188 protein-coding genes, 1 tRNA gene, 1 other RNA gene, 1 pseudogene and 1 riboswitch (1 of these 192 cut by a window edge) are annotated in these 179,279 nt (G+C 63.8%); of the genes and pseudogenes, 86 read left to right on the top strand and 105 right to left on the bottom strand.

Annotated elements, in window-relative coordinates; genetic code table 11:
* The 5 genes from CCA01S_RS02305 to CCA01S_RS02285 form a co-directional block, all read left to right on the top strand.
* The coding region (locus CCA01S_RS02305; protein ID WP_198149887.1) for a DUF4351 domain-containing protein at window positions 1–313 on the top strand (313 nt) is incomplete at its 5' end.
* Window positions 314–398: 85 nt separating this feature from the next.
* Complete coding sequence (gene abiEi, locus CCA01S_RS02300) at window positions 399–1,091, top strand: type IV toxin-antitoxin system AbiEi family antitoxin (RefSeq protein ID WP_180984229.1); 693 nt, start codon at window positions 399–401, stop codon at window positions 1,089–1,091.
* Between the two features lie 52 nt (window positions 1,092–1,143).
* On the top strand, window positions 1,144–2,070 hold the full coding sequence (locus CCA01S_RS02295) for a nucleotidyl transferase AbiEii/AbiGii toxin family protein (protein WP_066453455.1): 927 nt from the start codon (window positions 1,144–1,146) through the stop codon (window positions 2,068–2,070).
* A gap of 356 nt (window positions 2,071–2,426) precedes the next feature.
* Window positions 2,427–3,074: a transglutaminase-like cysteine peptidase gene (locus CCA01S_RS02290; RefSeq protein ID WP_439951495.1), complete on the top strand. Its 648-nt coding sequence runs from the start codon at window positions 2,427–2,429 to the stop codon at window positions 3,072–3,074.
* A 22-nt stretch (window positions 3,075–3,096) separates the two neighbouring features.
* Window positions 3,097–4,998 (top strand): bifunctional diguanylate cyclase/phosphodiesterase, encoded by a 1,902-nt coding sequence (locus tag CCA01S_RS02285; RefSeq protein ID WP_084386358.1) that lies wholly within the window; start codon window positions 3,097–3,099, stop codon window positions 4,996–4,998.
* Between the two features lie 102 nt (window positions 4,999–5,100).
* Here CCA01S_RS02285 and CCA01S_RS02280 read toward each other — a convergent pair whose 3' ends face one another.
* Window positions 5,101–6,489 (bottom strand): YncE family protein, encoded by a 1,389-nt coding sequence (locus CCA01S_RS02280; RefSeq protein ID WP_066453448.1) that lies wholly within the window; start codon window positions 6,487–6,489, stop codon window positions 5,101–5,103.
* A gap of 52 nt (window positions 6,490–6,541) precedes the next feature.
* Window positions 6,542–7,372, bottom strand: a complete 831-nt coding sequence (locus CCA01S_RS02275; RefSeq protein ID WP_066453441.1) for a creatininase family protein — start codon at window positions 7,370–7,372, stop codon at window positions 6,542–6,544.
* Window positions 7,373–7,629: 257 nt separating this feature from the next.
* Here CCA01S_RS02275 and CCA01S_RS02270 point away from each other — a divergent pair.
* A tRNA-Arg gene (locus tag CCA01S_RS02270) sits at window positions 7,630–7,704 on the top strand.
* A gap of 37 nt (window positions 7,705–7,741) precedes the next feature.
* Here CCA01S_RS02270 and CCA01S_RS02265 read toward each other — a convergent pair.
* Complete coding sequence (locus CCA01S_RS02265; protein ID WP_066453437.1) at window positions 7,742–8,233, bottom strand: aminoacyl-tRNA deacylase; 492 nt, start codon at window positions 8,231–8,233, stop codon at window positions 7,742–7,744.
* A gap of 89 nt (window positions 8,234–8,322) precedes the next feature.
* Window positions 8,323–9,258: a site-specific tyrosine recombinase XerD gene (xerD, locus tag CCA01S_RS02260; protein WP_084386356.1), complete on the bottom strand. Its 936-nt coding sequence runs from the start codon at window positions 9,256–9,258 to the stop codon at window positions 8,323–8,325.
* 254 nt (window positions 9,259–9,512) lie between these two features.
* Here xerD and modA point away from each other — a divergent pair, with 254 nt between their 5' ends.
* The 3 genes from modA (at window position 9,513) to CCA01S_RS02245 (ending at window position 11,883) form a co-directional block, all read left to right on the top strand.
* Window positions 9,513–10,262, top strand: a complete 750-nt coding sequence (modA, locus tag CCA01S_RS02255; protein ID WP_066453434.1) for a molybdate ABC transporter substrate-binding protein — start codon at window positions 9,513–9,515, stop codon at window positions 10,260–10,262.
* A 143-nt stretch (window positions 10,263–10,405) separates the two neighbouring features.
* Window positions 10,406–11,089, top strand: coding sequence for a molybdate ABC transporter permease subunit (gene modB / locus CCA01S_RS02250; protein ID WP_066453431.1), 684 nt, complete (start codon window positions 10,406–10,408; stop codon window positions 11,087–11,089).
* Window positions 11,086–11,883: an ABC transporter ATP-binding protein gene (locus tag CCA01S_RS02245; protein ID WP_066453429.1), complete on the top strand. Its 798-nt coding sequence runs from the start codon at window positions 11,086–11,088 to the stop codon at window positions 11,881–11,883. The genes modB and CCA01S_RS02245 overlap by 4 nt, the downstream gene beginning before the upstream one ends.
* 130 nt (window positions 11,884–12,013) lie before the next feature.
* Here CCA01S_RS02245 and CCA01S_RS02240 read toward each other — a convergent pair whose 3' ends face one another.
* Window positions 12,014–12,904, bottom strand: coding sequence for a TOBE domain-containing protein (locus CCA01S_RS02240; RefSeq protein ID WP_084386354.1), 891 nt, complete (start codon window positions 12,902–12,904; stop codon window positions 12,014–12,016).
* Window positions 12,905–13,144: 240 nt separating this feature from the next.
* On the opposite strand from CCA01S_RS02240, the gene mog reads away from it, so the two are divergent.
* The 7 genes from mog to CCA01S_RS02205 all read left to right on the top strand — a co-directional run bounded on the left by mog (window position 13,145) and on the right by CCA01S_RS02205 (window position 19,229).
* Window positions 13,145–13,771: a molybdopterin adenylyltransferase gene (gene mog, locus CCA01S_RS02235; protein ID WP_084386352.1), complete on the top strand. Its 627-nt coding sequence runs from the start codon at window positions 13,145–13,147 to the stop codon at window positions 13,769–13,771.
* A 118-nt stretch (window positions 13,772–13,889) separates the two neighbouring features.
* Window positions 13,890–14,954 carry a class II fructose-bisphosphate aldolase gene (fba, locus tag CCA01S_RS02230; RefSeq protein WP_066453424.1) on the top strand — a complete coding sequence of 355 codons (1,065 nt, stop codon included), beginning with the start codon at window positions 13,890–13,892 and terminating at the stop codon, window positions 14,952–14,954.
* 5 nt (window positions 14,955–14,959) lie between these two features.
* Entirely contained in the window at window positions 14,960–15,847 is an 888-nt protein-coding gene (locus tag CCA01S_RS02225) for a phosphoribosylaminoimidazolesuccinocarboxamide synthase (protein WP_066453422.1), read from the top strand.
* Entirely contained in the window at window positions 15,844–16,392 is a 549-nt protein-coding gene (gene purE / locus CCA01S_RS02220; protein WP_066453419.1) for a 5-(carboxyamino)imidazole ribonucleotide mutase, read from the top strand. Before CCA01S_RS02225 ends, purE begins: the two co-directional genes overlap by 4 nt.
* Window positions 16,389–17,627, top strand: a complete 1,239-nt coding sequence (locus tag CCA01S_RS02215; RefSeq protein WP_084386351.1) for a 5-(carboxyamino)imidazole ribonucleotide synthase — start codon at window positions 16,389–16,391, stop codon at window positions 17,625–17,627. The genes purE and CCA01S_RS02215 overlap by 4 nt, the downstream gene beginning before the upstream one ends.
* Entirely contained in the window at window positions 17,620–18,678 is a 1,059-nt protein-coding gene (locus tag CCA01S_RS02210; RefSeq protein ID WP_066453416.1) for an L-threonylcarbamoyladenylate synthase, read from the top strand. Before CCA01S_RS02215 ends, CCA01S_RS02210 begins: the two co-directional genes overlap by 8 nt.
* 104 nt (window positions 18,679–18,782) lie before the next feature.
* Complete coding sequence (locus CCA01S_RS02205) at window positions 18,783–19,229, top strand: MaoC family dehydratase (RefSeq protein ID WP_066453413.1); 447 nt, start codon at window positions 18,783–18,785, stop codon at window positions 19,227–19,229.
* Window positions 19,230–19,233: 4 nt separating this feature from the next.
* On the opposite strand, the gene purU is transcribed toward CCA01S_RS02205, so the two are convergent.
* The 4 genes from purU to CCA01S_RS02185 are packed head-to-tail and all read right to left on the bottom strand — an operon-like array spanning window position 19,234 to window position 21,919.
* Complete coding sequence (gene purU / locus CCA01S_RS02200) at window positions 19,234–20,082, bottom strand: formyltetrahydrofolate deformylase (RefSeq protein WP_066453410.1); 849 nt, start codon at window positions 20,080–20,082, stop codon at window positions 19,234–19,236.
* Window positions 20,083–20,087: 5 nt separating this feature from the next.
* On the bottom strand, window positions 20,088–20,618 hold the full coding sequence (locus tag CCA01S_RS02195) for a flavin reductase family protein (RefSeq protein ID WP_066453408.1): 531 nt from the start codon (window positions 20,616–20,618) through the stop codon (window positions 20,088–20,090).
* Between the two features lie 8 nt (window positions 20,619–20,626).
* Complete coding sequence (gene pdxH, locus CCA01S_RS02190) at window positions 20,627–21,262, bottom strand: pyridoxamine 5'-phosphate oxidase (RefSeq protein WP_066453407.1); 636 nt, start codon at window positions 21,260–21,262, stop codon at window positions 20,627–20,629.
* 6 nt (window positions 21,263–21,268) lie between these two features.
* On the bottom strand, window positions 21,269–21,919 hold the full coding sequence (locus CCA01S_RS02185) for a gamma-glutamylcyclotransferase (protein ID WP_103035383.1): 651 nt from the start codon (window positions 21,917–21,919) through the stop codon (window positions 21,269–21,271).
* Window positions 21,920–22,175: 256 nt separating this feature from the next.
* On the opposite strand from CCA01S_RS02185, the gene CCA01S_RS02180 reads away from it, so the two are divergent.
* The 4 genes from CCA01S_RS02180 (at window position 22,176) to acs (ending at window position 28,863) form a co-directional block, all read left to right on the top strand.
* Window positions 22,176–23,279 (top strand): tRNA threonylcarbamoyladenosine dehydratase, encoded by a 1,104-nt coding sequence (locus CCA01S_RS02180; RefSeq protein ID WP_084386349.1) that lies wholly within the window; start codon window positions 22,176–22,178, stop codon window positions 23,277–23,279.
* A 172-nt stretch (window positions 23,280–23,451) separates the two neighbouring features.
* On the top strand, window positions 23,452–25,338 hold the full coding sequence (locus CCA01S_RS02175) for a propionate--CoA ligase (protein ID WP_066453404.1): 1,887 nt from the start codon (window positions 23,452–23,454) through the stop codon (window positions 25,336–25,338).
* Between the two features lies 1 nt (window position 25,339).
* Window positions 25,340–26,677 carry an MFS transporter gene (locus CCA01S_RS02170; protein ID WP_232304947.1) on the top strand — a complete coding sequence of 446 codons (1,338 nt, stop codon included), beginning with the start codon at window positions 25,340–25,342 and terminating at the stop codon, window positions 26,675–26,677.
* Window positions 26,678–26,883: 206 nt separating this feature from the next.
* Window positions 26,884–28,863, top strand: coding sequence for an acetate--CoA ligase (gene acs / locus CCA01S_RS02165; protein WP_066453399.1), 1,980 nt, complete (start codon window positions 26,884–26,886; stop codon window positions 28,861–28,863).
* A 127-nt stretch (window positions 28,864–28,990) separates the two neighbouring features.
* On the opposite strand, the gene CCA01S_RS02160 is transcribed toward acs, so the two are convergent.
* Entirely contained in the window at window positions 28,991–29,647 is a 657-nt protein-coding gene (locus tag CCA01S_RS02160; RefSeq protein ID WP_066453397.1) for a MarC family protein, read from the bottom strand.
* A gap of 118 nt (window positions 29,648–29,765) precedes the next feature.
* Window positions 29,766–31,412 (bottom strand): electron transfer flavoprotein-ubiquinone oxidoreductase, encoded by a 1,647-nt coding sequence (locus CCA01S_RS02155; RefSeq protein ID WP_066453396.1) that lies wholly within the window; start codon window positions 31,410–31,412, stop codon window positions 29,766–29,768.
* Between the two features lie 198 nt (window positions 31,413–31,610).
* Here CCA01S_RS02155 and CCA01S_RS02150 point away from each other — a divergent pair, with 198 nt between their 5' ends.
* The 10 genes from CCA01S_RS02150 (at window position 31,611) to ftsB (ending at window position 41,681) form a co-directional block, all read left to right on the top strand.
* Window positions 31,611–32,048: an acyl-CoA thioesterase gene (locus CCA01S_RS02150; RefSeq protein WP_066453393.1), complete on the top strand. Its 438-nt coding sequence runs from the start codon at window positions 31,611–31,613 to the stop codon at window positions 32,046–32,048.
* A gap of 34 nt (window positions 32,049–32,082) precedes the next feature.
* On the top strand, window positions 32,083–32,778 hold the full coding sequence (locus CCA01S_RS02145; protein WP_066453390.1) for a CoA transferase subunit A: 696 nt from the start codon (window positions 32,083–32,085) through the stop codon (window positions 32,776–32,778).
* Between the two features lie 14 nt (window positions 32,779–32,792).
* A complete protein-coding gene (locus tag CCA01S_RS02140; protein WP_066453387.1) occupies window positions 32,793–33,449 on the top strand; it encodes a CoA transferase subunit B in 657 nt (218 codons plus the stop codon).
* A gap of 50 nt (window positions 33,450–33,499) precedes the next feature.
* Entirely contained in the window at window positions 33,500–35,308 is a 1,809-nt protein-coding gene (locus tag CCA01S_RS02135; RefSeq protein WP_373278630.1) for a M24 family metallopeptidase, read from the top strand.
* A 123-nt stretch (window positions 35,309–35,431) separates the two neighbouring features.
* Entirely contained in the window at window positions 35,432–36,007 is a 576-nt protein-coding gene (locus CCA01S_RS02130) for a MarR family winged helix-turn-helix transcriptional regulator (RefSeq protein WP_084386347.1), read from the top strand.
* Window positions 36,008–36,045: 38 nt separating this feature from the next.
* A complete protein-coding gene (locus tag CCA01S_RS02125; protein WP_066453376.1) occupies window positions 36,046–37,272 on the top strand; it encodes an MFS transporter in 1,227 nt (408 codons plus the stop codon).
* Window positions 37,273–37,425: 153 nt separating this feature from the next.
* Complete coding sequence (pyrG, locus tag CCA01S_RS02120; RefSeq protein WP_066453374.1) at window positions 37,426–39,078, top strand: CTP synthase; 1,653 nt, start codon at window positions 37,426–37,428, stop codon at window positions 39,076–39,078.
* A 15-nt stretch (window positions 39,079–39,093) separates the two neighbouring features.
* A complete protein-coding gene (gene kdsA / locus CCA01S_RS02115) occupies window positions 39,094–39,945 on the top strand; it encodes a 3-deoxy-8-phosphooctulonate synthase (protein ID WP_066453373.1) in 852 nt (283 codons plus the stop codon).
* Between the two features lie 152 nt (window positions 39,946–40,097).
* Window positions 40,098–41,384, top strand: a complete 1,287-nt coding sequence (gene eno / locus CCA01S_RS02110; RefSeq protein WP_066453371.1) for a phosphopyruvate hydratase — start codon at window positions 40,098–40,100, stop codon at window positions 41,382–41,384.
* 9 nt (window positions 41,385–41,393) lie between these two features.
* Window positions 41,394–41,681, top strand: a complete 288-nt coding sequence (gene ftsB / locus CCA01S_RS02105; RefSeq protein WP_066453369.1) for a cell division protein FtsB — start codon at window positions 41,394–41,396, stop codon at window positions 41,679–41,681.
* Between the two features lie 45 nt (window positions 41,682–41,726).
* On the opposite strand, the gene CCA01S_RS02100 is transcribed toward ftsB, so the two are convergent.
* From CCA01S_RS02100 to CCA01S_RS02040, 13 genes are all read right to left on the bottom strand, one after another.
* Window positions 41,727–42,692 (bottom strand): hypothetical protein, encoded by a 966-nt coding sequence (locus tag CCA01S_RS02100; protein ID WP_066453366.1) that lies wholly within the window; start codon window positions 42,690–42,692, stop codon window positions 41,727–41,729.
* A gap of 180 nt (window positions 42,693–42,872) precedes the next feature.
* Window positions 42,873–43,835 (bottom strand): Hsp33 family molecular chaperone HslO, encoded by a 963-nt coding sequence (hslO, locus tag CCA01S_RS02095; protein WP_066453364.1) that lies wholly within the window; start codon window positions 43,833–43,835, stop codon window positions 42,873–42,875.
* Between the two features lie 51 nt (window positions 43,836–43,886).
* Complete coding sequence (locus CCA01S_RS02090) at window positions 43,887–44,438, bottom strand: RDD family protein (RefSeq protein ID WP_066453362.1); 552 nt, start codon at window positions 44,436–44,438, stop codon at window positions 43,887–43,889.
* A 186-nt stretch (window positions 44,439–44,624) separates the two neighbouring features.
* Window positions 44,625–44,813 (bottom strand): hypothetical protein, encoded by a 189-nt coding sequence (locus tag CCA01S_RS02085; RefSeq protein ID WP_066453359.1) that lies wholly within the window; start codon window positions 44,811–44,813, stop codon window positions 44,625–44,627.
* Between the two features lie 115 nt (window positions 44,814–44,928).
* Window positions 44,929–46,518 (bottom strand): THUMP domain-containing class I SAM-dependent RNA methyltransferase, encoded by a 1,590-nt coding sequence (locus tag CCA01S_RS02080; RefSeq protein ID WP_066453357.1) that lies wholly within the window; start codon window positions 46,516–46,518, stop codon window positions 44,929–44,931.
* Between the two features lie 4 nt (window positions 46,519–46,522).
* Window positions 46,523–46,939 (bottom strand): CopD family protein, encoded by a 417-nt coding sequence (locus CCA01S_RS02075; RefSeq protein ID WP_066453354.1) that lies wholly within the window; start codon window positions 46,937–46,939, stop codon window positions 46,523–46,525.
* 39 nt (window positions 46,940–46,978) lie between these two features.
* Window positions 46,979–48,247, bottom strand: coding sequence for a glutamate-5-semialdehyde dehydrogenase (locus tag CCA01S_RS02070; RefSeq protein ID WP_066453352.1), 1,269 nt, complete (start codon window positions 48,245–48,247; stop codon window positions 46,979–46,981).
* Window positions 48,248–48,269: 22 nt separating this feature from the next.
* Window positions 48,270–49,319 carry a DNA polymerase III subunit delta gene (holA, locus tag CCA01S_RS02065; protein WP_066453350.1) on the bottom strand — a complete coding sequence of 350 codons (1,050 nt, stop codon included), beginning with the start codon at window positions 49,317–49,319 and terminating at the stop codon, window positions 48,270–48,272.
* Between the two features lie 3 nt (window positions 49,320–49,322).
* Window positions 49,323–49,946 carry an LPS-assembly lipoprotein LptE gene (locus tag CCA01S_RS02060; RefSeq protein ID WP_066453348.1) on the bottom strand — a complete coding sequence of 208 codons (624 nt, stop codon included), beginning with the start codon at window positions 49,944–49,946 and terminating at the stop codon, window positions 49,323–49,325.
* 5 nt (window positions 49,947–49,951) lie between these two features.
* On the bottom strand, window positions 49,952–52,603 hold the full coding sequence (leuS, locus tag CCA01S_RS02055; RefSeq protein WP_066453345.1) for a leucine--tRNA ligase: 2,652 nt from the start codon (window positions 52,601–52,603) through the stop codon (window positions 49,952–49,954).
* A gap of 210 nt (window positions 52,604–52,813) precedes the next feature.
* Window positions 52,814–52,981, bottom strand: a complete 168-nt coding sequence (rpmG, locus tag CCA01S_RS02050) for a 50S ribosomal protein L33 (RefSeq protein WP_003810296.1) — start codon at window positions 52,979–52,981, stop codon at window positions 52,814–52,816.
* A 19-nt stretch (window positions 52,982–53,000) separates the two neighbouring features.
* On the bottom strand, window positions 53,001–53,237 hold the full coding sequence (rpmB, locus tag CCA01S_RS02045; protein ID WP_066453342.1) for a 50S ribosomal protein L28: 237 nt from the start codon (window positions 53,235–53,237) through the stop codon (window positions 53,001–53,003).
* Between the two features lie 64 nt (window positions 53,238–53,301).
* Entirely contained in the window at window positions 53,302–54,489 is a 1,188-nt protein-coding gene (locus CCA01S_RS02040; RefSeq protein WP_066453339.1) for a Bcr/CflA family multidrug efflux MFS transporter, read from the bottom strand.
* 163 nt (window positions 54,490–54,652) lie between these two features.
* Here CCA01S_RS02040 and CCA01S_RS02035 point away from each other — a divergent pair, with 163 nt between their 5' ends.
* The 4 genes from CCA01S_RS02035 to CCA01S_RS02020 all read left to right on the top strand — a co-directional run bounded on the left by CCA01S_RS02035 (window position 54,653) and on the right by CCA01S_RS02020 (window position 59,385).
* Window positions 54,653–55,849, top strand: coding sequence for a class I SAM-dependent methyltransferase (locus CCA01S_RS02035; protein WP_373278632.1), 1,197 nt, complete (start codon window positions 54,653–54,655; stop codon window positions 55,847–55,849).
* A gap of 331 nt (window positions 55,850–56,180) precedes the next feature.
* Window positions 56,181–57,236, top strand: a complete 1,056-nt coding sequence (locus CCA01S_RS02030; protein WP_084386341.1) for an ABC transporter substrate-binding protein — start codon at window positions 56,181–56,183, stop codon at window positions 57,234–57,236.
* Between the two features lie 9 nt (window positions 57,237–57,245).
* Window positions 57,246–58,100, top strand: coding sequence for an ABC transporter permease (locus CCA01S_RS02025; protein WP_066453336.1), 855 nt, complete (start codon window positions 57,246–57,248; stop codon window positions 58,098–58,100).
* Window position 58,101: 1 nt separating this feature from the next.
* The gene (locus CCA01S_RS02020; RefSeq protein ID WP_066453333.1) at window positions 58,102–59,385 is read left to right on the top strand and encodes a quaternary amine ABC transporter ATP-binding protein; all 1,284 of its coding nucleotides are present in this window, start codon (window positions 58,102–58,104) and stop codon (window positions 59,383–59,385) included.
* Window positions 59,386–59,430: 45 nt separating this feature from the next.
* On the opposite strand, the gene CCA01S_RS02015 is transcribed toward CCA01S_RS02020, so the two are convergent.
* The 4 genes from CCA01S_RS02015 to radC form a co-directional block, all read right to left on the bottom strand.
* Window positions 59,431–60,840 (bottom strand): MATE family efflux transporter, encoded by a 1,410-nt coding sequence (locus CCA01S_RS02015; RefSeq protein ID WP_066453330.1) that lies wholly within the window; start codon window positions 60,838–60,840, stop codon window positions 59,431–59,433.
* A complete protein-coding gene (locus CCA01S_RS02010) occupies window positions 60,837–62,585 on the bottom strand; it encodes an ArnT family glycosyltransferase (protein ID WP_066453328.1) in 1,749 nt (582 codons plus the stop codon). The genes CCA01S_RS02015 and CCA01S_RS02010 overlap by 4 nt, the downstream gene beginning before the upstream one ends.
* A 122-nt stretch (window positions 62,586–62,707) precedes the next feature.
* On the bottom strand, window positions 62,708–62,968 hold the full coding sequence (locus tag CCA01S_RS02005) for a type B 50S ribosomal protein L31 (protein WP_066453326.1): 261 nt from the start codon (window positions 62,966–62,968) through the stop codon (window positions 62,708–62,710).
* Between the two features lie 155 nt (window positions 62,969–63,123).
* Window positions 63,124–63,801 (bottom strand): RadC family protein, encoded by a 678-nt coding sequence (gene radC, locus CCA01S_RS02000; RefSeq protein WP_066453318.1) that lies wholly within the window; start codon window positions 63,799–63,801, stop codon window positions 63,124–63,126.
* A gap of 51 nt (window positions 63,802–63,852) precedes the next feature.
* On the opposite strand from radC, the gene CCA01S_RS01995 reads away from it, so the two are divergent.
* From CCA01S_RS01995 to CCA01S_RS01900, 20 genes are all read left to right on the top strand, one after another.
* Window positions 63,853–64,323, top strand: a complete 471-nt coding sequence (locus CCA01S_RS01995; RefSeq protein ID WP_066453316.1) for an FKBP-type peptidyl-prolyl cis-trans isomerase — start codon at window positions 63,853–63,855, stop codon at window positions 64,321–64,323.
* Window positions 64,323–65,318 carry a 4-hydroxy-3-methylbut-2-enyl diphosphate reductase gene (gene ispH, locus CCA01S_RS01990; protein WP_066453314.1) on the top strand — a complete coding sequence of 332 codons (996 nt, stop codon included), beginning with the start codon at window positions 64,323–64,325 and terminating at the stop codon, window positions 65,316–65,318. Before CCA01S_RS01995 ends, ispH begins: the two co-directional genes overlap by 1 nt.
* On the top strand, window positions 65,315–66,193 hold the full coding sequence (locus CCA01S_RS01985) for an NAD(P)-dependent oxidoreductase (protein ID WP_066453312.1): 879 nt from the start codon (window positions 65,315–65,317) through the stop codon (window positions 66,191–66,193). Before ispH ends, CCA01S_RS01985 begins: the two co-directional genes overlap by 4 nt.
* Entirely contained in the window at window positions 66,190–67,620 is a 1,431-nt protein-coding gene (locus CCA01S_RS01980) for a YdgA family protein (protein WP_066453299.1), read from the top strand. The genes CCA01S_RS01985 and CCA01S_RS01980 overlap by 4 nt, the downstream gene beginning before the upstream one ends.
* Window positions 67,621–68,060: 440 nt before the next feature.
* A complete protein-coding gene (locus CCA01S_RS01975) occupies window positions 68,061–69,422 on the top strand; it encodes a substrate-binding protein (RefSeq protein WP_066453295.1) in 1,362 nt (453 codons plus the stop codon).
* 152 nt (window positions 69,423–69,574) lie between these two features.
* The gene (locus CCA01S_RS01970) at window positions 69,575–70,441 is read left to right on the top strand and encodes a branched-chain amino acid ABC transporter permease (RefSeq protein WP_232304946.1); all 867 of its coding nucleotides are present in this window, start codon (window positions 69,575–69,577) and stop codon (window positions 70,439–70,441) included.
* Window positions 70,438–72,327 carry a branched-chain amino acid ABC transporter ATP-binding protein/permease gene (locus CCA01S_RS01965; RefSeq protein ID WP_232304945.1) on the top strand — a complete coding sequence of 630 codons (1,890 nt, stop codon included), beginning with the start codon at window positions 70,438–70,440 and terminating at the stop codon, window positions 72,325–72,327. Before CCA01S_RS01970 ends, CCA01S_RS01965 begins: the two co-directional genes overlap by 4 nt.
* Entirely contained in the window at window positions 72,314–73,018 is a 705-nt protein-coding gene (locus CCA01S_RS01960; RefSeq protein WP_066453289.1) for an ABC transporter ATP-binding protein, read from the top strand. The genes CCA01S_RS01965 and CCA01S_RS01960 overlap by 14 nt, the downstream gene beginning before the upstream one ends.
* Window positions 73,019–73,476: 458 nt before the next feature.
* Window positions 73,477–74,994 (top strand): sugar ABC transporter ATP-binding protein, encoded by a 1,518-nt coding sequence (locus CCA01S_RS01955; RefSeq protein ID WP_146030596.1) that lies wholly within the window; start codon window positions 73,477–73,479, stop codon window positions 74,992–74,994.
* Window positions 74,991–76,007 (top strand): ABC transporter permease, encoded by a 1,017-nt coding sequence (locus CCA01S_RS01950; RefSeq protein WP_084386337.1) that lies wholly within the window; start codon window positions 74,991–74,993, stop codon window positions 76,005–76,007. The genes CCA01S_RS01955 and CCA01S_RS01950 overlap by 4 nt, the downstream gene beginning before the upstream one ends.
* A 2-nt stretch (window positions 76,008–76,009) precedes the next feature.
* Window positions 76,010–77,068 carry an ABC transporter permease gene (locus tag CCA01S_RS01945; RefSeq protein ID WP_066453284.1) on the top strand — a complete coding sequence of 353 codons (1,059 nt, stop codon included), beginning with the start codon at window positions 76,010–76,012 and terminating at the stop codon, window positions 77,066–77,068.
* A 49-nt stretch (window positions 77,069–77,117) separates the two neighbouring features.
* Complete coding sequence (locus CCA01S_RS01940) at window positions 77,118–78,359, top strand: sugar ABC transporter substrate-binding protein (protein WP_198149885.1); 1,242 nt, start codon at window positions 77,118–77,120, stop codon at window positions 78,357–78,359.
* 35 nt (window positions 78,360–78,394) lie between these two features.
* Complete coding sequence (locus CCA01S_RS01935; RefSeq protein WP_066453282.1) at window positions 78,395–78,952, top strand: hypothetical protein; 558 nt, start codon at window positions 78,395–78,397, stop codon at window positions 78,950–78,952.
* 26 nt (window positions 78,953–78,978) lie between these two features.
* Window positions 78,979–79,866 carry an N-acyl homoserine lactonase family protein gene (locus CCA01S_RS01930; RefSeq protein ID WP_066453279.1) on the top strand — a complete coding sequence of 296 codons (888 nt, stop codon included), beginning with the start codon at window positions 78,979–78,981 and terminating at the stop codon, window positions 79,864–79,866.
* A gap of 9 nt (window positions 79,867–79,875) precedes the next feature.
* Window positions 79,876–80,823: a 3-hydroxyacyl-CoA dehydrogenase gene (locus CCA01S_RS01925; RefSeq protein ID WP_066453277.1), complete on the top strand. Its 948-nt coding sequence runs from the start codon at window positions 79,876–79,878 to the stop codon at window positions 80,821–80,823.
* A gap of 57 nt (window positions 80,824–80,880) precedes the next feature.
* A complete protein-coding gene (gene hisD, locus CCA01S_RS01920; RefSeq protein WP_066453275.1) occupies window positions 80,881–82,203 on the top strand; it encodes a histidinol dehydrogenase in 1,323 nt (440 codons plus the stop codon).
* A 35-nt stretch (window positions 82,204–82,238) separates the two neighbouring features.
* Window positions 82,239–82,994: an SDR family NAD(P)-dependent oxidoreductase gene (locus CCA01S_RS01915; RefSeq protein WP_066453273.1), complete on the top strand. Its 756-nt coding sequence runs from the start codon at window positions 82,239–82,241 to the stop codon at window positions 82,992–82,994.
* 79 nt (window positions 82,995–83,073) lie between these two features.
* A complete protein-coding gene (locus CCA01S_RS01910; protein WP_232304944.1) occupies window positions 83,074–84,075 on the top strand; it encodes a LacI family DNA-binding transcriptional regulator in 1,002 nt (333 codons plus the stop codon).
* 204 nt (window positions 84,076–84,279) lie between these two features.
* The gene (ribA, locus tag CCA01S_RS01905) at window positions 84,280–84,927 is read left to right on the top strand and encodes a GTP cyclohydrolase II (protein WP_066453262.1); all 648 of its coding nucleotides are present in this window, start codon (window positions 84,280–84,282) and stop codon (window positions 84,925–84,927) included.
* 267 nt (window positions 84,928–85,194) lie between these two features.
* Window positions 85,195–87,336: a putative bifunctional diguanylate cyclase/phosphodiesterase gene (locus CCA01S_RS01900; RefSeq protein ID WP_084386335.1), complete on the top strand. Its 2,142-nt coding sequence runs from the start codon at window positions 85,195–85,197 to the stop codon at window positions 87,334–87,336.
* 29 nt (window positions 87,337–87,365) lie between these two features.
* Here the strand turns inward: CCA01S_RS01900 and CCA01S_RS01895 are convergent, their stop codons facing one another.
* Window positions 87,366–88,952 carry a glycosyltransferase family 39 protein gene (locus CCA01S_RS01895; protein WP_066453257.1) on the bottom strand — a complete coding sequence of 529 codons (1,587 nt, stop codon included), beginning with the start codon at window positions 88,950–88,952 and terminating at the stop codon, window positions 87,366–87,368.
* Window positions 88,953–89,077: 125 nt separating this feature from the next.
* Between CCA01S_RS01895 and lipA the strand changes: the two genes are divergently transcribed.
* Window positions 89,078–90,064 carry a lipoyl synthase gene (gene lipA / locus CCA01S_RS01890; RefSeq protein ID WP_066453255.1) on the top strand — a complete coding sequence of 329 codons (987 nt, stop codon included), beginning with the start codon at window positions 89,078–89,080 and terminating at the stop codon, window positions 90,062–90,064.
* 67 nt (window positions 90,065–90,131) lie between these two features.
* On the opposite strand, the gene CCA01S_RS01885 is transcribed toward lipA, so the two are convergent.
* Window positions 90,132–91,049 carry a LysR family transcriptional regulator gene (locus tag CCA01S_RS01885; protein WP_066453252.1) on the bottom strand — a complete coding sequence of 306 codons (918 nt, stop codon included), beginning with the start codon at window positions 91,047–91,049 and terminating at the stop codon, window positions 90,132–90,134.
* A gap of 106 nt (window positions 91,050–91,155) precedes the next feature.
* Between CCA01S_RS01885 and CCA01S_RS01880 the strand changes: the two genes are divergently transcribed.
* The gene (locus CCA01S_RS01880; protein WP_066453249.1) at window positions 91,156–92,040 is read left to right on the top strand and encodes a pirin family protein; all 885 of its coding nucleotides are present in this window, start codon (window positions 91,156–91,158) and stop codon (window positions 92,038–92,040) included.
* Window positions 92,041–92,198: 158 nt separating this feature from the next.
* Window positions 92,199–92,774: an NADPH-dependent FMN reductase gene (locus CCA01S_RS01875; protein ID WP_066453247.1), complete on the top strand. Its 576-nt coding sequence runs from the start codon at window positions 92,199–92,201 to the stop codon at window positions 92,772–92,774.
* Window positions 92,775–92,855: 81 nt separating this feature from the next.
* Here the strand turns inward: CCA01S_RS01875 and CCA01S_RS01870 are convergent, their stop codons facing one another.
* Window positions 92,856–93,182: a hypothetical protein gene (locus CCA01S_RS01870; protein WP_084386333.1), complete on the bottom strand. Its 327-nt coding sequence runs from the start codon at window positions 93,180–93,182 to the stop codon at window positions 92,856–92,858.
* A gap of 222 nt (window positions 93,183–93,404) precedes the next feature.
* Window positions 93,405–94,082, bottom strand: coding sequence for a dienelactone hydrolase family protein (locus CCA01S_RS01865; RefSeq protein WP_066453241.1), 678 nt, complete (start codon window positions 94,080–94,082; stop codon window positions 93,405–93,407).
* A gap of 248 nt (window positions 94,083–94,330) precedes the next feature.
* Here CCA01S_RS01865 and ssrA point away from each other — a divergent pair.
* Window positions 94,331–94,695, top strand: a transfer-messenger RNA (tmRNA) gene (gene ssrA, locus CCA01S_RS01860).
* A 103-nt stretch (window positions 94,696–94,798) separates the two neighbouring features.
* Here ssrA and CCA01S_RS01855 read toward each other — a convergent pair.
* The 3 genes from CCA01S_RS01855 to CCA01S_RS01850 form a co-directional block, all read right to left on the bottom strand.
* A complete protein-coding gene (locus CCA01S_RS01855) occupies window positions 94,799–95,899 on the bottom strand; it encodes an Arm DNA-binding domain-containing protein (protein ID WP_501161909.1) in 1,101 nt (366 codons plus the stop codon).
* Window positions 95,830–96,111 carry an excisionase family protein gene (gene xisR, locus CCA01S_RS16400; protein WP_501161908.1) on the bottom strand — a complete coding sequence of 94 codons (282 nt, stop codon included), beginning with the start codon at window positions 96,109–96,111 and terminating at the stop codon, window positions 95,830–95,832. Before xisR ends, CCA01S_RS01855 begins: the two co-directional genes overlap by 70 nt.
* A 102-nt stretch (window positions 96,112–96,213) precedes the next feature.
* A complete protein-coding gene (locus CCA01S_RS01850) occupies window positions 96,214–96,441 on the bottom strand; it encodes a helix-turn-helix transcriptional regulator (protein ID WP_084386331.1) in 228 nt (75 codons plus the stop codon).
* Between the two features lie 897 nt (window positions 96,442–97,338).
* Here CCA01S_RS01850 and CCA01S_RS01845 point away from each other — a divergent pair.
* Window positions 97,339–97,575 carry a transcriptional regulator gene (locus CCA01S_RS01845; RefSeq protein WP_066453235.1) on the top strand — a complete coding sequence of 79 codons (237 nt, stop codon included), beginning with the start codon at window positions 97,339–97,341 and terminating at the stop codon, window positions 97,573–97,575.
* A 456-nt stretch (window positions 97,576–98,031) separates the two neighbouring features.
* Here the strand turns inward: CCA01S_RS01845 and CCA01S_RS01840 are convergent, their stop codons facing one another.
* The 5 genes from CCA01S_RS01840 to CCA01S_RS01820 form a co-directional block, all read right to left on the bottom strand.
* Complete coding sequence (locus CCA01S_RS01840; protein WP_066453232.1) at window positions 98,032–98,505, bottom strand: c-type cytochrome; 474 nt, start codon at window positions 98,503–98,505, stop codon at window positions 98,032–98,034.
* A gap of 14 nt (window positions 98,506–98,519) precedes the next feature.
* Window positions 98,520–99,029 (bottom strand): cupredoxin domain-containing protein, encoded by a 510-nt coding sequence (locus CCA01S_RS01835; protein ID WP_066453480.1) that lies wholly within the window; start codon window positions 99,027–99,029, stop codon window positions 98,520–98,522.
* A 68-nt stretch (window positions 99,030–99,097) separates the two neighbouring features.
* Complete coding sequence (locus tag CCA01S_RS01830) at window positions 99,098–100,231, bottom strand: copper resistance protein B (RefSeq protein WP_066453231.1); 1,134 nt, start codon at window positions 100,229–100,231, stop codon at window positions 99,098–99,100.
* Complete coding sequence (locus CCA01S_RS01825; RefSeq protein WP_066453229.1) at window positions 100,228–102,108, bottom strand: copper resistance system multicopper oxidase; 1,881 nt, start codon at window positions 102,106–102,108, stop codon at window positions 100,228–100,230. Before CCA01S_RS01825 ends, CCA01S_RS01830 begins: the two co-directional genes overlap by 4 nt.
* Window positions 102,109–102,393: 285 nt before the next feature.
* On the bottom strand, window positions 102,394–102,798 hold the full coding sequence (locus tag CCA01S_RS01820) for a hypothetical protein (RefSeq protein ID WP_066453228.1): 405 nt from the start codon (window positions 102,796–102,798) through the stop codon (window positions 102,394–102,396).
* Between the two features lie 574 nt (window positions 102,799–103,372).
* Between CCA01S_RS01820 and CCA01S_RS01810 the strand changes: the two genes are divergently transcribed.
* Window positions 103,373–104,053, top strand: a complete 681-nt coding sequence (locus CCA01S_RS01810; RefSeq protein ID WP_066453224.1) for a heavy metal response regulator transcription factor — start codon at window positions 103,373–103,375, stop codon at window positions 104,051–104,053.
* A gap of 3 nt (window positions 104,054–104,056) precedes the next feature.
* The gene (locus CCA01S_RS01805) at window positions 104,057–105,463 is read left to right on the top strand and encodes a Cu(+)/Ag(+) sensor histidine kinase (protein ID WP_066453215.1); all 1,407 of its coding nucleotides are present in this window, start codon (window positions 104,057–104,059) and stop codon (window positions 105,461–105,463) included.
* A gap of 91 nt (window positions 105,464–105,554) precedes the next feature.
* Here CCA01S_RS01805 and CCA01S_RS01800 read toward each other — a convergent pair whose 3' ends face one another.
* The 9 genes from CCA01S_RS01800 to merR form a co-directional block, all read right to left on the bottom strand.
* The gene (locus tag CCA01S_RS01800) at window positions 105,555–105,983 is read right to left on the bottom strand and encodes a cupin domain-containing protein (RefSeq protein ID WP_066453212.1); all 429 of its coding nucleotides are present in this window, start codon (window positions 105,981–105,983) and stop codon (window positions 105,555–105,557) included.
* Window positions 105,984–106,127: 144 nt separating this feature from the next.
* Window positions 106,128–106,562: a DUF411 domain-containing protein gene (locus CCA01S_RS01795; RefSeq protein WP_066453210.1), complete on the bottom strand. Its 435-nt coding sequence runs from the start codon at window positions 106,560–106,562 to the stop codon at window positions 106,128–106,130.
* A gap of 35 nt (window positions 106,563–106,597) precedes the next feature.
* Window positions 106,598–107,116 (bottom strand): protein-disulfide reductase DsbD family protein, encoded by a 519-nt coding sequence (locus CCA01S_RS01790; RefSeq protein WP_146030597.1) that lies wholly within the window; start codon window positions 107,114–107,116, stop codon window positions 106,598–106,600.
* Complete coding sequence (locus CCA01S_RS01785; RefSeq protein WP_066453204.1) at window positions 107,113–108,300, bottom strand: protein-disulfide reductase DsbD family protein; 1,188 nt, start codon at window positions 108,298–108,300, stop codon at window positions 107,113–107,115. The genes CCA01S_RS01790 and CCA01S_RS01785 overlap by 4 nt, the downstream gene beginning before the upstream one ends.
* 9 nt (window positions 108,301–108,309) lie before the next feature.
* On the bottom strand, window positions 108,310–110,094 hold the full coding sequence (locus CCA01S_RS01780; RefSeq protein WP_066453201.1) for a multicopper oxidase family protein: 1,785 nt from the start codon (window positions 110,092–110,094) through the stop codon (window positions 108,310–108,312).
* 73 nt (window positions 110,095–110,167) lie between these two features.
* Window positions 110,168–110,290, bottom strand: coding sequence for an archaellin/type IV pilin N-terminal domain-containing protein (locus CCA01S_RS16180; RefSeq protein ID WP_258005631.1), 123 nt, complete (start codon window positions 110,288–110,290; stop codon window positions 110,168–110,170).
* Complete coding sequence (locus CCA01S_RS15570) at window positions 110,287–110,697, bottom strand: hypothetical protein (protein ID WP_146030598.1); 411 nt, start codon at window positions 110,695–110,697, stop codon at window positions 110,287–110,289. Before CCA01S_RS15570 ends, CCA01S_RS16180 begins: the two co-directional genes overlap by 4 nt.
* Before the next feature lie 171 nt (window positions 110,698–110,868).
* Complete coding sequence (locus CCA01S_RS01775; RefSeq protein ID WP_066453199.1) at window positions 110,869–111,309, bottom strand: hypothetical protein; 441 nt, start codon at window positions 111,307–111,309, stop codon at window positions 110,869–110,871.
* Between the two features lie 86 nt (window positions 111,310–111,395).
* A complete protein-coding gene (gene merR, locus CCA01S_RS01770) occupies window positions 111,396–111,794 on the bottom strand; it encodes a mercury resistance transcriptional regulator MerR (protein ID WP_066453196.1) in 399 nt (132 codons plus the stop codon).
* A gap of 91 nt (window positions 111,795–111,885) precedes the next feature.
* Between merR and CCA01S_RS15950 the strand changes: the two genes are divergently transcribed.
* The 7 genes from CCA01S_RS15950 to CCA01S_RS01745 all read left to right on the top strand — a co-directional run bounded on the left by CCA01S_RS15950 (window position 111,886) and on the right by CCA01S_RS01745 (window position 118,130).
* Complete coding sequence (locus CCA01S_RS15950; RefSeq protein WP_084386329.1) at window positions 111,886–112,089, top strand: GDCCVxC domain-containing (seleno)protein; 204 nt, start codon at window positions 111,886–111,888, stop codon at window positions 112,087–112,089.
* A gap of 208 nt (window positions 112,090–112,297) precedes the next feature.
* Complete coding sequence (locus CCA01S_RS01765; protein WP_232304943.1) at window positions 112,298–114,247, top strand: heavy metal translocating P-type ATPase; 1,950 nt, start codon at window positions 112,298–112,300, stop codon at window positions 114,245–114,247.
* Window positions 114,195–114,755, top strand: a complete 561-nt coding sequence (locus CCA01S_RS15945) for an HAD-IC family P-type ATPase (protein WP_232304942.1) — start codon at window positions 114,195–114,197, stop codon at window positions 114,753–114,755. Before CCA01S_RS01765 ends, CCA01S_RS15945 begins: the two co-directional genes overlap by 53 nt.
* A gap of 83 nt (window positions 114,756–114,838) precedes the next feature.
* Complete coding sequence (locus tag CCA01S_RS01760; RefSeq protein WP_066453193.1) at window positions 114,839–115,066, top strand: heavy-metal-associated domain-containing protein; 228 nt, start codon at window positions 114,839–114,841, stop codon at window positions 115,064–115,066.
* Window positions 115,067–115,152: 86 nt separating this feature from the next.
* Window positions 115,153–115,707, top strand: coding sequence for a heavy metal-responsive transcriptional regulator (locus CCA01S_RS01755; RefSeq protein WP_232304941.1), 555 nt, complete (start codon window positions 115,153–115,155; stop codon window positions 115,705–115,707).
* Between the two features lie 450 nt (window positions 115,708–116,157).
* Window positions 116,158–116,688 carry a JAB domain-containing protein gene (locus tag CCA01S_RS01750; protein WP_066453183.1) on the top strand — a complete coding sequence of 177 codons (531 nt, stop codon included), beginning with the start codon at window positions 116,158–116,160 and terminating at the stop codon, window positions 116,686–116,688.
* A gap of 635 nt (window positions 116,689–117,323) precedes the next feature.
* Window positions 117,324–118,130: a DUF3560 domain-containing protein gene (locus tag CCA01S_RS01745; RefSeq protein WP_066453180.1), complete on the top strand. Its 807-nt coding sequence runs from the start codon at window positions 117,324–117,326 to the stop codon at window positions 118,128–118,130.
* A gap of 62 nt (window positions 118,131–118,192) precedes the next feature.
* Here the strand turns inward: CCA01S_RS01745 and CCA01S_RS15940 are convergent, their stop codons facing one another.
* Window positions 118,193–118,516, bottom strand: a complete 324-nt coding sequence (locus CCA01S_RS15940) for a hypothetical protein (protein ID WP_232304954.1) — start codon at window positions 118,514–118,516, stop codon at window positions 118,193–118,195.
* Between CCA01S_RS15940 and CCA01S_RS15150 the strand changes: the two genes are divergently transcribed.
* Together CCA01S_RS15150 and CCA01S_RS01735 are read left to right on the top strand one after the other, a co-directional pair.
* On the top strand, window positions 118,415–118,636 hold the full coding sequence (locus tag CCA01S_RS15150) for a TFIIB-type zinc ribbon-containing protein (RefSeq protein ID WP_232304940.1): 222 nt from the start codon (window positions 118,415–118,417) through the stop codon (window positions 118,634–118,636). The genes CCA01S_RS15940 and CCA01S_RS15150 overlap by 102 nt on opposite strands.
* A gap of 276 nt (window positions 118,637–118,912) precedes the next feature.
* Complete coding sequence (locus CCA01S_RS01735) at window positions 118,913–119,617, top strand: TerC family protein (protein ID WP_066453175.1); 705 nt, start codon at window positions 118,913–118,915, stop codon at window positions 119,615–119,617.
* Between the two features lie 516 nt (window positions 119,618–120,133).
* On the opposite strand, the gene mobF is transcribed toward CCA01S_RS01735, so the two are convergent.
* The 3 genes from mobF to CCA01S_RS01720 form a co-directional block, all read right to left on the bottom strand.
* The gene (gene mobF / locus CCA01S_RS01730) at window positions 120,134–123,034 is read right to left on the bottom strand and encodes a MobF family relaxase (protein ID WP_084386325.1); all 2,901 of its coding nucleotides are present in this window, start codon (window positions 123,032–123,034) and stop codon (window positions 120,134–120,136) included.
* 170 nt (window positions 123,035–123,204) lie between these two features.
* The gene (locus CCA01S_RS01725; RefSeq protein ID WP_084386323.1) at window positions 123,205–124,131 is read right to left on the bottom strand and encodes a restriction endonuclease; all 927 of its coding nucleotides are present in this window, start codon (window positions 124,129–124,131) and stop codon (window positions 123,205–123,207) included.
* 113 nt (window positions 124,132–124,244) lie between these two features.
* On the bottom strand, window positions 124,245–125,843 hold the full coding sequence (locus tag CCA01S_RS01720) for a type IV secretion system DNA-binding domain-containing protein (RefSeq protein ID WP_066453169.1): 1,599 nt from the start codon (window positions 125,841–125,843) through the stop codon (window positions 124,245–124,247).
* A 122-nt stretch (window positions 125,844–125,965) separates the two neighbouring features.
* Between CCA01S_RS01720 and CCA01S_RS01715 the strand changes: the two genes are divergently transcribed.
* Window positions 125,966–126,394 (top strand): hypothetical protein, encoded by a 429-nt coding sequence (locus tag CCA01S_RS01715; protein WP_066453166.1) that lies wholly within the window; start codon window positions 125,966–125,968, stop codon window positions 126,392–126,394.
* 60 nt (window positions 126,395–126,454) lie between these two features.
* Here CCA01S_RS01715 and CCA01S_RS01710 read toward each other — a convergent pair whose 3' ends face one another.
* The 4 genes from CCA01S_RS01710 to CCA01S_RS01695 all read right to left on the bottom strand — a co-directional run bounded on the left by CCA01S_RS01710 (window position 126,455) and on the right by CCA01S_RS01695 (window position 129,579).
* A complete protein-coding gene (locus CCA01S_RS01710; protein WP_066453160.1) occupies window positions 126,455–126,901 on the bottom strand; it encodes a hypothetical protein in 447 nt (148 codons plus the stop codon).
* A 132-nt stretch (window positions 126,902–127,033) separates the two neighbouring features.
* Entirely contained in the window at window positions 127,034–127,468 is a 435-nt protein-coding gene (locus tag CCA01S_RS01705; protein ID WP_066453155.1) for a substrate-binding domain-containing protein, read from the bottom strand.
* Between the two features lie 56 nt (window positions 127,469–127,524).
* On the bottom strand, window positions 127,525–128,589 hold the full coding sequence (locus CCA01S_RS01700) for a tartrate dehydrogenase (protein WP_066453153.1): 1,065 nt from the start codon (window positions 128,587–128,589) through the stop codon (window positions 127,525–127,527).
* Window positions 128,590–128,646: 57 nt separating this feature from the next.
* Window positions 128,647–129,579 carry a 2-dehydropantoate 2-reductase gene (locus tag CCA01S_RS01695; RefSeq protein ID WP_066453151.1) on the bottom strand — a complete coding sequence of 311 codons (933 nt, stop codon included), beginning with the start codon at window positions 129,577–129,579 and terminating at the stop codon, window positions 128,647–128,649.
* A gap of 366 nt (window positions 129,580–129,945) precedes the next feature.
* Here CCA01S_RS01695 and CCA01S_RS01690 point away from each other — a divergent pair, with 366 nt between their 5' ends.
* Window positions 129,946–130,692: a GntR family transcriptional regulator gene (locus tag CCA01S_RS01690; RefSeq protein WP_198149883.1), complete on the top strand. Its 747-nt coding sequence runs from the start codon at window positions 129,946–129,948 to the stop codon at window positions 130,690–130,692.
* Window positions 130,693–130,755: 63 nt separating this feature from the next.
* Here CCA01S_RS01690 and speB read toward each other — a convergent pair whose 3' ends face one another.
* The 4 genes from speB to dctP form a co-directional block, all read right to left on the bottom strand.
* The gene (gene speB, locus CCA01S_RS01685; RefSeq protein WP_066453147.1) at window positions 130,756–131,727 is read right to left on the bottom strand and encodes an agmatinase; all 972 of its coding nucleotides are present in this window, start codon (window positions 131,725–131,727) and stop codon (window positions 130,756–130,758) included.
* 60 nt (window positions 131,728–131,787) lie between these two features.
* Window positions 131,788–133,068, bottom strand: coding sequence for a TRAP transporter large permease (locus CCA01S_RS01680; RefSeq protein WP_066453145.1), 1,281 nt, complete (start codon window positions 133,066–133,068; stop codon window positions 131,788–131,790).
* 2 nt (window positions 133,069–133,070) lie between these two features.
* Window positions 133,071–133,664: a TRAP transporter small permease gene (locus tag CCA01S_RS01675; protein ID WP_198149881.1), complete on the bottom strand. Its 594-nt coding sequence runs from the start codon at window positions 133,662–133,664 to the stop codon at window positions 133,071–133,073.
* Between the two features lie 96 nt (window positions 133,665–133,760).
* Window positions 133,761–134,846, bottom strand: a complete 1,086-nt coding sequence (gene dctP / locus CCA01S_RS01670; RefSeq protein ID WP_198149880.1) for a TRAP transporter substrate-binding protein DctP — start codon at window positions 134,844–134,846, stop codon at window positions 133,761–133,763.
* Window positions 134,847–134,918: 72 nt separating this feature from the next.
* Between dctP and CCA01S_RS01665 the strand changes: the two genes are divergently transcribed.
* Window positions 134,919–135,818 (top strand): LysR family transcriptional regulator, encoded by a 900-nt coding sequence (locus CCA01S_RS01665; RefSeq protein WP_066453136.1) that lies wholly within the window; start codon window positions 134,919–134,921, stop codon window positions 135,816–135,818.
* A gap of 41 nt (window positions 135,819–135,859) precedes the next feature.
* Here the strand turns inward: CCA01S_RS01665 and CCA01S_RS01660 are convergent, their stop codons facing one another.
* The 20 genes from CCA01S_RS01660 to CCA01S_RS01570 all read right to left on the bottom strand — a co-directional run bounded on the left by CCA01S_RS01660 (window position 135,860) and on the right by CCA01S_RS01570 (window position 151,719).
* Window positions 135,860–137,149 (bottom strand): NAD(P)/FAD-dependent oxidoreductase, encoded by a 1,290-nt coding sequence (locus CCA01S_RS01660; RefSeq protein WP_066453134.1) that lies wholly within the window; start codon window positions 137,147–137,149, stop codon window positions 135,860–135,862.
* Window positions 137,146–137,685, bottom strand: a complete 540-nt coding sequence (locus CCA01S_RS01655; RefSeq protein WP_232304939.1) for a gamma-glutamyltransferase — start codon at window positions 137,683–137,685, stop codon at window positions 137,146–137,148. Before CCA01S_RS01655 ends, CCA01S_RS01660 begins: the two co-directional genes overlap by 4 nt.
* Window positions 137,652–138,359: a StbB family protein gene (gene stbB, locus CCA01S_RS01650; RefSeq protein WP_232304938.1), complete on the bottom strand. Its 708-nt coding sequence runs from the start codon at window positions 138,357–138,359 to the stop codon at window positions 137,652–137,654. Before stbB ends, CCA01S_RS01655 begins: the two co-directional genes overlap by 34 nt.
* Window positions 138,360–138,363: 4 nt before the next feature.
* A complete protein-coding gene (locus tag CCA01S_RS01645; RefSeq protein WP_066453130.1) occupies window positions 138,364–138,843 on the bottom strand; it encodes a hypothetical protein in 480 nt (159 codons plus the stop codon).
* A gap of 20 nt (window positions 138,844–138,863) precedes the next feature.
* The gene (locus tag CCA01S_RS01640) at window positions 138,864–139,334 is read right to left on the bottom strand and encodes a hypothetical protein (protein ID WP_084386318.1); all 471 of its coding nucleotides are present in this window, start codon (window positions 139,332–139,334) and stop codon (window positions 138,864–138,866) included.
* Between the two features lie 459 nt (window positions 139,335–139,793).
* Window positions 139,794–140,711 (bottom strand): TrfA, encoded by a 918-nt coding sequence (locus CCA01S_RS01635; RefSeq protein WP_066453127.1) that lies wholly within the window; start codon window positions 140,709–140,711, stop codon window positions 139,794–139,796.
* A gap of 125 nt (window positions 140,712–140,836) precedes the next feature.
* Entirely contained in the window at window positions 140,837–141,856 is a 1,020-nt protein-coding gene (virB11, locus tag CCA01S_RS01630; protein WP_066453125.1) for a P-type DNA transfer ATPase VirB11, read from the bottom strand.
* The gene (gene virB10 / locus CCA01S_RS01625) at window positions 141,834–142,991 is read right to left on the bottom strand and encodes a type IV secretion system protein VirB10 (protein WP_066453122.1); all 1,158 of its coding nucleotides are present in this window, start codon (window positions 142,989–142,991) and stop codon (window positions 141,834–141,836) included. The genes virB11 and virB10 overlap by 23 nt, the downstream gene beginning before the upstream one ends.
* Window positions 142,988–143,815, bottom strand: a complete 828-nt coding sequence (gene virB9 / locus CCA01S_RS01620) for a P-type conjugative transfer protein VirB9 (RefSeq protein WP_066453120.1) — start codon at window positions 143,813–143,815, stop codon at window positions 142,988–142,990. Before virB9 ends, virB10 begins: the two co-directional genes overlap by 4 nt.
* Window positions 143,816–143,842: 27 nt before the next feature.
* A complete protein-coding gene (locus CCA01S_RS01615; RefSeq protein WP_066453118.1) occupies window positions 143,843–144,529 on the bottom strand; it encodes a VirB8 family type IV secretion system protein in 687 nt (228 codons plus the stop codon).
* A gap of 3 nt (window positions 144,530–144,532) precedes the next feature.
* Entirely contained in the window at window positions 144,533–144,670 is a 138-nt protein-coding gene (locus tag CCA01S_RS01610; RefSeq protein WP_066453116.1) for a conjugal transfer protein, read from the bottom strand.
* Between the two features lie 105 nt (window positions 144,671–144,775).
* Complete coding sequence (locus CCA01S_RS01605; RefSeq protein ID WP_232304937.1) at window positions 144,776–145,621, bottom strand: TrbL/VirB6 family protein; 846 nt, start codon at window positions 145,619–145,621, stop codon at window positions 144,776–144,778.
* A 117-nt stretch (window positions 145,622–145,738) separates the two neighbouring features.
* The gene (locus CCA01S_RS01600; RefSeq protein WP_066453112.1) at window positions 145,739–146,443 is read right to left on the bottom strand and encodes a TrbJ/VirB5 family protein; all 705 of its coding nucleotides are present in this window, start codon (window positions 146,441–146,443) and stop codon (window positions 145,739–145,741) included.
* A gap of 78 nt (window positions 146,444–146,521) precedes the next feature.
* Window positions 146,522–146,896, bottom strand: a complete 375-nt coding sequence (locus CCA01S_RS01595) for a hypothetical protein (protein ID WP_066453109.1) — start codon at window positions 146,894–146,896, stop codon at window positions 146,522–146,524.
* A gap of 190 nt (window positions 146,897–147,086) precedes the next feature.
* Window positions 147,087–147,638 carry a hypothetical protein gene (locus CCA01S_RS01590; protein WP_066453107.1) on the bottom strand — a complete coding sequence of 184 codons (552 nt, stop codon included), beginning with the start codon at window positions 147,636–147,638 and terminating at the stop codon, window positions 147,087–147,089.
* A gap of 104 nt (window positions 147,639–147,742) precedes the next feature.
* The gene (locus CCA01S_RS01585) at window positions 147,743–150,172 is read right to left on the bottom strand and encodes a VirB4 family type IV secretion/conjugal transfer ATPase (RefSeq protein ID WP_066453104.1); all 2,430 of its coding nucleotides are present in this window, start codon (window positions 150,170–150,172) and stop codon (window positions 147,743–147,745) included.
* Entirely contained in the window at window positions 150,169–150,351 is a 183-nt protein-coding gene (locus CCA01S_RS16355) for a VirB3 family type IV secretion system protein (protein ID WP_373278689.1), read from the bottom strand. The genes CCA01S_RS01585 and CCA01S_RS16355 overlap by 4 nt, the downstream gene beginning before the upstream one ends.
* Window positions 150,352–150,369: 18 nt before the next feature.
* A complete protein-coding gene (locus CCA01S_RS16350) occupies window positions 150,370–150,573 on the bottom strand; it encodes a hypothetical protein (protein ID WP_373278688.1) in 204 nt (67 codons plus the stop codon).
* Window positions 150,574–150,576: 3 nt separating this feature from the next.
* Entirely contained in the window at window positions 150,577–150,897 is a 321-nt protein-coding gene (locus CCA01S_RS01575) for a TrbC/VirB2 family protein (protein WP_084386316.1), read from the bottom strand.
* A 123-nt stretch (window positions 150,898–151,020) separates the two neighbouring features.
* Window positions 151,021–151,719: a lytic transglycosylase domain-containing protein gene (locus tag CCA01S_RS01570; RefSeq protein ID WP_066453101.1), complete on the bottom strand. Its 699-nt coding sequence runs from the start codon at window positions 151,717–151,719 to the stop codon at window positions 151,021–151,023.
* 30 nt (window positions 151,720–151,749) lie between these two features.
* On the opposite strand from CCA01S_RS01570, the gene CCA01S_RS15555 reads away from it, so the two are divergent.
* A complete protein-coding gene (locus CCA01S_RS15555; RefSeq protein ID WP_146030665.1) occupies window positions 151,750–152,064 on the top strand; it encodes a hypothetical protein in 315 nt (104 codons plus the stop codon).
* A gap of 30 nt (window positions 152,065–152,094) precedes the next feature.
* On the opposite strand, the gene CCA01S_RS01565 is transcribed toward CCA01S_RS15555, so the two are convergent.
* The 8 genes and pseudogenes from CCA01S_RS01565 to CCA01S_RS01535 form a co-directional block, all read right to left on the bottom strand.
* Window positions 152,095–152,772 (bottom strand): TrbM/KikA/MpfK family conjugal transfer protein, encoded by a 678-nt coding sequence (locus CCA01S_RS01565; protein ID WP_066453100.1) that lies wholly within the window; start codon window positions 152,770–152,772, stop codon window positions 152,095–152,097.
* Window positions 152,773–152,844: 72 nt separating this feature from the next.
* Window positions 152,845–153,267: a PIN domain-containing protein gene (locus tag CCA01S_RS01560; RefSeq protein ID WP_232304936.1), complete on the bottom strand. Its 423-nt coding sequence runs from the start codon at window positions 153,265–153,267 to the stop codon at window positions 152,845–152,847.
* Window positions 153,264–153,521 (bottom strand): prevent-host-death protein, encoded by a 258-nt coding sequence (locus CCA01S_RS01555; RefSeq protein WP_066453090.1) that lies wholly within the window; start codon window positions 153,519–153,521, stop codon window positions 153,264–153,266. The genes CCA01S_RS01560 and CCA01S_RS01555 overlap by 4 nt, the downstream gene beginning before the upstream one ends.
* Before the next feature lie 122 nt (window positions 153,522–153,643).
* Window positions 153,644–153,838: a hypothetical protein gene (locus tag CCA01S_RS01550; protein ID WP_232304935.1), complete on the bottom strand. Its 195-nt coding sequence runs from the start codon at window positions 153,836–153,838 to the stop codon at window positions 153,644–153,646.
* Window positions 153,839–153,872: 34 nt separating this feature from the next.
* A pseudogene (locus CCA01S_RS16345) lies at window positions 153,873–153,941 on the bottom strand (hypothetical protein); the annotation flags it as partial.
* Window positions 153,942–154,317: 376 nt separating this feature from the next.
* Complete coding sequence (locus CCA01S_RS01545; protein ID WP_066453088.1) at window positions 154,318–155,571, bottom strand: ISL3 family transposase; 1,254 nt, start codon at window positions 155,569–155,571, stop codon at window positions 154,318–154,320.
* 222 nt (window positions 155,572–155,793) lie between these two features.
* Window positions 155,794–156,105, bottom strand: coding sequence for a type II toxin-antitoxin system RelE family toxin (locus tag CCA01S_RS01540; RefSeq protein WP_066453086.1), 312 nt, complete (start codon window positions 156,103–156,105; stop codon window positions 155,794–155,796).
* Window positions 156,105–156,356, bottom strand: a complete 252-nt coding sequence (locus tag CCA01S_RS01535) for a type II toxin-antitoxin system Phd/YefM family antitoxin (RefSeq protein WP_066453083.1) — start codon at window positions 156,354–156,356, stop codon at window positions 156,105–156,107. The genes CCA01S_RS01540 and CCA01S_RS01535 overlap by 1 nt, the downstream gene beginning before the upstream one ends.
* A 224-nt stretch (window positions 156,357–156,580) precedes the next feature.
* Between CCA01S_RS01535 and CCA01S_RS01530 the strand changes: the two genes are divergently transcribed.
* A complete protein-coding gene (locus CCA01S_RS01530) occupies window positions 156,581–157,213 on the top strand; it encodes a hypothetical protein (RefSeq protein ID WP_066453081.1) in 633 nt (210 codons plus the stop codon).
* A 48-nt stretch (window positions 157,214–157,261) separates the two neighbouring features.
* Here the strand turns inward: CCA01S_RS01530 and CCA01S_RS01525 are convergent, their stop codons facing one another.
* The 4 genes from CCA01S_RS01525 to CCA01S_RS15145 form a co-directional block, all read right to left on the bottom strand.
* The gene (locus tag CCA01S_RS01525; protein ID WP_066453078.1) at window positions 157,262–157,558 is read right to left on the bottom strand and encodes a BrnA antitoxin family protein; all 297 of its coding nucleotides are present in this window, start codon (window positions 157,556–157,558) and stop codon (window positions 157,262–157,264) included.
* A gap of 4 nt (window positions 157,559–157,562) precedes the next feature.
* Window positions 157,563–157,721 (bottom strand): hypothetical protein, encoded by a 159-nt coding sequence (locus tag CCA01S_RS16265; protein ID WP_308411243.1) that lies wholly within the window; start codon window positions 157,719–157,721, stop codon window positions 157,563–157,565.
* A 276-nt stretch (window positions 157,722–157,997) separates the two neighbouring features.
* Window positions 157,998–159,122 carry a Fic family protein gene (locus CCA01S_RS01515; RefSeq protein ID WP_066453076.1) on the bottom strand — a complete coding sequence of 375 codons (1,125 nt, stop codon included), beginning with the start codon at window positions 159,120–159,122 and terminating at the stop codon, window positions 157,998–158,000.
* A gap of 115 nt (window positions 159,123–159,237) precedes the next feature.
* Window positions 159,238–159,444, bottom strand: coding sequence for a type II toxin-antitoxin system TacA family antitoxin (locus CCA01S_RS15145; protein ID WP_084386314.1), 207 nt, complete (start codon window positions 159,442–159,444; stop codon window positions 159,238–159,240).
* Between CCA01S_RS15145 and CCA01S_RS15935 the strand changes: the two genes are divergently transcribed.
* The 3 genes from CCA01S_RS15935 (at window position 159,402) to CCA01S_RS01505 (ending at window position 161,163) form a co-directional block, all read left to right on the top strand.
* Window positions 159,402–159,821, top strand: coding sequence for a Wadjet anti-phage system protein JetD domain-containing protein (locus CCA01S_RS15935; protein ID WP_232304934.1), 420 nt, complete (start codon window positions 159,402–159,404; stop codon window positions 159,819–159,821). The two genes, CCA01S_RS15145 and CCA01S_RS15935, sit on opposite strands and share 43 nt — an antisense overlap.
* Window positions 159,709–160,530 (top strand): class I SAM-dependent methyltransferase, encoded by an 822-nt coding sequence (locus CCA01S_RS01510; RefSeq protein WP_066453074.1) that lies wholly within the window; start codon window positions 159,709–159,711, stop codon window positions 160,528–160,530. The genes CCA01S_RS15935 and CCA01S_RS01510 overlap by 113 nt, the downstream gene beginning before the upstream one ends.
* Window positions 160,531–160,653: 123 nt before the next feature.
* A complete protein-coding gene (locus tag CCA01S_RS01505) occupies window positions 160,654–161,163 on the top strand; it encodes a hypothetical protein (protein WP_066453072.1) in 510 nt (169 codons plus the stop codon).
* A 70-nt stretch (window positions 161,164–161,233) separates the two neighbouring features.
* Here CCA01S_RS01505 and CCA01S_RS01500 read toward each other — a convergent pair whose 3' ends face one another.
* From CCA01S_RS01500 to metC, 11 genes are all read right to left on the bottom strand, one after another.
* Window positions 161,234–161,575: a putative PII-like signaling protein gene (locus CCA01S_RS01500; protein ID WP_066453070.1), complete on the bottom strand. Its 342-nt coding sequence runs from the start codon at window positions 161,573–161,575 to the stop codon at window positions 161,234–161,236.
* 312 nt (window positions 161,576–161,887) lie between these two features.
* Window positions 161,888–161,950: riboswitch (Fluoride riboswitch) on the bottom strand.
* A gap of 108 nt (window positions 161,951–162,058) precedes the next feature.
* On the bottom strand, window positions 162,059–162,511 hold the full coding sequence (locus CCA01S_RS01495) for a CYTH domain-containing protein (protein ID WP_066453068.1): 453 nt from the start codon (window positions 162,509–162,511) through the stop codon (window positions 162,059–162,061).
* A gap of 178 nt (window positions 162,512–162,689) precedes the next feature.
* Window positions 162,690–164,237: a MutS-related protein gene (locus CCA01S_RS01490; protein ID WP_066453063.1), complete on the bottom strand. Its 1,548-nt coding sequence runs from the start codon at window positions 164,235–164,237 to the stop codon at window positions 162,690–162,692.
* Complete coding sequence (locus CCA01S_RS01485) at window positions 164,234–165,730, bottom strand: MutS-related protein (protein ID WP_066453061.1); 1,497 nt, start codon at window positions 165,728–165,730, stop codon at window positions 164,234–164,236. Before CCA01S_RS01485 ends, CCA01S_RS01490 begins: the two co-directional genes overlap by 4 nt.
* A 129-nt stretch (window positions 165,731–165,859) precedes the next feature.
* Window positions 165,860–166,444, bottom strand: a complete 585-nt coding sequence (gene thpR / locus CCA01S_RS01480) for an RNA 2',3'-cyclic phosphodiesterase (protein ID WP_066453060.1) — start codon at window positions 166,442–166,444, stop codon at window positions 165,860–165,862.
* Window positions 166,445–166,524: 80 nt separating this feature from the next.
* Window positions 166,525–167,172, bottom strand: a complete 648-nt coding sequence (gene yfcF, locus CCA01S_RS01475) for a glutathione transferase (protein ID WP_066453058.1) — start codon at window positions 167,170–167,172, stop codon at window positions 166,525–166,527.
* 35 nt (window positions 167,173–167,207) lie between these two features.
* Window positions 167,208–167,933 (bottom strand): amino acid ABC transporter ATP-binding protein, encoded by a 726-nt coding sequence (locus CCA01S_RS01470; RefSeq protein ID WP_066453053.1) that lies wholly within the window; start codon window positions 167,931–167,933, stop codon window positions 167,208–167,210.
* A 40-nt stretch (window positions 167,934–167,973) separates the two neighbouring features.
* Window positions 167,974–168,633, bottom strand: coding sequence for an amino acid ABC transporter permease (locus CCA01S_RS01465; protein WP_066453052.1), 660 nt, complete (start codon window positions 168,631–168,633; stop codon window positions 167,974–167,976).
* Window positions 168,634–168,741: 108 nt separating this feature from the next.
* Window positions 168,742–169,542 (bottom strand): transporter substrate-binding domain-containing protein, encoded by an 801-nt coding sequence (locus CCA01S_RS01460; RefSeq protein WP_066453051.1) that lies wholly within the window; start codon window positions 169,540–169,542, stop codon window positions 168,742–168,744.
* A 47-nt stretch (window positions 169,543–169,589) separates the two neighbouring features.
* A complete protein-coding gene (locus tag CCA01S_RS01455; protein ID WP_066453049.1) occupies window positions 169,590–169,955 on the bottom strand; it encodes a carboxymuconolactone decarboxylase family protein in 366 nt (121 codons plus the stop codon).
* 60 nt (window positions 169,956–170,015) lie between these two features.
* Window positions 170,016–171,224 carry a cystathionine beta-lyase gene (gene metC, locus CCA01S_RS01450; protein WP_066453470.1) on the bottom strand — a complete coding sequence of 403 codons (1,209 nt, stop codon included), beginning with the start codon at window positions 171,222–171,224 and terminating at the stop codon, window positions 170,016–170,018.
* A gap of 144 nt (window positions 171,225–171,368) precedes the next feature.
* Here metC and CCA01S_RS01445 point away from each other — a divergent pair, with 144 nt between their 5' ends.
* The 3 genes from CCA01S_RS01445 to CCA01S_RS01435 all read left to right on the top strand — a co-directional run bounded on the left by CCA01S_RS01445 (window position 171,369) and on the right by CCA01S_RS01435 (window position 174,256).
* Window positions 171,369–171,857, top strand: a complete 489-nt coding sequence (locus CCA01S_RS01445) for an Lrp/AsnC family transcriptional regulator (RefSeq protein WP_066453047.1) — start codon at window positions 171,369–171,371, stop codon at window positions 171,855–171,857.
* Between the two features lie 192 nt (window positions 171,858–172,049).
* Window positions 172,050–173,243, top strand: coding sequence for an MFS transporter (locus tag CCA01S_RS01440; protein WP_232304932.1), 1,194 nt, complete (start codon window positions 172,050–172,052; stop codon window positions 173,241–173,243).
* Window positions 173,244–173,503: 260 nt separating this feature from the next.
* Window positions 173,504–174,256 carry a TerC family protein gene (locus CCA01S_RS01435; protein WP_066453044.1) on the top strand — a complete coding sequence of 251 codons (753 nt, stop codon included), beginning with the start codon at window positions 173,504–173,506 and terminating at the stop codon, window positions 174,254–174,256.
* Between the two features lie 57 nt (window positions 174,257–174,313).
* On the opposite strand, the gene CCA01S_RS01430 is transcribed toward CCA01S_RS01435, so the two are convergent.
* On the bottom strand, window positions 174,314–174,613 hold the full coding sequence (locus CCA01S_RS01430; protein ID WP_066453042.1) for a helix-turn-helix domain-containing protein: 300 nt from the start codon (window positions 174,611–174,613) through the stop codon (window positions 174,314–174,316).
* A 178-nt stretch (window positions 174,614–174,791) separates the two neighbouring features.
* On the opposite strand from CCA01S_RS01430, the gene CCA01S_RS01425 reads away from it, so the two are divergent.
* From CCA01S_RS01425 to CCA01S_RS01405, 5 genes are all read left to right on the top strand, one after another.
* Complete coding sequence (locus CCA01S_RS01425) at window positions 174,792–175,574, top strand: 3-hydroxybutyrate dehydrogenase (protein ID WP_066453041.1); 783 nt, start codon at window positions 174,792–174,794, stop codon at window positions 175,572–175,574.
* Between the two features lie 13 nt (window positions 175,575–175,587).
* Window positions 175,588–176,358, top strand: a complete 771-nt coding sequence (gene yaaA / locus CCA01S_RS01420; RefSeq protein ID WP_066453040.1) for a peroxide stress protein YaaA — start codon at window positions 175,588–175,590, stop codon at window positions 176,356–176,358.
* A gap of 100 nt (window positions 176,359–176,458) precedes the next feature.
* Window positions 176,459–177,175, top strand: a complete 717-nt coding sequence (locus CCA01S_RS01415) for a GntR family transcriptional regulator (protein ID WP_084386308.1) — start codon at window positions 176,459–176,461, stop codon at window positions 177,173–177,175.
* Between the two features lie 35 nt (window positions 177,176–177,210).
* Window positions 177,211–178,554, top strand: coding sequence for a malonyl-CoA decarboxylase domain-containing protein (locus CCA01S_RS01410; RefSeq protein WP_373278621.1), 1,344 nt, complete (start codon window positions 177,211–177,213; stop codon window positions 178,552–178,554).
* Window positions 178,555–178,607: 53 nt separating this feature from the next.
* Window positions 178,608–179,279: the 5' portion of an enoyl-CoA hydratase/isomerase family protein gene (locus tag CCA01S_RS01405; protein ID WP_066453037.1), read on the top strand. Its footprint extends 120 nt past the window's final position; the window shows 672 of its 792 coding nt (coding positions 1–672); it begins with the start codon at window positions 178,608–178,610; its stop codon lies off the right edge, out of view.

Raw genomic sequence — 179,279 nt, 5'->3', positions numbered from 1 at the left:
TGTCGTACACTTGTCTCAATGGCTGGGCCGCTGGGGCGAGCTGAAATCGCTGGCGCGCACGAACCCGTTTGTCGTGGTGGTCATGGGACAGGAGCGAAAAATGAGTTACGTATTGGTTGCCGAGCGGCTGGGGATGGAGAAGGGCCGGGCTGAGGGTCAAGCCGAACTGCTCTTGCTTCAAATTGAGCGTCGCTTTGGCCCGGTGGCTAAGGCCGTTACCCAACGCGTTCGTCGCGCCCAGGCAAAAGACCTGGAGGCTTGGTCGCTGAACTTTGTGGATGCCACGACTCTGGACGATGTGTTCAGGGATTGAAATCCGATCAATCGCGAGGGTGCCTTTCAGTTCAGTGGCGTGCCCAATGCCGTTGCGGGATGTGGGGAGAGGCGGTTATCGTTAGATGATTCTTGACATCGGTTATCCATACGCTTATCCTATCTTAACATGGTATTCGTGTATAGATAAATTGACTCAGATCGAACTTATCAAAGCTTTGCAAGCAATGGATGCTCTGGGCATGTATGTGATTCGGCGCCAGAATCTGCGTACGGCTTTTGCTCACGAGTCGGAGAAGACCTTTTCCGAGGGTCTTGCCCGCATGGTTGGCGCGGGGCTTCTTGTGTCCGCTGCGCGGGGGGTGTATGTCCACGAAGCGGCGAAGAGCCGGGACTCCTGGACGATTGAGCATGTGGCTATAGCCTTGCGCCCGGCCGACTTGAGTTACGTGAGCCTTGAGTCCGCGCTCTCGGAGTACGGGGTCATCTCTCAGATTCCTGTGGGACGCATCACTGTCATGACGACAGGGCGCTCGGGAGAATTTATGACGCCTTATGGAACCATTGAGTTCACCCATACAGATCGAGCGCCAGCAGGCTTGCGCAAGGCGATCAACCGAGTTGATGGACGTCCGCTGAGGGTGGCCAAAGTTGAAACAGCATTGAGGGATTTGCGCCGGGTAGGGCGCAATCTACATCTGGTTGATATGGCGGAGTTCGAAGAGGTTCTTGCAGAGTCCATGGACGGCGGACAGGTGGGCGGTGATCAACCTCGAGGGGCCCCTAGTACATACCCGTTCGACCGCCCAAGGCCATGAGCGAGGCCATGGCGCACAAACATCAGCACAACAGACTCGATAGAGAAATGTAATGCGAGAGGCCTTCAATGAACTGGTGTATCTGGCCATGCGCGAGCCGGGTCGTGCGCACATGCGTGCGGTGATCGAAAAAGAGCTGCTGCACTACGACATTCTTTTCGCGTTATCCCAAGGTAAGCTACTCGACAAGTTGACTTTTCAGGGTGGGACATCTTTGCGCTTGTGTCATGGGGCGCCAAGATTCTCAGAGGATCTTGATTTCGCAGGTGGATCGAACTTTGAGCTCAGCGCACTGCGTGATATTAAGGCGTGTCTTGAGGATTACCTGAGCGCCCGTTACGGCTTATTGATTCAGGTGAAAGAGCCCAAGGTTCGACCATTGATCGACGTCCACGAAGGGGGGGGGCCATCTATCGGCATCTCGAAATGGCAAATTAGCATTCAGACCTCACCTGATCGACCGGATATTCCCAGGCAGCGCATCAAGCTCGAAGTGGCAAATGTCCCCGCCTATACCCGCGAGCTCAAAAGCCTGGCCAGAAACTATCAATTCCTGCCAGATGGCTACTCGGACGTGCTCGTTGGCGTGGAGACCATGAACGAGATCATGGCTGACAAGCTCGTGTCGCTGCCAAGTTGTGCGCGGTATGTGCGTCATCGGGATATTTGGGATCTGCGCTGGCTGCAACAGCGTGGCGCGGTTCTTTCGTCAGATATGGTTGCCAATAAGGTCAGTGACTACGGCGAGCCGAACTACCTGGAGCGATTGCGAAAGATGATCGATCGGTTGCCGCAAATCACGCAAAGCGCAGCATTCAAGGATGAAATGAGTCGATTCCTGCCTCAGGATGTGCAAAATCGAACCATCGGCGCGCTGGGCTTTGACGCCTTCTTGGCCAATGAGGTGGGGAATATGTTGGCTGAGGTGGAAATTGCGCTGATGCCCCTCCAATCCCTGGATGACCGATTTCGGATGTAGCCCAACAGTCCTTGGTGCAACCCGTCCAGGTCGCTGTAAACGCACTAGAGGCTCGGGAAATGGGAGGTGGCGGAAAGCCACTCGGACGCTGACCCGCCAACCTCGGGGTCGAGGCCGTTGTGTGGCGAGGCCGTGGCGCCGAAGTAAGCGGCGGTGATCCGGCGAGAGCCGGGCTGGCTGTGGCCATGGGCAGAATAGAATCCTGTCGTCCTCGCCAATAGCCGTGGCGCGGGTGATTTGTTACGCTCGTGCATCCCCAGCCTGGGTTTTCTCGCCGCTATCCCCTTCCTTCGGGGCGGGTTCTGTATCAAAATCAATAAATGTTTGATCGCTGGATACACTCTGCGACAGCTCGTGTGGCGCTGCCTGCGCTCGTGGGGCTGTGTCTGGTGTTGGTCGCCGTGCCAGCGCCGGCTCCGGCGTTTGCCTTCGACCCGTCGGCTTTGCAGGCGTATGCGCGCAAACATTACGGTGCTCGGGCCGAGCGGGCGGTTCTGGCGTGGCAGGCCATGCTTGCGCAGGCCAAGGGCTTGAGCGAACAAGAAAAGCTCAGGGCCGTCAATGATTTCTGGAACTCGGCCCTCATCGGCGGCGAGGACATCACCATCTGGCACACGGTCGATTACTGGGCGACGCCCGTCGAGTCCCTGTCCAAGGGGGCGGGGGATTGCGAAGATTACGTCATCGGCAAGTATTTTTCGCTCATCGATCTTGGTGTGCCGCCCGAAAAACTGCGGCTGGTCTACGTGCGGGCGCAGGTGGGCAACCAGAGCATCGCGCATATGGTGCTGGGCTATTACCCCAGCCCGCAGGCCGAGCCCCTGGTGCTCGACAGCCTGGTCGATCGTATTCAGCTGGCGCATCTGCGGCCCGACCTCACGCCCGTGTTCAGCTTCAATGCGCGGGGCATCTACATGCCGGGTGGCGCGCGCCGTTCGGTGGATCAGATCGGCCGCTGGCGCGACCTGCTGCGCAAGATGCGCGCCGAAGGGTTCCAACCATAACCAGGTTTGAAAAAGGAATGTCATGTCTCTCTTAAGGCAGTTACTACTCAGTGTGACGCTGGCGATTCTGGTGATCCTGGTGGGGGCGACCGTGTTCAGCATTGGCTCGGCGCGCCAGTATCTGGATACGCAGCTGCAGGCGCAAAGCGATTCCACCGCGACGTCGCTCGCCCTGACGCTGTCGCAGCCGTCCAATCAGGATGCCACGGTGCGCGAGCTGCTGGTGTCCGTGCTGTTCGACAGCGGCCAGTTCCGCGTGGTCGAATTTCTCGATCCCACGGGCCGCATCCTCATCCGTCGTGAAATGGGCGACGGGCAGCAGGCGCAAGAAGACGCCCCCGCCTGGTTCAGCCACCTGCTGCCGCTGCAGCGCCACGAAGCGCAGCGCCAGGTGACCAACGGCTGGTCGCAGCTGGGCGTGGTGCGCCTGCAGGCCAACGACGCTTATGCGCGCGATGCCCTGTGGACGAGCACGGTGCGCATCGTGTCGCTCACGGTGGTGGCGGGGGTGCTGTGGGGCCTGTTCGTGATGGTGCTGATGCGCTGGCTGCGCCGCGCCCTGCATGACGACGTCATGGCCCGGGTCCAGGCCCTGGCCGCGCGCGAAGGCGATGGCAGCCTACCCCCGGCGCGCCACGTGGCCATCGCCGAACTGCGGGAAGTCTCCCAGGCGATCGTGCGCACGCACGAGCAGGTGCGGGCGACGGCGGCCGAACGCGAGGCGCAGATCGAGTCGCTCAAGCTGGAACTCAACCAAGATCCAGTCACGGGGCTGGCCAACCGCAAGTATTTCATCAACGAGCTGCGTCGCATGCTCGAACAGCCGGGCAGCGCCGTCGAGAGCAGCGGCCACGTCATGCTGTTCCGGCAGTGCGACCTGGGGGCGGTGAATCAGTCGCAGAACCGGCTGGTGGTCGATCAATGGCTGCGCAACGTGGGGCAGCTGGTGCTCGAGCTGCTGCACGTGCGCGTGAACCCGCAGGCCTGGGTGGCGCGTCTCAATGGTTCCGACTTTGCCTTCATGCTGCCCATGGTGCCCGGCCCGGTGGCCGTACGGGTGGCCAAGGCCGTGGCCGACGTGCTGCAGGCGCAGCGCATCGCGCTGGGCCAGGCGGGCCTGTGCCGCTGGCGCATGGCCTTGACGGACTACGCCTCGGGAGAAAACCTGTCGCAGGTGATGACGCGCCTGGACGAAGCCCTGATGCGGGCCGAAAGCGCTGGCAGCGACCAGGTGGAATATCTACCCGACCAGGAAGCCCGGATTCGCGTGGCGGGGCACGTGGGCGGCGAACAGGCGTGGCGCGATCTGCTGCGCGGGGCGCTGGATGAGGGCTGGTTTTCGCTGTCCCTGCAGGCCGACACTTCAGCCGTGGCCGAGGGTCACGAGCGCATGCAGGGCACGCTGATGCTGCAAGAACCCGGGGCCGCCGAGCCGTTGTCCGGGTATCTGTTCATGCCGCCCGCCGTGCGGCTTGGGGTGTCGGGCGACTGCGATGCCCAGGCCATGGGGCTGGGGCTAAACTGGCTCGCCACCAATCCGGGCGAACTCATCCTGAAGGTGTCGCTGGCCTCCATTCTGCATGAGGGGTTTGCCGAGAACGTCCAGGCGCGCCTTGCGGGGCGCCCCGAACAGGCCGCCCGCCTGCTGGTCGAGCTGGATGCCTATGGGCTGGTGTCGCACCGCGAGCCGATCATGGCCTTTGCCCGGGTGCTGCAGGCGCAGCAAGTGCGCATCGGCTTGCGCCGCTTTGCCGAGCAGCCCGATGCGCTGCTCTATCTGCACGAACTCAAGCCCGACTACGTGCGGGTGTCGGGCGCGCTCATCGCCGCGCAAGCCGACAGCCCGGGTGCGCGCCACCTGCTGACCGCGCTGCGGGAGACGGCGCGGGAGATCGGCGTCAAGGTCGATCTCGAAGCGCGCTGAACCGCGCCCGCCCTGGGGGGCGCCCGGGGCCCGGTGTCCAGCGTCCGATACTTGGCGCCCGGTGGCCAGCGGTCGGCGTCCGGCGCGGGCCTCTTGAGCAGGTCAGCGCAGGTTGCCGGTGTGGCCCAGCGAATAGCGCCCGGGCTGCGGCCAGACGGTCAGGCCGTGGGGTTCGCCGCCCACTTTCACCTGCTTGACCTCGCCGGTCTGCGTGTCGATGCGGTAGACCACGTCGTCGAAGCGCCCCGACAGCCACAGCCACTTGCCGTCCGCGCTGACGTTGCCCATGTCGGGGCTGCCGCCGCCCGGGATCGGCCAGTCGGCCACGATCTTTTCGCTGGCGAAGTCCATCACGGCCACGCTGCCCTTGCCCTTGGGCTTGCCGTGGATGGCGTGGGTGCCGCGGCTGGTGATGTACAGCGATTTGCCATCACGGCTGGGATACAGGCCGTGGGTGCCCAGGCCCACGGGGATGAAGCCGACTTGCTTGAAGGCGTCGCCATCGACGATGAAGACGCCGTCGGCTTCCATGTCGGCGATGTAGAAACGCTTGCCGTCGGGCGAAATGCGCACGTCTTGCGGCATGCCTTTCTTGGGCATCTTCATCTGCCCTGCGTGGTGCGCGCTGTCTTCCCGCATGCGCGTGGCGGGCAGCGGCAGTTTCAGGTAGCCCAGCACGGTGTGGTTCACCATGTCGATCTTGGCCACGCTGCCGTCGAATTCGCAGGTGAACAGGGCGTATTTGCCGTCGATGGAAAAGTCGGCGTGGTTCAGGCCGCCGCAGTCGGGCACGCTGATGGAAAACTGCATGACCATGGTGTGCGGATCGCGGAAGTCCAGCCGCCTGCGGGCTTCAGCCACGACGATGGCTGATTTGCCATCTGGCGTGAAGTACATATTGTAGGGATCATCCACCGGCACCGACGCGCCCGGTTTGCCAGTGGTGGGATCGATCGGAGTGAGGCTGCCGTCGTTGCTGCGCTCGGCGTTGTTGGCCACCCACAGGGTGCGCAAGTCCCACGAGGGCACGACGTGCTGCGGGCTCTTGCCCACCTTGAAGGTATCCACGACCTTGAGGGTCGCCGGGTCTATCACCGAGACATCGTCGCTGCGCAGATTGGGTACGTAGACGCGCGCCAGGTCGTGGGCCAGCGCCGGGCTCAGGTGGCTGGGGCCGATCTCGCTGTAGGCATTGTGCGGGTCGATGACGGGCGGCATGCCAGGCACCGTGGCAATGGCGCCGCCGACTGTGGCGGAGGCCTGCGTGGCGGCGGCCTGCGTGGCGGAGGCCTGGTTCGAGGTGGCCGTTGCTGCCTGGGCGGTGGCCTGGCCTTGATCTGCCTGGCCCTGGGGCGTCGGGCTCTGGGCGGTGGGGGGCTGATCTGCCGCAGCTGACGTCTCAGGCGCCGTCCAGGTGCCAATCACGCCGACGGCCACGGCTGCGGCGCCTGCCGCGACAGCCGCCCAGACGAGCGATTTTTTCAATACCACGATGAACTCCTTGTGCTTGAACAGAGTGGCTTTGGAATGCGGGAAAGGGTGTTCAGTGGCGCGCGGCCGCGTGCTGCTTGACCGCCGTGCGGATGGCGGCCACGGAGGTATCGACGATCAGGCGCACGCCCAGCCGACCCAGCGCCGCACTGGCCCGGGTGGGGTTGCCGTGCACGCCCTGGCTTGGGCCCCATTGGGCGCCGTGCACGAGCAGCGGGCCGCGCACCTGGGCGGGGTCGAGTGCCAGGGACAGCGAGGTATCGGCCAGGCCCGCGTGCGTGCCGATCTCGGCGGCGCTGTAGCCGCGCTGCTTGAGCGCGTCTACGTAAGCGGTCTGGGTGACGCGGTAGTAGTCGAGCAGGGCGTAGGCGCGGCTGCCGGGGGCTTTGGCCCAGGCCTGGTTCAGCCGCGTGGCGACCTTGCTTTCGCTGTGCTGGTAGCCGCCGTGGTCGCCCAGAAAGAAGATGTCGGTGAAGCCGTGCTGCCTGAAGCTGCGAGCGGCGGATTCCAGCACGGATTCAAAGGTGGCTTCGGGCACGGAGATCGTGCCGGCAAAGCGCATGTGCGCGGCGGGCGGGGTGATCGACCCCTCGGGCACGTAGGCGATGGTGGGCGCGACGATGGCGTTGCCCAGCGCCTGGGCGATCTGGCCCGCCAGCAGGTGCGCGCGCGCGTTGTGTTTGCCCAGCGCGATGTTGGGCCCGCTTTGTTCGGTGCCGCCAATGGGGATGAGGAGGGTGGTGGCGCCTGCGGCGATGCGCGCCTTCAGCTCGGGCGAGGTCAGGTCTTCAAGGTAGACGCTGGACGCGGCGCGCGCCTGCGGAGGCAGGGCGGCCCCAAGCGCGCCGAGGGCCAGGCACAGGGTCAGTGCCGCCCGTCGCATCCGCCGTTGTTTGGTGGGGGACGCCAGGGTAGGGTGCGCCAGGATTGAAACGGGTTGCTGCAGTGGGGTCAGACAGGCCATGAGACCGCCCAGGGGTGTACACGGGGGCCGGGCACAGCGCCGTGTGACCGGAGAGCATGATTTATACTACTGCCTGGCGCAGCGCTGTGTGTCTGTCTGCAGCAAACGCGTCAGGTGTTGCGTTCGCGCACCGGTTCTTTGCGCCCGGCCGCTTTGCTGGCCTTGGGCACGCCACGGTCTCCTTAGTTAAATGGATATAACTTTCCCCTCCTAAGGGAAGATTGCTGGTTCGATTCCAGCAGGAGACGCCAGTTTTTTCGTCCCCGCGCCGTCTGGCACGGGGCGTGGTCAGCCCTCGATAGCGACCTGCACGGGCTTGCCGCCCAGTGCGCCCACCAGCACGCTGGATGCGACGCTGATCAGATAACCGCGCCGCCCGCCGTTCAGGTACACCGTGTCGTATTGCAGCAGGGTTTCCTCGACCCAGACCGGCATGTGCTTGCGGGTGGCAAAGGGCGATGTGCCGCCCACCTGGTAGCCTGAATTGCGCTGGGCGGTCTCGGGCGTGCAGGGGCTGATTTTCTTGGCGCCCGTCTGGCGCGCCAGGTTTTTCGTGGATACCTCGCAGTCGCCGTGCATCAGCACCACCAGCGGGTGGCCGTGCTCGTCTTCCATGATGAGCGTTTTGGCTACCTGATGCAGCGGCACGCCCAGCTGATGCGCGGCCTCGCGCGCGCCGCCGTGATCCACGTATTCGTAGGGGTGTTCGCCAAAGGCGATCTTCTGCTGCCGCAACCAGTGCGTGGCGGGGGTCTCCGAGGTGTGCTTGGCTTTGCTCATGGTGATCGTGGTTCGTAGGTGTCGGGCTGGGGCGGCTGCGGTCGGGCGTGTCGTGATCCGTGCTGTATTCAGAGGGATTCGGTACGGTGTCAGGCGCGTGGGTGGTGCTGCGCGTGCAGGGTCTTCAGGCGCTCGCGGGCGACGTGGGTGTAGATCTGGGTAGTGGAGATGTCGGCGTGGCCCAGCAGCATCTGCACCACGCGCAGGTCGGCGCCGTGGTTCAGCAGGTGGGTGGCGAAGGCGTGGCGCAGCACGTGCGGCGACAGCGGCACGTGGATGTCGGCCTGCTGGGCGTATTTGCGGATCAACAGCCAGAAGGCCTGGCGCGTCATGGCCGCGCCGCGGGTGGTGACGAAGATGGCGTCGCACAGCCGCGCTCCCAGGATGGCGGGACGGCTTTCGTGCAAATAGCGCTCGATCCAGTGCAGGGCCTCGGCGCCCAGGGGCACCAGGCGGTCTTTGGCGCCTTTGCCCATCACCACGCGCACAACGCCGTCGCTCAGGCTGGTGTCTTGCACGTTCAGGTTCACCAGTTCGCTCACGCGCAGGCCCGTGGCATACAGGGTTTCCAGCATGGCGCGGTCGCGCAGCCCCAGCGTGCTGGTGGTATCGGGGGCGTCCAGCAGCCGGTCTACCTGGGTTTCCGACAGGGTCTTGGGGAAGCGGGCGGGCTGGCGCGCGCTGTGCAGGCCCAGGCAGGGGTCTTCGTGGCACAGGCCGCGGCGCAGGGCCCAGAGATAAAAACGGCGCAGGGCCGCCAGGCGGCGGTTGGCCGTGCTGGCCTTGGTCTGCTGAAATTGCGTGGCCAGCCACGTCTGGATGTCTTCTTTGCGCGCCGCCTCGGGCGGGCATTGGCTGTTGCGTTGCCGCAGCCAATGACCAAAGGCGCTGAGGTCGCGCCGATAGGCCGCCAGGGTGTTGTCGGCCAGGCCGTCTTCCAGCCACAGGGCATCCAGAAAGGCGTCGATGCTTGGAAATGGAGCGGGCTGCGTGGACATGTCGGCCCTGGAATTCTGCGTCAGCATGCCTGCGATTTTACCCGTCTTGCCACGCCGACACGGGATACCGGCGTCCGGGCCCAGGACAGGCGCCGACACATGGGGACGAATGCCAAAATTTTCTGGCGCAATATACCTATATATATTACGATAGCTGCCTGGTGACCATCGGATGGTCGCCGAACAATCGTCGACCACTCGTCTCCCTGCCGGGCGTGCGCTATACCGCTTGTCGTTTGCTTGCCGTTTTATTGACTGCTTGCCTTTCACAGGAGTCCCCGATGCTGTTTCGCCGCGTGTTTGCGCTCTGCGCCCTTTCGTGCCTGGTGGCGCCCGCCATGGCCGGACAAGTGCTGGTGGCGGGCGCCGCCAGTCTCACTAATGCCTTCAAAGATCTGGCCGCCCAGTACGAGAAGGCGCATCCGGGCACCGAAGTGCTGACGACGTTTGGCGCCTCGGACGTGGTGCTGCGCCAGATCGTCGAAGGGGCGCCGGCGGATGTCTTCGCCTCGGCCGACCAGAAAGCCATGGATAAAGCCGTGCAGGCCAAGGCGGTCGATCCGGCCACCCGGGCCAATTTTGTGCGCAACGAGGTGGTGCTGGTGGTGCCCGCGAACAATCCGCAGGGCATCCAGTCCTTGCGGGATTTCGGCAAGCCGGGCGTGCAGCGTATCGCGCTGGGCAACCCGGATTCCGTCCCCGTGGGGCGCTACACCAAGGCCGCGCTCGAAAAGGCCGGGGCCTGGGATGCGGTCAAGGCGCACGAGATTTTGGGCCAGAACGTGCGCCAGGTGCTTAGCTACGTCGAGCGTGGCGAGGTGGATGCCGGCTTCGTGTTCGCCACGGACGCCGCGATCATGAAAGACAAGGTCAAGGTCGTGCAGACGGTCGATACGCCCACGCCGGTGGTCTACCCGATTGCCCTGGTGACGCGCGCGGGCCGAGCGCCCGAGGCGGCTGGCTTCCTGCAATACGTGCTCTCACCCGAAGGGCAGGCTGTGCTGGCCACGTATGGCTTTGCCCGGCCCTGATGGCCTTTTGCGCCGACAGGCGGCGTACAGGCACATTTTTATGGCTGTTTTGTTGTTGATCATCACCCGCATCCGCATCCGCATCTGTGTCTGCGTTTGCGCCCGTCACATCGCCAGCGCGTGCGCGCCGGGGCTGGTGCGTCATGCCTGAACTCTGGGTGCCTTTGCTGCTGTCCCTGAAAGTGGCCGGCTGGGCCACGGCGCTTGCCACCGTGGGCGGCATTGCCGTGGCCTACGGGCTGTCGCGCTGGTCGTCGCGCTGGTGCGACGTGCTCGACGCCTTGCTCACCTTGCCCATGGTGCTGCCGCCCACGGTCACGGGCTATTACCTGCTGGTGCTCTTGGGTCGCCGGGGCGCGCTGGGGCAGTGGCTGCAGGCGCATGGCATCGAGCTGGTCTTCACCTGGCAGGGGGCGGTGGTGGCGGCGGCGGTCGTGGCGTTTCCCATGGTGCTGAAGGCCGCGCGTGCCGCTTTTCTGGATGTCGATCATCGACTTGAACAGGCTGCTGCGGTGCTGGGCGTGTCGCCCGCCGCCGTGTTCTTTCGCGTCAGCCTGCCGCTGGCGTCGCGCGGCATTCTGGCGGGTGTGCTGCTGGCCTTTGCCCGCGCACTGGGCGAATTTGGCGCCACCCTCATGGTGGCGGGCAATATCCCCGGCAAGACGCAGACCTTGTCCATTGCCATCTACGAGGCCGTGCAGGCGGGCAACGACGACACCGCCAACGTGCTGGTGCTGGTCACATCGCTGACCTGCGTCGTGGTGCTGTGCCTGGCCGCCTGGCTCATGCCGGGTGGCCGCGTGCCGCGCCGGGTGAGGCGTTCATGAGCGTGCGGGTGGACATCCGCTGCCGTGTGGGCGGCGCCGACGGCTTTTTGCTGCAGCCGGTCTGGCAGACCGAGGCACGCCGCGTGGCGCTCTTCGGGCCATCGGGCTCGGGCAAGACCCTGACGATGCAGGCGCTGGCCGGCCTGCTGCGGCCCGAGGCGGGTCACATCCAGGTCGATGGGCGGGTGCTGTTCGACGCCGCCGCCGGGATCGACGTGCCGCCGCGCGAGCGGCGCCTGGCCTATCTGTTCCAGGATTACGCCTTGTTCCCGCATCTCACGGTGCGGCAGAACATCGGCTTTGGCCTGCGCAAGGGGTGGCTCAACTGGCCCGCAGGCCTGCATTGGCTGCATCGAAGCGCGGCACGGAATCGGCCACGTGCGGCGCAGGGCACATCGCCCGATGACGTGGCCGCCTGGGCGGGGCGAGATGCCCGGTCGTTGGGCCGGGCCCGCGCACTGCCCGAGCAGGCCATGCGCTGGGTTCGCGCCTTTCATCTGGCTGGGCTGCTCGACCGCTATCCGTCGCAGTTGTCGGGCGGGCAGCGTCAGCGCGTGGCGCTGGCGCGCGCCTTGTCCACCGATCCCGGCCTGCTGCTGCTGGACGAGCCCCTGTCCGCGCTGGACGTGGGCCTGCGCGCGCAAATGCGCACTGAACTCGCGCAGTTGCAGCGCGACATCGACATCCCGACCGTGCTCATCACGCACGATCCGGCGGATGTGCAGGCGCTGGCCGATCAGGTGTTCGAGATTGCCCAGGGGGTCGTGGTGGGCAGTCGGGACGTGGTTCCCTGAACGTTCGGGCTGTTCTGTGTGCGATCCAGCGTGTTCGCGGCATTCTGCCCGGATCGGGCTGTGCGCCTCCTGCGCCTTCGTGGGCGCCGAGTGTGGACTGCTTGCGCCTGTGGACTGCCTGTGTGATGGTTCAGTCCAGGGTGCCGATGAGCACGTCCCGGGCGTGAAAGCTGGCGCGGGCGAGGGTGCCCGCCACAGGCGTCGCGCCACCTCCCGCATCGCGGGCGGCCAGCCCGGTGACGTGCAGGCGGGGCGTGATCTGCAGCGTGATTTCGTCGCGGGTCGCGTCTTCGACGTGGTCGCTGATGCGGCCCGTCCAGCGGTTTTCCGCTGGGTGGGCGCGAACCCCTGCGGCGGCCGCCCCTGCTGGCTGGGCCCGGGATGCGGCGGTCCGGTTTTGCGGGCTGGTGTCCGGGTCTGGGCTGAGAACCGGGTCAAGGTCGATATGAACCGCCTGGGCCTTGATGAAGGCCAGGGCCTGTCGCCCGACGGACAGCAGCAGCCGCTCGGTGCTGGCGTGGGTGAGTGTGGCGGTCAGCGTCGTGGCGTCGTTCAGACGCAGCTGGACGCGGTCGTTGATGCCGTCGGAGACGATGTCCGTGACGGTGCCCTCGAAGCGGTTGCGCGCCGAGGTTTGCAGCGTCATGCGGTGCAGCAGGTTGAGATTGTGCAGGCTGTCGGGGTCGACGCGCGCGAGGGCGTCCATGAAGCGTTGGTGTTCGGCCTGGGCGGCTTGATACCAGGCCAGCAACTGGCGTGCGCGGTCGGTCAGCGCCGCGCCGCCGCCGCGCCTGCCCCCCGTGACGCGCTCGACCAACAGGTCGCCCGCCGCTGTGTTCATGAGATCCACCGCGTCCCAGGCGGCCTTGTAGCTCAGGCCCACCTTGCGCGCCGCGGCGCTGATCGAGCCTTCGGTGTCGATGGCGGCCAACAGCGCCATGCGGCGCTCGGACCCCCAGGTCTGATCGCCGCTGCGCAGGCTGAGCGTGGTGCTTAATTCTGGACGAGCTGGTGCTTGCATGGGCGGTGGTTTGGTACGGGTGGAAGTCGGCAGGGAGGGCGTGCTGGCGCCATGGTGCCGCCAAACGGCGCTGCCCGCACGCGCGTCGCGCTGTCATCATCATAGCGGGTCGGGCCGATGTGGGGTCGATGCGGGGCCGATGCGGCTGGCAGCGGCGCGGATCGGCCAGGCAGATTCCGGTACGGTCGCGAGCCATCAAATAAAATGGCTGCCATCGTTCGTTTTCACAGGGGTTGTCCCATGTCCGAGCACTTTCCTTTGCAGCGCCAGCACCCCGATCAGCTGATCGTGGGCCTGGTGTCCGTGTCCGACCGGGCCTCGTCCGGCGTCTACCAGGATCAGGGCATCCCCGCGCTCAGCGACTGGTTGCGGCGCACGCTGACGCAGCCGCCACAGATCGTCTCGCGCCTCATTCCGGACGAGCGCGACGGCATTGTCGCGACCTTGCGTGAATTGGTGGACGCGGCGCGTTGCGACCTGGTGCTGACCACGGGCGGCACGGGGCCGGCCCGCCGGGACGTCACGCCCGAAGCGACGCTGGACGTGGCCACGCGCGAGATGCCTGGCTTTGCCGAGCAGATGCGCCAGGTGAGCCTGAAGTTCGTGCCCACGGCCATTTTGTCGCGCCAGGTGGCGGTGATCCGCGAGCTGCCCGACCACGCGGCGCTCATCATCAATCTGCCCGGCCAGCCCAAGGCCATTGCCGAAACCCTGGAAGGTCTGCGCGGGGCCGACGGCGGCGTACAGGTGCCAGGGGTGTTTGCCGCCGTACCGTATTGTCTCGATCTCATCGGCGGCCCCTATGTCGAGACGGATGAAGCCATCGTCAAGGCGTTTCGGCCCAAGTCGGCGTTGCGCCGGCCGTAGGGCGCCGCGCGCAGTACCGGCGCTGCGTGTTTCTGCTGGTCATCAGCAGTAATTCCCATTACGCCTTAAAATCCCGGAATCCGATTTTTCCACTATTTCACCCTTTGGAGGTCCAGCCATGGCCCTGGTTTCCATGCGTCAGCTCCTCGATCACGCAGCCGAACACGGCTACGGGATTCCGGCATTCAACGTCAACAATCTGGAACAAGTCCAGGCCATCATGGAGGCCGCGGCGCAGACGGACAGCCCCGTCATCATGCAGGCCTCCGCGGGCGCCCGCAAGTATGCCGGCGAAGGCTTTCTCAAGTACCTCATTCAGGCCGCGGTCGAATCCTATCCCCACATCCCGGTGGTCATGCACCAGGATCACGGCCAGTCGCCCGACGTCTGCCAGGGGGCCATCAATCTGGGCTTCTCCAGCGTCATGATGGACGGCTCGCTGATGGCCGACGGCAAGACCATCTCTTCCTACGAATACAACCTGGACGTCACCAGGCAGGTGGTGGCCATGGCGCACAAGCTGGGCGTCACCGTCGAAGGTGAACTGGGCTGCCTGGGTTCGCTCGAAACCATGAAGGGCGACAAAGAAGACGGTCACGGCGCCGAGGGCACCATGACGCGCGAACAACTGCTCACCGACCCCGAACAGGCGGCCGACTTCGTCCAGCAGACCCAGCTCGACGCCCTGGCCATTGCCGTGGGCACCAGCCACGGCGCCTACAAGTTCACGCGCAAGCCCACGGGCGACATCCTCTCGGTGCAACGCATCAAGGAAATCCACGCGCGCCTGCCCAACACCCACCTGGTGATGCACGGCAGCTCCAGCGTGCCGCAAGAACTGCTGGCCGAAATCCGCCAGTTTGGCGGCGACATGAAAGAAACCTACGGCGTGCCCGTCGAAGAGCTGCAAGAAGCCATCAAGTTCGGCGTGCGCAAGGTCAACATCGACACCGACATCCGCCTGGCCATGACGGGCGCCATTCGCCGCTTTCTGGCCGAAAACCCCGGCAAGTTCGACCCGCGCGAATACCTCAAGCCTGCCCGCGAAGCGGCCAAGAAAGTCTGCCTGGCGCGCTACGAACAATTCGGCACGGCCGGTCACGCCTCCAAGATCAAAGCCATCCCCCTGTCGGACATGGCGGCCCGCTATGCCGCGGGCGAACTCAAGCAACTGGTGAAATAAACCCGATGAAGGCCTTGCTCCAATCTTCCATTCAGTCGCTGCCCCTGCTGGGGCGCGGCAAGGTCCGCGACATGTACGCCGTGGGCGAAGACAAACTGCTCATCGTCGCCACCGACCGGATCTCGGCCTTCGACGTGATTCTCGACGACCCCATCCCCGGCAAGGGCAAGGTGCTCACGGCGCTCACCGAGTTCTGGCTCGAGCGCCTGGGGCACCTGGTGCCCACGCACGTCACGGGCATTGCCCCCGAAGACGTGGTGGCACCCGACGAGCGCGAACAGGTGGCGGGTCGCGCCATGGTGGTCAAGCGCCTCGACCCCATCCTCGTCGAGGCCGTGGCGCGCGGCTACCTCATCGGCTCGGGCTGGAAAGACTACCAGGCCAGCGGGGCCGTGTGTGGCATCGCCTTGCCGCCCGGCCTGCGTCAGGCCCAGCAGCTGCCCGAGCCCATCTTCACGCCGGCGGCCAAGGCCGAATTCGGCCAGCACGACGAAAACGTCGATTTCAACTACGTCGTGGCGCAAGTGGGGGCCGATCTGGCCGCCGAGATCCGCCGCGTCACGCTGGCGCTCTACACCGAGGCGGCCACCTATGCGCGCAGCCGCGGCATTCTGATTGCCGACACCAAGTTCGAGTTCGGCCTCGATGCCCAAGGCACGCTGCATCTCATGGACGAAGTGCTCACGCCCGATTCGTCCCGCTTCTGGCCCGCCGACAGCCACGCGCTGGGCATCAGCCCGCCGTCCTTCGACAAGCAGTTCGTGCGCGACTGGCTCGAGACGCAAGACTGGAACAAGACGCCGCCCGCGCCGCGCCTGCCCGCCGAGGTCATGGAACGCACCGCCGCCAAGTACCAGGAAGCCCTCGATCGCCTGACCCAGGGGGCGGCATGACGGCTGCGCAGCCTGTCTCCGATCCCGTGTCTGCCGCCGATGCGCGCCCGGTGGCGCCGCAGGTCGGCATCATCATGGGCTCGTCCAGTGACTGGGACGTCATGCGCCATGCCGTGGCAGTCTTTGATGAGTTCGGCATCACCCATGAGGCCCGGGTCGTCTCGGCGCACCGCATGCCGCTCGACATGGTCGAGTACGGCGCCCAGGCCGTGGCGCGCGGCCTGCGGGCCATCGTGGCCGGGGCCGGGGGCGCTGCCCATCTGCCCGGCATGATGGCGGCACTGACGCCGGTGCCCGTCTTTGGCGTGCCCGTGCCCTCACGCTACCTGCGCGGCGAAGATTCCCTGTTGTCGATCGTGCAGATGCCGCGCGGCGTGCCTGTGGCCACCTTCGCCATCGGCGAATCCGGGGCGGCCAATGCGGCCTTGCACGTGGTCGCCAACCTTGCCATGAACGACCCCGCGCTGCTGCGCCGCCTGCAAGAATACCGCACCCGGCAAACCGAGGCCGCGCGCGCCATGGTGGTGCCGCCGGAGGCCGCATGAGCCATCCTGCAAACCACGGCGCGCAGCAGGCGGCATCCCGGGGCCAGGCCGTCGAGGCCACCGTCGTGCGCCTGCCGCTGGCGCCCGCCGCGCCCGGTTCCTGGCTGGGTGTGCTGGGCGGCGGCCAGCTGGGCCGCATGTTCTGTCACACCGCCCAGGCCCTGGGCTATCACGTGGCCGTGCTCGATCCCGCCGAGTCCAGCCCGGCGGGCATGGTGGCCGACCGTCACCTGCGCGCGGCGTACGACGACCCCCGGGCACTGGATGCGCTCGCGCAGCTGTGCGTGGCCGTCACCACCGAATTTGAAAACGTCCCGGCCGACAGCCTGCGCCGCCTGGCGGCGGCCGGCTGCCTGACGACGCCCGCGGGTGATTCTGTGGCCATCGCGCAAGACCGCTTGGCCGAAAAGTCGTATCTGCAGGCCTCGGGCGTGCCGGTGGCCGCCCATGCCGCCGTGCGGGTGCTGGCCGACCTGGACGCCTGTGACGAGACGCTGTTTCCGGGGGTGCTCAAGACCAACCGCCTGGGCTACGATGGCAAGGGCCAGGCGCGCGTGGCTTCGCGCGCCGAGGCGCGCACGGCGTTCGAATCCCTTCAGGGGGTGCCCTGCATTCTCGAAGCCCTGCAGCCGCTGGCATACGAAATTTCCGTGATCGTGGCGCGCGGGCTGGACGGCCAGACCGTCACCTATCCACCCTCGCGCAATGCGCATCTCAACGGCATCCTGGCCCTGTCGGTGGTGGACGGTTCGGTGCCCGCCAGCGTGGCCGACGTGGCGCGCCAGCACGCCTTGCAGGTGGCCGAGCACCTCGATTACCACGGCGTGCTGTGCGTCGAATTCTTCGTGCTGCGCGACGGCCGGGTGCTGGCCAACGAGATGGCGCCTCGGCCGCACAACAGTGGCCACTATACGCAAGACGGCTGCCTGGTCAGCCAGTTCGAACAGCAGGCCCGCGTCATGGCGCGCCTGCCGCTGGGCGACAGCGACACCCTGTGTCCCGCCGCCATGCTCAATCTGCTGGGCGACCTCTGGTTCGACGCGCAAGGCCGACGGCGCGAGCCCGACTGGGCCGGTGTGCTGGCGGTGCCGGGCACGCGCCTGCACCTGTATGCCAAGGCCGACGCGCGCCCCGCCCGCAAGATGGGCCATGTCAACGTGCTGGCCCCGACGGCCGCCGAGCTGCATGCGCGCATTGCCCAGGTCAATGCCGTGCTGGGGCTGCCCGATGCCTAGGCTGGATCAGGGCCTCATCATCGAGGCCGCGCACCGTCTGGCCCAGGGCCGTCTGGTGGCCTTCCCCACGGAAACCGTGTACGGCCTGGGGGCCGACGCCGAAAACCCGCGGGCGGTGGCCCAAATCTACGCGGCCAAGAAACGCCCGGCCAACCATCCCGTGATCGTGCACCTGGCCCCGGATACCGATCCCGCGTACTGGGCCGCCACGGTGCCGCACCAGGCGCGCCAGCTGATGGCGGCCTTCTGGCCCGGGCCGCTTACGCTCATCCTGCCGCGCGCCGCGCATATTCCCGCCGCCGTCAGCGGCGGCCAGGACAGCATTGGCCTGCGCTGCCCCTCGCATCCGGTGGCGCAGAGCCTGCTGCACGTCTTTGCCGCGCTCAAGCCGCATGGCTGCGGCGGGGTGGCGGCCCCGTCGGCCAATCAGTTCGGCCACGTGTCGCCCACCCGGGCGGAACACGTGCGCGCCGAATTTCCCGATCTGGACACGCAGTCCCTGATGATTCTCGAAGGGGGTGAGTCGCAGGTGGGCATCGAATCCACCATTCTCGACCTGTCGCGCCTGGATCAGGGGATGGGGCCCGCTTTGCTGCGCCCAGGGCGGATCACCGTCTTGCAGCTGGCCGAGGTGCTGGGCAGCCTGCCAGCCCAGCCCGATGCCGCGGCGCCCCGGGTGTCGGGCTCGCTCAAGGCGCACTATGCCCCGCATACGCCGGTGGCGTTGCTGAGCGGTGATGTTGCGCAGCTGCTCAGCCAGGCGCAGGACGCCGTGCTGGCCTGCGAGGCGCGGCAAGACGGCCGTCACGCGGCGCCGGTGCGCCTGGCCGTGGTGGTGCTCGATGCCGCGCCCGGCCCCGCGCCGCGCGGGGTGGACTGGATCGTCCTGCCCGCCAACCCGGCTACCTATGCCCGGCGCCTGTACGCCGTGCTGCGCGAGCTGGATGCCGCCGCCTATGACCGCATCCTGCTGCAGCGGCCTCCCCAGGGGCCCGAGTGGCAGGGGGTCAACGATCGCATCAGTCGGGCCGCCGCCGCGTTCACGATCTGAGTCTGAGCAGCGACGCGCGGGGGGCGGCGACCGCCGTCTCCGGTTAAACTGGCCCATTGTCGTGCTGCGGGGCGCAGGCCCCCGGGACTGTTCTGGATACTGTCATGAAATTCAAGGAATTCGAACCTGGCCTGGTCATCCGTCATGGCCCCGTGGTGGTCGACGAAGCCGAGATGCTGGCCTTTGCCAAGGCGTATGATCCGCAGTGGTTTCACGTGGATGCCCAGCGTGCGCAAGACAGCCGCTGGGGCGGCCTGATCGCCAGTGGCTGGATGACCTGCGGCCTGGCGATGCGCATGGCCGTCGAGGCCGCGCTGCACGACTCCGAGTCGTTCGGCTCGCCCGGGCTCGAGCGCCTGCGCTGGATACTCCCGGTGCATGCGGGCGATCAGCTGCGCCTCGAAGCCACCGTCGATTCCAAGCGGGTGTCGTCTTCGCGCGAAGACCTGGGCATCATGCGCTGGACGTGGCGCCTGTTCAACCAGGATCAGCAGCAGGTATTCGAGGTGGAAGTCACCAGCCTGTTCGAGCTCGAACTGCCCGCCGCCTGAACCTCTATTTGAACACCACCGTGCGTCGGCCATTGAGCAGAATGCGGTGTTCCACGTGCCAGCGCACCGCGCGCGACAACACCACCGATTCCACGTCGCTGCCGATGCGCGTCAGGTCCCGGGGGCCCATGGCGTGATCCACGCGCTCGATGTCCTGCTCGATGATGGGGCCCTCGTCCAGATCCTGGGTCACATAATGGGCCGTGGCGCCGATGATCTTCACGCCGCGCGCGTGGGCCTGGTAGTAGGGCCGCGCACCCTTGAAGCTGGGCAGGAAGCTGTGGTGGATGTTGATGGCCCGGCCTTCCAGCGCGCCGCAGAGCTCGCTGGACAAAATCTGCATATAGCGCGCCAGCACGACGAGATCCACACTCGCCTGCTCGACCAGCGCCAGAATCTGCCGCTCTTGCGCCGCCTTGGTCTCGGGGGTGACGGGCAGGTGGTGAAAGGGCAGGCCGTGCGACTGCACCAGCGGCTGAAAATCCGTGTGATTGGAGACGACTCCCGCCACCTCGGCGGGCATCTGGCCGCTGCCGATGCGAAACAGCAGGTCGTTCAGGCAGTGCCCCTGGCGGCTGACCAGGATCAGCAGCCTGGCCTTGCGGCGCGGGTCGTGCAACTGGTATTGCATGCCGAAGCGCTCGGCCACGCCAGCGAAGTCGTGCTGCAGGGCCTCGACCGTGGCTTCCTGCGGTAAAGAAAAGTGCACGCGCAGGAAGAACTGCTGCGTGTCCAGGTCGCCGAACTGCTGGGCGTGGATGATGTTGCCGTGGTGCGTCAGCAGCCAGCTGCTGACCGTGTGGACGATGCCCATGCGGTCGGGGCAGGAAAGCGTCAGGATGTAGTCGTGCATCGAACTTAGTTGCGTGAGAGGGGTTCGCTGGCCTGGGTGAGCTCAAAGTCGCCCGCGTGGTAGATGAGCGGCGAGAGCAGCTGGCGGCTGCAGTGCTCGACTTGACCCACGAAAATGAAGTGGTCGCCCGCGCGATGCTGCTGCGTGTTGTGGCATTCGAACCACGCCGCGCAGCGGCTGTCGGCCAGCATCAAGGTGCCGTTGGGCGCGCGTTCGAGCGCCTGACCTGCGAAGCGCTGGGCCTGGGGGCCTTTGGCGAAGTGGCGGGCCAGGTCGATCTGGCTGGCTGACAGCACGTGGATGACGTAGCGCTCCAGCCGCAAAAAGGCGTCCAGCGAGGCCGCCGCCTGGGTGAGTGACCACAGTACCATCGGCGGTTCGAGCGAGACGGAGCTGAACGAGCTGATGGTCAGGCCGATGGGCGCGCCGCTGTCCGGGTGTTCGGCGGTCACGATGGTGACCCCCGTGGGAAAGCGGCCCAGTGCCGAGCGGAAATACAGCGACGGAAAATCGGCGGGAGTCGGGGGGGAGACCATGGCGCGCGTCAGGGGGCCAGGCGGCCGATGGCCCAGGTTCCGTCCGCGGCCCGGGTGTAGACCAGCCGGTCGTGCAGCCGGGATGGGCGCCCTTGCCAGAATTCGACCCGTCGGGCCTGGACGCGGTAGCCGCCCCAGTGCGGCGGGCGTGCCGGATGTTCGCCCAGTTCTTGCGCCAGGGATTGCGCGCGCGCCGCCAGCGCTTCATGGCTGATGGGCTGGCTTTGCGGCGAGGCCCAGGCGCCGATGCGCGAGCCCAGGGGGCGACTGTCGTAGTAGGCGTCCGATTCTTGGGCGGATACCTGCGCGACCGGCCCTTCGATGCGCACCTGGCGTTCGAGTTCGGGCCAAAAGAACAACAGGCTGGCGTGCGGGTTGGTGTCGAGTTCGCAGCCCTTACGCGACTGGTAGTTGGTATAGAAGACGAAGCCTTGGGCATCGAAGCCCTTGAGCAGCACGATGCGCGCCGAGGGGTGGCCCGCGGTGTCGGCGGTGGCCAGCGTCATGGCCGTGGGTTCATGCACGTCGCTGTGCAGCGCCTGCTCGAACCATTGCCCGAATTGCGCGTAGGGGTCTGCCGCGACGGCGTTTTCCAGCAGTTCGTATTTCTGGTAAGTCTGGCGGATATCGGCGATGGACGTCATGTCGGCTCACAAAGGGGGGGATTCGGTGTGCTGCAGGGCGCGGGCGATGGCGCGCAGCTGGTGGTCGATGATGCCGACGGCTTCCAGGGCCTGCGCGGTCTGCAGGACGTAGTCGGTGCAGGCGCCGTAGCGTCCGTGGCCCTGGCGGATGATGCGCACGGTGTGATCCAGCGGCAGATTGGGGACATAGCAGGCGTCCGCGCGGTTCATCGTGAACACCAGCCCGCGCACCACGCCTTGCGGGGTGCGGCACTTGAGCCAGCGCGGGATGTAGGCGGCGCTGGGCATTTCGCGTTTCCACAGCGCGCGCATGATGTCCGGCACCTGCGCGCCCGCGATGCGGAACACGCGTCCGGCGCACGAGCCGCCCACGTCCAGGCCGAAGACCAGGCCGGGCTGTTCGGGGGTGCCGCGGTTGACGCGCGACCACAGGCACAGGGCCCGGTGATAGCCGTGTACGCGGGCGTCGCGCGCTTCGAGGAAGGTGAATTCGGGCCGCCAGATGAGCGAGCCGTAGCCGAAAATCCAGAGGTCGGACTGGCCGTCCCAGTGCTGCAGCGCGCGCCCGATCGAGGCTTCGTGCCAGGCGGCGTCCCGCAGCGAGAACGCCTCGGGTGCGGGCGGCTGATGCGGAAGACGGGAGGCGGGCGCGTTCACGGGGCAATAGAAATCGGGCTGAGAATACTTCTATTGTAGTGGAGGCGCCGCAAGGGCGTCGGCCGCCCGCGGGCGCGGCAGGGGCATCGGCTAGCGCGGCAGTGAACCCTTACCCGCTCGGTCGCCGACGGCGTCACCGGGGTCAACGAGCCTGTGCGGGCGTGGCAAAATGGTGGAGTGTCGGCGGTGTTTATGGTGCCGGTGGTGTCCCTGCCGGCGTGCCACGCGCGTCTGTTTTCCTGCTTTCCTGTCCTGTATGTCCAATCTGACTTCTTCCATTGACCCGGCTTGTGCCGCCCGTTCTTCCTTGACGCGGCCCGAAGCGTCAAAGCCTGCGCCGGCCGGGCCGGGGGCCGGGCTGCCCACCGCGCTGGATGCCGACCTTGAGCGCCGCTTCGGCGGCATCGACCGCCTGTACGGGGCGGGGGCCTGGCACGTCCTGGCGCGGCTGCGGGTGGTGGTGGCGGGCATCGGCGGGGTCGGCTCCTGGTGCGCCGAGGCGCTGGCGCGCTCGGGCGTGGGGGCCATCACGCTGGTGGACATGGATCACATCGCCGAATCCAACGTCAACCGCCAGGCGCATGCCTTGGGCAGCACGCTGGGGCAGGCCAAGATCAGCGCCATGGCGGCGCGCGTGCGCGACATCAACCCGGCCTGCCAAGTGCACGAAATCGACGATTTCGTCAGTGCCGAGAACATCGCCGACATTCTGCGCACCGCCGCAGGCCGTGACGCGGACGGTGGCACGGGTTTGGGCGTGAGTGCGGACGTGGGTGCGGGTGATACTGGCGTGGGTGACGCGGACGGGCCGTCCGGCCCCATTTTGCTGGATTGCACCGATCAGGTGCCTGCCAAGATCGCCATGATTCTCACGGCGCGCGCGCAGGGCTGGCCGGTGCTGGTGTGTGGCGGCGCGGGCGGCAAGACCGATGCGCTCACGCTGCGCGCCGGTGACCTGTCGGTGGCGACGCACGACGCCCTGCTGGCGCGCATCCGCCAGCAGCTGCGCCAGCGCCATGGCTATCCCAAGGGGGGCGCGGCGGGCGGCAGGCCCAGGCACCGTGTGCCGCGCATGGGAGTGCCCTGCCTGTGGCTCGACCAGCCCGTCATCCTGCCCAGCGCCTGGGCCGATCCCGCGGCGGCCTGCGCGCTCGCGTCCGAGCCGGGGACGGCAGCCCCCGGGGCGCCAGCGGCCTCGGCATCCAAGGCGGGCTCGGCAGTCCCCGCAGCCCCACAGGGGCTGTCGTGCGCAGGCTACGGCTCTATCGTCACGGTGACGGCGGCGATGGGCCTGACCGCCGCCAACTGGGCCATCCAGCAGGCCTTGGTACGTGCGCGCCAGCGTGCGCCGCTTGCCTGATCTGTCAGTGTCACGTCAGCGACAGCGCTTAGCGTCAACGCTGGTGTAGCATGAGCGCACCATGCAGTCGAGCCGGCCCCGCTGTACGCGGAGCGCCATCATTCAAGAACCGCCCATGCGGCGCGCGCCTGCCAGGGGGCCGTCGCACAAGGACGACACAGGAGACAAGGCCATGCAGAAAATCCGCGAGTTTCATCGCCAGTCGGTGCAGGACAAAGAAACCTTCTGGGCGCGTGAGGCCCAGCGCATCCACTGGGAAACTCCCTTTACCCAGGTGCTGGATTATTCCCGTCCGCCGTTTGCCCGCTGGTTCGTGGGGGGGCGCACCAACCTGTGCTACAACGCGGTCGATCGCTGGCTCGACACCCAGGCCGATCAGCCCGCCCTCATTTGGGTATCCACCGAAGTCGATCAGGAAATCACCTACACGCGCGCCGATCTGGCGCGCGAAGTCAATGCGGCGGCCGCCATCTTGCAAAGCCTGGGCGTCGTGCAGGGCGACCGCGTGCTCATCTACCTGCCCATGATCCCCCAGGCCGCCTTTTTCATGCTGGCCTGCGCGCGCATCGGCGCCATCCACTCGGTGGTCTTCGGCGGTTTTGCCGCGCATAACCTGGCGCAGCGCATCGACGATGCCCAGCCCAAGGTCATCGTTTCCACCGATGCCGGCGCGCGCGGGGGGCGGCCCATTGCCTACAAGCCGCTGCTCGACCAGGCCATCCAGCAGGCTGCGCATGTGCCCGAGCACGTGGTGCTCGTCGATCGCGGCCTGGTGCCCATGACGCTCACGGCGGGGCGCGACCTCGATTACGCCACCTTGCGCGCGCGCCACCTCGACGTGCGGGTGCCGGTGGTCTGGCTCGAATCCAACACGCCCAGTTATGTGCTGTACACCTCGGGCACCACCGGCAACCCCAAGGGGGTGCAGCGGGACGTGGGCGGCTATGCCGTGGCCCTGTGTGCCTCCATGGAATACATCTTCGGCGGCAAGCCGGGCGATGTGTATTTTTCCAGCAGCGACGTGGGCTGGGTGGTGGGCCACTCGTACGTGGTGTATGGGCCGCTGCTCAATGGACAGACCACGGTCATGTACGAAGGCACGCCCATTCGCCCGGATGCCGCCATTCTCTGGCGCATCGTCGAAACCTATGGCGTCAATGCCCTGTTTTCGGCCCCCACGGCCATTCGCGTGCTCAAAAAGCACGATCCGGCGCTGCTGCGGCGCCACGATCTCTCCAGCCTCGAGCGCATCTACCTGGCGGGCGAGCCCCTGGACGAACTCACCGGCCAATGGCTCTCCGAGGCCTTGGGCAAGCCGGTCATCGACAACTACTGGCAGACGGAAACCGGCTGGCCCATTCTCTCGGCCCAGCCCGGAGTCGAGGAAGTGCCCGTGCGCTTCGGCAGCCCCACGGCGCCAGTGTACGGCTACGACGTGCGCGTGGTCAACGAGGCCACGGGACAAGACTGCGGGCCCAATCAAAAGGGCGTGGTGGCCGTCGAGCCGCCGCTGCCGCCGGGCGCCATGGCCACCATCTGGCGCAACGACGAGCGCTTCGTCAAGACGTATTTCCAGTCCTTCCCCGGGCGGCTGACCTACTCCACGTCCGACTGGGGGCTGGTGGACGATGACGGCTATTGGTACATCCTCGGGCGCACCGACGACGTCATCAACGTGGCGGGCCACCGCCTGGGTACGCGCGAGATCGAAGAATCGGTCAACACGCACCCGGCGGTGGCCGAGTCGGCGGTGGTGGGGGTGGCCGACCCGATCAAGGGGCAGCAGGCCGTGGCCTTTGCCGTTTTGCGCGACCCCGCCGTGCTCGATGCGGCGGATGCCCGGGATCGTCTCGAACGCGAGATCAAGCAGGTGATCGAACAGCGCAACGGCGCGGTGGCCCGGCCCTCGCGCATCCTGTTCGTCAACAACCTGCCCAAGACGCGTTCGGGCAAGGTGCTGCGACGCGCCATCGTGGCCTTGTGCGAAGGCCGAGATCCGGGCGATCTCACCACGATCGAAGACCCGGGGGCCCTCGACCAGATCCGTTCGGTGCTGTAGCGTGGCGGACGCGGGCAAGCAGGCGTCGGGCAGCGCCCTGAACCCGGGCGTGCGCCGTCGCGAGGTCTGGTCCTGGGCGATGTACGACTTCGCCAATTCCAGCTACACCACGGTGGTGCTCACCACGGTCTTCAACGCTTATTTCGTCGGTGTGGTGGCCGCCGGGCGCGCCTGGGGCACCCTGGCGCTGACCGCCGCGCTGTCGCTGTCGTACCTGGTGGTGATGCTGGCCATGCCCTGGCTGGGGGCCCGTGCCGATGCGCGCGCCGGGCACCGGCGGCTGCTCTTCAGCAGCACCGTGGGCTGCGTGCTGGCCACGGCCGCCCTGGCGAGCGTGGGCCCGGGCGTGATCGCCTGGGGCCTGCTGTGCCTGGCGCTGTCCAATGCTTTTTACTGCGTGGGCGAGTCCACGGTGGCCTCGTTTCTGCCCGGCCTGGCGCGTCCCGAGGCCATGGGGCGGGTCTCGGGCTGGGGCTGGAGCTTCGGCTACTGCGGCGGCATGCTGGCCCTGGGCCTGTCGCTGTGGCTGGTCAGCACAGCCGAATCCCAGGGGCTGGATGCGGCCCGCTACGTGCCACGCGTCATGCTGTTCACGGCGCTGTTTTTTGCTCTGGCCGCCGTGCCGTCCTTTCTCTGGCTGCGCGAGCCCACCGGGGTGCCGACGGCCCAACCGGCGCCACGCGCCCTGTGGGCTCAGCTGCGCCACGCCTGGCGCGAGACCCGGCAGGATTTTCCCGACTTTCGCCGCTTGCTCATGTGTATTGCCAGTTATCAGGCGGGCATCACCGTGGTCATCACGCTGTCGGCGGTCTACGCCACCGAGGTCATGGGCTTTGGCATGCGCGAGACCATGCTGCTGGTGTTCCTGGTCAACATCGGCGCGGCGGCGGGGGCCTTCGGCTTTGGCTATCTGCAAGACCGCATCGGCCACAAGCGGGCGCTCGCGCTTACCTTGCTGGGCTGGGTGCTGATGGTGCTGCTGGCGGCCTTTGCGCGCTCGCTGGCCGTTTTCTGGTCGGCGGCGGCGCTGGCGGGGTTGTGCATGGGCACCAGCCAAAGCGCGGGGCGCGCCATGGTGGGCGTGCTGGCGCCAGCCCATCGGCCCGCCGAATTTTTCGCCCTGTGGACCTTTGCCGTGCAGCTGGCCGCAGTGGTGGGGCCGCTCACCTATGGCGCCCTGGTGTGGCTTACGCGCGGCGACCACCGCCTGGCGCTGTTGGCAACAGGGCTGTTTTTCGTGCTGGGCCTGGTGCTGCTGGCGCGGCTCGATTTCGTCCGAGGTCAGCGTGCCCGCGAGCGCCACGTAGCCGCCGCGCCGATGTCGTCCGGCGGCGTGTGATGGGTGGACGGACGGATGAGGCAGGCCGCTGTGGGCCCCGTGTGGTCAGGCCAATCGGCTCGATCCAGGGTAAATGCCTTGGGGTTTGCCCTGATGCGGCGCCCGTCTGATGCATTTGTCAGTGTCGAGTAAGACTTGGGCAGTACGGTGGCGGACGACACAATTCAAACATGATGTGAACCACATCAATCAAAAGGAGCGAGCCAATGCCTACGGAGATTGAATCGATTCTGGTGGAAAACCGCGTATTTCCGCCTCCGGCAGAGCTGGTCAAACAGGCCAACGTATCGGGGATGGAAGGCTATCAGGCGCTGTGCGACGAAGCCAAGCGCGATCCGGATGCCTTCTGGGCCCGCCTGGCCAACGAAAACCTGGTGTGGGACAAGCCCTTCACCCAGGTGCTCGACGAATCAAACAAGCCCTTCTACAAGTTTTACCCCGATGGCGAAATCAACGTCTCGGCGAACTGTCTGGACAAGCACCTGGGCACCCCGGCGGAAAACCGCGTGGCCATCATCTTCGAGGCCGACGATGGCAAGGTTACCAAGGTGACCTATAAAGAACTGCACGCCCGCGTGTCGCAGTTTGCCAATGCGCTCAAGGCGCAGGGCTTCAAGAAGGGCGAGCGCGCCATCATCTACCTGCCCATGTCCATCGAGGCCGTGGTGGCGATGCAGGCCTGCGCGCGCCTGGGCATCATCCATTCGGTGGTGTTCGGTGGCTTCTCGGCCAAGAGCATCCACGAGCGCGCCGTGGACGTCGGCGCCGTGCTGGTCATCACCGCCGATGCGCAGATTCGCGGCGGCAAGGTCATCGCCCTGAAAGACGCCGTGGACGAAGCCCTGGCCATGGGCGGCTGCGAGGCCGTGCGCAAGGTCATCACCTACAAGCGGGCCGGTTCCGCCGTGCAGTGGCACGAGGGGCGCGACCTCTGGTGGCACGACGTCATCCAGGGGCAGTCCAGTGACTGCCCACCCGTGGCGGTCGAGGCCGATCACCCGCTGTTCATCTTGTACACGTCGGGTTCCACCGGCAAGCCCAAGGGCGTGCAGCACTCCAGCGCGGGCTTTTTGCTCTGGTCGCTCATGACCATGAAATGGACGTTTGACGCCAAGCCCGACGACGTGTTCTGGTGCACCGCCGACGTGGGCTGGGTCACCGGCCACTCGTACGTCACCTACGGGCCGCTCGCCGCGGGCGTCACGCAAGTGGTGTTCGAAGGCGTGCCCACGTACCCGGACGCGGGCCGTTTCTGGAAGATGATCCAGGAACACAAAGTCTCGGTATTCTATACGGCGCCGACGGCCATCCGTTCGCTCACCAAGGCCTCCGAGGCCGACCCCAAGGTGCACCCCAAGTCGTTCGACCTCAGCTCCTTGCGCATCATCGGTTCGGTGGGCGAGCCCATCAACCCCGAGGCCTGGGTCTGGTACTACAACAATGTCGGCGGCCAGCGCTGCCCGGTGATCGACACCTGGTGGCAGACCGAAACCGGTGCGCACATGATCACCCCGCTGCCGGGCGTCACGCCGCTCAAGCCGGGTTCGTGCACGCTGCCGCTGCCGGGCATCGATGCCGCCATCGTCGATGAGACCGGCGAAGAGGTCGAGCGCGGCAAGGGCGGCTTCCTGGTGGTGCGCCGCCCGTGGCCGTCGATGATCCGCACGATCTGGGGCGATCCGGAGCGTTTCAAGAAAACCTACTTCCCCGAAGAGCTCAAGGGCTACTACCTGGCGGGCGACGGCGCGCAGCGCGACAAGGACGGCTATTTCTGGATCATGGGCCGCATCGACGACGTGCTCAACGTCTCGGGCCACCGCCTGGGCACCATGGAAGTCGAATCCGCCCTGGTGGCACACGAGCTGGTGGCCGAGGCCGCCGTGGTGGGCCGCCCCGACGACACGACGGGTGAAGCCGTGGTGGCCTTCGTGGTGCTCAATGGCGTCATGCCGGTGGGCGACGACGCCGTCAAGGTGGCCAAGCAGCTGCGCGACTGGGTGGCCAAGGAAATCGGCCCCATTGCCAAGCCGCGTGAAATTCGCTTCGGTGAAAACCTGCCCAAGACCCGCTCGGGCAAGATCATGCGCCGCCTGCTGCGCGTGGTCGCCAAGGGCGAACCGGTCACCCAGGACGTCTCCACGCTGGAAAATCCTGGCATCCTGGATCAGCTGGCCCAGGTGCGGTAACGAGTGTTGAACGACGCCTTGTGATCCAGGGCGGCGGACACAGCCAAAAGGGGCGGGGGAATCCTCCGCCCCTTTTTCAATGAGGCCTTTCCGAGGCTCGCGCGCTGGGCCGCGTGATGCGGAACGGTCAGTGCGCCAGCCCTGGCAGCAGGGCGCGGATGCCCGCAAACAGCATTTCGATGGCGATCGAGGCCAGGATGATGCCCATGATGCGGGCCATGATGACGCGCATCTTGGTGGACAGCAGCCGACCGATCGAGGCGGCAAAGTACAGCACCACGAACAGGGCCGCCAGCACGGCCAGCAACACGACGCCGAAGCTGAGCATGCGGGCCGAATGGCGCGCCTGGGCGCTGTAGATGATGAGGGTGGTGATGGTGCCCGGCCCGATGATCATGGGAAACGTCAGGGGATAGAAGGCGGGGTTGTCGTCCGTGCCTTCGGCCACGGCGGCAGCCGTGTTGGCCGATTTTTCCTGCGTGGCCCGTTCGTGCGAGGTGATGGGCTGGCCATTGAGCATGGACATGGCGATGCCGATCAGCACCGCGCCGCCGGCCACCCGGAAGGCGTCCAGGCTGACCCCGAAAAAGCCGATGATGTGGCTGCCCGCCAGGGCGATGACGACGCACATGACGGCCGTATAGCCGATGATGGCCACGGCCAGGCTGCGTTGTTCGGCCACGGTTTTTTGCGCGGTCAGGGCCAGAAACAGCGGCAGCGTGATGAACGGGTTCATGATCGCGAACAGCGCGCCCAGAAACTTCGTGGCAAAAACGACATCCATGGTCTGACGGCTCCTGCCGATAGAAAAGCCCGGTAGCTGCAAGAAGCATTACCGGGCTGCGTGCGTATGAAAGGGGTGTGGGGCTGGCGCCGGGCCAAGGGCGGCCGCCCCGCGTATTTTACATGCCGTTGTACACCGGCCCTTCGCCGCCCTGGGGCGTGACCCAGACGATGTTCTGCGTGGGGTCTTTGATGTCGCACGTCTTGCAGTGAATGCAGTTTTGCGCGTTGATCTGCAGGCGGTCTTCGCCGGTTTCGGTCTTGACGTATTCGTAGACCCCGGCGGGACAGAAGCGCGCCTCGGGCCCGCCAAACTTGGCCAGGTTGACCTTGACCGGCACGGATTCGTCTTTCAGCGTCAGGTGGCAGGGCTCGTTTTCTTCGTGGTTGGTGTTGGAGATGAACACCGAACTCAGGCGGTCGAAGGTAAGCTTGCCGTCGGGCTTGGGGTAGTCGATGCGCGCGCACTGGGCGGCGGGCTGCAGACAGGCGTGATCGGGCTTGGTGCGGTGGATCGTCCAGGGGATGTTGCCCTTGAGCAGCCATTGTTCGATGCCGGTCATGAGCGTGCCCACCGTGCGGCCCTTCTTGAACCACTGCTTGAAGTTGCGCGACTTGTTGAGCTCGGTGTGCAGCCACGAACGCTCGAAGGCGGCGGGATAGGCGGTGAGTTCGTCGTGGCTGCGCCCGGCGGCCAGGGCGTCGAACGCGGCCTCGGCGGCCAGGGCGCCGGTCTTGATGGCCGAGTGGCTGCCCTTGATGCGCGAGGCGTTGAGCACGCCCGCTTCACAGCCCACCAACACGCCGCCGGGAAAGCTCATCTTGGGTAGCGACAGCAGGCCGCCCGCGGTGAGCGAGCGCGCGCCGTAGGCCACGCGCTTGCCGCCCTCGAAGGTGCCACGGATGGCCGGGTGCGTCTTGTAGCGCTGGAATTCTTCGAAGGGCGAGAGCCAGGGGTTGGCGTAGTCCAGCCCCACCACCAGGCCCACGGCCACGAGGTTGTCTTGCAGGTGGTACAGGAACGAGCCACCATAGGTGTCGGAATCGAGCGGCCAGCCCGCCGTGTGCATCACCGTGCCGGGGCGTGCCTGGGCGGGGTCGATTTCCCACAGTTCTTTGACGCCGATGGCGTAGCTTTGCGGGTCGCGCCCGGCGTCCAGGCGGTATTTTTCGATGAGTTCGCGCCCCAGGTGGCCGCGCGAGCCCTCGGCGAAGATGGTGTAGCGGGCGAGCAGTTCCATGCCCGGCTGGTAGGCGTCGGTGTGGCTGCCGTCGCGCGCCACGCCCATGTCGCCCGTGAGCACACCGCGCACGGCGCCGGCCTCGGTGTACAGCAGGTGGGCGGCGGCAAAGCCCGGGAAGACGTCCACGCCCAGGGCCTCGGCCTGTTCGCCCAGCCAGCGGGTGACGTGGCCCAGGCGCACGATGTAATTGCCGTGATTCTTGAAGCAGTCGGGCATCAGCCAGTGCGGCGTGCTGCGCGCGCCGGATTCCGACAGGAACAGGAAGCGGTCTTCTTGCACGGTGAGTTCGAGCGGCGCGCCTTTTTCTTTCCAGTCGGGGATGAGCTCGTTGATGGCGCGTGGGTCCATCACACAGCCCGACAGGATGTGCGCGCCGATCTCGGCGGCTTTTTCCAGCACACAGACGCTGACTTCCTGGCCGCGTTCGGCGGCCAGTTGTTTCAGGCGGATGGCCGCCGACAGGCCCGCAGGCCCCCCCCCGACGACGACGACGTCGTACTCCATGGATTCACGTTCAGTCATGATTGGATGGCTCCCGTTTTTCGTGATTGGTGCGCAGGGGTTAACCCTGATTGGTGTCTCATCCCTGGATGATCGTGGGCGCCGGGACAGTGTCTTCGGGCAAGCTGGACGAGGCATTGGTTGCGGGCCATTGTATTGCAGATCGGTATACTGCACTTTTGGTTTCCCAACCGTCCCGCCTTTGCCAGGAGCCTGTCCATGTCTACGGAACCCCTTGATATTCAAACACCTTCAGGGACGTTTGAAATTGAGATGCCGGTGCGCTGGGGCGATATGGATGCCATCCGCCACGTCAATAACGTGGCCTATTTCCGCTACTTTGAAGAGGGCCGTGTACGTTTGTTTTCCGCCATGGGCCTGGATGGCGCCCAGGGCCGCTACGGCGTGCTGGCCCATGCCTCGTGTGATTTTCTCAAACCGCTGTTGTATCCTGCCAATGTCGTCGTCGGCATGAAGCTGGTGCGCATCGGGCGCAGCAGCATCGAGCTCGACTGCTGGATTGCGGACGCCCGGGATCGCCAGGCCTTGCATGCGCGGGGCCGCAACGTCCTGGTGTGCGCCGATGGCACCACCGGCCGCCCGGTTCCCTGGTCCGAGTCCGACCGGCAGGCGCTGCTGCGCTGCTTTTCAGCTTGACCCGGTGTTCTTATCGTCTCGAAGGAAACGTCGTATGGATAAAGTCTTTGAAAGCGCCACTGCCGCCTTGCGCGACATCGTGGCGGACAATCAGATGATTGCGGTGGGCGGTTTTGGCCTGTGCGGGATACCCGAGGCCCTGATTGCCGCGCTGCGCGACTCCGGGGTGCATGGCCTCACCTGCATCAGCAATAACGCCGGGGTCGATGGCTTTGGCCTGGGGCAGCTGCTCAGCACGCGCCAGATCAAGAAGATGATCGCCTCGTACGTGGGCGAAAACAAAGAATTCGAACGCCAGTTTCTGGCCAAAGAACTCGAACTCGAATTCACGCCCCAGGGCACGCTGGCCGAAAAACTGCGGGCGGGTGGCGCTGGCATCCCGGCCTTTTTCACGCCCACCGGGGTGGGCACCGTGGTGGCCGAAGGCAAGGAAACCCGTGAATTCGATGGCCGCACCTACCTGATGGAACGCTCCCTTACGCCGGACATTTCCCTCGTCAAGGCCTGGAAGGCCGACCGCAGCGGCAATCTGGTGTTTCGCCGCACGGCGCGCAACTTCAACCCCAACGTCGCGATGGCGGGCAAGATCACGGTGGTCGAAGTCGAGGAAATCGTGCCCACCGGCGCCTTCGATCCCGACGAAATCCATCTGCCGGGCATTTTCGTGCACCGCATCGTGCTCAATGCGCATCCGGAAAAACGCATCGAACAACGCACCGTTCGTCAATAAGGGGGTAGAAGATCATGGCTTGGGATCGTGAACAGATGGCTGCGCGTGCGGCCAAAGAACTGAAAGACGGCTACTACGTCAATCTGGGCATCGGCCTGCCCACCAAGGTGGCCAACTACGTGCCCGAGGGCATGGAGGTCTGGCTGCAGTCCGAAAACGGGCTGCTGGGCATCGGGCCGTTTCCCACCGACGACGAGGTGGACGCCGACCTCATCAATGCGGGCAAGCAGACCGTCACCACCCTGCCGGGCTCGTCCATCTTCGCCTCGGCCGATTCCTTCGGCATGATTCGTGGCGGCAAGATCAACCTGGCTATTTTGGGGGCCATGCAGGTTTCCGAAAAAGGCGATCTCGCCAACTGGATGATTCCGGGCAAGATGATCAAGGGCATGGGCGGCGCCATGGATCTCGTCGCCGGGGTGCGCAAGGTGGTGGTGCTCATGGAACACACGGCCAAATCCAAGGATGGCAGCAAAGAATCGCTCAAGCTGCTGCCCGAGTGCACCCTGCCGCTCACGGGGGTGGGGGTGGTCGATCTCATCATCACCGACCTGGGCGTGATGGAAGTCACCGAGCACGGCCTGCGGCTCACCGAGCTGGCCCCTGGCGTCACCGTGGATGAAATCCGCGCCAAGACCTCGGCCAAGCTGGATACCTCGGCCGTGGGGTAATGTAAAGATGTAAGTCGTCAAGAGCATCAAGAATCAAGAAGGAAATCATCGTGAACCCGCTGTCCTCTCTGGATACCCCGGCACAACGGCTTGCGGCCCTGCGGGGGCAGCTGGCCCTCTCGGGCGTTCAGGCCTGCCTCATCCCCACCGCCGATCCGCACCTGTCCGAATACCTGCCCGAACACTGGATGGCGCGCGCCTGGCTGTCGGGCTTCGACGGCTCGGCGGGCAGCCTGCTGGTCACCGCCGATTTTGCCGGGCTCTGGACGGACAGCCGCTACTGGGTGCAGGCCGAGGCCCAGTTGCAGGGCTCGGGCATCGCGCTCATGCGCGCCGGGGCGCACGACGTGCCCGACATGCTGGGCTGGGCAAGCGAACACCTCAAGCCGGGCGCGCGCGTGGCCGTGGATGGTCGGGTGCTCGACCGTGCCGCGGCCTTGCGTTGGCAGGCGGGGCTGGAGGCCGCCGGTGTTGCGCTGGTGCTCGACCAAGACCCGGTGGACGCCATCTGGGCCGAGCGCCCGGGCCTGCCGACCGCCCCGGTGTTCGAGCACCTGCCGCCGCACGCCTGCCGCACGCGTGCCGACAACCTCGCCGCGGTACGCGCCGCCATGCTGGCGCACGGGGCGCAGCACCACCTGTTGTCTTCGCTCGACGACATCTGCTGGCTGCTCAATCTGCGCGGCTCGGACGTCGATTACAACCCGGTGTTTCTTGCGCACGCGCTGCTCGACGCGCAGCAGCTGCGCCTTTACGTGGCCCCGGGCAAGGTGCCCGACGCGCTGGCCACGCGGCTGGCCGCCGATGGCGTCGTCTTGCGCGATTACGCGGGGCTTGCCGCCGATCTGGCCGGGCTGCCTGCGGGCACCGGCCTGCTGGTCGATCCGGCCCGCGTCACGGCGGGCACGCTGGCGCACGCGCCGCAGGTGCGCCTCATCGAGGCCATCAATCCCTCGCAGCTGTGCAAGTCGGTCAAGAATGCCGCCGAGGCCGACAACATCCGCGCCGCCATGGCGCAAGATGGCGCGGCCCTGTGCGAATTTTTCGCCTGGTTCGAGGCCGCCCAGGCGGCGGGCGAACGCATCACCGAAATCGACGTCGATACGCACCTGTCGGCGGCGCGCGCCCGGCGTCCAGGTTTCGTCAGCCTCAGCTTTGCCACCATCGCGGGCTTCAATGCCAATGGCGCGATGCCGCATTACCGCGCCACGGACACCCACCACGCGGTGGTGCGGGGCGACGGCCTGCTGCTCATCGACTCGGGCGGCCAGTACCTGGGCGGCACCACCGACATCACGCGGGTGGTGCCGGTGGGCACGCCCTCGGCGGCCCAGCGGGCGGATTACACCGCCGTCCTGCAGGCGCACATCGCCCTGGCGCGCGCCCAGTTTCCCGAAGACACGCCCTCGTCCGTGCTGGATGCCCTCGCACGCACGCCGCTGTGGCGCCGCGGGCTGGATTACGGCCATGGCACGGGCCACGGCGTGGGCTATTTCCTCAATGTGCACGAAGGCCCGCAGTCCATCTCGGTGCGTGCCCAGGGGCGCGCTCACCAAGATATGAAGGCGGGCATGCTCACCTCCAACGAGCCCGGCCTGTATCGCGACGGGCAGTGGGGCATCCGCATCGAAAACCTGGTGCTGGCGGTGCCTGCGCTGCAAACGGCGTTTGGCACCTTCCTGGCCTTTGAAACCGTCACGCTGTGCCCCATCGACACCCGTTGCGTGGTGCGCGAACTGCTGTCCGCCGACGAGCTCGACTGGCTCAATGGCTATCACGAGCAGGTGCGCGCCGGCCTGTTGCCGCTGGTGGACAGCGCGGCCCGCGACTGGCTGCTGGCGCGCACCGAGCCCCTGTAAGCGGCTCCTTGTCGGCAAAAACGGCGTCCTGCGGGGCGCCGTTTTCATTGATCGGGCCGCAGGCTTGCATTCCGGGAGGCTGCGTTTTTATAATTACATAGCTATACTATGTAATTGATTCGCATGAAACCTGACCACCATCCGTTTGCGCCTCCGCTTGCAAGCGGCGCTGCCCCCGCACGGGCGACGCATGCCCAGTCGGCCGCGCCCCGTTCCGCTGCCGCGCCGCATGGGGCTGCCGACAGCCCCGTGGGGGCGCAGTTGCTCGATCGCATTGTGCGGCTCAACCGCTGGGTGGCACATCACACCACCTGGGCCGTGCCCCTGGCACAAGCCCGGGTGCTGTCGCAGCTCAGCGACCTCGGGCCCAGTCGCATCGGCGACCTGGCCCGGGCCGAGCACTGCAGCCAGCCCACTCTGACCACGCTGGTACAGCGCCTGCAAGAGCAAGCCCTGGTCGAGCGTACGCCCGACCCCGACGACGCCCGTGCCACGCGCATTTCGCTCACGCCCGCCGGGCGGCGGGCCCTGGCCCGGCTGCGCCACGAGCGCGCGCAGGTGATCGATTCCCTGATCCAGGCGCTCGACCCGGCACAGCGCCACGGGCTGCAAGATGCCCTGCGGGCGCTGTCGGGCCTGCTCGATGCGGCCTATCGCCAGGCGTCCAGCCAGGCGAACCAGACGAGCCAGGTCAACTAGATAAACCAGACATTCACTTTCAACATTCTCTGTCCATCATGAACCTTCTGCACCAACCCAAGGCTGTGCTTGCCGTGGCCTTTGCCTGCGTCATTGCCTTCATGGGCATTGGCCTGGTCGATCCGATCCTCAAGCCGATTGCCGATTCATTGGGGGCCACGCCTTCGCAAACCTCGCTGCTCTTTACCAGCTACATGGCCATCATGGGCCTGGCCATGCTCATCACCAGCGCGGTCTCCAGCCGCCTGGGGGTCAAGCGCACGCTGCTGCTGGGGCTGGCCGTCATCATCGTCGGGGCCGGGCTGGCGGGCATGTCCGGTTCGGTCATGGAGATCGTCGGCTACCGCGCCATCTGGGGGCTGGGCAATGCCTTGTTCGTGGCCACGGCGCTGGCGGCCATCGTCAGCGCCTCAAAAGGGTCGGTACGCGATGCCATCATTTTTTACGAGGCGGCGCTGGGCGTGGGCATCGCCGCGGGCCCGCTGATCGGCGGGGTGCTGGGGGCGATCTCCTGGCGCGGGCCGTTTTTCGGCGTGTCCGTGCTGATGGCGCTGGCCTTCGTGGTCACGGTGCTGCTGCTGCCTGCCGCCGCGACGGTGGCGCGGCCCAGCTCGCTACGCGACCCCTTCCGGGCGCTCAAGCATCCCGGCCTGCTGGGGGTGGCCGTCACGGCGCTGCTGTACAACTTCGGCTTTTTCACGCTGCTGGCCTATACGCCGTTTCCGCTGGACATGAGCGCCCAGCAGGTGGGCCTGGTGTTCTTCGGCTGGGGCGTGATGCTGGCCTTCGCCTCGGTGGTGCTGGCCCCGCGTCTGCAGGTGAATTTTGGCACCCTGCCGTCCATCGTCATCGCCCTCACGGGCTTTGCCGCGGTGCTGGTGATGATGGCGCTCTGGACGGATAACAAAACCGTGCTGGTGGTGGGCGTCGTGGTGGCAGGCCTGTTCCTGGGCATCAACAACACACTGGTCACCGAAACGGTGATGAAGGCCGCCCCCGTCGAACGCGGCGTGGCCTCGGCCGCCTACAGCTTCGTGCGCTTTAGCGGTGGCGCCGTCGCCCCCTGGCTGGCGGGCTACCTGGGCGAGACCGTCAACGACCACGTCCCTTACTGGGTGGGCGCCGCCGCCGTGCTGGCAGGCGTGGCCGTGCTGCTTGCCAGCCGCCGTCACCTGCGCCATGTGGATGGCTCGCATGCTTTGCCTGTCGAGCCGACCGAGGCGACTCAGGCGCCCGCCGCGAAGCCCGTGCTGGCAGATGCATGAGGTGGCTGGCTTGCGCAGGTGCATTTTCTGCATGGATAGCCGGGTCGGTACGGGCGGGTTCGGCTGGGCATCCAGGCCTCCCGGGGCCTGGGGCTAAGTGGTTATAATCTCGATTTCCCGCTCCTGCCCGTCCACACCGGGCAAGTATCCGACATGACCAAATACGTATTCGTCACAGGGGGGGTCGTCTCCTCTCTGGGCAAAGGCATTGCTGCGGCTTCGCTGGCCGCCATCCTGGAATCCCGCGGCTTGCGGGTCACCATGCTCAAGCTCGATCCCTACATCAATGTCGATCCGGGCACCATGAGCCCCTTCCAGCATGGCGAGGTCTTCGTCACCGAAGACGGCGCCGAGACCGACCTCGATCTGGGCCACTACGAACGCTTCGTCTCTGCCAAGATGCACCGGGTGAACAACTTCACCACCGGCAAAATCTACGAATCCGTGTTGCGCAAAGAGCGCCGGGGCGACTACCTGGGCAAGACCGTCCAGGTCATCCCGCACATCACCAACGAAATCCAGGATTTCATCGCGCGCGGCGCCAAGGCGGCCTACGATGGCCAGGCCGATATCGCCATGGTCGAAATCGGCGGCACGGTGGGCGACATCGAATCGCTGCCCTTTCTTGAAGCCGTGCGCCAGATGAGCCTGCGCCTGGGGCGCAACCAGTGCGCGTTCGTACACCTCACGCTGGTGCCCTTCATCGCCTCGGCGGGCGAACTCAAGACCAAGCCCACGCAGCACTCGGTGCAAAAGCTGCGCGAAATCGGCATCTATCCCAATGCGCTGCTGTGCCGCGCCGACCGCGAAGTGCCCGACGAAGAGCGCGCCAAGATTTCGCTCTTCTCCAACGTGCCGCTGGACGCCGTCATCTCGGTCTGGGATGCCGATTCCATCTATAAAATCCCCTCGATGCTGCACCAGCAGGGGCTCGACAGCCTGGTGTGCGACGCGCTCGCCATCACGCCGCCACCCGCCGATCTCACCGTCTGGGATCGCCTGGTGCACGATCTCGAAAACCCCAGCCATTCGGTCACCATCGGCATGGTGGGCAAGTACGTCGATCTCACCGAATCGTACAAATCGCTGTCCGAGGCGCTCATCCACGCGGGCATCCACACGCATTCGCGGGTCGATATCGTGTATATCGATTCCGAAGAAATCGAAACCCAGGGCACGGGCTGCCTGGCCGGGCTCGACGCGGTACTGGTGCCGGGCGGCTTTGGCAAGCGCGGCACCGAAGGCAAGATCAAGGCTATCCAGTATGCCCGCGAGCACGGCATCCCTTACCTGGGCATCTGCCTGGGCATGCAGCTGGCCGTCATCGAGTTCGCGCGCCACGTGGCCGGGCTGGGCGGCGCCAACAGCACCGAGTTCGACCCCTCCACGCCGCACCCGGTCGTGGCGCTCATCACCGAGTGGCAAGACCGCGAAGGCCGCACCGAACACCGCGACAGCTCGTCCGATCTGGGCGGCACCATGCGCAAGGGCGCCCAGCGCTGTCCGGTCAAGCCCGGCACGAAGGCCTTCGAGGTCTACGGCCCCGAAGTCAACGAGCGCCACCGCCATCGCTACGAAGTCAACAATGTCTACGTCAACCGCCTCGAAGAGGCCGGGTTGGTGATCAGCGCGCGCACACCCACCGAAAACCTGCCGGAAATCATGGAGATTCCCGGCCATCCCTGGTTCATGGGCGTGCAGTTCCACCCGGAATTCACCTCCACGCCGCGCGAGGGCCATCCGCTGTTCAGCAGCTACATCCAGGCGGCGCTGGCCTATCAGCGGCGTCAAACCAGCAAGGCGTAAGCCCCGGGGGTCATCATGCAACTGTGTCATTTTCAGGTCGGCCTCGATCAGCCGCTGTTTCTCATCGCCGGCCCCTGCGTCATCGAGTCGCGCGAGCTGGCCTTTGAAACCGCCGGCGTGCTGCAGGAAATGACGCGGGCGCTGGGTATCCCCTTCATCTACAAAAGCTCGTTCGACAAGGCCAACCGCAGCTCGGGGGCCTCGTTTCGCGGGCCGGGCATGGACGAGGGCCTGAAGATCCTCGACGACGTGCGCAAGCAGCTGGGCGTGCCGGTGCTCACCGACGTGCACGAAACCGGCCAGGCGCGCGAAGTGGCGGCGGTCGTCGATGTCTTGCAGACGCCCGCCTTTCTGTGCCGCCAGACCGATTTCATCCAGGCCTGCGCCGCCACGCTCAAGCCCGTCAACATCAAGAAGGGCCAATTTCTGGCGCCCGAAGACATGAAACAGGTGGTCGGCAAGGCGCGCGCGGCGGCCATCGAGGCCGGGGGCGACGGGCAGAACATCCTGGTGTGCGAACGCGGCGCTTCGTTTGGCTACCACAATCTGGTGTCCGACATGCGCTCGCTGGCCATCATGCGCGACACGCACTGCCCGGTGGTGTTCGACGCCACGCACTCGGTGCAGCTGCCTGGCGGCCAGGGCACCCGATCGGGCGGACAGCGCGAGTTCGTGCCGGTGCTGGCGCGCGCCGCCGTGGCCGTGGGCGTGGCCGGGGTGTTCATGGAAACCCATCCCGATCCCGCCAAAGCCTTGTCCGATGGCCCCAATGCCGTGCCGCTGGGCAAGATGCGGGCCTTGCTCGAATCGCTGGTGGCGCTCGACCGCTGCGTCAAGCAGGGCGGGGCGCTGTCGCTGGCGCTTTGATGCCAGGTTTGTGCAGTGAATACTTTCTGTCAGGGCCAAAGCGCCCCCCGTGGCCGGTTTCCGAAGTAGACTGACTCTCTTCAGCTGATCCATCCCGCTACAATGGCGGGGTTTTCTTTGAATCACCACTACACAGGCAGGACTGTCAGACCATGAGTGCAATTGTAGACATCATCGGGCGCGAAATTCTCGACTCGCGCGGCAACCCCACCGTGGAATGCGACGTGCTGCTCGAATCGGGCGCCATGGGCCGCGCGGCCGTGCCTTCGGGGGCCTCCACCGGCTCGCGCGAAGCCATCGAGCTGCGCGATGGTGACAAGTCGCGCTACCTGGGCAAGGGCGTGCTGCGTGCGGTCGAACACGTCAATACCGAAATCTCTGAAGCCCTGCTGGGGCTCGACGCGCAAGAGCAGTCGTTCATCGACCGCACCCTCATCGATCTGGACGGCACCGAAGACAAAAGCCGCCTGGGCGCCAACGCCATCCTGGCCGTCAGCATGGCTGTGGCCAAGGCCGCCGCCGAAGACGCCGGGCTGTCGTTGTACCGCTATTTTGGCGGCAGCGGCCCCATGCAGATGCCGGTGCCCATGATGAACGTCATCAATGGCGGGGCGCACGCCAACAACACGCTCGACCTGCAAGAATTCATGATCCTGCCCGTGGGCGCCAGCAGCTTCCGCGAGGCCCTGCGCATGGGCGCCGAAGTCTTCCATGCCCTGAAAAAAATCATTGCCGGGCAAGGCATGTCCACCGCGGTGGGTGACGAGGGCGGTTTCGCCCCCAACGTGGCCAACCACGAGGCCGCCATCGAACTCATCCTGAAAGCCATCGCCGAAGCCGGCTACGAGGCGGGCTCGCAAATCGTGCTGGGGCTCGATTGCGCCAGCTCCGAGTTCTACCGCGACGGCAAGTACCACCTGGCGGGCGAGGGCGGCATTGCGCTCAGCTCGCAAGACTTCGCCAATCTGCTCGCGTCGTGGTGCGACAAGTACCCCATCGTCACCATCGAAGACGGCATGGCCGAAGACGACTGGGAAGGCTGGCGCATCCTCACCGAACAGCTGGGCCGCAAGGTGCAGCTGGTGGGCGACGATCTGTTCGTCACCAACACCAAGATCCTGAAAAAAGGTATCGAACAGGGCGTTGCCAACTCGGTTCTCATCAAGATCAACCAGATCGGCACGCTCACCGAAACCTTCGCCGCCATCGAAATGGCCAAGCGCGCAGGCTACACGGCGGTCATTTCGCACCGCTCGGGCGAAACCGAAGACTCCACCATCGCCGACATCGCCGTGGCCACCAACGTCATGCAGATCAAGACCGGTTCGCTGTCGCGCTCCGACCGCATGGCCAAGTACAACCAGCTGCTGCGCATCGAAGAAGAGCTGGGCGAAGTGGCTTCTTACCCGGGCGTGTCGGCCTTCTACAGCCTGCGCTGACGGCCGTCCATGCGCCTGCTCAGCCTGGTCTTGCTGGTGCTGACGCTGGCCACCCAGTACCCCCTGTGGTGGGGCAAGGGCGGCTGGCTTCGGCTGCGCGACCTGCAAGAGCAGGTGCAGACCGAAACCGACGACAACCAGGCGCTCATGGCGCGCAACAACGCGCTGCAGGCCGAAGTGCAAGATCTGAAAACCGGCATCTCGGCGGTTGAAGAGCGGGCGCGCGGCGAACTCAACATGATCCGCGAAGGCGAGTACTTCGTACAAATCCTGCCGCACCAGGCCGAGAATCGGTAAGGGTTGGTGCCCAGCGCTGCGTAGCCCTGGGTGCCTGACGCCGGTTCATGGGGCCGGTGTGCAGATGTCCCCCTCCATGTCGGCGCCGAAAGGCGGTGCTTCCGACGTGTCTCCCAATGTCTCCGACGGCGTGCCCGAAGCGGCACCCGGTTCGGCGTGCCCGTCGGCGGGCAGGCCGGGGCCTGGCGCCCAGGGCTCATCGGCGGGTGGGAGTGGGGCCGCGGGTAGTCCTGTCACCGGCGGAAGGCCCGATCCGGGAGCAGTCCCCGGCGTGGCCGAGGCGTCCGCGGGCGCCTCGGCGTAGACCACGCGGCCATCGGCCAGCGGCGCCCACGCCGCCGGAGACGAATGCATCGCCAGGCTGACGTGGCGTTCAAAGGGCAGGTAGCCCGCCTGCAGGATGCGCCGCCGCAAGGGATCCTGGCTGAACGCCGCCAGCGCCTGGACGAGTCGGCCTGTGCCGGGCACGAACGGGCGCTGCGGCCAGGTGAGCACCATGGACAGCGTATTGGCCTCGCGGATGGTGGTGTGCGAGCGCGGGCCGCGCCCCTGTGCCCATCCTTGGGCCTCGCGGCGGGCCTGCTGCAGCGCCTGGTAATCGTTGCGGATGAGGGCTTGTGCCGGGTATTGGCGCGGGCCGACGGCATCGGGATCGGCGTGATCCAGGAAGCTGTCGGGGGTAGGCTGCAGGATGCGGATCTGCCAGGGGACGGGCAGCGCTTGTCGGCGGACGAGCAGGGCGCGCCGCAGCGCCAGCGGGTCTGGATAGACCATGCGCAGACCGTGCTCAAAGGCGCGGGCGATGGCCTCCGGCTGGGCCTGGCGGGTGGCCCCGACGCGGGCGGCTTCCACCAGCGCCAGGCCCAGCGTCTGGCGCAGACCCATCCAGTGCGCCATCTCGGCCCCGCCCAGGCCCAGCGTCAGGACGGGCACGAGCACGACCAGGAACCCGGCCATGCCCGCGCCGCGTTGATGCGTCCCGATGCCGGAAGGAGAAAAAGAGATCGCCATGGCGGCAGTATGCGGGCCGCCGCCTGGGGTGGATAGAAGGGAAAATCCGCTGTGACCCGCATGTCGCACCTTGTGCCGTGAGCGGGCCGTGATGCCTCGGCGCATGGCGAGGCGAGGGGCGTGTGCGGTATGCGGCGCGCGGGTCGGGCGGCGCGCGGGTCGGGTCTGGGCCCGCGCGACTCAGTGTACGGAACGGGAACCGGGCGCGGGCATCATGTCGTCGGGGTCGATGAACAGGGTGGCGCAGTCTACCGCGTCGAAATCGTAGGGTTTGCCGCAAAAATTGCAGGCGATGTGTACGTGGCCCTGCTCTTCCAGGATGGACTCGACTTCGGGGCGGCCCAGGCTGCGCAGCATGTTGGCCACCCGCTCGCGGGTGCAGGGGCAGTGCCAGCGGATGTCCTGTTCGGGAAACGCCAGCAGGTCGTCTTCCCAGAAGAGCTTGTGGATGAGCGCGTCGGGGTTGCCGCTGGCCAGGAGTTCGGGGGCCTTGATCGTGGCGGCCAGGGCCTGGCAGTGTTCCCAGGTGGCTTGCGCCGAGTCGCTGTCTTGCGGGGTGCCGGTGGCGTCCGGCTCGCCGGGCATGCGCTGCAGCAGCAGGCCGCCGCAGGCGTCCGCGTCGGCGGCCAGCCACAGACGGGTGTCGAGCTGCTCGGAATGCTTCATGTAGTGTTCCAGCACGGCGGCTACGGTCTCGCCTTCCAGCGGTACGATCCCTTGGTACGTGCTGGCGCCCGCCTGTTCCGCGGCGGGGTCGAGCAGCACGGTAAAGCGCCCCAGGCCGTCCGGGTTCATGAGCTGCTGCAACGTCGAGTTCTCGGGAATGGGCATTTCGTCGCGCAAGTGCGCCGTGGCGCGCAGGCCCAGCGCCGCCGTGCATTCGACCATGATGAGGCGCACGGGGCCGTTGCCTTGCAGCTGCAGCACCACAGAGCCGTCGAACTTGATGTTGCCCGCCAGCAGCACGCTGGCGGCGGCAAGTTCGCCCAGCAGGCGGATCACGACGGGGGGCAGATCCTGGTGCGCCAGACCGGTCTGCCAGGCGTGGCTGAGGTGCAGGGCCTGGATGCGCGTACTTTTGTCGGTGGTCAGGAATTTCTTCAGCGTGTCGGTCGGAAGCGTGCTTTTCAGGATGTCGGTCATGGCGTGTGGCGGCCCGCGAGCCGCTGGAAGAAGAGGATGGGGCCGGGCGCGTCAGGCGGCGGGGGTGGGCTGCTTCGGTTTGCCGCGCGGCCCGAGGTCGTGCAGCTCGGTGCCCAGCAGCCGGTCGTGCAGAAACTGCCCCTGGGGGTCGAACCACGTCCAGATGAAGAGCGAGAACGGCGCCGTCACGATGAGCATGTCGAGCGCCGGCCACCCGCTTGCCTGCGCCAGCGCCCCGATCAGCAGTGCCGTCAGCAACGGCAGCGGCCACAGCAGGATGTAGCGCACCAGCATGCGCGAGCCGCGCAGCGGCTGCCCACCGCGATCCGTGAGGCGGATGTTCCAGGTTTTCATGGGCAGGGTCTGGCCGCCGCGTCGCCAGCAAGCCAGAAAATAGACGCCGATGGCGAGAAACAGAAAGCCTTGCCGGGTGTGACGCAGCATCAGGCCGCTGCGGCTTTGCGTCAGCGTGTCGAACAGATAGCTGGCCAGGAACACGACGCCAAACAGCAGTACGCCTTCGTACATCATGCAGGCAAAGCGGCGCAGGCGCGACGGGGCGAGCGGAGGGCCGATGGGGCGGGGGGGCGTGGTGTCTGGCATGGAAGGCGCAAGTGTGGCAAACCCCACATTATCCCATGCGCGCGCCAGAACGCGCGGTCAGGGCCTGCCTGCGCGCGGCGCGACAGGCTGACCTGCGGTGGGCCGACCCGGCGGCAAGCGGGCAAAACAAAAGCCGCCCTGATCGAACAGGACGGCTTTGTGCTGAACCCGAATCGGTCTGGGCGATCAGTGCGCGGTGCGCACCGTGTGGTGCACGCGGGATTCAGGGGCTTTGAAGAAGCTGGCGAGTTTCTGGAACAGTTGCTTCAAAGCGCGATCCAATGCGTATTCCTGCTGCGCCTCGATGGCTTCGGCCAACAGTTGGCGTTCCAGGGAGTCGGTCAGACGGATATCGGAATTGTGCAGCGCTTTCATGGCAAGCCTCTTTGCTTGAAAATGAGCGTTTCGCTCGGGTTAACCCTATTATAGGGTTTTCCCTAGTCTGAAAGCAAGCGGCTTGTGTGCGTTGCAGCAAAGTGTGGCGAAAACCCTATTGCCCCCGGTAGCTGGCCGACACCAGCTCGAACTGGAACAGGCGGCAGTCGAGGGCGCCGTTGTGCAGGGGATGGCGGCGCTTGGCCTTCAGGCGCAGCTGTTTGGGCAGATCGAGATCGCTGGTGATGATGTTCAGCTGCCAGCCGCCGAAGTGCCGTTTCAGCTGGCTGGCCCATTCCGGCCACAGGCTGGCCTCGCTTTCGCTCAGGCGCTCGCCGTAAGGCGGGTTGGTCACGATCCAGCCCGTCTCGGCTGGCGGCGGCATCTGGCGCACGTCGCAGGTCTCGAAGTGGATGGTATCCGGGCTCAGGTGCGCGCGCTCGGCGTTGGCGCGAGCGGCCTCGATGACGCCGGCTTGCAGGTCGCTGCCCACCAGCGGCTGCTCCAGACGCGGCAGGATGTGGCTGCGCGCGTCGTCCTTCAGGTCGCGCCAGAGGCGCGCATCGTGCGGGCGCAGACGCTCGAAGCCGAAGGGGCGCCAGATGCCGGGCGGCACGCCCAGGGCGATCCAGGCGGCCTCGATGAGGATAGTGCCGCTGCCGCAGAACGGGTCGAGCAGCGGGGCGTCGGGAGCCCAGCCCGACAGCGCCAGCAGGCCGGCGGCCAGGTTCTCGCGCAGGGGGGCTTCGCCCTTGTCCAGCCGCCAGCCGCGCTTGAAGAGCGACTCGCCCGAGACGTCCAGGTAGAGGGTGGCCCGGCGCTCGTCCAGGAACAGGTGCACGCGGGCGTCGGGCCGCACGGTGTCGATGCTGGGGCGCGCGCCCTCGCGCTCGCGCAGGCGGTCGCAGATGCCGTCCTTGGCGCGCAGGTTGCAGTATTGCAGGCTTTGCATGGGGCTGTGGATGGCCGAGGTGTCCACGCGTAGCGAGTGCTCGGGGCCAAACCAGCGTTCCCATTCGGTCTGGCGGGCGAGTTCCAGGATGTCGTCTTCGGTGTGCACCGGGGCCTGCGCCACGCGCACCAGGATGCGGGTGGCCAGCCGCGAATACAGGTTGGCGCGCAGCACGCCCGTCCAGTCGGCCTGGAAGTGGCAGCCCGCCCGGCCCGCGGCCACGCCCTCGTAGCCCAGGGCGTCCAGTTCGAGCGACAGGGCTTCTTCCAGCCCGTGCGGGCAGGGGGCGAAGACGTGAAAGGTTTCGGCAATGCGCGGCCGACGCGGCGCGCGCGCGCGGTGTTCGATGCGCGGATGTTCCGACGCTTCGCCGGGCTCGCGGGCCGGCGTGGTGTCCATGTGGCGGGGCGTGCGCCGCGCCGCGCCGTCATGCCGCTCGCTCGTTGGGCCGCGCCTGGCTGGCCGATCTGTGCGGTCGCCGCCGCGTGCCGCGCGGGGGCGTTCGTCGCGGGCGCGGGGGCGTTCGGCGCGCTCGAACCGCGCGCCGCCGGGGTGTTCCGGGCGCGCTGTGCGCGGCTTTGGGGCCGTCTCGGTTTCTTCGCCGCGGGCGGTCTGCGCCCGTTCGTTCAGGGCGGCGGCCCGGGCGCGCGCGCCCGAGCGCTTGCGCGGCTCGCCTTCGCGAGCGGCGGCGGGGGCTGCGCTGGCGGTTTTTTTCTTCAGGCTCAGCGTCTTGCGGGCAGGGGTATCGGTCATGGATTCAGAAAGGTTTGACGACCACCAGGATCAGGATGATCAACAGCAGCAGCACCGGGATCTCGTTGAACCAGCGGAAGTAGCGGTGCGTGTGGTGATTGGTGTCCGCCGTGAACGTGCGCAGGTGCTGACGGCAAGCCAGGTGAAAGAGGGCGAGCGCCAGGACGAACAGCAGCTTGGCGTGCAGCCAGCCCTGGCCTGCGCCAACGCCGTAGCCCAGCCACAGCACCAGGCCAAAGACCAGCGCCAGCACGCCCAGCGGCGTCATGAAGCGGTACAGGCGGTGCGCCATGCCCAGCAGCGTGGCCCGAGTGGCCGCGTCTTGTGTCTGCGCCAGGTTGACGTAGATGCGGGGCAGATAAAACAGCCCGGCAAACCACGACACCACGAAGAGGATATGAAAGGTCTTGACCCACAGCATGGCTGGTGTTCCGTTTACCTGGTTGATGTACTCGGGATGTCAGCCGCGCAGCTGGCCTTCGCCGGTGAGCACCCATTTCTGGATGGTGAGGCCTTCGAGCCCCACGGGGCCGCGTGCGTGCAGGCGGTTGGTGGAGATGCCGATCTCGGCACCCAGGCCGTATTCGAAGCCGTCGGCAAAGCAGGTGGGCAGGTTGACGTAGACCGAGCTGGAATCCACCTCGCGCTGGAAGCGCTGGGCGGCGGCCAGGTCTTGCGTGAGGATGGATTCGGTGTGCTCGGAGCTGTAGCGGGCGATGTGATCCATGGCCTGGTCGATGGAATCGACCACCCGGACGGCCAGGATGGGCGCCAGGAATTCGGTCGCCCAGTCTGCGTCGGTGGCGGGCACGGCGCCGGGCAACAGCGCCGTGGCGCGCGGGCAGGCGCGCAGTTCGACCCCTAGCGCGGCCAGGCGTTGGCCCACCACCGGCAGCCACTGGGCCGCCACGTCCTGGTGCACCAACAAGGTTTCCATGGCGCCGCAGATGCCGCAGCGGTAGGTCTTGGCGTTGATGACGATCTCGGTGGCCTGATCCAGCTGCGCCGCCCGATCGACGTAGATGTGGCAGTTGCCTTCCAGGTGCTTGATGAGCGGTACGCGGGCCTCGCGCGAGAGCCGCTGGATGAGCCCCTTGCCGCCGCGTGGGATGATGACGTCGATGTAGTCGGTGAGCGTCACCATCTCGCCCACGGCGGCGCGGTCGGTGGTGTCCACCACCTGGACGGCTGCTGGCGGCAACCCGGCGGCTTTCAGGCCTGCCTGGATGATGGTGCCCAGGGCCTGGTTGGAATGAAAGGCTTCGCTGCCGCCGCGCAAAATGGTGGCGTTGCCCGATTTCAGGCACAGCGCCGCCGCGTCGATCGTCACGTTGGGGCGGGATTCGTAGATGATGCCAATGACCCCCAACGGCACCCGCATGCGCGCCACCCGCATGCCGTTGGGCCGCACCGTGGTCTCGCTCAGGCCGCCGATGGGATCCGGCATGGCGGCGATCTGGGCCAGGCCCGCGGCCATGGTGTCCAGCGCCTTGTCGGACAGGCGCAGGCGATCCATCAGTGGCGCTGCGAGACCGTTTTGCGCCGCTGCCTGCAAGTCGCGGTCGTTTTCGGCCTGCAGCCAGGCGCGCTGCGCGCGCAGCGCGTCGGCCATGGCCAGCAGGGCGGCGGACTTGGCCTGGCCCGAGGCCACCCGCATCTGGCGCGCGGCCTGGCGGGCCTGGCGGCCCAGGGTCTGCAGGGGGGTGGAAACAGTAGCGGAGGATGTCATGGCAAGCCTGGGGGTGAAAGGGTCAGGGACGGCGGCTGCCCGCGACGGCGATGCGCAGCACGAGCCGGGCGAGCTCGTCCCAGGGGTCTTGCAGCCGACCATCGGTCGGGATGCCTTTGATGAGGCAGTCGATCTCGAAGGCGTGGCGCAGGGCTGGCGCCCAGGCGCGCGCCGGGACGCGCTGCAGGGCCTGGCGCACGAGCCGTTCGCGTGCGCCAAAGACGCGCTGCGCGCGCAAGGCGGTGTCGAGCCCGGCCCCGGCCTGGCTCAGGCGTGCGAGCACGCGCACTTCTTCGCCCACGGCCCAGAGCACCAGCACCAGGTTCTCGCCCTCGGCCCGCAAGCCGGCCAGCACCGTGAGTGCCCGGCTGGCCTGGCCCGCCAGCATGGCGTCGCGCAGGTCGTAGAGATTGTAGCGGGCCACGTTGAGCACGGCCGCCTGCATTTGTTCGAGCGACAAGGCGCCCGCCGGGTAGAGCAGGGCGAGCTTCTGGATTTCCTGGTGGGCCGCCAGCAGATTGCCTTCGACCTTCTCGCACAGCCAGGCCAGGGTTTCGGCGTCGGCCTGGTGCTGCTGGCGCGCCAGGCGCCCCGCCACCCAGGCGGGCAGTGCCGTGCGCGCGATGGTGGGCACGTCCAGCCAGACGGTGTGGCTTCTGAGCGCCTGGGCCCACTTGGTCTGCTGGGTGGCCCGGTCGAGCAGGGGCAGGCGGATGAGGATGCGCACGTCGGGCACCGAGCCGTCGGCGCTCATGGTGGCCAGCGCCTGCAGGGCCTCGGCCCCGGCCTTGCCGGGCTTGCCCGTGGGCAGGCTGATCTCCAGCATGCGCAGATCGCCAAAGAGCGAGGTGTTGCGCGCCGTCGCCAAGGCGACTGACCAGTCGCTGCGGGCATCCATCACCAGGTGGCTGCGTTCGCCGCAGCCCTGGCGCGTGGCGGCGGCGCGCCAGGCATCGGCCACTTCGGTGACGAGCAGGATTTCGTCGCCCGCCAGCACTGTGCAGGGGGGCAGCTCGCGCCCGGACGCGAACTGAGCAATGAGCTGATCGGCGTCTGGAGCGCGTGCGACCATGGCTCAGTAGGGCCGGGTGCCTGGTGCGGCGGGTGTATCGCGCTGGCCCGAGCGCCGGATGGCGTCGCTGGGGATTTGCACCAGCGGGCGTTCGTCCGCGTTGCGGTAGGCCGCCTGCACGTCGGGCGCGCTCATGCGGCGCAGGATCTGGTCGATCATGCTGTTGCGCATGTCTTTGAAGGTGCGTGTGATTTCGCTTTCCTTGGCCTGCACGATGCGGTCGTTGTAGGGCAGCTCGCGCACGCTGCGCAACGTGGTGGGCGCCAGCAGCAGGTGCCCCTGCTTGTCGAGCAGCTCGAAGCTGAAGTTGAGGTCGAGTTCGTATTCTTCGACCCGGCCCTCGGCGTCGATGGACAGCTGGCGCAGGTTCTGGTCTTCGGAAATCTGGTGCAGGTAGACGTCGGCCTGCTGGCGCTGCTGCGTAAAGCGCGTGTCGGGCGAGTTGGCCAGCACGGTGCGCTTGAGACGGGCGCCGAACTCGGAGTCGAGGTCGATGTTGGTGTAGATGCTGTGGAAGGGCAGCGGGGTGGCCCCCTTCAGGTGGAAGCCGCAGGCGCCCAGCGCCAGCAGGCAGGCCAGGGCCAGCCCGAGGCGGGCGCGGTGGGCAAGGGCTTGGGCAAAGGCCATCGCAATCATCCGACCACGTTGACCAGGCGGCCCGGCACCACGATGACGCGCTTGGGCGCGCGCCCTTCGAGGAAGCGGCCAACTGCTTCGTGCGCGCGCGCCAGGGCTTCGATGGCGGGCTTGTCGGCGGCCTGTGGCACACAGAGCTGGCCGCGTACCTTGCCGTTGACCTGCAGCACGAGTTCGACGGTCTCGGCGCGCAGGGCGGCTTCGTCCACCTGGGGCCAGGCGGCATCGAGCAGGTCGCCCAGGTGGTTGGCGTAACCCAGCTCGCGCCAGAGGCGCCAGGTGATATGTGGCACCACCGGGTAGAGCACGCGCAGCAGCACCGACGTAGTCTCGCTGAGGGCGGCGCCATCGACGCCCGCCTGGGCAGCGGCTTCGAGCGTGTTGAGCATCTTCATGGTGGTGGAGACCACCGTGTTGTACTGGATGCGCTGGTAGTCGTAGTCGGCCTGCCGGAGCAGGCCGTGGATGGTGCGCCGCAGGCTGGCGCTGGCTTCGTCCAGGGCGTCCCAGGTGGCGGGCAGGGCCTGGTGCGCGCGCAGCGTGTCTTGCTGGGCCGCGCAGAAGGCCCACAGCCGCCGCAGGAAGCGGTGCGCGCCCTCGACCCCGGAATCGGACCATTCGAGGGTCTGTTCTGGGGGGCTGGCGAACATGACGAACAGGCGGGCGGTGTCGGCGCCCAGGCCGTCGATGAGCGATTGCGGATCGACGCCGTTGTTCTTGGATTTGGACATCGTGCCGATGCCGCCGTAGTCGATGGTGGAGCCGTCGGACTTCAGCCGCGCGCCGACGATGCTGCCCTTGGCGTCGGTGATGTTTTCCACCTGCTCGGGCCAGAAGTATTCGATGCCGCCGCGTTCGTTCTTGCGCGAGTAGATGTGGTTGAGCACCATGCCCTGGCACAGCAGCTTGGTGAAGGGTTCGGAGAACTTCACCATGCCCAGGTCGCGCATGACGCGCGTCCAGAAGCGCGCGTACAGCAGGTGCAGCACGGCGTGCTCGATGCCGCCGATGTATTGATCCATCGGCATCCAGTAGTCGTTGCGCGCGTCGACCATGGCCTGGTCGTTGCCCGGCGAGGTGTAGCGCATGAAGTACCAGGACGAATCGATGAAGGTGTCCATGGTGTCGGTTTCGCGCCGCGCCGCCTTGCCGCACGACGGGCAGTGGCACGACAGGAATGCTTCGTTCTTGGCCAGCGGATTGCCCGTGCCGTCCGGGACGAGGTCGTCGGGCAGCACCACGGGCAGGTCTTTTTCGGGCACCGGCACCGGGCCGCAGTCCGGGCAGTGGATGATGGGAATGGGGGTGCCCCAGTAGCGCTGGCGCGAGATGCCCCAGTCGCGCAGCCGCCAGGTGGTGCGCAGCTCGCCCTGGCCCATGGCCGCGAGGTCGGCGGCCACCGCCTGGATGGCCTGCGCGGTGCTCAGACCGTCGTATTTGCCCGAGTTGACCGTGTGCCCCGCTTGCTTGTCGCCGTACCAGTCTTGCCAGGCGTCATCGGACCAGGCCTGGTCTTTGGCGGCAATGACCTGGCGGATGGGCAGGCCGTACTTGCGGGCAAAGGCGAAGTCGCGCTCGTCGTGCGCGGGCACGCCCATGACGGCGCCGTCGCCGTAGCTCATGAGCACGTAGTTGCCCACCCACACCGGCACGGGCTGGCCCGTGAGCGGGTGGGTGACGGACAGCCCCGTGGGCAGGCCTTCTTTTTCGCGTGTGGCGAGTTCGGCCTCGGTGGTGCCGCCCTGGCGGCAGGCTTCGATGAAGGCGGCCAGTTTGGGGTCGTGGCGCGCGGCCTGGGTGGCCAGCGGGTGTTCGGGAGCCACGGCGCAGAAGGTGACACCCATGATGGTGTCGGCGCGCGTGGTGAAGACGTACAGCAGGCCGTCCTGGATGAGCGCGCCCGTTTCATCGCGGATGTCGTGCTTGAAGGCGAAGCGCACGCCTTCGCTGCGCCCGATCCAGTTTTCCTGCATCAGGCGCACGCGCTCGGGCCAGCCCGGCAGGCTGTCTTCCAGCGTGTCGAGCAGTTCGCCCGCGTAGTCGGTGATGCGCAGGTAATAGCCGGGGATCTCGCGCTTTTCGACCAGGGCGCCCGAGCGCCAGCCGCGTCCGTCGATGACCTGCTCGTTGGCCAGCACGGTCTGGTCGGCCGGGTCCCAGTTGACGACCTGGGTCTTGCGGTAGGCGATGCCTTTTTCCAGCATCTTGAGGAACAGCCATTGGTTCCACTTGTAGTAGGCGGGGTCGCAGGCGCACATTTCGCGCGACCAGTCGATGGCCAGCCCCATCGCCTGCATCTGCTTTTTCATGTAGGCGATGTTGTCGTACGTCCATTTGGCGGGCGGCACGTGCGACTTCATGGCGGCGTTTTCCGCCGGCATGCCGAAGGCATCCCAGCCCATGGGCATGAGCACGTTGTAGCCACGCATGCGCAGCTGACGCGTCATCATGTCGTTGATGGTGTAGTTGCGCACGTGACCCATGTGCAGTTTGCCGCTGGGGTAGGGCAACATCGAGCAGGCGTAGAACTTGGGCTTGGGCGAGCCGTCCTTGCCCACGGCGTGTTCAGTGACGCGATAGACGTCGCCTGCGCGCCAGTGCGTCTGGGCGTCGGATTCGACCTGATTCGGGATGTAGCGTTCCTGCATGGATCTGTCTGGGTAATTGATGGATGTGTGCCAAGCCAGACATTATAGGATGCAATGGCGGGCGATTAAGAAACGCCGGGCCGAAGGCGGCTGTTCTTGCGGCCTGGGCGGGCGCATGAGCATGCGGTGCGGGCCGCCCACATGAAAAATCCCCGCTCGGGGGCGGGGATTTCAAGAAACCGGTGAGACGGCCGGGAGAGGCACCCCGGATTACTTCAGCTTGGTTTCTTTGTAGTCAACGTGCTTGCGGGCGACCGGATCGAACTTCTTGATCAGCATCTTCTCGGGCATGTTGCGTTTGTTTTTGGTGGTCGTGTAGAAGTGACCCGTACCAGCCGTGGATTCGAGCTTGATTTTCTCGCGGATACCTTTTGCCATGATGTGCTCCTAGGGCCGATCAGGCCAGTTCGCCGCGGGCACGCAGGTCGGCCAGGACGGAATCGATGCCGTTCTTGTCGATGGTGCGCAGGGCTTTCGTGGACACGCGAAGACGCACCCAGCGGTTTTCGGATTCAACCCAGAACCGGCGCGATTGCAGGTTGGGCAGGAAACGACGCTTGGTTTTGTTGTTCGCGTGCGAGACGTTGTTGCCCACCATTGGGCCTTTGCCGGTTACTTGGCATACGCGTGCCATGGTCTCACCTCTGTGTGTCTGTATCAGGAAAGCCTAAGATTCTATACTGAAAAGCCCAGGCAGATCAAGCGGCCTGTGCCTTCGCGGCCGAGTGGGCCATGCCCACGCGGCTGGACAGCCACGATAACACGGCGCAGGCGGCCAGCACCGCCGTGAGCGGCAGCGGGGTGTCCGTGTGCCACAGGCTGACCGCCCAGCCGGCCAGGGCGCCGCAGAACATCTGCAGCGAACCCATCAGCGCCGAGGCGGTGCCCAGTCGCGGGCCTTGTTCGGCCAGGGCCAGGGCGGCCGAATTGGGGCCGACGAAGCCCTGGCTGGCCATGAAGCCCATGAGGCACAGCATGAGCAGCGGCAGGTTGATCCAGCCCAGCAAGGTCAGCAGCAGGGCGCCGACGGTCATCAGCACCAGCGTCACCTGCGCGCGCGCCAGCAGCCGGATGGGGCGGTGGCGATTCAGCAGCCGGGCACTCAGCTGCGCGGCCAGGATGAGCGAGGCGGCGTTCAGGCCGAACAGCAGGCCGAACCAGCGCGGGTCGATGCCGTAGATGCTGATGAAGACCTGGGGCGAGCCCGAAATGTAGGCGAACATGCCCGCCGAGCCCAGGCCCCCGGCCAGGGCGTAGCCCATGAAGCCCTTGTGCGCCAGCAGCAGGCGGAAGTTGCCGAGGATGGTGGTCACGGCCAGTGGCGTGCGGCGCGCGGGTTCGAGCGATTCGCGCATGCGCAGGGCCACGGCCAGCCACAGGCCGACGCCGGCCAGCACCATCAGGTAGAACACCGTGCGCCAGGTGCCCAGCGTGACCGCCTGGCCGCCCAGCAGCGGCGCGAGGATGGGCATGACGCCCATCACCAGCATGAGCAGCGACAGCGCCTTGGCGGCCTCTTGCGTATCGAGGTGGTCGCGGATGACGGCGCGCGGCACCACCATGCCGGCGGCCCCGCCGAAGGCCTGCACCACGCGCCACAACAGCAGCTGGTCGATGCTGGTGCTGAGCGCGCAGCCGAGCGAGGCCACCACGAAGAGGGCCAGCCCCACGAGCAGGGGTGGCTTGCGCCCGTAGCGGTCGGCCAGCGGGCCGTAGAGCAGCTGCGCCAGGGCCAGCCCCAGCAGGTAGCTGGCCAGCGTGCGCTCGACCAGCCCCTGGGGCACCCGCAGGTCGCGCGCCATGGCGCCGAAGGCGGGCAGGTACATGTCGATGGCCAGCGGCCCCATGGCGGCGAGCGCGCCCATGAGGACGAGCCAGGCGGGCATGAGGGTGGGGATTTTACGAGGCATGAAGAATGGAAATGGCGCTTGAAGACGGGGAGATTGGCGCTACTATAACAAGGTCTATCGTGAACTCAGGGAGGCTCTGTTGACTGCCATCGCATCCATCATTGAGAACAAACTCGGATCACTCTCCATTCCCGTATCAATGCAGCTGCCCGGGGGCGAAAGAATCGGCCCCACCGACGCGCAGCTGCATTTTGATATCCAGGATGCCTCGGTGCTCAGCCATTTCGCCAGCGGCGAGGTCGGTGCTCTGGGCGAAGATTACGTCGAAGGCAAATTCAATTTCGATGGCTCGATGCGCGACCTGATGCGCCTGGCCTCGGGTATCCTGCCCGGTTCGCCAGTCGATGCCGCGCAATTGGGCTGGCTCACCAGCCTGGCGCGGCGCCTGGTATCGGTGTGGCGCCATTCGGTTGATCGCGACGCGCGCCAGATTGAATTCCACTACGACCTGTCCGACGAGTTCTACGCCCTGTGGCTCGACCCCCGCCGGGTCTATTCCTGCGCCTATTACCGCGAGCCCGACATGACGGTCGCCCAGGCCCAGGAAGCCAAGCTCGATCACATCTGCCGCAAGCTGGCGCTCAAGTCGGGCGAACGCCTTCTCGATGTGGGTGGCGGCTGGGGCGGGCTCATGCTGTGGGCCGCCGAGCACTACGACATCGACGTCACCGGCATCACGCTCTCGCACAATCAGCATGCCTACGTCAACCAGCTTATCGAAGAAAAAGGCCTGGGGGGGCGGGTGCGCATGCAGCTGCTCGACTACCGCAAGCTCGACGAGTCGCGGCCCTACGACAAGATTTCCTCGGTCGGCATGTTCGAGCACGTGGGGCGCGCCCAGTTGGTGGGCTACTTCAGCAAGCTGCGCCGCCTGGTGCGACCGGGCGGCCTCATCATGAATCACGGCATTACGGCGGGCGGCATCCGCAACACCGAACTGGGCGCGGGCATGGGCGACTTCATCGAGAAGTTCATCTTCCCCGGCGGCGAACTCTCGCACGTACACTACGTGCTGCAGTCCATGGCCCAGGCCGGGCTCGAAGACCTCGACGTCGAGAATATCCGCCCGCATTACGCACGCACGCTGTGGGCCTGGAGCGATGCGCTCGAGGCCCGCCTGCCCGAGGCGCGCGCCATTCTCAATACGCCGCAGGGCGAACGTTCTCTGCGGGCCTACCGCATGTATCTGGCAGGCTGCGCCATGGGCTTCGAACACGGCTGGATCGCCCTGCATCAGATTCTCGCGCAGCCCCAGCCCGCGGGGCGTTCCGACGAGCTGGACTACCCGCCCGATCAGGCCTATCCGTGGCGGCGCGATTATATCTACTCCCGGTAAAACAGCCGGAAGACGGGGGTCGCCAGCCCGGGTTTTGCGCCTGGCTGGCGGCTGAAAGCCCGGCCGCTGAATTCTGCCTGAAAATAAAACGATTTCAATTTCTGTCATTTTGCATGTAAAATAGCAATTCTGCAGTCATCTTAAATTCAATTCTGATTGCGGCGAACGCCTAACCCTGGGTGCTTCGCCTTTATCTGTCCCAGGTGCCACGCACCTTGCAGTGCCGGTATGTATTGGCGGTCTTCACCGTCTTCCGCACACCCTCCCCTAAGCTATGGCGTCCGACGTGTCGTTTTGCGTCCGGCGTCTCCGTAACCCAAAGGAGGCTTCAATGTCCATTTCCCTCTCCGCGCCGCGCAAAGCGGCATCCCATCCTTTCCTGACTCGCTCCGTACTGGGCCTGGCGTTTGCCGCCACCCTGGGCGGCCTGTCCCTGGCGCCCGCCGCGGCCCAGGCAGCCTCCGCACCGCAGTGCGAACTCGACCGTCCCATGCGCTTTGGCGGCATGAACTGGGAATCCAACCTGGTGCTGGTCGAAGTCGAACGCTTCATCGTCAAGCATGGCTACGGCTGCCAGTCCGAGGTGCTGCCCACCGAGACCCTGCCGGCCCTGGCGGCCCTGCAGCGCGGCGACCTCGACATCAACAGCGAGATTTGGCTCAACAGTACGCTCGAGCCCTGGACCAAGGCCGAGGCATCGGGCAAGGTGAAGCGGATCGGCGACATCTACATGGGCGGCGAGGCCTGGTTCATTCCCAAGTACACGGCCGAGCGCCTGCCCGAACTCAAAAAGGCGTCCGACCTGCCCAAGTACTGGAAAGACTTCAAAGACCCCGAAGAACCCTCCAAGGGGCGCTTTTACGGCTGCCCCGCGGGCTGGGGCTGCGAGGTCGTGAGCACCAACCTGTTCAAGGCGTTGGGGCTGGAAAAGACGTTCACCCTGTTCTCGCCGGGCACCGGGGCCACGCAAAAGGCCGCCCTGACGGCCGCCTACCAGCGCAAGGAAAATGTCGTCTTCTATTACTGGTATCCGACGCCGCTGGTGGGCTCGATGGATCTCGTCAAGCTCGAACTGCCGCCCTACGATGCCGCCAAGCAGAAGTGCCTGACCGACCCCAACTGCGAAAATCCCCAGGCGTCCGATTACCCGGAAAACCCCGTCTTCACCGCGGTGACGACGCAGTTCACCGAGAAGGCGCCCAAGCTGACCGCGTTTCTCTCCAAGGTGAAGGTGCCGCTGGACGTCATGAACCAGACCATGGCCTACATGGAGAAAAACGAAGCCGAGCCCGAGCCCACCGCGGTGTGGTTTCTGAAGAACCACGCGGACATCTGGAGCGCCTGGCTGCCGGCCGACGTGGCTGAACGGGTCAAGGCGGCCCTGTAAGGAGGCCGCATGTTTCCTGAACTGATTTCAGCGCGGGAACTGCAACGGCCCATTGATGCTTTCGTCAATGGGCTGGTCATGCAGTATTCCGACGTATTGCGGGCCATCACGCGGCCCTTGCTCGACCTCTTGATCTGGTCGGACAACCTGCTGCGCCAGTCGCCCTGGTGGACGATCGTGCTGGCGGTCATGGCGATTGCCTGGCTGGGCAGCCGCAAGTGGCGCTTCAGCCTCGTCATGGGGGCGCTGCTGTGCTCGCTGGGGGCCATCGGCCTCTGGGAAGCCTCGATGCAGACGCTTTCCCTCATGCTGGTGGCGGTGGTGTTTTCCGTGCTCATCGGCATCCCGGTGGGCATTGCCATGGCCAGTTTCCGCTGGGTGCGCACCGTCATGCTGCCGGTGCTCGACGTCATGCAGACCATGCCCAGCTTCGTTTACCTGATCCCGGTCGTCATGCTGTTCAACCTGGGCAAGCTGGCGGCCTTGTTCGCCACGGTGATCTACGCCGTGCCGCCCGTCATCCGTCTCACCGACCTGGGCATCCGCCTGGTGGACGCCGAGGTGCTCGAAGCATCGCGCTCGTTTGGCGCGAGCCGCACGCGCCAGCTGTTTGGCGTGCAGCTGCCCCTGGCCATGCCCAACATCATGGCCGGCATCAACCAGACCACGATGATGGCCCTGGCCATGGTGGTGATCGCCTCGATGATCGGCGTGCGCGGCCTGGGCTACGAGGTCTTGCAGGGCATCAACCGCCTGCAGGTGGGCCGTGGCCTGCTGGCGGGCCTGGGCATCGTGGTGCTGGCCATCATCTTCGACCGCATCACGCAGCAGTTTGGCCGCCGCCAATCCGAACGGAGGGCCTGAGATGAACAAGATCGAAGTTCGCAACATCTACAAGATCTTCGGCACGCGCCCCGAGCGCTGGCTGAAGGCCGCGCAAGAAGGCATGTCCAAAGAAGCGCTGCTCGAGCGCAGCGGCCATACCCTGGGTCTGCGCGACATCAGCCTGTCGATCAAAGAGGGCGACATCCACGTCATCATGGGCCTGTCGGGCTCGGGCAAATCCACCCTCATCCGCCACTTCAACCGCCTCATCGAGCCCAGCGCCGGGCAGATTCTGGTCGATGGTATCGACGTCATGGGCCTCAAGCCCAAGGCGCTCGAACGCTTCCGGCAGCAGAAGATGAGCATGGTTTTCCAGCGTTTTGGCCTGCTGCCGCACCGCACGGTGCTGGACAACGCGGCCTACGGGCTGGCCGTGCAGGGCGTGCGCCGCGCCGCGCGCAACGAGCGTGCGCGCCACTGGCTCGAACAGGTGGGGCTGTCAGGGTTCGAGGCGCAATATCCGCATCAGCTCTCGGGCGGCATGCAGCAGCGCGTGGGGCTGGCGCGCGCCCTGGCCACCGATGCCGAAATCCTGCTCATGGACGAGGCCTTTTCGGCGCTCGACCCGCTCATCCGTCACGAAATGCAGGATCAGCTGCTGGCCCTGCAGGCCAAGCTGAACAAGACCATCGTCTTCATCACCCACGATCTGGACGAAGCCCTGCGCCTGGGCAACCGCATCGCCATCTTGAAGGACGGCGAGCTGGTGCAAGAGGGCACGCCCGAAGACATTCTGCTGTCGCCCGCCAACGACTACATCGAATCTTTCCTGCAGGACGTCAACCGGGGCAAGGTGCTCAATGCCTCGCATGCCGTCACCGAACGGCCGCTGACGCTCACCATGCGCTCCCATCCGGCGCATGCGGTCGATCGACTGCTGGCGCGCGACTACGATTATGCCGCCGTGCTCGACGGCAAGCGGCTGGCCGGGGTGCTCATGCGTGCGGATGCGCAGCGTGCCGCGCGCGAGGGTGCGCGCGACATCAGCCGCTACCTCAGCGACATGGCCTCGGTGCCTGCGTCCGCCGGGCTCGACGAGGTGCTGGCGCAGCTGCTGCGTACGCCCGAGCCCGTGGCCGTCACGGGCGCGCAGGGCGAATTCGTGGGGCTGCTGTCGCGCAGCAAGGTGGTCGAACTGGTCACGCCCGGCGCGGGCACCAGCGCGCCAAGCGAGGCCGAAGCAGTGGCTGCGGATGCGCCCGGCAGCGTGTCCGTGGCAGTGCCCGAGGGCGAGCCTTCGGCGGCACCCAAGCAGGTGGCCTGAGACGCAGGGGCTGCCGCGGCCAGTGGCGCCCGGGGCCTGTCCGCATCAACCAGGCTGCGCGGTGCGTCCCTGGCTGCGCAGCACGTGTCCGTACCAGGCAAGAAGCAGAACCGCCGTCAGAGCGAGCCCGGCCATGGCCATGATCCACATCGTCGCGGCGCCGACGGGCGCGCCGGGCATGAACCACCTGGCCGCCGGGCGCAGCGCGCCCGCGGCGGGCCCGTAGCCGAACCACCAGCCGCCGATCAGCCCCAGCCCCAACAGCGCCGCGATCTGCAGGACGAGCGGCACGAGGGCGATCTTGTAGGCCCGCAAGATGTAGGCGCTGACGCAGTGCAGCGCGTCCCAGAAGTGGAACCAGGGGGCGATCTGCAGCAGCGTGAGGGCGATGGCGGCCACGTGCGGCTCGTCGGTGTAGGCGCGCACGATCGCGTGCTGCCCACCCAGCAGCAGCGCGTTGGTGAGCAGCGCCCCGGCGGCCACCAGGGCGATGCCGTGCAGCCCGATGCGGCGCGCCGCGCGCAACTGCTGGCCGCCGACGGCCTGGGCCGTGAGCGAGGCCGTGGACAAGCCCAGCGACATGGGCAACATGTAGCACAGGGCAATCACGTTGGCCAGAATCTGCTGGGCGCCACTGGCGTACAGGCCGTCGCGAGCGATGAGCAGCGCCATGAAGCTGAAGGCGCAGACCTCGATCAGGTACGAGCCCCCCATGGGCAGCCCCAGGCGCAGCAGTTCTTTCTGGTCGGCCCAGCGTGGGCGGCCCACCCGCGGGCGCAGCGCCTGAAAGGCGGGCTGGCGGCGGATCATCCAGAGCCCCGCGGCAAGCATCATCCAGTCCACCACCAGCGTGGCGATGCCCGCGCCGACGGCCCCCATGGGGTCGAGCCCCAGGCCGCCGAAGATGAACCAGGTGTTGAACAGCAGCTTGAAGGCGATGCTGCCCAGGTTGATGAGCATGACGCCGCGCGTCTGCGAAATGGCCGTGGCCATGGCGTAGATGGTGCGAAACAGCAGGGCCGAGGGCAGGGCCAGCGCCAGGGCGAGCAGATAGCCCGCGATGCGTTCGCGCACGGCGGGCTCGATCGTGCCGGACAGCGCCAGCCAGACATCCGGGTACAGCAGGGTGACGCCGCCCAGCACGGAGAGCGCCAAGGCCAGCCAGATGCCTTGCCCCCAGGCCTGCCCGGCGGCGTCCAGGCGCTGGGCGCCGAAGTGCTGGGCGATGATGGGGATGAGCGCGTGGACGACCCCCATGAGGCCGACGAACACGGTGATGTAGATCGAGGCGCCCAGGGCCATGGCCTGCAGGTCGATGGCGTCGGTGTGGCCGACCATGGCGGTGTCGAGGACGGCGAAGATCATGCCGGCCCAGGCGCTCACCAGAATGGGCCAGGCTTGCTGAAGGATGGTGCGCCAGGGCGCGCGCGGCGCCGTGGCCGGGCCAGTGTTCATGACGCCGGGGTGATGCGCACGAGCCGGAATTTCTCGTGCCGGTCGGGGCCGCGCTTGCCTTCCCAGAGCACGCTTACGCCTGGACGCAGGGGCGTGTCGGCGTCGTGGGTGCTGAGCTGCTGCAACACCAGCGGGCACTGGCCGTCAAAGGACAGCTCGATCTGGTTGAAGACCAGGAACGAGGCGCGCTGGCCGCTGCCGAGGTTTTGCGTGCGCACGCATTCGCCGGGGCGCTGGTCGCGCGCCAGGGCGTGCGCCAGCGAGGCCGAGACGTCGCGGTAGCTGCGCACGTAGTCGAGGGCGGGCATCCAGAGCGTGGCCAGCAGCAGCCAGGTGGTGAGCAGGCCGCCCGCCGATAGGGCCGTGCCGCGCCACAGGCCGGCGGGGTGGCTGCGCAGGCGCCAGCGCACCAGGGCCACCCAGGCGAGCGAGCCCAGCAGGGCGATCGTGGTGGCGGGCCAGGCGACGTGCGCGTCGAAGCCGCGCGTCTGGCGCGCGATGTTGGCGGCGATCTGGGCGGGCCAGCCGGTTTGCAGGGCGATCCAGCCCAGCCACACGGTGGCGGCGGTCAGCGAGAAGCACATGACCGCGAACCAGTCGAGCGTGTTGACCACGCCGCGACGCAGTGTAGGCAGCGCGAAGGCGGCCAGGACGGCGCAGGGCACGGCCAGCGTGCTGTATTCGGGCTCGAAGGGGTCGGCGCTGGCCAGCAGCACCAGCAGGGCGCCCAGGGCAAAACTGAGCGGGATGTGGATGTGCGGCGCGCCGAACCAGCCGCGCCAGCGCCACAGGGCCAGCAGCGCCAGGGGCCAGGTGGGCCACAGAAACCAGGGCAGGTCGCGCAGGATGCTGAGCCAGGCGCGCGTGCTGGGCCAGCCAAACGCGCGCTCGGTCCAGAGCAGCCAGCTCTGCGCCCAGTACGGCCCGAAGGTGCGCGCCGGAATCCACCACAGCAGCATGATGCTGGCGGCAATCAGCGCACTGATGACGACCCACTTGCGCTCGGCGGCCAGCGGCCCCCTGGGGATGATGGCGATCAGGGTGCCCAGCATCAGCGGCAGGCTGCCGGGCCAGCCGCGGGCGAGAAAGGCGCCGCCGATGGCCAGGCCCAGGGTGATGGCCCCCGAGATCGGATGGTCGAGCATGCGCGCCACGGCGTACAGGGCCAAAGCCTGGCAGGCGATGAGGGCCGGGACTTCGGAGGTTTCGTGCATGCGCCAGGTGATGCCCACGGTGGCCACGATGAGCAGCAGCGCGGCGTCGGCCAGCATGCGGCCGTAGTCGCGTTCGCTTGGTTCGCCGCCGAAGGGCAGCGCCAGGGGCTGCGCTTCGCTGCGCCGCCCCAGCAGGTAGGTGCCGTACCACAGGGCGCTGGTGAGCAGCGCGAACCACAGGATGTTGGGCACCCGCGAGGCGATGATGGCGGCGTTCAGCGGGCTGAAGAGCAGTTCGAGCAGCGGGCGCAGGGCCCAGATGAAGAAGCCGCCCACCCAGGTGACGAGCGGCCCGTCCTGGGCCTGCGCCAGGTGGCCCACCTGCGGCAGCAGCCAGGCGTGATCCTGGCCCGAGAGGGCCGTGAGCATGGTGGCCAGCCCGGTGACGTCGTCGGTTTTCCAGGGGTCGCGGTAGAACAGCCCCGCCAGGATGTACACCAGCCCCACGACCAGCAGGAACAGGCGCGGGAGCTTGGCGGCCGCCGTGGCTGTCAGCCGGGCCGGCGTGGATCGCAGATCGTCGGAATACACAGGAGGAGGCGGGCGCGAGACGGGGTAATCCCCTATGTTAAATGAAAAAGGCAGCCGCTCGGCTGCCTTTTGCGAAGGTGCCCGCCCGCGGTTGCGCGGCAGGCCACCGGGGCGCGGAACCCTTACTTCTTGATGGTGCCGGCGGTGCGGGCAAAACGCGCGCGGAATTTCTCGACGCGGCCCGTCTCGACGATGCGCGTTTGTGCGCCGGTGTAGAAGGGGTGCGATTCGGAGGTCACGTCGCACTTGAAGAGCGGGTAGCTCTTGCCGTCGATCTCGGTGGTTTCACGCGAGGTGAGGGCCGAGCGCGAGATGAACTTGTTGCCGGTTTGCAGGTCGAGGAACACGACCTCGCGGTATTCGGGGTGGATGCCGTCTTTCATGATGAAGTCCGTTGAGTGTTGGGGTCGCCAGCCAGCCGGATGATGTATGGGTGCCACCAGGGCGCATACGCCATCAAAGACCTGGCAACGTATCCAGGGTTAGCCGCTCATTCTAGCACGCGCGCCTGTTGCGTGCCTGTCCTTGGCCCGGCGCGCTACACCTGTCCGCGTTCGGCCAGCGAGGTGACCTCGGTGGCCCCCACGATCAGGTGATCCAGCAGGCGGATGTCCACCAGGGCCAGCGCCTGCTTGAGCTGGCGGGTGAGGGCGATGTCGGCGCTGCTGGGCTCGGCCAGGCCCGAGGGGTGGTTGTGCGCCAGGATCAGGGCGGCGGCGTGGTGGCCCAGCGCCGCCTTGACGACTTCGCGCGGATAGACCGAGGCGTGCGACAGGGTGCCGCGCGCAAGCTCCACGCAGTCGATGAGCCGCAGCTGGGTGTCGAGAAACAGCGCGATGCAGTGCTCCACTCGCAGGTGCGCCAGGCGCATGGCGCAGAACTGCTTGACGCGTTCGGGCTGGCTCAGGGCGCGACCGTTGCGCAAGGGCTCTTCCAGCGCCCGACGGCCCAGCTCCTGTACCGCCAGCAGCTCGCAGGTCTTGGCCGCCCCCAGGCCGGGAAAGGCCAGCAGCGCCTCGCTTTCCGCCGACAGCAGGCGGCGCAGGCCGCCGAAATGCTCGATCAGCGCGTGGCCCATGTCGGTGGCGCTATGCCCCCGTCTGCCGGTGCGCAGCAGCACGGCCAGCAGCTCCGCCGAGGTGAGGGCATGCACGCCATGCCTGAGCAGGCGCTCGCGAGGACGCTCGCATGAGGGGAATTGGCGCTCTTGTGGCATGTTAGGCTCTAAAATAAGAAGGTTTGAACGATTTTTGACTGGTGAACCATTTTGACCGCTTCCGCTGCCGTCGCCCACGTGCGCCCTGACTCTTATGTCACGCTGCACTACCGCATAGAACCGCTCACGGGGCCCGCCGCCGGCACGGCCTTCGTGGATACCTTCCTCGATCGGCCCGCCACCTTGCAGATGGGTATCGGCCAGTGGGCCCCCGGCCTTGAATCCCTGCTGCTCGACCAGGCGGAAGGCGCGCACTTCACGCGCGACGTCCCGGCCGTCCAGGCCTATGGCGAGCGCAACCCCGAACTGCTGCGCTGGATTTCCCATGACGAAATGGTGCGCAACGCCCCGCCCGACACCGTCTTCGAGGCCGGCGACATGATCGAATTCGTGGCGCCCAACGGCGGGCGCTACTCGGGCGTGCTCAAGACCTTGCAGGGCGACTCCGCCCTGTTCGATTTCAACCATCCGCTGGCGGGCATCGACCTGCAGGTGGAAATCCGCATCCTGGGGGTGTTGTGATGGCCCTCCATCCGGCGGATGCCGCCCCGCCTGCCGAGCAGCTCGACGCGTCGCCCGAGGTCGTGCTGGCCCAGCCCCGCGGGTTTTGCGCCGGGGTTGACCGCGCCATCGAGATCGTCGAGCGCGCACTGGAAATCCATGGTGCCCCCATCTACGTGCGGCACGAAATCGTGCACAACCGCTACGTGGTCGAAGACCTCAAGGCCAAGGGCGCCATCTTCATCGACGAGCTCGAAGACGCCCCGGCGGGCGCCATCGTCATCTTCTCGGCCCACGGGGTGTCGCGCGCGGTGCGCGGCGAGGCGCAAGAACGCCAGCAGCGCATCTTCGACGCGACCTGTCCGCTGGTCACCAAGGTACACGTCGAAGTGGCCCGCATGCGCAAAGAAGGCCGCGAAGTCATCATGATCGGCCACAAGGGCCACCCCGAAGTCGAAGGCACGCTGGGCCAGGCCGACGACGGCATGTACCTGGTCGAGACGGTCGAAGACGTGCAGGCGCTGCAGGTGCGCAATCCGCAGATGCTTGCCTTCGTCACGCAAACCACCTTGTCGATCGACGACGCAGCGCAGGTGGCCGCCGCCTTGCGCGCGCGCTTTCCCGGCATCGCCGAGCCCAAGAAAAGCGACATCTGCTACGCCACGCAAAATCGCCAGGACGCCGTGCGCATCATGGCGCCGCAGTGCGATCTGGTGCTGGTGGTGGGCAGTCCCAACAGCTCCAATTCCAACCGCCTGCGCGAGGTCGCCGAGCGCAAGGGGGTCACGGCCTACCTGCTCGACCACCCCGACATGATCCGCCCCGAATGGCTGGCCAAGGCCAGGCGGGTGGGCGTCACGGCGGGCGCCTCGGCACCCGAGGCGCTGGTGCAGCAGGTGCTCGATCGCCTGCGCGAACTGGGGGTGCGTTCGGTGCGGCCTCTCGACGGCGTGCGCGAACAGGTGTCCTTCCCCCTCCCGCGCGAACTCTCACGCAAAATCCACGAAGAATCATGAAAATTGGTTTTTGCGGCCTGGGCCGCATGGGCGTGCCCATGGTGCGCTGCCTGCTGCGAGCGGGCCACGAAGTGCATGTCTGGAACCGTTCCACCGGCCCCGCGCAGGCACTCGCCGCCGAAGGCGCGCAGGTGTGCGCCAGCCCGCGCGCGCTGGCCGATGCCTGTCCCTGGGTGGCGCTGTGCGTGTTCGATGCAGCGGCGGTCGAAGCCGTGGTTTTTGGCACCGACGGCCTGGCGGCCTCGCGCGGCTTGCAGGTGCTGATCGACCATTCCTCCATTCCGCCCGGGCACACGCGCGCGTTTGCGCGGCGCCTGGCCGACACCCAGGGCGCCCAGTGGCTGGACGCCCCGGTGTCGGGCGGGACAGGCGGCGCCGCGGCGGGCACTCTGGCTGTGATGGTCGGTGGCGATGCCGCCGTGTGCGAGCAGGTCACGCCCGTGCTGCGGGCCTACGCGCAGCGCGTCACCTACATGGGCCCCAGCGGCGCCGGGCAGGTCACCAAGCTGTGCAACCAGACCATCGTGGCAACCACTATCGCCGCCATTGCCGAAGCCGTCGCCCTGGCGCAGGATGCCGGCGTGGATGCCGCGCGCCTGGCCGAGGCGCTGGCGGGCGGCTGGGCGGATTCCACGCTGCTGCAGCTGTTCGTGCCTCGCATGACACAAGAACCGCCCGCGGCGCAGGCGACGCTCGACACCATGCTCAAAGACCTCGATACCGTGGCCGCGCTGGCGCGCAGCCAGGGCACGGCGATTCCGGTGGCCGCGGCGGCCGGGCAGCATTATCGGCTTGCCAGCCGTCAGGGCCATGGCGCGGACGACGTCTCCCAGCTCATCCGGGTCTTTGACCCCGCCCCCGGGAGACGGGCATGAGCCGCGCCCCGCTGCGGCGCACGCTGGGCGCCGTGGCCGTGCTGGCGCTGGCCTATACCGGGGCCTCCTGGTATGCCGGCACCCTGGCGCAGCGCTCGATCGAAGCCTGGGTGGCGCAGGCCAACCAGGATATCCAGTCCGAATGGGCCGGGCCAGGGGCCGCGCCCGCCGTGCAGGTGCTCAGTTACGCGCGCGGCGTGTTTTCCGCCCAGGTGCGCTATGCCTTCCACTTTCAAGACGAGCACGGCAAAGACCAGACCCTGACGTTTGCCGACGCCCTGCGGCACGGGCCGTGGCCCTGGGCCGCCGTGCGCGCGGGTATCTGGCGGCCCCTGGCCGCCTACAGCCAGGTGCAGCCGCAGCCCGGCGGGCTCTGGCAGCCCTGGTTCGATGCCCTGGGGGGCAAGACGCCCTGGCAGGCGGATTCCCAGGTGGGTTTCGACGGCCACGTCGTGTCGCTGTGGCGCTTTGCCCCCGTGCGCACGGCGGACGGCCAGCTGGACTTCAGCGGCGGCTCGCTGGCGGTGGATTATGTTGCACAGACCCGCCAGGCCCACGTGACGGGCGCGGCGGCCGCTTTGACGATCCAGGATGCCGCGACCGGCGGGCGCCTGGCCTTGCAGGGCCTGGCGCTGGACAGCCAGACGACGCGCAGCGGCGACACCGACCTGCAGTCGCGCCAGCGCCTGAGCCTGAAGCAGGCCCGCGTGCAGACGCCCGCGGCGGGCGAGCTCGTGTTCGACGATCCGGCCCTGAGCATTGCCGCCGCGCGCACAGGCAGCCTGCTGGACAGCCGCGTGCAATACGACCTGGGGCAGGTGCGGGCAGGCACGCAGGCCCTGGGCTCCCTGCAGCTCAAGGCGTCCGCCCAGCAGGTGGACGTGGCCGCCTTGCAGCCCCTGCTGCTTGCCTGGCAGCGGATTCAGGCGCGGCGCGGCGGCGCCGATGACCAGCCATTGTCCGCCGCCGACGAGCAGCTGCTGCGCGAGCGGGTGCTGCCGGTGCTGGCCTCTGCGCCCGTGGTGTCGCTCGATGCCTTGACCTGGACGAACGCCCAGGGCAAGACCCGGCTCGACGCCCGGGCACAGTTTCGGCCGGTGGCCGACGCCGTGCCACAGACCCTGGGGGCCGTCATCGAGCGCGGCATTGCCCAGTTGTCGGCGGGGGCCAGCCTGTCCAAGCCCATGCTGCTGCAGCTGGTGCGCCAGAGCCAGGGGGGCGGCAATCCGGACATGGCCGTGGCCTTGTTCAGCATGATCTTCGACCAGTACACGGCGCGTCTCGCGCGCGCGGGCCTGGTGCGGCGGCAGGGCGACGACGTCACCACCAGCCTGCGCTATGCCGATGGCAGCTTGACGGTCAATGACGCCGCCATGACGCCTGCCGATTTTCTCGCCCGCGCGGGGGCCGGGCTGGGCATGGAATAGCCCCCGGGATTGTTTGCCACTTGAATCAACAGGCCCCGACAGGGCCTGTTTCTTTTGTGCGCCGCAATATATCGCAGTATTGAGTCTTGAATAAGACCTGCGGATTTCCCTTAAGAACAAACCCTAGTTTTATTGCATTGCATCAATTGCGTCCTGTTTTTTATTTCTTTTCATATCAATTGCTTGTGCGGTTTTCCTGCATCGGTTCTGACCTGTGTATTTTTCCTGTCATCGGATCCGCCTCCGCAATTGAAACCTCACGTAAGTTTTGCGTAAGTTTCAAATTTCCTAATGGCACTACGCGCAAAAGTGGTCACGCGCCTTTTCGTCACACAAAAATAAAGCTGCTTCCAGAACAAAAATAAATCGCGGGTCTGACACGTAGTATCTCGTCCGGATGCCTCTGGCGCCCGGGGCCATTCAAATCAGGAGACAAAGCAATGAAAGATAAGAAATCGCTGGATCAAGCCTTGCAGACGCAGGTCAAGCGCCGTTCCGTGCTCAAGGCCGGTGCCGCTGGCGTGGCGGGCAGCCTGTTGCTGCCCGCCACGGCGCGCCTGGCCATGGCCGAAGACAAGAAGCCGCTGGGCGCCTGGCCTGCCGGGTCTGACGGTGATACCGTCTTTCTGGGGATGACTGTCGATCTGACGGGCCCGTATTCCGCACAAGGCGCCGAGCAAAAGCGCGGCTACGAACTGGCTGCCGAGCAGATCAACGCCGGGGCGCCGCAGCTGCAAAAAATTTCGCCCCTGCTCAAGAAGGGCGTGCGCGGCAAGACCCTGAAAGTGGGCTACGCCGATGCCGAAACCAAGCCCAATACCGGGGTGCAGGCGGCTACGCGCTTCATCCACGACGAAAAGGCCCTGATGATCGCGGGCAGCACCAGCAGCGCCGTGGCCATCGCCCTGGAAAAGGTCTGCAACCGTGAACACACGCCGTACTTCACGGCCATCTCCGGTTCCAATGAAACCACCGGGGTCGATTGCCAGCGCTACGGCTTCCGGGTGGGCTATTTCGCCTACATGACCTGCAAGGCCATCGCTCCCATCGCCGCCAAAGAACTGGGCAAGAACCGCAAGGCCGCCTATCTCACGCCGGACTACACCTACGGCCACACCACCACTCAATCGATGAAAGAATTCACCGAGAAAGAAGGCTGGACGACCGTCACCAACCAGGTGCACCCGCTGGGCGCCAAAGATTACAGCTCGTACCTCATCAACATCGCCAACACCGATGCCGACGTGCTGGTGTGCGTGGCCTACGGGGCCGACGCGGCCAACGCCATCAAGCAGGCCAAGCAGTTCGGCCTGCTCGACAAGATGAAGGTCGTGGTGCCGTACTGCTCGGCCTTCCTCGAAAAAGAAGTGGGCGCCGACCTCATGGCCGGGGTGCTGGTGGGCCAGGGCTTCTGGTGGACGATGCAGGATCAGAACCCCATTGCCAAAGACTTCGTCGAGGCCTACGAAAAGAAATTCGGCGGCAAGCCGCGCGATTCCGCGCTCTATGCCTATCTGGCCATGGTGCTGTGGGCCGATGCCGTCGAGCGGGCGGGCAGCTTCTATCCTGTGGACGTCGTCAAGGCGCTCGAAGCGGGCGAGGTGCGCGACACCCCGGTGGGCAAGCTCAGTTTCCGTGCCGAAGACCACCAGGCCGACTGCAACTTCCCCATTCTGCGCGGCAAGAAGAAGGCCGACATGAAAAACGCCGACGACTTCTACGACATCGTCGAGGTGGTCAACGGCAAGGACGTGCTGCCGCCGCTGGGTCTGCTGGGCTGCAAGCTGGGGGACTACATCTGATTCCCCGCGGTGCGCCGCTCGTCCGCCTCGCGGGGGCGGGCTGAACGGCGCACCGGCGCTACGAGGTCTCCCTGGTCGTCTTCGCCTTCGCGGGCGGGGGCGGCCAGGGCCACGATCAAGGGACACTCACAGGAGGCAACTCGATGCCGAGCATGTCTTTGTTTTTATCGCAGCTCTTCAACGGCCTGGCCACCGGCCTGTTGCTGGCGCTCATCAGTACCGGCCTGACGATCATCTACGGCACGCTCGGTGTCATCAATTTTGCCCATGGCGCGCTCTTCGTCGTCGGGGGCTATGCGGGATACACGGTCTACAGCCTGACCGATTCATTCGTGCTGGCCGTGGCCGGAGGCTCGGCGGTGGCGCTGGCCTGTGGCCTGGTCATGGAACGCGGCTTGATGCGCAAATACTACAGCCGCCCGCCCGAAGACCAGATTCTGGTCACCTTCGGCATCAGCATCGTGCTGGTCGAAATCGTGCGCGGCCTGTACGGCGGCGTCAGCCTGTCGGTTACGCCCCCCAGCTGGGGCATGGGCATTGCCCATATCGGTTCACTCATCTATCCGCTGTATCGCCTCGAAACCTTGGGCATTGCGGCGGCCACCTTGCTCCTTCTGTATTTCGTGCTGTATCGCACCAGCCTGGGGCTCATCGTGCGTGCGGGGATTGAAGATGCTCAGATGGTCAATGCACTGGGAATCAACGTCAAGCGTACCTTTTTGCTGGTGTTCGGCATCGGTGCCATGGCAGCGGGTTTTGCCGGCGTCATTAATTCTCCGATTGTGGCGCTGACGCCCGACATGGGTTTTCGCTACCTGGTCGATTCTTTCGTGGTGGTGGTGATCGGCGGAGTGGGCTCTTTCCCCGGCGCAGTCGTGGGCGGCATCATTGCCGGTGAAATCCTCAGCCTGACCGCCATGGTCAATCCGCAGTATTCCGACGTCATGCTGTTCGTGGCCATGGCGCTGGTGCTCATCTTCCGCCCGCAGGGCCTCATGGGACAGGAGGGACGGGAATGAATTCGGTTCAAACAAGCACAGTGGACGAGGCGCGCACGGCCGCGCAGGTCGGCACTGCCGCCCAAGGAGGTCGCATGATGCGCAGACAGCTTCCGGAAATGCTGGTGGGCTTGGGCCTGCTGGCCGCGCCCTTCGTCCTGCCCGCCATCGGCATGAGCCCAGACCTGCTCACGCGCATTCTCATCTGGGGGCTTTTTGGCCTGGGCTTCGACCTGTTGTTCGGCTATACCGGCCTGTTGTCCTTCGGCCAGGCGGCGTTCTACGGCACGGGCGGGTTCGTTACGGCCTATCTGCTCACCGACGGCATCGTCGCCAACATGCTGGTGGCGCTGCTCGTCGGCACGGTGGTGGCCGCGGTGGCGGGGCTGGTGATCGGCTATCTCACCCTGCGGCGCACGGGCATCTACTTCGCCATGAGCACGCTGGCCTTCGGCGAGATGTTCTACTTTCTCGAAAACTCCTCGTTCAAGCAGTACACCGGGGGGGAAAACGGCATCGCCGGGGTGCCGCCACCCGAGATTTCTCTGGGCGCTTTCAGCGTGCACATCTCCAGCGGCTGGCCCATGTACTGGTTCGTGGCGGTCATCTTCTTCCTTGGCTATCTGGTGGCCCGCCGCATCGTGCGCTCGCCCTTTGGCGCCGTGCTCAAGGCCATCCAGGGCAATCCCAAGCGGGCCACGGCGCTGGGCCACTCCATCCAGACCTACAAGCTCATGGTGTTCGTCGTGGCGGCCGCCTATGGCGGCCTGGCCGGGGGGCTGCTGGGGGTGTTCCAGTCGTACATGCCGCCCGATGCCTTTGCACTCGACACTTCGGCGCAGCTGGTCATCCAGACCGTGATGGGCGGGGCCGGCACGCTGCTCGGGCCGCTGCTGGGCGCCACGATCTGGCTGTACCTGTACGAAGGCCTGCAGCAGGTGGGCAGCCTGGGGCCCTACTGGAAACTCATCCTGGGCATTGTCTTCGTCGTGCTGGTGACGGTGTTCCGCCATGGCGTGGCCGGGGCGCTGCTTGACTTCTTCCGTCGTCGTCGCCAGGGCCTGCCCGCGGATGTCGATCATGGGGTCAGCCGCCAGGTGGCCAAGAGCCTGGACATCGTCGCGCCACTCAAATCCAGCCGCCCGGGTGCGCCGGTGCTTGAGGCGCGCGGCGTCAGCAAGCACTACGGCGGCCTGAAAGCCAACACCGACATCGACTTCACCCTGCGCGAGGGCGAGCTGCATGGCGTCATCGGGCCCAACGGGGCGGGCAAGTCCACTTTCTTCGCCATGCTGGCGGGCGAGCTGCCCACCACCTCGGGCAAGGTGTTCTTCCGCGGGCAGGAAATCACCGGCATCGGCGTTACTTCGGTGTGCCAGCTGGGGATGAGCAAGAGCTACCAGATCAACCAGCTCTTCGAGCACCTCACCGTGCGCCAGAACGTGATGATCCCGGTGCTGGCGCGCATGCGGGGGCGCTATCGCAACGACATGCTGCGCGGGCTGCATTCCGACCATCTCGACGCGCAGGTGAACGCGGCCATCGCCATGGTCGATCTCACGGCGCATGCCGATACCCGGGTGTCGGACATGTCCTACGGTGAAAAGCGCCGTCTCGAAATCGGCCTGGCGCTGGCCACCGGAGCCAATGTGCTGCTCTTTGACGAGCCGCTGGCGGGCCTGGGGCCCGAAGAACGGGTGCTGGTGGTGTCGCTGCTCAAGTCCATCCGCCAGGGCCGCAGCATGGTCATTGTGGAACACGACATGGACGCCATGTTTGAACTGGCCGAGCGCATCACGGTGCTGTATGAGGGCCGCAAGTTGACCGAGGGCACGCCCGATGAAATTCGGCACGACCCGGCGGTTCAGACAGCCTATCTGGGAGGGATGGACGATGAGTCTGCTTGAAGTCGACAAGATCAACAGCTATTACGGAGATTCCCACATCCTCTTCGACGTGTCCATGCACATCGAAGAGCACGAAGTGGTGGCCCTGCTGGGGCGCAACGGCGCGGGCAAGAGCACGACGCTCAAGTCGCTCATGGGGATGGTCGAGGTGAAGTCGGGCACCATCCGTCACCGGGGGGTGGAAATCCAGCAGCTGCCGCCGTACGGGCGGGCGGCGCTGGGCATCCAGCTGGTGCCCGAAGAGCGGCGCGTGTTTGGTTCCATTTCGGTGCAGGAAAACCTGCAGCTGGCCGCCATGACCGCCGAGAAGCCGCGCACGCTCGACGAAATCTACACGACCTTCCCGCGCCTGGCCGAGCGCAAGCGCAACCGCGGCAAGCAGCTGTCGGGGGGCGAACAGCAAATGCTGGCCATCGCCCGGGCGATGATCCGCAACGCCGACATCATCCTGCTCGACGAACCTTTCGAGGGCCTGGCGCCCATCATCGTGCGCGACCTGATGACGGTCTGCCGCCAGCTGGCCGATGCCGGGCAGACCATCGTCATCGTCGAACAGAACGTACGCGCGGCCCTGTCGCTGGCCGACCGCGCCTACATCGTCAACAACGGCCATGTGGTGTACGAGGGTACGCCCCAGGACTTGCACGAAAACGGCGAGATCATCGAGCGTTATCTCGGGGTCAAGGCGTAGTCGCTGCAGTCCGTCAGGGCGTTTGGGGCTCCACCGCGTGTGGGGCCTTTTTTTATGTGCGCCCGGCGTGGGCTGGACGTGCGTACTCAAGGCCGCTGGGGTGCCACACTTTGGCAGATATCCACATCGACTGGCTGAACTACCGGATTGCTGTGTTCCGGCCCTCGGCTTGTGCGCAGGGCGATCCACCAGTATCGCGTGCAGATCCAGGGTTCATGGCGGGTATTCGGTTGAGATTGGCGCTGATCGTCTCATGTCGGGGCGCTTTATAAATAAAAATTAATCAGACAGTACGCCAACAGATCAGTGCGTCAGACTGAACTAAAGTCAAATTTCTGGGATCTTTTTAAGGGTTTTCCATAGTGTGATCGATATTGCAAGCGCTTGCAAAGCTGACTAAAGTAGTACTCATCAAGGCGGGTAGATGCTTCCGTACTCTTTAGGGTTCCGTGATTGCGATGACAGATCTTGACACTACCAAACTGCCGACACCACGCATGGTTGTGCATGGGGTTCGCAAGTCTTACGGTGCGACCACAGCGCTTGCTGAAGCCAATATTGAATTGCTGGCGGGTGAGGTGCATGCACTTCTGGGCGAGAACGGCGCAGGAAAGTCCACGTTGGTTCGAATACTCAGCGGTATCGAATCGCCCGATGCAGGGACGATGCTTCTGGATGGCGTTTCTTATCACCCCAAAACGATCAGAGATGCACAGGCGAATGCCATTGCGACGGCTTTCCAGGAATTGAGCATTCTTCCCAACCTCACGGTTGCTGAAAACCTTTTGTTGCCCACGCTGCCCACGACGTGGCTCAGTGGTGTGGATAAAACGAATATCAATACCACCGCTGCTCAGTGGCTGGCCGAATACGGCTTACAACATATCAATCCGAAAGCGACAACGGGGCAGTTGTCGCTGGCTGAGCGGCAACGGCTTGAAATACTGAAGGCCTTGCTGCGGGGCCGGAAGCTCATCATCCTTGATGAACCAACCGCGGCATTGCCGGATACCGATTGGCTGTTTACCCAGCTGCAGCGGGCGACAGAGAATGGCACGTCAGTGCTATATATTTCGCACCGGCTTCATGAAATCCGGGAAATCTGTGATCGTGCCACCATTTTCAGAAATGGTCGTTATATCTCTGATGTGGCTCTGGAGAATGCCTCTGATGGCGACATATTTGCCCTCATGGCGGGGCGTGCATCCGCTCGCCAGACAGAGCCATCAACTTTGAGTGCTATGGCCGGGCAAGTTCGGCTGGGTGCTGAAAGGGTGTGTGGCGGCCGAGTGAAAGAAGTCAGTTTCGAGCTTCGCGCAGGAGAAATCCTGGGTGTTGCCGCGCTTGATGGCCAGGGGCAACGTGATCTGTTTCATTTGATATGCGGAGAAGCCCGGATTCAGTCCGGTCAACTCACGTTGGATGGGCGCCCATTCCGGCCGCACTCGCCACTTGCCGCGCTGCGCACAGGAAGTGGTGTGGCCTATCTGCCTGAAGAGCGCAAGGTTGAAGGCATATTCCCCTCCATGTCCACAGCCAGCAATGTCACGCTGTCGATGATTTTCCGGTTTCTCAGGCAGCCTTTTGTCACATTGGCTTCCGAGGTGGCCGCTTCGGGGGCTTATAGCGCCGATGTGGACATGCAGCCACGTTATCTTCGGATGCCCATTTCAGTCCTTTCGGGAGGAAACCAGCAGAAGGCACTGCTTGCCAGGGTGTTCGCTACCAAGGCACGCACGTTGCTTTTGTTTGATCCCACACGGGGCGTGGATGTCGGCACCAAGGAGATTCTGTACAAGGCAATCAGGAAGTTCGTTGCCGGTGGTGGCGCCGTGCTGCTTTATTCCTCGGAATTGAGCGAGCTTTCCGCTTTGACGGATCGCTGTCTGGTTCTGTATCAAGGAACAAACAGCGCGGAATTCGTTCGAGGTGAAATACATGAGCATTTGCTCGTACGCGCGATGAGTGGATTATGATCGCCGAAAATATGCCCGCGGGCGGTTTCAATCCGCCATCGCTCCTCACCACGAGGAAAAATCCAATGAAATCACGCTTGCCACGTGGGATTCAGGACACGTATCTGGTGACGGCCATATTGGTCGTCCTTCTGGCTGTTTATTGGTGGCTGCAGCCCAAGGCGTTCGGCGTATGGCCGATTGCGGGGTTGATGGCCGCGATTGCGCCGCTTGCACTGGCGGCGGCTGGCGAGGCGGTGGTGGTCATCAACCGGGGGTTCGATCTTTCTTTGGCTGGCGTGATCTCTATCGTCAACGTGATCGCAGTGACTCTGCCTTTTGATGGAATCTCCGGCGCTTTACTTCTTCTCGTGGTTTCCATGGCGGTGGGCGCCGCAGTCGGCTACATCAATGGGGTGCTGGTTACCTACCTCAAACTGCAATCTCTGGCGGCGACGTTAGCTGTCATGATCATCCTGGGTGGAATTGCCTTTTCCATTCTGGAAGCACCGGGTGGCAGCGTGAATGACTGGGTAGTGGACAATCTGACCGGGAATATCTTCATGTTTCCCCAGGCATTGCTGGTGCTGCTGCTTGTCTGGTGCGGCTGGGTTCGACTTCGGCGCTCTGCTTTTGGGATAAATCTATACGCAATCGGGGCTGACGAACGTGCGGCGCAGCTCTCTGGCATCAATGTGCGTCGGACGAGAATATATGCCTATATCGTGGCAGGCGTCTTTTACTCGTTTGCCGGAATCATGCTCAGTGCGCAGACTGGAACGGGCAGCCCAATTGCCGGTGACCCCTTGCTGTTGATGAGTTTCGCTGCGGTCGTTCTTGGCGGTGTGTCTCTTTTCGGTGGCACCGGAAGCATCTTCAGCGCCATGGTTGGGGCGGCAATTCTTGTGGTCCTCATCAAAGTCTTGTTTGTCATTGGAATATCTTCCTTTTATACGGCAATCGTCCAGGGTGTGGTGATCATTGTAGTCGTCGCGGTCAATTCCATGATGGGAAGAAGGAAAAAGGAGGAGTGAGCATGCCATCAACTGCAGCCAAAGAACGGCCTGTTTCTGGTGTGGCCACTGACGCTTTCGATATCTCCCCCCATGTGTCTGTCCAGCCTGACACGAGATCCGGCGGCGAAGGGAAGTTCAAATGGGTAAACAGCACCGTGTTGTTGCTGGTTGCCTGTGCCGTGGTGAGCCTCGCATCCCGCTTCGTGGCGCCCGGCCTTGGCACGTGGAGCCAGCTCGATACGGTCATCACTATCAGCATCTTTGCCGTGCTGGCAGCTTATGGGGAAGGGTTGGTGGTGCTGACTGGCGGACTGGATCTGTCGGTTGCCAGCGTTATTACATTGGGAGGCGTGCTGGGCGCGCAGCTGCTTTCGATGAATGTCCCGGATTGGATGGCCTTGATCCTGGTTTTGCTTGTCTGCGGGCTGGTTGGCTTGTGCTCGGGTATCGGCGTCGCAATCGCGAGAATACCGGCGTTTATCATGACCCTCGCTGTTGGCTTGATATTGAGCGGTGTGATTTTGGGCGTGACGAAAGGTACTCCTGGGAACCACGCGCCAGAAATATTCGTCTGGATCATGAAAGCACGCGTGCCGTATTTCGGCATGCACGTGGCCGTACTCGCGCTTGTGGCATTCGCCATGGTTGGATGGTGGCTGCAGCAGTATTCAAAGATGGGCCGCTATTGGTATGCCGTTGGCAATAGTGACCGTGCTGCACACCTTGCCGGCGTGCCGGTTTTCACCGGACGCGTGCTTCCTTATGTCATTGCCGCCATCTGTTACGGTCTCGCCGGCTTGTGTTTGACGGCCTATTCCAACGGTGCCGCTCTCGACATGGGCAGCTCTTATTTGCTGCCTGCCATTGCCGCTGTAGTGATCGGGGGAGCTTCCATCCTGGGGGGCACGGGACACGCGCTGTCCACCATCATTGCCGCCGTTCTTCTGACGCTCATTGGAACCACTGTGCAGGCCATCAATGGAGGCATTGCGGCACGCACCATATTGAACGGGGTAATTATTCTGGCCGCGTTACTGCTCTTGACGATGCGCTCTCATCACAGGAGGAATGCGAAGTAATAAGCAGTTGACACTACACACTGAGGCTATCTTGCCAAGGAGACTTATCATGATGTCAAGGAAACTTTTAAAAGCTGTTTTAGGAGGCGCCGTTCTGGGTTCCGCCGCCGTGATCTCCGCGCTTCCCTCGACGGCTACGGCAAAAACTGCCGACGGTAAATATCTGATATATCTGAGTTTGTCCTATTCTGGAAATAATTGGCAGGATGAGGCTGCGAACATTGTCAAGGCGCTGGCGGCAACACCCCCCTACGACAAGACGGTCGAACTGAAAGAAGTCATCTCGGGAGTCGATCCGCAGGCACAAATCTCCGCCTATGAGAGCATGATTCAAGCGGGGGCCGATGCCATCATCAGCTGGCCCATCGGGCCAACCGCGCTCAATCGTGTGATCAGGCAGGGGTGCAAGCAGGGCGTGAAGTTCTTCATGTACGACGGGACCGTCACGGAACCATGTGCGTACAACATCAGCTACATCACTTCAGGGCCTGGAGAGAATACGGCCCAGTATCTGGTGAATGTGCTTGACGGCAAGGGAAAGATTTTCATGGCTCGCGGTGTTCCCGGAAATTCGGTCGATGAACGGCATTACCGTGGTGCCAAATACATTTTCGATCAGTATCCCGGAATCAAGGTGGTCGATACCTATTACGGGCGCTGGGATAACGCGGTCAATCAGAAGGAAACGGCAGCCGCATTGGCAGCCCACCCCGACGTGGACGGCATATGGTCCGAGGATGGCGAGTTTGGCGCGTTGCAGGCCATGATCGATGCCAAGCGCATCGTCCCGCTCGTTGGCGGGACAACGAACGGGTTCCGGTTGGCGCTCTTGAATCCAGATCTCGTCAAGAAGGGGCTGAAAGGTGCGACTTCCTATTCGGCACCTGCGCAGTCCGGTTATACGTTCAAATTGATGATGCAGATCCTGACTGGGAAAACCAAATTGGCACCTGGTAACTACCAGTACCCGTTGCCGTGGGCAAATCAGGACGAGTTGAAGATGTGCAAGGGCGGTGATTTCGTCGATGGCTGCAATACCTTGCCGGAAGGCGTGGTGCCCAATGGCTTTATTGATGCGTCGCTGGATAGCACCTTCCTGCCTGAAATCAATGTGCAAGCGGTCTTGACTGGAAAACCGGTTCCTGGGAAGACGATTCAGCCCTTGCCGGAACCTTTGCTCGGCAAGGCGCCGAACATGCCCGGATTGAATTGCGATAAATGTAAAGCTGAACCTGCCGCGGATATGTACAAGCTGACAGAGGTGAAGCCGACCGTGGCGCCAGGCAAGTAACGATGGGCGATTATTAACCACTCCAGGAGCGACGCATGATTCTCACGAATAAGGATGAGAGATTGACGCAGGAGGTCATTGGTGCCGGGCAAGTCATGCGCCGGGCTCCGGCCGGTGAGGATAGCCATTTGGCGCACCTCGCTGATAGCGCTGCGGGTATCGAGACTGAGTTGAAGCATGCGTTTTACGAGTTGCGTGGTCTTGTGGGTGAGGTCGGCGGACTGTTGATCCTTGTCCTGGGGACTCGGCAAACGTGCCTCTTTCGCGAACCAACCGCATTGGCGAGATGCACGAAGCGTTGTCACGAGATACAGAACTCTCTCCAGCGCTGCAGCTCCCGCGGCACGGGTCTCTTGGCTGTCAAGGTACGGCACCTGTTGAAGGCGAACGAATTGTGCCGCGGGCTCATCGAATGGGTTTCAAGCCAGTCGTCCGCGTCTTCTGCTTCGTTTTTATACCGGCCGCCTGTCTATGCGTCGTTGGCGGCGGCTCATGCGGCAATAAAAGAGGCGCAGTGGGCTGAGTTGGGGATGGAAATGGTTGATTTTGCGGATGCGTGCTGCGCTCACGGGGGGCACACCCATACGGTGTAGCGAATTTATTCTCATGGGAGACTGTAATGGCGGATTATTCGATCTGGGTTTGTGAATATGCCTATGTAAAGAAATATCATAAAAGCGGCGTCATATATGGGGCGCATAATCAAGGATATGTAAAGTTGCCATACTGTTATGTCGTCATCAAGGGGCGTGACCATGTGGCGATGGTAGATGTCGGCTTCAATCAGAAAGACTATGGCGCAACGTTGGCGACCCGATTTGGTGTTGAAAACTGGCATTCGCCCGCTCAGGTGATGGCGCCGCTCGGGATAAAACCGGATGACGTTGATTCGTGCTTTATCACGCACGCTCACTTTGACCACTTTGGCAATGTCGAAGCATTCCCCAAGGCGACGTTCTACGTTCAGCAGCGCGAAATCTCGAAGTGGGTGTGGGTCATGTCGCTTCCTGAACGGATGCGCTGGATGATGGGGGCGGTGGATAGCGGCGATATCGTTCGTGGCGTTGCGCTTGCCCAGCAAAACCGTCTGGTGACGGTGGACGGCGACATGGACGATGTGCTTCCAGGTATTGATCTGCGTGCTGCATTCGACACGCATACCTATGGCTCCATGTGGGTTGCGGTGCGCAATGATGGCAATGCGGAATCGAATGACAAGTGGGTGTTGGCGGGGGATCTCGTATACATGTTCGAGAACCTGAACGGGGTGGACGACGGCTCTGGCGCAAGTGGCGTTTATACCCCGGTGGGCCTGGCGGTAGGCAGCCAAACCAATCTGGTATTGGCCACCGAGGCCATGATGAAGGCGGTCAATTATGAGAGCCATCGGGTCATACCTATTCATGAGGAACGTCTGAAAGATACTTTCCCTTCACGCATCACATCCGATGGCTTGCGTATTACAGAAATATGCCTTGCCGATGGTGATGAGTCCAGGGTGGGGTAGTCGGAGAACATGATGAATGTGGAGAAAACAGCAGCAATCGTAGGTGTTGGCTTGATTGGTAGTGCGTGGTCGGTGGCGTTTGCACGTGCCGGGTGGCGGGTGCAAATGTACGACGAGCGGGCCGCAGCTTGTGAGGCGTATGGCGCCTGGGCTGACGCCACCTGGGACGCCATGGTGGCGCACAAGCTGGTGACTGCCGCCGACGCGCGCGCGGCCCGTCAACGTGTGACGCTGTGCAGCACCCTGCCGGATGCCCTGGATGGTGCCTGCTATGTGCAGGAATCGGCCGCGGAGACCGTTGAAGTGAAGACATCGCTGTTTTCGCAGCTGGACGGCCTCATCGGCAAGGATACGATCATCGGGTCATCTTCGTCGGGGATCCCCGGCTCGGCATTCACGGAGGAATGCAAGCATCGTGGGCGGATGTTGATCTGTCATCCCGTCAATCCGCCCCACTTGATACCGCTGGTCGAACTGGTGCCTACCCCCTGGACTGATCCAGAGGTGGTTGAGAAGGCGCGGGGGATCATGACGGCCATCGGCCAGACTCCCATCCTGGTGCGGAAGGAAATTGGCGGGTTCGTGCTCAACCGGCTGCAGGGCGCATTACTGAATGAAGCATGGGCGCTATATGAAGACGGGGTGGCCAGCCTGGATGACATAGACGCGACGGTTCGGGACGGCCTGGGTCTGCGATGGGAATTCATGGGGCCTTTTGAGACCATCGATTTGAACGCTCCTGGTGGTATCAGCGACTACGCAAGCCGCTTCCGCCGGATGTATTCAGAGATGAACAATGGCCGCAAGAAGGGGCCGTGGCCCGATGATGTCATCAAAAGAGCGGATGAAGATCGCGCTGCGCTTCTTTCGCGCAGCCAGCTGAAGCCCCGTTCTGAATGGAGAGACGGCTATCTCATGGATCTGGTGGCCTTCCGGAAAGGCATGAAACGCGATTGATGTCTTCGCTGTTGATGATGTGGTTATTGAAAATTGAATTTAAAGTAAGGTGTAGAAATGGCAATCAAATATCTTAAAACTGGCAAATCGGCAAATGAACGCAGGAGCGACGATAGAAAAGTGGAGCAGGCTGTCGCGGGGATTATTGCCGACATTGAAGCAAGGGGCGACGAAGCGGTGCATGAATTGTCGAAAAAGTTCGACGACTTCGATCGTCCTTCGTTCCGGCTTACCGACGGTGAAATCCAGGATCTGATGTCTCAGGTGACCCACCAGCAGAGAACCGATATCGAGTTTGCACAGACCCAGATACGAAATTTTGCTCAGCATCAGAAGGACGCGCTGCTCGACATCGAGGTTGAAACGCTGCCGGGCGTCATTCTCGGGCATCGCAACATCCCGGTCGCATCGGTCGGTTGCTACGTGCCTGGCGGGAAATTCCCGATGGTGGGTTCGGCGCATATGTCCGTTGTGACCGCGTCGGTGGCCGGTGTCAAACGGATCGCTGCGGCCACGCCTCCCTTCAAGGGAAAACCCAACCCGGCCGTGATTGCAGCCATGCACCTTGGGGGGGCGACAGAGATTTACTGCCTCGGAGGGGTGCAGGCTGTGGCCAGTTTTGCAATCGGTACTAAATCGATTGCCCCGGTGGACATGCTCGTGGGCCCAGGCAACGCTTATGTCGCCGAGGCGAAGCGTCAGTTGTTCGGCCATACCGGAATCGACCTTCTCGCAGGGCCGACCGAGACGATGGTCATTGCCGACGATACCGTCGATGGGGAACTGTGCGCCACGGATCTGCTTGGCCAGGCCGAGCATGGCTACAACTCGCCGGCCACGCTCATTACCAACAGCGAAAAACTTGCAAGAGAGACCATGAAAGAGGTGGAGAGGCTGCTGACCATTCTGCCTACAGCCGCCACCGCCTCTGTCTCTTGGCGGGATTACGGCACCGTCGTGCTGTGCGATACGCACGAAGAAATGCTGCAAGTGGCCAACGACAATCCGTCGGAACACGTCCAGGTCATGACGGATCGGGATGATTGGTATTTGGCGCATATGCAGAATTATGGGGCACTGTTTCTGGGGCCTCGCACTAACGTGGCGTATGGCGACAAATGCATTGGTACGAACCATACGCTGCCCACCAAAGGGTCGGGTCGCTACACGGGCGGCCTCTGGGTCGGGAAATTCATAAAAACCCATAGCTACCAGAAAATCCTCACCGACGAGGCGAGCGTGCTGGTCGGCGAATATGGATCCCGGCTGTGCATGCTCGAAGGGTTTGTGGGCCACGCCGAACAGTGCAATATCAGGTTGCGCCGCTATGGCCATAAAGATGTGCCCTATGGCAGTGCGTATGGTGTGCGAGAGAGCTAGCCGTTTGCGAGCCCGAGAGGCACGGAGATCATGCCATGACAGAATTGACGGGTGACCTGCAAGGAAAGCGGGCCTTGGTAACGGGGGCCGGCCGGGGGCTCGGGCGGGCAATTGCGCTCGGGCTGGCCGCCCATGGGATGGACGTGCTTGCCTGCGCCCGCACGAGCGGCGAACTGGACTCTTTGTCGGATGAAATTCGTGCACAGGGCGGCCGATGTGAGGTGCACGTGAGTGATGTGACCGACACATCGGCTTTCTCGAGACTGGTGAATACCCTGCCGCGGCTGGATGTGTTGGTCAATAACGCTGGCACCAACTATCCAGAAGCGTTCACTGACGTATCGGAGGCTCATTTCGATACGATCATGCAACTGAACGTGAAAGCGGCATTTTTTGCGACGCAGGCGGTGGCAGGCAAGATGATCAGAGAAGGCGTCAAGGGCTCGATTGTCAATATTTCGTCGCAAATGGGGAAGACAGGCGCGCCCAACCGCAGCGTGTACTGCGCTTCGAAGTGGGCGCTGGAAGGCATGACCAAGTGTGTTGCGGTCGAATTGGGGGCTTATGGAATCAGAATAAACACTATTTGCCCAACATTCATCGAGACTCCAATGACGAAGCCTTTTCTGGAGAAAAAGGAATTCAAGGATCAAGTATTGAGCAAAATCGCGCTGGGAAGAGTGGGGGAGGCGCGGGAAGTGGTGAGTGCCGTCATTTTTGCGGCAAGTGATGCCTCCAGCCTGATGACGGGAAGCAGCCTGGTAATCGATGGGGGGTGGACTGCGTGGTAATCTATGGCGTCCCAGAGGATCGTCGCTAATGCCCCGCCACAAAGCTCCATCTTCCGTCAAGCCAACAAGGCAACCCACGTTGACTGACGTTGCGGCCTTGGCTGGTGTCAGCACGTCCGCCGTAAGCCGCACATTCACGCCTGGGACGAGCGTAGCCAAGTCGACGCGGGCACTCGTACTGAGCGCGGCGAAAAAGCTTGGTTATCGCCCCAATGCGATTGCCCGGACGCTCTCGACCCGCCGTTCGCACATGATCGGCGTGGTTGTGTGTTATTTGCACAACCAGTTTTATCCCAATGTCATTGAATTGCTGTCGCAGCTTTTACAAGCACGTGGCTACCATATACTGCTGTTCGTCGGCAATGATCGCGGACCGGGAGATAACGCAACCGATGCGCTCATCCACGATATTTTGCAATATCAGGTCGATGGCATCCTGCTTGCCAGTACGACGCTTTCGTCGCTGGTGGCAGCACATTGCCAGGCGGCCCATATCCCGATTGTTCTCTTCAACCGTGTTGCGTCGGTGCAGAGCGCTACTACCGTGGAATCGGACAACTTCCAGGGAGGGCAGCTGGCGGCACGTTTGCTGTTTGAGCGAGGCGCCCGCCGTATCGGTTTTATTGGTGGCGTGGTCGATTCATCCACCTCAAGAGATCGGGAAGCAGGTTTCCTGAGCGGCCTGTCGGCGCTTGGGCTGCCTTTGTTTGCAACGGCATACGGCGACTACGATTTTGATACGGCCAAGGCCGTGGCCATCGACATGTTTCGCCGTCCAGACCCTCCCGATGCGGTATTCGTTGCAAACGACCACATGGCGTTCGCGGTGATGGATGCACTGCGCGGCACCCTGGGGCTGCGTGTGCCTGAAGATGTCCAGGTCGTGGGATTCGACAACGTGCCCCAATCGGGGTGGGGCGGCTATGAACTCACGACGATCGAGCAGGACGCAGAGCGGATGACGCATGCGGCTGTCGAGGCGCTGCTCAACCACATCGAGGCGGGTGCCAGCAGCCCTGCACAGCGTATTGTTACGCCCGTGCGCGTCGTCGAACGATCCAGCACCCGGCCAGCGGTGTGACAGGGCGGCCTTGTGGCGAACAGGCCCGATAGCGTGTGCATAGGCATTGAAGCACTGTCGGCTGGCTGGGCGAAAACGCCTTCGAGCTTGGGCGTGGCGCTGCTAATCTTGTTAATCTATAGTTTTTCCAGGGCGTTCGGGCGGCCTGCCAACTTCATGCGGCAGCACGTCGGCCCTCGTCATTCTTTTCTCTGATTCTGCCTCATGCCCGCCTCTTCTGGTGCCCCCCCGGCTGCCGACCACGATCTGCTGCAGTACGTTGCTTCCGCGCAGCTGCCCACGCCCTGGGCGATTTTTCACATTCATGCCTTCGCCGAGCCCGCCTCGGGCAAAGAGCACGTTGCACTCACCCTGGGCGACGTGGGCACCGACGCCCCGGTGCTCGCGCGCATCCACTCCGAATGCCTCACGGGCGATGCGCTGTTCAGCCAGCGCTGTGACTGCGGCGCGCAGCTTGAGGCAGCCATGCAGCGCATTGCCGAAGAAGGGCGCGGCATCATCCTGTACCTGCGCCAGGAAGGGCGCGGCATCGGGCTGCTGAACAAGATTCGTGCCTACCAGCTGCAAGACCAGGGGGCCGATACCGTCGAGGCCAACGAGCGCCTGGGTTTTCCCGCCGACATGCGCCGCTACGACCTGTGCCGTCCGATGCTGGCGCATTTCGGCATCCGCCGCGTGCGTCTGATGACCAACAATCCGCGTAAAGAGCGGGTGCTGGGCGAACTGGGCATCGAGGTGGTCGAGCACATCCCGCTGCAGGTCAACCGCAACCCGTACAACGAGCAGTACCTGCGCACCAAGGCGCGCAAGCTGGGGCACCAGTTCAAAGAGTATTTCGGCGAGGCGCCCTGAAGCCCCCGCGCCGCGGGCGCGGCGCAGGAAGCCGCCGTGACAGGGCAGCCGCTGCGAGGATGGTGGTGGCGCGGGTAGTGGCCACCGCATGAGCGTACGGGCCCATATGCTTATGCGCCCAGGTTCTGAGAGGCCGATTCCACCACACGCTCATGGATATTACGGATAGTGAAAATCCTGACGTCGTGTTAAAAGATCGGGTGTTGCAGGTCTTCGGTTTCCCAATACGGTCATGCCCCCTTCCTCGCCTCTACCACGGCCTGTGTGATGGTTCTCTCATCAGTCCCCGCTCAGTTGAATGGTAGTCGGCCCGCAGGCCGCGAGGCGGCAATCCTGCTGGCGCCGGGTTCGTCCGATCGCTCGCACATCCTGGCCCTGCTGCGCCTGGGCGATTTTTCCCAAGATGCCTTTCTGGCCACCGACACCGATGGCGCCATCGTCTACATGAACCGCAGTGCCGAGCGCCTGTTCGGTTACCGCCGAGGGGCGGCAATCGGCCTGCCCGTGGGCCGCTTGCTGCCCGACGTGCACGAGGTCAATGCGCGTCTGGATGAAGAAGGCGCACGCAGCACCCTGCTGTGGCGCGGGTGCGGTCAGCACCGGCAGTCCGGGCCGCTGGCGCTGGCGGGGGCCGCCACGCACATCCCTTCACCCTCGGGGCGCAGTCACCTGTACGTCATGCGGCAGCGCCGCGCGGGTCTGGGCGACGGCGATCGCGACCGCCAGGCCGAGCTTGCCTCGCTGGTGTATCGCAATACCAGCGAAGGCATGCTGGTGCTCGATTCCAAGGGGGTGATTCTCGACGTCAACCCGGCGTTCGTCAGCCTGCGTGGACGGGCCGAGGCCGACGTCGTGGGCCAGCACGTGCGCTGTCTCAATTCACCTTGCCACGACCGCGAGTTCTATCGCGCCGTGTGGCGCACCGTCCTGGAAACCGGCAGCTGGCAGGGCGAACACTGGGGGCAGCACGCCAATGGCGAGCTCTATCCCGAATGGCTCAGCATCAATACCTCGTTCACCGAAGACGGCGAAGTGCACCGCCGGGTGATGATCTTCTCCAACATCGCCGAGATCAAACAGGCCGAGGCCATCATCTGGAAGCAGGCCAATTTCGACCGCCTCACCGATCTGCCCAACCGGCAGATGTTCCACGACCGCCTCGAACAAAGCATCCGCAAGGCCCGTCGCTCGGGCGGGCGCATCGGCCTGCTGTTCCTGGATCTCGACCGCTTCAAAGAAATCAACGACACCCTGGGCCACGCCATGGGCGACGAGCTTCTGAAAGAAGCCGCCCGCCGCCTGAGCGCCTGCGTGCGCCAGAGCGACACCGTGGCCCGGCTGGGGGGGGATGAATTCACCGTGCTGCTCGACGACGTGCGCGAGCCGCGCGACATCGAGCGCCTGACGCGCGCCATCCTGCGCTCGCTGGCCGAGCCATTCCACCTGGGGGTCGAGACGGTTTTCGTGTCCACCAGCATCGGCGTCACGTTTTTTCCGGACGACGCCACCGATGCCGAAACGCTGCTCAACAATGCCGACCAGGCCATGTATTCGGCCAAGGCCGACGGGCGCAACCGCAGCCGCTACTTCACCGTCTCGATGCAAGAGCGCGCGCAGACCCGCATGCGCCTGGTCAACGACCTGCACCTGGCGCTCGACCAGCACCAGTTCACCCTGGATTACCAGCCCATCGTCGATCTCGTCAGCGGCCAGGTCATCAAGGCCGAGACCCTGCTGCGCTGGCACCATCCGCTGCGCGGCCTGGTGCCGCCCACCGAATTCATCCCGCTGGCTGAAGAAACCGGCATCATCCGCCCGCTGGGCGACTGGGTCTTTTGCGAAGCCACGCGCCAGGCCGCCGAATGGCGCCAGCGTTTTCGGCAGGACATCCAGGTCAGCGTCAATATTTCACCGGCCCAGCTGCGCCAGGAAGGGCTGGATTTCGCGTTCTGGGGTTCGCACCTCAATACTCTGGGCCTGCCGCCGCAGCAGGTCATCGTCGAGATCACCGAGGGGCTGCTGATCGATTCGGGCGACGACCGCATCCGCCATCAGCTCGAAGCCTTCCGCGAAACCGGCGTGCAGGTGGCCCTCGACGATTTCGGCACGGGCTATTCCTCGTTGTCCTATCTGCGCAAATTTGGCATCGACTTTCTCAAGATCGACCAGTCCTTCGTGGCCAACCTGCATCGCGGCAGCGCCGATCACGCCTTGTGCGAAGCCATCATATTGCTGGCCCACAAGCTGGGCCTGCGCGTGGTGGCCGAGGGCATCGAGACGGCGCGGCAGTACCGGCTGCTGGCCGACGCTGGCTGCGATTACGGCCAGGGCTATCTGTTCTCGCGCCCGCTCGACCCCCGGGCCTTCGAGATACTGCTGGGGGCCGAGGCCGACCTGCGGCCCATCTGAAACGCTGCGGCCGCGCCCCGGGCCGCAGGTCAGCGGGAGCGCTGCTTTTCCAGGCAGTCCGGGCCAGCGGGCAGCACGGCCCAGTGCAGATCGATCATGCGCCCTTTGGGGCCAGACCAGGGGACTTCATCCACACCTTTCCAGGGGGCGGCGTCGTACAGCGCCCGGGTGGCCGCCGCAGGCGCCGCGCGGCCCTGTGCGCTGAAAGCCACCAGTGCGCCGCATTGCAAGGCCGTGCCGGGGGCGAACCAGGGGGATTGCTCGTCGCTGGCGTCGATGTAGACGCGCGTGTTGGGGCCGACGTGTACGGCGATGTTGCCGCCCAGCCAGGTGTTGGAGACCACCACCCGCAAGGGGCGCCCGGGCTGATGGGCCTGCCAGTGCCGCAGGGCCAGGGTGGCCAGGGCGGGGCCGGGGTAGGTCGAGCGCGCCGCCTTGCCGGTGAGTTCAGCCAGGGGGCCGCGCGCGGCGGCGTAGCCCAGCGCCATGACGAGGTGCAGGCTGGCCACCAGGATGAGGATGCGGCGCAGCTGCACGGCCTGCGGGCCGCGCAGCCACCCCAGGCCGAAAAAGCCGAAGAGCACGAAGAAGGTGCTGGCCCAGGAGGCTTCCAGGCGCGAGCCCAGCAGGGCCGAGATGAGCACCGTGGAAAGAAAGGGGGCGAGCCCCACCCAGAGCAGGAACTGACGGTCTGGCACGCTGAAGTCGTGCCAGTAGTGCGAGGCGGCGTGCGTCACGTCGAAGGTCTCGTCATTGGCCGCGTAGCCGGGGGCGCGGTCGCCCGCCCGGTGGCGCCAGAGCGCCCAGAGGGCCAGGGCCAGCACCATCGGGGCCAGGCGCCCGGCCTGATCCAGCGCGAAGGACAGCAGATCGGCCAGCGCCGCCAGGCGCCCGCCCGCCGCCAGCGATTTGTCGGCGTAGAACAGTGGTTCGAAGTGATGCTGATCCAGCCACCACAGGTGCGGGCTGATGACGAGCAGAAAGGCCAGCGTGGCCCATAGCAGGCCCAGCCAGGTGGTGCGGCTGCGCCAGGCGCCGCTGCGCAGCAGGTAGAGGAAGAAGGCGGCAAACTGGATGAGCGCGCTGTACTTGGTCAACAGGGCCAGGCCGCTGACGATGCCCAGCCAGACCCAGTCGCGCACGCGCTGATGGCGGATAGCCCGATAGAACAGCCAGGTGGCCGCCGTGATCGACCACAGCTGCGCCGTATTGTGGTTGTAGATGGTGCCGCGCAGGGCAAAGTAGGCGGTGACCGACACCAGCAGCGTGGCGATGAAGGCCCGGTGTGGCGTGGTGATTTCACGCCCGAGGCGCCAGACGAACCACAGGCCCAGCGCGGAAAAAAGCTGACCCATGAAGAAGGGCAGCCAGATCGGGCGCCCCAGCACTTCGGTGGCGAAGTGCATGAACCACGAGGGCAGGGGCGGGTGCTTGGTGTAGCCCAGCTCAAGGCTGGCGGCCCAGACCAGTTCTTCCATGCCGTCGAGGTCGGGGGCCGCGTGGCTGATGGCGCACAGCACCGTCCACAGGGTGACCATCAGCAGCAGGCACAGCAGCACCAGGGCATTGCCCGGCGGGCGTGCGAGCAGCGGGATTTTCGGGGGCGGGGGCAGCATGGCCGCCAGTATACAAAGTATGGGGTGTCGATAGGCGCTCTTTGGCGGGCCGCATGTTACTCTATCGCCGCAGCTGTGCGCCGGGGCCGACGCACGTCCCTCTGACATCCTGCACAGGTTTCCTCATGACGACTGAAGTCCCCATCATCCGCGCCCGATCCGGGTCGAAATTCACCAGCCCGCAAGGCACGCGCGCCATCAAGGACGGCATGAAGCCCAGCGATCTCAGCGCCGTGCCCGACTCCGCCCCCAAGCCCGCCTGGCTGCGGGTGCGCGTGCCCTCGGGCGAGCGCTACAAAGAAGTGCGCGACATCGTCGAGACGCACAAGCTCAATACGGTGTGCGCCGAATCCAAGTGCCCCAATATCGCCGAATGCTGGGGCCGGGGCACGGCCACCCTGATGCTGATGGGCTCGGTCTGCACGCGCGCCTGCAAATTCTGTGCCGTCAGCACCGGCAACCCGCACGGCTGGCTGGATCACAACGAACCGGCCAGCGTGGCCGACGCCGTGGTGCTGATGCAACTGAAATACGTGGTGCTTACCTCGGTCGATCGCGATGACCTCATCGACGGCGGGGCGGGGCACTATGCGGCCTGTATCCGTGCCATCCACGAACGTTCGCCGCAAACCGCCGTCGAAGCCCTCACGCCCGACTTCCAGGGCAGCCAGGCCAGCATCCGCACCATTCTCGATGCGGGGCTCACCACCTTTGCGCAGAACATCGAAACGGTCGAACGCCTCACCCACGACGTGCGCGACATCCGTGCGGGCTACCGTCAGACGCTCGACGTGCTGGCCTACGCCAAAGAATACGCGCCGCATACGCTCACCAAGACCAGCATGATGCTGGGCCTGGGCGAGACCGACGAAGAAATCGAACAGGCGATGGATGACATCCGCGCCGCCAAGGTCGATATCCTGACGTTTGGTCAGTACATGCGGCCCACGGCCAACCACTTGCCGGTGCGCCGCTTCGTCACGCCCGAACAGTTCCGTGCCTACCGCGACCTGGGCCTGTCCAAGGGCTTTCGCGAAGTCGTGTCGGGCGCCCTGGTGCGCTCCAGCTACCGGGCCGAGCAGGTTTTGCAGAAAGAAAACGTGGGCCTTTAAAAAGGCGCGGGTTTTCGATCCTGGGGCTTCCGGCCACCGGTCGGGGCCGTCGCGGCCCGCTTGCCGATCAGCCGCCCGGCGCCGCCGATTCCACCGACAGGCCCGATTGCCGAATCAGCCGCTCCAGGGCGTCCGCCATCTCGCGGCAGGCGGGGCCAGGAAAGTCGGGCCGCGCAAAAATGCGGTACAGCATGGCGTAGCGGTGACGCCCTTCGCGCAGCGGCAGCGGCACGAGGCGGCCATCGGCCAGCTCGGCGCGGATGCGCAGCTCGGGATACCAGGCAAAGCCCAGCCCCGCGCACGCGGCGTGAATCGAACTGGTCGGGTGGCTGAACGTCCAACGTTGTTCGGCGTCCAGCCAGCCCGCGCTTTGTCGCCGTGTACCCGAATCGCGGATCACCAACTGCCGGTGCTGGCGCAGGTCGCTCCATTCGAGCGCGCGCCCAAGAGCGTGCAGCGGATGCGCGGGCGCGGCCACCGCCACGAAGCGGATCTGCAGCAGCGGCTCGCCGCTGAAGCCTTGCGGGATGCGGGGCGTGATCACCAGATCGGCCTCGCGGCGCAGCAGCGCGTCGTCCGTGCCGCTGAGCACGGTCTCCAGCACTTCGATGCGCGTCGTGGCGCAGTCGGGGCTGAGCGCTTCCAGTGCCTGGAGCAAGAGCCAGTCGGGAAACAGGGCATCGACGGCCAGCCGCAGCAGAGGCTCGCGCCCCTTGGCCAGCTGGCGCGCGGCGGAATCCAGCCCTTGGGCGTGCTCGATCAGCAGCCGCGCCCGCTGCAGCAGCACCTGTCCCGCCGGAGACGGCACCGCGCGCCGCCCTTCCTGGCGGAACACGCGTACACCCAGTTGCTCTTCCAGCTTCTGGATGGCGTAGCTGATGGCCGACTGGCTTTTGCCCAGGGCTTCGGCGGCCTGGGCGTAGCCGCCACAATCGACCACGGCCAGCAAGGCCTGCCAGTAGGCAATCGGGATGATGTCGTTCATGGTGGTGTGATCATATCTAATTTTTAGATCAAACAGCGCTATTTTTGCCATTGTTCATCTAATTATATGATTCATAATGGAGGCCATCTGAAGAACGGAGCTGATCATGTCAACGCGAACCATCACCCGCATTTTGCCGGCCCAGGCCACCCAGGATGGCGCAGGCGTGCGCCTGCTGCGCGCTCTCGGCTACCAGCCGCAAGTGCGCATGGATCCTTTCCTGATGCTGGATGCGTTTTCCTCGGACAATCCTGACGACTATATCGCCGGGTTTCCGCCGCACCCGCATCGCGGCTTTGAGACCATCACCTATATCGTGGACGGGCACATGCGCCACCGCGACCACCTGGGCAACGAGGGCGACCTCAAGGCGGGCGGCGTGCAGTGGATGACCGCCGGGCGTGGCATCATCCACGAAGAAATGCCGCAACAGGAAAACGGCCTGCTGCGCGGCTTCCAGATCTGGCTCAACCTGCCTGCCGCCGAAAAGATGCAGCCCGCGCACTACCGCGACATCCCGGCGGCGGAGATCCGCACGGCCGAGCTGCCCGAAGGCGGCTTCATCAAGCTGATCGCCGGCACCATCCCCTGGGCCACGTGCCCGCTCAAGGGGCCGGGGCAGGGTGCCCGGCCTTCGGCCACGCAGCCGCTCATCGCCGACATCTGCGTCATGGCGGGGCAGTCGGTCGAAATTCCGGTGCCCGCCACGCATCAGGTGCTGCTGTATGTGTTTGAAGGGCAGTTCGATGCGGGCAGTCAGGTGGCGCCTGCGGGCCATAGCGTCTGGTTTGGCCCGCAGGGCGAGGTGGTGCGCATTGCGCCGCCCGCCGGGGCAGCCGATGGCGTGCGCGTGTTGCTGCTGGCGGGCAAGCCCCTGAACGAACCCATCACCCAGTACGGGCCGTTCGTCATGAACACCACGGGCGAAATCGAGCAGGCCTTGCGTGACTACCGCGACGGCGTGCTGGCCGACCCCGCCGTGTCGGCCTGAGCCCCGTTTGCCTGAGTTCTGCCGGGCACCGCCCGGACGGCCCAGGCCGCGACCATCGCCCGGAGCCAGGTTTCGTCCGGTTCCGGGGGCTGAAATGACCTTATTTTTGTTTCCCCGCCTTGCGGCGGGGGGTATCCCTTTGTTTTTCAGGAGTTCTCATGTCTATTCGTGTTCTCGCCATCGGCGGCAGCTTGCGTCAAGGTTCTTTCAATCACCTGCTCTTGCGGCAGGCCCAGCGCCAGGCCCCCGAGGGGATGGTGATCGATATCGCCGATCTGTCGGACATCCCCCTGTATAACGGCGATGTGCAGGCGCAAGGGTTTCCCGCAGCCGTGCAGCGCGTGGCCGCGCAGGTTGCGCAGGCCGACGCCTTGCTGATCGCCACGCCCGAATACAACTACTCGATCTCCGGCGTGCTGAAGAACGCCATCGACTGGCTGTCGCGCGTGCCGGGCACGCCGTTTCAGGGCAAGCCGGTCGCCATCACCAGCGCGTCCATGAGCGGCCTGGGCGGCGCGCGGGCCCAATACCATCTGCGCCAGGTGCTGGTCTATCTGGACGTGCACCCCCTGAACAAGCCCGAGCTGTTCATTTCGGCGGCACACGAGAAATTCAACGCCCAGGGCGAACTGACGGATGCCGCCAGCCGCGCCGGGCTGGATGCCCTGCTGGCCGCGCTGGCGGCGCGCGCCGCGCAGCTGCAGCTGCGTGAACCGGTGGCCGAGGCCGCCTGAGCACCGGGGCGCGGCACCCGCAAACGGCTCGGGCCTGCCCTTGTGCAAGTGGCAGGCCCGGGCGGCCGTTCTCAGCTGGGCTCAGTCGTCCCAGCCGCGGCCCCGGTAGTAGCGGCCTGGCGCCCCGTATTTCTTCCAGTGCTTGCGCTCGTGGCGATCGTAGTGGCCGCGGTCGTTCCAGCCCTGGCGGTAGCCCGGGCCAGGCACGTACACCGGCTGGGGCACGACGACGACCGGTGGGCGGTGATAGTGGCGCGGCGGTGGCGGCGGGTAGTAGTAGCCTGGGCCGCCGACGATGATGCCGGGGATGCCGATGGAGATGCCGACGTCCACATTGCCTGCCTGGGCCGCCGGGCCCGCAGCCAGTGCCCCGGTCAGCAGCGCGATCGCGATGATGCTTTTTTTCATGAGTTCCTCGTCAGAACGCCTGATCTTGTGCCCGGGCGAGCGGCGGTGCGGTGATCGCCGCCGCTCGCCCGGGCGCCGTGTGCAGGCTGCCGTGTGCAGCGTGTTTCCGCACGTGTGGCTCTGATTGTGGCGAAGTCGGTGCCGCTAAGGGTGCACGCTCTGCGAAGAGTGGCATCAAAACGCAACATGTTCGGGATTTGTTGCGTCAATCGGTACAAATGCTCACGCCTGTTGCCCGTGCTGTCTGAAAAACGCCAGGGTGCGATCCCAGGCCAGCGCGGCGGATTCGGGGTGATAGGTGGGGGTGGCATCCCGGCCAAACGAGTGCCCCGCACCTGGGTAGACATGGATGTCTACCTTGGGTTGCGCCGCGCGAATCTGCTCGACATCCGACAACGGGATGGAGCCGTCCGAGCCGCCGAAGTGCATCTGCACCGGGATGCGGGCAGTGTCGTGGCAATGTTTGGCAATGCCGCCGCCATGCCAGCAGACAGCGGCCGTGAAAGTGTCGCTGAGACACGCCATGCGCCAGGACAGATACCCGCCCCAGCAATATCCGGTGAGCAGCTTGACGTGCTGCCCCGACAGCGCCGCGGCCGCCGCCTCGATGTCCAGGCGCGCGATTTCGTCGTGGATGGCGCGCTTGTAGCCCAGCCCGCGCTGGATGTCCTCGGGGCTGTAGCCCAGTTGCAGGCCTTGCTCGGGGGTCGTCTGGCGATCGAACAACGAGGGGCTGATGGCCCGGTAGCCTTGGGCCGCGTAGCGATCCACCATGGATCGGATATAGGGGTTGATGCCGAAGATTTCAGGCAGGACGACGACGCCCGCCGCCGCGTCTTCGGGGCCGTTGACGTAGGCGGCGAACGAGTGACCGTCGCTGGCTGTCAGGGTGATGTCCATGAGTGTGCTCCGTGCTGTTTGAGAAAGGCAGCGCCGAACGCTGCATCTGGACGATCGTACTGCAATGCTCAGGCCAGCCCTAGTCCGCGGGGCGTGACGGGCAGGGTGGGCCGCTGGCACGCCGAAGCCGCTGCTGGAGCCGTCGTGTGCGACGGGAGAGCCCTTCGTGGCGGCACTGTTGTCGATTGTGTCCATGGGTGGCGTTTTAATTTCATTATCCGAAAAATATCGGTATAATCAGAGTTGTAGGGGTCGATTTGGCTTCGACGTGGGTCACAAAACAAGATAGTGCATACCGAGCACCAGTTCGCTCGTAAATCCACTGGAAAACTTTAAACGCCAACGACGAGCGTTTCGCTCTGGCCGCTTAAGCGGTGAGCCGCTGCACTGATTCGCCCTTGGGTCAGGTGGGGTAAAACCCACAGCAGCGTCATCTACAAGGGATCGGGTTCGATCAGGTCACTGGGTCGGGTCTTAAACTAGTGTGAATCGCCGCGGAAGGGCCTGTTGTCCGGCATGATCCAAGGTTAAAACTCAAAGTAGGCCAACTAAGTATGTAGAGCTACTTGCAGAGGGCTTGCGGACGGGGGTTCAATTCCCCCCGGCTCCACCAGTTTTCTTTTTAAAATCAATAACTTGCAATTCTGGCGTGTCATTATTTCGGGGTCATTTGGGGTGGTTTCAGCCTCAGAATGACACGATAAATGACACGCTTTTTATTTGGCCACAGCAAATTTTTCCTCGGCTCTGCTGCCCGCCTGGTCGTCGGCGGACGGCATCCATTTCCCATAGACCCGGATGATCATGGCCCAGTTGCTGTGGCCCATCTGTCGTGCCACCCACATGGGGTGTTCGCCAGCCGACAGCATCATGGATGCATAGGTGTGGCGTGTCTGATAGGGACGCCGGTATCGTACCTGGGCCAGGCGCAACAGCCTCACCCAGTACTTCCGGATTTCCTGATCACCACTCCATCGTGTTCCCTTCACGGGATGGACGAAGACGGGGCCACTGGCCAAGCGTGTGTGCGCTTTCTGAGCCTGCAAAGCGGCACGCGCGGGGCCCAGCATCTTGACCTCGCGCCGACCGGCACGGGTTTTGGTGTCCTCAATCGTTCCTTTCGCTGCTTGTGTCAGGGCTTTATCGACGATGACGACGCCACGGTGGAAGTCAATGTCGTCCCAGGTCAAGGCGACCAGTTCGCTGGTGCGCAGGCCTGACCACAGCGCAAATTGCACCTGATTGGCCATGGGCGGCAGGCATTTCTCAATGATGGCTCGCTGCTCTGCTGGTGTGAAAGGATCGACCGTGTCACGCTTGATCGGTGGCTGGGTCTTTCGGTATGTATATCGTGTCAGCGGGTTGTCGTCCAACAGCTCGTCTTCAACGGCATCGGACAAGGCCTTGCGCAGCACGCTCTGGATGTTTGCCAGACGTTTGTTGCTTGCGTCCATCTCATCCATCCAGTCGCGGAGATCACGGCGTTTGATGTCAGCCAGCTTGATCTGACCCAGACGCGGGATCAGCTGGTAATCCACGATCTTTCGGTAGCCCTCATAGGTGGACGCCTTGAGATGCTTCTCCTGCCCACGCAGCCAGTCGGTCAGATACTTTTCTGTCGTGAGCACTTGGCCCGGAAGGTCGGCAAATCGGGCGGCATTGGAGCTGTCAGGGAAGGTGGCGGCGTAGTCAAAGGTGCCCGCCTCGATGGCCACCAGAATGGCTGCGCGGTGGCGTTCCGCACGTTTCAGATTAGCGGGCGTGGGCTTGAGCCGAATCTTTTCCCTGCACCGGCGGCCCCGGTACTGGAACGTGATTTGAATACTGCTTTCCGAGGCGGCGGCAACACCCCTTCCGTCCCTACCCATGCGTCGTAACCCTCCGTGTCGATCAGAATCCGCCCGTCGGGTGCCTTGACCCATTCGTGGCCCTCACGCCAAACGCCGTCGCGCAGCTTCGTTCGGATGGCGTTTTCTGTATAGCCTGAGAGCTTGGCAAATTGAATGATTGTGATGTAGCGAATGGTCATCTTACTGCCTCGGGTATAAGCCGCCAGTCTCTCAGCGAAATGACTGGCTGGTGCCTGTTTCAGATAAGTGATGTGCAGCTCGTGCGATGTGGGTGGGTTCAGTCAGGCGAGCCCTTTGCTGCGCTCAATCAAAGCATGCACGCTGGCCGCCGTGATGCGACTGGATCGGCTGCCGATCTTGATCAGTTCCAGCTGGCCCTCGTTGACCAGCCGGTAGATGGTGGAGCGAGAGACGCCCAGTTTGTTCTCTGCAACGCAGATACGGTAGAGCAGCGGGCTGCTCGTGGGAGGTTGCGCTGCGTGGATGGTCAGAGTGCTTGCCATTGTCATGCGTCGATCCTTCGAGGTGGCCGGGTGAAAACAGTCAGGCCGATGTCATCAAATGGTTGGTGCCGCTTGGGTAGGCGCCCGGTGGACGTCTGCCAAAGCGGGCTCGCCGGAGCCCTGGGGCCGACCCGCCAAGATGCCGCGATGGGGGTCGGGTGCTTTGATCGCCCCCGGCAGGGCTAGGTGCTGGTCCGGTAGTCCGGGTCACCTGGGTGCTGGGTGCTGCAGTCTTTTCTGCCGTCGTCGTGAAATTACGTCGCCATTTCTGATGGTGGGCATTCTGATGAACGCTCCGGGCGCTTCCGCTCGGGGAAGTCCCCGCAACCTGCAGCCATCCGCGCCCCACGCGAGGGGCCGGCTGCAGATCGCAGATTTCATCGGTTTTGCTTCAACTCCGATGCTTTACAGGTTGCTGCGCAATCGCGTGCCGCGTGATCGGGCAGGGCGCAGTATTCATCGCTTGTGGTTTGTTAAAGAGCGATTCTGCTTGGAGCAGATGGCTAGATTCTTACCAACAGCATAAGTCTTGTCAATAGGCAATTTGTTGGTTGTCTTTACAATCAATTCAAGGCTCTACTGAGGTGTAAACGAGCTTAGCTGATCCCCCTATGCGTGAGCGCTACGCGTGAAGGGCAATTTGTTTGGGCTTGTGACCACTGGCGTGTGGTCGGCCGATCTTGTAATCTGCCTCACGTCCTATGGGTGGGACACCGCGTCATGGTTCAGGTTGGTTCAGCTTGTTTCATACGCGCAGTGTGGTTATATGACCTGCGGTTACAAGTTCGCGTGTGAGTGCTGAACTTTACCGTCATGGCTCGGTACAAACGGGTATCTCTCGTCGCCTCGATATAACGGATTTATCTTATAGAATCCATGTAGCTAACATGGTTATGGAAGCATATGCCCGATTTTCAGCCTGTCCGTGAAGCCTGTGCCGTGATGGGCGGGATGACCAAGCTCGCCAACAAATTGGGCGTGCCGGTGCCTGTCGTCAGCGGCTGGGCGGCCGGCAGTCGCCCAGTGCCGATCATTCGCTGCGTCGAGATCGAGGAGCTGACCGGCGGAGAGGTCACTCGGAAGCAGCTACGTCCGGACGACTGGTGGCAGATCTGGCCGGAGTTGCGGGGAGAGGGGTGACGAGTGACGAGTGACTTATCTCTTGTACTCGCACTTGCGTGACTGAGATTGTCGAGCGGATATCGCGCGTGATGAACCAGGTGAATACGGCGGCGCCCAGTGCGAAATACACGAGGTAGCCTGCCAGCTGGTCGGCCAGGCGCTGTACTGGTGCGCGTGAACGTTCGGCTTGCTCTACCGCCTCGATGATCTTGCCGAAGCTCGTATGCGGCCAATGTGCTCGGCGCAGATCTCAAGCGCACCAGACTAGTTGATTGATCCTGCGAAAACTGAATCATCCCGGGAATCGCGGAGGCTGTTTGGTTAAAGTGAAACTGCCTCATCAAGCCATGCTGACTCGAAGGGCCTGCAGGTGGTGGTGCGTGGTGTGTCGTTACAGTTCCTGCTGAAGGCTCCGAGCTGGCCTCGGCCTGCTTTGCTGACGGAGCAGAGCCAAGTGGCGACATGGTCAACGGCTTATTTCCGTTGTTGCAGATCGACTTCCTTCTGCAACTGCAATACCTTGGAGGGCCATGTGCTTTTGATGTACGCGAGTACGGCTGTGATTTCCTCATCGGATAGAGACTTGCTAAACGCTGGCATATCGCTCTCATATCCTGGAGGTGCTGTCCTTCCTGGAACTAGGCCGTTTTTGACGATGTCGGTCAAGATCGCGTCGGGATGGTGCCAGGTGTGACCTGTCTTGTCGTGCGGTGGCGCAGGTAGCCTGCCGTTAGGCAGGCGTTCGCGCCAGTTGGGTTGCCCTTGAAGTGATGCACCGTGGCAGGCCGCGCAATTATTCGCGTAGATGGCCTTACCCTGCACGACAAGTGCCCGGTTGGTTGGTTCGATGAATATGGGGCCAGACGGCTGCGTCAGGCTGTATAGCGCAGCGACGGCACCGATTGCGACGGTACCGATCGCCCCAAGGATCAGTATTTTCTTTGGCATCTCTGTATAGCGAATTAGCTGACCTTCACCTTGCCGACCATTCCCGCCTCCATGTGGCCGGGAATGAGGCAAGCGAAGTCAACGGTGCCGGCCTGATCGAACTGCCATACCAGTCCGCCGCGTTTGCCCGGGCCAAGGGTAATCATATTAGGCTCGGCATGCTGCATGCCCGGCATTTTTTGCATCTGAGCTGCGTGCGCTTTCAGCTTTGCTATGGAACCGATCACCATCTCGTGAGCAATTTTCCCCTTGTTCTTGATAAAGAAGCGAACGGTCTCCCCAGCTTTGACTTGAATATCGCTTGGCGTAAACCGCATGGAGTCATCCATCGTGAGCTCGATCGTACGGGTGACTTTGGCAGAATCGCCAGGCTGGCCAACGGGTGAGGCTGCTTTAGTCATGGTGGACATGTCGTGACCCGGCATGCCGTGTTCTGGCGCTGCGTGCCCGCCGGTGTGATTGCCGGCCGCCAGCGAAAGTGCGGGCAGTATGCTCAGGGCGAGGATGGATAAGGTTTTTTTCATCATGGATACTCTCTCGGAGTGGGTTGGGTGAGGCGACTGGTTTAAGCCGCCTATGTAAAAACGCAAAATCAGAAGCGGAAACTCAAGCCGGCCACGAACCGGGTTTCCTGCTTGGGCTCGCCTTCCGCCCGTGCATAGTCCGCTGTTTTCCCGAACTTTCCAGACCACTCGACGCCGACATAGGGAACAAACTGGCGCGTGACTTCGTATTTCAGGCGCAAGCCCGCTGTTCCGTCGCTCACGCCACTACCGATACCCCTGCGCTCGTCGTCCTTGCCGTAGATGTTGGCTTCCACACTCGGCTGAAGGTAGAGTTTCTGGGTCAGCAAGATGTCGTAGCTGGTCTTTAGCCACAGTGCGGTGCGCCCGCTCGGGCCGACATAGGCGGTGGCATCCACGTCAAACCAATAGGGTGCAAGCCCCTTGAAGCCAAACGCCAGCCATTGCCGGTTCGGCTCCCCTTGCCCGTAGTCAAAGCGAACCCCTAGTTCCGTATCCCAGAAAGTGGCAATCGCATGGTGCCAGAGCAGTTGCGTCTTGGATTCTCGCAGCTTGCCGCTTGCGACCTCGCCTTCGGCCTTCAGCGCTGCCCGGTTATAGGTGCCGCCATACCAGGCTTCGCCTTCATAGGCTGCCCACTCGTTGCCTCGGGCTCTGACGTACTCCAGCCGGTCGAAGGTGACTGAGCCGAAGTTGTGCATATCCGACATGACCAGTGCCTCGGAGGGTGGCAGCGCGTATTTGCCTGCATTACGCACGTAACCGTCAGAGTAGCCATTGGGATCGCGGGCATCGGGCGGTGCCGAGCCACCTTGCATCTGCATAGCGCCGTGATCCATGCCTCCACCGCCCTGGCTCATCGAACCCATGTTGTGGGCAGCTGCTGGCACATTGGAAGGGGAGGCGTCGTGCGTCATACCCTGCATGGCAGGCATCGTCTTGTCTGGGCTGGTTTGCTTCTGAGATGGTTTGGTCGCGCCGTGATCTTTCGCTTGCGCCGTACCTGCCTCATGGTCCATGTTGGACATGTCCATCGAACTATGGTCCATGGTGGACATGTCCATCGAACCGTGATCCATGGATGCCTGCGCATAGGCAAACATGGGTATGACACCGATAGTAACAACTGCTGCGGCGAGGAGTTTTTTCTTCAAGCTGTGGTTCATGATGTAGGTGCTCGATGGGCTGATTGCGCGCTTCATGCCACCACCACTTCGCGGAACATTCCCGCATCCATGTGCAGCATCAGGTGGCAGTGCCATGCCCAGCGTCCCAGCGCGTCGGCGGTGACCAAAAAGCTGATGCGCTGCGCTGGTTGTACGGGAATCGTGTGGCGTCGGGCCTGGAACTGCCCGTCGGGCGCTTCCAGCTCACTCCACATGCCGTGCAGGTGCATGGGGTGTGTCATCATGGTGTCGTTGTGCAGGATGACTCTGACCCGCTCGCCGTAACGGAAGTGAACTGGGGTCGATTTTCCGTACTCCACCCCGTCAAATGACCAGGCGTAGCGTTCCATGTTCCCGGTTAGATGGAGCTCGACCTCACGCTCAGCACCGCGCGGGTCCAGCGGACCGTCCACGGTGTGCAGGTCAGACAGCGTAAGCACCCGCCTCCCGTTATTGCGTAGCCCGATTCCGGGATCGTCCAGATTGGTGCGTGGCATATCCACGTGCATGTCGGTACTTGCGCCGTATTCGGTCCTCGCGTGGCGGACCTGCGTGCTTGCACCTGCCGCAGGCATTGCGCTATGGTCCATACCAGCCATACTCGCCATGCCTGCATGATTCATGCCTTGCATGCCAGGCATGCTCCCATGATTCATCCCGGCCATATTGCCGCCCATTGTGGCCATCCCGTCATGGTTCATACCGCTCATGGAAGGTTGACCTGCTGCCCCGTGGTTCATCCCCGCCATGCCCCCGCCCATCGCACCCATCATGTCGGCCATGGTGAGCCATTCCGCGGGATCGAGCGCAGGCACTGGCGCCTTGAGGCCAGCCTGTGTGGCGAGCGTTCCACGTGCGTATCCGGTGCGATCCATGGCCTGCGCAAAAACGGTATATGCATCGTCCTTGGGCTGCACCAGCACGTCGTAAGTCTCGCCGGGGCCGAAGCGGAACTCGTCGACCGTCACTGGCTCCACATTCACACCATCGGCCTGCACCACAGTCAGGCCAAGGCCCGGGATGCGCACATCATAGAATGTGTTGGCCGCACCGTTGATAAAGCGTAGCCGCACCCGCTCTCCGGGTCGAAAGAGCCCCGTCCAGTTGCCCGCAGGCGTTGTGCCGTTCATCAGATAGGTCAGCACGTTCGCGGACAGGTCGGCCAGGTCCGTGGGACTCATGCGCATCTCGTTCCACATCTTGCGCTTGCCCACCGCAGCCTTCAGGCTCGTGTAGGACACGTCACGAAAGAAGTCCACGGCGGTGGGTTGGTTGTAGTTGTAGTAGTCGCCTTGAGTTTTGAGATTGGCGAGCACCCGCATCGGATCTGTGTCGGTCCAATCTGAAAGTTGGACGACGTACTCGCGATCTGCGCGGATCGGGTCGGCTTGCGCGGGATCGATGATGATTGCCCCATAGACGCCCGTTGCCTCCTGCATGCCCGAGTGCGAGTGATACCAGTACGTGCCGCTTTGCTGCACCTCGAACCGATAGGTGAAGGTCGCGCCAGGCGGGATCCCCGCAAAGCTGATGCCCGGCACGCCATCCATTTGAAAAGGCAGGATGATCCCGTGCCAATGAATCGATGTAGCTTCCTTCAGGCGGTTCCGCACGCGAATGGTCACTGTGTCACCCTCGCGCCAGCGCAGCGTGGGCGCCGGTAGCGATCCATTGATTGTGGTGGCGGTACGCGGACGTCCAGTGAAGTTCACCGGCGACTCGCTGATTTCCAGGTTAAATTCGGTGCCTTTGAGTATCGGTGCCGAACCACTGCTCGTCCCATTCGAGCGCAGCGCGGCTGCCCGGGTGAGAGGTGACAGGCCCAGCAACACACCTCCCGCCACAAGTCCCTGGACAAAGCGGCGGCGAGGCAGAGTGGGGAAAGGGACGGCAAGCGTAGGTGGACGTTTCACGCGAGAGAATCCTGTAGTGAATTATTGAACTAACCGTGTTCATCGGTTGGATTGATTCAGTTGAATTCAATCTGTCCAAGCACGGCGTCCCACACTTTACGCAGGGGCGGTTGTCGGTGAGATGACGGCCGGATTACATTTTCGTAATCTGAGAAGTTTTAGTCCCTGGGCCGATTCAAACAGATGGAAGGAGAGCCCGCACAGGTGGCGGACAACCTGCCCCATAAGTCCACTTTTTCCTGGCCGGAGTTCGCTCTTTGAGATGGTGTGGGGCCGTCTCCGCGCTCAGGAGTACCAGCGCAGAAACGCTGCGCTCGAAAGTGCCACGATTGCGAGGCCTGTCAGCACTCCCCAGATGCGTATTGCGCGCGAACCTGCACGAATTATCCCGTCGCGAAGCGAGAAGATAATAAGCGCGCAAGCGCCTATGGCAGAGATGATCTTGATGGCGAGTGCCACCATTGCGACGCCGTGGAGAGCGGGAAGCTGTCCGTAAAAGTGCAGACTTACAAGCCCGAATGATAGGCCGCTTATAATCTGGACGGACCAGCCGGCAAGCGCAAACCATAGGGTGTTGCGTAGCAGCAGGCGTCCGGAGACGATCGGATAGAGAGGGCTGGCAAGAACAAGTACCGCGCCGAAGTTGTGCGCCACTTGGGTGAGCGCGTAAAGGAGATCTTGCCCGTTCATCGCGTCTACCCGATGTGCACATTCACGCAGGCCTTCGCCCCCGTCTGGATGTGGGCTCGGTTGGCTACATCGACGCAGACCGTGTGCTTGCCTGCCGGGAGGTCCAGTCCTTGAAGGGTGAAGCTTCCCTGCAGTTGACGCGTTTGCCCGACCTGCTCGCCATCCACATAGACGTGCAAATGATCGACTTCTGGGCCCGGTGACGCGCGGTAGCTAAACGAATCGGAGCCCCCCGCACTCAGCGTCACCGCGGGTGGGATGCTTGCCGCAGTGCCTGTTGAGGCGGCAGTGGGCGGGGTCAGCAGCGCCAGGGCTGATGAGAACAGGGGAACGAGGAGGGTTGAGGCTTTGATAGGCATCGTATCGATTCCATTGTTCAGGTTTGACGTGCTGATTTTACAAACGGCAGGTATCCATCCCTGGCATAACCAATATAAGAACAGGGCATTACAAATTTGTAATCAAGCGGTCATGCGAATGACAGCAGCGTTGCGCTAAGGTTTCACACTGGGCGATGTCTCTGGCGAAGGGGATCGCGTCACGGCAAAGGCTGGTAGTTTTGAGGAGTTGCCCCATGAAGCTGCTCGTGGTTGAAGACGAGACCAAGACAGGGGATTACCTAAAGCAGGGGTTGACCGAGTCGGGATTCGTCGTGGATCTGGTGCGCTCGGGTCTGGATGGCCACCATTTCGCGCTGACGGGGTCTTACGATCTCATCATCCTGGACGTGATGCTGCCAGATGTGGACGGCTGGCGGATTATCCAGGCGCTGCGCGATGCAAAATCTTTCACGCCGGTGCTCTTTCTCACCGCGCGGGATAGCGTGGAGGATCGGGTCAAGGGGCTGGAGCTTGGTGCTGACGATTACCTGGTGAAGCCCTTCGCGTTTTCCGAGCTTCTTGCCCGGGTACGTACTTTGCTGCGGCGAAGCGCTGTCCTGGTCCTGGATCACTTGCAGGTCGCGGATCTCGTCCTCGATATCCCCCGGCGCCGGGCTGAGCGCCAAAACGTGCGCATCAACTTGACGAACAGGGAATTCGCGCTGCTGGAACTCTTGGTGCGCCGGCAGGGCGAGGTCTTACCCCGTTCGTTGATCGCCTCTCAGGTGTGGGACATGAATTTCGACAGCGATACCAACGTCATTGATGTGGCAGTGCGCCGGCTACGGGCGAAGATCGATGATGACTTCGAGCCCAAACTTATTCACACGGTGCGCGGCATGGGCTATATGCTGGACGTGAATCAGACGGATTAATTGATGAGGCGGAGACCCGCGTCCCTGGTATTGCGGCTGACGGCCTACATTGGAACCGTCATCACAGTTATCCTGCTTACCTTTGGCTGGATCATCGAACGATCGATCAATGCTCACTTCGTCCAGCAGGACGTCGACGAGCTCCAGGCGGTTGCACAGGCGCTAGAACATACCCTCTCGACCCTCCCACCCCATTTGGAGTCAGCGGAACTGAGGACACGGTTTGCCAGTGCTGTCTCGGGCCACCATAACGCTCAATATCGCATTGCATGGGATGGCGGCACCCAGGTGTACGCAGCGCCAGGCCCCGACCTCGGACTCTTTGCCCGCACCGTCGCACCCGTTCGCAAGATCACGATCGACACCGTTAGCTTATGGCAAGAGCATGGCCAGACGCTACGTGGTGCTGTGCTGCAATTCACTTCCAATGCGCTGCCCGGATCAGGTAGGCTCACGATCGCTGTGGCCACCGATGTCGACTTTCATGTGCATTACCTCGAGAGCATGCGCAACTACCTGCGTCTCGTCACAACGGTTGCCTGTCTGATTGCCATTCTCGCTATTTGGTTCGCGGTGTACCAGGGCCATGCGCCGCTGCGGCGCATCAGCCGTGAAATGCGGAAAATCGGGTCTGATCAGCTGCAGATAAGGCTGACACCGGACGCAGTTCCCACGGAGTTGGTAGAACTTGCCACCTCCTTTAACGGGATGCTGGATCGGCTTGAAGGGGTTTTTCACCGTTTATCGGAGTTTTCGGGGGACATTGCGCACGAGCTGCGCACGCCGATCACCAACTTGAAGACCCAGACTGAAGTGGCGCTTTCTCAGGCGCGTAGCGCCGAGCAGTACCGTGAGGTCCTATATTCCAATCTGGAAGAGTACGAGCGCATGGCGAAGATGGTGGGCGATATGTTGTTTCTGGCACAGACGGACAATCATCTGCTCAAGCCTGAACTAGTGAAAATCGACCTACAAGCCGAAGTGCGTATTCTCTTCGACTATTTCGGTGCTTGGGCCGAAGAGCGCGAGGTGAGTTTGGACATTATTGGCGAGCCAGTCTGCATACTCGGAGATAGACTCATGATGCGCCGGGCATTGAGCAACCTTTTATCGAATGCGATTCGTTATGTACCAGCACAGCATCGTGTCGTCGTTACGCTCCTGGCCTCAGCTCAGGATGCCCGTGTGCGAGTGCAGAACCCGGGGCCAGCCATACCGGCCGAGCATATTGCCCACATATTCGACCGGTTCTATCGACCCGATGCTTCTCGGCGGCGTAGCGGGGAGGGTGCCGGCCTTGGCTTGGCCATCGTTAAATCAATTGTTGAAGCGCACGGTGGACATGTCAGTGCGAGCTCGACATCTGACGCAACAACGTTTGAAATTTCAATTCCGCTAGTGCCGTGCTGACTCTCTTTGCGTCGCCCTCGGTTTCAAGCTCGACCTTATGGTGAGGTCAAGCTTGAGACCGGAAGCGGCCTGCGATTGAAAGCCGCTGTATTTATTTATCGAATGTGGTCAGAGCACCGTGTTTTGAATTGACCACGAAAACGGCCAATAGCTTGGCGGGTTCGGTTTTGCTGGCGTTCTCGCTCACGACATGATGTGCCCCTGGGTTCTCATACCAGGTCTGGCCTGCTTCATAGACATGCACCGGTTCGCCTTCAACCTGGCTGCGGATCGAACCCGATACCACATAGGCCATGATGAACGCCGCTTTTGCATGCCAGTGGGGCGGCGATTTTTCCCCAGGCTTATAGTTCACCTCGACTGCAATCAGGGATTTGCCAGGGATATTCGTAATCGCGTGATTGAAGACCTCAGCCACGCCATTGGCTGCGGCGTCGGCTGCGACGGCAGACAACGGAGTAGTACCTAACGCGATTGCGAGACCAAGTGATGCGATGGCTGCATATTTTTTCGGATTCATAGTGGCTCCACTAATTTGTGCGAATTGCACGGTAATTGCGTTTTTTTGTGTATGTTGCTACTTGGCTTTCCCGAGGGCGCGATCAGTCCTGATCATCATAGGCGGGTTGCGGCGGCGTTTTCGTACCCGCATGAGGCAATGGGCTCAGAAGGTAGCGAAGACCTTGGGTGTCGGCCCTGTGCCGAGCGTATAGACGTTTAGGGGCCCAGCGGCGGTGCCTGGCATGCCGGGAGCTCCTACGGGCATCCCCGGTATGGAGAGACCTTTGACGGGGAGGTGGTCAGCCAGCATCTGCTTGATGTACTTGGCGGGCACCAGACCTTCCACCACGTACCCCTCTACCAGCGCAGTGTGACAACCCGCCAGGTTGGTCGGTATGTGGTACTCCTCCTTGATTGAAGCAAGGGCTGGCGTATTGATGGTCTCCACCGTAAATCCGTTGGCTTCAAGATGCTGGGCCCATCGATCACAACAGCCACAATTGGGGCTTTTGTACATTTTGACCGGAATGCCGGCAGCTATCGCCGAGAGCGGGAAACCCAGGGCGAGTGCAAGAATCAATGTTTTGAAGTGACGCATGGAATACTCCTGTAGAGGGGATTGCGCTAAAAGGTTCAAATCTGACTACCGGTGGCGACGATCGTCGCAGGCGCAAGGCAGATGCCTTGCGTGTTGCAGGCCTGGACGCGCACTAGCACACGGTCGCCTGGCGCATCGCCCAGGTTTTTCGCAGGGATGGCCGTGCCGTCTTCGTAGACCAGGATGTCTGTGCTTTCGATCGTGATGCCGCTGCTCTTGCCGGGTGGGTAGGTCGCTTGCGCCGCACGTTGCGAGCCGTTATGTTCGATCATGACCGTCGAGGCGATCAGGTTCTCAAGCGAGGCGGGGTTGGCGTTGACGTGCCAGTCCTTGCCGATATGCAGGGTGACGATGCCATCTTCTCCAGTCCTAGTGAGAGAGGCGGTCACATGCGTCGATGAATCCATGAAACCGCTGCTGGGTGCTGTTGCATAATCAGCAGCGGACCCGGTGGGTGGTGCAAAGATCTGGCGCCAACCGAAGAGCACGCCCACTGTTGCAAGAATGAGGCCCCCCCCTACGATTGCCGCTCTGCGTTTGCTGCTACGTTTCATTCAAGATCCTCCTGAGGTCCTACTGCTTTCAATGCCTTCACCAGACTTGCGCTCGTGAACAGGCCGGAAAAACTCTGCACTTTGTGCCCCTCTCGATCAAGCACAGCGAGAAACGGCAGACCCACGCCACCATAGGAAGCGAGCAGGTGCTCGAGCACCGGATCGGGGTGCGTCAGGTCTGCCTGGAACGCAACGACACCCGAGCGGGCAACAGCCCGAACTACAGTGCTGTCCTGGTAGGTGGTTTTCTCGAGCACCTTGCAATTGATACACCACTGCGCCGTGAATTCCACGATGGCAGGGCGCCCGAGCGTGGGCAGTGCGGAAACATCGGCTGCCCGTAGCGGTTGCCAGGCGATTCTGTGACCGGGGGACTTCTCGGGGCCTGCCCCGGCGTAGGCGGAGGCCAGGGCGATGACGCTCACGAATAGCGCCACCGCGCGTGAGCCGCGATCTGCTGCACGCCAGAAGCGGTAGGCCGCCCAGGCGAGCACCCCTGCGAACAAGGCAGTCCAGAGAGGCGCCACCCACGAAGCTGGGAGGACGCTTTGAAGGTAGAAAAGCGCCGCTGCGAGCAGCAGCCACCCGAAGCTCTGGCGGATGGCTTCCGTCCAGGCGCCGGCATGGGGCAGGCGTTTAAGGAGCCCGGGGCGAAGGAGCAGCACGACGTAGGGGAGTGCGAGCCCGAGGCCGATCGACACGAAGAGGGCAACGATGTGGGCCGTTGGCTGGGCGAGCGCAAACACCAGGACGCCGCCCAAGAGAGGACCCGTGCAGGGCGTCGAAAGTAGCGCTGAAATGAGGCCGGAGAAAAAGGGTTCAAGGAATTTCCCCCCGCGTAAAGTGGCGACGGCGTTTGGGACAGGCAGGCCGCGCCCGAGGAAGTTCATCGCGGCAAACGCCGTCAACACAGTACCGAGAACAATCAGCAGGGCGCGCGATTGAAACAGCACTCCCCATTGCCACTGCAACAGCGCGGTGGCGGTACCGAGTGCGGCGAAGAACAGCACCGATCCCGCCGTAAAGAGCGCGGCGGATGCGATGCGCACCTTCAGGCGGTCACCTGTGGCATTCAGGACTGCGCGGACTTTCAGCGGGACGGCAGGCAGCACGCAGGGCGTCAGATTCAAGAGTAGCCCTGCGCCTATGGCGAGCAGAATTTGGGTGAAAAGCCAGGAAGACATTTCAGAACCTCACGCGGGCGTTTGCGCCGGCTGAACCTCGTAATCGCGCATGAGGCCCATGGCCGCGTGCTCCAGCATGTGGCACTGGTAGGCATAGCTTCCGGTGAAGTCTGCAAAACGCATGAGGAGCTTCACGCGCTCGTTGGGCATCAGGAGCACGGTGTCTTCCCAGCCGTCATCGACGCACCCTTCGACCACGCCCGCACCTTGCGGGCTGTTGCGCCGCTCCAGCACCTGGAACTGCAGGCCGTGCAGGTGAATGGCGTGCGCCATCATCATGTTGTTGACGAACTCCCAGACCTCGGTCGTGCCGAGTTTCACCATTTCGTCGGGTGCGACCTCGTTCATCTGGAAGCTGCGGCCATTGAAGCCCCACCGCATGTGGCCCATGGTGACCCGGAAGGTCCGGGGGTTGTCACGGTTCACCGCATCTTCGGCCCGCAGCCGTGTGAGTGTGGAAAGGTGCTGCGGCAGCCCGAGTATTTCGTCTGCCTTTTGTGTCACAGCAACCTTGAGAATCGCAAAGCGTGCGCCATCGGCCAAGGATGAGCCACTCATCATGCGGCTCATCATTTGCCCCATCATGCCGCCACCCATCATGTCGTTGCCCATCGTGCTTTCCATCATGCCCGCCATGCCATCGAAGGCGAGGCTCATGAGTGTGAGCTGTGTGCCCACCGCGTCCTTGCTGAAGTCCGCCCACAACTCGATGCGCTGGCCGGGGGTGAGCATTACATAGTCTTTCTGTACGGGGCGTTCAAGCAGGCCGCCACCGGTGGCGATCACCGTCAGCGGCCGGCCGTCTTCCCAGCCAAGCTTGTAGGTGCGGGCGTTCGAAGCGTTGAGCACGCGCAGGCGGTAGGCGTGCGTGGCGACTTTGAGCGTAGCATCGGGCTGGCCATTGACCAGGATAGTGTCGCCAAAGAACCCCATCATGCGGGTCATCATGCCGCTCATGCCGCCCGACATCATGCCCTGGCCACCCATCATTCCTTCCATCATGCCGCCACCCATCATGCCATCGCGCGTCCCGTCCCCTGACATCATGCCCGAACCGCCCATCATGCCCTGGTCACCCATCATGCCGCTCCCCATTCCAGACGCCTGGGGTGAGGAGTCGTGCGTGGGTGCAGCCTCGGGGCCCGTACCAGGCAGGTAGTGCAGGTGGTTGTTGTCTCCAAAAGTGCGGTCTTGGATGACGAGCGACAAGTCGTATTCACCGCGGGGCAACGCCAGAGCCTGTTCTTCATCGTCCGTCACGAGCAGGAGCCCGGCAAGTCCGAAGTACACCTGCTCGGGCGTGTGGCCGGCGGCCATCGCGTGATACCAGTAGGTGCCTGCGCGGTCGCGCACCTCGAATTCATAGCGGTAGCGCGCGCTTGGCTTCACTTCGTAGCGCGGCAGCCCCATCATGTCGGCTGGCACATGCAGCCCGTGCCAGTTGACGATGCTGGGCTGGTCGGTGTGGTTCACGAAGTCGACGCGCAGCTTCTGGCCGCGTCGCACGCGCAGGGTGGGCCCGAGGTACCCGCCGGGGGATGCATGCACGCTTGCCGGGTCGCCTTTTACCACGCGCGCCTGGTAGGTCCACACGGGCGTTGCGGGCCCCGAGCGCAGTGCAACGCTTTGAGGGCTGGCCGTCAACTCCAGCGCAACGTCGGGCTCGAAGGCTTTGCCCCCTTCTTTCGTGAGGGACGTGGCTTGGACCAGCGGCAAGCCGGTGAAGAGTGCCGCAGCGCTTGTGCCGGCATAACCCAGGAAGGTGCGGCGGTTGATGAAGTGATGTGTTGCCATGATGACCTCTGTATCGATGCCTGTCGCTGCTGGGCGGTACGGGGAGTTCGGGCGTACCGGCCGTTTGCAGTGCCTATTTCTTGAACAGATATTTGATGAGTACGGCGATCAAAAGGACGAGGAGGACCAGCACCAGCAACCCGCCGATACCCATCAACCCCATCATGCCTCCGCACGTCACGCTGCTGCCCATCATCGATTCGCTCCGGGTTCGGCCAGGGCAGTTGGAGTTTTCATGGGCGCATGATCCTGCTCCAAAGCTCGCGCCGGTGAGAATTCTATTTGCGGTGCCTGGAGTGCAGTTTGATCGGGGCTGGCGGGCTCAGCCGTCCGCTCCGGCTGAGTGCCGGCGCACGATGCGCCGTTCGAGTCCGTGTGCTTCATCATCTTCATGCACAGGCCCATCATGAGTGCGCAGGGCAGCACTGCGAGAAGTGTGGAGAGCGCTCCAAGGGTTGCCAGTCGGTCCCAGCCTGCTGTCAGGCCGACCGCCACAAGGGCGCCAGATGCGGCACCCAGCCAAAACTTGTGGCGAACTGCCCAATCGTTGAAGGCAAATCGTTGGGGTGTGTCGAAGATAGTTGTCGAAGATGTTTTCATCATGTGTTCCTCTTGTGATCTGGATATCCAGGAGTGGCTGGCGAAACAAGCCCTCAGGATCAATTCCCTAGTTGCAGCCCACGCGTGGACGGGCGCAGCCGGTTAAGCGGCACGCGTGCGGCAGGGGGGTAGACCATGAGTGACCGCTTGCCGATTAGGTGTCGCGGCGGATTGTCAGATCAGGAAACGACAGTCGCGGATAGACAGCGGCGGCGAGATGGCCCTGAACAGGCCAGGGGAAGGCCGCATCAATGGCGTTGAGGCGAAGGTGTCAGAAGAAGCGGGAAGAAGGTCGGTACGCTGCGAGCTTGCAGCGTGCAGGGAGGCCTTGAGTTTGTGAACAAGGGGCACGTTGCTGCTGACACACGCCTGTGCTATGCACAGGTTCGGATGTGCCGCATCCATGTGCATGCAGTCCGCGTACCCCGTCTGCACACTGGTTGTGGACCCAACGTCACCCATGAGCGTCTGCGAACACCCGTACGCCGCCGAAGCCAACTGCATGAACAGCAGGCTCAACATTGCCACCAAGGCAACGAGGAGGCGTTTCGTAAAAATTGTTCTCATAAGCATGAAGGCAAGCCCTTTGGAGTCGAGTTCGTACAGGCAAGCCATCCTGACTCCAACCCTGTTACTTTAAACCTTTCCATTGTGGAAAGGTCAACAAGCACCTGCGAGTCCTGCGCTCGTCCCGGCGGCTGTCACTCTTCCGTCAGCGCGTCGATAATCGGACACTTGGCTCCGCCATCTCCGGTGTCGCACTGCCGTACCAGGTCGCCCAGCACTCGCCGCATGGCGGCGAGGTCCGCTATCTTTTGCTCGATCGACGCGAGCTTGTGAGCGGCAAGTGCGCGCGTGTCGTGGCAAACGCAGGCTGCGTCCAGCGCGAGCAGTGTGCCAATCTCCGATAGCGTGAACCCCAGCACCTGCGCCCGTCTGATGAAACGCACCCGCCTGGCCTGTTCAGCCGGGTAACGCCGCTGGCCGCCGGGTGGTTTTGGAGGTGCGTCCAGCAGGCCGCGCCGCTGGTAGTAGCGGATCGTCTCCACGTTCACCCCGGCCGCTTTTGCCAGCTTGCCGATTGTCAGTGCCGCCATCATCCGTTTCTCCCTCGCTTGACCTCGTACCGAGGTACGGGATTTAGAGTAGCACTCAGGTACCCATCCACAGTACAGAGGAAGTGATTTCATCATGAGCGAAGTAATTCTCGAATCTGTCCTCACCTGTCCGCATTGCGGCCATCGCCAGCGGGAAACCATGCCGACCGATGCATGCCTCTTCTTCTACCAGTGCAGTCGGTGCGAGGCGTTGCTGCGGCCCAAGCCGGGCGACTGCTGTGTATTTTGCTCTTGGGGGGATGTACCTTGTCCGTCCATCCAGGCTGTCCGAGAGTAGGCACTGGTCTCACACTACCTCATTTGGGACTTGTTACACCGCCTTCTCTTGACTTTGGAGTTAGCTCAAAGGTCCATCATTGAGCCGTTACAGCCTAGAACGTCGGCGGCCCGCCTGCCGATTGGGCCAAAAGAATTGGCAGTTGGGCTGCGTCGCGTACAGGCTTCGGGTGTTATCGAAGACGCCCAGCAATCAGTGAGGTACCGTCATGAATCTCGCAACGACCGTTGAATCCCCCCCGCGCTTCTGGAGCGAGGAGCCGTCCAATCTACCCGGCCGGCGGCGCATCCGCGCGCGCATCGGTGGGCTGCACTGCTCGCTGTGCACCGGCACAATCGAAAAGGCGCTGGGCAAGCGACCGGGCGTCGAAAAGGTCGCGGTCAGCCTGACCCATGAACAGGCGTTGATCGAGTACGACCCTGGCGTGGCACGCGCTGAGGACTTGCTCCAGACGCTGAAGGATATCGGCTATACGGTCTCCGATCCGCGCAAGTTGCGTCCATATGATGAAGAAGAGCGTGCGCTGGTGCGCGAGCGCGGGCGCTTCCTGACCGCCCTGGTGGCCAGCGTTGCCTCAATGGGCCTGGTTGGCTACCCGGTCGATAGCGCGTGGTTCCCACTGTGTGTGTTTTCTCTCGTGAGCTTAGTGGCCTTTGCCTTCGTCGTGTTGCGCGGCTATGGACCGAAACGGGCGATGGCCGGCACGAGTCTGCTCGCCGTGTTCGCCGTTGGTATCTATTATTTCAAACTGCGGGGCACGTTCGGCGTCACGGTTCCGTGGCTCACCGGCACGCTCGCGTTGGTGCTCGTCTTCGGGGTGGGCCAACACATTGTGCGCATGGCCGCCATGGCGCTGCGGCGCGGCATCCTCAACCAGCACGTGCTGGTTGAGTTCGGGGCATTCGCGGGGCTGGCCGGAGGGGCGATCGGTTTGGTATTGCACCCCGCCGGGTATCCGACGGAAGCGTTTTTCGCGGTGACCGTAATGGTGCTCAGCTATCACATCTTTTCCGAGTGGTTATCGTTGATCGTCAAGACGCGCAGTTCTCAGGCGGTCAAAAAGCTTCTGGACCTTGAGCCTGATGTTGCCTATCTCGTCAAGGACGGCCTGGAACAAGAGGTGCCGCTCGAACAGGTACGCGTCGGCGACCTGGTGCGCATCCGCCCGGGAGGGCGTGTGCCGATCGACGGACAGGTTGAGTCGGGCGGATCGGACGTGGATGAATCACTGGTAACTGGCGAGCCGCTACCCGTCGAGAAGCGCGCCGGAGACCGGGTGGTGAGTGGCGCGCTGAACGGCCACGGCACACTGCTGGTGCGCGTCAGTGTGGTGGGCGAAGAAAGTTTTCTCAGGCAGGTGGTACGCAGTGTCGAAGACGCCCGCGCCCTCAAACCGGGCTTGCTGCATCTCGTGGACCGCGTATTGCGCGTGTACACACCGATCGTGCTGTTCACCGCGGCTGGCGCGGCGCTCTTCTGGCTACTTGGCCCGCTTCTCGTCGGGTCTTCCCCCGATCTGAGGCGGGCGGTGTTTGCCGGTCTGAGCGTGCTGGTCATGGGCTATCCCTGCGCCGTGGGCATTTCGGCACCGCTGTCCATTGTCCGCGGCGCGGGCGAAGCGGCCGAGCGCGGCGTACTGATGCGCACCGGTGAAGCGTTTCAAGCCTTGCGGCGCGTGAACCGTGTGGTGTTTGACAAGACCGGCACGCTGACCGAGGGCCGCCCCGCCTTGCGCGAGATCATCGCGGTGGCGTGTGCTGAAGAGGACTTGCTTGCATTTGCGGGAGCCGTCGAAGCCTTCTCCGAGCACCCGCTCGCGCGGGCCGTGGTGGAAGAAGCGTTTAAACGCCATATCGTGCTGCCCGAGGTGGAAGGGTTCGAGGCCGTCGCGGGTCACGGCGTTCGGGCACGCCTCGGGGAGACGAGGTTGATGGTCGGCAGCCCGGTGTTTCTCGCAGCTGAAGGTGTGGAGCTCGCGGCCCACACTCCACACATCGATGAACTCGAAGCGAGCGGACTGACAGTCATCGGTCTTGCGCGGGACGGCGTGCTGCTCGGCCTGCTGGCGCTTGGCGACGCGCTGCGGCCCGACGCCGCGGAATACCGTGCGCCGCCTGCACGCGCTGGGCATCCGCACCAGCTTGATCACCGGCGATAACCAGCAGGCGGCCCGTCATTTTGCCCGTGCCGCCGGCATCGAAGAAGTGCATGCGCGCGTGCTGCCCGCCGGAAAAGCCGACTTGATCCGGCAACTGCAGCAGGGTGCACGCGTGGCCATGGTCGGTGACGGCATCAACGATGCGCCGGCTCTGATGCAAGCTGACGTCGGCATCGCCTTCGGCAGTGGTGCCGACATTGCGATCGAATCAGCCGACGTGATCGTCCTGAACCAGCGGCTCGGTGCTGTACTGGAGGCCTATGCGGTCAGCCGCAACAGCTACCGGAAGATTGTGCAGAACGTCTCGCTTGCCTTCCTGTTCAATGGCATCGGAATTCCGGCGGCCGCCACGGGCCTGATTTATCCGATATGGGGCATGGTTGCTATGGCCGCGAGCGTGACGGCAATTTTCATCAACTCCCTGTGGGGCCGCGGCGACTATTTCTTCGAGGCGATCCGGGCGGTCGGGCGCGTACCTCAAATGCCATCCAGAGCGACCGCGTCGTGAGAGAAAGACGTGCCTTCTTGGCCTGTTTCCGGTTCAGGATTCTCCTCGATCAACAACCAAGTCATTCATGAAAGGTCTTAGCCATGTTCAAGTCCGTCACATTCGAAGTCATCGGCGATCAACGCCTCAACTGTGAGAAATGCGAACAGCGCGTCGCGCGACTGCTCACACCTGTGCAGGGTGTGCGGCAGGTCCGCGCACAGGCGCTCGACCAACGTATCGAGGTGCTGTTTGACACGGCAACGGTAGAACCGGCTGCACTCGCGGAATGCCTGGGTGAAGCCGGTTACGAGACCAAGATCGTCAGTTGAACCTCCGGTCCGCGCAGTTGAGACGGGCCGGATAGCGCCGCGAACCGGCTGGAACCCTAAGCCAAACACTCATCGGAGGAGAGTTCGTGCAATCACCAAACAAGCCAAGCCAAGGACACCGCGCTGGCGTCGGCAAGGCACCTCAAAACGAAAATCGTGCGCCAGGGCGTAGGCACCAGACCGACTCGCTCGATGAGGTGGCTCGGGACCGTACCTGGTTGACGATCGGGAAGCTCGCGAAACTTGCAGAGGTCAGCACCGACACGCTCCGCTTCTACGAGGATGAAAGCCTATTGATACCAGCAAAAAAGACGGAAGCGGGCTATCGACTGTATGGCGACGACGCGGTGCGCCGGCTGGACTTCATCAAACACGCCCAGCACTGCGGCATGACGCTGTCGGAAATACGCCAGTTACTTGAGCTCAGGGCCGATAACAGCTCGTGCTGCAGCGATGTACGCAGCCTGGCGATCCGAAAGAAATTGCAGCTCGAACACAAGATTAGGACGATGCAAGCGATGTCGCAGGCGTTGGGCGAACTGATTGATGTCTGTAAGGCCGAGGACCAGCCGTTGGATGACTGTCCCATTCTGGCAGCGCTGGAGTCCAGCATCGCAAAGCAAAATCATGACTCATACTAAATTCGAACTACTGCCGTGGCCTTCCTACAGAGACGCAGGGCGGGCTGCAGGAACCAGATCACAGCGCATTAAGTCAGACCGTCCTCTGTCCGGTGGCGGCGCTCAGCCGCGCGGCCGGTAGCCGCAAGTCCATCTCCACGGCGCAGGCAGCCATTGCCCTGATTTCGCCGCCTAAAACGCCGACTGTATCACTGCATCCCTTCCTGCAAGGGGTGCGCTTCGCCGGGTACTCACCCGGTCCCTTCGTTTCTCTTCGTTCTCCTTCGGGCTGCGGCTTGCGTGCCCGCCCCTTTCCGGTCGTCCCTTCGTGATCCAGCGCGGCAAGGCGACGAACTCACGGCAACGGTGGCACTCCGGGCCAGATGTAGGTCTGCGGACACCGCAAAACCTACGAAAGGCTCGGAATCTTCGGCCCCGGTAGCCGGTTAACCCCGAAAGGAGAAAGCACCCATGAACACGAACAGCACCGCCGCGCTGAGCTATGACAACATGAACGACGCACACCCCCTGTATGTGCGCAGCCCCAGCGGGCGCTATAAGCCTGCCACCGACAGCCAGATTCTGGCGGCAGGCCGCGAAGCCGCCGTCAGCCTGATTTCCATCGACAATGCACTGGGTAACCCCCAGCGGGTGAGGTCATTCTTTCAGTCCAAGCTGGCCGGGCTGGGGCACGAATGCGCCGCGTTTCTGTATCTGGATGCGCAGCTGCGGCCTATCCGCTACATCGAACAGGCCATGGGGACGCTGAGCCAGGCGAACATCTACCCGCGCGAGATCGTGAAGACATCGCTACGGTTGAACGCCGCCGCGCTCTTCATGGCACATAACCACCCATCGGGGATCGCAGAACCCAGCGCTGCCGACATCCACCTGACACGGCAACTGAAACAGGCGCTGGCCCTGATCGACGTTCGGATACTGGACCATATCGTGGTGAGTGCGACAGAGACCACGTCGCTGGCCGAACGCGGGCAAGTGTAGGAGGAACCAGGGCAGGGCGGGGGATCCGCCCCGCCTGGCAGCAGGCGGGGACGTGAGCATGATCGGCCGATCATGAAGCGGGATTGGCCGGCCCCTGCCGTGCGCCTGGGGTCGCATGGCAGGGGCCGGAGGAACAGCGCAACCCTGCAAGCAACAAGGCCGACCGGGCCAAGGGAGCCCCGGTCGGCCTTGTCCTCTGGTGCCGCTGGCAAGGGCCACTGCGGGAATGCGGGCCATGGCCCAGTCAGAGCCCCGAGGATGCGGGGCTAGGGGCGCTCGCCGCGCAGCTGCCGTGTGGGGTCATCGCCTGGATCGGGCCGTCATCTCGTCTTCCGTGATTTCCTCCGCCTGAAACGCCGACGTGTACCACTTTCGCTTCTCGCTGCAAGGGGTGCGCGCTGCCAGGTACTCACCCGGTCCCTGCGCCTGCGGCTACGCGCTGCGGCTTGCGTGCCTGCCCCTTTCCGTTCGGCGCTGCGTGGTCCAGATCGGCACGGCGACGGAACTCACTGAAGACGGCGGCAAGACCGGAAAACCAGCGTCAACCCCACACGGCGGATTGACGTTCCGGCTCAAGAATCTTCGGGTCCGGTCAGCTGAAAAAGCAGTTCAACCCTTGTTTTGGAGATCAGACCATGAACACCTATGAAGCCAAGCAGGCAGCGCGCAAGGCCCGCTATGAAGAACGCGCCGAGCAGGCACATGCACAATCCGATGCGGTTGCATCCCAGGCCAGCCGCATGGCGGACGTCATCCCCATGGGCCAGCCCATCCTGGTGGGGCACCATTCGGAACGATCCGGCCGCCGGTACCGCGAACGCATCAACCGAGGCTTTGAAAAGTCCTTCGAGCTGCAGAAGAAGGCCGAACACTACGCCAGCAAGGCCGCATCGGTGGGCAAAGGCGGGATTTCCAGCGACGACCCGGCCGCCACCGAGAAACTGCAGGCAAAGCTGGCCAGCCTGCAGGCCATTCAGGAAACCATGAAGGCGATCAATGCTATCTTGCGCCGCCATGCCAAGGCGGGGGCCGATGTGCAGGTGGCCACCCTGGTGGAATCTGGCCTGACCTACGCAGAACGCGCCCGGGAGCTCGTGACTCCGGACTATATGAACCGCATCGGCTTTGCCCCGTTCCAGCTGCAGAACAACAACGCCAATATCCACCGCATCATGGCCCGCATCAAGGAATTGCAGCGTGCCGCCGAGCGCACCGAAACTGAGCAGACGGGGGACGGCTACACCTACCGCGAGGATCCACAGGAAAACCGCGCCATGTTCCTGTTTGATGGCAAACCAGCCAAGGACACCCGCGACGTGCTGAAGCGTTGTGGCTTTCGCTGGAGCCCGACACGCAGCGCCTGGGTGCGCCAGCTGACTGGCAATGCCCAATGGGCCGCCAAGGACGTGATCCGCCACCTGGACGCACTGAACCAGGCCTGACCGATTTATCTGCCCTGGGTCGGATTCTCCGGCCTGGGCATCTGTATTTGGAACCCTGACAGTTATTTCGTTGCAGGCACGGAGAGCTTGATATCCCAGTGACCGTGCTCCAAATCGACGCCGGTCACGATGCCAAGCTTTGTGGCATCGACGGTGTGATCGAGGATTTCGTTTAGCGCCTCGCGTGGCATGGAACTAAGCCGCTGCCTGATGGTCACAAACAGTTCATTCCACACGGAGATTGGCCCATGAAATGCCCTGTATGTCTGGACACGGATCTCGCCATGTCCTCGCGTCAGAACATCGAAATCGACTACTGCCCAAAGTGTCGCGGCGTCTGGCTGGATCGCGGAGAGCTCGACAAATTGATCGAACGCAGCACCCAAGAGGCCGCCCAGGCACAAGCGCCGGTACCTCAGTCACGACCACAGCAACATCATGATGACTCACGCCGGTACGATAGCCGACGCAAGCACAAGTCATTCTGGCACGAGATTTTCGACTGATTCGTTTATAATTTCGCCGCAACAAGGGGAGTAGCTTACTTCCGTGGCGTCGTCAGTACGGTCACCTGCCGCGTGCAGGAACCCGGCGCCCGGGCAGCAACGTGCTGCAAGCAAGACCTTGCCTGTCAGGGCAAGGCACGTCTACTTTCTGCGACTGGCCTGGCCCCACGGGGTTCAGGCCTTTTGTTTTTGTGCGCCAAGGCGCCAAAAGCGCATCATCTGGCCGGAGGCTCCAGGCGAAGACAGGTTCCGAACCACCTGCATCCGGAGAAACGAATGCTCGAATTCCTTCAAACGCTCAGCTGGGCCGCCGTCTTTCAGATCATCATGATCGACATCCTGCTCGGGGGCGATAACGCCGTCGTCATCGCGCTGGCCTGCCGTAACCTGCAACCGAAGCAGCGCCTGCAAGGCATCATCTGGGGGACGGCGGGCGCGATTGGCCTGCGCGTTGTGCTCATTGCTTTTGCGCTGACGCTCCTCACCATCCCTTTCCTGAAGGTAGCAGGTGCTTTGCTGCTGCTCTGGATCGGCGTGAAGCTGATGCTTCCCGACTCGGAGGAACACAGCAAGGTCGCAGGTGGCGCGTCGATCCTGGCCGCTGTGAAGACCATCCTCATTGCCGACGTGGTGATGAGCCTGGATAACGTCATTGCGATTGCAGGTGCTGCACAGAATGCACATGCGGATCACCAGATCGGGCTGGTAGTCTTCGGCCTGCTCGCAAGCGTCCCCATCATCGTCTGGGGCAGCACCCTGGTGCTCAGGCTCATCGATCGCTTTCCCCTGGTTGTCACCTTCGGTGCCGCGCTGCTGGGCTGGATCGCGGGCGGCATGCTGGTGACCGATGTGGTCGTCGTGAAGTGGCTGGGCGAGGTCGGCTTGCCCGTGAAGCTTGCTGCCGAAGTCGTGGGCGCTTTGCTGGTGGTGGGATTCGGCCTCTACCTGAAGGGTCGCCGGGGTACTTTGATCGAGGGCTGAACCCTTGATGTGTGCAGGGCCTTGCATCGTGGCTTGCCTGATGTGGGTGCCTGGCCCCGTTCCCAGGCTTTGCCTGGGGCCCTGTGCTGTGACGCTGCCTGCCCGGTTTCCGGTCAGGCTGGGCCGTTCCGTCCCCAAAGTCGCTGCGCTCCTTTGTGGCCTTAAACGTCCCACACACGACGCACCCCTTGCGGGGTGGGGAAAAGCTTTGTGGATCAATGGTTTGCTGGAAACGTGCCGGCCTTGGTGATGTAGGACAGATAGAGCACTGGAATGGCGCAAGCCATTGATCCAGCGGGGACAACGGCGGCCACGACTGTGGCCGAATGGTGCGTAGACATTCCGATAAGGGCAAACAATTTCATTTTGGAGGCACGTTGGATGCGCTACGGATACAGGCAAGATACAGTCGTGAGACATTGGGGTGGCGGGCGTAGGGCAAGCCGGTGACGTGCCCCATACAGTTTGAAGCCGTTTAGCAGGCGCCCACTCTGCAGCTTTACTGCAGAGTGGGCGTCAACTGATCTCCATTGAGGATTCTGCCCGCCGTTCCGGTACCACATCGGGTCGGTGCAGGTGTGGTGCTGGGCTTTCGACGTGCGCCTGGGTCAGGTCATGCGCCAGCCCCTTGATCCCCAGCCGATCCACCCGTTCCGGCAGCTTGTCGGCATCATCCGTGAACACCACGACCTCATGGCGCTCGCGCGAGATGCTGACGTAGTAGGTATCCTGGGCCGTGGTACGGCTGAAACTTTCCGCGTTGTACAGTACCCGGTCGCAGGTCAGGCCCTGGGCGCTGTGCGCCGTGGTAGTGTAGGCGTAGTCCAGGTGCAGCGACTGGTCAGTCGGCAGGGTGATGCTTCTGTTGCCAGTTTCGATGGTGACGGTGCTGGCCTCGATGCCGACAACCCGCGCCAGCTGGCCGTTGACCAGGTCATGCTGGGCATCGTTGCGGGTGATGCGCACTTGGTCGCCCACGGATAGCTCGGATTCGTTCAGGTGATAGACCGAGAGCTTGCCCATGGTGCGGGGGATGAGTTCAATGGGTACCGGCCCTGGCGAACCTGTGTTCACCGCCTGCACCGTGATGCGATCATGGTGGGGGATGCCAGTCACCCGATACAGTTCCCCGCGCTTCAGGCCGCATTGGTAGTCACGTTCCGGTACGACGATATCGCCCACGGTGTAATACCGGGCGACACTGCGTTCGGCCCGTGTGGTGTCGTGGCGCGACAGCAGCTGGCAGCGTTGGCCCTGGCCCTCTAGGCCGCGCAGGGCGTGGATGCGGGCATTGATCGCCTGGCGGGAGGTGTTGGTACCAGTCACGACGATGGTGCTGGCCTGCTGATCGGCAGGCAGCTTCACATAGGCCTGGGCGATGGCCTCATACCGGGCCGAGCTGTCGCGGGTCTTCTGACCGTGTTCATCGACAGCGAATTGATCCGGGATCGTCAGCACCCGATCCAGCAAGGGCAGGGACCGACTGGCCTGGCCACTGGCGGCCAGCTGCACGGCCTGGCGCAGCCGCTCGGAACGCTGACGCTGGATGTCGCCCATGAGTACGGTCTTCATGCCGTGTTCCTGCAGCATGGCAAAGGCGCGGCCCGCCTCGATGGCTTTGGTCTGGGCCGTGTCGCCCAGCAGCACCACCTTCGCGCCGGTGGGCTGGATGAGCGCCAGGAGCCTGTCCATCTGGCGCACGGGCACGACCCCGGCTTCGTCGATTACCACCACGGTCTGTGGGCCCAGCTGGCTGGTGAAGGCCCGCTTGTCGCGGGCGGCCAGTACCGAGGCCACGGTATTGGCGGGCACGCCATCCTTGCGCAGATTGCGAACCATGCCGCCATAGGGGGCGAGCGCCACCAGGCTGTGGCCCTTCTGCTGCAGGATGGTCTGGGCGTTTTGCAGCGCGAAAGACTTGCCGGTCCCGGCTAAGCCCTGGATGCCGCTGATCTGGTCGGTGTCGCTGGCAATCAGCATCACGGCTTCGCGCTGGCCTGGGGTCAGGCGCTCATCCAGCCCAGCCTCGGCCATGGCGCTGGTGATGGGAGCCTGCCAGGCACGGCGGCCGTTTGCTTCGGCCGCCAGAATGCGGGATTCTGCCTCATAGGCCTTGCGTGTGGCGTAGCGGGGGCTTTCCATCAAGAGCCGCCCTTGGGTGATCGCCTGATCGACCAGCTGCAAGGCTGCATCCTGCGAGGCCCCGCGCAGGCGAACGACTTCGGCCGCCCAACCGTCGCGGGTCATGGGTGTGGCTTTCATGTCCTGGGTGCTGCAATAGTGTGGGGCTTCCTGGATCAGTGTCCCTGCCTGTACCCGGGCCTGAATGGCCGACTGGATGGTGGTGACGTCCGTATGACCGCCCGCGTGGCGCACGGCACTTTGCAGCAGATCGGCCAAGGGCACGACGGATTCGCGCTCGGCCAGGTGCTGGATTGCCCATGACAGCGATGCCTGGGCTACCAGATTGGAGGCATTGCTGGCTTCCTGCTGTGGCTGCACGCTTGTCTGCAGGCCAGCCTGGTCAAACCGCATGCCGATGGCTTGAGCCGACGCCTGCCACTCATGTTGCAGCTCGGCCCGGCTGTAGGCCTGGGTCTTCTGCTGCCGGTGGGCGAGGGTGATACCCTGGCGAAGGGCGTGCGGAGCCTGGTCGCGGCTGGTACCGCGTGCTGTGAGCTCTGCCGTGATCCCTGCGCTGCGCTTGCTGAAGAATTCAATCTGCTCCCGGCTGATATGGGCAAGCTCGATATGGTTTTTCTCGTGGCGCACGGCATAGCCCAGCGCCCGGACATTGCGCTCCAGCGTCGCCTGATAGATGGAGTCGGTGACCCGCAGCAGCTGGAAGATCTGTTCATTGGATAACGCCACCCACTGGCCGTCGGCCCGCTGCGTCAGGTTCATGAGCAACGCGTGGACGTGCAGATGCGGGTCCGGTGCCGCGTCTTCCGTAGGCCGGGCTGTTTCGTGGCGAAACTTGGCGATGATGAGATTGCCCGTGTGCTCCACCCGTGACTTACCGCTTTCCTTCCTGCGGCCCATGGCCAAGTGCTGTTCGACGTAGGCCAGGGCCGTGGCCACGGCGTCATCGTTCGCCTGGATCAGGCGCTCGTCGCCGCCGATCAGCGCCTGCAGCGTGATGCTTTTGGGCGCACCAAAGGTCAGATCCAGCGCGGCGCGGGCCTTGGCATCCTTGCGCACGGATTGACTGGCTGTGATGCCATGGCCAAAATCACCTTGCAGCATGGCTTTGAAGCGGACGGGGTCGATGGCACCGACTGCGCCCAGGCGCCGGGCACCATCGCCTTGCCAGGTGGCGGCACTGCCGTCGCGGCTGTAGTAATCGTCGGCCTGGTCGGCATAGTAGTGGGTCGCAAGGGCCGCACGGGCCCGATAGATCTGGCTGTGCGAGATCATGGGTGCTCCGGGAAGTGGGGGTGGTAAAAGATCAGCCAGCAGGCGCGAAAGGCGCGCCGGTGCTGGCTGTTGGGGAAAATGGCAGGGGGATTACACAGGGTTTTCCACAGGAAATGTGGACGGATGATGGCGGCCCTTAGCGGATGTTTTTCAAGTGCTATTCTGGGTTATCAACGATGCGTAGGGATAACCAACTGGCCCTGAGTATCGAAGGCGAACTCCCGTAGTTTCTCGTCAGTTAGAATTCTCACTGGCGCACCTGTTTCATCAAGCACTACAAGCCGATAAGTGCTGTTGTCAGTGATTTCGAACGATTCCGTATGGCTTGCATATGGAATTTCATATTCAAGCCCACAGATGGAGGCGAGAATTCCATTGGCCCTGATGTAATGGCCGGGCAACCAGTAACAACCTCGACTCACTTCATCTTCCCCAATGTTGCCGTAGCCGCCCGACGTGAGTTCAAAAATCGAGGTGATTTTGCCTCCGTTTGAGTCGAAGAAATCTTCAAGAACCTCAGAGATTTCAGCCGTTTTCTTATCGTCCGAAATGAGCGAAAGTAAGCTAGCACGTCCTTGTGCTGACCAATGAACTGTCCAGATTGCTTTGTGTAGCTCTGCAATGTGATATGTGCCTGTAACGCGAATAGTCTTGACAAAGCCTTGTTCGTCAAGATGCGTGCTCTCTCTGAGGCCCCTAAGAAGGATTTCCTTGCCGTTCATGGCCTTAGCCGCCTGGGCATACTGTCGCGCAGGTTTCGTATAATCTGTAGCGGACCAGAAGACCCCTTTGTCCACACTCGGAAGGTCTAAGAGCGCGCCTGCAAGCTTTTGTAAATCGGGGCGGCCGACCTTCCCTCCACGGTCTGAGTAGTCCTTCGCTTCACCCATCGTTTTTTTCTCTGCGCATTGGTGAAGGACATCTATCTGATAGCGACTACCGGAGTGCGCACCCCTGAGAGACGTATCGTGTGTGATACTGCCATCCTCTGTAGTAACGTAAGTAGCGATTGCCGCTAGGCGTTCAAAAGCAGCCCCCGCTTTTGTTGGTACCGATCCGAAAACTGCCTGGTAAAGTTCATCAATTGGCGAAGCCATTTTTCACTCTGCGGTAGGGACACGTTGCTTGAATGTTATCAAGTAACTCCAATGATTGCGGATAGCTGCTCTGTGTGATTCTGTGGCCAGATCGCCTTTTTGGCCTATTGCTGTCATTTTCCATCCTGGAATGACATAGCGACCTCGCCAAACTGCTGAATCGGCATCCTCACCCTCGCCACCGACAAATCCCCAGCCAGTGCCACATACCCCTCCAGCACCGGCAGTGCCTGGATCTGCGCCGCCGTCACCACGTCCTCAACCGTCCGATCCATGTTATCCGACGTGTTCCGATGATCCACGCTGCGGCTGACGCTGTATTTTGGCCGCTCGACCTCGTGTTTGCCAAGGCTTTCGCTCATGTCGCGGGCGGTCTGCGGGTCGGTACGGGATCCGCCCAACACGACCAGGTTGCGGAAACTCGCCCGGATGGTGGTGGCCATCGTCCTGCCGTACAGGTGTTCCAGCTGGGATGTGCTTTGCAGGCCAGCCACGATGCGCAGCCCATTTTTGCGGCCTTTGGTGAGCCCCGCTTCCAGTGACGGCAGCGCCTCCAGGCTGGCCAGCTCGTCGATGAAAAGCCACCAGCGCCTGTCGGTGCCTTCGGGCATAGACAGAATCGACGTGATGAAGACATCAGCCCAGGAGGACACGAGGGGCCGCATGGAGCTCATCATGTCTTCGCGCCAGTTGATGTACAGATTCCCGCCGTCCGGCCTGTCCAGCCAGTCACGGATGGAGAAGGGGCCAGGTTTCATGCTGGTGTGTTCCGACAGCTTGTTGGACAGCACAAACCGGGCCGACGAGAGGGCCTTGCTGGCTTCGCTGGAGCCGACAAACAGGGATTCTGCCAGGGTGCCGTCCAGGAATTGCTTCAGCACCTTCGGGTCCTCGATGGTGCACAGCCGGAACAGATCCATGATGTTGGCCTCAGGGCCTTGCAGCTGGTGCAGCTTCTTTGCGGTTTCGCGCAGCAGCAGCCGCCCGAAATCATTCCATTCCTCGGCGTTCTTGTCCTGGCTCATGGGCACTAGAGAATGCGCCAGGCGCTTCCAGTCGTAGTCGGCACGGACTTCGTTGAAGAAGGACCAGCCCTCACTTCTGGCATCGTAGGGGTTGAGGATCACGTCGCCGGGTTGCCAGAATTTACTCAGCAGATCGCCGTTCGGGTCGATGACGATCATGCGGTCGTTGTGCATGGATGGTTGGCCGGGCAAGTGGTGCTGATGACTGCGGGATCGTGCCAGCACAGACGCCGCCATATTGCGCAGCAGCACCGATTTGCCGGACCCCGTGGCGCCGCTCACCAGTAGATGCAGGTTTTCGTTTGCAGTAGGCATGGGGATGCCTGCCACGTCGATCTGCTGTTTGCCAGGTTCTGTGCAGAGCTTTGCCAGATGTTTGGCCGTAGTCATCCGGGTGCCGCGCACGAAATGCTTGTAGGCGGCCCCCTCGAAGCCTTCCGTTTTCGCAGTGCGGCCGATAAAGAGGATCAAGGCCAGGGCCAGCACCAGGCCCACGCCCAGCGCCCCGTAGAGCAGGGGATAGCCGGGGGTGAGTTTCACGAAATGCCAGGCCATCTGGCGATTCCAGTCGCGCCAGGCGATGCCGCTGCCATAGGTGGCTGCCGTCATCCAGGCCCCGATGGGAAAGAGCGCCAGGGAGAAGGCGGCAATGCGCCGCCGAGTGATGGGGGAGATCAGGGTAGACAAAAGGCATGTCCTTAATTTAGAAGTTTGTTGGAATGCGTTTTTTCACTTTTTTATGCGTAAACATGCTTGACAACAAGTTTTGGTCTGATAGCATAGAAGAGTAATTAAAAGGAGTAAAACGTATGAATACGCAAATTTCGATTCCTGTTTCTACCTCGTTGTTTCTGGAGTTAGCGGAGTTCTTAGAGGCAAAGAAGGACGGTCGGGACCCGGTGCAGGTGGTCTCGGACGCTATTGATTACTGGATGGCAAATGCGGACTCGAAGCCGGAGCTTCTGCACCAGAGTGCTACACATGGGTTTCAGTGGAAAAGCTTGTTTTTGCCTAGTGGTACTGAGATCCGCATGCAATACAAGGGGCAGTACCACTACGCTGCTGTTGATGGCGATCAGGTTATGTTTGATGGAAAACCAACTACACCGGGCTCACTTGCAAACAAAATTACTGGGACCAGCAGAAATGCCTGGCGAGATTTATGGATCAAGCGTCCGGGGGATACGACTTGGAGCTTGGCCGATGATTGCCGTGCGGAAGGGCAGCCGTCTGAGTAAGTTGATAAGAATGCGGCGGTGCGCTGGGAGGCGAGGGTAGACATGGTTGCCTTCGTGGAGTCAGGGGATCAGCCACTGGCCCAGCGCCAGGCCAGCCAGCAGCCCGCCCAGCACACCAGAGGCACCGCCAATGACCACGGCGATGAGTGCCATGCGTCGGGCGGCTCGGTGCGTGATGCGGGCACACCGGGCTGCCTCCTGGGCCAGGTGATCCAATCGGGTGCTGGTCGCATCCAGCATGGCCTGGATGGCTTGTTGGTGCTGCTGGTGGATGGGCTTGGCGGTGGCCTCCAGTGTGGTCGTGAGATGCCGGGCCAGTTGCTGGGGCAGGACCTGCTGGGTGTCGACCACGGTCTGGATCTGCTGTTGGGCAGCATCCAGGCTTGTGCTGACGGTTTCCAGCCGATCCACGAGGCTGGCGACTTCGCCCAGCACCTCGTGGTACAGCAAGTCGAGCTTGGTGCGGGCGTGGCCCGGGGCCGGGCCTGGGGTCTGGAGCGTGTCCATGGCGGGATCAGGCAAAGAGCGCCGCAAAGGCTGCATTCATCTGCCGATCCACAGGCTGGGCCAGGGCGCGCAAGGCGTGCCGGTTGCTCAGCTGGGAAATCCGCGCATGGTCGCTGCGGTTTAAAGGGATGATTACCGCGTGACCGCCTCGGCCACGCCCAGGGCCTCGAATACTTGACGCATATGGATGCCCGCCGTCGCCCGGCGGGTGTCGGGCAGATAGAGGTGGTCAATACTCAGCAAGGCATCGGCGAACCGGCCGGGGTCCTGGGTGGCCGCCACCAGGGCGGCGCCGGGGGCGCCCGCGCGCGCCGCGATCGAGGTCGGTACCCGCCCCACGGTCTGTATGGACGCCGCGTCCACATAGCCTTCGCCCACCAGGGCGCCCAGCGCCCGGCGTGAGGTCAGCAGCACGTCGGCTGCGCTGCCGGAGCGCAGCAGGTCCGACAGCCGCCCGACCGGGCCGAACTCGACCTGGATGGGGACGGCCGCCAGCCGCGGGCGGATCTGGTTGAGCAGCGATTGGCAGGCGCCGGCGCAGAGGATATGGAGCGTTTCCGGGGGCATGGTCGATTCAGGGTGACTCGATTGGCAGTGGGTGGGCGGGTGTCCCGCGGGGTCCCTTACGGGGCGAGGGCCTGCAGCAGGTAATCCGTGACCTCTGTGGTGGCCGCCTTGCCGCCCATGTCGGGCGTCTTCGGACCGCTGCGCACCACGGCCCGGATGGCGTCGAAGACATCGGCCGAGGCCTGTGCCTCGCCCAGATGCGCCAGCATCATCGAGCCGGACCAGATCTGCCCGATCGGGTTTGCAATGCCCTTGCCGGCGATGTCGGGCGCCGAGCCGTGCACGGGTTCGAACATCGACGGATGTGCCCGCTCCGGGTTGATGTTGCCGCCCGGGGCGATGGCAATGGTGCCCGTGCACGCCGGGCCCAGGTCGGACAGGATGTCGCCGAACAGGTTGGAGGCGACGACGACGTCGAACCGCCCCGGGTCGCGCACGAATTGCGCGCACAGGTTGTCGATGTGGTATTGGTCGGCTTTGACGTCGGGGTACTGGGCGGCGATGTCGCGGAAGCGTTCGTCCCAATAGGGCATGGCAAAGGCAATGCCGTTGGATTTCGTGGCGCTCGTGACGTGCTTGCGCCGTTCGCGCGCGCGCTGGAACGCGTAGTGGAGGATGCGGTCGACGCCCTTGCGCGTGAAGACGCTTTGCTGGGTCACCCGTTCTTCGGGCGAGCCCATGCCCACCCGCTCACCGATGCTGGAATATTCCCCTTCGGTGTTTTCGCGCACGATCAGCATGTCGATGTCCCCGGGCTGCGCGTTGCGCAAGGGGGACTGGACGCCGGGCAGCAGCTGGACCGGGCGCAGGTTGACGTATTGCTGGAACTGCTGGCGGATCGGGATGAGCAGCCCCCACAGCGACACGTGGTCGGGCACGCCCGGGTAGCCCACGGCGCCCAGGTAGATCGCATCCATGGCGCGCAGGCGGTCCAGCCCGTCCTTGGGCATCATGTGGCCGTGCTGGCGATAGTATTCGCAGGACCACGGCAGTTCGGTCCAATCGAACGAGAAGCCGTATTTCCGGCCGACGGCCTCCAGGACCCGCACGCCTTCCGGAACGACCTCGCGACCAATGCCGTCACCGGCGATCAAGGCGATGCTATAGCGTTTTTCATTCATGACTTACCCTTAAAGGCACCTACTCTTGCAAAGTATCGCATCGGCCAACCGCCAGTCTCAGAACCGTCCCGCCTGCCGGCGCACTTCGTAGGTCTGCAGGTTCATGTGGATGAGTTCATGGAGCGTGGGCTCCATGTGGTGCTTGTTCACCAGGGCAAGCATGTGCCCGAGGATGTGGTCCCCCTCGCAGCGGTTGTGCCGCTCGACGTCGCGCAGCAGCGAGGGCACGTACGGCAATTGCTGGTCGTGGAACAGGTCCCGGTATTCCTTCAGGAAGCTTTCCGGGATGGGGTGGCCTTCGGCCTTGGCGACGGCCGCGTTGCTTTCGAGAAAGTGGATGAGCAGTTCCGTGCCGCCGGGCACGCGGGCGATTTCCCCGACACTGGCGCGCATCAGGCTGGCGATGCCCGCCACGGTGGCCAGGTGCACGAACTTTTCCCACATCTTCTGCTGGATGTCGGGCACGGCCGATGCCTTGACGGAATCGGCGGGGAAGAGCGCCTGCAGCCGGGTGACGCGTTCGCTGATGCGGCCGTCCTGTTCGCCAAAGGTGATGGCGCACCAGTCGTTCAGGTGATGCACGATGCCTTCCGCATCCACCATGGAGACGATCTTCGCGAGGCCTCCCAGAACATGGGTCTTGCCGAAGACGTCATTGAGGTGCTGCAGGTGGCGCACGCCATTCAGCAGCGGCAGCACGGCGGTCTTGGCGCCCACTGCCGGCCGGATGGTCTCGATGGCGGAATCCAGGTCGTAGGCCTTGCAGCTGAGGATGATGACATCCCATGGGGTGCCGGCCACCTCGTGTTCCAGGGCTGTCTTCACCGGGCCGCTGTAATCGCCGAACTTGCTTCGGATGCGCAAGCCGTGGGCCGCCAGCAGTTCCTGGCGGTGCTTGCGCACGAGAAAAGTGACATCGGCTCCAGCCTGCGCGAGGCGTCCGCCGAAGTACCCACCCAGGCCCCCTGCGCCGAGAACCAGAATCTTCATGACTGCTCCTGATGAAATGAGAAAAAATCTTGCCGGCCTGGCAGCGCGCGTTCGTGGTGGCTGCGCCGTCAGCCCTTGGCGTATTCGTTGCGGCTCGTATCCGATGTGGCTCGTATCCGTTGCGGCTTTGACCGGGTGAGCGATACAATCGCCTTGATGTTTATTTTTGCCATATCGCACTGACATGTCAACAAAGAATTTCATTTCGTTATGTAAGCGGATCCGATCCGGTATGATGGAAGGCGCCGAGCCGTCCGCAGGCGGGGCCGCCCAGGTTTGTACGAACCGGATTTCGTTATATGATGCGGCCTCGGAAGGCGATCACGCTGGGTGGCCGGCTGGCAGAGCACGGAGCGGCGACACAACATGACCATGAATCAGCTGGATACCATCATGCGTTCGAAGGGCGACGAGGAACCGACGGGCACGAGTGCCTTCGATTCATTTCAGAAAGATCGGGCATCGCTGGCGGATCAGGCCTACGATGCGATCATCGATCTGATCCTTTCGTATCAGTTGCGCCTGGGCGAGCGGACGTCGGTCTCGTTATTGGCGGAAAGGCTTTCGCTGGGACGAACCCCGGTCAAGGAAGCCATTGCCCGGCTGGAATCGGAAGGCCTGTTGTCCGTGGCCGGGCGCAGCGGCACCACCGTCAACGACATCGACGCCCGGACGGCCAGGCAGCTGTTTGCCCTGCGCCGCACGCTCGAGGACTTTGCCGTCGATGAAGCGGTGCGCAACGTGACGGACGAGGATCTGCGCCACATCGAAGGCCTGCTCGCCGAGCTGAAATGGTCCGGACAGGAATCGGGCAGCCTGCGCCGCGACCTGGCGCGCTACGTGCGCAGCAATGTCCGGTTTCATGCGGCCATCGTGGCCTGCGCGCGCAATCCGACGCTGGATCGGCTGTACGCCCAGGTGCAGTTGCAGGCCCAGATCATCGCCTACCTGTATCGCATGGGCTCGAGTTCGACGAACAGCGCCATGAACGACAGGTACCTGGAACACGAGGCCATTTTCAAAGCCTTGCGGGATCGCGATGCGCAGAAGCTGAAGAAGCTGCTGGAAAGCCACTCGGCCTCGACTGAGACCATGGTGCTCGGGCTGCTCTGACGAAATCCGGGATCCCGGGGCACACCCGGCCGGCTGCGCCGCCCGGGTGTGCCATCCGGATGCTTATTTCGCAGCCTGGTTCCGGTTCAGGTTGTGCGCGATCAGGCCCATGATGTCGAAGACGAGCGTCGCCGCTGCCAGCGACGTGACTTCCGCATTGTCATAGGCCGGAGCCACTTCGACCACGTCGGCGCCGACGAAATTCAGGCCCGCCAGGCCGCGCAGCAGCTGCAGGATTTCGCGCGAATGCATGCCGCCGCATTCCGGCGTTCCGGTGCCGGGCGCATAGGCCGGGTCCAGCACATCGATGTCGATCGACAGGTAGACCGGGGTGTCGCCGAGGCGGTCGCGCACGCGCTGGATCGCCGCAGGCACGCCTTCCCGGTCCAGATCGGTGCAGCGGATGATCTGGAAGCCGAATTCGTGATCCCGCAGGAAATCGTCCTGATCGTAGACGGGGCCGCGGATGCCGATGTGCATGGACTTGTTTTCGATCAGCAGCCCGTCTTCGAAGGCGCGCCGGAAGGGGCTGCCGTGGTTCAGCGGTTCGCCGAAGTACGAACCCCAGGTATCCAGGTGGGCGTCGAAGTGCAGCAGGGCAACGGGGCCGTGGACTTTGGTCGTGGCGCGCAGCATCGGCAGGGCGATCGTGTGATCCCCGCCGATTGCGATCACCGCCTTGTCCTTGCCGACCAGCTTGCTGGCGCCCGCTTCGATCTGCTCGACGGCCTGCTGGTTGTTGTAGGGTGTGCAGGCGATGTCGCCGGCATCCACGAACTGCAGTTCCTTGACGGGCGTGCAGTCGAGTTCGGTGTGATAGCCGGGACGCAGCAGGCGCGAGGCTTCGCGGATCGAAGAGGGCCCGAAGCGCGCGCCGGGCCGGTACGAGGTGCCGCCGTCGAAGGGGACGCCGACGATCGCGACGTCATAATCGGGCACCGATTCGATCTGGGGCAGCCTGACGAAGGTGCCCAGGCCGGCATAACGGGGCACTTTCGTCGCTTCGACGGGGCCGATCGGGGTGTGTGCAACCATGGTTCAACTCCTGTAGGAAATGGGTGGGTGGATGGCTTCGGCCATCGGGGGCGTTGTGTGTCAGTGGAATGCCAGGTCCCGCAACCCGAGCGCAATGGGCGGGAACACCATCGTCAGGACGGTGACGAACAAAAGGATCAGGATGAAGATCGGCACGCCGCGCGCCACCGCTAGGAAGGGGCGGCGGAAGACGGCGACCGCCGTGAACAGGTTGGCGCCGAAGGGCGGCGTGGCGGCGCCGATGGCGACCTGCATGGTCACGATGACGCCCACCAGGACGGGGTCGAGCCTGGCGGCTGCAATCAGGGGGGCAAAGATCGGCACCAGGATCAGCATGACGACGATGGAATCGACGAACATGCAGCCGATGAAAAAGGCGACGTTGATCGCAACCAGGACCTTGACCGGCCCGGCACCGTCCAGTCCAACGGCGGCGATGATCGCCTGGGGCACCTGGGCATAGGAAATCGTCCAGGAGAAGGCGGCGCCGGCGGCGATCAGGATGAAGACGATCGAAGTCATGACGCCGGTCGACAGGGCGACCATCCATAGATCCCTGACGTGGATGGACCGGAAGATCAGCAGTTCCAGGATGGTGGCGTAGAGCACGCAGATGGCGGCGGCTTCGGTGGGGCTGAAGACTCCGCCGTAGATGCCGCCCACGATGATCGCCGGGAACCCCAGCGGCCACAGCGCGCGGTACAGCGCCTGCCCCCGTTCGGCCCAGGTGGCGCGCGGCAGGACCGGAATGTTCTGCCTGCGTGCGATATGCCAGCACCACGCGGAAAACAACGCGACGATCACCAGGCCCGGCCCGATCCCGGCGATGAACAGTTCGGAAATGGACGTTCCCGAGAGCACGCCATAGACGATCATGCCGATGGAGGGCGGGATGAGGTAGGCCAGATCCGCGGCATTCACGATCAGGCCCATCGTGAAGTCGTCCCGGTAGCCGGCCTTGAGCATGCGGGGCCGCATGGGGCCGCCGATGGCCACGACGGTGGCCTGGGTGGAACCGCACACGGCGCCAAACAGGGCACAGGCCGAAGTCACCGATATGGCCAGGCCGCCGCGCAGGTGGCCCATGAAGCGCATCACCAGGTCGATCAGGCGATCTGCCGAACGGCCTTTGGTGATGATGTCGGCCGCGAAGATGAACATGGGGACGGCCACCAGGGCCGAGGGCTTGACGCCGCCGATCATCTGCTGCACGACTTGCTGCAGGCTGAGGTCGGGCAGGTAGATGAAGAAGGCGAGCAGCGTGGCACCCAGAAGCGGCATCATCATCGGGTAGCCGGCGAGCAGCAGCACGCACATCACGATGAGCATCATCATCGACATGGTCAGCCCTCCGCCTGCAGTTCGTCCGGACGGGCCGCGTGCGCCGTACCCTGCTGGTTGAGCAGTTCGGTGAGTTCCGGATCTTCGTACTCATCCGTTTCGCAGTAGGAAATCCATACCCCGCTTCTGCGCGTGAGATTGGCCCAGGCGGCATACAGGTACTGCAGTCCGGTGAGCGTGAGCCCGATCACCACGCTGACATAGGTGGTCCACAGGGGCAGCTGCATGGCGGGCGTCATTCGGCCGCGCGCGGCGACCTTGGCGACATAGTCCCACGCCTGCCAGGCGAGGAAGAACATGGCGGCTGCGGTCGTCAGCGCGATGAACACCATCAGCCAGCGCCGCGGGCGTTCCGCGACCATGTCGTAGAGCGCGGACATGCGGATGTGGCGGCCGTTGCGCGTGATGTATCCGAGACCCATGAAGGTGACCGTCACCATCAGGATTTCGTTCAGTTCCTCTGAAAAATAAAGGCTGTGGGAAAACACGTAGCGGCCCAGGACGTTCGCCACCGTGTTGGCGGCCATGATCATCATGGATAGTCCGATGATCGCCGCTTCGATCCAGTTGATGGCCTGGTCGAGCCGCAGCAGCATGGGCTGCTGCGACGGGGAGGATGTCTGCATGAATGTCGGCTCCTGCCTGAATCAGATGGATCGCCCGCGGCGCAGGGACGCGCCGCGGGCATTTCCTCAGTTGCCGATCTCGGCCACCAGCGATTGCAGCAGCTCGGAACCCTGTTTCCCGACGAGGCCGGACACCGCCGCCTGGGTCTTCGCCGATCGCTGGCGGAAGACGGCACGTTCGTCGGCGGTGAGTTCGATCATCTTGACCTGCGGCTTGGCCTTCTGGATCGCTGCCCAGCGTTCTTCGTTGAACCGCTTGACGATGGCGGGCATTTCGGCCTTCACTTCCGCGAGCGTTTCGTCCACCAGCTGCTTGCGATTGGCCGGCAGCGCCTGGTACCAGTCTTCGCTGGCCATGACGGCCGTGACCAGATTCAGTTCGCCAAAATTGATCAGGTAGTCCGTCACTTCGTAGAACTTCATTTCCTCGATGGCCGGGATCGGGTTGACCTGCGCATCGATCTGGCCCAGCTGCAATGCACCATAGACTTCACCAAAGGAGATCGGCGTCGGGCTGGCGCCCAGGTCTTCGTAGGCTTTCAGGAGCAGGGGTGAAACCATCACGCGAACCTTCAGGTTGGACAGGTCCGCGGGGGTGCGCACGATCTTGCGCGTCGTCCAGTACATGGGGCCTTCACTGTAGAGGGCGCCCAGCTTCAGGCCTTTTGCGGCAAAGAACTTGGCGAGGCCCTGGTTCAGCGTGGGGCTGTCGGCGAGGATCCTGTCGGCCTGCTGGCTGTCCGAAGGCATGACGTAGGGCAGCAGCAGGATCTGGCTTTCCGGGACCAGGGTGCCCAGGTTGCCCACCGACAGGTTCGAAAACTGGATCACGCCATCGGCGGTCTGTTCGGCCACTTCCGTCGGAGTGCCAAGCGCACCGAGCGGATAGACGCTGACGGTGACTTCCCCGTTGGTCTTGGATTCGACGTGTTTCTTGAAGGCCTGCGCATAGGAATCCATGATGGAGCCGGGGATTTCCTCGATTGCGAACTTCCAGTTTTCGGCGAGCGCGGTGCCCGACAGCAGCAGGCTGGCGAACCCCGCGAGCAGGGCCTTCTTGAAGATCGAAGTGTTCATGGTGTTGTCTCCTGAGTTTCTGGCTGTTTGCCAGATGATTTGGCTGCTTGTTTGGATGAAGCCTTTTGCAGTCAATGCTAGACAGCGTATGACTTTTGTTCTATCTTGAGTTCATGAAGTTAACTTCCATGTTTTCCGGAGTAATCGATGCGCCAGGTTCAGGATACGGATCTCAAGACCCTGCGCACCTTCATCACGGTCGTCAAAAGCGGCGGCTTCACGGCGGCGCAATCGGTCCTGGGCCTTGGCGTGTCGGCGATCAGCGAATCCATGAGCAGTCTCGAAGCGCGCCTGGGGGTGCGCCTGTGCGACCGGGGCAGGGCCGGGTTCCGGCTGACGGAAGACGGAAAGGCCGTGTTTGCGGCCACACAGCGCCTGCTCTCCAGCGTGGAGGAATTTCGCCTGGACGTGTCTTCGCTGACGCAGATCCTGAAGGGCGAACTGCGGCTGGGGCTGATCGACAACATGCTGTCGAATCCCGTGTCGCCGCTTACCCGCGCGCTGCGGAACTTCTGCTGTCGATCCGACCAGCTGCGCATCCATATCGACATCGACCTGCCCTATGCCCTGGAACAGGGTGTGCTGGAAGGGCGGCTGCACCTGGCGGTGGCGCCTTCATCGCAACGCATCCGGGGGCTGGGCTACGAGCCGCTCATGCGCGAAGAACAGGGGCTGTACTGCGGCATGAATCATCCGCTGTTCAGCGTGGATGAAATACGGGCGGAACAGCTGCAGGAATACCGCGTCATTTCGCGCAGATACCTGCATGGCCAGGATCTGAAGCTGACCGGGGCCAGCGCGGCCGCGGCGGTGGCGGACAATGCCGAGGCCCGGCTGATGCTGCTCCTGACCGGGGAATACATTGGTTTCCTTCCCTGCCATTTTGCACAGGCGTGGGTGCAGGCAGGGGAACTGCGGCACATCCTGCCCGGGGAATTGAAATACGATGTCCCCTTCTATCTGATCAGCCGCACCGGCGATGCGCATTCGCGCGTCCTGTCGGTTTTCGTCCAGGACGTGCTGGGCTGCCTCGCTGATGCCGGGTGACGCCCCGGTGGATCCGACAGGAAGGCGGCTTTCGGGAAGCTTCAGGAAATGGCGTCCAGCAGGCGGTACCACATGATCCCGGCCATCATGTAGAAATGCTGGAGCTCGTGAAAGGGGATGGTCTTGATCGGCGTCACAGGAAACGCGATCTGTGCGTTTCCCTCGGTCGCCAGGAATGAAGCGATCAATTTCCCCATGGCCGTGGCCATCGCGACGCCCCTTCCGTTGTAGCCAAGCGCGATGACCAGTCCGGGTTCCGGTACGTGCACATGAGGCATGAAGTCCGCCGTGATCGCGATGCGCCCCTGCCATCGGTATTCATAATCAGTCCCCTTCAGGCCCGGGAACATCAGTTCCAGGGCTTTTTCCACGTGGGCCCATTGAGACGTGTCGGTGGGCGTGCGGGTCGGACCCCGGCCGCCCAGCACCAAGCGGCCGTCGCGGTCTCGCCGGCAGTAGATCAGCAGCCTGCGTGAATCCGAAGTCACCTCACCGCCCTGGAGTATCCTGCGCGCATCCCCCCGCAAAGGGGGCGTGGCGACCAGGAAGCTCTGCGCGCCCAGTATGGTTTTGTGCAGGCCCGGCCATATGTCGTCAGTGTAGGCATTGGTTGCAATCAGCACCTTCGGGGCCTTTACCGTAGGCCCGTTGCAGGTATGCGCATACCATTGCCCGTCCCGTTTTTCCAGCCGCTCCACCCGGGCCTGGCCGAAAATCCGGGCGCCTTTGGATCGCGCGGCCCGTGCAAGCCCAAATGCGTAGGCCAGCGGCTGGACACTTCCCGCTCGACGATCGATCCATCCGCCGGCAGAGGGCCCGGAGCCGATCCTCTGCTCGACTTCGGCCTTGCTGAGCAAGGCGACGTCGGCCCCCCGTTGCGCCCACTCCTCACAGCGCTTGCGGACCAGCCGCAAGACGCTTTCCGAGGGGGCGCTCTGTATCCACCCCTGGCGAACCGGATCGCACTGGATGTCGTATTTTTGAATCAGGTCGAACACGACATCGGCGGCTTCCCCGGCGAAACGGGCGACTTCTTCGCCGAGCGCGCCCAGCCTCCGGATCAATTCACCGGGATCGTGCTTCAGCCCAGGGATCACTTGCCCGCCATTCCTGCCGGAAGCGCCCCAGCCGGGCTGTTCGGCTTCGAGCACGACGGTGCTGATTCCCTTTTCGGCAAGATGCAGGGCGGTCGACAAGCCCGTATAGCCTGCGCCGACGATGACGACCTCCGCATCGCAGGGCCCATCGAGTGTTGCGCTGGTGAAATTTTCCGTCGATGTGGCCTTCCACAGGGAAGGTGGCCATGGCTTTTCGGTGTAAGGATCGCTCATTTCACTGCCCACGCGTAGGCTTCGCTGAACGGGTCCGCCGCAGCATGCGATTGCCCTTCCCGGTTCAGGGCCAGATTCGGACGGGCAAGCTCGTATCCGTAGCCCTGATGCTGTTCGCCGACCGTGGCGATGGGTCCCAGGCCCTTTTCCAGGCCGGGCATCAGGTCCCGCAGCCTTTCAGAGATGAGCAGGGTACTGCCGCTGGCATCGATGCGGGGCGCCTGGAGCGCTTCGGCGGGGGACATGTCGCGCTCGACGAGATTGATGATGACCTGGACGACCGCGTCGATGATGCGCCTGCCGCCCGGTGCGCCCAGGGCCGCGTAGGGCTTGCCGTCGCGGGTCATCAGCACCGGCCCCATGTTGGCCAGCGGCCGTTTGCCGCCGGCGATGCTGTTGGCCGCGCCCGGCACCGCGTTGAACCATCCCATCGCGGCATCCAGCAGGAATCCCGTCCGCGGGCACACCACTTTCGCGCCGCAATGGTTGGCCGCGGTATGGGTCAGGGAAGCGCACATCCCGTCCTTGTCGACCACGGAGATATGTGTCGTGCCGCTGGGGTTTTCGGTGGCCCCTGCGGGTTTCCAGGATATGCGCATCCCTGTGCCGCGGATGTCGTGGCCTTCAAGAGTGCCCGGTAGTCTGTCTGGTCGGCCAGCACGTCAGCCAGCGTGGTGCGCAGATCGGCCAGCAGCTCGAAGACTTCGTTTTCGTAGATGGCGGCCTTGGGGTTGGCCAGCACTTCGCCAGTCTTCGCGGCATAGGCCAGGATCGAGGGGAACTCATCCTCGACGCTGGATTCCACCCGGTTGAACAGGATGCGCACGCGCTCAGGATCCACACCCAGCTCGGCCAGGGCGGCCACGGTCTTGATGGTTTCGCGCTGGGCCTTGCCGGTGTTGATGACGGGCAGCACAAAGCAGCTCATTTCCTCGTGGGCCCCTTCGTAGCGCATCATGTGGTTCAGAAAATCCTCGATGTTGCTGGCCCCCACGTCCACGATGGCATCGTCACGGGTCAGCAGTTCTCGAAAGAGCCTGCCGAAGTGTTCGCCGCGCAGTTGATCGACTTCCAGGCCCAGGTCCGCGCCGGTTTCGTTGGTGGACTCCACGGCAAAGATCTGGGCGCCGTTCATGCGGGGCGCGAGCAGGTGCGAGGCGACAACGGTCTTGCCGACCGATCCGGTGTAGTTCAGGACTGCGACTTTCATGGCTTCATTCCTTGTCGTGTTGGGTTTCGGTGTCTTGCGATGCCTTGGCGCGGTTGGCCAGGCCTTCGCGGCGCAGGGCATCGAGGTCGATGCGCATGTCGCGGATCTTGCGTAGATCCCCCGGGGTCTGGATGCGGCTGGGTCGCCCCTGGATGGCGTCCAGCGGTGGGGTGGGTTTGGCGGCGGGTGTCGTGTCGGGCTCGACTGCCAGCGTGATGGTTGCCTGGCTTGTCTCTTCAGCAGCCAGCCGCCTGGCTTTGCGCCAGCGGCGCAGTGTGGTGATGTAGGTGTTGTGCCGCACCGGTAGGCCTGCTGCGGCCAGATCCTCCATGATGGCGGCGTGTGGCACGCCTGCAGCCACCTGGGGCTCGATAAGCGGGTAGAGCGCCCGCAGTTTCGCGGCCTGGCGCAGGCGCGGATCCAGGCTTTCCAGCACGGCACGATAACGGGCGATGGGATCGGGTTTGAGCGGGGTGTCAGTCATGAAATGCCTTGGGTGAGGATTCAGTGATGCAGGGCCGGCAGCACGGCGGCTTGCTTGCCGTCCAGCCAGGCCAGGCCTGCGGCGTGAGCTTCGTCGTAGGCGCATTGGTCGTCGGCAAAGCGCACGGACTGGCCACGGGCGGGAAAGTGCCCGCAGCCGACTTCCTGGTTGTGATCGAGCAGGCGCAGCAGGTAGCCTTCGCCGTCGCCTTCGCGCGGCACGATCTCGAACGAAAAGCGCAGCCGGGCCTGGGCCAGCTCCATCTGGAACTGCCGTGCAACCGTCGGGATGCGGGCGGCCCAGTCGCCGCCGATCCGGTCCAGGGCATCGGCGATGTTGTAGCCGCGTTCCTGCAGCCAGTCGCCGCGATCCAGCACCAGGGCGGCGGTCAGTGCTTCGCCCAGGCTCAGTGCGCCGATGCCTTCACGGGCAGCGCGGCGGGCAATGGCGAGCATCCGGGTATCGAGATTTGCATGTGGGTTCTGGGACATGAGAACTCCTTGGCCCTGCGGGTTCAGGGCGGTGATGGGGGAATGGATGGGGTGTGGCCCGAGCGGGCAGGTGTCGATCCCTTGCTGACCGATGCAGCCGTGCAAACGGCTGCGCTGCGTGGCAGGCTGAGAGGATCTGGGGATGAGGCGATCAGGCTGGATGGCAGACGGATTTATCCACAGGTCTTGCTGGTAGAAATAAGGTAGAAGAAAGGTAGAAGGCGTTTCGATGGCTGGAAAGCCCCTATCCATGCGGGTTTCCAAAATCTCGGCGCGATGTTATGCCGATAAGGCGCGATGCTATGCCGATAAGCCGCGATGTTATGCCGATGCAGGCGCGATCTTATGCCGATGCTCAAAGACACTTATCCACAAGCGAAAATCGGTCGTTTATTGATCAATTTTTGACCTGTTCGGCCTCGTCTGAATCGTCAGGCGCGATGTTATGACGATGGATTTTCAGCGATCCAGACGGGTCCAGACCGCTTGCTCATGGCCTCGGGTAGCGGCCTCGATTCGGGGCTCTGCGATCACTTCCAGGGCCGCCAGTTCAGCCAGGCTGCGCTCCAATGTGGTGCGAAAATCCCGCAGGCGGCCGGTGTACTGGGCGCGTTCCTTCAGGATCTCTAGGCTGTATTTTTGCTGCGTATCGGCCGATGTGCCGATCAGGCGCTGCAGGCTTTTGGACAGGTCGTGGCGCATCTGCAGGCGCTTGGGCCAGTCCACCAGGGCGTATTCCCGATTGCTGAAGATCTGCGCCCAGCGGGGATCGGCATAGATGGTGTAGCTGCCGCTGCGTTCGTCGTAATCGAAACCGCCGATCATGGCCAGTACGCGGGCCGATGGGTGGTTGCCGTAGCTGTACTTGACCGTGCCGTTCTTGCGCCGAGCCTCGATGCACAGGGTAAAACGCGCCAGATCCTTCATGCCTTCGTGCAGCCATTCATAGGCGCTGCCCCCGGTGGGTCTGCCCATGCCGCGCAGGAAATCCGCGCGGTTAATGGTGGGGGCCTCACTCAGCAAGGCGGTGGTCTGCAGGTACATGGCGTGCATCCAGATGTCGGCGTGATCCTCGGTCAGTTGCTTGCCCGACCCCTTGAGCAGAATGTTCGTGCCCTGCAGAAAGACGGTGTCATCGTGCAGTGCTCGCCAGCCCCGGCGCACGGGCGCGAAGATGGCGCTGCGGGCGATGTAGTTCGGAATGGCGCGGGCCGTCTCATTGATGCCAGGCACGATGAAGGGGGCCGGGGTGTGGGCCTCCTTTTCAGCAGCGGCGGCCAGGGCTTGTTGGGCCTTTTGCTGGGCGCGTTGCATGGCGGCCGACAGACGCAGCAGATTGCTGTCGTTGTGAAAGGGCAGGCGCGTGGATGTGGTCATAAAAATACTCCAGACAGGCCCGAACAAGGCCTGCCTGGTCGTGTGCAGCGCCTCACACGGGTACAGGGGGGTATGGCCAGCAGACGGAGCTGCAGGCCGTGGATGGATGAGAGGGACGGGTTGGCCTACCCAGGCCCAAGCCGTCGCGGCTCGAACCACAGTTCCTTCAGCCGGAACCGCTCGAAATACAGCACGATGTCCACGGTCTGGCGCAGGAAGGCCTGGATGGTGGCCAAGTCCAGATTGCCACCCGTGGGCGATTGCTTGATGAGCACGGCCAGGCGGTCGAAGGTATCGGCGGCGCCGTTGGCGTGGGTGGTCGTGACCGACCCCGGATGGCCAGTATTCAGCGCCGCCAGGTAATCCCAGGTCTCGGGGCCGCGCAGCTCGGCCAGAAAGATCCGGTCCGGCGACAGGCGCATGCAGGCAGCCAGGCTGTCGGTGGCCGAGACCCGGCCCCGCGTGCCGCCATACATGAGATGGATACGGTTTCGGTGGCGAGGCAGGATGAGCTCATGCACGTCCTCGATGGTGATGAGCCGTTCATCGACGGGTACGCGGTCGATGAGCGAGCGGGCAAAGGTGGTCTTGCCCGACCCCGTGGCCCCGGCCACGACCAGGTTCTTGCGCGCCAGAATGGCCGCGTGCAGGAAGGCGGGGATGTCGCCAGCGGATTTGAGCGCCATGAGCTGCTGGTCCGTCGCAGACAGGCCACCCGCTTCGCGTTGCGCCGCGGTATCCTCGACCGCATCGAATGCCCCCTGCGCCTGCAGTTCATCCAGTGTGAAGGCCGCCTGAGTGTGCTTGCGGATGTTGATGGCCATCGTCCCATCCAGGCAGGCTGGGGGCTGCACGATCTGGCCGCGCTCGCCACCCGGTAGCAGTACCGACAGGATGGGGCCCTTGGCCATGTGGTTGTAGGCCGCGAGGGCCGTGGCCAGGGCTTCCAGGTGCGGGTAGGTCAGCATCTCGCAGTCATGCAGCACCCAGGCACCACGGATGCGGGTGTAGATCTCGCCCGCCCGCACGATGGCAATCTCGGTGGCTGCGGTATCGGCCAGGTGGGCGGCCAATGGCCGCAAAAAGGTCTTGACCGCAATCGCCCGGTCAAAGGGCAGCGGCTCAGGGGATGGGTTCAAGGTCATAGACTTGGCTGAAGTCCAGGTCACGCGCGACCATGATGCCGATGCGCGTGCCCTGGTTCTTGTAGAGGGTTGGTGGAATATCGAGCGACTTTTCCAGGATCTTTGCGACGACTTCCTGACCGCCTTCACGGGTGTTGTCAAAGCGGATGTTGTTGCTGCCGGACTGCCCCTGGTTGGCCGCCCAGCTGCCGAAGTCACCGATGAGCGACAGCAGAATGGCGTTGCCAAAACGCTGCCAGAAGTGGTTGTCGATATGGCCATCCAGCCCCGCTTCGCCCAGGGGGCCGGTGCCGGGTGACCCGAGGTTCACAATCACGCCTGCAGGCGTCTCCAGCCGGTTCCAGGTGACAAAGGCGCGGGCCTGGCCCTGTACGATGCCGCCGGACTGATGGCCCGTGAACTTGGTTCCGGCATCGATCAGCTTCACCTTGCCGTTGGCGCTCATCACGTCGTGTGTGGCCAGACACGTCAAAAGCCCTGCCTGGGTGCTCACGAGTTTGGTTTGCAGCGTGCAGTCGATCATGGTGCCCTGGGTGAGCAGGAAATTGCGGTTGCCCAGTTGCCCCGCGACTGAAGGAGCGAGCTCCAGCGGCCGCAGCTTGTCTGCCAGCGGCCCGGCATCGGCCAATGGCCCACTGGGCCCCGTGGGGTGGTTGGCTGCAGCGCCGCCATCGGCAGCGCCGGCATTCAGGGGGCTGGCGAGCCTGCGCTGGGCCACTTCATCCACAGGCGGTGGTGCGGCAGGCATGGGTGGCGGCACATAGTAGGTGTGGCTTGGCTCTGCGGCTGGTGGTGGTGCTTCTGGCTTGATTGCAGGGGCCGGGCGTTCGACCTTGGGAGCCGTCAGGCGGTTGGTGATGCCGCTTTGATCAGCCTCCAGGCCGGTGGCGCTGGTCTTCTCCGTATCGCGGCTCCAGGCCTTCACCAGTACGCCAGCGGCAACCGCAAAGGCCACGAGGATGGTGAGCCACAGAAAAGCCCGGGCACCGCGCGGGGTGCTGCGGCCGGTCGTGCCCAGGTCGAGAGGCTCGCGACCCAGCTTCGAGTGATCGCGGCCAGGATTGTCCTGTTTGCCTGCTTTGTCAGGGTGGGTGGCCGCATCGTTCAGCGGCCCGCCGTATGGTTCATGATTCATGGGATATTCCTTGCTGGGGCTTGCTTCACCCGACGCTGCACAACAGGCGATGTCGTCCCGGTATGGGCCGGTGGCGGCGTTGCGCCATAGGTCTCGTTGTGGATGGCCAACACCAGATCGCCCAGGCGCAGATGCCACAGGGCAGATGTCCGGTGCAGCACCAGGGTGCGGTCGTCGGCCATATGGAAGTTGGTGATGACTTCCTGACCGTCGGGTGTCACGCGGTAGACCGCCGGGATGTCCGCACCAGGCGCGAACTGCAGCCAGGTCTGGCGGCCATCGTCCCAGGCATGGACTGGGGCAATCGTGGCATCGCCACTGCGGGTGTAGGCCAGCCAGTTCACGCGAGTGAGGGCCGCCTGCAGGGATCGCTCGATGGCGGCTTGTTGGGCGGCCTCATCACGTTTTCGAGACTCGACTTCTGGATACTGGATGACCAGCTTGTAGAGGGCCGGAGCACTGCGGCTATCGCTGTACGACAGCCGGAAGCTGTAATCGCGCTGGTTGGTCACCACGATGAGATTGGTATTGGCATCCTCGGCCGTGGGCTTGAAGAACAGGTGATTGTCCTTGTAGGTGAAGGCATAGGCGCTGCTGTCGCCAAAGACGTGATAGATGTAGCGTTCGTCTGGGGCCAGCACGATGTGGGTGGCCACACCGATCACGGCATCAAGCTGGATCACGTCGGCCGCGTTGTAGTTCACATAGCGCACGCGATGATCCAGACGCGAGGATCTGGGGGTTTCCAGGGCCAGGGCGGGCGCTGAAAACGTCAGGCACAGCATCAGGGCCAGCGCCTGACGGCTGGGTAGGTGGTCAAACATGGGATTTCCTTCTGATGCAGTGGGGCATCAACGCGAGAGATCGGCGGCCAGGTCGTAGCGCGTCACCTGAAAGCCCAGCGGATTGCGCCGCGCCACGGCTTCGGTGAGCGGGACATCGACGTACTGGTAGGCCATGGTGGCAATCAGGTGCCGCACCTTGGTGGTGTCGCCGGTAGTCACGTCGCGTTCTGTCTTGGAAAAGCGCACGATGGCGGCCTGGTTGGCCCCGAGCGTGATGGAATGCACCTGCACATCCACCGTGCCTTGGGTGCCCAGGCGGGTGGTGACGGCCTCCGGGCCCTCGAAGCGCTTGCCGTAGGCCGTCTGGATGGGCGGCGACGAGAGCAGGGCGCAGGTATCGAATTGCTCCTGAATGGTCTGCCAGCTGTAGCCTTCGCAGCTCAGCACATAGCTGTTCAGGAAATACTTGGCGATGCGCTGGCCGTAGTCCTCCAGCGGCTGGCCCAGGCGGCTGACGTGCTCGATGCTGCCGGTGGCGTCGTCCACGCGCACCACATACATTTCGGGTGGCTGCTTCAGGGGCGTGAGGCCCAGCACCGCGCCGACGGCCACCAAGGCCAGGATGCCCGCGGCGAGTGCCACCTGCCAGGCCCGTTTGCGACTGGTCACCAGTTCGCCCAGATGGTCGCGCTCTAGGCCTCGGGAGCGCTCCAGGTAGGCGGCGATGTCTTCGGATTTGAGGGTGTCGGCCATGGCTCAGGCTCCGTCAAACGAGGGTGGCGTGGCGTTCACCGGCACGCGGGGAGAATCGGCGGGCTGCGGGGGCTGGGGCGCGTGAAAGGCGCAGCCAGCCAGCAGCCCTGTGAGTGCCAGGGCGGCGATGAGGGATTTCATGGGAAATGGGCTCCTGGCCTGCCGGACGAGCGTGTCGGGCAGGCAGATGAGAGAAGGGGAATGCCGACTGCTGGGTCTGAGAAGGCCAGAGGGTCGGCAGATGGATTACTTGGCGCGGGGGCGCAACATGCTGCGCAGGCGCAGCACCGAGAAGGCTCCGTGGGCGGCTGCGCCGATGCCCAGACGGGCACCGAAGCCGTTGGACAGCCCTGCAGCCAGGCCGGGCAGCATGATCATGATGACCAGGCTGGCGATGCCGACCAGCATCTGGGCCCCAAAGAGCGACAAGATGTCCTGATCACCGGCATTGATCTGGCTTGCAATCATGCGAATCAGCTGAATGTTCATTTGCAGCATCAGGCCAAAGATGAGGCCTGCCAGCAAGGCCAGGAACACGAAGTTCAGAGCCTGGGAGACCCAGCTGTTGAAAAGCGGCTTGGTGGGCTCGAACAAGGTCGCCGCAATGAAGATGGGCCCTGCAGCCACGACGAGCGCCATGCCCACCTTGCAGACCACAATGATGACCATCACGATGCTACCCAGGACTGCGGCGTTAATGCGTACCAGAGTGGCCAGAATGCTGACAAGTATCTTCCATGTGGAAGGAAGAAAGCCCAGCACCGCTCCATCTTCATCGGCACCCAGCATGATGTTCGAGGTCTTGCTGCTTTCGTTCTGGAGCTTGTCCACTTCCTGAGCCACATTGTCTGTGCCCATCGCCAGCTCGGTCACGTCGTCTGGCAGGGCGATCATGGCTTTGGCAATGTCGTTCTGGTACAGCCCACCGGCACCAAAGAACAAGGAAATGATGACGACCAGGATGGCTTTGCGAAAGAACTCCGTGACGGTCATGCCGCCCTGGCCGTGCATCAGGGCGAAAGCGTAGACCACGAACTGCAGCGTGAGGCCCACGACAATGACCGGCATCAAGGCCTCGAATAAAGCTTGCATGGGACTGTTGACCGCATCACTCAGAACATTCTCGGTCTGGGTCATGACCCATTGCGCAATTTCGCTGGGTGCCGTGGGTGGGCTGATAGGGGGAGTCAGGCCAGACATGATGTTGCCTTACTCGGTTGCGCCAGTGGCATCACCAGCTTTGTTGGCATTTCCGAACCAGCCACCGTAGACGTGTTCGGCACGAGCCTGCAGCAGATTGCGTTCGGCTTCCAGCTGCTGGGAGGCAAGCTGGATCCGGGTTTGCTCGGCCTGGATGTTGGCCTGTTCGATCTGGATGCGCGCCTGCAGTTCTGCAATTTCCTTGGGGTTGGTGGTCTGATTGATCTTGTCCTGCAGGGCATCCACATTGGCCAAGCGTCGGGTCATCGAATCGTAGGCACGTTGGCTCATGGCCTTGGACGTGGCCTCGATGTTCAGCGCCCGTTTGGACAGTGCCTGGCGATCCTCCTGAAAATTCACTGGGCCCATTACTTGGTCCGTGATGCGGTTTACATCTCCGTCCAGGCTGGAGCCGCCAGAGCGATCCAGCAGATCCTGGGCATTGGCGGGCAGGGCCGCACGCAGTTGATGGCGGATGTCGGGGTTGCCGACCACGTCGCCATAGCCGCTCGATTGGGTGAAGGCGGCCAGCTGGCTTTTGGCGGTGGCCAGCTGTTCGGTCAGGTTCTTCAGTTGGTCTCGTGCGGTGAGCAGCTGTTCCTGCAGCTGAGCGATGGTGGCCGCGTCGATGGTGGGGATGCCACTGGCGTGGACAGGGGTCATAAAAGCAGCGGACAGGGCGATGCCCGCCGCAAGCAACTTGCAGCGTGTCATGGAGGACTCCGGAAAAAGGTGCGCAGGGCCGATTACAGTCGGCCTGCAGGGTGCGCGAAATAAAGCTGCGCGGGTGAATCAGCTTTTGTTGATGACGCTTTGGTATTGCGCTTCGGTAATGCGGTGGGCCTTGGTGCGGCCCGACACGATGGCGTCTTCCTTTTCGTCGTAGGCCAGGTGAAGCGTGTCGGCTACGACCAGCACGTTTTCAGAGTCTTTGATGACAGCAGGAACCGTGCGGGTTCGGTATCCCACGTTTCCGACGATGCTCCATGCCGTCTCCTTGAAGAGAAAGCTGTCGCCGTTGCGTGTGATGTGAATAAGTGCAGGGTGATTGCCTTTGTCTGATTTCCAATACCCGATGAACTTCTCTCCATCCGGCTCCGTCTTGCAGCCGGCCAGGAGAGTCAGCAGGGTGGCGCCGGTAGCGGCAATGAAATGTCGTCGGTTCATGGGGTGTCCTGTGGTGATGGGTTGTTGGGGGTCGCCTGGTGCCGTTTGAAGGCGGCCCAAGTATCAGCCACGCTGCAGGCGGGCCCAGCTTTTGTAAGCCAGGTCGCGCGCTCCGTCGGTTTCAGGATGTTCCACCAGGCCATGCCCATGGCTTCGTCTGCGGTGGGTGGCCGGTCAAGGTTTGCAGGGGTCACAGACATAGGTCGGGGCCCTCCTGTTCATGCGTCGGTGCCTGCAGCTGCAGAGGGTGATCGAAGCGCACACCGATGAGATCAGCAATCCGCTGGATGTCGGCCGGTTCTGGCCGATGGCCATTCACTTCGTGGATGTGCAGGCTGTAATACTTGTGTACACCTTGCTCGAAATACTCCTGGTCCTCGCGCGGGGTGCTGGACGAAAACCAAAGATAGGGCGTGTGGCGGGGATCGGAGGCCGAAGGCAGGTCCAGGCCGTAGTCCTGGCCGATGCGCTGCAGCCCGTTCGCATCGACGGCTTCGCGCTCGATTTCAGCGGTGCCTTCGCTGAATTGGCCTGCCTCCCGGTCTTCAGGCGTCCAGCGTTCGACATAGATCGAAATCAGGAAGCGTTCTTCGGGAGGATCGAGTTCCGATTCAGGGCCGACCAGGCCCAGGCGGTCGTAAAAGGCGGGGTCGTGGTGATGATCCTGCCGGGCTTGCTCCAGGTCTTGGCGGCGCGTTTCGTCCGCGCGCAGCCGCTCCAGAGCATGGGATTCATGCTGCATGGTGTGGTTTCCTTGTGTGGGACCCGCGGTGCTGTCATCCTCGTGGCGTCACGAAAATGGCCCGGGCGGTTTTGTGATGGCGGCCTGACTTGGGCCTGGATTGCCTAACGGTGAGTCCGTCGAACGGCCGCAAGATAGACTGGCAGCCAGGCGGCGGGATCCGGCCCCGCCTGGACCACCGCCTGTTCTGCAATCTCGGCCATGTCGGGGCTGCCGGAGAAGACCAGCAGCTCGTCTTCGCAACCGGATAAGTCCAGCTGCGCCACGGTGACACTCGCCCCTTGCTTGACCAGGAATTTGCGGCTGGCTTCGCCCAGGCTTTGCAGCAGGGCGAATTCCGCAGGTGTGAGCCCGAAGCCTTCGATGTAATCGCGGGCGCGGGCCTTGGGGTTGGGCAAGAGGATGAGCGTTGCGGTCTGCTGCACGAGTGACGGCCCTACGGGGTTTCCAGTGATGGCCCCCGGTTCCTGGGTGGCAAAGGCCAGCACACCGTTCTTTTTGCGAATCGTGCGGCTCGCGTCCTGCATGGACTCCTGAAAATGCGCGTCCTTCAAGGGATGCTGGCACTCGTCATACAGATTGATGATGCGCCGACCGTCGTGCAGGGCGTCGATTCGATGCTTCAGATACAGGGTGGCGGCCCCGCGCACGTCATCATCGTCCAAGAGTTCCGTCAGATCAAAGCCAAAGATCGCAGGCTTGCCGCTCGCGGCCTCCAGATCCAGGTGATCACCGGGATTGTCGAACACCCAGCCATATTCCCCGCCCTGGCACCAGGGCGCGAGCCGCGCATGGATAGTGCTGTGCGACTCGTCCTCGCTGTAGGGGTTGGGTAGCAGCGTGTTCAGGGTTGAAAGCGTGCGGGCTGGCCGGTCGATGAGCGTCACCAGCTGCTGCACGGCCTGGGTGATGTCGGCCCGCTGACGGGTGCTGACTGCTTCGCCCCGGCGTTCGGCCAGATACACGACCAGGCGCACCATGAAGGCGACATTGCCCTTGGTGGGCTCCATCTGAAACGGGTTCCAGCCGGTGGCTTCGCCCAGGCGGATGTTGAAGTAGCGCCCGCCCAGCGCCATGATGAGCACCTGCATGCCCTGGTCCTTGTCCCAGACCACGCAAGTCGCGCCAAACTTCTGGGCTTGCGTGAGGAGCATGCCTTGCAGCACGGTTTTGCCGGTGCCGGTCATGCCGATGATCATGGTGTTGCCAGGCCGCCGCTTGCCCGTCTCGTCCAGGTCTTCGGTGGAAGCGTGAAAGTTGAAGAAAAAGGGCGATCCGGTCTGGGTCTTGAGCATCGTGACTGCGGGCCCCCAGGGGTTGCCCGCAGGCTTGCCGGTGAGCTGGTTGTGCAGACTGGAAAAGCACAGGAAGTTGAGCGAGGTGACCGGCACTGGCCGGGGTCGCCAGTGCCAGTTACCCGGCAGCTGCGCCCAGAACCCCGCTTCCAGAGCCCGATCCAGTGGTCGGAAACCGACCGCGTCTTCGGCCAGCGCTGTAGCCGTCTGGGCGAGCGCCTGGCGCACGCCTTCGGCCGTGTCGCCGTAGATCAGGATCGTGGCGTGGTGATCCCCCAGCCCGAGCCGCGCGGAGGTCAGGTCATCCATCACGTCCAAGAGCTGTGCCACTTGGCTGGCCGAATCGTCACCCGAATCGACCAGCAGCTTATGGTGCTTCTTCACAAGCTTTTTGGCTGCAGCCCCCGTGTGGCTGCCCCAGGACTGGGTCAGCACGAATTCATGGGGCAAGCCAAGCAAGCGGTCCAGATGGCCGGGTTTGGTGGCTTCGGGATAGTCGCGCAATTCCATCATGCCAAAGATCCGCGAGCCCGCGACTGTGCGCAGTTCGCCGAGCTCCCCGTGCCGCCCGAAAATCGGCCGTGCATGAGGCAGGGTCTCGCGCAGGCGCTCCCGGCTGATCGCTATAGGCCGATGCAGTCCTGAGAGCAGGAAGCCCAGGAATTCAGCCGTTTCGCTAAAGGCCAAGCCATTGCGGTCCACGATGCACAGCACCTGGGGGTCGTAGCGGTACAGGCCCGCCGTGAGCGCCCGCAAGGTGCTGGTCAGCCGTTCGATGGATTCCGCCTGCCAGTGCGCCAGGCGCTGCCGGTCGGCCTTCTCCAGGCTCGCAAAAGTGCCCAGCACCGGGTCTTCGACCGGATGGATGAGCACGGTCAGGTACAGGTCGTTCACCATGAGGCCCGAGGTATCGAACGTGGCCCGATAGGCCGCATCGAACCGGGTGGCAAAGGGCTGCGCAAAGGTGCTCTCCGGGTATTCCGTCACGCGCCTGCGGATGATGTGCGAATACAGACCCAGCGAACCCATGGGCAGGCCGCGCAGCACGTTGTGCAGGGCTTCGATCCAATCCTTCAGTTCGCCTTGCGCGTAGGCGTCTGGGGCACGGCCTGCCACTTTGATGACTGCCAGGTATTCATGGTTGTCGCACGCGATGATGTGGTCTGTGACGTGGTGGGAATAGGGCAGGTAGCGGGAAACCAGCCGTTCATCGACGGCGAGAGCTGCAGCTGCTGTCATGGGTGATTCCTTCGGTGAATGAGGCTGCGCCAGGGGCGTTGTCGGTGATAGCCCTGGGTGGCGTAGCTGGATCCGCGCCAGAAGCGCTGGTTGCGGTTCATGCGCCGGGTCTTGAACTCCAGCCACAGAACGTCGAGTGCCTTGTCGTCGTCGCGGGTGAGAATGGTCAGAGCGGGCATCACCACAAAGAGCAACCCCTACCAGGCGAGACCTGCCGTCATGGCTATGACCGCGATGCAGACAAAGGCCCCGAGCATGAGCGTCGTGGGAATGCCCATGAAGGTCGCCTTGCGCCCCAGGCCCTTGAACACGGGGTAGGTGTTGGGATTCTGGTGGGTGGCCGGTGTCTGAGCGGTGGCATCCTGGTGGCCCGGTCGTGTGCTGTTGGTGTGTGCCGCCATGGCTTACTTCCAGAGCAGCACGACCAGTTCCGCAGCGGAGCCCGCGAGCAGCACGCCGATGCCCCAGCGGATGGCGTCGTCCTTCCTCATGACTTCGGCGGAATACAGCACGAAGATAATGACGCCAATGATGACGGCGGCAATCGGCAGGATCACGTCCAGATTGTCCTTCAAGGTCTGCAGCGTCGTCTGGGCGCGTGAAAGGCCGCCCATGGACTGAGCCAATGCACCCTGATGGACCCCAGCCAGTATCCAGAATGTCGCCAGGGTGCGGGCGAATCGTCCTTGAAGTGTCTTGATCTTGATGTGGTTCAGTATCTGCATGGTATGGCTCCTGCCCCAGGCGCGGTGGTGCGCTGGGGTGATGAGAAAAGGAAATGGGAAGTGACCGGGTCAGGTCTGACGCGGGCTTGATGGCCTGGTCAGCGGTTTGGGGCTGGGGCTGAATCAGCGGGCAGGCTGCGTGAAGCCGTCGGCTGCGGGATGGGCTGTGAAACCGTCTGGCGTGCCCTGCTGGCCTGCGTCAGGGGATCTGTCTTGCGGCTTGGGTGAACGATCCGGAATTTCCGGATCGTTGCCCGCCGTCTTAGCGGCTGGATGTGATGCGGCGGTGCCCGTTTCTGCAGCGGCTGCTGGATCCACTGATGGGCTGCCGGGGTGAGTCACAGGCTTAAGGGCCGGAACCTGGATCCCGGCCTGTGCCAGCACCTTGCCCACATAGCCATTGGCAAAACCCCGGTGAAAATTGCCCGTGTTGTAGCAGGACAGCGCCGCCCGCAGGGCTTGCTGCTGATCCCGATGGCTGTTGAGCGCCCTGGCATAGCAATCGGATAGCACCGTCTGGGCGGCCGCCAGATTCCGGCAGGGATCGAAGACCGTGGTACTGGTGAGCCCCAGCCAGTCCCAGTTGCGCACATTGATCTGGCCCAGGCCCGCATCAAAGTCGATGCCCTGGGCGATCAGCTTTTCAGCGGCCCGGCTGGCCGCTTCCAGATCGTGCGGTTGCTGGGGCAGAGCCTTGCCCTTGCGGTTCACGCCAATGGCGTATTGCCGCGCACCAGATTCATGTCGGATCAGGGCTTCCAGGGTGACAGGGTGGATATTAGGGGCACAGGCCAGGGCAAGAGTGACAAAACTTATACTCATGACATAATCAGTTTCTTTTGTGAAAAGGCGATGAAATCTATGGTGTGGTTATTTACTGGGGTGATGGGAATTTGGGTCATCGTCGCCTGGCTGGCATGTGCCATTTTTTCCGGGTATGTCGCCAGTGAAAAAAATCGCTGTGGTTTCTGCTGGTTTGTCTGGGGGGCTCTGTTTGGACCTATTGCATTGATCACTACTGTAGGTTTGCCAGAGCTGGCGGAGGCAGACAAAAAAAGGCGCAAGGAGATCGAGAGGCCTGAATGGATAGATAGCGTGCCGCTGGTTGATGATCCTGATCAGGCCTATTACCCGAAATACATTGGTAAAGATAAAGGTGTGAAGTAGGGCAGGGGGGAGATTTTTGGGATCCTCCGCTCAGAGACCAGCCCGCTGCCTGGGGTCAGACATCGAGAAGTTCCAGCCCTGGGCCCACTGTCCGCCGTGCTCTGCATCCCAGCGGGCCTGGGCGGCCTCGTAGTCCTCGGCCTTGACCCAGTGCCCGCCCATCGTGGGTCGGCCCACGTAGCGCACGGACAGCTCATAGGTCCAATCGTGATCGTTGTAGGCCACGCACCAGGTCGGCAGCTGGGTCAGTGTCACCGTCTTCAGCGTGTGGACTTCGTAGACGGGCTCCTGATTGCCGGTCGCCGCATCGTAGCGATAGCCGCGCTTGCGCCATTTGTAGGCGGTGTCCGCATAACTGCGGTTCAAGTAGTCGGCATCGCATTTGCCAGCGCCGTGCGAGATGGCCTCCACCCGTTCCGGCATGCCAGGATCGGCTGCGGCTGGGCACTGGCCCAGAAAGGACCGGCGGGCAGCAACGGTGGCACCCCAGTCCAGGCCATGGCGGTTGAATCGCTTGATGCCGAAATAGTGCTCCAGCGATGGGCTGCATTCACCAGGCCGCAGGCTGGAAGACAGGCACAGCGTGGCTTCGCAGGCCAGGCGCGGGATGCCGGTCAACAGATCGGTAGAGTCGGCAGCATGGGCAATAGGAGCCAGAGCGTAGGCGAACGCCAGCGCCCCAGCCCGCAGGGCGGGAAGGGTTTGCATGGGGGATGTCTCCGGGAAAGGGGGAAGAGGGAAGAGGTCAGACCACAGATGGGTCAGGACAGAAAGAGAGGGTCAGGACAGGTAAATTGCAACCCTGTCGCTGGTCCAGGTTGCGACGCCAGCACCGAAGAAATCAGCATCTTCAGTCCATATTGGGCAGTTCAGGGCCATGGCGCATGCCAGGATAGGCCAGTCGTTGGCATCCCGCGTGGCGATGCGGTCAAGTGCCTGGTCCCTGTAAGGTGCATAAATTTCTGCTGTCAGCGGACGGACGACGGCTTCAAGCCTATCCAGGACTTCCATCAATGGCCCGTCTGGCATCCCGCGCTTTTGAAGCAGTGCAGGCAGGTAGGTTCTTGCATCCGCGTATGCCACATCGGGCGCAAAGAATTGGGCGGCCGTGGCGTGATCCAGAATCAATTGGCGCACCCGTGTGCCCAGGATGGCGCGAATCAGAATATTGGCGTCCAGAACAATCGTTCTTGCCTGCATCATCGCGATCCTTTTCGGCGTGCCTTTTTGTAGTCGGCGATGATGTCGTCGGCGGCCACTTTGTGCTCGGCCAGCATGGTCTCCAGGGCCTCGCTGGCTTGCCTCAATGCTTCTAACTCCGCAGCATCCTGGCTGCGTGTCGGGATGAAGTAACCGACCGTTTGCCCATGGCGGGTGACGGCGATGGGGTTGCCTGATGAAATGAGTTCAGCCAAGTCCGTCCGGAATTCCCTAATGCCTACCTTGGTCGCTTCCATGATGGAGTCCTCCTACATCATTTGTGAATCTGTGTGTACACATTTTATCGACTCAAGCTTGCTTTGTATAGTGAGGAAGGAGGGAGTGGGAGCAGATGATGGGGCCACCGATGTCGGCCTTGTCAGGATGGCCCGATCAGGCGTTTCTCGGCGATTGCTATTTGTTCAGGCTTGGCCATGGCCCGCACCAGGTGAACCGTCTCGACAGCAGCCATGCGCGTATCCCGCAACTGGCCCAGGTCGGCCACGATCTGGCGCAACAGCGTCAGTTCCTCCTGCAGGGAGGGTGTCGTCAGCCTCCAGGCGGCGACGGACATAGTTGGACAGCGACAGCCCGGACAGGGCTGCTGCTTCGCCCAGGCGCGCAGCATGCGACGGAGTCACCCGGATGCGGATGACCTCGGAGAGGGGTTCGTTCATGAGGATTCCTTGCGAGAGCGGCTATCCAGCGACTAAAGAATGTGGTCGTGAATGTACGGCGTCAGCGTAGTGTTTCGGCCAGAATGACACGATTACGCCACGCTGTGCCTGAAAAGCCGCATAAATACAGTAAAGAACGGGGGTTCAATTCCCCCGACTCCACCAGCTTTCAAGGCCCGGAAGATCTCCGGGTGTGGAGTTGAGCATAAGTTGGCACTATTGCCAGCTTATGCTTTATTTCACGAAGTGCCGCATTATGCTTTATCGCAAAAGTGTGGTAGGAAACCAGAGTTGGGTTTCATGCAAAAGGGGTGCTTCCCGAAAGAAGCACCCCTTTTTTTGGGCTCTCTCACGTTCTGTGTGGAAAAGATGCCCATCAACCAGTATGCTGCAGTGCAGCGGTGTAGGGGTTTGAAGGAAGATGCCTGAGCTTGCCAGCGATCAGATAGCACATGGCAATAAAGTGGCTGGTGGTGGCGTAGCCACGGGCCCGAGCCTTGGCTGCCTGTACCAGGCTGTTGACGGCCTCCACATAGCCCGTGTGTCGGTGGGCGGCACCAAAGGCGTGCAGAACACCCGCCCAGTGCGCCTTGATCGTGGCAGCCAGACGCTTCATAGGTTCAAGCCTGCAGCGCCTGGCCCAACTCATCCAGCGGCTCAGCTCGCTGGCCGCCTGATCGGTGGCAGGTCTGCGACGGTAGATGTCACGCAAGGCCTCCTTGACCCGCCAGGCCCTGGCGGTCTGCAGTCGCATGGCGTTGAGCCTTCGGGCCTGAGCACCCTGATCCTGATTCCAGTGCCGCGTGTCCTTGAGCCAGATCCAGCGCGTACGGCGCAGATGCGGCTCATAGGTGGCTTCCTCCCGGCGCACCTCATCGACTGCAGCATTGGCGAGCTGGATCACATGGAAGCGATCAAATGCAATCGCAGCGTTTGGCAGATACAGGGCGGCACCTTTCTTGAAGCCCCCCGACATATCCATGCAGATGAGTTCGATAGCATCCGGATCCCCGCCATGTGCTCGAAGGTCGCTGGCCGCGCGGGCCAGCGTCTGTGCACCACGGCCGGGCGTTGCAAAGAGCAGCCTGCGTTCGGCCAGATCATGCACCAGCGTCACATAGTCATGGCCTCTGCGACAGGCCGTCTCATCGATGCCAAGCTCGCGGACCCCAGCGTGGGATTCCCGCGCACGAGCGCGGGTGGTATGGGCGTCGATCAGGCGCCACAGCGCGTTCTGAGAACATCCCAAGGTCTTCGCGCAGACCGCCACCGGCATCTCACGCGCAAGCGCCAGCGCCAAGGCTTCAAACATCAGCGTGAAGTGGCTGCCAGGCCGCGCCCAGGGAACGCCGACCTGCGTGGTCTTGCTGCAGTTCGTGCAGGCTATCCGTGGTGCATCACAATGCACGAAGGCCTCGAACTGAAAGAAGTGCAAGTGCTGCCAGGTGCGTGCGCGGTGGTCATGCACGGGTTGGTCCTTGGCGCCACATACTGGACACTGCCCCACATTGCTGCTGTAGATGATGAACATGTCGATACGGCTTTGCTCGGGCTTGAGCTCCACCCGTTCGACTTCCCACGGTGGCGTAAGACCCAGGGCTTGCGTGAAGACGGCTTCGGCTCCAGACATGGCTGCTCCTTCTCTTTTGCGTTGCAGCACATTCTCCTGCCAAAGCTCCCATCAGGTACAGACCTTTCCACACGAAACGGAAGAGAGCCTTTTTTTGCGTGGGTGTGAGGGCCCATGTCGGGCGCAAAACCGGTCGCTGCGTGGATTTGGTTCACGATCCGGCCTTTTGTTCATCGGAAATATCCAATGTAGCCAACCGGAGTTTATCCGCACCCCGGCTTTTTAGGAAAGGTGCCGACCTTCCTCCCAAGCTGCAGCCGCCGCTTCATAGATGCCGCCGTCTCGGCGGCCAACCGCAAGTACGACTATGTCTGGCGGGCTCTCGCCATCACGGACCAGATAGACCAGCCGGTAACCGACACCACGCAGCTTGATTTTGTAGCAATCGACGAGCGGCGCGCGCAGTTCAGCGCCCGGCACCCGTGGCGTCTCCAATCGCTTTTTCAGCGCCGTCTTGAAATGCGCCTTGATTGAACCGTCGAGGTCTGCCCAGTCCTCAAGTGCCTCGGGCACGAACCGCAGGTCGTGCGCCATCACAGGTCATCAAGGTTGACTTTGACCGAACGGTCTACCGACTTCAGGCGAGACTCCACCAGCGTTGACAGCTGGTGCTCGTCGTACAGCTCGGCCATCTGAGCCATCAGTTCCGGCGAGACTGTGTAGAACGCGGGACGGTTATGATTTAGCACCGCGACCGGCTGGCCCTGCGCTTCTTCAACCACCTTCCCGGGGTTTTGCTTGAACTCCGAGATGCTGACCGTCAGCAAACTATGGATATTTTCCATATCGACCCTCCAAATAGGGCTAAATTTAGACCTATTTTACCCCGCTTCGGGCCTGTGCGCTGCCCCAACCCGAGGGTGAAGCTCGCCAAGGCCAGGCGGATGGCACAGGCGGCGCAAGATGGCCTGCTGGAAGGCGTAGACCTTGATGCGAAAAAGCAGGTTGACAAGCTGACTATGCACCTGATGGCAAATGCCACGTTTGAAGGCAGGCGGATTGCCGTGAATTGGCCGTCAGTCTCTTTCCCTGCGGCGGGTTTTCATCCTTGTCCTTCGCGCACTCTGCGGCTGAACAGCGCAATGCTGAGGATGATGCCAGGCCGCTGCAAATCCTGTACATCGGTGACTATGACCCGGCAGGCGTCCTGATCGACGTGTCGCTGGAGCGTGAGCTACGCCGCCGTCTGCGTGGCGATATTGAGCTGAAATTCACGCGCATCGGCATCAATCCCGACCAGATTGAAACCTACGACCTTCCCGAGAAACCGCGCAAGGCGGGCGACAAGCGATCCCTGCAGGTAAAGCGCACGGTGGAGGCTGAGGCCATGCCCGCGCACGTCTTGCGCACCCTGTTGTGCGGTGCTATCGAGGGCCTGTTGCCTGCCGGTGCCCTGGAGGTGGCAAAGGTGGCTGAGGCATCCGAGCGGGATTATCTGCGCCGTCTCGCCACGGTGCTGGATGAAAGGGGTGAGCGATGGCGGGAAACTTTTATCCAGCCCGATAAAACCGGGGCAACTGATATTAGAGGCGATGCCGTCCGAGCTGATCGCCCGCGACCGCTAGCTTTTGTGGCGCAACGAACAGGGGCGCAAGGTGCCCTATCGGGCCGGTATGCCGTCTCGCAAGGCGTCGAGTACTGACCCGAGCACCCAAGACCCTACGGCCTTGTTCAGCACATCGGCCTTGTGCTAGCCTGAGTGCCTTACATTCATCACGTGGTGGACACGCAGCCACTCTCGCAGCGCGTCATTGGCGCGGGTTTGCCACCCTCGGCCGGTGGCGCGTAGCCCTTCCAGGACGTCCGGATCAAACCGGATGGTGGTGGGAACCTTATGGACGGCAGCAGTGGAGCCGGCGGGCCGACCACGGCGCCGGGCCTGAATTTCCTCAGGTGAGTGTACGCGGGCATGCTCGCCGGCCTTTGCCTGCCGGACGGACTCCAGCAGGTCACGCTCAAATTGGCTCAGTTCGTTGGTCTTGGGCATGGTGTCACTCCACGAGTTTTCGCAGTTCCTTCAGGAACGCTTGAGAAAGATTGTCGGTGGTTGACTTGGGATACACGATCAGCAGGCTGATCGTTCCATCGGCCAGCGTCGTGTAGTAGATGACTCGCACGCCGCCGCGCTTACCACTACTGGCACGGCCCATCGAACCTTGCGCAGTGGCGTAGCGCCAGGGATAACGTCTCCGGCTTCCGGGTTCTGCGCAATCCAGTCGATGAATGCCTCGCGCTCGTCGTCACCCCAGACCGAGGCTGCGTATCGCCGGAACATCGGGGTTTCGATGACGGTAAGCATGAATTGATTGTACTAACGATAAATTGAGAAAGCAAGAATTGATTGTTAATACAATCAACCGATATCAAGGCTCGCTTCGGCGGGCCTTTTTAATGGTGCGCAAGAAATGGCAGATGACATGGTCGGCCTACCCTGGCGGGTCTTTCAGCTCGTAGCTGGTGCTGCGGCCCCTTGCGTCTGATTTCCGCAGGACGCCACGGGCCAGCAGTTCAGTGATGTCTCGTAGCGCGGTGTCCGGCGAACACTTGGCGATCGCCGCCCATTTGCTGCTGGTAAGCTTGCCCTCGAAGCCATCAAGTAGCCGGTTGACCAGCTTCACCTGCCGCTCGTTCAGCGGTGTTGTCGCCCAGTGCTGCCAGAACCGCGTCTTGGCCAGCACGGCGTCGGCCGTGTGCTGCGCCTGATGGACGGCGCGATGCAGGGTTTCTAAAAACCAGGCGAGCCACTCGGTGACATCGAGTGATTGCTTCTGGGTGCGCTCCAGGACGTCATAGTAGGCCTTGCGCTCTCGCTGGATCTGCGCCGACAGGCTGTAGAAACGCTGGGGGCTGCCATCGGCGCGGGCCAGGAACAGGTCGCCGACGGCGCGTGCGATACGGCCGTTGCCGTCATCGAATGGGTGCAACGTGACGAACCACAAGTGCGCAAGCCCGGCCTTGATCAGCGGCGGCGCGCTCGACGCGCTATTGGCCCAGTTGATGAAGCGGTCGGTCTCGAATTGAAGTCGATCGGCCGGCGGCGCTTCGAAATGCACGTGTTGGCGCCCCATCGGGCCAGAGACCACCTGCATGGGGCCTGTGGCATCGTCACGCCAGCCGCCCACATTGATCCGGACAAGGCCCGAGTAGCCAGTGGGGAAGAGTGCTGCGTGCCACCCGAACAAGCGATCCCGGGTGACCGGAGCATTGCAGTTGGCAGTAGCGTCGAGCACCATGTCGACCACGCCCTCGACGTGACGGTCTACCGGGGCCAGTGCACCGATGTCGACGCCGAGGCGACGGGCGACGGAGGAGCGCACAGACTCGATGTTGAGCTGTTCGCCCTCGATCTCGCTGGTCTTGATGACGTCCTCGGTCAGCACCGACAGGCTGGCTTGGTCGCGCAGAGCCATTCCGACATCGGCCAGTCGTCCCATCAGCAGACCCTGGGCGCGGCTGACGTCGGTCAACGACTGGGCCAGGGCAGCCAGGCCATAGCGCCAACTTGGCCAGTCGCTGGCCTGCCAGATATAGGTGTAATTACCGCTTTTCATGCGGAGATTATGGGCCGCATTCTCCGTAAGTACAAGTTATCCGCCGCATATTATGCGGTGATAGAGGTGTTTTTTTGCCGCACCGCTACTGGTAGCGGTTGCGGTGCGGACAAGTTCATGGATTGGCCCAGACGGGGTGGCGAGAAAACAGATCAGGCAAACCCGGGTTGTCAGACTCTGGCCGATCCAGTATGTCCAGAATCGCCTGGTACTGGCTTCCTGATACCAGGATCAACCGCTGATCGCGCAAGGCCTGCTCGACGGCTTGATAGGCAGTATTTGGATACCCATGGATTTGCCATTCTGCATCGGGCTCGTTCATATATTCCAGGGTTGCAATCCGTGCTCATGGACGAGGGCACCCGCGCCCTGGCGCAGGGGGGCAACGGTGGGCCGTACCCGGCCAATTTGATGATAACGCGGCGGGCACGCGTCCGATGGGGTGGGGGCACTCGCGCCCGATACCCCCCAAAAAACCGCTGGCGGGGCTGGTATGCCAGGCGCATGATTGAACGTACGGAGTATGGATCCGGGTGCGACCGGGCGATGGACAGGCCCGCCGCGCAATCCATCGAAGGAGACAACCATGCTGACCGGAACCTCCGGCCTGGATTACCAGGCCATCAAGCAGCGCCAGCACGCCGTGTGGGCTTCAGGCGACTATGCGGTCATTGGCACCACGCTGCAAATCGTGGGTGAAAACCTGTGCGAGGCCGTGGATTTGCGCGCGGGCAGCCGCGTGCTCGACGTGGCCGCCGGCAATGGCAATGCCACGCTGGCCGCTGCGCGACGCTTTGCCGACGTCACCTCGACCGACTATGTGTCCGAGTGGCTGGAGCAGGGCAGGCTGCGGGCCGCGGCAGAGCGCCTGCCCGTCGCGTTTCAAGAGGCGGATGTCGAGGCGCTGCCTTTTGCCGATGGCAGCTACGACGTCGTGCTCTCCACGTTTGGCGTCATGTTCGCTCCCAATCAGGAACAGGCCGCCGCCGAACTGGCCCGCGTGGTGGTGCCTGGTGGGCGCATCGGCCTGGCAAACTGGACGCCCGGCGGATTCATCGGCAGGCTGCTCAAGCTCGTCGCCCAGTATGCGACCCCTGTGCCGGGGCTCAAGCCATCCACCCGCTGGGGTACGGCCGAAGGCCTGCAGGCGCTGTTCGCTGGTCACGCGCTACAGCTTCAAGCGCGCAATTTCATGTTTCGCTACCGCTCGCCAGAGCACTGGCTGGAGGTCTTCGAGGCCTGCTATGGCCCGACCCACAAAGTGCTTGCCTCGCTCGCCCCCGAGCGGCAGCAGGCGCTGGCACAAGAGATTCTCGAGTTGCTGCGTGGCGCCAATCAAAGCGGCGATGCTTCGCTCGTCGTGCCCGGAGAATACCTGGAAGTCGTCGTCACCACGAAGGCGGCCTGAATCCAGATTCGCGCCAGTACGCAGGGCTGGCGCCCCTTGCTGAAAACCGGTGGTTTGCTGCTGCTCGCCACAGGCTGCTCGCGGTGCTAGCATCGAAACCGCTGGAATAACCAGGAGAGCAACATGGGTAAACATGGAACAGCCGCCCTCTGGGTGGCGGTCGCTGGCCTCGTGGGGGCTGTGTCCGCGGCTGTCGCAGCGGATGCATCGGCGCAGGACGCCGCGATTTTCCAGGCGGCCGGCCTGAAGCAGGTCAAAGGCCACTGGGAAAGCGGCTGCAATGACGGTAATGACGACCCGAAAGGCATTTACGATCCAGCCACGATCACCGACCGCAAAGACATCAACGGCGATGGCCGCCCGGACGTCATCATCACCGAGGGCGGGGTGTTCTGTTATGGCAATACCGGGCAGGCGTTCTGGATCGTGACGCAGAAACCGGATGGCAGCTGGAAGCAGATGATCAACGCGATCGGCATCCCCGACTTGCGCAAGACCAAGGGTGTCGATGGCTGGCCCGACATCCTCATTGGCGGGCCAGGCATGTGCTTTCCGCTCGTGCGCTGGAACGGAAAAGCCTACAAGCTCATTGGCCATAGCGACGGCAACAAGCCCTGCCGCCCATTCGCTTAGTGTTTAGCTCTGGATCTCCTGTAGATATGCGTTGCCCGATTGGTCGCGTGGCGCCTCGCTGGCCGGGTGCTCAGGGGTGCTGCTCGTCGGGCCCGGATTCGTCGAGGTGGCCGAAGTCGATGGTGCGGCGCACGCAGAATACGTGCATCCGTTCGGCCTCCAGGGCCTGGAGCAGCTCGTTGGCCCGGTGGGCACCCAGCACGAACAGCAGTTCTTCGGGCTCGTCGACCAACTCGAAGAAGTGCGCCGCGTGCGCCCGCCCATCCCGGCCGATGCTCTCGGTGTCGACCCGGCGCGTGTATCGGTGGATATTGTGCTGCCTGGCGATTTCGATGACTGCGTCGAGTGTGGGTTTGCCTTTGTGGCGCTGCGAGCGTGGCGCCATAAAGAGGATTTCATAGCCTTTTTTCATTTTCGTTTCCTAAGTGGTGAGCGAAACTTGGAATGCGCATGGTCTCAGGCGACGAAGGCCGGCTTGAATAGCGGATCGTACGGTTTTCGAATATGGATGACGTCCAAGCCGGGTGCGCCCCGGCAGGCGGGCAAAGCCGCCGTCTGATACGGATTGAGGGCAACTGAGCGTTGCCGTGAGAGGCTGTCTGGAGCCCATGACGATCCTTGAGCGTTTCGTGCCGAAGAACCACCAGAGAGCTTGTGTGACGCAGTGATGCCCCCGGTGGCCACCATACCCGAAACCGGCCCGTACAGGCGAAACAGGTCTTGGGTATTGCCAGACATCATCAGCCGTATGACGGCGGTTCAGGAGGATGTCATCTCCGGGTGCTGCAGCCGCAGAATACACGACGCGGATATCGGTGACAAGTGCCGTTCGTGTTTGCCGCCTGAAGAAGCCTGGGGCTTGCCCTGGGGGCGTCCGGGCAGTCTCTCCAGAGAGTCATCTCGAGCCTTTGAGCCCGAATTCCGCCAGCCAGGCGTTGGAATAGGTGATGTCCTCGCTTACGTCGGGCCCCACCCAGTCGGGAAGTTCCAGCTTTCCGGGATCCTCGTTTGCCGAGAATTCCACTTCCGCGGTGATCAGGCCCTTCAGTTGGCCCTCGTCGTCGAGGATGCGCACGCGCGGCATGACTTTCGGCCCGCCGTCCCTGGTGTACAGGATTTCCTGTAGCGTGGCGTAGTCCTCCGCGGGCACCTGTGTCGTCAACAATGTGCCGAGGGAGCCCTCGCTGAAGCAGACACGAAACTCGTAGTTTCCGCCATCGGGCTTGAACGCGTAGCGCAGCGCTTCCGGCGCGAGATAAGCCTGTGCGAAATGGGTGTGGCGGACATCGTGTCCGGACAGGAAACTGGCGTCCGATACCAGGAATTTACGTTCGATTTCTTTGTGCATGATCGCTCACTGCGGGCGCCCGTGCTCCGGCCTGGGCAGGTGCCACGAACATCGTGGGGATGACGTCTGGGCCATCTTTTAATCCTCGCGTGCTGTGTCGTGATTCCGGTGCAGGTGGCGCCATTGTGCCACCTGCCGGGATGGAACTGATGAAAAAACGGGATTGCAGCCAGTTGTTTCAGGACGCAGGACGCGTCGGCCCATGTGGTCGATAGACCGTGGGGGTAGCCGATTTTTCGAAGATGCGCGCATAAAGATCCCGTCCGTATGCCGTCCTGGGCGGTTCGCCGGGGCGGATGCGGTGGCTGCGCGTACCGTCTTCGGCGCGTTCGGCCGCAAGAAACAGGATGTTGTCGTGCGCGGGGGTCGCAAAGTGCAGCGGCAGCTCGTAGAAGTGGGTCACGAATACCACCTTGACGCGCTTTTCGAGCAGGACTTCGATGATCTCGGCGGCGATGTCGGCGCCTTCGTGCTCGTTGGTGGCGGCAAATGATTCGTTGAACAGCATCATCCCGCCGGGCGTGATGTGATCCACGATGGCGTCCATGCGTACGAGCTCTTCGTCGAATTTGCCGCTTTCCATGTGAGTGTCCTCTTCGCGCTTGTAGTGCGTGAACAGGCCGCTGCAGGGGTCTGCCGCGAGGGTTTTCGCGGGTGCGTACAACCCTGCCTGCAGCAGGAGCTGCGCGACTCCCATGCTGCGCAGAAAGGTCGATTTGCCGCCCTGGTTGGCACCCGTGACGAAAATGAGATCGATGCCGCGCGCCGCCACGTCATTGCCCGAGACGGCGGCCTGCTTGGTCAGGCACAGGCAGGGGTCGTAGAGATCCTCTGCTTCGTAGGAATGCCCCGCGCTGGCGGAAGGCTCGGGGTAGCACATGGTCATGCCGTGCGCTTGCAGCGCGTCCTTGAGGTTGAGCGCTCCTTGGTAGAACGCGAGCTCGATGCGCAGCTGGCTGAAGAATGCGAGCACCTGCCGGGCCGCCTGGCCAACTGCCTGGGCGGCGACGTCCAGCGCCCGGTTGCGCACCGCTTCCAGGGCGTTGCCGCCGGCCTCGTCGCGCGGGGCGATGTCAAACGCGTGGATTTCCGGCTGGTGCATGAGCCAGTGGTTCCAGAAACCGCGCCGCTCCTGGGGCACCCTGTGCAGCACCCAGTCAAAGCTCTTGTTGCCGTCTCCCAACTGGGCGCTTGCATACGTGCCGTATTTGAAGCGCAGTTCCTCCAGGTGCCGGGCGATTTCGGCCAGGTAGGCGTCGTCCAGTTGTGTGTGCAGTGCTTCGAAAAGCTCGACGAACGCAAGCGACTGGAAACCCGCCTGCCGCTGCGCGTCGGCAATCTGGCGCAGCGCCCGCAGCCGTTCGTGGCAGCGGGTCAGAACCCCGATGCCTTCCGACAGCGTGCCGGATGCGCTGTTGTGGAACCAGAAGTGCATCTGCTTGCGCTCTTCCTCCAGCGTATCGACGGCGAGCTTGTAGAGCATATCGATCGCGGGCCGGTGCTGCTCGCAATCGCGCAGCGCTTGCTGGCGCCGGACGATTTCCTTGGCACTGGCCAGGCTTTGCAGGATGGCGGAGCGGGCCACGTCGCGCAGGAATTCGTCGCCGTCCGCCATGGCGTCGAAGAGCGTGTCAAGTTCCAGATCCTGGGTCAGGGTGTCGGCTTGCGCCGGCAGCGTGGCCTGCGGGTCGAAGTCCCGGTCTTCGTGCATGAGCAAGACTTTCATATCCGTGCCTCCAGATCTTTGCGTGTGAGATGGTGCTTGGCCGCAAGGGCGTGTGCGTATGCCTTGCCGTCCGGCGGCTGGCGCAGGACGCATTCGCCCAGGTAACGCGCGTCGTCGGTCGTGGTGGAGCTGAAGACCTCGTTCATGATGACGACGCTGTGCACATCCGAGTGCGTGATGATGGCGTGCATGCGCACCAGGTCGTCTTCGAGCTTGCCGTGCAGGTTGTGGATGTCCTCGGCCCGTTCGAAATGTGTGTAGAGGGTGTTCCACCAGAGCAGCACGGCCGAGCGTGCCGACACCGGCACCCCCAGGCGCGCCAAGTGGTGCAGTTGACCGAAGGTGCGCGCCAGCGTGGTCTTGCCGCCTTGGTTTGGCCCCGAGATCAGCAGCAGGCGCTCGGGTGGGTCGAGTCTGAAGTCGTTGCTGACGGTGCGCTTTGCGTTGGCTGCCAGGTGATGGGCCAGCACCAGGTCGCAGGCCTCGCTGGCGGCGATCGGCTCGCCGGGCTGTGCGAAGGAGGGATAGCAAAAGGGTTGGCCCGCAACCTGCAGCGGTGCGATGTAGTGCCGGTATGCCAGGAAGAAGTGAAGCTCGCGCGCCACGCGCACGACGACTTCGTCGGCATACTCCGCGTAGCGCCGCACGTAGCTGTCGATGCGTGTGAACAGTGCCGGGAAGAGCATGGCAAGTTGCGTGAGGATGCGTTCTTCCACGGCGTTGAGCCAGGGTTCTTCCGCCAGCCTCCAGCGCCCCACGGGTTTCGACGGTGCCGCTGTGGCCTGCGCCACGCGCCCGCTCTGAAACCGTTCGAACATCCGGGCGATTTCCGCGCCGTAATCGGGTTCGTCTTGGTGGCGGCTCACTTCCACGTGCAGGCTCTGGATCAGCACATCGTAGCGGACGGTTCCCAGTGCTTCGAGCAGGGCCGTCGTTTCAGCTTCTAGGGCCAGCAGCGCATCGCCGCGGATGTAGGTGTCCAGATAGTCGGCCAGGCTCCGGAAGCCGACGGACGCGGGTTGCGCGGCCCGCAGCGCCCCGGCGAACGCCCGCACGGCTTCGCAGTAGATCTTTTGCGCGTCAAGCAGCCGACGGCTGGCCTCGTGCGGGTGGTGCGCCTTGCCCATGCGCCCGCGCTGCTCGGCGGCTTGTTCAAGCCCTTGCAGAAAGGACTCCACCGCCTGCTGTATGGGCGGTTTTTCGAGATCGCGGAAGATGGCGTGCCGATGTGTGATGGTCTCGACGCGCGGTGCGGCCGTATAAAGCAGCGGCAGCAGGTCGTAGGCGTCATCGTCTCCGGCCAGCGTCTTGGCCAGCTGATCGAGATTCAGGTCGACAAAATAGGCGGGGGGCTTTTGCTCGTGCGGCCCCCCATCTGGTATGGCGGGGAAAAGCAGGCTGACATATGCCGTGCTGGTGCCGTCGTGGCCGGCGCTGGCGGTGTCTGCGGCGCGCAAGGCGGTGGCAGTGGTGATGCCGAGAGTGTGGTTCATGGCTTCTGGCTCCGTAAGCGGATCATCCAGGAGTCATTGGCTTCGTACCTGAGAAGCGGTCTTTGGCGAACCCCACCGCCGAACCTACACGTGAATCATACTGTGCCGTAGTGTGCGGGGCAACACCGATCACAGCCCTTTTTGGCCGAGGCGTGCCTCAGCCAGCACCTCATAGTACGACCCCGTCTCGCGCGGGGTGGAGGCCACCAGCACCAGCCGCCTGGCGTGCCAGACGATAGGGCATGGTGTTGGCAGCGGGCCGAGGTCGGTGGTGTCCGCCTTGCGCAGCAGGGATACGTGAGGTCGGAAGGTTTCGTCGGGCGCCGGAAAGCCGTGCCGCGCCAGCCCTTGCCAGAGCGTGCGGTGCAAGGTGTCGAGCCAGGGCAGGGTGGCCGACGGCCCGGCCCAGACGATGCGCGGCCCGCGAAAACGCCCGAACCGATCCAGCGTGACCGTGCCCCCCGGCGCCGGGCAGGTACGCACCAGTTCGGCCAGCTCGGGGATGCGCTGCGCATCGACCGAACCCAGGAAGGCCAGGGTCAGGTGCAGGGTGTCGGGGCGCATGATGCGCCCGCCGCAGGCGTCGTGCGCGTGGCGAGCCCAGGGGCCCAGGGCTGCCACGATGTCGGCATCCGGCCATAGGGCAAAGAAGAGGCGGCGCGTCTGTGGCGTGGCGAGCCGTTGTGCCGCCGGGCGTGTCGGGAGGGTGTTCATGTGCATTTCTCAAGTTGCAGTGTATTCTCGAAACCCATGCCCATGCCGACCCCCTGTCGGCGGCGATCCCCCCGGGCCGCTTATGCGGCGGCGGTGGCGGGCGTGCGATCCAGCGCCACCCAGCGTTGCACCGAGGGGCGGCTCCATTGGTGGCGCACGTATTCCACCAGGCGGGCGGGCATCGGGTCGCCCACGGCCACCATGCGGTTGAGCATCAGCGACAGATCCAGGTCGGCGATGCTCCAGTGCTCGAAGAGGTTGACGCTGCCGGCGGGCAGCAGCTGTTCGGCCGCCGCGATCAGCTTGTCGGCGGCCTGGCGCGCGGGGGCGCTGAGCGCGGGCAGGGCGTGCGCGGGCTTGGCAAAGAGATTGCCCGACGAGCGTTCTTCGCGGATGGCGCCCAGGTCGGTGCGCAGCCAGGCCTGCACCTGCCGGGCACGGGCGCGTTGCAGGCGATCCTTGGGATAGAGGGCCGTCCCCTGGAAGGTGTCGTCGATGTATTCGGCGATGGCCGACGATTCCGACAAGGCAAAGCCGTCGTGCACCAGGGTGGGCACCTTGCCGGTCATGGACAGGCCCAGGTAGTCGGGCCGGTGCTGGGCACCGTGATCCAGGTCAACCTTGATCAGCTCGACATCCACGCCTTTTTCGGCCAGGGCCACATAGGCCGACATGGCATAGGGGCTGCCAAAACCGTGATCCGTATACAGAACTGCTGTGTTCGACATGCTGGTCTCCGGAAAGGAGGTGAGGGAAGGGAAAATCAGTGCAGAATCTTTTTCAGGAAATCTTGCGCGCGTGCCGATTTGGGCGCTTCGAAGAACTCGTCCTTGGTGGTGTCTTCGACGATGCTGCCGGTATCCATGAAAATCACCCGGCTGGCGACCTTTTTGGCAAAGCCCATTTCGTGCGTGACACACACCATGGTCATGCCTTCCTGGGCCAGTTCCGTCATCACGTCCAGCACCTCATTGACCATCTCCGGGTCGAGCGCCGAGGTGGGCTCGTCAAACAGCATCACCACCGGATCCATCGACAGCGAGCGGGCGATGGCCACGCGCTGCTGCTGGCCGCCCGAGAGCTGGGCGGGGTATTTCTGTGCGTGTGCCCTCAGGCCCACGCGTTCCAGCAGCTTCATGCCCTTGTCTTCGGCTTCGGCCTTCTTGCGCTTGAGCACGCGGATCTGCGCCAGGGTAAGGTTGTCGAGGATCGACAGGTGGGGAAACAGCTCGAAGTGCTGGAACACCATGCCTACCCGCATGCACAGCTGCGAATGGCGCACCTCGGGGCAGCCGACTTTCATGCCGTCCACCAGAATCTGGCCTTGCTGGAAGGGTTCCAGGCCGTTGACCGTCTTGATGAGCGTGGACTTGCCCGAGCCCGAGGGCCCGCACACCACCACGACCTGGCCTTTCTCCACCTGGGTGGTGCAGCCGTCCAGAACTTTGAATTGACCGTACCACTTGGAGACGTTTTCGAGAGCAATCATGATGCACTCCTATCCATAATCAGTGAAGAATGACCGGGTGTCAGCGCGTCAGCGGCTGCGCCAGGCGGGTTTCGACGCGGCGCTGGCCCCAGGACAGCGCCGTGCTCAGCACCCAGTAGATGAGGGCCACGGCGATGTACAGCGGCAGCGGCTGGAACGTGGTGGCGATAACTTCCTGCGCTGAGCGCAGCAGTTCGGTGACGGTGATGACGGACACCAGCGAGGTGTCCTTGATGAGGCTGATGAGGGTGTTGCCCAGGCTGGGCACCGCCAAGCGCAGCGCCTGCGGGCAGACAACGAAGCGCAGGGTTTCCAGGTAGCTCAGACCCAGGCTGTGGGCGGCGGCCCACTGGCCGCGGTTGATGCCCATGATCGCCCCGCGCATGCTTTCAGCCAGGTAGGCGCCCGCGTTGGCGGTCAGCGCCAGAATGCCGGCGGTGGTCGGATCCAGCGAGATGCCGATGCCCGGCAGCCCGTAGTAGATCAGGAAAATCTGCACCAGCAGCGGCGTGCCGCGCATCAGGCTGACGTAGCCGCGCGCCGTGCGGTTGAGCACGGGGTTGCTGCTGATGCCCATGATGGCGACCACGATGCCGAGCATCAGGCCCAGCACCATGGACGCGAGGGCGAATTGAATGGTCAGGACGACCCCCTGAAGCAAGAGGGGTGAGGCGTGCATGATGAGATCGACGGCTTGCATGGTCGGCTCCCTAGGTAGATCGGGCGGTGAAGGGGGCGGGGTTCGGCGATGGAACCCCTGCCCGCTTCGGGAGTGGCGGAGAATGTGCGGTGGCGCGGTGGCCCGCGATCAGGGTTGCGGCGCTTCGGTCACGTCGGCGCCGAACCATTTCTTCGACAGCGTCTTCAGGGTGCCGTCGCTGCGCATCGTCTGGAAGGCGGCGTCGATGGCCTTGGCGAACGCGGGGTTGCCCTTGCGGAAAGGGATGCCCATCTTGGTCGATTCGCCCGGCAGCAGGGCGCCCTGGCGCAGCGGCAGGTTGGATTGCCGGATGAGGTAGGGCAGCAGCAGGCGGTCGTTTACCCCCGCGTCCAGGCGTCCGCCCGCCAGATCGCTGAGAAACTCGACGGCGCCGGGGTAGGTCTTGACGATGGCTCCCGGGATGGCTTTCACCATGGGCACGTAGTTGCTGCCCAGCACGACGGCCACTTTCTTGTCCTTGAAGGCGGCGGGCGAGCTGTAGTCCGTCTGGTCGTCCTTGCGCTGGATCACCTGGGCGGCGGAATAGATGTAGGGGACGCTGAAGTCCAGCGCCTTTTCGCGGTCGGGCGTGATGGACACCTGGTTGGCGATGACGTCGAACTTGCCCGCCTGCAGGCCGGCGATGATGCCGCTCCATTCGGTCGTGACGAACTGGGGCTTGGCGCCCAGCTGGTGGGCCACCGCCGTGATCACGTCCACGTCGAAGCCCGTGAGCTTGCCCGCGCTGTCGCGGTAGCCAAAGGGCGGGTAGGTGCCTTCCAGGCCCACGACCAAGGTGCCGCTGGCCTTGACCTTGTCGAGCAGATCCTGGGCCTGGACGGCGGGGGCCGTGACGCTCAGCGCGGCGGCCAGCAGCGCACCGTTCAGAATCAGTGAATGCAGTTTCATGGTTTGTCTCCGAGGGTTTTTGTGTGTGTCGTGCAAAAAGGGGGGCGTCAGGCCGGGGCGGTTTCCCGTGCGGGCAGAAACTCGCGGAAGGCCGAGACGGCATGAGAGGCATACATCAGCGACGGGCCGCCGCCCATGTAGACGTTGACGCCCAGCACTTCCAGGATTTCCTGCTCGTCCACGCCCATTTTGGCCAGCGTCTGGGTGTGAAAGCCGATGCAGTCGTCGCAGCGCGTGGCCACGGCGATGGCCAGGGCGATCAGCTCTTTGAAGCGGGCGTCGAGCGCGCCGGGGGCGAGGGCGGCCTTGCCCAGGGCGCCGAAGTGCTGCATCAGCTCGGGCTGGCTTTGCCGCAAGGGGGCCAGGTGGCTGCGCACGTCCTGGATCAGGCTGGTGTAGGTGTGTGGCTTCATGAACGGCTTCCTGCAAAAGGGGCCGGGGCGCGCCCCGGCGGTGTGGCGGCTGGGTGAGAATCAGGCCAGGCGGGCGAAGCCCGTTTTCAGATCGGCGATCAGGTCGTCGGGCGATTCCAGACCGATGTGCAGGCGCACGAGCGGGCCTTGGTAGGGCCACTGCGAGGCGTTGCGCGTGGGCATGTCCACTTGCGGCATGATCATGCTTTCGAAGCCGCCCCAGGAAAAGCCCAGATGAAAGAGTGCCAGGCTGTCGACGAAGTCGCGCAGGGCCTGCGGTGCGCAGGGCTTGAGCACCAGCCCCATCAGGCCCGAGGCGCCGGTGAAATCGCGCTTCCAGATTTCGTGGCCCGGCGCCCCCGGCAGGGCGGGGTAGAGCACCTGCTCGACTTCGGGCTGCGCGGCCAGCCACTGGGCCACTTCAAGCGCGTTGCGCTGGTGGCGTTCGAGGCGCACCGACAGCGTGCGCAGGCCGCGCAGCGCGAGATAGATGTCGTCCGGGCCGGCGTTCAGGCCGTGGGCGTAGACGTGGTTGCGCACTTCTTGCCAGGTGTCCTGGGTCGTGGTGATCGAGCCCAGCAGCGCATCCGAATGGCCGGTGATGTACTTGGTGCAGGCCTGCACCGAGACGTCCACGCCGTGCTCGAAGGGCTTGAAGTACAGCGGCGAGGCCCAGGTGTTGTCAAGCACTACACGGGCGCCGTGCCGGTGGGCGCACTCGGCGATGGCGGGGATGTCCTGCATTTCGAAGGTTTGCGAGCCCGGCGATTCGACGTAGACGACGCGTGTGTTGGGCTGGATCAGGGCTTCGATGCCAGCGCCGATCTGCGGGTCATAGAACGTGGTCGTGATGCCGTAGCGCGACAAAATGGCGGTGGCGTAGTGGCGCGTAGGGCCATAGACGCTGTCGCTCATCAGCACGTGGTCGCCCGCCTTCACGAAGGCCGACAGCGCCGCGATGCAGGCGCCCAGCCCCGATGATGCGAGCAGTGTGCGGTAGCCGCCTTCCAGGTAGGCGATCGATTCCTGCAGGGCGAACGTGGTGGGCGTGCCCTTGCGGCCGTACCACATCACGCCGGTCTCATCGTGGTCGATGGCTTCCTGGCGCGCGTCCATGTCCTGCATGTTGTCGAAGACGATGGTCGAGGCGCGGCACACCGGGGGGTTCACCGTGCCGCCGTATTCCTTGGGCGAGCGGGTGCCGTGCGACAGAAAGGTTTCGACGGCCTGGTCGGCGTGCGCCGGCGCCTTTTCCAGTGAGTGGAGCATATCGCGTGTCAGGGGGGCGTTCATGTTTGGATTTCCTGGGTGGATGATGGGAGACAGTCTAGATTTTCCAGACCGAAAAATGCTTCCATTCTTTCTATCCCTTGGCGGATCAATTAGAATGATTTTCTAAAACCAAGGGTTTGTATGGATAAATTTGATTGCCGCATCCTTGAAATCCTGCAAAATGATGCATCAGCCAGCTTGGCTGACCTGGCCGCCCGGGTGGGTCTGTCCACCACGCCTTGCTGGCGCCGCATCCAGCGCCTGAAAGAAGACGGTGTCATCCAGGCGCAGGTCGCCCTGTGCGACCCGGTCAGCCTGGGCCTGGGGCTGACGGCCTTCGTCACGGTCAAGGCGGCCCGCCACGACGACGGCTGGACGACCCGCTTTCTCGACGGCGTGGCGGGCATTCCCGAAATCCTCGAGGTCTACCGCATGGCGGGCGAGGTCGATTACCTGCTCAAGGTGGTCGTGGCCGACATCGCCGGGTACGACCGCGTATACAAGCGGCTCATCAAGGTGGCCGAGTTGGTGGACGTCAGCTCCGGCTTCGTCATGGAGGTCGTGCGCCACACCACGGCCCTGCCGCTCGAACAGATCTACAAGCCTGTCAAAGGGGGCGCCAAGGGGTAGGCCAGGCGCCGGGATGGTCGAGACACCCGCGGGCGGCCAAGCCGTGGTGGCCAGCGGGTGGGCCAGGCGGTGGGCGCGAAAGCCGTCGGCACGCGGGCCTATAATGCGGAATGCCCTGTAGAGCGATCCCCCGGCTTGCTCTGCAGCCTCTTGCGTCGGCGTCTGCGCTGTCGTCTCTCCCAGTCTGCTTCCGTGTCCGATTCTTCTCCCGACGAGCGCGATCATCCCAGCCGCCTGCTGAGACTCACCATGGCTTTGGTGGGGGTGTTTGCCTTCATCCAGGTGTATTCGGTGCAGTCCATCCTGCCGCAGCTGCAGCACGATCTGAACGCCTCCATCGTCCAGATCGGCAATTCGGTGGGGGTCACCGTCCTGGCCGTGGCGCTCATGTCGCCTTTCGTCGGCATGCTCTCCGATGCCTTCGGGCGCAAGTGGCTCATCGTCGGCTCGGTCTTCGCCCTGGCGCTGCCGACGGCCTTGATCCCGCTGGTGCAGACGGTGCATGGCCTGCTGGTGCTGCGCTTTTTGCAGGGGCTGGCCGTGCCGGGGGTGTCGGTGGTGGCCATCGCCTACATCGGCGAAGAATTTCGCGGCGCGGCCATGATCCGGGTCGTCACCCTGTATGTCACCGGCAGCGTGCTGGGCGGCTTTTCCGGGCGCTTTATCCTGGGGCATCTCACCGAATACATGCCCTGGCGCGCGGCCTTCGGGGTCATGGCGGTGCTCAATCTCGTCGGCGCCTTCGTGGTCTGGCGCGGTCTGCCCGCCTCGCGCCGCTTCGTCGCCAATGCCCGCTTCACCTCGGGTCTGGCCACCTTGCGCCTGCTGGTGTGCAACCCCTATCTGCAGGCGGCCTGCGCGTTGGGCTTCACCGTGCTGTTCGCCCTCATCGGCCTGTTCACCTTCGTCAACCTGCATCTGGCGGCGGCACCCTATCACTTCAGCCCCGGCCAGCTCGCCAATATCTTTGCCGTCTATCTGCTGGGCGTGGTCGTCACCCCGCTTGCGGGGCGCATCATCCCCCGCATCGGTGTGCGGCGCACGATCCTGTCGGCGCTGGTGCTTTCGGCCCTGGGGGTGCTGCTCACCCTGCTGCAGCCGTCCTGGGTCATCGTCATTGCCCTGGCCATTGCCGCCTGCGGGGTCTTCATCATCCAGTCGGCGGTGATGAGCTTCATCGCCTACCGCATCACCGAAGGGCGATCCCTCGCCAGCGGCCTGTATTACTCGGCGTATTACTGCGGCGGCTTCACCGGCGCCTGGGTGTGCGGCCTGGCCTACACCTGGGGCGCCTGGCCGGGCACGGTACTGGCCTTGGCGCTGGCCCAAGCCTTGGGCTGGCTGATCGCCTGGCGTTTCATCCCCGGGCCGCCAAAGGCTGGCTGAGACAGAGAAGCCAGCGCCGCGGTGGGCATTTTTCCCGCTGGGTGGGGGCCTGCCCGCAAGTCGTCTATAATCAGCCGATCAAGGGGAGTAGCTCACTTTCCGCTGCATCGTCAAGACGGCGCCTGTCACAGGCTCCCGGTGCGCGGGCAATCATCCGGTTGCGAGCAAGACCTTGCCGTACAAGGGCAAGGTGCGTCTCTCACTTTCGTGACATGGCCTGGCCCGCGTGGGTTTCAGGCCATTTTTCATGAGGGGCGTTCATGCTCGAATTTTTCCAGACTCTCAGTTGGACGGCGGTCTTCCAGATCGTGCTGATCGACATCCTGCTGGGCGGCGACAACGCGGTGGTGATCGCGCTGGCCTGCCGCAACCTGCACGACAGGCGCCGCCTGCAGGGCATTCTCTGGGGCACGGCGGGGGCGATCGTCCTGCGAGTCGTGCTCATCGCCTTTGCCATGACGCTGCTGGCCATCCCGTTTCTCAAAGTGGCGGGGGCCGTGCTGCTGCTCTGGATCGGCATCAAGCTGCTGCTGCCCGATACGGGGCATCACGACCAGGTGGCGGGCGGGGCCTCTGTGTGGGCCGCGGTCAAGACCATCGTCGTGGCTGACCTGGTCATGAGCCTGGACAACGTCATCGCCATTGCGGGGGCGGCGCAAAACGCCCATGTGGATCACCAGCTGGGCCTGGTGATCTTCGGTCTGTTGATCAGCGTGCCCATCATCGTCTGGGGCAGCACGCTGGTGCTCAAGCTCATCGACCGCTTTCCGCTGGTGGTCACGCTGGGGGCGGGGCTGCTGGGCTGGATTGCCGGTGGCATGTTGGTCACGGACGTCTACGTGACGCGTTGGCTGGGCAGCGAGGCGGGCGTGGTCAAGGTCGTGGCCGAAGTGGCGGGTGCCCTGCTGGTGATGGGCGCAGGCAAATGGCTGGCGCACCGCAAGCTGGCCGCGCTGGCGCGCCGTGTTGCGTCCGGGCCCGCAGCGCAGCCCCAAGGGCCCGCCAAATCGTAAGACACGCGCAAGACAGTGGTGGGCGGGATATCGCTTGGGCTTAAAACCTGCCTGGGCTCAAAGCACCTTGTCGTAGCCCACCATGCCGCCTTCGTCTTCCATCTGCGCCACGCGCGAGGCATCGACGGCGCCGAACTTCAGGCGCACACCGATGCCGCCGTCGCTTTCGCAAATGAAAACGGCACCCAGGTCTTCGAGCGCTTTTTGCAAGGTGTCGAGCTGGGCGCTGGTGGGTTCGTGCTGCCTGCGCTCGAATTGGGTGATGAGCTCTTTGCCGAGGCCCGAGAGATCAGCGAGGCGTTCTCGCGTCAGATCAACGAGCGCTCGGGCTGCATGGCATTGCGGTCCGGTCATCATGGATGGCTCCTGAAACGACACTGTGACACGTCCATCATAGGCTGCTTTGGCACCCGTCCCAAGCATACGCCTGGGCCTGTCATGGGTATCCATGCCGTGTGTGCCGCCAGGCAGCATTCAGATGGGCGCGTTACACTGACTTAGTCGATTTTCACACCCATTCTGAAGGAGTTGTCTCATGCTCAAGGGAAAAAAAGCAGTCGTGACGGGTTCGACCAGCGGCATCGGCCTGGCCATTGCGCAAGAACTGGCCCGTCAGGGGGCCGACCTGGTCATCAATGGCTTTGGCGACGCCCAGGCCATCGAGCGTGAACGGGCCGGGTTGGAAAAAGACTTCGGCATCAAGGCCGTCTATCTGAATGCGGATCTGATGAACGCCCAGGCGGCGCGCGACTTCATCACCCAGTCGGTTCAGGCGCTGGGTGGCATCGACATCCTGGTCAACAATGCCGGCATCCAGCACACCGACCTCATCGAAGACTTCCCCATCGACAAATGGAACGCCATCATCGCGCTCAACCTGTCGGCGGTGTTCCATTGCACGGCGGCGGCGCTGCCCACCATGAAGCAGCAGAAGTTCGGACGCATCATCAACATCGCCTCGGCACACGGCCTGGTGGCGTCGGTCAACAAATCGGCCTACGTGGCCGCCAAGCATGGGGTCGTCGGGCTGACCAAGGTCACGGCGCTCGAAAACGCTGGCACCGGGGTTACCTGCAATGCCATCTGCCCGGGCTGGGTGCGTACGCCCCTGGTCGAAAAGCAGATTCAGGCGCTGGCCGAACAGAAAAAAGTCGGCGTCGAAGACGCCGCGCGCGAACTGCTCGCCGAAAAGCAGCCCTCGCTGCAGTTCGTCACCCCGCAGCAGCTGGGCGAGGCCGCCGTGTTCATCGCCTCCGATGCGGCGGCGCAGATGACCGGCACCACCTTGTCCATCGACGGCGGCTGGACGGCGCGCTGACGCGGGGGGTTTCATGCTGATGGTACTGTCTCCGGCGAAGAAGCTGGATTACGATTCGCCGGTGCGCACCACCTTGCAGTCTCAGCCGGTTTTTCCGGCACAGACGCACGAGCTGGTGGGGGTCATGCAGACGCTGTCGGCGGCCGATCTGGCCGCGCTCATGCGCCTGTCGGACGCCCTCAGCCGCCTCAACGCCGCGCGCTACCAGGCCTGGGTCGATGCCCCCGACGCCCGCCATGCGCGCCAGGCGGCGCTGGCTTTCAATGGCGACGTCTACGAAGGCCTGCGCGCCGCCGAGCTTTCCGACGCGCAGCTGGCCTGGGCGCAGGATCGCCTGGCCATTCTCAGCGGCCTGTATGGCGTGTTGCGCCTGCTCGACCTCATCCAGCCCTACCGCCTCGAAATGGGCACGCGGCTGAAGACGGCCCGCGGTCACACCTTGTACGAATTCTGGGGCGACCAGATTGCGCGTGAGCTCGCCGCCCGGCTCGATGTCGCGGGCGGTGAGCGTGTCCTGCTCAATCTGGCCTCGCAAGAATATTTCAAGTCGGTTGATGTGTCCGCCCTGGGGGCGCGCATCGTCGAATGCGTCTTCCAAGAGGCCAAGCAGGGCCTCTGGAAAGTCGTCAGCTTTCACGCCAAGCGGGCCCGGGGGCTCATGGCACGCCACGTCATCGAGCACACGATCGACCGCGTGGCCGACCTGCAAGGCTTCGACGCCGAAGGCTATGCCTACGCGCCCGATGCTTCCACTGCCGATCGGCTGGTGTTTCGGCGCGGGTAATCCGCATCAGGGATAACCTGCGTTGCTTGTGACGAAGCCCTCTTTTACGCTGGCCATAATTATGAATTATTAATTTCCTGCTCTCCCCCAGGAGGCCCGCATGGCCGTCAGGATCGTCCAGAAGATGCTCTACCAAGAGGTGGCCGAACGTCTGCGCGGCATGATCCAGGCGGGTGAGCTGCAGGCGGGCGAATGGATCAACGAACCGCGCCTGACGGCGGTGCTGGGCATCTCGCGCACGCCGCTGCGCGAAGCGCTGAAAGTGCTGGTCACAGAAGGCCTGCTGCGGCTCGAGCCGCGTCGGGGCTGCTTCGTCAACGAACTCTCGGCCGAAGACCTCGACGACATCTTTCCGCTCATGGCCTTGCTCGAAGGGCGTTGCGCCTTCGAGGCGGCGCGCAAGATCACCGTGCTGGACATCCAGCGCCTTGACGTGCTGCACCGCGACTTGCGGCGTTTCGCCGAGCAAGGCGCGGTGGACGACTACTACGCCGCCAATGCCAAGATCCACGTGGCCATCCAGGCGCTGGCCGCCAACCGCTGGCTGTCCGACCTCATCGACAATCTGCGCCAGGTGCTCAGTCTGTCGCGTCATCGCAGTCTCACCTATCCGGGGCGGGTTCAAGAATCCTGCGCCGAGCACCTGGCCATTTTCGCGGCCTTGAAGGCGCACGATTCCGAACAGGCCGAGGCCATCACGCGCCAGCACCTGATGCGCCAGCTCGACGCGTTGCGCGCGCTGGCGCGCCAGGCCGAACATGCCCCGGCACATCAGCCGCCCGCGCCGGGCGGGGCCGCGGCAGGAGACGCACCATGAAGAGACTGAATCTGCATGTCCGGCTGATGGGGCCGATGGGCGAGCCCGAGACCAGTACCGCTGCCGGCACCACCGCCACGCCGCCCAAGGCCGATACCGCCGCTGCTGGCGCCACCGCCGCGCCGCCCGCGACCCCAGAATCCAGCCCCTCGCGCACGGCCAGTCTGCTCAAGCGCCTGGGGCGCTGGCTCGAGCGTGACCACTTGCCCGATCTGGGCGACTTGCGCTCGCTCTACGAAGCCTCGCCCACCGATCACGCCGCCAGCAAGCTGGCCCGGCAGTGGGCCGACCGCTACCAGGCCGCCGACGCCGACGAGCGCCGTTCCCTGCTGGCGGGGCTGGTGCGGGCGGGGGCCGAATGCGCCCCGGCGCACGAACTCAACAGCCGCCTGTTTCGCCGCCTGTATGCGCAAAGCGACCGCCTGGGCCTGATGGTCGAACTGCGCGCCGACATGCTGCGCTGGCGCAATCAGGTGGCAGGCCTTGCGGTGCTCGAGCAAGAACTCGCCGGGCTGCTGTCCAACTGGTTCGACGTCGGCATGCTCGAACTGCGCCACATCAACTGGGATTCCCCGGCGTCCCTGCTGGAAAAACTCATCCAGTACGAGGCCGTGCACGAAATCCGCTCGTGGGACGACATGCGCCGCCGGGTGGCGGCGGATCGCCGCTGCTACGCGTTCTTTCATCCGCGCATGACCGAAGTGCCGCTCATTTTCGTCGAAGTGGCCTTTGCCGAGCAGATGGCCGCCAATGTCCAGGCGCTCATCGATCCGGCCCGCCCGGTGGACGACATCGGCAAGGCGCGCTGGGCCATTTTCTATTCCATTTCCAATACCCAGCGTGGCTTGCGCGGCATCAGTTTCGGCAATTTTCTGCTCAGGCGGGTGATCGAAGAGCTGCTCACCGAGCTGCCCCGGCTCAAGTTCTTTGCCACGCTGTCGCCCATCCCCGGCTTTGCCGAATGGCTGGGCAAGTGCGGCGGCGCCGACATCCAGGATTGCATGGCTGACAAGGCCGCTCGCCAGGCGCTGGCGCAAGACCCCCGGGCCGGGGCGCAATGGGTCGAGCGTCTGCGCGCGGCGGCCACTGCGCAGGCCGACGAACCCGACGAGGTCGGCAAGACGGGCCTGCGCCTGGCGGCGCACTATCTGCGGCAGATGCGGGGTGGCCAGCCGCTTGATCCCGTGGCCCGCTTTCACCTGGGCAACGGCGCGCGCATCGAGCGCCTGAACTGGGCCGCCGACCGCTCCGCCAAGGGGCTGGAGCAATCCTGCGGCTTGATGGTCAATTATCAGTACGAGCTCGACCAGCTCGACGAAAACCGCGCGCGCCTGGCTGCGGGCAAGCCGCGCCTGTCCCGGGGGGTGCAATGGCTGTAGCTGCTTCATCTAAGGGGGTGCCCACCGGTTTGCATGGTTCATCCGGGCCACATGTGGCTGCCGACGTCGGCCAGGTGCGCCTGGCGCGGGCGGGGGCGGTCGCCACGGTGCTGCTCGATCACCCTGGGCGCATGAATGCCATCACCGTGTCCATGTGGCAAGCGCTGGCGCGCGTTTTTCAGCAGCTGTCGGCGGATGCCGCCGTGCGCTGCGTGGTCGTGCGCGGCGCGGGCGGGCATTTTGCCGCTGGGGCGGACATCCGCGAGTTTCCGCATGTGCGCGCCGATGCGGCGGGGGTGGCGGCCTACCACCGCCAAGTGCTCGCGCCCGCCTTGCGGGCCGTGGCCCAGTGCCCGCACCCGGTGCTGGCCGTGATCGAAGGCGTCTGCGTGGGCGGCGGGCTCGAGATAGCCAGCTGCTGCGACCTGCGCCTGGCGCAGCGCGGCGCCCGCTTTGGCGCACCCATCAATCGCCTGGGTTTCCCCATGGCGCCCGATGAACTGCATGGCCTGCTGCGCCTGGCGGGCCGCGCGGTGGCGCTCGAACTGCTGCTCGAAGGGCGGGTGTTCGATGCCGACGAAGCCCTGGCCAAGGGCCTGCTCACTCGCGTGGTCGAGCCCGAAGCCCTGGAAGCCGAGTGCGCCGAGATGGTGGCGCGGCTGTGCGCCGGGGCACCGCAGGCGGCCCGGCTGAATAAATGGATGATCGCGCGGCTGACCGCGGAC

Origin of the sequence: Castellaniella caeni NBRC 101664 (genome assembly GCF_001592225.1) — a bacterium.
Taxonomy (GTDB): domain Bacteria; phylum Pseudomonadota; class Gammaproteobacteria; order Burkholderiales; family Burkholderiaceae_B; genus Castellaniella; species Castellaniella caeni.
This window is presented reverse-complemented; position numbering and strand designations above follow the sequence as displayed.

Bases quoted from the DNA above. Each gene is read 5' to 3' on its own strand.
- abiEi (WP_180984229.1), top strand. From the start codon at position 399: ATGATTCTTGACATCGGTTATCCATACGCTTATCCTATCTTAACATGG.
- CCA01S_RS02295 (WP_066453455.1), top strand. From the start codon at position 1,144: ATGCGAGAGGCCTTCAATGAACTGGTGTATCTGGCCATGCGCGAGCCG.
- CCA01S_RS02285 (WP_084386358.1), top strand. From the start codon at position 3,097: ATGTCTCTCTTAAGGCAGTTACTACTCAGTGTGACGCTGGCGATTCTG.
- CCA01S_RS02275 (WP_066453441.1), bottom strand. From the start codon at position 7,372: ATGCGACGGGCGGCACTGACCCTGTGCCTGGCCCTCGGCGCGCTTGGG.
- CCA01S_RS02265 (WP_066453437.1), bottom strand. From the start codon at position 8,233: ATGAGCAAAGCCAAGCACACCTCGGAGACCCCCGCCACGCACTGGTTG.
- xerD (WP_084386356.1), bottom strand. From the start codon at position 9,258: ATGCTGACGCAGAATTCCAGGGCCGACATGTCCACGCAGCCCGCTCCA.
- modA (WP_066453434.1), top strand. From the start codon at position 9,513: ATGCTGTTTCGCCGCGTGTTTGCGCTCTGCGCCCTTTCGTGCCTGGTG.
- modB (WP_066453431.1), top strand. From the start codon at position 10,406: ATGCCTGAACTCTGGGTGCCTTTGCTGCTGTCCCTGAAAGTGGCCGGC.
- CCA01S_RS02245 (WP_066453429.1), top strand. From the start codon at position 11,086: ATGAGCGTGCGGGTGGACATCCGCTGCCGTGTGGGCGGCGCCGACGGC.
- CCA01S_RS02240 (WP_084386354.1), bottom strand. From the start codon at position 12,904: ATGCAAGCACCAGCTCGTCCAGAATTAAGCACCACGCTCAGCCTGCGC.
- mog (WP_084386352.1), top strand. From the start codon at position 13,145: ATGTCCGAGCACTTTCCTTTGCAGCGCCAGCACCCCGATCAGCTGATC.
- fba (WP_066453424.1), top strand. From the start codon at position 13,890: ATGGCCCTGGTTTCCATGCGTCAGCTCCTCGATCACGCAGCCGAACAC.
- CCA01S_RS02225 (WP_066453422.1), top strand. From the start codon at position 14,960: ATGAAGGCCTTGCTCCAATCTTCCATTCAGTCGCTGCCCCTGCTGGGG.
- purE (WP_066453419.1), top strand. From the start codon at position 15,844: ATGACGGCTGCGCAGCCTGTCTCCGATCCCGTGTCTGCCGCCGATGCG.
- CCA01S_RS02215 (WP_084386351.1), top strand. From the start codon at position 16,389: ATGAGCCATCCTGCAAACCACGGCGCGCAGCAGGCGGCATCCCGGGGC.
- CCA01S_RS02210 (WP_066453416.1), top strand. From the start codon at position 17,620: ATGCCTAGGCTGGATCAGGGCCTCATCATCGAGGCCGCGCACCGTCTG.
- CCA01S_RS02205 (WP_066453413.1), top strand. From the start codon at position 18,783: ATGAAATTCAAGGAATTCGAACCTGGCCTGGTCATCCGTCATGGCCCC.
- purU (WP_066453410.1), bottom strand. From the start codon at position 20,082: ATGCACGACTACATCCTGACGCTTTCCTGCCCCGACCGCATGGGCATC.
- CCA01S_RS02195 (WP_066453408.1), bottom strand. From the start codon at position 20,618: ATGGTCTCCCCCCCGACTCCCGCCGATTTTCCGTCGCTGTATTTCCGC.
- pdxH (WP_066453407.1), bottom strand. From the start codon at position 21,262: ATGACGTCCATCGCCGATATCCGCCAGACTTACCAGAAATACGAACTG.
- CCA01S_RS02180 (WP_084386349.1), top strand. From the start codon at position 22,176: ATGTCCAATCTGACTTCTTCCATTGACCCGGCTTGTGCCGCCCGTTCT.
- CCA01S_RS02175 (WP_066453404.1), top strand. From the start codon at position 23,452: ATGCAGAAAATCCGCGAGTTTCATCGCCAGTCGGTGCAGGACAAAGAA.
- acs (WP_066453399.1), top strand. From the start codon at position 26,884: ATGCCTACGGAGATTGAATCGATTCTGGTGGAAAACCGCGTATTTCCG.
- CCA01S_RS02160 (WP_066453397.1), bottom strand. From the start codon at position 29,647: ATGGATGTCGTTTTTGCCACGAAGTTTCTGGGCGCGCTGTTCGCGATC.
- CCA01S_RS02155 (WP_066453396.1), bottom strand. From the start codon at position 31,412: ATGACTGAACGTGAATCCATGGAGTACGACGTCGTCGTCGTCGGGGGG.
- CCA01S_RS02150 (WP_066453393.1), top strand. From the start codon at position 31,611: ATGTCTACGGAACCCCTTGATATTCAAACACCTTCAGGGACGTTTGAA.
- CCA01S_RS02145 (WP_066453390.1), top strand. From the start codon at position 32,083: ATGGATAAAGTCTTTGAAAGCGCCACTGCCGCCTTGCGCGACATCGTG.
- CCA01S_RS02140 (WP_066453387.1), top strand. From the start codon at position 32,793: ATGGCTTGGGATCGTGAACAGATGGCTGCGCGTGCGGCCAAAGAACTG.
- CCA01S_RS02130 (WP_084386347.1), top strand. From the start codon at position 35,432: ATGAAACCTGACCACCATCCGTTTGCGCCTCCGCTTGCAAGCGGCGCT.
- CCA01S_RS02125 (WP_066453376.1), top strand. From the start codon at position 36,046: ATGAACCTTCTGCACCAACCCAAGGCTGTGCTTGCCGTGGCCTTTGCC.
- pyrG (WP_066453374.1), top strand. From the start codon at position 37,426: ATGACCAAATACGTATTCGTCACAGGGGGGGTCGTCTCCTCTCTGGGC.
- kdsA (WP_066453373.1), top strand. From the start codon at position 39,094: ATGCAACTGTGTCATTTTCAGGTCGGCCTCGATCAGCCGCTGTTTCTC.
- eno (WP_066453371.1), top strand. From the start codon at position 40,098: ATGAGTGCAATTGTAGACATCATCGGGCGCGAAATTCTCGACTCGCGC.
- ftsB (WP_066453369.1), top strand. From the start codon at position 41,394: ATGCGCCTGCTCAGCCTGGTCTTGCTGGTGCTGACGCTGGCCACCCAG.
- CCA01S_RS02100 (WP_066453366.1), bottom strand. From the start codon at position 42,692: ATGGCGATCTCTTTTTCTCCTTCCGGCATCGGGACGCATCAACGCGGC.
- hslO (WP_066453364.1), bottom strand. From the start codon at position 43,835: ATGACCGACATCCTGAAAAGCACGCTTCCGACCGACACGCTGAAGAAA.
- CCA01S_RS02090 (WP_066453362.1), bottom strand. From the start codon at position 44,438: ATGCCAGACACCACGCCCCCCCGCCCCATCGGCCCTCCGCTCGCCCCG.
- CCA01S_RS02085 (WP_066453359.1), bottom strand. From the start codon at position 44,813: ATGAAAGCGCTGCACAATTCCGATATCCGTCTGACCGACTCCCTGGAA.
- CCA01S_RS02080 (WP_066453357.1), bottom strand. From the start codon at position 46,518: ATGACCGATACCCCTGCCCGCAAGACGCTGAGCCTGAAGAAAAAAACC.
- CCA01S_RS02075 (WP_066453354.1), bottom strand. From the start codon at position 46,939: ATGCTGTGGGTCAAGACCTTTCATATCCTCTTCGTGGTGTCGTGGTTT.
- CCA01S_RS02070 (WP_066453352.1), bottom strand. From the start codon at position 48,247: ATGACATCCTCCGCTACTGTTTCCACCCCCCTGCAGACCCTGGGCCGC.
- holA (WP_066453350.1), bottom strand. From the start codon at position 49,319: ATGGTCGCACGCGCTCCAGACGCCGATCAGCTCATTGCTCAGTTCGCG.
- CCA01S_RS02060 (WP_066453348.1), bottom strand. From the start codon at position 49,946: ATGGCCTTTGCCCAAGCCCTTGCCCACCGCGCCCGCCTCGGGCTGGCC.
- leuS (WP_066453345.1), bottom strand. From the start codon at position 52,603: ATGCAGGAACGCTACATCCCGAATCAGGTCGAATCCGACGCCCAGACG.
- rpmG (WP_003810296.1), bottom strand. From the start codon at position 52,981: ATGGCAAAAGGTATCCGCGAGAAAATCAAGCTCGAATCCACGGCTGGT.
- rpmB (WP_066453342.1), bottom strand. From the start codon at position 53,237: ATGGCACGCGTATGCCAAGTAACCGGCAAAGGCCCAATGGTGGGCAAC.
- CCA01S_RS02040 (WP_066453339.1), bottom strand. From the start codon at position 54,489: ATGCCCGCCTGGCTCGTCCTCATGGGCGCGCTCGCCGCCATGGGGCCG.
- CCA01S_RS02035 (WP_373278632.1), top strand. From the start codon at position 54,653: ATGCAGCTGCCCGGGGGCGAAAGAATCGGCCCCACCGACGCGCAGCTG.
- CCA01S_RS02030 (WP_084386341.1), top strand. From the start codon at position 56,181: ATGTCCATTTCCCTCTCCGCGCCGCGCAAAGCGGCATCCCATCCTTTC.
- CCA01S_RS02025 (WP_066453336.1), top strand. From the start codon at position 57,246: ATGTTTCCTGAACTGATTTCAGCGCGGGAACTGCAACGGCCCATTGAT.
- CCA01S_RS02020 (WP_066453333.1), top strand. From the start codon at position 58,102: ATGAACAAGATCGAAGTTCGCAACATCTACAAGATCTTCGGCACGCGC.
- CCA01S_RS02015 (WP_066453330.1), bottom strand. From the start codon at position 60,840: ATGAACACTGGCCCGGCCACGGCGCCGCGCGCGCCCTGGCGCACCATC.
- CCA01S_RS02005 (WP_066453326.1), bottom strand. From the start codon at position 62,968: ATGAAAGACGGCATCCACCCCGAATACCGCGAGGTCGTGTTCCTCGAC.
- radC (WP_066453318.1), bottom strand. From the start codon at position 63,801: ATGCCACAAGAGCGCCAATTCCCCTCATGCGAGCGTCCTCGCGAGCGC.
- ispH (WP_066453314.1), top strand. From the start codon at position 64,323: ATGGCCCTCCATCCGGCGGATGCCGCCCCGCCTGCCGAGCAGCTCGAC.
- CCA01S_RS01985 (WP_066453312.1), top strand. From the start codon at position 65,315: ATGAAAATTGGTTTTTGCGGCCTGGGCCGCATGGGCGTGCCCATGGTG.
- CCA01S_RS01980 (WP_066453299.1), top strand. From the start codon at position 66,190: ATGAGCCGCGCCCCGCTGCGGCGCACGCTGGGCGCCGTGGCCGTGCTG.
- CCA01S_RS01975 (WP_066453295.1), top strand. From the start codon at position 68,061: ATGAAAGATAAGAAATCGCTGGATCAAGCCTTGCAGACGCAGGTCAAG.
- CCA01S_RS01970 (WP_232304946.1), top strand. From the start codon at position 69,575: ATGTCTTTGTTTTTATCGCAGCTCTTCAACGGCCTGGCCACCGGCCTG.
- CCA01S_RS01965 (WP_232304945.1), top strand. From the start codon at position 70,438: ATGAATTCGGTTCAAACAAGCACAGTGGACGAGGCGCGCACGGCCGCG.
- CCA01S_RS01960 (WP_066453289.1), top strand. From the start codon at position 72,314: ATGAGTCTGCTTGAAGTCGACAAGATCAACAGCTATTACGGAGATTCC.
- CCA01S_RS01955 (WP_146030596.1), top strand. From the start codon at position 73,477: ATGACAGATCTTGACACTACCAAACTGCCGACACCACGCATGGTTGTG.
- CCA01S_RS01950 (WP_084386337.1), top strand. From the start codon at position 74,991: ATGATCGCCGAAAATATGCCCGCGGGCGGTTTCAATCCGCCATCGCTC.
- CCA01S_RS01945 (WP_066453284.1), top strand. From the start codon at position 76,010: ATGCCATCAACTGCAGCCAAAGAACGGCCTGTTTCTGGTGTGGCCACT.
- CCA01S_RS01940 (WP_198149885.1), top strand. From the start codon at position 77,118: ATGATGTCAAGGAAACTTTTAAAAGCTGTTTTAGGAGGCGCCGTTCTG.
- CCA01S_RS01935 (WP_066453282.1), top strand. From the start codon at position 78,395: ATGATTCTCACGAATAAGGATGAGAGATTGACGCAGGAGGTCATTGGT.
- CCA01S_RS01930 (WP_066453279.1), top strand. From the start codon at position 78,979: ATGGCGGATTATTCGATCTGGGTTTGTGAATATGCCTATGTAAAGAAA.
- CCA01S_RS01925 (WP_066453277.1), top strand. From the start codon at position 79,876: ATGATGAATGTGGAGAAAACAGCAGCAATCGTAGGTGTTGGCTTGATT.
- hisD (WP_066453275.1), top strand. From the start codon at position 80,881: ATGGCAATCAAATATCTTAAAACTGGCAAATCGGCAAATGAACGCAGG.
- CCA01S_RS01915 (WP_066453273.1), top strand. From the start codon at position 82,239: ATGACAGAATTGACGGGTGACCTGCAAGGAAAGCGGGCCTTGGTAACG.
- ribA (WP_066453262.1), top strand. From the start codon at position 84,280: ATGCCCGCCTCTTCTGGTGCCCCCCCGGCTGCCGACCACGATCTGCTG.
- CCA01S_RS01900 (WP_084386335.1), top strand. From the start codon at position 85,195: ATGGTTCTCTCATCAGTCCCCGCTCAGTTGAATGGTAGTCGGCCCGCA.
- CCA01S_RS01895 (WP_066453257.1), bottom strand. From the start codon at position 88,952: ATGCTGCCCCCGCCCCCGAAAATCCCGCTGCTCGCACGCCCGCCGGGC.
- lipA (WP_066453255.1), top strand. From the start codon at position 89,078: ATGACGACTGAAGTCCCCATCATCCGCGCCCGATCCGGGTCGAAATTC.
- CCA01S_RS01885 (WP_066453252.1), bottom strand. From the start codon at position 91,049: ATGAACGACATCATCCCGATTGCCTACTGGCAGGCCTTGCTGGCCGTG.
- CCA01S_RS01880 (WP_066453249.1), top strand. From the start codon at position 91,156: ATGTCAACGCGAACCATCACCCGCATTTTGCCGGCCCAGGCCACCCAG.
- CCA01S_RS01875 (WP_066453247.1), top strand. From the start codon at position 92,199: ATGTCTATTCGTGTTCTCGCCATCGGCGGCAGCTTGCGTCAAGGTTCT.
- CCA01S_RS01870 (WP_084386333.1), bottom strand. From the start codon at position 93,182: ATGAAAAAAAGCATCATCGCGATCGCGCTGCTGACCGGGGCACTGGCT.
- CCA01S_RS01865 (WP_066453241.1), bottom strand. From the start codon at position 94,082: ATGGACATCACCCTGACAGCCAGCGACGGTCACTCGTTCGCCGCCTAC.
- xisR (WP_501161908.1), bottom strand. From the start codon at position 96,111: ATGACCATTCGCTACATCACAATCATTCAATTTGCCAAGCTCTCAGGC.
- CCA01S_RS01850 (WP_084386331.1), bottom strand. From the start codon at position 96,441: ATGACAATGGCAAGCACTCTGACCATCCACGCAGCGCAACCTCCCACG.
- CCA01S_RS01845 (WP_066453235.1), top strand. From the start codon at position 97,339: ATGCCCGATTTTCAGCCTGTCCGTGAAGCCTGTGCCGTGATGGGCGGG.
- CCA01S_RS01840 (WP_066453232.1), bottom strand. From the start codon at position 98,505: ATGCCAAAGAAAATACTGATCCTTGGGGCGATCGGTACCGTCGCAATC.
- CCA01S_RS01835 (WP_066453480.1), bottom strand. From the start codon at position 99,029: ATGAAAAAAACCTTATCCATCCTCGCCCTGAGCATACTGCCCGCACTT.
- CCA01S_RS01830 (WP_066453231.1), bottom strand. From the start codon at position 100,231: ATGAAGCGCGCAATCAGCCCATCGAGCACCTACATCATGAACCACAGC.
- CCA01S_RS01820 (WP_066453228.1), bottom strand. From the start codon at position 102,798: ATGAACGGGCAAGATCTCCTTTACGCGCTCACCCAAGTGGCGCACAAC.
- CCA01S_RS01810 (WP_066453224.1), top strand. From the start codon at position 103,373: ATGAAGCTGCTCGTGGTTGAAGACGAGACCAAGACAGGGGATTACCTA.
- CCA01S_RS01805 (WP_066453215.1), top strand. From the start codon at position 104,057: ATGAGGCGGAGACCCGCGTCCCTGGTATTGCGGCTGACGGCCTACATT.
- CCA01S_RS01800 (WP_066453212.1), bottom strand. From the start codon at position 105,983: ATGAATCCGAAAAAATATGCAGCCATCGCATCACTTGGTCTCGCAATC.
- CCA01S_RS01795 (WP_066453210.1), bottom strand. From the start codon at position 106,562: ATGCGTCACTTCAAAACATTGATTCTTGCACTCGCCCTGGGTTTCCCG.
- CCA01S_RS01790 (WP_146030597.1), bottom strand. From the start codon at position 107,116: ATGAAACGTAGCAGCAAACGCAGAGCGGCAATCGTAGGGGGGGGCCTC.
- CCA01S_RS01785 (WP_066453204.1), bottom strand. From the start codon at position 108,300: ATGTCTTCCTGGCTTTTCACCCAAATTCTGCTCGCCATAGGCGCAGGG.
- CCA01S_RS01780 (WP_066453201.1), bottom strand. From the start codon at position 110,094: ATGGCAACACATCACTTCATCAACCGCCGCACCTTCCTGGGTTATGCC.
- CCA01S_RS16180 (WP_258005631.1), bottom strand. From the start codon at position 110,290: ATGATGGGCAGCAGCGTGACGTGCGGAGGCATGATGGGGTTGATGGGT.
- CCA01S_RS15570 (WP_146030598.1), bottom strand. From the start codon at position 110,697: ATGATGAAAACATCTTCGACAACTATCTTCGACACACCCCAACGATTT.
- CCA01S_RS01775 (WP_066453199.1), bottom strand. From the start codon at position 111,309: ATGGCTTGCCTGTACGAACTCGACTCCAAAGGGCTTGCCTTCATGCTT.
- merR (WP_066453196.1), bottom strand. From the start codon at position 111,794: ATGATGGCGGCACTGACAATCGGCAAGCTGGCAAAAGCGGCCGGGGTG.
- CCA01S_RS15950 (WP_084386329.1), top strand. From the start codon at position 111,886: ATGAGCGAAGTAATTCTCGAATCTGTCCTCACCTGTCCGCATTGCGGC.
- CCA01S_RS01765 (WP_232304943.1), top strand. From the start codon at position 112,298: ATGAATCTCGCAACGACCGTTGAATCCCCCCCGCGCTTCTGGAGCGAG.
- CCA01S_RS01760 (WP_066453193.1), top strand. From the start codon at position 114,839: ATGTTCAAGTCCGTCACATTCGAAGTCATCGGCGATCAACGCCTCAAC.
- CCA01S_RS01750 (WP_066453183.1), top strand. From the start codon at position 116,158: ATGAACACGAACAGCACCGCCGCGCTGAGCTATGACAACATGAACGAC.
- CCA01S_RS01745 (WP_066453180.1), top strand. From the start codon at position 117,324: ATGAACACCTATGAAGCCAAGCAGGCAGCGCGCAAGGCCCGCTATGAA.
- CCA01S_RS15150 (WP_232304940.1), top strand. From the start codon at position 118,415: ATGTCCTCGCGTCAGAACATCGAAATCGACTACTGCCCAAAGTGTCGC.
- CCA01S_RS01735 (WP_066453175.1), top strand. From the start codon at position 118,913: ATGCTCGAATTCCTTCAAACGCTCAGCTGGGCCGCCGTCTTTCAGATC.
- mobF (WP_084386325.1), bottom strand. From the start codon at position 123,034: ATGATCTCGCACAGCCAGATCTATCGGGCCCGTGCGGCCCTTGCGACC.
- CCA01S_RS01725 (WP_084386323.1), bottom strand. From the start codon at position 124,131: ATGGCTTCGCCAATTGATGAACTTTACCAGGCAGTTTTCGGATCGGTA.
- CCA01S_RS01715 (WP_066453166.1), top strand. From the start codon at position 125,966: ATGAATACGCAAATTTCGATTCCTGTTTCTACCTCGTTGTTTCTGGAG.
- CCA01S_RS01710 (WP_066453160.1), bottom strand. From the start codon at position 126,901: ATGGACACGCTCCAGACCCCAGGCCCGGCCCCGGGCCACGCCCGCACC.
- CCA01S_RS01705 (WP_066453155.1), bottom strand. From the start codon at position 127,468: ATGCCCCCGGAAACGCTCCATATCCTCTGCGCCGGCGCCTGCCAATCG.
- CCA01S_RS01700 (WP_066453153.1), bottom strand. From the start codon at position 128,589: ATGAATGAAAAACGCTATAGCATCGCCTTGATCGCCGGTGACGGCATT.
- CCA01S_RS01695 (WP_066453151.1), bottom strand. From the start codon at position 129,579: ATGAAGATTCTGGTTCTCGGCGCAGGGGGCCTGGGTGGGTACTTCGGC.
- CCA01S_RS01690 (WP_198149883.1), top strand. From the start codon at position 129,946: ATGACCATGAATCAGCTGGATACCATCATGCGTTCGAAGGGCGACGAG.
- speB (WP_066453147.1), bottom strand. From the start codon at position 131,727: ATGGTTGCACACACCCCGATCGGCCCCGTCGAAGCGACGAAAGTGCCC.
- CCA01S_RS01680 (WP_066453145.1), bottom strand. From the start codon at position 133,068: ATGTCGATGATGATGCTCATCGTGATGTGCGTGCTGCTGCTCGCCGGC.
- CCA01S_RS01675 (WP_198149881.1), bottom strand. From the start codon at position 133,664: ATGCTGCTGCGGCTCGACCAGGCCATCAACTGGATCGAAGCGGCGATC.
- CCA01S_RS01665 (WP_066453136.1), top strand. From the start codon at position 134,919: ATGCGCCAGGTTCAGGATACGGATCTCAAGACCCTGCGCACCTTCATC.
- CCA01S_RS01660 (WP_066453134.1), bottom strand. From the start codon at position 137,149: ATGAGCGATCCTTACACCGAAAAGCCATGGCCACCTTCCCTGTGGAAG.
- stbB (WP_232304938.1), bottom strand. From the start codon at position 138,359: ATGAAAGTCGCAGTCCTGAACTACACCGGATCGGTCGGCAAGACCGTT.
- CCA01S_RS01645 (WP_066453130.1), bottom strand. From the start codon at position 138,843: ATGACTGACACCCCGCTCAAACCCGATCCCATCGCCCGTTATCGTGCC.
- CCA01S_RS01640 (WP_084386318.1), bottom strand. From the start codon at position 139,334: ATGTCCCAGAACCCACATGCAAATCTCGATACCCGGATGCTCGCCATT.
- CCA01S_RS01635 (WP_066453127.1), bottom strand. From the start codon at position 140,711: ATGACCACATCCACGCGCCTGCCCTTTCACAACGACAGCAATCTGCTG.
- virB11 (WP_066453125.1), bottom strand. From the start codon at position 141,856: ATGACCTTGAACCCATCCCCTGAGCCGCTGCCCTTTGACCGGGCGATT.
- virB10 (WP_066453122.1), bottom strand. From the start codon at position 142,991: ATGAATCATGAACCATACGGCGGGCCGCTGAACGATGCGGCCACCCAC.
- virB9 (WP_066453120.1), bottom strand. From the start codon at position 143,815: ATGTTTGACCACCTACCCAGCCGTCAGGCGCTGGCCCTGATGCTGTGC.
- CCA01S_RS01615 (WP_066453118.1), bottom strand. From the start codon at position 144,529: ATGGCCGACACCCTCAAATCCGAAGACATCGCCGCCTACCTGGAGCGC.
- CCA01S_RS01610 (WP_066453116.1), bottom strand. From the start codon at position 144,670: ATGAAATCCCTCATCGCCGCCCTGGCACTCACAGGGCTGCTGGCTGGC.
- CCA01S_RS01605 (WP_232304937.1), bottom strand. From the start codon at position 145,621: ATGCAAGCTTTATTCGAGGCCTTGATGCCGGTCATTGTCGTGGGCCTC.
- CCA01S_RS01600 (WP_066453112.1), bottom strand. From the start codon at position 146,443: ATGACACGCTGCAAGTTGCTTGCGGCGGGCATCGCCCTGTCCGCTGCT.
- CCA01S_RS01595 (WP_066453109.1), bottom strand. From the start codon at position 146,896: ATGAACCGACGACATTTCATTGCCGCTACCGGCGCCACCCTGCTGACT.
- CCA01S_RS01590 (WP_066453107.1), bottom strand. From the start codon at position 147,638: ATGCAGCATGAATCCCATGCTCTGGAGCGGCTGCGCGCGGACGAAACG.
- CCA01S_RS01585 (WP_066453104.1), bottom strand. From the start codon at position 150,172: ATGACAGCAGCTGCAGCTCTCGCCGTCGATGAACGGCTGGTTTCCCGC.
- CCA01S_RS16355 (WP_373278689.1), bottom strand. From the start codon at position 150,351: ATGCCCGCTCTGACCATTCTCACCCGCGACGACGACAAGGCACTCGAC.
- CCA01S_RS16350 (WP_373278688.1), bottom strand. From the start codon at position 150,573: ATGGCGGCACACACCAACAGCACACGACCGGGCCACCAGGATGCCACC.
- CCA01S_RS01575 (WP_084386316.1), bottom strand. From the start codon at position 150,897: ATGCAGATACTGAACCACATCAAGATCAAGACACTTCAAGGACGATTC.
- CCA01S_RS01570 (WP_066453101.1), bottom strand. From the start codon at position 151,719: ATGAGTATAAGTTTTGTCACTCTTGCCCTGGCCTGTGCCCCTAATATC.
- CCA01S_RS15555 (WP_146030665.1), top strand. From the start codon at position 151,750: ATGAAATCTATGGTGTGGTTATTTACTGGGGTGATGGGAATTTGGGTC.
- CCA01S_RS01565 (WP_066453100.1), bottom strand. From the start codon at position 152,772: ATGCAAACCCTTCCCGCCCTGCGGGCTGGGGCGCTGGCGTTCGCCTAC.
- CCA01S_RS01560 (WP_232304936.1), bottom strand. From the start codon at position 153,267: ATGATGCAGGCAAGAACGATTGTTCTGGACGCCAATATTCTGATTCGC.
- CCA01S_RS01555 (WP_066453090.1), bottom strand. From the start codon at position 153,521: ATGGAAGCGACCAAGGTAGGCATTAGGGAATTCCGGACGGACTTGGCT.
- CCA01S_RS01550 (WP_232304935.1), bottom strand. From the start codon at position 153,838: ATGTCCGTCGCCGCCTGGAGGCTGACGACACCCTCCCTGCAGGAGGAA.
- CCA01S_RS01545 (WP_066453088.1), bottom strand. From the start codon at position 155,571: ATGTCTGGAGCCGAAGCCGTCTTCACGCAAGCCCTGGGTCTTACGCCA.
- CCA01S_RS01540 (WP_066453086.1), bottom strand. From the start codon at position 156,105: ATGGCGCACGACCTGCGGTTCGTGCCCGAGGCACTTGAGGACTGGGCA.
- CCA01S_RS01535 (WP_066453083.1), bottom strand. From the start codon at position 156,356: ATGGAAAATATCCATAGTTTGCTGACGGTCAGCATCTCGGAGTTCAAG.
- CCA01S_RS01525 (WP_066453078.1), bottom strand. From the start codon at position 157,558: ATGCCCAAGACCAACGAACTGAGCCAATTTGAGCGTGACCTGCTGGAG.
- CCA01S_RS16265 (WP_308411243.1), bottom strand. From the start codon at position 157,721: ATGGGCCGTGCCAGTAGTGGTAAGCGCGGCGGCGTGCGAGTCATCTAC.
- CCA01S_RS01515 (WP_066453076.1), bottom strand. From the start codon at position 159,122: ATGAAAAGCGGTAATTACACCTATATCTGGCAGGCCAGCGACTGGCCA.
- CCA01S_RS15145 (WP_084386314.1), bottom strand. From the start codon at position 159,444: ATGAACGAGCCCGATGCAGAATGGCAAATCCATGGGTATCCAAATACT.
- CCA01S_RS01510 (WP_066453074.1), top strand. From the start codon at position 159,709: ATGCTGACCGGAACCTCCGGCCTGGATTACCAGGCCATCAAGCAGCGC.
- CCA01S_RS01505 (WP_066453072.1), top strand. From the start codon at position 160,654: ATGGGTAAACATGGAACAGCCGCCCTCTGGGTGGCGGTCGCTGGCCTC.
- CCA01S_RS01500 (WP_066453070.1), bottom strand. From the start codon at position 161,575: ATGAAAAAAGGCTATGAAATCCTCTTTATGGCGCCACGCTCGCAGCGC.
- CCA01S_RS01495 (WP_066453068.1), bottom strand. From the start codon at position 162,511: ATGCACAAAGAAATCGAACGTAAATTCCTGGTATCGGACGCCAGTTTC.
- CCA01S_RS01490 (WP_066453063.1), bottom strand. From the start codon at position 164,237: ATGAAAGTCTTGCTCATGCACGAAGACCGGGACTTCGACCCGCAGGCC.
- CCA01S_RS01485 (WP_066453061.1), bottom strand. From the start codon at position 165,730: ATGAACCACACTCTCGGCATCACCACTGCCACCGCCTTGCGCGCCGCA.
- thpR (WP_066453060.1), bottom strand. From the start codon at position 166,444: ATGAACACCCTCCCGACACGCCCGGCGGCACAACGGCTCGCCACGCCA.
- yfcF (WP_066453058.1), bottom strand. From the start codon at position 167,172: ATGTCGAACACAGCAGTTCTGTATACGGATCACGGTTTTGGCAGCCCC.
- CCA01S_RS01470 (WP_066453053.1), bottom strand. From the start codon at position 167,933: ATGATTGCTCTCGAAAACGTCTCCAAGTGGTACGGTCAATTCAAAGTT.
- CCA01S_RS01465 (WP_066453052.1), bottom strand. From the start codon at position 168,633: ATGCAAGCCGTCGATCTCATCATGCACGCCTCACCCCTCTTGCTTCAG.
- CCA01S_RS01460 (WP_066453051.1), bottom strand. From the start codon at position 169,542: ATGAAACTGCATTCACTGATTCTGAACGGTGCGCTGCTGGCCGCCGCG.
- CCA01S_RS01455 (WP_066453049.1), bottom strand. From the start codon at position 169,955: ATGAAGCCACACACCTACACCAGCCTGATCCAGGACGTGCGCAGCCAC.
- metC (WP_066453470.1), bottom strand. From the start codon at position 171,224: ATGCTCCACTCACTGGAAAAGGCGCCGGCGCACGCCGACCAGGCCGTC.
- CCA01S_RS01445 (WP_066453047.1), top strand. From the start codon at position 171,369: ATGGATAAATTTGATTGCCGCATCCTTGAAATCCTGCAAAATGATGCA.
- CCA01S_RS01435 (WP_066453044.1), top strand. From the start codon at position 173,504: ATGCTCGAATTTTTCCAGACTCTCAGTTGGACGGCGGTCTTCCAGATC.
- CCA01S_RS01430 (WP_066453042.1), bottom strand. From the start codon at position 174,613: ATGATGACCGGACCGCAATGCCATGCAGCCCGAGCGCTCGTTGATCTG.
- CCA01S_RS01425 (WP_066453041.1), top strand. From the start codon at position 174,792: ATGCTCAAGGGAAAAAAAGCAGTCGTGACGGGTTCGACCAGCGGCATC.
- yaaA (WP_066453040.1), top strand. From the start codon at position 175,588: ATGCTGATGGTACTGTCTCCGGCGAAGAAGCTGGATTACGATTCGCCG.
- CCA01S_RS01415 (WP_084386308.1), top strand. From the start codon at position 176,459: ATGGCCGTCAGGATCGTCCAGAAGATGCTCTACCAAGAGGTGGCCGAA.
- CCA01S_RS01410 (WP_373278621.1), top strand. From the start codon at position 177,211: ATGGGCGAGCCCGAGACCAGTACCGCTGCCGGCACCACCGCCACGCCG.